The organism is Rheinheimera fenheensis (genome assembly GCF_039871805.1).
Taxonomy (GTDB): Bacteria; Pseudomonadota; Gammaproteobacteria; order Enterobacterales; family Alteromonadaceae; genus Alishewanella; species Alishewanella fenheensis.
This window is the reverse complement of sequence record NZ_JBDPJM010000004.1, coordinates 115344-323677: the sequence shown is the minus strand read 5'-3', so window position 1 is coordinate 323677 and position 208334 is coordinate 115344. Positions and strand designations below refer to the sequence as shown.

Annotated in this window: 196 protein-coding genes, 2 tRNA genes and 1 riboswitch (1 of these 199 only partly in view); of the genes, 138 read left to right on the top strand and 60 right to left on the bottom strand. The window is 47.5% G+C overall.

Annotated elements, in window-relative coordinates:
- Positions 1-178: 178 nt before the first annotated feature.
- From ABGI61_RS08830 to ABGI61_RS08795, 8 genes are all read left to right on the top strand, one after another.
- Positions 179-2209: a S9 family peptidase gene (locus ABGI61_RS08830; protein WP_347599981.1), complete on the top strand. Its 2031-nt coding sequence runs from the start codon at positions 179-181 to the stop codon at positions 2207-2209.
- Positions 2210-2362: 153 nt separating this feature from the next.
- Positions 2363-2439 (top strand) — tRNA-Trp (locus tag ABGI61_RS08825).
- A gap of 9 nt (positions 2440-2448) precedes the next feature.
- Positions 2449-2775 carry a hypothetical protein gene (locus ABGI61_RS08820; protein WP_347599978.1) on the top strand — a complete coding sequence of 109 codons (327 nt, stop codon included), beginning with the start codon at positions 2449-2451 and terminating at the stop codon, positions 2773-2775.
- Positions 2765-3205, top strand: coding sequence for a ribosomal protein S18-alanine N-acetyltransferase (gene rimI / locus ABGI61_RS08815; RefSeq protein ID WP_347599975.1), 441 nt, complete (start codon positions 2765-2767; stop codon positions 3203-3205). Before ABGI61_RS08820 ends, rimI begins: the two co-directional genes overlap by 11 nt.
- 127 nt (positions 3206-3332) lie before the next feature.
- Positions 3333-4919: a peptide chain release factor 3 gene (gene prfC, locus ABGI61_RS08810; protein WP_347599972.1), complete on the top strand. Its 1587-nt coding sequence runs from the start codon at positions 3333-3335 to the stop codon at positions 4917-4919.
- A gap of 12 nt (positions 4920-4931) precedes the next feature.
- Positions 4932-6671 (top strand): arginine--tRNA ligase, encoded by a 1740-nt coding sequence (argS, locus tag ABGI61_RS08805; protein ID WP_347599969.1) that lies wholly within the window; start codon positions 4932-4934, stop codon positions 6669-6671.
- Between the two features lie 3 nt (positions 6672-6674).
- Complete coding sequence (pdxH, locus tag ABGI61_RS08800; protein ID WP_347599966.1) at positions 6675-7313, top strand: pyridoxamine 5'-phosphate oxidase; 639 nt, start codon at positions 6675-6677, stop codon at positions 7311-7313.
- On the top strand, positions 7304-8119 hold the full coding sequence (locus ABGI61_RS08795) for a TatD family hydrolase (protein WP_347599963.1): 816 nt from the start codon (positions 7304-7306) through the stop codon (positions 8117-8119). Before pdxH ends, ABGI61_RS08795 begins: the two co-directional genes overlap by 10 nt.
- Here ABGI61_RS08795 and ABGI61_RS08790 read toward each other — a convergent pair.
- Positions 8099-8692, bottom strand: coding sequence for an AhpA/YtjB family protein (locus ABGI61_RS08790; protein WP_347599960.1), 594 nt, complete (start codon positions 8690-8692; stop codon positions 8099-8101). The genes ABGI61_RS08795 and ABGI61_RS08790 overlap by 21 nt on opposite strands.
- Positions 8693-8740: 48 nt before the next feature.
- Here ABGI61_RS08790 and serB point away from each other — a divergent pair, with 48 nt between their 5' ends.
- Both serB and ABGI61_RS08780 read left to right on the top strand, forming a co-directional pair.
- Positions 8741-9817: a phosphoserine phosphatase SerB gene (serB, locus tag ABGI61_RS08785; RefSeq protein ID WP_347599958.1), complete on the top strand. Its 1077-nt coding sequence runs from the start codon at positions 8741-8743 to the stop codon at positions 9815-9817.
- Between the two features lie 2 nt (positions 9818-9819).
- Positions 9820-10716 (top strand): alpha/beta fold hydrolase, encoded by an 897-nt coding sequence (locus ABGI61_RS08780; RefSeq protein WP_347599955.1) that lies wholly within the window; start codon positions 9820-9822, stop codon positions 10714-10716.
- Here ABGI61_RS08780 and ABGI61_RS08775 read toward each other — a convergent pair.
- Positions 10684-13203, bottom strand: a complete 2520-nt coding sequence (locus tag ABGI61_RS08775; protein WP_347599952.1) for a PilZ domain-containing protein — start codon at positions 13201-13203, stop codon at positions 10684-10686. The two genes, ABGI61_RS08780 and ABGI61_RS08775, sit on opposite strands and share 33 nt — an antisense overlap.
- A gap of 120 nt (positions 13204-13323) precedes the next feature.
- Between ABGI61_RS08775 and radA the strand changes: the two genes are divergently transcribed.
- On the top strand, positions 13324-14682 hold the full coding sequence (gene radA, locus ABGI61_RS08770) for a DNA repair protein RadA (protein ID WP_040552470.1): 1359 nt from the start codon (positions 13324-13326) through the stop codon (positions 14680-14682).
- 53 nt (positions 14683-14735) lie between these two features.
- Here the strand turns inward: radA and ABGI61_RS08765 are convergent, their stop codons facing one another.
- Complete coding sequence (locus ABGI61_RS08765; protein ID WP_347599948.1) at positions 14736-15488, bottom strand: outer membrane protein assembly factor BamD; 753 nt, start codon at positions 15486-15488, stop codon at positions 14736-14738.
- Between the two features lie 122 nt (positions 15489-15610).
- Between ABGI61_RS08765 and rluD the strand changes: the two genes are divergently transcribed.
- From rluD to ABGI61_RS08735, 6 genes are all read left to right on the top strand, one after another.
- Entirely contained in the window at positions 15611-16585 is a 975-nt protein-coding gene (gene rluD / locus ABGI61_RS08760) for a 23S rRNA pseudouridine(1911/1915/1917) synthase RluD (protein WP_347599945.1), read from the top strand.
- Positions 16586-16597: 12 nt separating this feature from the next.
- A complete protein-coding gene (pgeF, locus tag ABGI61_RS08755; protein WP_347599941.1) occupies positions 16598-17329 on the top strand; it encodes a peptidoglycan editing factor PgeF in 732 nt (243 codons plus the stop codon).
- Between the two features lie 92 nt (positions 17330-17421).
- Positions 17422-19998, top strand: a complete 2577-nt coding sequence (gene clpB / locus ABGI61_RS08750; RefSeq protein ID WP_347599938.1) for an ATP-dependent chaperone ClpB — start codon at positions 17422-17424, stop codon at positions 19996-19998.
- A 120-nt stretch (positions 19999-20118) separates the two neighbouring features.
- Complete coding sequence (gene pssA, locus ABGI61_RS08745; RefSeq protein ID WP_347599934.1) at positions 20119-20961, top strand: CDP-diacylglycerol--serine O-phosphatidyltransferase; 843 nt, start codon at positions 20119-20121, stop codon at positions 20959-20961.
- A gap of 198 nt (positions 20962-21159) precedes the next feature.
- Positions 21160-22752 (top strand): glutamate--cysteine ligase, encoded by a 1593-nt coding sequence (gshA, locus tag ABGI61_RS08740; RefSeq protein WP_347599931.1) that lies wholly within the window; start codon positions 21160-21162, stop codon positions 22750-22752.
- 88 nt (positions 22753-22840) lie between these two features.
- A complete protein-coding gene (locus ABGI61_RS08735) occupies positions 22841-23473 on the top strand; it encodes a transglycosylase SLT domain-containing protein (protein WP_347599928.1) in 633 nt (210 codons plus the stop codon).
- A 39-nt stretch (positions 23474-23512) separates the two neighbouring features.
- Here the strand turns inward: ABGI61_RS08735 and ABGI61_RS08730 are convergent, their stop codons facing one another.
- Together ABGI61_RS08730 and ABGI61_RS08725 are read right to left on the bottom strand one after the other, a co-directional pair.
- Entirely contained in the window at positions 23513-24781 is a 1269-nt protein-coding gene (locus ABGI61_RS08730) for an HlyC/CorC family transporter (protein WP_347599925.1), read from the bottom strand.
- Positions 24782-24846: 65 nt separating this feature from the next.
- The gene (locus ABGI61_RS08725; protein ID WP_347599922.1) at positions 24847-25653 is read right to left on the bottom strand and encodes a cytochrome C assembly family protein; all 807 of its coding nucleotides are present in this window, start codon (positions 25651-25653) and stop codon (positions 24847-24849) included.
- Positions 25654-25802: 149 nt separating this feature from the next.
- On the opposite strand from ABGI61_RS08725, the gene ffh reads away from it, so the two are divergent.
- From ffh to tyrA, 8 genes are all read left to right on the top strand, one after another.
- Positions 25803-27170, top strand: a complete 1368-nt coding sequence (gene ffh / locus ABGI61_RS08720; protein ID WP_347599919.1) for a signal recognition particle protein — start codon at positions 25803-25805, stop codon at positions 27168-27170.
- 172 nt (positions 27171-27342) lie between these two features.
- Positions 27343-27594, top strand: a complete 252-nt coding sequence (gene rpsP, locus ABGI61_RS08715; protein WP_008220268.1) for a 30S ribosomal protein S16 — start codon at positions 27343-27345, stop codon at positions 27592-27594.
- A gap of 28 nt (positions 27595-27622) precedes the next feature.
- A complete protein-coding gene (gene rimM, locus ABGI61_RS08710; protein ID WP_347599916.1) occupies positions 27623-28150 on the top strand; it encodes a ribosome maturation factor RimM in 528 nt (175 codons plus the stop codon).
- Positions 28150-28938, top strand: coding sequence for a tRNA (guanosine(37)-N1)-methyltransferase TrmD (trmD, locus tag ABGI61_RS08705; protein ID WP_440590654.1), 789 nt, complete (start codon positions 28150-28152; stop codon positions 28936-28938). Before rimM ends, trmD begins: the two co-directional genes overlap by 1 nt.
- Positions 28939-28960: 22 nt before the next feature.
- Positions 28961-29320, top strand: a complete 360-nt coding sequence (gene rplS / locus ABGI61_RS08700) for a 50S ribosomal protein L19 (RefSeq protein WP_008609837.1) — start codon at positions 28961-28963, stop codon at positions 29318-29320.
- A 57-nt stretch (positions 29321-29377) separates the two neighbouring features.
- Positions 29378-29989 (top strand): DNA-J related domain-containing protein, encoded by a 612-nt coding sequence (locus tag ABGI61_RS08695; protein ID WP_347599911.1) that lies wholly within the window; start codon positions 29378-29380, stop codon positions 29987-29989.
- 232 nt (positions 29990-30221) lie between these two features.
- A complete protein-coding gene (locus tag ABGI61_RS08690; protein WP_347599908.1) occupies positions 30222-31280 on the top strand; it encodes a 3-deoxy-7-phosphoheptulonate synthase in 1059 nt (352 codons plus the stop codon).
- A gap of 1 nt (position 31281) precedes the next feature.
- On the top strand, positions 31282-32412 hold the full coding sequence (gene tyrA, locus ABGI61_RS08685; protein WP_347599905.1) for a bifunctional chorismate mutase/prephenate dehydrogenase: 1131 nt from the start codon (positions 31282-31284) through the stop codon (positions 32410-32412).
- On the opposite strand, the gene ABGI61_RS08680 is transcribed toward tyrA, so the two are convergent.
- Positions 32409-33290, bottom strand: a complete 882-nt coding sequence (locus ABGI61_RS08680) for an LOG family protein (RefSeq protein ID WP_347599996.1) — start codon at positions 33288-33290, stop codon at positions 32409-32411. The two genes, tyrA and ABGI61_RS08680, sit on opposite strands and share 4 nt — an antisense overlap.
- Positions 33291-33434: 144 nt before the next feature.
- On the opposite strand from ABGI61_RS08680, the gene ABGI61_RS08675 reads away from it, so the two are divergent.
- The 3 genes from ABGI61_RS08675 to gloA2 all read left to right on the top strand — a co-directional run bounded on the left by ABGI61_RS08675 (position 33435) and on the right by gloA2 (position 36362).
- Positions 33435-34841, top strand: a complete 1407-nt coding sequence (locus ABGI61_RS08675) for an MBL fold metallo-hydrolase RNA specificity domain-containing protein (RefSeq protein ID WP_347599902.1) — start codon at positions 33435-33437, stop codon at positions 34839-34841.
- Positions 34842-34944: 103 nt separating this feature from the next.
- A complete protein-coding gene (locus ABGI61_RS08670) occupies positions 34945-35931 on the top strand; it encodes a tetratricopeptide repeat protein (protein ID WP_347599899.1) in 987 nt (328 codons plus the stop codon).
- A gap of 35 nt (positions 35932-35966) precedes the next feature.
- Positions 35967-36362 (top strand): SMU1112c/YaeR family gloxylase I-like metalloprotein, encoded by a 396-nt coding sequence (gene gloA2 / locus ABGI61_RS08665; protein WP_347599896.1) that lies wholly within the window; start codon positions 35967-35969, stop codon positions 36360-36362.
- 37 nt (positions 36363-36399) lie between these two features.
- Here the strand turns inward: gloA2 and ABGI61_RS08660 are convergent, their stop codons facing one another.
- Positions 36400-37554 (bottom strand): chorismate mutase, encoded by a 1155-nt coding sequence (locus tag ABGI61_RS08660; protein ID WP_347599893.1) that lies wholly within the window; start codon positions 37552-37554, stop codon positions 36400-36402.
- A gap of 178 nt (positions 37555-37732) precedes the next feature.
- Entirely contained in the window at positions 37733-40078 is a 2346-nt protein-coding gene (locus ABGI61_RS08655) for a penicillin acylase family protein (protein ID WP_347599890.1), read from the bottom strand.
- 55 nt (positions 40079-40133) lie between these two features.
- Here ABGI61_RS08655 and ABGI61_RS08650 point away from each other — a divergent pair, with 55 nt between their 5' ends.
- Positions 40134-40784, top strand: coding sequence for a cytochrome b/b6 domain-containing protein (locus tag ABGI61_RS08650; protein ID WP_347599887.1), 651 nt, complete (start codon positions 40134-40136; stop codon positions 40782-40784).
- 32 nt (positions 40785-40816) lie between these two features.
- On the opposite strand, the gene ABGI61_RS08645 is transcribed toward ABGI61_RS08650, so the two are convergent.
- On the bottom strand, positions 40817-41269 hold the full coding sequence (locus tag ABGI61_RS08645) for a c-type cytochrome (RefSeq protein WP_347599884.1): 453 nt from the start codon (positions 41267-41269) through the stop codon (positions 40817-40819).
- A 109-nt stretch (positions 41270-41378) separates the two neighbouring features.
- On the opposite strand from ABGI61_RS08645, the gene ABGI61_RS08640 reads away from it, so the two are divergent.
- From ABGI61_RS08640 to ABGI61_RS08625, 4 genes are all read left to right on the top strand, one after another.
- Positions 41379-44333: a bifunctional diguanylate cyclase/phosphodiesterase gene (locus ABGI61_RS08640; RefSeq protein ID WP_347599881.1), complete on the top strand. Its 2955-nt coding sequence runs from the start codon at positions 41379-41381 to the stop codon at positions 44331-44333.
- Positions 44334-44354: 21 nt separating this feature from the next.
- Positions 44355-47474: an amidohydrolase family protein gene (locus ABGI61_RS08635; RefSeq protein ID WP_347599878.1), complete on the top strand. Its 3120-nt coding sequence runs from the start codon at positions 44355-44357 to the stop codon at positions 47472-47474.
- An 11-nt stretch (positions 47475-47485) separates the two neighbouring features.
- Positions 47486-48778 (top strand): amidohydrolase family protein, encoded by a 1293-nt coding sequence (locus tag ABGI61_RS08630; protein WP_347599875.1) that lies wholly within the window; start codon positions 47486-47488, stop codon positions 48776-48778.
- Positions 48779-48842: 64 nt separating this feature from the next.
- The gene (locus ABGI61_RS08625; protein WP_347599871.1) at positions 48843-50516 is read left to right on the top strand and encodes a M28 family metallopeptidase; all 1674 of its coding nucleotides are present in this window, start codon (positions 48843-48845) and stop codon (positions 50514-50516) included.
- Between the two features lie 172 nt (positions 50517-50688).
- On the opposite strand, the gene ABGI61_RS08620 is transcribed toward ABGI61_RS08625, so the two are convergent.
- Positions 50689-51090 carry an SUI1 family translation initiation factor gene (locus tag ABGI61_RS08620; protein WP_347599868.1) on the bottom strand — a complete coding sequence of 134 codons (402 nt, stop codon included), beginning with the start codon at positions 51088-51090 and terminating at the stop codon, positions 50689-50691.
- 148 nt (positions 51091-51238) lie between these two features.
- Here ABGI61_RS08620 and ABGI61_RS08615 point away from each other — a divergent pair, with 148 nt between their 5' ends.
- Positions 51239-51946: a GAF domain-containing protein gene (locus ABGI61_RS08615; protein ID WP_347599866.1), complete on the top strand. Its 708-nt coding sequence runs from the start codon at positions 51239-51241 to the stop codon at positions 51944-51946.
- A 38-nt stretch (positions 51947-51984) separates the two neighbouring features.
- Positions 51985-53181 (top strand): amino acid aminotransferase, encoded by a 1197-nt coding sequence (locus tag ABGI61_RS08610; RefSeq protein ID WP_347599862.1) that lies wholly within the window; start codon positions 51985-51987, stop codon positions 53179-53181.
- A 42-nt stretch (positions 53182-53223) separates the two neighbouring features.
- Here the strand turns inward: ABGI61_RS08610 and ABGI61_RS08605 are convergent, their stop codons facing one another.
- Together ABGI61_RS08605 and ABGI61_RS08600 are read right to left on the bottom strand one after the other, a co-directional pair.
- Positions 53224-54066, bottom strand: a complete 843-nt coding sequence (locus ABGI61_RS08605; RefSeq protein WP_347599859.1) for an alpha/beta fold hydrolase — start codon at positions 54064-54066, stop codon at positions 53224-53226.
- A gap of 5 nt (positions 54067-54071) precedes the next feature.
- Positions 54072-54443 carry a DUF6746 family protein gene (locus ABGI61_RS08600; RefSeq protein ID WP_347599856.1) on the bottom strand — a complete coding sequence of 124 codons (372 nt, stop codon included), beginning with the start codon at positions 54441-54443 and terminating at the stop codon, positions 54072-54074.
- Between the two features lie 429 nt (positions 54444-54872).
- On the opposite strand from ABGI61_RS08600, the gene ABGI61_RS08595 reads away from it, so the two are divergent.
- Entirely contained in the window at positions 54873-55025 is a 153-nt protein-coding gene (locus ABGI61_RS08595; protein ID WP_347599853.1) for a hypothetical protein, read from the top strand.
- Positions 55026-55164: 139 nt separating this feature from the next.
- The gene (locus tag ABGI61_RS08590; RefSeq protein WP_347599850.1) at positions 55165-55518 is read left to right on the top strand and encodes a VOC family protein; all 354 of its coding nucleotides are present in this window, start codon (positions 55165-55167) and stop codon (positions 55516-55518) included.
- Positions 55519-55608: 90 nt separating this feature from the next.
- Here ABGI61_RS08590 and ABGI61_RS08585 read toward each other — a convergent pair whose 3' ends face one another.
- A complete protein-coding gene (locus tag ABGI61_RS08585; RefSeq protein ID WP_347599847.1) occupies positions 55609-55881 on the bottom strand; it encodes a hypothetical protein in 273 nt (90 codons plus the stop codon).
- A 266-nt stretch (positions 55882-56147) separates the two neighbouring features.
- Between ABGI61_RS08585 and ABGI61_RS08580 the strand changes: the two genes are divergently transcribed.
- The gene (locus ABGI61_RS08580; protein ID WP_347599844.1) at positions 56148-56915 is read left to right on the top strand and encodes a substrate-binding periplasmic protein; all 768 of its coding nucleotides are present in this window, start codon (positions 56148-56150) and stop codon (positions 56913-56915) included.
- Between the two features lie 37 nt (positions 56916-56952).
- Here the strand turns inward: ABGI61_RS08580 and ettA are convergent, their stop codons facing one another.
- The gene (gene ettA / locus ABGI61_RS08575) at positions 56953-58614 is read right to left on the bottom strand and encodes an energy-dependent translational throttle protein EttA (protein WP_347599841.1); all 1662 of its coding nucleotides are present in this window, start codon (positions 58612-58614) and stop codon (positions 56953-56955) included.
- Positions 58615-58771: 157 nt separating this feature from the next.
- Between ettA and ABGI61_RS08570 the strand changes: the two genes are divergently transcribed.
- The 4 genes from ABGI61_RS08570 (at position 58772) to ABGI61_RS08555 (ending at position 61800) form a co-directional block, all read left to right on the top strand.
- Positions 58772-59125 (top strand): DUF2750 domain-containing protein, encoded by a 354-nt coding sequence (locus ABGI61_RS08570; protein WP_347599838.1) that lies wholly within the window; start codon positions 58772-58774, stop codon positions 59123-59125.
- A 135-nt stretch (positions 59126-59260) separates the two neighbouring features.
- A complete protein-coding gene (gene folE, locus ABGI61_RS08565; RefSeq protein WP_347599835.1) occupies positions 59261-59905 on the top strand; it encodes a GTP cyclohydrolase I FolE in 645 nt (214 codons plus the stop codon).
- Positions 59906-60054: 149 nt separating this feature from the next.
- Positions 60055-60888: a sterol desaturase family protein gene (locus ABGI61_RS08560; RefSeq protein ID WP_347599831.1), complete on the top strand. Its 834-nt coding sequence runs from the start codon at positions 60055-60057 to the stop codon at positions 60886-60888.
- Between the two features lie 96 nt (positions 60889-60984).
- Positions 60985-61800: a substrate-binding periplasmic protein gene (locus ABGI61_RS08555; protein ID WP_347599828.1), complete on the top strand. Its 816-nt coding sequence runs from the start codon at positions 60985-60987 to the stop codon at positions 61798-61800.
- Here the strand turns inward: ABGI61_RS08555 and mutH are convergent.
- Positions 61797-62468, bottom strand: coding sequence for a DNA mismatch repair endonuclease MutH (gene mutH / locus ABGI61_RS08550; protein ID WP_347599825.1), 672 nt, complete (start codon positions 62466-62468; stop codon positions 61797-61799). The two genes, ABGI61_RS08555 and mutH, sit on opposite strands and share 4 nt — an antisense overlap.
- Before the next feature lie 381 nt (positions 62469-62849).
- Here mutH and rppH point away from each other — a divergent pair, with 381 nt between their 5' ends.
- The 8 genes from rppH to ABGI61_RS08510 all read left to right on the top strand — a co-directional run bounded on the left by rppH (position 62850) and on the right by ABGI61_RS08510 (position 70185).
- Positions 62850-63353 carry an RNA pyrophosphohydrolase gene (rppH, locus tag ABGI61_RS08545; RefSeq protein ID WP_347599823.1) on the top strand — a complete coding sequence of 168 codons (504 nt, stop codon included), beginning with the start codon at positions 62850-62852 and terminating at the stop codon, positions 63351-63353.
- A gap of 43 nt (positions 63354-63396) precedes the next feature.
- On the top strand, positions 63397-65655 hold the full coding sequence (ptsP, locus tag ABGI61_RS08540; protein ID WP_347599820.1) for a phosphoenolpyruvate--protein phosphotransferase: 2259 nt from the start codon (positions 63397-63399) through the stop codon (positions 65653-65655).
- A gap of 62 nt (positions 65656-65717) precedes the next feature.
- Entirely contained in the window at positions 65718-66512 is a 795-nt protein-coding gene (locus ABGI61_RS08535; protein WP_347599817.1) for a sulfite exporter TauE/SafE family protein, read from the top strand.
- Positions 66513-66520: 8 nt separating this feature from the next.
- Entirely contained in the window at positions 66521-67351 is an 831-nt protein-coding gene (gene lgt / locus ABGI61_RS08530; protein WP_347599814.1) for a prolipoprotein diacylglyceryl transferase, read from the top strand.
- 2 nt (positions 67352-67353) lie between these two features.
- Positions 67354-68187: a thymidylate synthase gene (locus ABGI61_RS08525; RefSeq protein ID WP_347599811.1), complete on the top strand. Its 834-nt coding sequence runs from the start codon at positions 67354-67356 to the stop codon at positions 68185-68187.
- Between the two features lie 80 nt (positions 68188-68267).
- Positions 68268-68870 carry a FlgO family outer membrane protein gene (locus ABGI61_RS08520; protein WP_347599808.1) on the top strand — a complete coding sequence of 201 codons (603 nt, stop codon included), beginning with the start codon at positions 68268-68270 and terminating at the stop codon, positions 68868-68870.
- Positions 68867-69499 carry a FlgO family outer membrane protein gene (locus ABGI61_RS08515; RefSeq protein ID WP_347599805.1) on the top strand — a complete coding sequence of 211 codons (633 nt, stop codon included), beginning with the start codon at positions 68867-68869 and terminating at the stop codon, positions 69497-69499. Before ABGI61_RS08520 ends, ABGI61_RS08515 begins: the two co-directional genes overlap by 4 nt.
- A gap of 71 nt (positions 69500-69570) precedes the next feature.
- Complete coding sequence (locus tag ABGI61_RS08510; protein ID WP_347599802.1) at positions 69571-70185, top strand: FlgO family outer membrane protein; 615 nt, start codon at positions 69571-69573, stop codon at positions 70183-70185.
- Positions 70186-70189: 4 nt separating this feature from the next.
- Here ABGI61_RS08510 and ABGI61_RS08505 read toward each other — a convergent pair whose 3' ends face one another.
- The 4 genes from ABGI61_RS08505 to ABGI61_RS08490 all read right to left on the bottom strand — a co-directional run bounded on the left by ABGI61_RS08505 (position 70190) and on the right by ABGI61_RS08490 (position 73296).
- Positions 70190-71104, bottom strand: a complete 915-nt coding sequence (locus ABGI61_RS08505; protein WP_347599799.1) for a pirin family protein — start codon at positions 71102-71104, stop codon at positions 70190-70192.
- 454 nt (positions 71105-71558) lie between these two features.
- On the bottom strand, positions 71559-71837 hold the full coding sequence (locus ABGI61_RS08500; protein ID WP_347599796.1) for a hypothetical protein: 279 nt from the start codon (positions 71835-71837) through the stop codon (positions 71559-71561).
- Between the two features lie 110 nt (positions 71838-71947).
- Positions 71948-72817 (bottom strand): WYL domain-containing protein, encoded by an 870-nt coding sequence (locus ABGI61_RS08495; RefSeq protein WP_347599793.1) that lies wholly within the window; start codon positions 72815-72817, stop codon positions 71948-71950.
- A 110-nt stretch (positions 72818-72927) separates the two neighbouring features.
- Entirely contained in the window at positions 72928-73296 is a 369-nt protein-coding gene (locus ABGI61_RS08490; RefSeq protein ID WP_347599790.1) for a hypothetical protein, read from the bottom strand.
- Between the two features lie 324 nt (positions 73297-73620).
- Here ABGI61_RS08490 and ABGI61_RS08485 point away from each other — a divergent pair, with 324 nt between their 5' ends.
- The 13 genes from ABGI61_RS08485 (at position 73621) to ABGI61_RS08425 (ending at position 96279) form a co-directional block, all read left to right on the top strand.
- Positions 73621-73932, top strand: coding sequence for a hypothetical protein (locus ABGI61_RS08485; RefSeq protein ID WP_347599787.1), 312 nt, complete (start codon positions 73621-73623; stop codon positions 73930-73932).
- A 219-nt stretch (positions 73933-74151) separates the two neighbouring features.
- Positions 74152-77565, top strand: a complete 3414-nt coding sequence (locus ABGI61_RS08480; RefSeq protein WP_347599784.1) for a DEAD/DEAH box helicase family protein — start codon at positions 74152-74154, stop codon at positions 77563-77565.
- 2 nt (positions 77566-77567) lie between these two features.
- Positions 77568-79436, top strand: a complete 1869-nt coding sequence (locus tag ABGI61_RS08475) for a DNA recombination protein RmuC (RefSeq protein ID WP_347599781.1) — start codon at positions 77568-77570, stop codon at positions 79434-79436.
- Positions 79437-79448: 12 nt separating this feature from the next.
- Positions 79449-81053 carry a type I restriction-modification system subunit M gene (locus ABGI61_RS08470; RefSeq protein WP_347599778.1) on the top strand — a complete coding sequence of 535 codons (1605 nt, stop codon included), beginning with the start codon at positions 79449-79451 and terminating at the stop codon, positions 81051-81053.
- Positions 81050-82231, top strand: coding sequence for a restriction endonuclease subunit S (locus ABGI61_RS08465; protein ID WP_347599775.1), 1182 nt, complete (start codon positions 81050-81052; stop codon positions 82229-82231). Before ABGI61_RS08470 ends, ABGI61_RS08465 begins: the two co-directional genes overlap by 4 nt.
- Before the next feature lie 9 nt (positions 82232-82240).
- On the top strand, positions 82241-84511 hold the full coding sequence (locus ABGI61_RS08460) for an AAA family ATPase (RefSeq protein WP_347599772.1): 2271 nt from the start codon (positions 82241-82243) through the stop codon (positions 84509-84511).
- Entirely contained in the window at positions 84508-85455 is a 948-nt protein-coding gene (locus tag ABGI61_RS08455) for a hypothetical protein (protein ID WP_347599768.1), read from the top strand. Before ABGI61_RS08460 ends, ABGI61_RS08455 begins: the two co-directional genes overlap by 4 nt.
- A gap of 62 nt (positions 85456-85517) precedes the next feature.
- Positions 85518-87530, top strand: a complete 2013-nt coding sequence (gene zorA / locus ABGI61_RS08450) for an anti-phage ZorAB system protein ZorA (RefSeq protein ID WP_347599765.1) — start codon at positions 85518-85520, stop codon at positions 87528-87530.
- Positions 87527-88318 (top strand): OmpA/MotB family protein, encoded by a 792-nt coding sequence (locus ABGI61_RS08445; RefSeq protein WP_347599762.1) that lies wholly within the window; start codon positions 87527-87529, stop codon positions 88316-88318. The genes zorA and ABGI61_RS08445 overlap by 4 nt, the downstream gene beginning before the upstream one ends.
- 2 nt (positions 88319-88320) lie before the next feature.
- Entirely contained in the window at positions 88321-89808 is a 1488-nt protein-coding gene (locus tag ABGI61_RS08440; protein ID WP_347599759.1) for an EH signature domain-containing protein, read from the top strand.
- A 1-nt stretch (position 89809) separates the two neighbouring features.
- Complete coding sequence (locus ABGI61_RS08435) at positions 89810-92821, top strand: DEAD/DEAH box helicase (RefSeq protein ID WP_347599756.1); 3012 nt, start codon at positions 89810-89812, stop codon at positions 92819-92821.
- Between the two features lie 32 nt (positions 92822-92853).
- A complete protein-coding gene (locus ABGI61_RS08430; RefSeq protein WP_347599753.1) occupies positions 92854-95766 on the top strand; it encodes a UvrD-helicase domain-containing protein in 2913 nt (970 codons plus the stop codon).
- 111 nt (positions 95767-95877) lie between these two features.
- On the top strand, positions 95878-96279 hold the full coding sequence (locus ABGI61_RS08425; RefSeq protein ID WP_347599751.1) for a hypothetical protein: 402 nt from the start codon (positions 95878-95880) through the stop codon (positions 96277-96279).
- Between the two features lie 480 nt (positions 96280-96759).
- Here ABGI61_RS08425 and ABGI61_RS08420 read toward each other — a convergent pair whose 3' ends face one another.
- The 3 genes from ABGI61_RS08420 to ABGI61_RS08410 all read right to left on the bottom strand — a co-directional run bounded on the left by ABGI61_RS08420 (position 96760) and on the right by ABGI61_RS08410 (position 101695).
- Entirely contained in the window at positions 96760-97791 is a 1032-nt protein-coding gene (locus tag ABGI61_RS08420; protein ID WP_347599748.1) for an efflux RND transporter periplasmic adaptor subunit, read from the bottom strand.
- Positions 97784-100876, bottom strand: a complete 3093-nt coding sequence (locus tag ABGI61_RS08415) for an efflux RND transporter permease subunit (RefSeq protein ID WP_347599745.1) — start codon at positions 100874-100876, stop codon at positions 97784-97786. Before ABGI61_RS08415 ends, ABGI61_RS08420 begins: the two co-directional genes overlap by 8 nt.
- Positions 100877-101017: 141 nt before the next feature.
- Positions 101018-101695 carry a hypothetical protein gene (locus ABGI61_RS08410; protein ID WP_347599742.1) on the bottom strand — a complete coding sequence of 226 codons (678 nt, stop codon included), beginning with the start codon at positions 101693-101695 and terminating at the stop codon, positions 101018-101020.
- A gap of 359 nt (positions 101696-102054) precedes the next feature.
- Here ABGI61_RS08410 and ABGI61_RS08405 point away from each other — a divergent pair, with 359 nt between their 5' ends.
- Entirely contained in the window at positions 102055-102777 is a 723-nt protein-coding gene (locus tag ABGI61_RS08405) for a hypothetical protein (RefSeq protein WP_347599739.1), read from the top strand.
- Positions 102778-102917: 140 nt separating this feature from the next.
- The gene (locus tag ABGI61_RS08400; RefSeq protein ID WP_347599736.1) at positions 102918-103781 is read left to right on the top strand and encodes a sensor domain-containing diguanylate cyclase; all 864 of its coding nucleotides are present in this window, start codon (positions 102918-102920) and stop codon (positions 103779-103781) included.
- 89 nt (positions 103782-103870) lie between these two features.
- Here ABGI61_RS08400 and ABGI61_RS08395 read toward each other — a convergent pair whose 3' ends face one another.
- The 4 genes from ABGI61_RS08395 to ABGI61_RS08380 are packed head-to-tail and all read right to left on the bottom strand — an operon-like array spanning position 103871 to position 107513.
- Complete coding sequence (locus ABGI61_RS08395; RefSeq protein WP_347599733.1) at positions 103871-105151, bottom strand: flavin-containing monooxygenase; 1281 nt, start codon at positions 105149-105151, stop codon at positions 103871-103873.
- Positions 105152-105201: 50 nt separating this feature from the next.
- On the bottom strand, positions 105202-105642 hold the full coding sequence (locus ABGI61_RS08390) for a RidA family protein (protein WP_347599730.1): 441 nt from the start codon (positions 105640-105642) through the stop codon (positions 105202-105204).
- Positions 105626-107185 carry a calcineurin-like phosphoesterase C-terminal domain-containing protein gene (locus ABGI61_RS08385; protein WP_347599727.1) on the bottom strand — a complete coding sequence of 520 codons (1560 nt, stop codon included), beginning with the start codon at positions 107183-107185 and terminating at the stop codon, positions 105626-105628. The genes ABGI61_RS08390 and ABGI61_RS08385 overlap by 17 nt, the downstream gene beginning before the upstream one ends.
- 7 nt (positions 107186-107192) lie before the next feature.
- Complete coding sequence (locus ABGI61_RS08380) at positions 107193-107513, bottom strand: NIPSNAP family protein (RefSeq protein WP_347599993.1); 321 nt, start codon at positions 107511-107513, stop codon at positions 107193-107195.
- Between the two features lie 199 nt (positions 107514-107712).
- Between ABGI61_RS08380 and ABGI61_RS08375 the strand changes: the two genes are divergently transcribed.
- From ABGI61_RS08375 to ABGI61_RS08365, 3 genes are all read left to right on the top strand, one after another.
- Positions 107713-108387, top strand: a complete 675-nt coding sequence (locus ABGI61_RS08375) for a hemerythrin domain-containing protein (RefSeq protein ID WP_347599724.1) — start codon at positions 107713-107715, stop codon at positions 108385-108387.
- Positions 108388-108463: 76 nt separating this feature from the next.
- On the top strand, positions 108464-108946 hold the full coding sequence (locus tag ABGI61_RS08370; RefSeq protein ID WP_347599721.1) for a hypothetical protein: 483 nt from the start codon (positions 108464-108466) through the stop codon (positions 108944-108946).
- An 8-nt stretch (positions 108947-108954) separates the two neighbouring features.
- Complete coding sequence (locus tag ABGI61_RS08365; RefSeq protein ID WP_347599718.1) at positions 108955-110301, top strand: GAF domain-containing protein; 1347 nt, start codon at positions 108955-108957, stop codon at positions 110299-110301.
- A gap of 65 nt (positions 110302-110366) precedes the next feature.
- Here the strand turns inward: ABGI61_RS08365 and ABGI61_RS08360 are convergent, their stop codons facing one another.
- Both ABGI61_RS08360 and ABGI61_RS08355 read right to left on the bottom strand, forming a co-directional pair.
- Positions 110367-111758: a pyridoxal phosphate-dependent decarboxylase family protein gene (locus ABGI61_RS08360; protein ID WP_347599715.1), complete on the bottom strand. Its 1392-nt coding sequence runs from the start codon at positions 111756-111758 to the stop codon at positions 110367-110369.
- Between the two features lie 30 nt (positions 111759-111788).
- On the bottom strand, positions 111789-113177 hold the full coding sequence (locus ABGI61_RS08355; protein ID WP_347599712.1) for an amidohydrolase family protein: 1389 nt from the start codon (positions 113175-113177) through the stop codon (positions 111789-111791).
- A gap of 182 nt (positions 113178-113359) precedes the next feature.
- On the opposite strand from ABGI61_RS08355, the gene ABGI61_RS08350 reads away from it, so the two are divergent.
- From ABGI61_RS08350 to ABGI61_RS08315, 8 genes are all read left to right on the top strand, one after another.
- A complete protein-coding gene (locus ABGI61_RS08350) occupies positions 113360-113812 on the top strand; it encodes a hypothetical protein (protein WP_347599709.1) in 453 nt (150 codons plus the stop codon).
- Positions 113812-114765, top strand: a complete 954-nt coding sequence (locus ABGI61_RS08345; RefSeq protein ID WP_347599706.1) for a LamG-like jellyroll fold domain-containing protein — start codon at positions 113812-113814, stop codon at positions 114763-114765. The genes ABGI61_RS08350 and ABGI61_RS08345 overlap by 1 nt, the downstream gene beginning before the upstream one ends.
- 40 nt (positions 114766-114805) lie before the next feature.
- Positions 114806-115369: a DUF1349 domain-containing protein gene (locus tag ABGI61_RS08340; RefSeq protein WP_347599703.1), complete on the top strand. Its 564-nt coding sequence runs from the start codon at positions 114806-114808 to the stop codon at positions 115367-115369.
- Positions 115370-115517: 148 nt separating this feature from the next.
- On the top strand, positions 115518-116042 hold the full coding sequence (locus ABGI61_RS08335) for an outer membrane beta-barrel protein (protein WP_347599700.1): 525 nt from the start codon (positions 115518-115520) through the stop codon (positions 116040-116042).
- A 326-nt stretch (positions 116043-116368) separates the two neighbouring features.
- Positions 116369-117148: a MipA/OmpV family protein gene (locus ABGI61_RS08330; protein ID WP_347599697.1), complete on the top strand. Its 780-nt coding sequence runs from the start codon at positions 116369-116371 to the stop codon at positions 117146-117148.
- Positions 117149-117471: 323 nt separating this feature from the next.
- Positions 117472-118869, top strand: a complete 1398-nt coding sequence (locus ABGI61_RS08325; RefSeq protein WP_347599694.1) for an ArnT family glycosyltransferase — start codon at positions 117472-117474, stop codon at positions 118867-118869.
- Positions 118866-119555 (top strand): response regulator transcription factor, encoded by a 690-nt coding sequence (locus ABGI61_RS08320; protein ID WP_347599691.1) that lies wholly within the window; start codon positions 118866-118868, stop codon positions 119553-119555. The genes ABGI61_RS08325 and ABGI61_RS08320 overlap by 4 nt, the downstream gene beginning before the upstream one ends.
- Positions 119555-120808 carry a sensor histidine kinase gene (locus ABGI61_RS08315; protein WP_347599688.1) on the top strand — a complete coding sequence of 418 codons (1254 nt, stop codon included), beginning with the start codon at positions 119555-119557 and terminating at the stop codon, positions 120806-120808. Before ABGI61_RS08320 ends, ABGI61_RS08315 begins: the two co-directional genes overlap by 1 nt.
- 46 nt (positions 120809-120854) lie before the next feature.
- Here ABGI61_RS08315 and ABGI61_RS08310 read toward each other — a convergent pair whose 3' ends face one another.
- From ABGI61_RS08310 to ABGI61_RS08275, 8 genes are all read right to left on the bottom strand, one after another.
- Entirely contained in the window at positions 120855-121283 is a 429-nt protein-coding gene (locus ABGI61_RS08310) for a hypothetical protein (protein WP_347599685.1), read from the bottom strand.
- Positions 121284-121359: 76 nt separating this feature from the next.
- A complete protein-coding gene (locus ABGI61_RS08305; RefSeq protein ID WP_347599682.1) occupies positions 121360-122052 on the bottom strand; it encodes an SOS response-associated peptidase family protein in 693 nt (230 codons plus the stop codon).
- Between the two features lie 251 nt (positions 122053-122303).
- Positions 122304-124214, bottom strand: a complete 1911-nt coding sequence (locus ABGI61_RS08300) for a serine hydrolase domain-containing protein (RefSeq protein WP_347599679.1) — start codon at positions 124212-124214, stop codon at positions 122304-122306.
- Positions 124215-124312: 98 nt separating this feature from the next.
- Positions 124313-124690 carry a 5-carboxymethyl-2-hydroxymuconate Delta-isomerase gene (locus ABGI61_RS08295; protein WP_347599676.1) on the bottom strand — a complete coding sequence of 126 codons (378 nt, stop codon included), beginning with the start codon at positions 124688-124690 and terminating at the stop codon, positions 124313-124315.
- A gap of 14 nt (positions 124691-124704) precedes the next feature.
- Entirely contained in the window at positions 124705-125418 is a 714-nt protein-coding gene (locus ABGI61_RS08290) for a hypothetical protein (protein ID WP_347599673.1), read from the bottom strand.
- A 116-nt stretch (positions 125419-125534) separates the two neighbouring features.
- A complete protein-coding gene (locus ABGI61_RS08285) occupies positions 125535-125969 on the bottom strand; it encodes a GNAT family N-acetyltransferase (protein ID WP_347599670.1) in 435 nt (144 codons plus the stop codon).
- Between the two features lie 61 nt (positions 125970-126030).
- A complete protein-coding gene (locus tag ABGI61_RS08280) occupies positions 126031-127314 on the bottom strand; it encodes an ATP-binding protein (RefSeq protein ID WP_347599667.1) in 1284 nt (427 codons plus the stop codon).
- On the bottom strand, positions 127314-128000 hold the full coding sequence (locus ABGI61_RS08275; protein WP_347599664.1) for a response regulator transcription factor: 687 nt from the start codon (positions 127998-128000) through the stop codon (positions 127314-127316). Before ABGI61_RS08275 ends, ABGI61_RS08280 begins: the two co-directional genes overlap by 1 nt.
- 187 nt (positions 128001-128187) lie before the next feature.
- Between ABGI61_RS08275 and ABGI61_RS08270 the strand changes: the two genes are divergently transcribed.
- From ABGI61_RS08270 to ABGI61_RS08260, 3 genes are all read left to right on the top strand, one after another.
- Positions 128188-128943: a MipA/OmpV family protein gene (locus ABGI61_RS08270; RefSeq protein WP_347599661.1), complete on the top strand. Its 756-nt coding sequence runs from the start codon at positions 128188-128190 to the stop codon at positions 128941-128943.
- Between the two features lie 8 nt (positions 128944-128951).
- Positions 128952-129524 (top strand): DUF1349 domain-containing protein, encoded by a 573-nt coding sequence (locus ABGI61_RS08265; RefSeq protein WP_347599658.1) that lies wholly within the window; start codon positions 128952-128954, stop codon positions 129522-129524.
- A 91-nt stretch (positions 129525-129615) separates the two neighbouring features.
- Positions 129616-130986, top strand: a complete 1371-nt coding sequence (locus ABGI61_RS08260) for an alpha/beta hydrolase family protein (protein WP_347599655.1) — start codon at positions 129616-129618, stop codon at positions 130984-130986.
- 68 nt (positions 130987-131054) lie between these two features.
- Here the strand turns inward: ABGI61_RS08260 and ABGI61_RS08255 are convergent, their stop codons facing one another.
- Positions 131055-132260: an acyltransferase family protein gene (locus tag ABGI61_RS08255; protein WP_347599652.1), complete on the bottom strand. Its 1206-nt coding sequence runs from the start codon at positions 132258-132260 to the stop codon at positions 131055-131057.
- Between the two features lie 207 nt (positions 132261-132467).
- Between ABGI61_RS08255 and ABGI61_RS08250 the strand changes: the two genes are divergently transcribed.
- On the top strand, positions 132468-133289 hold the full coding sequence (locus ABGI61_RS08250) for a LytTR family DNA-binding domain-containing protein (protein ID WP_347599648.1): 822 nt from the start codon (positions 132468-132470) through the stop codon (positions 133287-133289).
- On the opposite strand, the gene ABGI61_RS08245 is transcribed toward ABGI61_RS08250, so the two are convergent.
- Together ABGI61_RS08245 and ABGI61_RS08240 are read right to left on the bottom strand one after the other, a co-directional pair.
- A complete protein-coding gene (locus ABGI61_RS08245) occupies positions 133286-133666 on the bottom strand; it encodes a DUF4260 domain-containing protein (protein WP_347599645.1) in 381 nt (126 codons plus the stop codon). The genes ABGI61_RS08250 and ABGI61_RS08245 overlap by 4 nt on opposite strands.
- 80 nt (positions 133667-133746) lie before the next feature.
- Entirely contained in the window at positions 133747-134703 is a 957-nt protein-coding gene (locus tag ABGI61_RS08240) for an alpha/beta fold hydrolase (protein WP_347599642.1), read from the bottom strand.
- A gap of 142 nt (positions 134704-134845) precedes the next feature.
- On the opposite strand from ABGI61_RS08240, the gene ABGI61_RS08235 reads away from it, so the two are divergent.
- The 3 genes from ABGI61_RS08235 to ABGI61_RS08225 all read left to right on the top strand — a co-directional run bounded on the left by ABGI61_RS08235 (position 134846) and on the right by ABGI61_RS08225 (position 136470).
- Positions 134846-135460, top strand: a complete 615-nt coding sequence (locus ABGI61_RS08235; RefSeq protein ID WP_347599640.1) for a TetR/AcrR family transcriptional regulator — start codon at positions 134846-134848, stop codon at positions 135458-135460.
- A 94-nt stretch (positions 135461-135554) separates the two neighbouring features.
- Positions 135555-135992: a hypothetical protein gene (locus ABGI61_RS08230; protein WP_347599638.1), complete on the top strand. Its 438-nt coding sequence runs from the start codon at positions 135555-135557 to the stop codon at positions 135990-135992.
- Between the two features lie 28 nt (positions 135993-136020).
- The gene (locus tag ABGI61_RS08225; protein WP_347599635.1) at positions 136021-136470 is read left to right on the top strand and encodes a GNAT family N-acetyltransferase; all 450 of its coding nucleotides are present in this window, start codon (positions 136021-136023) and stop codon (positions 136468-136470) included.
- A 1-nt stretch (position 136471) separates the two neighbouring features.
- Here ABGI61_RS08225 and umuC read toward each other — a convergent pair whose 3' ends face one another.
- Positions 136472-137749 carry a translesion error-prone DNA polymerase V subunit UmuC gene (gene umuC / locus ABGI61_RS08220; protein ID WP_347599632.1) on the bottom strand — a complete coding sequence of 426 codons (1278 nt, stop codon included), beginning with the start codon at positions 137747-137749 and terminating at the stop codon, positions 136472-136474.
- The gene (umuD, locus tag ABGI61_RS08215) at positions 137746-138177 is read right to left on the bottom strand and encodes a translesion error-prone DNA polymerase V autoproteolytic subunit (RefSeq protein ID WP_347599630.1); all 432 of its coding nucleotides are present in this window, start codon (positions 138175-138177) and stop codon (positions 137746-137748) included. Before umuD ends, umuC begins: the two co-directional genes overlap by 4 nt.
- A 491-nt stretch (positions 138178-138668) precedes the next feature.
- Here umuD and ABGI61_RS08210 point away from each other — a divergent pair, with 491 nt between their 5' ends.
- Positions 138669-140102 (top strand): hypothetical protein, encoded by a 1434-nt coding sequence (locus tag ABGI61_RS08210; protein WP_347599627.1) that lies wholly within the window; start codon positions 138669-138671, stop codon positions 140100-140102.
- A gap of 138 nt (positions 140103-140240) precedes the next feature.
- The gene (locus ABGI61_RS08205; protein WP_347599624.1) at positions 140241-140525 is read left to right on the top strand and encodes a helix-turn-helix domain-containing protein; all 285 of its coding nucleotides are present in this window, start codon (positions 140241-140243) and stop codon (positions 140523-140525) included.
- Here ABGI61_RS08205 and ABGI61_RS08200 read toward each other — a convergent pair.
- Positions 140522-141040 carry a 3'-5' exonuclease gene (locus ABGI61_RS08200; RefSeq protein WP_347599621.1) on the bottom strand — a complete coding sequence of 173 codons (519 nt, stop codon included), beginning with the start codon at positions 141038-141040 and terminating at the stop codon, positions 140522-140524. The genes ABGI61_RS08205 and ABGI61_RS08200 overlap by 4 nt on opposite strands.
- A gap of 91 nt (positions 141041-141131) precedes the next feature.
- Positions 141132-141218, top strand: a riboswitch (cyclic di-GMP riboswitch).
- 48 nt (positions 141219-141266) lie between these two features.
- On the opposite strand from ABGI61_RS08200, the gene ABGI61_RS08195 reads away from it, so the two are divergent.
- Complete coding sequence (locus ABGI61_RS08195) at positions 141267-143102, top strand: Calx-beta domain-containing protein (RefSeq protein WP_347599618.1); 1836 nt, start codon at positions 141267-141269, stop codon at positions 143100-143102.
- A 163-nt stretch (positions 143103-143265) separates the two neighbouring features.
- Here the strand turns inward: ABGI61_RS08195 and ABGI61_RS08190 are convergent, their stop codons facing one another.
- Together ABGI61_RS08190 and ABGI61_RS08185 are read right to left on the bottom strand one after the other, a co-directional pair.
- Positions 143266-143451, bottom strand: a complete 186-nt coding sequence (locus ABGI61_RS08190) for a helix-turn-helix transcriptional regulator (protein WP_347599615.1) — start codon at positions 143449-143451, stop codon at positions 143266-143268.
- A 203-nt stretch (positions 143452-143654) separates the two neighbouring features.
- Positions 143655-144926, bottom strand: a complete 1272-nt coding sequence (locus ABGI61_RS08185) for a tyrosine-type recombinase/integrase (RefSeq protein WP_347599612.1) — start codon at positions 144924-144926, stop codon at positions 143655-143657.
- Positions 144927-145279: 353 nt separating this feature from the next.
- Here ABGI61_RS08185 and ABGI61_RS08180 point away from each other — a divergent pair, with 353 nt between their 5' ends.
- On the top strand, positions 145280-145651 hold the full coding sequence (locus ABGI61_RS08180; protein WP_347599609.1) for a hypothetical protein: 372 nt from the start codon (positions 145280-145282) through the stop codon (positions 145649-145651).
- Here ABGI61_RS08180 and ABGI61_RS08175 read toward each other — a convergent pair.
- The 3 genes from ABGI61_RS08175 to ABGI61_RS08165 all read right to left on the bottom strand — a co-directional run bounded on the left by ABGI61_RS08175 (position 145648) and on the right by ABGI61_RS08165 (position 148336).
- A complete protein-coding gene (locus ABGI61_RS08175; RefSeq protein WP_347599606.1) occupies positions 145648-146886 on the bottom strand; it encodes an integrase domain-containing protein in 1239 nt (412 codons plus the stop codon). The genes ABGI61_RS08180 and ABGI61_RS08175 overlap by 4 nt on opposite strands.
- A 194-nt stretch (positions 146887-147080) precedes the next feature.
- Positions 147081-147155, bottom strand: a tRNA-Arg gene (locus ABGI61_RS08170).
- A 47-nt stretch (positions 147156-147202) separates the two neighbouring features.
- Complete coding sequence (locus tag ABGI61_RS08165) at positions 147203-148336, bottom strand: flagellar assembly protein T N-terminal domain-containing protein (protein WP_347599603.1); 1134 nt, start codon at positions 148334-148336, stop codon at positions 147203-147205.
- Between the two features lie 112 nt (positions 148337-148448).
- Between ABGI61_RS08165 and ABGI61_RS08160 the strand changes: the two genes are divergently transcribed.
- Positions 148449-148910, top strand: coding sequence for an LPP20 family lipoprotein (locus ABGI61_RS08160; RefSeq protein ID WP_347599600.1), 462 nt, complete (start codon positions 148449-148451; stop codon positions 148908-148910).
- A gap of 27 nt (positions 148911-148937) precedes the next feature.
- Here the strand turns inward: ABGI61_RS08160 and ABGI61_RS08155 are convergent, their stop codons facing one another.
- From ABGI61_RS08155 to flgA, 3 genes are all read right to left on the bottom strand, one after another.
- Positions 148938-149369: a flagellar protein FlgN gene (locus ABGI61_RS08155; protein WP_347599597.1), complete on the bottom strand. Its 432-nt coding sequence runs from the start codon at positions 149367-149369 to the stop codon at positions 148938-148940.
- On the bottom strand, positions 149366-149686 hold the full coding sequence (gene flgM, locus ABGI61_RS08150) for a flagellar biosynthesis anti-sigma factor FlgM (RefSeq protein ID WP_347599594.1): 321 nt from the start codon (positions 149684-149686) through the stop codon (positions 149366-149368). The genes ABGI61_RS08155 and flgM overlap by 4 nt, the downstream gene beginning before the upstream one ends.
- 75 nt (positions 149687-149761) lie before the next feature.
- Positions 149762-150460 carry a flagellar basal body P-ring formation chaperone FlgA gene (gene flgA, locus ABGI61_RS08145; protein ID WP_347599591.1) on the bottom strand — a complete coding sequence of 233 codons (699 nt, stop codon included), beginning with the start codon at positions 150458-150460 and terminating at the stop codon, positions 149762-149764.
- Positions 150461-150589: 129 nt separating this feature from the next.
- On the opposite strand from flgA, the gene ABGI61_RS08140 reads away from it, so the two are divergent.
- The 34 genes from ABGI61_RS08140 (at position 150590) to ABGI61_RS07975 (ending at position 183790) form a co-directional block, all read left to right on the top strand.
- Positions 150590-151519, top strand: coding sequence for a chemotaxis protein CheV (locus tag ABGI61_RS08140; RefSeq protein ID WP_347599589.1), 930 nt, complete (start codon positions 150590-150592; stop codon positions 151517-151519).
- A 16-nt stretch (positions 151520-151535) separates the two neighbouring features.
- Complete coding sequence (locus ABGI61_RS08135; protein ID WP_008220171.1) at positions 151536-152369, top strand: CheR family methyltransferase; 834 nt, start codon at positions 151536-151538, stop codon at positions 152367-152369.
- A gap of 75 nt (positions 152370-152444) precedes the next feature.
- A complete protein-coding gene (gene flgB / locus ABGI61_RS08130) occupies positions 152445-152846 on the top strand; it encodes a flagellar basal body rod protein FlgB (protein WP_008220170.1) in 402 nt (133 codons plus the stop codon).
- A gap of 2 nt (positions 152847-152848) precedes the next feature.
- The gene (gene flgC, locus ABGI61_RS08125) at positions 152849-153274 is read left to right on the top strand and encodes a flagellar basal body rod protein FlgC (protein WP_008220168.1); all 426 of its coding nucleotides are present in this window, start codon (positions 152849-152851) and stop codon (positions 153272-153274) included.
- Between the two features lie 11 nt (positions 153275-153285).
- A complete protein-coding gene (locus ABGI61_RS08120; RefSeq protein WP_008220167.1) occupies positions 153286-153975 on the top strand; it encodes a flagellar hook assembly protein FlgD in 690 nt (229 codons plus the stop codon).
- Between the two features lie 17 nt (positions 153976-153992).
- Positions 153993-155297 carry a flagellar hook protein FlgE gene (gene flgE, locus ABGI61_RS08115; RefSeq protein ID WP_347599582.1) on the top strand — a complete coding sequence of 435 codons (1305 nt, stop codon included), beginning with the start codon at positions 153993-153995 and terminating at the stop codon, positions 155295-155297.
- 134 nt (positions 155298-155431) lie between these two features.
- On the top strand, positions 155432-156178 hold the full coding sequence (gene flgF, locus ABGI61_RS08110; RefSeq protein WP_347599579.1) for a flagellar basal-body rod protein FlgF: 747 nt from the start codon (positions 155432-155434) through the stop codon (positions 156176-156178).
- A 40-nt stretch (positions 156179-156218) separates the two neighbouring features.
- Positions 156219-157007 (top strand): flagellar basal-body rod protein FlgG, encoded by a 789-nt coding sequence (flgG, locus tag ABGI61_RS08105; RefSeq protein ID WP_008220164.1) that lies wholly within the window; start codon positions 156219-156221, stop codon positions 157005-157007.
- An 11-nt stretch (positions 157008-157018) separates the two neighbouring features.
- On the top strand, positions 157019-157696 hold the full coding sequence (flgH, locus tag ABGI61_RS08100) for a flagellar basal body L-ring protein FlgH (RefSeq protein WP_347599576.1): 678 nt from the start codon (positions 157019-157021) through the stop codon (positions 157694-157696).
- A gap of 40 nt (positions 157697-157736) precedes the next feature.
- Positions 157737-158822, top strand: coding sequence for a flagellar basal body P-ring protein FlgI (locus ABGI61_RS08095; protein WP_347599573.1), 1086 nt, complete (start codon positions 157737-157739; stop codon positions 158820-158822).
- 1 nt (position 158823) lies between these two features.
- Positions 158824-159864 (top strand): flagellar assembly peptidoglycan hydrolase FlgJ, encoded by a 1041-nt coding sequence (gene flgJ, locus ABGI61_RS08090; RefSeq protein WP_347599570.1) that lies wholly within the window; start codon positions 158824-158826, stop codon positions 159862-159864.
- Positions 159865-159906: 42 nt separating this feature from the next.
- Complete coding sequence (gene flgK, locus ABGI61_RS08085; RefSeq protein WP_347599567.1) at positions 159907-161925, top strand: flagellar hook-associated protein FlgK; 2019 nt, start codon at positions 159907-159909, stop codon at positions 161923-161925.
- 2 nt (positions 161926-161927) lie between these two features.
- Positions 161928-163163, top strand: coding sequence for a flagellar hook-associated protein FlgL (gene flgL / locus ABGI61_RS08080; RefSeq protein ID WP_347599565.1), 1236 nt, complete (start codon positions 161928-161930; stop codon positions 163161-163163).
- A 158-nt stretch (positions 163164-163321) separates the two neighbouring features.
- Positions 163322-164149 carry a flagellin N-terminal helical domain-containing protein gene (locus tag ABGI61_RS08075; protein WP_347599562.1) on the top strand — a complete coding sequence of 276 codons (828 nt, stop codon included), beginning with the start codon at positions 163322-163324 and terminating at the stop codon, positions 164147-164149.
- Positions 164150-164346: 197 nt separating this feature from the next.
- Positions 164347-165171 carry a flagellin N-terminal helical domain-containing protein gene (locus ABGI61_RS08070; protein ID WP_347599559.1) on the top strand — a complete coding sequence of 275 codons (825 nt, stop codon included), beginning with the start codon at positions 164347-164349 and terminating at the stop codon, positions 165169-165171.
- 65 nt (positions 165172-165236) lie between these two features.
- Positions 165237-166064 carry a flagellin N-terminal helical domain-containing protein gene (locus ABGI61_RS08065; protein ID WP_347599556.1) on the top strand — a complete coding sequence of 276 codons (828 nt, stop codon included), beginning with the start codon at positions 165237-165239 and terminating at the stop codon, positions 166062-166064.
- Between the two features lie 217 nt (positions 166065-166281).
- Positions 166282-167106 carry a flagellin N-terminal helical domain-containing protein gene (locus ABGI61_RS08060; protein WP_347599553.1) on the top strand — a complete coding sequence of 275 codons (825 nt, stop codon included), beginning with the start codon at positions 166282-166284 and terminating at the stop codon, positions 167104-167106.
- Between the two features lie 68 nt (positions 167107-167174).
- Positions 167175-167561, top strand: coding sequence for a flagellar protein FlaG (locus ABGI61_RS08055; protein WP_347599550.1), 387 nt, complete (start codon positions 167175-167177; stop codon positions 167559-167561).
- A 9-nt stretch (positions 167562-167570) separates the two neighbouring features.
- Entirely contained in the window at positions 167571-169034 is a 1464-nt protein-coding gene (fliD, locus tag ABGI61_RS08050) for a flagellar filament capping protein FliD (protein ID WP_347599547.1), read from the top strand.
- 11 nt (positions 169035-169045) lie between these two features.
- Positions 169046-169480, top strand: a complete 435-nt coding sequence (gene fliS / locus ABGI61_RS08045; protein WP_347599544.1) for a flagellar export chaperone FliS — start codon at positions 169046-169048, stop codon at positions 169478-169480.
- Complete coding sequence (locus ABGI61_RS08040; RefSeq protein WP_347599541.1) at positions 169480-169785, top strand: hypothetical protein; 306 nt, start codon at positions 169480-169482, stop codon at positions 169783-169785. The genes fliS and ABGI61_RS08040 overlap by 1 nt, the downstream gene beginning before the upstream one ends.
- Before the next feature lie 20 nt (positions 169786-169805).
- Entirely contained in the window at positions 169806-172619 is a 2814-nt protein-coding gene (locus ABGI61_RS08035) for a 6-hydroxymethylpterin diphosphokinase MptE-like protein (RefSeq protein WP_347599538.1), read from the top strand.
- A 76-nt stretch (positions 172620-172695) separates the two neighbouring features.
- Positions 172696-173574: a glucose-1-phosphate thymidylyltransferase RfbA gene (gene rfbA, locus ABGI61_RS08030; protein ID WP_347599535.1), complete on the top strand. Its 879-nt coding sequence runs from the start codon at positions 172696-172698 to the stop codon at positions 173572-173574.
- On the top strand, positions 173565-173966 hold the full coding sequence (locus ABGI61_RS08025) for a sugar 3,4-ketoisomerase (protein WP_347599532.1): 402 nt from the start codon (positions 173565-173567) through the stop codon (positions 173964-173966). The genes rfbA and ABGI61_RS08025 overlap by 10 nt, the downstream gene beginning before the upstream one ends.
- Before the next feature lie 36 nt (positions 173967-174002).
- A complete protein-coding gene (locus tag ABGI61_RS08020; RefSeq protein WP_347599529.1) occupies positions 174003-174470 on the top strand; it encodes an acyltransferase in 468 nt (155 codons plus the stop codon).
- Positions 174463-175572: a DegT/DnrJ/EryC1/StrS family aminotransferase gene (locus tag ABGI61_RS08015; RefSeq protein ID WP_347599526.1), complete on the top strand. Its 1110-nt coding sequence runs from the start codon at positions 174463-174465 to the stop codon at positions 175570-175572. The genes ABGI61_RS08020 and ABGI61_RS08015 overlap by 8 nt, the downstream gene beginning before the upstream one ends.
- Positions 175573-175610: 38 nt before the next feature.
- Positions 175611-176681, top strand: a complete 1071-nt coding sequence (locus ABGI61_RS08010; protein ID WP_347599524.1) for a CDP-glycerol glycerophosphotransferase family protein — start codon at positions 175611-175613, stop codon at positions 176679-176681.
- Entirely contained in the window at positions 176682-177212 is a 531-nt protein-coding gene (locus tag ABGI61_RS08005) for an adenylyl-sulfate kinase (RefSeq protein ID WP_347599522.1), read from the top strand.
- Entirely contained in the window at positions 177202-177747 is a 546-nt protein-coding gene (locus tag ABGI61_RS08000; RefSeq protein WP_347599519.1) for a hypothetical protein, read from the top strand. Before ABGI61_RS08005 ends, ABGI61_RS08000 begins: the two co-directional genes overlap by 11 nt.
- Positions 177744-178466 (top strand): formyltransferase family protein, encoded by a 723-nt coding sequence (locus ABGI61_RS07995; protein ID WP_347599516.1) that lies wholly within the window; start codon positions 177744-177746, stop codon positions 178464-178466. The genes ABGI61_RS08000 and ABGI61_RS07995 overlap by 4 nt, the downstream gene beginning before the upstream one ends.
- The gene (locus tag ABGI61_RS07990; protein WP_347599513.1) at positions 178466-180838 is read left to right on the top strand and encodes a PEP/pyruvate-binding domain-containing protein; all 2373 of its coding nucleotides are present in this window, start codon (positions 178466-178468) and stop codon (positions 180836-180838) included. Before ABGI61_RS07995 ends, ABGI61_RS07990 begins: the two co-directional genes overlap by 1 nt.
- Positions 180839-180841: 3 nt before the next feature.
- The gene (locus ABGI61_RS07985; protein ID WP_347599510.1) at positions 180842-181462 is read left to right on the top strand and encodes a gamma-glutamyl-gamma-aminobutyrate hydrolase family protein; all 621 of its coding nucleotides are present in this window, start codon (positions 180842-180844) and stop codon (positions 181460-181462) included.
- Positions 181463-181469: 7 nt separating this feature from the next.
- Positions 181470-182228 (top strand): phosphocholine cytidylyltransferase family protein, encoded by a 759-nt coding sequence (locus ABGI61_RS07980; RefSeq protein ID WP_347599507.1) that lies wholly within the window; start codon positions 181470-181472, stop codon positions 182226-182228.
- An 11-nt stretch (positions 182229-182239) separates the two neighbouring features.
- Positions 182240-183790 carry a glycosyltransferase family 61 protein gene (locus ABGI61_RS07975; RefSeq protein WP_347599504.1) on the top strand — a complete coding sequence of 517 codons (1551 nt, stop codon included), beginning with the start codon at positions 182240-182242 and terminating at the stop codon, positions 183788-183790.
- Here the strand turns inward: ABGI61_RS07975 and ABGI61_RS07970 are convergent.
- From ABGI61_RS07970 to pseB, 10 genes are all read right to left on the bottom strand, one after another.
- Positions 183787-184578, bottom strand: a complete 792-nt coding sequence (locus ABGI61_RS07970; protein WP_347599501.1) for a class I SAM-dependent methyltransferase — start codon at positions 184576-184578, stop codon at positions 183787-183789. The genes ABGI61_RS07975 and ABGI61_RS07970 overlap by 4 nt on opposite strands.
- 78 nt (positions 184579-184656) lie before the next feature.
- On the bottom strand, positions 184657-185382 hold the full coding sequence (locus tag ABGI61_RS07965) for an SDR family NAD(P)-dependent oxidoreductase (RefSeq protein ID WP_347599498.1): 726 nt from the start codon (positions 185380-185382) through the stop codon (positions 184657-184659).
- The gene (locus ABGI61_RS07960; RefSeq protein WP_347599495.1) at positions 185375-186676 is read right to left on the bottom strand and encodes an AMP-binding protein; all 1302 of its coding nucleotides are present in this window, start codon (positions 186674-186676) and stop codon (positions 185375-185377) included. The genes ABGI61_RS07965 and ABGI61_RS07960 overlap by 8 nt, the downstream gene beginning before the upstream one ends.
- Positions 186677-186684: 8 nt before the next feature.
- A complete protein-coding gene (locus ABGI61_RS07955; RefSeq protein ID WP_347599492.1) occupies positions 186685-186936 on the bottom strand; it encodes an acyl carrier protein in 252 nt (83 codons plus the stop codon).
- 14 nt (positions 186937-186950) lie between these two features.
- Complete coding sequence (gene pseH, locus ABGI61_RS07950; RefSeq protein WP_347599489.1) at positions 186951-187535, bottom strand: UDP-4-amino-4,6-dideoxy-N-acetyl-beta-L-altrosamine N-acetyltransferase; 585 nt, start codon at positions 187533-187535, stop codon at positions 186951-186953.
- Positions 187536-187539: 4 nt separating this feature from the next.
- A complete protein-coding gene (gene pseI / locus ABGI61_RS07945) occupies positions 187540-188589 on the bottom strand; it encodes a pseudaminic acid synthase (RefSeq protein ID WP_347599486.1) in 1050 nt (349 codons plus the stop codon).
- Positions 188590-189618, bottom strand: a complete 1029-nt coding sequence (pseG, locus tag ABGI61_RS07940; protein ID WP_347599483.1) for a UDP-2,4-diacetamido-2,4,6-trideoxy-beta-L-altropyranose hydrolase — start codon at positions 189616-189618, stop codon at positions 188590-188592. It abuts the gene before it with no gap.
- Between the two features lies 1 nt (position 189619).
- Positions 189620-190318: a pseudaminic acid cytidylyltransferase gene (pseF, locus tag ABGI61_RS07935; protein WP_347599480.1), complete on the bottom strand. Its 699-nt coding sequence runs from the start codon at positions 190316-190318 to the stop codon at positions 189620-189622.
- The gene (pseC, locus tag ABGI61_RS07930) at positions 190315-191463 is read right to left on the bottom strand and encodes a UDP-4-amino-4,6-dideoxy-N-acetyl-beta-L-altrosamine transaminase (RefSeq protein ID WP_347599477.1); all 1149 of its coding nucleotides are present in this window, start codon (positions 191461-191463) and stop codon (positions 190315-190317) included. The genes pseF and pseC overlap by 4 nt, the downstream gene beginning before the upstream one ends.
- On the bottom strand, positions 191460-192461 hold the full coding sequence (gene pseB, locus ABGI61_RS07925) for a UDP-N-acetylglucosamine 4,6-dehydratase (inverting) (protein ID WP_347599474.1): 1002 nt from the start codon (positions 192459-192461) through the stop codon (positions 191460-191462). Before pseB ends, pseC begins: the two co-directional genes overlap by 4 nt.
- 201 nt (positions 192462-192662) lie before the next feature.
- On the opposite strand from pseB, the gene ABGI61_RS07920 reads away from it, so the two are divergent.
- The 16 genes from ABGI61_RS07920 to fliP form a co-directional block, all read left to right on the top strand.
- Positions 192663-193457, top strand: a complete 795-nt coding sequence (locus tag ABGI61_RS07920) for a flagellin (RefSeq protein ID WP_347599471.1) — start codon at positions 192663-192665, stop codon at positions 193455-193457.
- A 99-nt stretch (positions 193458-193556) separates the two neighbouring features.
- Positions 193557-195080: a sigma-54 dependent transcriptional regulator gene (locus tag ABGI61_RS07915; RefSeq protein ID WP_347599468.1), complete on the top strand. Its 1524-nt coding sequence runs from the start codon at positions 193557-193559 to the stop codon at positions 195078-195080.
- A 130-nt stretch (positions 195081-195210) separates the two neighbouring features.
- Positions 195211-196326 carry a sensor histidine kinase gene (locus ABGI61_RS07910; RefSeq protein WP_347599465.1) on the top strand — a complete coding sequence of 372 codons (1116 nt, stop codon included), beginning with the start codon at positions 195211-195213 and terminating at the stop codon, positions 196324-196326.
- Positions 196327-196329: 3 nt separating this feature from the next.
- The gene (locus ABGI61_RS07905; protein WP_347599462.1) at positions 196330-197700 is read left to right on the top strand and encodes a sigma-54-dependent transcriptional regulator; all 1371 of its coding nucleotides are present in this window, start codon (positions 196330-196332) and stop codon (positions 197698-197700) included.
- Positions 197701-197843: 143 nt separating this feature from the next.
- Complete coding sequence (fliE, locus tag ABGI61_RS07900; protein ID WP_347599459.1) at positions 197844-198179, top strand: flagellar hook-basal body complex protein FliE; 336 nt, start codon at positions 197844-197846, stop codon at positions 198177-198179.
- A gap of 14 nt (positions 198180-198193) precedes the next feature.
- Positions 198194-199882 (top strand): flagellar basal-body MS-ring/collar protein FliF, encoded by a 1689-nt coding sequence (fliF, locus tag ABGI61_RS07895; protein ID WP_347599456.1) that lies wholly within the window; start codon positions 198194-198196, stop codon positions 199880-199882.
- Complete coding sequence (fliG, locus tag ABGI61_RS07890) at positions 199875-200909, top strand: flagellar motor switch protein FliG (RefSeq protein ID WP_347599453.1); 1035 nt, start codon at positions 199875-199877, stop codon at positions 200907-200909. Before fliF ends, fliG begins: the two co-directional genes overlap by 8 nt.
- A gap of 33 nt (positions 200910-200942) precedes the next feature.
- A complete protein-coding gene (fliH, locus tag ABGI61_RS07885) occupies positions 200943-201857 on the top strand; it encodes a flagellar assembly protein FliH (RefSeq protein ID WP_347599450.1) in 915 nt (304 codons plus the stop codon).
- Positions 201844-203190 (top strand): flagellar protein export ATPase FliI, encoded by a 1347-nt coding sequence (gene fliI, locus ABGI61_RS07880; protein ID WP_347599447.1) that lies wholly within the window; start codon positions 201844-201846, stop codon positions 203188-203190. Before fliH ends, fliI begins: the two co-directional genes overlap by 14 nt.
- A complete protein-coding gene (gene fliJ, locus ABGI61_RS07875) occupies positions 203187-203639 on the top strand; it encodes a flagellar export protein FliJ (protein WP_347599443.1) in 453 nt (150 codons plus the stop codon). Before fliI ends, fliJ begins: the two co-directional genes overlap by 4 nt.
- 113 nt (positions 203640-203752) lie before the next feature.
- A complete protein-coding gene (locus ABGI61_RS07870; RefSeq protein ID WP_347599440.1) occupies positions 203753-205444 on the top strand; it encodes a flagellar hook-length control protein FliK in 1692 nt (563 codons plus the stop codon).
- A 129-nt stretch (positions 205445-205573) separates the two neighbouring features.
- Positions 205574-206095, top strand: a complete 522-nt coding sequence (gene fliL / locus ABGI61_RS07865; protein WP_347599437.1) for a flagellar basal body-associated protein FliL — start codon at positions 205574-205576, stop codon at positions 206093-206095.
- Between the two features lie 12 nt (positions 206096-206107).
- The gene (fliM, locus tag ABGI61_RS07860) at positions 206108-207196 is read left to right on the top strand and encodes a flagellar motor switch protein FliM (protein WP_347599434.1); all 1089 of its coding nucleotides are present in this window, start codon (positions 206108-206110) and stop codon (positions 207194-207196) included.
- A 5-nt stretch (positions 207197-207201) separates the two neighbouring features.
- Positions 207202-207594, top strand: a complete 393-nt coding sequence (gene fliN / locus ABGI61_RS07855; protein WP_008220049.1) for a flagellar motor switch protein FliN — start codon at positions 207202-207204, stop codon at positions 207592-207594.
- Between the two features lie 254 nt (positions 207595-207848).
- On the top strand, positions 207849-208133 hold the full coding sequence (fliO, locus tag ABGI61_RS07850; RefSeq protein WP_347599990.1) for a flagellar biosynthetic protein FliO: 285 nt from the start codon (positions 207849-207851) through the stop codon (positions 208131-208133).
- An 8-nt stretch (positions 208134-208141) separates the two neighbouring features.
- Positions 208142-208334, top strand: partial view of a flagellar type III secretion system pore protein FliP gene (gene fliP / locus ABGI61_RS07845; protein WP_347599430.1) — the beginning only. The gene runs 554 nt beyond the window's last position; only the first 193 of its 747 coding nucleotides appear in the window; its start codon is at positions 208142-208144; its stop codon lies beyond the right edge, outside the window.

Below are 208334 nucleotides of genomic sequence, written 5' to 3'. Positions count from 1 at the left end.
AGCATTCGCTATGCGAGAGTAGTTCACCGCCAGGCTCCCAATACCAACCCCGCTCTCTAGAGCGGGGTTTTTGTTTTTTATCTCGGTTAAATTTCACTCTGGCGAAATCGGCTAGTTAGCTGCTGTAAATCAGTTAGTATCAGACAACACCTATAACAAAAAATGTCTGGATACCAAGATGAAACTAGCCCGTATAACAAGTGCTGTGTGTATTACCGCTGCGCTGCTGTTAAGTAGCCCGCTACTAGCTGCTCAACCCTTGCAATATGACGATGTGTTTGAGCTGGAGTTTGTCTCTGATCCTCAGCCTGATAGCAGTGGCAACAACATCGTATTTGTACGTAATTGGATGGATCGTAATACTGACAGACGCCGCTCAACCCTATGGTTAAGCACTGCCGATGGTAAGTCGCTGCAAGCGTTGACCGACAAAAATACTGATGCCAGTTCGCCGCGGTGGGGGCCTGATAACAATCGCATAGCCTTTATTGCTGACGGCCAAATTCATCTTAAATGGCTAGATAGCGGCCGCACTTCTCAACTAGGCCAGTTGCAGCAGCGCCCGGCTAATTTAAGCTGGTCGCCTGATGGTAACTGGATAGCTTTCACAATGTTTACCCCCAAGTCGGTTAAGCCGCCTGTAGCCTTACCCGGCAAACCTGAGAAAGCTGAGTGGGCTAAAGCGCCGGTTTACATTGATAGTAAGCAGTACCGCGCCGATGGAGCCGGTTACTTAAAAGCCGGCCATCAGCATATATACTTGATGCCTGCCGATGGTGGTTCAGCTATTCAGCTGACTGATGGTGATTTTAATCACGGTGGTGCAATCAGCTGGGCCCGGAATAGCAAAGCCATTTATTTCTCTGCTAATCGCCATGCTGACTGGCTGGCCAAACCGTTAAACAGTGAAATATTCCAATTGACGCTGGCTGATCGCACCTTAACGCAGCTGACCGACCGTAACGGCCCTGATGCTCTGCCGCAGTTATCGCCCGATGGTAAACTTATCGCTTATGTCGGTTTTGACGATCGTAAACTGGCACATCAGGCGAACCGGCTTTATGTGATGAATACCGACGGTAGCAATATCCGTAATCTTACGGAAGATTTGGACCGTGCTATTGATGAGTTCCAATGGCAGGCTAATAGCAATGCACTTTATATCGCTTACGACAACGAGGGTAAAGGTGTGTTGGCAGAACAAGCTATCAGCGGTAAACGCACAGTGCTTACCGAAGATCTAGGCGGCGGCTCTTATAGCCGGCCTTATAGCGGTGGTCAGTTTGCTGCTGCCGACAATGGCCTGATAGCCTATACCCAGATGAATACACAGCGGCCGGCTGAGTTAGCGGTGATCAACAAACGTAAAAAGCAAACCTTGACCAGTTTGAACGACGATTTGCTGTTTGCCCGTGATATCGGTGAAGTGGAGGAGTTCTGGTACGCTTCATCGGTTGATCAACGTAAGTTACAGGGCTGGCTCATTTACCCGCCCAAGTTCGAGGCCAATAAGAAATATCCGCTGATCCTAGAAATTCACGGTGGCCCGCATACTGCCTACGGTCCGCATTTTGCCATGGAACTGCAGCTGATGGCCGCTCAAGGCTATGTGGTGCTTTATACCAACCCGCGTGGCAGCACCAGCTACGGTGAAGATTTTGCTAATCTTATTCATCATAATTACCCCAGCCAGGATTTTAACGATCTGATGGATGGCGTAGATGCTGTGTTGTCCCGTGGCTTTATAAACGACCAAGAACTGTTTATTACCGGCGGCAGTGGCGGTGGTGTGCTCACCACCTGGAGCATTGCCCATACTGATCGTTTTGCCGCAGCGGTGGCAGTAAACCCGGTTATCAACTGGTTTAGTTTTGTGTTAAATGCCGATATGTACAGTTACTTTAGCCAGTATTGGTTTCCGGGGCTGCCGTGGGAGATGCCGGAGCATTATTTAAAACATTCACCTATCGCCCATGTTGGCAAAGTGAAGACGCCAACCATGCTATTTACTGGTGAGAGTGATCACCGTACGCCTATTTCTGAAACTGAGCAGTATTATCAGGCATTACAATTACGCGGCGTGGAAACGGCGATGGTACGGGTGCCCGGCGCATCGCATGCCTTACATTCCCGACCTAGTAATTTGATGGCCAAACCGGCTTATATAGTGTACTGGTTTAATAAATACCGGCAGAAAACGACGCCTTAACGTCATGCTTGCCCGGTAGGCAGACTACCGGGCTTATGTTAGGCTGCACTTATTATCAGGTCGCAATGTTCGTTTTCTATGCAGTTGATTCTAATTTCACAGCTTTTTGCTTTACCTTTAAGTTCGCTTTTGTATAATGGCGCGACCAGCTACAGGGGCATAGTTCCAATTGGTAGAACAGCGGTCTCCAAAACCGATGGTTGGGGGTTCGAATCCCTCTGCCCCTGCCACTTCTCGTTATGACTAATCTTACTTACTCACAGCAGCAGTTGCTAAATACACTGCAAATAACCCCGTTGGCATTAAACGACGTTTTTCAGCAGCCTGTTTCGCTGGCAGAAACCGGTGATGTTATCGCCAATACACGACAAAAACCCGACCTAAACCAACCTCTGGCGCAGGATATTGCCTGTGCGTTACCCGAGGGGGTTAACTGGTATATCGAAGCTGGTGCCGAGTTATCGCTGGAACAGCAGCAACTGATTACCGCTGATTTGACAACATTACGCCAGGCAGAGCAGAAAAAAGTACTGTGGGCATTGCTGAGTAGTCTGAATGAAGATTGAATTTGCCAGTGCAGCGGATGTTGGCCAGATGCTGCAGATTGAACGTGAAGCTAATAAGTACCCGTGGACAGAGCAGGCCTTTAACAGTAGTTTTACCGATAGCTATTTTAGCTACAAACTGCTGGATAAAGCCGGTGAAATGCAGGGGTTTTATATCGCCCAGTTAATACTGGAGCAGCTGGAGCTGTTTAATATTTGCGTGGCGACTGACGCACAGGGCAAAGGCTATGGTAAAGCGCTGCTGCAGCACTTTTTAACAGAAGGACAAAGCCGCGGCGCCACTGAGGCTCTGTTAGAGGTGCGTAGCAATAATCACGCAGCCATTGCGTTGTACCAAAAGGCGGGTTTTAGTATTAATGGCCAGCGTAAAGGCTATTACGTCAGCGCAGAGGGTAAAGACGACGCTATTTTAATGCATAAGTGGTTATAACCACTTATGCATTTCTGCTTTGTGCCTGCAGCTGTCAAGCTGCTATAATCGCGCCCATTATTATTGACCCCCGGCGTTTAGCCCCACACCGTAGCCGGACGCCTGCGGTAACAAACTATTGGATATTATGAGCACAGATAACTTTTTAGCCGAAGTGAACAGCCGGCGCACCTTTGCGATTATCTCGCACCCCGATGCGGGTAAAACCACCATTACTGAAAAAGTATTGCTGTTCGGACAACTGATCCAAAAAGCCGGTACCGTGAAAGGCAAAAAGTCTGGCCAATATGCCACGTCAGACTGGATGGAAATGGAAAAGGAACGGGGTATCTCGGTAACCACTTCTGTCATGCAGTTTCCGTACAATGATTGTCTGGTAAACCTGCTGGATACCCCTGGCCACGAAGACTTCTCAGAAGATACCTACCGCACCCTGACGGCAGTAGATTCGTGCCTGATGGTGATCGACGGCGCCAAAGGTGTTGAAGAACGTACCATTAAACTGATGGAAGTTACCCGGCTGCGCGATACGCCTATTATCACCTTTATGAACAAAATGGATCGCGATATCCGTGATCCGATTGATTTGCTGGATGAAGTTGAAAGCGTACTGAAAATTGCCTGTGCACCTATTACCTGGCCGATTGCTTCAGGTAAGGAATTTAAAGGTGTGTATCATATCCTGCGTGACGAAGTCATTTTCTATAAATCCGGTATGGGCCACACCATTCAGGATGTGGATATTATCAAGGGCATTGACAACCCTGAGCTGGATAAACGTATTGGCTACTACGCCCAGCAGCTGCGTGATGAAATGGAACTGGTACGTGGCGCAAGCCATGAATTTGACCAGGAACTGTTTTTAAAAGGTGAGTTAACGCCGGTATTCTTCGGTACAGCTTTAGGTAACTTTGGTGTAGACCATATGCTGGATGGTTTAACCGAGTGGGCACCGGCGCCGCAATCACGAGCAACTGACAGCCGTACAGTGGCACCAACGGAAAGCAGCTTCACCGGCTTTGTATTTAAAATTCAGGCCAATATGGACCCGAAACACCGCGACCGCGTGGCGTTTTTACGTATTGTGTCGGGTAAATACGAAAAAGGCATGAAAGTGCGCCATGTGCGCATTGGCAAAGATGTACTTATTCCGCAGGCGCTGACGTTTGTCGCTGGTGATCGTGAGCACTTGGAAGAAGCTTACCCTGGCGATATTATCGGTTTACATAACCACGGCACCATTAAGATTGGTGATACCTTTACCAGTGGCGAGAATATGCAGTTCACCGGTATTCCAAACTTTGCGCCGGAACTGTTCCGCCGTATTCGCCTGCGTGATCCACTAAAGCAAAAGCAGCTACTTAAAGGTCTGGTGCAGTTATCCGAAGAGGGTGCTGTACAGGTGTTCAGGCCATTAGATAACAACGATCTGATCGTTGGCGCAGTAGGTGTATTGCAGTTTGATGTAGTCGTGCATCGGTTAAAGTCAGAATACAACGTAGATGCGCTGTACGAAGCGGTAAACGTGTCTACGGCACGTTGGGTTTACAGCGATGATGCTAAAGCACTGGATGAGTTTAAAAACAAAGCCAGTCAGAATTTAGCACTGGATGGCGGTGATGCACTCACCTATATCGCGCCAACCATGGTGAACCTGAATCTGGCCATGGAACGTTATCCGAAAATTAAATTCCACAAAACACGTGAACACTAACAGGTAAGCCGGATGAATATTAAGCAATTACTCACTGAGAAAACACAAAGCGCCTTTGTTGCGCTGGGCTTACCTGCCGATACGAATGCTGCCGTTACGGTAAGTACCCGGCCTGAATTTGGTGATTACCAGATTAACGGGGCTATGGCTGCAGCAAAGCTGATGAGGACCAATCCGCGTCAGCTGGCTGAGCAACTGCTACAAAAACTGGCACTGAATGGCATCGCAGAAAAAACCGAAATCGCCGGCCCGGGTTTTATCAACGTTACGCTGGATAAAAACTGGCTGGCCGGGCAGCTGCAACAGGCAGCTCACGATAGCCGTTTGGGCGTAAGCGCTAATACAGCACCACAGACGGTGGTCGTAGACTATTCTGCACCGAATCTGGCAAAAGAGATGCACGTTGGCCATTTGCGTTCAACCATTATTGGTGATGCCGTAGTGCGTACTATGGAGTTTTGGGGCGATAAAGTTATCCGTCAGAACCATATGGGCGACTGGGGTACTCAGTTCGGTATGCTGATCGCGCACTTAGAAGATAAGCTGGCGGCCGGTATTGATCTGGCGTCTGTCGCACTTGCTGATTTAGAAGATTTTTACCGTGAAGCGAAAAAGCGCTTTGACGACGAAGCTGGCTTTGCCGATAAGTCTCGTGATTATGTGGTCAAACTGCAAAGCGGCGATGCGCATTGCCAGAAACTGTGGCAGCTGTTTATTGATACTTCGGTAAAGCACAGCGAAGAAGTGTACGAAAAACTCAACGTTACGCTAAGCCACGCCGATATCAAGCCGGAAAGTGCTTATAACAGTATGCTGCAGGGCATAGTGGATGATTTGAAAGCCAAGGAATTGGCGGTAGAGGATCAGGGCGCGCTGGTGGTATTTCTGCAGGAGCTGGCCGATAAAGAAGGCAATCCTTCCCCCTTTATAGTACAGAAGACCGGTGGTGGCTTCCTGTATTCGACCACCGATTTAGCCGCTTGTCAGTATCGTAGCCACGATTTACATGCCGATCGCGTCGTGATCTTTACCGATGCGCGTCAGGCGCTGCACTTTAAACAGGTTGAGCTGGTAGCCCGCAAAGCCGGTTACCTGCGCGATGCCACAACTTATGATCACTGCCCGTTTGGCACCATGATGGGTGAAGACGGTAAGCCGTTTAAAACCCGTACCGGAGGCACCGTAAAACTGGCCGAGTTACTGGAGGAGGCGGTAGTACGTGCTAAAGCTGTAGTGCAGGAAAAAGCCAGCGACTTGTCTGCAGATGAAATCGCAGAAGTCGCACGTAAAGTCGGTATTGGTGCAGTGAAGTTTGCTGACTTATCGAAAAACCGTACCAGCGACTACATTTTCAGCTGGGATGCCATGCTAAGCTTTGAAGGCGCCACCGCACCTTACCTGCAATATGCTTATACCCGGGTGCGCAGCATTTTACGCCGTGCTGAAATTGCCGATGGTTTCAGTGCAGCGCTGCTGATTGAACAAGAGCAGGAAAAGCAATTAGCCGTTAAATTGTTGCGCTTTGAAGAGGCACTGCAGCAGGTAATGAAAGATGCACAGCCAAACCTGCTGTGTAATTACCTCTATGAGCTGGCCAGTTTATATATGGCGTTTTACGAAGCTTGCCCGATACTTAAAGACGGCGTTGAACCAACGCAGCGTGATAGCCGTTTAATGCTGAGTATTTTTACCTCTAAGCTGTTAAAGCAGGGTCTAGACTTGCTAGGTATTGAGGTTATGGAGCGTATGTAAACTATGAAGATCGACGATATTCGCCGCAGTTACACTAAAGATAAGCTGGATTTTGACAAGTTAAATGCCAATCCGATAGCGCAGTTTGAACTGTGGCTAAAGGATGCGATAGCAGCAGAACTGCCGGATCCAACCGCTATGTGTGTGGCGACTGTCGACGAACATGGCCAGCCATCACAACGGCTGGTACTGTTAAAAGACGTTAACCCGCAAGGGTTTACTTTTTACACCAACCTGGGCAGCCGTAAGGCAACTGAACTGTCGGCAAACCCAAAGGTGTGTCTGCATTTCCCTTGGCACCCGCTGGAGCGGCAGGTAATAGTTTATGGTACTGCCGAGCGGGTAAGCTCAGCTCAGGTAGCCAAATACTTTTTGTCACGCCCGAAAGAAAGTCAGTTGGCGGCATGGGCCTCAGAGCAAAGCCGGCCGGTATCAACCCGCTTAGCGCTAATGCAGAAGTTCGCCGAGATAAAACATAAGTTTGAACATGGCGAAGTGCCGCTGCCGTCATTCTGGGGCGGTTTTTTAGTGCGGCCACATAAAATCGAGTTCTGGCAAGGCGGCGAGCACCGTTTACATGACCGGTTTATGTACACCAGGCAAAGCGATAACAGCTGGAGTATCGAACGGTTATGCCCCTAACCGGGCAGCACACATATAGCAGCCGCCTGCGGTTGTTTGATAGCCATTGCCATCTTGATTTACCTGAACTAAACGCAGAGCAGCTTAAACATTGGCGCAACGCCCTGCAGGCTGGTGTGGAAAAGCTGCTTATTCCCGCTGTAGAGCAAGCGGCATGGCGTAACCTGCTGCACCTGCATCAGCAACATCCTGACTGGCATATCGCCTTGGGCATTCACCCGTGGTGGGCAACAAAGGCCAAGCCTGATGCACTTAGTGATCTCGAAGCGTTATTGGCAAAACATAGCCCGCAAATAACAGCAGTGGGTGAGATTGGTCTGGATTTCGCGTTAGACGCAGACAGCTTTGAGGTTCAGGAAAAGCTATTTAGTCAGCAGCTTGAGCTTGCTGGTACATACCAAAAGCCCGTTATTCTGCATCACCGTAAAAGTCAGCCTCAGCTGTTGGTAGAGCTGAAAAAGCAACAGTTTGCTGAGGGCGGCATTTTGCATGCCTTTTCTGGCAGTCAGCAGCAGGCCAAAGCTTTTATCGACCTTGGCTTTAAGCTGGGGATTGGCGGCACCATTACTTATGAGCGCGCAGAAAAAACGCGTCACACGGTAAAAAATTTGCCGTTAAGTTGCTTTGTGCTGGAAACGGATGCGCCGGCTATGCCACTTAGTGGCTATCAGGGGCAGGTAAATACGCCGGCGCAGCTGGCATTGGTGTTTGCAGCCTTTTGTCAGCTAAGAACTGAGCCGCCCGAGCAAATTGCTACAGCCTTGTGGCAAAACAGTATCGCAGCGTTAAGGCTTGCTCTTACGTAAACGCAGCGATTGGCGTGACAAGCGTGCAAAGCCCCTGCGCAGTAAAAAACCTATTACGCCCGCCAACACTAACATCGCCAGCAACTGCTGCATTAATTGCTGCCAGCGAATAGCGACTGGTGTCACTGAGGCATCAAGACGCAAACTCAGTTTAATATAGCCCAGTAGCTGCTGATCTTTAGTAATCGGCTGCACCATCGCCTGTAATTGTTCGCTGTGGCTTGGCCCGTATAATAACCGCGCTGGTGAGCTACCTTCTGACCAACTCATGCGTACGCCGTTAGCGTCATACACCACCACATCGTGTAAGTACGGGCTGGCTGCAATATGCTGTGTCAGCTGTTCCAGGCCGTCCAGTTGGTCGTTTTCAATCAAATAGGCTGCTGTATGCGATAACGCCGACAGCGTTTCACGCATTAATTGGCTGCTTTGCTGCTGCAGTAAGGCTTTACCCTGCTGCTGGGTATAAACCCAGGCTTGCAGCAATAGCCAAATACCCAGCACGGCTAAGGCTATTTGCACAAGTTTAATAGTGCTTGATGTCGTATCTGGTATTGCGATATGGTTCTGCATATTTTCCATCAGCGCCAGTCAGGCCTGCCCGAAAACCGGTAGCATGCCATGGTCAACCCAGCAAGTATAGGTATCTCATTGTCGTTTTTTTATCAGCTTTCTTTATCACAAGTCGGGCAAACCACTGCACTGCTGCCGTTGATGCCGCTGCAAACTTACGTGCTGCAATGCGAGGAGCAGCAAATGCTGCTGCACAGTGCTATGCCCATGCCGATAACGCCCGCCGCAGCCTTTGCATTACCGGATAACACTATCGTCGCGAGTGTACGGTTGTTTGGCTCTGGCCTAAGCTTATCCGTTTTGGCGCAGCTGCTGCAGGCACTATGGCCGAATACAGCCATTAATTGCCAGTTGTATCAGCCACATCCGGCGCTGGCTGTGGCGGTGAAGTTGCATCTGACACAGTCTTTAAGCGCAGCACAGCAGTTGCAGTTGGCGCAGTTAGCGACAGAGCTGCAGGTGGAGCAGGTGTATTTAACTGCTGCGCCTAGCCTGCGACACCCCGGCGTGTTGGTCATGGATATGGACTCAACTGCCATCCAGATCGAATGTATTGACGAGATTGCCAAGTTAGCCGGCACTGGCGAGCAGGTGGCGGCAGTAACGGCCCGTGCGATGAATGGCGAGCTGGATTTTGCCCAAAGCCTGGTGGCGCGCGTGGCAACCTTAGCCGGTGCACCCGAAACAATACTGCGTCAGGTGCTGGATGCAGTTCCGCTGATGCCGGGGTTAACCGAGCTGGTGGCACACTTACAACAACACCACTGGCAGGTAGCGATAGCATCAGGTGGATTTACTTATTTTACTGACGCATTAAAACAGCGACTTGGGCTAACGGCGACTTTTGCCAATGTGCTCGAAATCAACGAGGGTAAATTAACCGGTAAGGTACTGGGCGATATCGTTGATGCGACGACCAAAGCCCAGGTAGTGGCTAAACTGGCAGCGCAATATGGCATTGCAAACAGCCAGACAGTGGCTATTGGCGATGGCGCTAATGATATCGCTATGCTAAATGCTGCCAGTCTGGGCGTAGCTTTTCATGCAAAACCCAAGGTACAGGCACAGGCTAAAGCCGCTATTCGTCAGGGCTCGCTGTTACAGCTGCTGTACTTACTGGATTAAGCATGAAGCATCAGCAAAGCTCGTTTTATCTCGATTTAGAGCAGTATCAGCTGCATTTGCGTCGTTTGCTGCCGCTGCAACAAGGCATAGCACCTGTGTTGATGCTACATGGCGCTATTGAAAACAGCCGTATATTTTACAGCCAATCTGGAAAAGGCTTAGGCTGTTACCTGGCCGACCATGGTTTTATGGTGTACTGCGCTGACTTCGCCGGCCGGGGTTTATCAAGGCCTCATGTGTCTGAGGGCTTTAACCAAAGCCAGCAGCAGATGATTAACCATGATATCCCGGCACTGATTGAGCATGTTTACCAGCTACATCAGCAACCGGTAATTGTGATTTCACACTCCTGGGGCGGCGTGGTAGCCAGTGCCAGTCTGGCACGCCAGCCGCAGTTAGCCGAGAAGGTGGCCGCTAAGGTCTGTTTTGGCAGCAAGCGGGTGATAAGTGTTAACAGCCTGGAACGCAAGGTTAAAATTGATCTGGTGTGGAATACGCTGGCGCCCTGGCTTAGTCGCAAGCATGGGTATTTTCCGGCGCGCAAATGGCGCTTTGGTGCTGATGATGAGCCAGCGCAGTTTTTACACGATACGGTAAGGTGGATAAAGGGCGCCCCTTTTACCGATTTAACGGATAATTTTGACTACGCCGCTGCCAGCAGTAAACTTCGTTGGCCGCCAGTGTGGCACTTTGCCGCGCAGAATGATCGTTTGCTGGGGCATCCGGCTGATGTACAGGCGTTTATCGCTGAAACCGCACCGCAAGCGCGGTTTAGTTTACTGGGGAAAGCGCAAGGTTATCAGCAGGATTATGACCATATCTCTATGCTGACACACCCGGCGGCAGTGCAGGATCATTTCCCACAATTACGTGACTGGCTGTTGCAGCTTGGCAAGTAGCGCAAGCCGGCGCTGTTCATGTTGTTCGCTGTGCTCTGCAGATGCGCCGTAGCGCCACAGCACTTCAGCGGAGATGTCTATCGCATCTAAAACACCTGCGACACTCCACAGTTCTTCTTCCAGTTTTTTAGCTTTATGAATGGCATAAGCACTGATGTAATTGAGCTCAGTTGCAATGAAATCGATATCAGGTCGGCCGGTGCGTGACAATAACAAGCGGTAGCAAAACAGGCTGCCGCTGCTACTGGCATTTAACACAAATTGCTGTTTGTGTTGCTCATTACCAAATTCGTAATCATAGCGGCAGGTGAGCTGTAAACCCTGGGTGCTATCTTCTTTAACCTGAACAAACAGCTCAAAAACGCGCGCATTATCAAGCCGCTTCATATGTTTAAGCTGTTGGGCAAAATATAAACTGGCGGCGTTGTTCTGCAACAGCGGCGATAGGGCAATCTTATCGTCATGCTTGGGTTGTGTGAGTAACAACTGCAAGCTTATCGCAGCGTTGCCCCGTGCCAGCGTATTAATTTCGTAACGAATACCTTTTCGGTGCACAAACAACACAAAATGGTTTTGTGCGCTCAGGTACATGTTACGCAGCGCTACTGACAGGCCCGGATATTTCGGGCTTTCTTCTGCTGGCGTTAACTTGGCGCGGTTATTTTGAATTAATTGCTGAAAGAACAACCGGCCAGGATGCGGCACTGTACCTTCTGCAGCACGCAGGTTCATGATGGTACGGCTTTTACTTACCGCCATTATCTCGTAAGGTAGACCGCTTAAGCTGTATTTATTGCTTATTTTCTGCATGTCCGGCAGGTTTAACAGCACCACATCGCCCTTGTTATACCGCACCGGCAGTGTGGTTTCGAGCTGCATACCTTTAGATGAAAAATCCCGGCTGTGGCCGTTTAATTCGCTCTGCTGTTCAGGATCGGTAATAGTTACACTGGTTTTGTAGAGGTAACGCGACTCTGAGCGTAAGTTAACATACTGCACCGCCACAGCTTCGCACTGGGGCTGTTGAGCCAGCTTTTTATGACCAAATACGGCTAGTAGCTTTAGCTGCTGTTGATCCACCGGGTAATTCTGATACCAAAACGCGCTTTCGGTCGCGGTAATATCGGTCAGGCTGACAATGTAGCGCAGATCCTGAATAAAGTGCTTCACCAGCGGTGTCAACCCTGCTGCAGGTTTGCTGTTGTCAGTTTGTGGCACGGTTGATGGCATTTCTGCTGTTACAGGTGACGTGCGCTGTAGATTTAGGTGAAACACCCGCCAACTGGCCTTAGATGCGCCAAAGCCAAGAAACAGTTGTCGTGTTTGTTCATTCAGCGCTAGCTCTTCACGGGTAGCTGAGTAAAAAAACAGCTTGCCTTTTACCGCATGAGTAAAGCAGTACAGTATGGTGGACTTGTCATGGCTATTCTGTTGCAGTAGCGCCTTTAATCGCTTGGTGTGACAGATGTTGATAAACATGGCCTGATGCTGCTCATCAAGAAAATACTGCCAGACACTTTTGTTGTAATCTGTGGTCAGCGCACAGACCGGTATGGGCCTGTTGTCTTTTACCGCGATAAAGACCGGTAAGCTTGCGCTGCGGGGCAGGTAAAACTGCTCATAGCCTTTACTAAGCAGACTTTGGCTTACGCTGTCGAGGTTAACTTTATAGCGTCTTTTATTGCCGTTAATAAAGCGCTGTAAAAAGTCTGCAAACTGGGTTTCATTTTCATCCGGTAAACGCTTAAGACGCAGGTAAAAAGCATTAGCTTGCTGCTCAGTGTCGACAACGGTGTATGATACCCCTTGCGCCAGACCCAGCATAAACTCTTGTTCTAGCCCGGTGAAATGCAGCTTAATAACACTGTCAGTGGTTAAGGGTAAAGCGCTGTTAAGTTTGAGTTTACAGCCCGACACCGATAAGTCTGAGGTGCTGGCCTTTATTCGCTGCTGGTTAAACTCCAGCTCAACATCGATACTAAAGTGCATCCGCTCGTCACGCCGACTGGTATAGTTACCAAACCGGATTAATTTAGCCCATTGAGTTGGCGCGGCGGTAGGCTCAGTCGTGCTATCTGCAGAGCCGGGTGTTTGTTGCAGCGCATTACGCACCCGCTCTTCCGTTTGTTTACGGTGCATTACCCGAAAATTGTTCTCGGTATTTAGCACTTCTTCATATAAACCCAGCGTATAACCACCGTATTGTTTTAAACCGGCTTCAAATACGCGGATAGCGTTGTCGTCCATGTAATGCGTTTTGCCCATGTATTCATAGGGTTTTACTTCACCATCAACATGGCCTCGTAAATCAATGAAGAAATTGCATGGCTGTGCCATGCGTTTTAATTCCATTTTTAGCAAAAACTGTTTTGACTTCGGCAGATCTGACGTTAACAGGCTAAATACCTGATCAAAGTCTGCGCTGTTAAGCAGGCTTTTCATCCGGTCAATTACACCAATATGTTCCTGTAGATCGGTCGCTGTCATAATTCAGTCAGGTTAAATGCCAAAATACCGGCATCCTATAGTTATAATCTGTAGTACGCTACGTTGTTACATTTTGAAAAGCAATATCCATGCCTTTCATTTAGCTTGAGAAAATAAACTATGGCAAAAGTTAAAACTGCATATGTTTGCAGCGATTGTGGGGCCGATTTTGTTCGTTGGCAAGGTCAATGTACCGAGTGTGGTGCCTGGAATACGGTGAGTGAAGTCAGGCTTGGTAGCAACAGTAAAAGCAGTCGGCTGGAAGGCTATGCCGGGGCGGCGGTGGCAAAAGTAATGCGCCTGGACGAAGTGGATTTACAGGACGTGCCGCGCTTTAGCAGTGGTTTTGCCGAGTTTGACCGCGTGCTGGGCGGTGGCATAGTGCCGGGTTCCGCTATTCTGATTGGTGGCCACCCTGGAGCCGGTAAAAGTACCTTACTGCTGCAAATTATGTGTGGTTTAGCGCAGCAGGGCGGTGCACTTTATGTTACTGGTGAGGAATCATTACAGCAGGTGGCGATGCGCGCGCAGCGCTTGGGCTTACCTACCAACGCACTTAAAATGTTGGCCGAAACCAATGTCGAGACCATCTGCCATTTGGCGCAGCAGGAAAAGCCACGCATTATGGTGATCGACTCTATTCAGGTGATGCATCTGGCAGATATTCAGTCGGCGCCGGGTAGCGTATCGCAAGTGCGCGAAAGCGCGGCCTTTTTAACCCGTTTTGCCAAGCAGCATCATATTGCCATCATCATGGTGGGGCACGTTACTAAAGATGGCTCACTGGCTGGGCCCAAAGTACTGGAGCACTGTATCGACTGCTCTGTTATGCTCGATGGTGACAGCGATAACCGTTACCGCACGCTGCGCGGCCATAAAAACCGTTTTGGTCCGGTAAATGAGCTGGGCGTATTTGCTATGACCGGTCAGGGCATGAAAGAGGTGAAAAACCCGTCGGCAATCTTTTTAACCCGCGGCAAAGAAGATCAGTCTGGTAGCATCGTCATGGTGCTGTGGGAAGGTACCCGACCGCTATTGGTAGAAATTCAGGGGTTGGTCGACTATTCGCCACTGAATAACCCGCGCCGGGTGACCCTTGGTATGGAGCAAAACCGCATTTCAATGTTGCTGGCGGTAATGCACCGTCATGCCGGTATTCAAATGGCTGATCAGGATGTATTTGTTAACGTTGTCGGTGGTGTAAAGGTGAATGAGACCAGTGCTGATCTGGCTACTTTGCTGGCGTTGGTGTCCAGCTTTCGTGATAAACCTTTACCCAATGATCTGGTGGTGTTTGGTGAGGTGGGGCTGGCAGGCGAGATACGGCCGGTACCCAGCGGGCAGGAGCGGTTAAAAGAGGCGGCGAAACACGGTTTTAAGCGCGCCATAGTGCCAATCGCCAATAGCCCAAAAGAGCCGATTGCCGGTATGGAAGTAATCAGCGTGGCGAAGCTGGCAGAAGCGCTGGAAGCGATTTAGCAGTCAGAAGCCTTGGGGCAATAAAAAGCCCCGCTGCGGCGGGGCTGTTCAACTTAAAACTTGTTGTTCTGCGGAAAATTCAGTTTCAATACCTGGTAGGTGTCTTCTTTTAACTTGGTCAGCCCCAGTTTGTCATAGCTCTCGACCATCACTTCCAGTGCCTGTTCTACCAGCGGAGAGTCACGGTAAAACTCGACAATGTATTTACCCCGGTTGGCGGCGGCTAAAAAGGCACCGCGGCGCATGTAATAATCGGCAATAATCAGTTCATGGCGCGCCAGTGTATCTTTAATGCTCAGCATGCGCTTTTTCGCTTCAGGCGCATATTTACTCTGCGGGAAGCTACTCACTAAGGTTTTAAAATCATCAAATGCTTGGCGGGTGCTGGCTAAGTCGCGGTCTGCCCGATCTATACCCAGCATATTGTGCAGTGCGTTTTCATCGGCTTTCAGGTTGCTTAAGCCACGCATGTAGTACACATAATCCAGCTCAGGGTGGTTTGGGTTTAAGCGAATAAAACGATCAATACCGGCCAGTGCCTTGGTAATATCGCCCGCCTGATAATAGGCATAAATTAAGTCCAGCTGTACCTGACGAGCCAGTGGGCCAAACGGATAACGGCCTTCAACGGCGGTTAACAGCTCAATGGCACGGTTGTACAGACCTTTATCCAATACATCCTTGGCTTGTTGATACATGGTTTGCGCCGTTGGAGTATTGCTGGTGTCCAGCTCTTCTTTGGGTTTACCGGCGCAGGCAGTTAAGGTCAGAGCCAGTAGAGAAATCAGTATAAAATTCGCTTTCATGTAAAAATCCGTTACTACTTGAGCTAAATGGCTGTCTAGTCGGGGGTAAAATCGCTAAAATACCGTTATTGCGATTCTACCCCAGACCCGCCGGGGTTGCACACAGGATAACTGCTTCCGTTATGACAAAACAGCTAAAACTTTCAGAAATTGTACCAGACCATCTTTTTGGTAAGCGCTTAGATCAGGTGCTGGCTGAAATGTTCCCGGATTATTCGCGTTCACGCATAAAAGAGTGGATCCTGGCGGATGCCGTTAGCGTAAATGGCGCAGTGCAAAACAAACCGCGCGAAAAAGTACTGGGTGGTGAGCAAATTGATATTCTGGCCGAGCTGCCTGAAGACGAGCGCTTTGAAGCCCAGCAAATTGACCTGAATATCGTCTACGAAGACGAACATATTCTGGTAATTAATAAGCCGGCAGGTTTAGTGGTGCACCCAGGCGCGGGTAACAGTGACGGCACGCTGCTAAATGCGCTGTTGCACCATTGCCCCGGCATTGCCGAGGTGCCCCGCGCCGGTATTATTCACCGGTTGGACAAAGACACCACCGGCCTGATGGTGGTGGCGAAAACCATACCGGCTCAGACGCATTTGGTTGAAGCCATGCAGGCGCGTGAAATTACCCGTGAATATGAAGCCGTGTGTCATGGTGCTATGACCGGTGGCGGTACTATTGACGAGCCGATTGGCCGTCATCCGACCAAACGCACCCACATGGCGGTGAGTCAATCAGGTAAACCAGCCACCACCCATTTTCGGGTGATGGAAAAATACCGTGCTCATACCCGGTTACGGCTGCGGTTAGAAACCGGCCGCACCCACCAAATTCGTGTGCACATGACCTATGTTAACCACCCGTTGGTCGGCGACCCGGTGTATGCCGGCCGGCCTCGGCCACCGCGTAAAGCCGGTGAGCACTTACTCACGGTGCTGCGCAACTTTAAACGCCAGGCACTGCACGCGGCTATGTTGCGTTTAGCCCATCCTATTACGCTGGAAATTCTGGAATGGCATGCGCCTATTCCACAGGACATGGTCGAGCTTAATGCGGCACTGCGTGCCGACACCGCCGAGCATGGGCTGGACTACGTATAAAGCCAGCCACAGATGACTCGCTTACTGCGCCCTGACTGGCCTGCCCCGGCGAATGTACATGCAGTGTGCAGCACCCGCTTAGGCGGCTGTTCGGTTGGGCCTTTAGCCAGTTTAAATCTGGGCGGCCATGTCGGCGATGATCCGGCAAAGGTGGCGCAAAACCGCCAGCAATACCAACAAGCGGCAGCAATGCCCAATGCACCTGTTTGGCTAAATCAGGTACATGGTGTGACAGTCGCGACACTCACCCGCAACAGCGAAAGCGGTATAACCGCTGATGCTGCCATTAGCCGTGAGCCTGGTATAGTGGCCACAGTAATGACGGCCGATTGCCTACCGCTGTTGTTGTGTGACACTGCTGGCACTCAGGTGGCTGCAGTGCACGCTGGTTGGCGGGGGCTGTGTGATGGCATCATCGAAGCGACACTAGCCAGCTTTACATCCGACGCGGCGGTGCTGGCGTATTTAGGCCCGGCAATCAGCCAGGCGGCGTTTGAAGTTGGCACTGAAGTGCGCACGGCCTTTATTGCGCACGACCCCTCAGCTGCCAAGGCGTTTATAGCGGGTAAAGCCGGTAAATATCATGCCGACTTATACCAGCTGGCGCGCCAGCGTTTAGCTGCCTGTGGCGTTAGCCAAGTCTATGGCGGCGACTACTGTACCTACCAAAACAGCGCACTATTTTTCTCCTACCGGCGTGATGGCCAAACCGGTCGCATGGCCAGTTCTATCTGGTTAAGCTGATCTAAGTCAAATTTTTGACGTTCGCTGCTTGAATTTCCAGCAATAGCGCCCAATCTTAAAGCACATCGAGGTTGTGCTTGTAGGAGAGATGCATGCGACTAGACAAATTTACCAGTAAGTTCCAGGAAGCTATTGCCGATGCGCAGTCACTGGCGCTGGGACGTGATCAGCAATATATCGAACCAGTGCACCTGATGTTTGCTTTGTTAAATCAGGAAGGCGGCACAGTGCGCGAGCTGTTAAACAAGCTGGCCATTAACTTTAACGAACTGCGCTCCAAAGTTAGCCAGGCCATAGATCGCTTACCGCGGGTTGAAGGCGAGGGCGCTAACCTGCAGTTATCTAATGCTACCGCTCAGCTGCTGCAGCAGTGTGACAAGCTGGCGCAAAAGCGTAAAGATCAGTTTATTTCCAGCGAGTTGTTTGTGCTGGCCGCAACCGAAGATAAATCTGACCTTGGCAAAATTTTACGTCTGCTGGGTGTGAGTAAAGAGGGGGTTGAAGCCGCCATTGAACAGATGCGCGGTGGCCAGAAAGTAGACGATCCTAATGCCGAAGATACCCGCCAGGCATTGACCAAATATACTGTCGATTTAACCGCCCGCGCTGAGGCCGGTAAGCTTGACCCGGTGATAGGCCGCGACGAAGAAATTCGCCGTTGTATTCAGGTGCTGCAGCGGCGTACTAAAAACAACCCGGTATTAATTGGTGAGCCTGGTGTCGGTAAAACCGCCATCGTCGAGGGGCTGGCGCTGCGTATCGTTAATAAAGAAGTGCCAGAAGGCTTAAAAGACAAACGCGTATTGTCGCTGGACATGGGCTCTTTATTAGCCGGTGCCAAATACCGTGGTGAATTTGAAGAGCGGTTAAAAGCGGTTTTAAACGAACTGGCCAAAGAAGAAGGCCAGGTGATTCTGTTTATCGATGAAATTCATACCATGGTCGGAGCCGGCAAAGCCGATGGCGCCATGGATGCCGGCAATATGCTAAAGCCAGCGCTGGCGCGCGGCGAGCTGCACTGTTTAGGCGCTACCACGCTGGATGAATACCGCAAGTACATTGAAAAAGACGCAGCGTTGGAGCGGCGCTTTCAAAAAGTGTTGGTTGAAGAGCCAACAGTGGAAGACACCATTGCTATTTTACGCGGCTTAAAAGAACGTTACGAGCTGCACCACGCGGTAGAAATTACTGATCCGGCCATCGTTGCTGCAGCAACCTTATCGCATCGTTACGTATCGGACCGCCAACTGCCGGATAAAGCCATCGACCTCATTGACGAGGCCGCATCCAGCATTCGTATGCAGATGGACTCAAAGCCGGAAGAATTGGACCGGCTGGAGCGGCGCATTATTCAGTTAAAACTGGAAGACAACGCGCTGGCAAAAGAGACCGATGAGGCAACGAAAAAGCGCCGCGACATGATCCAAGAGCAAATTCGTGAGCTGGATGCCAAATACAACGAGCTGGATGAAGTGTGGGAGTCGGAAAAAGCCGCACTGCAAGGCACGCAAAATATTAAGACCGAGCTTGAACAAGCGCGGTTAGATTTAGAAGTCGCCCGCCGCGCCAGCGATTTACAGCGCATGTCAGAGCTGCAGTACGGCCGTATTCCCGAGCTGGAGAAAAAGCTGGATCTGGCCTCGCAGGCAGAAATGCATGAAAACACTTTGCTGCGCAATAAAGTGACCGAGCAGGAGATTGCTGATGTGTTATCTAAAGCCACCGGCATACCGGTTAGCAAAATGCTGGAAGGTGAACGCGATAAACTGCTGCGGATGGAGCAAGCGCTGCATGACAAGGTGATTGGCCAGGATGAAGCGGTGACTGCGGTATCACACGCTATCCGCCGCTCGCGTGCAGGCCTTGCCGATCCGAATAAACCGATAGGCTCTTTCTTGTTTTTAGGGCCAACCGGGGTGGGTAAAACCGAGCTGACTAAATCACTGGCGAATTTTTTATTCGACAGCCCCGATGCCATGGTTCGCATCGACATGTCAGAGTTTATGGAAAAACATGCGGTATCGCGTTTAGTCGGCGCACCACCGGGTTATGTTGGTTATGAAGAGGGCGGTTATTTAACCGAGGCGGTGCGGCGTAAGCCCTACTCGGTGGTACTGCTGGATGAGGTAGAAAAAGCCCATCCTGACGTGTTTAACATATTGCTGCAGGTGCTGGACGATGGCCGTTTAACTGACGGCCAGGGCCGCACGGTAGATTTTAAAAACACCGTTATCATTATGACGTCGAATCTGGGATCTGATCTTATTCAGGAACATTACCGTGAATACAGCTACAGTCAGATGAAAGAGATGCTGATGGGCGTGTTAAGCAAGCAGTTCCGGCCGGAATTTTTAAACCGGCTTGATGAGACCGTGGTGTTCCACCCGCTGGACAGCCGGCAAATTCGCAGCATTGCGCGTATTCAGCTGGCCAGGCTGGAGCAGCGGTTGGCCGAGCGGCAGTATCAGTTTAGCATTAGCGATGCGGCGCTGGATAAACTGGCTGAAGTAGGCTTTGACCCGCTGTATGGCGCACGGCCACTAAAACGCGCCATTCAGCAGCATCTGGAAAACCCGCTGGCGCAAGCGCTGTTACAAGGCGATGTGCCGCCGGGCAGCACAGTGGCACTGGATCACGATGGAACTAAGTTTGTGGTCAGCAGTCACTAAGTGTTGTAGCTGATGTCGATGATAAAGTGACCGCTTCGGCGGTCACTTTTTTAGCAAAGGCTATCCATGCCAGGGTATGTCCCTTATAATCTGGCGTAATTTACTTAACAGAAGTGTGTTATGACTGATTCAAAAACGACTGACAGCAGCCCGCGTAAAGGCATTTATTTACTGCCAAACTTATTAACCACCGGCGGCTTATTTTCTGGTTTTTTCGCCATAGTGGCCTCGATGAATGGCCGCTTTGAAGCTGCCGCTGTGGCCATTTTTATTGCGATGATTTTCGATGGTCTTGATGGCCGCGTAGCCCGATTAACCAATACCCAAAGTGAGTTTGGTGCTCAGTACGACAGTATGTCTGATCTGATTGCCTTCGGTATGGCGCCGGCGCTAGTGGCCTATAACTGGGGCCTTGCTGATTATGGCAAATTCGGCTGGTTGGCCGCCTTCATTTATGTGTCTTGTGCTGCACTAAGGTTAGCGCGTTTTAACGCCAATTTAGGCGTGACCGACAGCCGGTTCTTTCAGGGGCTGGCAAGCCCGGCCGCGGCCGGTATTATCGCCGGTATGGTGTGGGTTGGCAGCATTTACGAGGTAAACGGCGACAAGTTGGGCTATCTGGTTGGCTTATTAACCATAGCGGCAGGCTTACTGATGGTGAGCAACTTCAGATATAACTCGTTTAAAGATTTAAACTGGCGCGATCGGGTGTCGTTTTTAACCATACTTATCGTGCTGCTGGTGTTTGTCGTGATTGCCTCACGCCCGGCCGAGATGCTGTTTGGTATCTTCTTTATTTATGCATGCTCAGGGCCGGTCACCACTATCCGCAGTGTGCGTAAATTAAAGTTGGAGCATGTCGTAGGCGATTCAGACGATGCTGACTTTGCCGAAGCGGGCGTTGAACCGGTAGCTGGCGCAAAAGAAAAGGCTGCAGACAAAGCCGTGCCTGACAAAGAATAAAACGTTTAACACCATAACCCCGCTTCGCGGGGTTATTTTTTTGCTCATGGTCACTGAGCTTGAACTCTCAGCAAAGGCTTTTGGCCTAAAACAGCATTGTTGCCAGTGAAAATACAGGCTAAATTGAGCTCTGGTCTTGAAGTTTGCTGTGGCGCCCCAATTTCCTGCCACAAGCGTCTTGCTAATTAAGGAACTCTCTTGGGCTCAACGATAAATCAACGGCTGCAACAGTTAGACAACCTTAACCCTAAAGCCGTAACGGGTATTTTGCATGGTATAGAGCGCGAGACACTGAGAGTAAATCAGGACGGCAGCCTGGCATTAACACCACACCCGCAGGCGCTGGGTTCGGCATTAACCCACCCGTGGATCACTACCGATTTTTCTGAATCGCTGCTTGAATTTATCACGCCCGTTAGCGACAGCATTGTTACCACCTTAGCGCAGTTGAACGACATTCATCGTTTTACTGCAGCAAATATTGCAGATGAGCAGTTTTGGGCCGCCAGCATGCCGTGTTTTATCAGCAAAGAGCAAAGCATCCCTTTTGCCCAGTATGGCAGCTCTAACGTTGGCCGCATGAAAACCCTGTATCGTAAAGGCTTGCATAACCGTTATGGTAGTATGATGCAGGCAATCAGTGGGGTGCATTTTAACTTCTCTTTGCCTGACACTTTCTGGCAGACATATCAGCAAGTATTGGGGCAGCACGATGAGCTGCAGAGCTTTATTTCTGAGCAGTACCTTGCGCTGATTCGTAATTACAAGCGTTACGTCTGGTTAATTGTCTACCTGTTTGGCGCTTCACCGGCGATGTGTAAGTCTTTTATAGAAGGGCGCAGCAGCCGTTATCCGTTTCAGACGCTGGGCAAAGGCTCGCTATATTTGCCTTATGCCACCTCACTGCGTATGAGCGACCTAGGCTACACCAACAGTGCCCAGTCGAGCTTAAATGTGACTTATAACAGCCTGGCTGAATATATCACTGGCTTGCATGCGGCTATTAGCATGCCGTCAGAAGAGTACCGTAATATTGGTGTTAAGGTTAACGGCGAGTATCAGCAGCTTAATGCCAACGTGTTGCAGATAGAAAACGAGTTTTACTCAACCATCCGGCCTAAGCGCACTACCCAGTCTGGTGAGCGGCCAACCTGTGCTTTAGCGAAGCGTGGCGTTGAGTATATTGAAGTGCGCGCACTGGATGTAAATCCGTTCAGTGCGGTGGGCATTACTGCCGAGCAGATGCATTTTCTTGATGTGTTTCTACTGTATTGTTTGTTAAGCGACAGCCCACCGCTCTCTGCAGCCGAGCAAAGCATTACCGAGCAAAATTTACGTAAAGTCGTCACTGATGGCCGGCGAACTAACCTTGAACTGCTGGACAATAACCAGCCCCGGTTAATGCAGGACTGGGCTGAAGAGCTGTTCGCTGACATGATGCCGATTGCTAAGCATTTGGATACGGCCTACGGCAACGAGCGCTACACTGGGGCGTTAAAGCAGTTTTATTTAAGTCTGCTCGACCCGGCGCAAACCTACTCGGGTAAACTACTGAACCAGCTACTGGCTAAACAACAGGACAACGGCAGTTTTATTTTGCAGCTATCCAAGCAGTACAGTGAGCAGTTATTAGCGCAGCCCTATCAGTTTTATGACGAGTCGCAATTTGTGCAGGCGGCGGCCCAGTCAATTGAGCAGCAGCAACTGATAGAACAGCAAGATAACCTCAGCTTTGAGCAATATATTGCCCAGTATTATGCTGAAGTGCCCAAATGTGATGGCGCGGCCTAAAAAAAAGCGGCTACCCGAGGGTAGCCGTAATAGTAATCCAGGGAGATAAAACTTGGTTGCGTCCATGCACCTTGTTAGAATCAAGCGGATGAAAAAAGTTCAGATCACCAAAAAACCGCTGTTATTCGCTGTTTCTGCTGTGTTTTTAATCAGCAGCTGCGCTACACCACCGCCACAGAACGTGTCTAATCTGTGCGAAATTTTTTATGAGCACCGCGACTGGTATGACGCAGCGGCCAGAGTGCGCGACAAGTGGGGCGTGCCTATTCATGTGCCAATGAGCATCATGTATCAGGAAAGCAGCTTTAAACACAACGCCCGCCCGCCAATGCGCTGGTTTTTGGGTTTCATTCCTTATGGTCGTGCCAGCAGTGCTTATGGCTATTCTCAAGCGAAAACCGTAACCTGGGACGAATACGTAAAAGAAGCCGATCGCTTCTGGGCCAGCCGGGATAACTTTGACGATGCGATCGACTTTATGGGCTGGTATATCAGCAAAAGCCAGCGTTTAAACGGTGTTTCCAAGTGGGATGCTTACAGTCAATATTTGAATTATCACGAAGGCTGGGGCGGCTTTAAGCGTGGCAGTTATAAGAAAAAAGCCTGGCTGGTGCAAACTGCAAAAAAGGTCGATAGCCGGGCAAAAACTTACGCAGCGCAGCTGAAAACCTGTGAAGAGGATTTACAGCGTGGCTGGTTGTGGCGGCTGTTTTTTGACTAAGTTGTTATTGGTAAGAAAAAACCGGCAGCGCCGGTTTTTTTAATTTTGTTTCAGGTGCGGTAGAAGCCGCACTGTCTTTATCATATTGTCCTGCACATCAACGACCTCCATCGGGTAACCGGCCAAACGAATACTCAGGTTGCCTTGCGGAATTTCTTCCAGGTGTTCCAAGATCAGCCCGTTTAGGGTTTTCGGTCCGTCAGTGGGCAGCTCCAGCTGCATTTCGCGGTTTAAATCGCGCAGGTTAATACCGCCATCAATCAGGTAAGAGCCGTCGGGTTGTGGCTTAATATCCTCGTTGCCATCATCGCTGATGTCGGTGGTAAATTCGCCGACGACTTCTTCCAAAATGTCGGCCAGCGTCACCAGCCCCTGAATATCGCCATACTCGTCAACTACCAGGCCGATACGCTCTTTGGTGCGTTGGAATTTCAGTAGCTGGGTGTTTAGCGGGGTGCCTTCCGGAATAAAGTAAATTTCGCTCACCGCACGCATCAGGCTGGCTTTGGTCAGTTGCTCTTTAATCAGTAAACGCATCAGTTCGCGCGGATGTACAAAACCCACCGCATCGTCGATATTGTCACGGTATAACAAAATACGGCTGTACTGCATGTTCGCCAGTTGGCGCTCAATGTCTTTCCACTCATCGTTAATATCAATGCCGACAATTTCGTTGCGCGGTACCATAATATCTTCTACGGTGGCGTTTTCTAAATCTAATACCCCAACCAGCATGCTTTGGTGTTGCTCAGGGATCAGCGCGCCGGCCTCATGCACGACAGTGCGCAGCTCTTCAGCACTTAAACTGTTGCCCTGATGTTTTTCCGGGCTGATACCCAACAGCGCCAAAATGCCATTAGTAACGAAATTGACCAGCCACACCAGCGGGTAAAATACTTTTAACAGCAGCTTAAGCAAGGCCGAGCTTGGAAACGCAATACGCTCCGGATGCAATGCCGCTATCGTTTTTGGTGTAACTTCAGCAAAAACCAGTACCACCATAGTCAGCGCAACCGTGGCGATAGCGATACCGACATCACCGTATAACCGCATGCCGATAATAGTGGCGATTGCAGAAGCCGCGATATTAACCAGGTTGTTACCGATAAGGATAAGGCCGATTAGACGATCTGGCCGCTTTAGCAGTTCACTTACCCGAATGGCGCCCTTATGATTCTCGTTTGTTAAATGCTTTAAACGATAAGGGTTCACAGACATCATGCCTGTTTCTGATCCCGAGAAATAGGCAGATATGAATAGGAGCACGCCTAATATAATAAACAGCGTACCCGTCGATATGTCGTCCAAGAGTTAACTACCTGCATTACCAAACACCTGTACTTGATATTACGAAGCGTTTGTTGAGTCAAGAATTAAAGTGTATTAAGCAACACTTCGCGCACAAAGCGGCTGCCAAAATAGCCAAGGGTTAACAACACTGCACCAATAATCGTCAGTGTGTTGGCCACTCTGCCACGCCATCCCTGTTTAGCGTGTCCCCAGCACAACACGGCAAATACAATAAAGCCGGCAAAACTGAATACATTTTTATGCAGGTTTTCTTTGGCCAGCCAGTTGTCCATAAACAGGGCTGCGACCAGCAACGCCAGCGCCAACAACACTGTGCCGGCCAGCAGTATCCTAAACTGCAGCACTTCTGCCTGCACCAGTGGTGGCATATAACGCGTCATAGCGGCAAAATCTTTTTGCTTAAGTTTGTTGCTGATATAGCTGACCTGAAAAGAATACAACATAGCCATGATCAACACGGCATAAGCTAAAAATGCCAGCATAATGTGCGCTAATAAGCCCGGGCTATGCTCAAAATGTTGCAGCTGCATATGGTGTGGCAACATGAGAACAGCCAGCTGCATCAGGGCGGCAAAGCCATACACCACAGGAAGTAACAGCACAGCGGGTGAGCGCAGAGAGGTAAGCGTTACTGCCACAGTGATAAGCCAGCATACTAAAGAGCTAACGTTCAGCAAGCTAAAGTTTTGTCCGTTTGTCGTGAATAACATGCTGGTTAATACCAACATGTGCAGGACTAAGCCTACAACGGCAGTGGCAAAGGTAGTTTTAAAATGCGGCCCTTGCGGGTGGAAAATGCGTAATAACACCGAGCCGGTAGCTACCAGGTATGCAAGTAACGCCAGTATGGTTAATAACGCATCAGTCATCTGCAGCAGTTCCTTTCAATTCGATGGCTTGGTATTGTATTGCAACTTTAAGGCTAAGCCCAGCACCGCAAGCAACAGTTTCTTAACGGCTGCTTCTGGCGCTGTGGTTTGTTATAATCGGCGCCATCATCGCTGTAGAGTGAATAATCATGTTTGAGAATTTAGCTGACCGGTTAAGCGCCACCCTGAAAAACATTACCGGGCGTGGCCGGCTGACCGAAGACAATATTAAAGACACCCTGCGCGAAGTGCGCATGGCGCTGCTGGAAGCGGATGTAGCGCTGCCGGTGGTGCGTGACTTTGTCGCTAACGTCAAAGAGCGCTCAGTTGGGCTTGAGGTAAGTAAAAGCCTAACGCCAGGGCAGGAGTTTTTAAAAATTGTCCGCAAAGCCTTAGAAGAGGCGATGGGCGAGGCTAATGAAGAGCTGGCATTAAATACCCAGCCACCAGCAGTAGTGTTGATGGCAGGTTTGCAAGGTGCCGGTAAAACGACTTCTGTGGCCAAGCTGGCGAAATTTTTAACCCAGCGCAAAAAGAAAAAAGTATTGGTTGTTTCTGCTGACGTGTACCGTCCGGCGGCAATTAAACAGCTCGAAACACTGGCAAAAGATGTTGGTGTGGAGTTTTTCCCCAGCGACATCTCGCAAAAGCCGGTTGATATTGTTAATGCCGCTATAGCGCATGCCCGCACGCGCATATTTGATGTGCTGCTGGTCGATACCGCCGGCCGTTTGCATGTCGATGCTGACATGATGGATGAGATTAAAGCCCTGCACAGCGCGGTAAAACCAATTGAAACCCTGTTTGTGGTTGATGCCATGACAGGCCAGGATGCCGCCAATACCGCCAAAGCCTTTAACGAAGCATTACCGCTGACGGGGGTTGTTTTAACCAAGGCAGACGGTGATGCCCGCGGCGGTGCAGCGCTGTCTATTCGTCATATCACCGGTAAGCCAATTAAGTTTATTGGTACCGGCGAGAAAACCGATGCGTTAGAGCCGTTCCATCCAGACCGTGTCGCCTCGCGCATTTTAGGCATGGGCGATGTGCTTAGCTTAATTGAAGAGCTGGAGCAAAAGGTCGACAAAGATAAAGCGGCGAAAATGGCGCAAAAAGTGATGAAGGGTAAAGGCTTCTCGCTGGAAGATTTTCGCGAGCAACTGGTACAAATGCGCAGCATGGGCGGCATGATGTCGATGTTGGACAAATTGCCGGGGATGAAAAACTTACCCGCCGGTGCCATGAACCAAATGGGCGATAAGCAGTTTGTTAAAATGGAAGCCATTATTAACTCCATGACACCGAAAGAGCGTGAATTCCCGGATCTGATTAAAGGCTCACGCAAAAAACGTATCGCTGCAGGTTCGGGCACACAGGTGCAGGACATTAACCAGCTGCTGAAGCAATTTACCCAAATGCAGAAAATGATGAAGCAGATGTCGGGTAAAGGCGGTTTAATGAAGATGATGCGTGGCATGGGCGGTAAAATGCCGCCAGGTATGCTGCCTCCACGTTAACCACGTTGACAAACCCGCCCGCAGGCGGGTTTCTTTATTCTGCGCATAGTGCGGCTAAGCCGCGAAATACCTTGCATTTGGCCGGTAAATCAGTAAAATGCTGCAGCCCTTCAGTCTGACTGGGGGCTTTGTTATTTTTGATAAAACCTGAACGATAAAATTAGAGGGCCTTATGGTAACTATTCGTTTACAACGTGGTGGCGCGAAAAAGCGTCCATTTTACCAAGTTGTGGTAGCGGACAGCCGTTTTGCTCGTGATGGCCGTTTTATTGAGCGCGTGGGTTTCTTTAACCCAATCGCCAGCGGTACTGAAGAGAAACTGCGTCTAGACCTGGACCGCGTTAATCACTGGGTAGCACAAGGTGCTTCATTAAGTGAGCGCGTTGCAACTCTGGTAAAAAACGCTAAAAAAGCAGCTGCTTAATTAGCAACAGGTTGGTGGAGTAGTCAGCTTGAGTGAGAAAGATTTAGTCGTTCTTGGCAAATTTGGTGCGGTTTACGGCATCAATGGCTGGCTGAAAGTAAATGCTTACACCGACTTCCCGGAAGGGATTTTTGATTACACACCCTGGCAGGTAAAATTTCAGGGTAACTGGCAGCCAGTGCAGGTTTCCAGCTGGAAGCGCCATAGCAATGGCCTGATAGCGAAACTAGACGGCATTAATGACCGGGATTTGGCACAGCAGTATGTTAATGCTGAAATTGCCGTAGCAAGCGACGTGCTACCTTCGTTAGAAGAGGGCGAATATTACTGGAAAGACCTGATGGGTATGGCAGTAATAAATGAAGCGGGCTACCACTTAGGTGAAGTCACTGACATGATGGAAACCGGCTCTAACGACGTTTTAGTGGTTAAAGCCAACCGTACCGATGCATTTGGTCAGAAAGAGAGGTTGTTGCCGTTTTTAATGGATACAGTGATTAAAAACATCGACTTAACCGAGCGTCGCATTATCGTAGACTGGGACCCGGCGTTTTAATGCCTGAAAACAGTAAATTGTGGGTAGGAGTGGTAACACTGTTCCCGCAAATGTTTGAAGCAATAACGCAATATGGGGTAACCGGCCGTGCTGTTAAGCAGGGCATTATGCAGTTGCAATGTTGGAACCCGCGTGATTTCACAACGGATAAACACCGCACTGTCGATGACCGGCCTTATGGTGGTGGCCCAGGTATGCTGATGATGGTGCAGCCGCTAAGTGACGCTATACGCGCCGCCAAGCATGCTGCAGGAGAAGGTGTACACACGGTGTACTTGTCGCCGCAAGGCCGCAAGCTGGACCAACAAGGTGTCACCGAACTGGCGCGATATTCTAAGCTGCTGTTAGTAGCTGGCCGGTATGAAGGCATTGATGAGCGCGTAATAGAAAGCGAAATTGATTCTGAGTGGTCAATTGGCGATTACGTGTTAAGTGGCGGTGAATTGCCCGCAATGACGCTGATAGATGCAGTGTCGCGCTTAGTACCAGGAGTACTGGGGCATGAACAGTCGGCAGAGCAGGATTCTTTTGCGTCCGGTTTGCTTGATTGCCCACACTATACAAGGCCGGAAGTGTTATCAGACAAACAGGTTCCCGCAGTATTACTGAGTGGAAACCATGAAAATATACGACGCTGGCGTTTAAAGCAGTCTCTTGGGAGAACCTGGCTTAGACGACCAGATATGTTAAATCTCCTGGCTCTGACTGAGGAGCAACGACGGTTACTGGCTGAGTTTCAACAGGAACACCAGCAAGAGTGCCGGACGGGGCAGCAAGAAGACAGTTAATTCCAGGTAAAGTGAGATTGTTATGAGCAAAGTTAGCCAAAACATTATCAAGCAGCTTGAACAAGAGCAGTTAAAACAAGACGTTCCAGCGTTCGCGCCGGGCGATACTGTTGTAGTTCAGGTAAAAGTTAAAGAAGGTGACAAAACCCGTTTACAGGCTTACGAAGGCGTTGTTATCGCCAAGCGTAACCGTGGTCTGCACTCTTCTTTCACTGTACGTAAAATCTCTAATGGCGAAGGTGTTGAGCGTGTATTCCAGACGCACAGCCCGCTGGTAGACAGCATCACTGTTAAACGTCGTGGTGCCGTTCGCCGTGCTAAGCTTTACTACTTACGCGATCGTTCAGGTAAATCAGCGCGTATCCGCGAAAAGCTTAACTAAGCAACCCTTGAAAGGCCGACACTTGTCGGCCTTTTTTCTTTCTGGCATGGTAGTGCTATGACATACCTTAATGCCCCGCTTACGGAACCGGTTCTTGCGCTGTTGCAGGGCCAGTTACTCAATATCATCTGCACGGCGCCGGTAGCGGCTGCAGAGCCTATTGAAGAGCAGTACCTGCTCAATCGGCTTGGCTTAAAACTCCAGTCAGAGGCAGAGATCAGCGCAGATCTGGCGCGTTTTCAACAGCACTTTGTGCTTTACCATTTATTGTTCCGCCTACAAAGCGAGCTACTTGAACTTAATCAGGGCTATCTGTGTATTGGCCTGGCTAAAGTGCAGTTACTTGCCCCGACTGCCCTGCCTGAAGCGGAAGGGCAGGATAGTCGGCGAAATTACTATATGAACTGGCAAAACTTCTATCAGATGACTGAACAATTGCTTGATCAGCATATTGATGCCTTTTGGCAACACGTCTTAGCTAGCGGTAAAGCTGCTAACGTCCTTGCTTACTCAGAGGCACGGGCGGTATTGCAGTTGACTGATGATTTTAGCCAGGCCGAGTTAAAACGCGCTTATCGAAGCCTCGCGTTGCAGCACCACCCGGATCGTGGTGGTAGTGCAGAGCAATTTATTTTGTTGCGTCAGGCCTACCAGCAACTACGGCAGTAACCATCTTTTTGTAAACAAAATAATACGATAGTAAGATTGTCTTGCTTTGTCTGTATATCTTGATTTTATTGGTGTTGCCTGGGTTGACGCTGGCAGGTTGGATCTTTATTATGCGTAAATTGTATTTTAATGATTACGCAGTGTATAAATAAGTTTACGTAAGGGCGCGTTTAGCAAGTTTAGTGTTTTTACCTATGCTTAATGCCTGCAAATTCTTTGGCGGAGTTTTAGCATGAGCAAGATAGTTGACGATTTACGCATAGTGGCGGAGAAACCGCTTAGTCCACCGGCAGTAATGAAAAAGGTGCTGCCGTTGTCAGAGCAGGGCGCGCACTTTGTGCAACAAGCCCGCAATACTATCGCTGACATAGTGCATGGCCGTGATAAACGTTTGCTGGTGGTCACCGGCCCTTGCTCAATTCATGATCCGGTTGCCGCTATTGAGTACGCGCAAAAACTAAAGCAGTTGCAGCTGCAGTACGCCGACAGTTTATACATTGTCATGCGGGTGTATTTTGAAAAACCGCGCACCACAGTGGGCTGGAAAGGCTTTATTAACGATCCGCATCTGGACGACTCATTCGATTTAGAAACCGGCTTAACTTGGGGCCGCGAATTGTTGCTAAAAATGGTGGAGATGGAACTGCCCACCGCCACCGAAGCGTTAGATCCGATAAGCCCGCAGTATCTGTCAGATTTAATCAGCTGGTCTGCAATAGGCGCCCGCACCGTTGAATCGCAAACCCACCGCGAGATGGCCAGCGGTTTGTCTATGCCGGTTGGTTTTAAAAATGGTACTGATGGGAATTTAAATATCGCCTTAAATGCGCTGCAATCTGCAGCCAGTGGTCACAGCTTTATCGGGATTAACCAACGCGGTGAGGTGAGCTTAGTGCAGACTGCCGGTAACCCGGATGGCCATATTATTTTGCGCGGTGGTGCCAAGCCAAATTATGACGAGCAAAGCATTAAGGACGCACTGGCTAAACTGGATAAGTTAAAACTGCCGCGCGGCATCGTAGTAGATTGCAGCCATGGTAATTCGAATAAAGATCATAACCGCCAAGGCGAAGTAGCACTGAATGTGATTAGTCAACGGCTGGCCGGCAACGATGCCATTATTGGCATTATGCTGGAAAGCCACTTACATGCTGGTCGGCAAGACTTAATTAACGGTAAAGCGGAGAAATACGGTGTATCGGTAACCGATGCCTGTATTGATTGGGATACCACCGCCAAGCTACTGGCAGAGATCCACCAGCAAATGCAACCTGTGGTGGCGGCTGCTTAAGATGAGCGATTCAGCTAAGCAGGCCTTGGCACCGCTGCGTGAGCAGATAGACAGTCTTGACAGCCAGTTGGTAGCTTTACTTGCCAAGCGGGCTCAAGTCACGGCTCAGGTAGGGAAAATAAAGCAGCAGTATGCCCTGCCGGTGTATGTACCGGAGCGCGAGCAGGCACTGTTAACCGCGCGGCGCCAACAAGCTGAGCAACTGGGCGTGTCGGCAGATTTAGCCGAAGATGTGCTCAGGCGCATTATGCGTGAGTCGTATCAGACACAGGAAAGCGGTTTTGTCTGCTGCCGGGAAGGCGGCGGTAAAGTGGTGGTGGTCGGCGGCGACGGTGCCTTAGGTGCGCGTTTTGTTAGCCTGTTTCGCCGCTCTGGTTTTAACGTTCAGGTGCTGGAGAAACAAGACTGGCTGCAGGCAGAACAGCTTTGTGCTGAGGCTGTGTTGGTGCTACTGGCAGTGCCTATTACACTTACGTCGCAGGTAATTGCACAATTACCCCCGTTGCCGGCTAATTGTATTCTGGCTGATATCACCAGTGTTAAAGCGCAGCCGCTGGCCGCTATGCTGGCTAAACACGGTGGCCCGGTGGTAGGTTTGCATCCGATGTTTGGCCCGGATATTACTAACCTGGTGAAGCAGGTAGTGGTGGTGTGTCATGGTCGCTCAGAGCAGCAATATCAGTGGCTGTTAAAGCAGTTAACAGTCTGGGGTGCTGAGCTGGCGGTTAAACAAGCGGCAGAGCATGACAGTGCCATGCAACTGATCCAGGCCATGCGGCACTTTTCCTCTTTGGTCTATGGTGTGCATTTAGCGGATGAGAACGCCGACTTAAATGAACTGTTGCAGCTAAGCTCGCCGATTTATCGGTTGGAGCTGGCGATGGTGGGGCGCCTATTTGCGCAAAACGCTGAGCTTTATGCCGACATTATGCTGTCATCCTGTGAAGTTACGGCTTTGCTGGAGCGTTATCAGCAGCGTTTCACGGCGCTGCTGCAGTTGCTGAAAGACAAAGATAAAGCCGGGTTAATGGCGCAGTTTGGTAAAGGCCAGCAGTTTTTTGGTGAGTTGGCCGGGCAATTTTTGCAGGAAAGTAAGCAACTGCTACAAAAAGCGGCTGACAGCCGCAGCTAATCGGGCAACTGGTAAAAATCCAGTATCAGCTGCCAGGCCTGTTCTGGGCTGTCAGCATACTGGAGCAAGTCGACATCATCTGCACTTATCAAACCTTCTTCCACCAACATGTCGAAGTTGATCAGGCGCTGCCAAAAGGCTTTGTCATACAAAATCACCGGCACCCGCTCAGCTTTTTTGGTTTGAATAAGCGTCAGCGTTTCAAACAGCTCATCTAAAGTGCCAAAGCCACCGGGGAAGGCGACCAGAGCGCGGGCGCGCTGTAAAAAGTGCATTTTACGAATGGCGAAATAGTGAAACTGAAAACAGAATTGCGGGGTGATGTAAGGGTTGGGCTGCTGCTCGCGCGGTAACACGATATTAAGGCCAATACTCTGACCACCCGCGTCCATGGCGCCGCGGTTAGCGGCTTCCATAATGCCCGGCCCCCCACCGCTAATTATCGTCATGGCGCAATCTTGGTGGCAGCAACTGTGGCGGGTGGCCAGTGCCGCAAATTGCTGAGATGCCGCATAATATTGGCTATTGCGCACTTGCTTTTGCGCTTGCTTCAGGGCTTGCTGGTTAGCCAGACTGTTTTCCGTAGCGGCTTGCTGCTCTGCTTTTATCAGTTCAGTTTGTGCATGTTCGGGCGATAAAAAGCGCGCACTGCCAAACACCACTATGGTGGCATCTATATTGTGCTGCTCTAACACCAGTTGCGGTTTTAAATATTCCAGTTGCAGGCGTACATGGCGTAGCTCGTCCTGCATTAAAAATGCATTGTCAGTAAATGCCAGTCGATAGGAACTATGGTCTTGTAACTTGCTGATTGCCTCTGCAGATTGCTGAGCAGAGCTGAGATGGCGCTCGTGTAATTGATGCGGATCGGGTGTCATCACGGTATCTCCATGGCAGAGCGTTAAGCTGGCTTTAGCTTAAAGCAAAAGCAGCGTAACTAACATATTGTTTGATATAGACTAACCTTTAAACTGAGTTAACGCTGTATAACAGTACGACATTGACCAGAAGGGATTACATTTATGCCACTGTCTGCAACGCTTGAATTTATCGGAGCTGCTCAGCAAGTGACCGGTTCTTGCTACCTTATTAGGCTAAACGGCAAACAAATTTTACTCGATTGCGGTATGGTGCAAGGCGCCGATCAGGTACGGGAATGGCACAAGTTTCGTTTTGCCTTTAAACCCAAAGACATTGATCTGGTTATTTTATCGCATGCTCATATTGACCACAGTGGCCTGTTGCCGCTGCTGGTAGCGCGCGGTTTTGACGGCAAAATTATGTGCACGCCGGGCACGGCCGAGTTACTGCCGGTGCTGTTAAAAGATTCGGTATTGCTGTACTTAAAAGACTTAGAGTGGCAAAACAAAAAAGCGGCCCGCGCCGGCAAAAAACTGCAAGAGCCAGTGCTTTCACTGCATGATGCTGAGCGGGTGGTGCAACTGTGCGAAACTCTGGCGTACAAAAAACGCCTGACACCGCTGCTGGGGCTGGAACTTGAATTTTGTGACGCTGGCCATATCCTCGGCTCCGCCATTGTGCAGCTCTGGTTAAAAGGCCATAAAGCAATGCGAAAGCTGGTGTTTTCCGGTGATTTAGGTAATCCGGCTACGGTGCTGATGCATGATCCTACTGATATTGGCCAGGCGGATATCGTGCTGATGGAATCCACTTACGGTAACCGCAACCATCAAAATATTGATAACTCGCTTGATGAAATGGCGCTGGCGCTGGAGCAAGCAAACAAAGACGGCGGCAATGTATTTATCCCTGCTTTTGCCCTGGGGCGTTCACAAGAAATCTTATACTACCTGGCACTACTGCATCATCAGGGGCGTTTAAAGCAGCGCATGGTGTTCCTTGATAGCCCAATGGCAATTAGCATTACCAATATTTACAATGATTACCTGCACTGCCTGGACCAAAAAGATCTGGCCGCTATTGGCTTTAAAAAAGGCATGCAGTTACAAGACTTATTACCGATGCTGCGTGTTACTGAAAAGGTAGAAGATTCAATGGCAATAAACCGCGTTAGCGGTGGCGCGATTATTATCGCCGGCAGCGGTATGTGTAATGGTGGCCGTATTGTGCATCATCTCAAGCACAATTTATGGAAAAGCTCTAACCATCTTATTTTTGTTGGCTTTCAGGCGTACGGCACTTTGGGTCGCCGTTTGGTCGATGGTGAGCGGCGGGTAAAGCTATTTGGTCAGGAAATCGTGGTAAAGGCCAAAGTGCATACCATAGGCGGCTTTTCCGCCCATGCCGGCCAAAGTGAATTGTTAGATTGGGCGCAGGCCATCGGCGGGCAGCCGCAGTTTTATCTGGTGCATGGTGAGATAGAGGCGCAAGAGGCTTTACAACAAGAACTGGCAGAGCTTGGGATTAACGCGCTAATCCCGCAAAAAGGTGATGTTATTGAGCTGTAAGACATAACACACATTTTGTTACTTCTGGCCTATGGTTGAATGCTAGGTGCTGTTTTATAGTCTGAACATTGTCAATTTTGGCAGTGCAACATGGAGCAGCACTATGCGGGGCTACACACTATGCCGTACTCTTTTTTCTGGTTTGTTACTGTTAAGCAGTGCAGTACAGGCGAACAATATGGAGCTTGCCAGCCAGGTGCAGGCGTTGTGGCAGGCTAATGATTATGCTGCAGCCAAAGCTTTACTGGCGCCTTTGGTAAGCAAACAAAGCAAAGATGCGCAATTACTGGCGTTACTGGGGCGCACTGAAGCGGGCCTGCAGCAGATGGAACGGGCTGAGGCGTTGCTGGAAAAGGCGGTTAAGTATGACGCTAATAACGCCGACTATCAGCATTGGTATGCTACTGCCAGCTGTAACCTCGCCAGCAGCGCCAGTATGTTTAGTGCGCTGGGCTATGCTAAACGCTGTAAAAAAGCCTATGAAACCGCGCTGAAGCTGGCGCCGGAGAACCCGCGCAGTTATATCGCCCTGGGCAGCTTTTTAGCTCAGGCGCCCGGTATTGCCGGCGGCGATAAAGATAAAGCACAAGCGCTGGCGCAGCAGCTTAAGCAACTGGACGAAGTACAAGGCTGGTTGCTGCATTTAAGGTTGACTGAGTTTAGTGATGATGAGGCCTTTAAACAGTTTTTAGCTGAAGCTAAGCCGCTGCAGCAGCGCCCAGAGGCTTATTTTCAGCGCGCTATGCAGCTAACTGCACAGGAGAGTTATCCTGCTGCTATTGCTTTGCTGCAGCAGGCAATACAACAACCCGCTGTAGATGATGACGCTAAAGCTTCAATTGCCGAAAGCCATTATCAGTTAGCACGCTGCGCGGTACTGGGTAAAACCGCTATTAGTGAAGGCATTGCCGCTATGCAGCACTATTTGCAGCATGCGCCAAAGGCAGATCGCCTTGATTGGGCTAAATTTCGCTTAGCGCAGCTGTATTTACTGTCAGATCAAACCGATAAAGCTAAGGCTCTTACTCAGCCGCTATTGGCCTCGACAAATGATGACAAACTAAAGGCTGAGCTGAAAAAGATACTTTGATAAACTACAGGTCTGACGCTTATCAGGCCTTTTTTATGACACGCCCAACCCTTAAGTCTATTCATCATGTGGCAATAATTTGCAGTGATTACGCCCGCTCTAAACGTTTTTACACGGAGTTGTTGGGGCTTAAAGTGCTGGCCGAAAACTACCGCACCGGGCGCGATTCCTGGAAGTTAGATTTAGCCCTGCCAAACGGTAATCAAATTGAGCTATTCAGCTTTCCCAGTCCCCCCCCCAGGCCCAGCAAGCCAGAAGCACAGGGCCTTCGGCATCTGGCATTTGTGGTAGATAATGTTGCAGAGTTTGCCGATTATTTAACCGTAAACGGCGTAGCAGTAGAACCGATCCGCGTCGATGAGTACACCGGTAAAGCCTTTACTTTTTTTCAAGACCCGGACGGCCTGCCACTGGAACTATATCAAGCGTGAATTGGGGGGCGCAGAACCTGCCGCTGCGCCTCCTGGCTTAGGTATTTACTACCTGCGTCGGCTCAATATCTTCACTGGGGTAACAGCCTAATACCTTAATAAACTTGGTAATTTTATTCAGCTCTTCCAGCGCGCGGGTCATGGCATAATCATTCAGGTTGGCAAATACATCGACATAGAACATCTCTTCCCAGGGGTTGCCATTAATGGGGCGGGACTCTAGTTTACCCATGCTAATGCCGTGTTGTTTTAGCACTAACAGTGCATCTACTAAGGCGCCTGGTTGCTGGCCGGTGTACATAATAAAGGTGGTTTTTGCCGGTATGGCTTTTGCCACCGTCACGGGTTTACGCGCCACCACAATAAAGCGGCTGACATTGTCTTTTTGGTTGGCTAAGTCACGCGTCAGCACTTCAAGGCCATACAGCTGGCCGCCTTCTTCCCCGCCAATCGCAACAATCGTTGGGTCTTGCTGCTGTTTAATGCGGTTAAAGGCATCGGATGAGCTGTCACAGTATTCTATTTTCACTTGCGATAACCCTTGCAGATATTGACTGCACTGGGCAATGACCTGCGGGTGGGCACAGACTTGACGAATCTTGCTTAAATCAGTGCCCGGCAAACCCAGCAGGCAGTGGGCAATAGGGTGGGTCAGCTCGCCGACGATAGACAAACGGGTGTGCTGCAGTAAATCATACACCTCGTTAATACTGCCCGATGAGGTGTTTTCAATCGGCAGCAGTGCATAGTCGGCATGGCCGGTTTCTACTGCCTGCACAATCTCGTTAAAGCTGTCGCAGCCCTGCTCAATAATGCGCTCGGCGCGGCGGGTAAAGTATTTTTGCGTTGCCCAGTAACTGTATGAACCCTGCCCACCCAAAAACGCCACCCGTACCGCAGGTGCATCGGTGCCGTTTAACTGACCCTGGATTTTAGCCTGCTGCTGCAATACTGAGTCTTCAATAATGACATGGTACAGCCGGGTAACATACTGTGCGTCCAATCCGAGCGGCTTACCCTGGTTAATCAAAGAGACCAGTAACTCCTGCTCGCGCTTTTGATCGCGGATCGGTTTATTCTGCGCCAGTTTGGCATCAGCTACCGCCAGTGCCAGTTGGCGACGTTTGGCCAGCAGGCCCAACAGCTGCTGATCGGTATCGCTTATCGCGTGGCGTATTTCATCCAGTTCCATGTGCATTCTCTTTTTGTAAGTAAAATAAGCAAAAAAAAACCTCCCGGTGTGGGAGGTTTTCAGGTTTTACTGCGCGCGCAGCTTACCGCCTCCCGTTTAAGGTGGTAAAGCGAAAAAAGCTGAGCGCGATAGATACGGTGTTCATGTTCGCTAACATAGTCCGTCTGGATGGCTAAAGTCAACCCTGCGGAGTAAGCAGCAGTTGATATTTTTTCTCACCGGGTAAAAACGGCAACGCCACCTCGTTTAACCAGTAGTGGTGATCGGCGCGATAAAACGGCGATAACGGGTGGCCCGACTGCCCGGCTGGTATGGTTAGTATGCCAAGCTGTTCTTGACCAGGCGCCACTACCATCCGTTGTGACTGGCCAAACCCTGGCCGCTGTACCCTTGGCATATGGCTGTCACCATTAAGCGGCGTGGCCGGCATATTTAGCCAGTCGCCCAAAAGCGGTACGGCGCTGGCCAGCGGGTGTGAAATGCTGGCGGTGTTGATGTTACCCCAGTTGGCTTCGTGAAGGCTGCCGAATTGTTGTTCCAGTTGGGTTTTGCTTTGCAGCACGGCGTCAAGCAGTAAAGCATCCCAGCTGGCATAGGCATCGGGCAGGGTATCAGCACGGCGCTGCTGTAGCAGGGCCCAAAGTGGCGTTTCCAGAGAATATTTTAAATTCTGGCTTTGGGCACCGTGTTGCTCAAGATAGGCTGACAGCGGTGCAAATTGCAGTTCAAGCAACTTAACACGGAAGGCACGCACCAGGCTGTAGCCAACGTCGTCCACCGCTGCACGCTGGCTACCTGTGATGATGTGCTGGCGGTAAGCTTGTAACTGATGTGCTGATACCACGTCATTCGTGAGCACGGTGAGTAACAGATCGCGCCAACGCTCAAGCATCAGCGCCCGGTTATCCAGTTGTATCGCGTGCAAAGCCTGCTCATCAGCCTGCTTTAAGGTGTTAAGGCGTTGCTGAATCTGCCAACCCCGGGCGCCCAAGTCATAACCGCCGTTGCCGATAAGGCGATAAAACTCGCCACCTATCATACGGGCGTTGGCGGTCCATAAGCGTTCAGCCTCACTGATGCTTAAGTGCTGTGCTTCGTCAATAACACCAAACCAGCCTTGCCGACCGTCACTCCAGTCTTGTGCGGTATCAAAATCATCTAACTGACGTTTGGGGATACGGTTAGTCAGACGCCAGCCAATGTCACCTTTGCTGTCGGCCGCCAGCAGGTTTTGTGACGGTATACCAAAACTGGGTGCCAGCGCCAATGCTTGCTCTGCGGTGGTTGCATGTTCTAACGCCAGCAGGTTCAGGTTTACCGCCTGGCTATCATAACCTACCCAGCTTAGGGCGTAGGCCGGGCTGTCAGCAAAGCGCACAACGGGTCCCCAGATGGTTTCTGCCAGCTCAACGGTTTGGTCGGCACCGCCGGCTACCTTAATGGTTTCATAGTAATACTGCAGGTTTTGCCAGCCATCGGCTGTCAAGTAGCGCTTACCATCGTCAGATAACTTAAGCGCAACCAAATCGTGCCAGTCGGCTGTGCTGTTGGTAAAGCCCCAGGCCAGTTGTCCGTTAGAGCCAACCACAACCGCCGGTGTGCCGGGCAGCGTAAGCCCGGTGACAGTACGTATTTTATCGTCATCGCGCCAGTTTAACTGGGCCTTAAACCAGATGCCGGGTACCCGGCTGCTTAAGTGCATGTCATCGGCCAGAATAGCGCTGCCATGTGCTGTCAGGCTGCCGGCCACAGCAAAGTTATTACTGCCAATGTCGGTGGCATCTTTTACTTGGCATTGGTTGCAGCTGGTCAGCTGCTGTTGCAGCAGCTCAGGGTAGGGGCTGTCAGGCAGGCTAACCGGTGCTGTGACGCTATTGTCCAGTGCGGCCTGCCAAATATCAGATTCTTGCTGTAAAAAACGGTACCAGTCAGCCGGAATGCTTTGTTTTAGCACTGTCATTGCATAATCATCACTGCCCAATTTGCCCTGTAAATCCAGATACATGGTATAGATGACTAAAATGGAGTCGGCATTCTGCCAGCGCTCAGGGTGCTGTCTCAGTAGCAGGTATTCAAATGGCCTGACCTTAAGTGCGGCCAGACCATGGTTAACACCGCGGCTGTACTCGCTCAGTAGCTGGTTTTCTGCAGAGCCTAACTGTGCCAGGGCGCTTTGCGCACGCTGGCGAAAGCGATGCTGGCGCAGCGCTTTATCGGCTGTTATAGCGCGCTCACCAAACAGTGCCGACAGTTCACCGGCAGCGCTGCGGCGCAATAAGTCCATCTGAAAAAAACGCTCCTGGCCATGGGCAAAGCCCAGCGCAAAAGCAGCATCATTGCGATCGGCCGCATGAATGCTCAGGTACCCCAGTGCGTCGCGCTCCAAGCGGGCGGCGTTAGCAATGCCTGTGCTATGCTCGCCCTCGTACTTGGGTAAACTTAAATACAGTAGGGCAAATATTACTGCCGTTGCTGCAGTCAATATCAGCGTTACCACGCTCAGCAGCCATTTCCACCAATTCATCTTTCGTACTCTGTAGTATAAAATCAAAAACTTAGCATAACGGAGACTTTGCCGAATGTCACAACCAGTTAAAGTATGGGATTTTGCCGTGCGGTTTTTCCACTGGAGCCAGCTGCTGCTGATAGCCGGTTTGTGGTACACCGGCGAAGAGGGCTTAATGGCGCAGCATCAGTTGTTAGCGTACACCCTGTTGGCACTGATAGTGGCACGTATTGTCTGGGGGGTTATTGGCAGTGACTCGGCGCGTTTTAGCCGCTTTGCCGCAACACCACTTGAAGCTCTGCGATACCTGCACCGGCCTTACCCGGTAACAGGGCATAACCCGGCATCGTTTTATATGATTATGCTGCTTATCGCCTTAGTATTACTGCAGTTAATTACCGGCCTGGCAACCTTTGACAATAGCTACTTAAGTGATGGCCCCCTGGTCAGTGTGCTGCCATCGGCTTGGGTAGATATTGCATCGGCTATCCACAAAATTAATATCAATGTGCTGCTGGCAGCAATAGCAGTGCACGTTGTGGCGGCGTTGTGGCACAGCATACGGCTGCATAATGTGTTGTGGGTTATGTTAAGTGGCAAAGACAGGCAGACCGGTGAAGTGCCCCCCAAGTTAAAGCACTCAGGTTGGTTTTTTTTGCTGCTTGCGCTGCTGTTAACTGCGCTGTACTACTGGCAGGGGGCTAAGCTAATGGCGCTGCTGTAAGGCAGCGCCGCATGAATAGCACAACAGGTTTATTAGTTTTTGTAATCGTCGTGGCAGGCTTTGCAGTTACGGGCAAAGCTGCCAAAGGCTTTACGAATTTCAGCCTGATCGCCACTGTCAGCAGCGGCTTTTAACAGTTGAGCATCAGTAGCGAGTTTTTCACCGCGGCTGTTAAAGTCTTGCAGGTTTTGCCAAATTGCCGCTTTAGCATCACCACCGCCTTGCTCTGCACCCGGCACAGTAAAGGCTTCCCAGGGCAGTGTGGTCAGGGTAGCCAGCGCAGCTGCCCGTTTTGCCACTCTGGCTGCATCATAATTAACATCACCTTTTAACATGTCGCCAATGTCAGCCATATTGTGGCGGATTAGCTGGAAGGCCGATTGGCGGTACTTAATACTGTCGCCAGCGTCAGTAAAGGCACTTTTGGCCATCACGGTAGATGAACAAAGGGTGAATAACAGTGTTGCGACTAAGGGTTTTTTCATGGTTTCATTCTCTTTTGCTGAATTTACATGCAATAATGATTTGGCAATAGCTTAGCAGAACGCAATTTTTTGCCAATAATCAAGTGTTTTACAGGATCAGGCCGTATAAGTGAAGGACGTCAATTTTACTAAACCAAGCGGAACGGATTCACTGGGCTTCAAATTTGCCCTGGTGGTGTTTAGCGCTATAGTACTGGCCGGTTTTGCCATTGGTTATGTGGTTATGCTATTGCAACAGGATATTGCCTTGCAGCAACAGCAACAACAGATAGAACAACGCGCCAAACGTTTGGCTACCCAACTTAATTACGATTTGCTGCAAAAAGAACAAAAAGCGCTGGCGGCTAATCAGGTGGTGATGCGTAAGCTGGCTCAGACCAGGCTGGCAGCGCCGCTTCGCTTAACAGAGGCCGCTGATGGCAGTGTGCGATCCTGGGATGATTATTCCGGCGCCTTTATTGCCGCCAATGGCTATAACGGCCGCACAGCCGCCTTGTTTGACGTAACGGCTGGCTTATGGCAGCAATTGTCTCCTTTGATGTTGCACGACTTTTTTAATTTTTACTTTATCAGCAAAGAGCAGTTTATCCGCATATCACCGGCCGATTGGGCGCTGCAGGTAGAGGCGGGGCATGATTTTCAGCAGGATCTGTTTTATCAAATCGCCACGCCCGAACAAAACCCCACCCGCCAACCGCGCTGGACGCCGGTTTACTACGACGATATCTGGAAAAAATGGATGACCAGCTTGATTATTCCGCTGTATATCCAGGATGAATTTATAGGTGTTACAGGTGTTGATTATGTGCTGGGCGATATTTTAACCAGTTTGCCAGCGGGTGAACCGCTGCAAAAAGTCATGCTGTTTGACAGTCAGGGCCAGGTCATTGGCCTGCCGCCCCGCCGCAGTGAAAACGAACCGGCGATGAATAGCCCCTATGCCGGCGTCAATATTCAGAATGCGGCCTTGCAGCAGTATGCCTCTGCAGTGGCAAAGCCCACAGTAAGCCCTGCTGAAGCGGCTACTTTACTGCCTGAACATCTTATCTATAGCGCGCCGGTTGAGCGTTTAGACTGGCACCTAGCCGTTTACAGTGAAAAAGCAGCGGTACTGGCTTCACTAACGCAGTTTCGGTTTAAATTATTAATGACCTTTTTTATCGTGGCACTTTTGGTGTCGCTGCTGCTGCAATTTATTGTCTACCAATTTATGTTAAAGCGGATAAACCGCTTATCAGCGGCGATAAACCGGCTGTCACGCGGTGATTTACAGCAGATAACACTAGACCATACACCTGATGAAATAGGCTTGTTAAATCAGGCGTTTGGCAGTATGTCGGCCGAAATTGCCGAGTTGGTTAACGGCCTTAATGCCCGCATAGAAGAAAAGGAGCTGGCCGAGCGCTCGGCCCGAAAGCTCAGTAAAGCAGTGTCTTTCTCAAGCTCGGGCATAGTGCTGACTGATCAGCGGCTGAATGTCGAGTATATCAACCCGTTTTTAACCGAAATGCTCGGCTGTGACACAGAACAGCTGCAGGCACAACCTTTACACCGTTTATTTGCCGAAGAGATGCACCATGTCGGTGAAGAAATTATGCAAACTCTGGGCGAGCGTCAGCACTGGCGCGGCGATATGTTGCTGCAATATCAACACAAGCAGCTTTGGGTATCGCTGGCGATAGCGCCAATCCGGGACGAGAAGGGTGATATTAGCAACTATGTCTGCGCCATGCAGGATATTTCCTTTATTAAAGCCAGCCAGAAAAAAATGGAACAGCTGGCTTACTACGATGTGCTGACTGGCCTGGCTAACCGCAGTTACTTCCGCGATCAGTTACGTAAAGCCATTGCGATGTCTCACCGTGGCTATTACAACTTTGCGCTGCTGTATTTTGACCTAGATGAGTTTAAACGTATTAACGACACGCTAGGCCATGATGCCGGCGACGAGCTGTTAAAAGAGGTCGCCAAGCGGCTTATCAGCCGGCTGCGTGAAGAAGACACCATAGCCCGCCTGGGTGGGGACGAGTTTGCCGTTATTTTAAGTGGTATTAAAGACCGCGGCCAGGCTTCAGCCATCGCTTCTAACTTGCAACAGGCGTTTGCTGCACCTGTGAAATTGGGGCAACATGAGGTGTCAATAAGCGCCAGTATCGGTATTACCGTGGCGCCCGAGGATGCCGCAGAAGAGGAGTTATTGCTAAAACATGCCGATTTGGCGATGTACGAGGCCAAAGCGCGTGGTAAAAACACCTTTCATTTCTTCAGCCCCGATTTAAACGAAGCCGCCAAAGAGCGCTTACTTATCGAAAACCAGCTACGTGAAGCAATCCGCGAGCATCAGTTTTTACTCTACTATCAGCCGAAAATTGATATCCGTGACAACAGTATTGTCGGCTATGAAACCCTATTGCGCTGGCTAAGACCGGATAACACCCTAGTGCCGCCGCTGCGGTTTATTGGTGTGGCTGAAAGCACCGGCCTTATTGTGCAAATTGGCGAATGGATTATCTGGGAAGCCTGTCGTTTTCTCACCCGTCAGCATAGCCGGGGTTTTGATGTCAGTTTGTCAATTAACCTGTCCGTGCGGCAGTTTAATGACGATAACCTGCCAGAAATCGTTGAGCGCATTTTGCAACGTACCGGCGCTAAACCGTCTAGTTTAATTTTTGAGATCACCGAAAGTATGTTAATGGGTGACACCGATGCGGCTATTAACCAGTTAAATCAGTTAAAACGTCTGGGTGTGTCTTTATCTATTGACGACTTTGGTACAGGCTATTCATCGCTTAGTTATTTAAAGCGTTTTCCGGTAGACGAGCTAAAAATAGACCGCTCGTTCGTCAAAGATATCCCGGATGATCGTAACGACATGGACATAGTCGCGGCGATCATCGCCATGGCGCAGAAAATGAACCTGCGCGTGGTAGCAGAAGGGGTGGAAACGGCAGAACAAGTTGAGTTTTTAAGAAAAAATGCTTGCTACCAGGTTCAGGGTTACTACTTCAGCATGCCATTGGCAGAGCAGGAGCTAAGCCGGCTGAACTATGTTGTTAACAGTTAACCGCTAATTCAGGAACATGTTATGACCAAAGCCCGTCTGTCGCTGCTAAGCTCAGCGCTGCTCACGGTTTTTACCGCTGGTAGCCAAGCCGATCAGACTTCACCGCTGCAAGGCATTATCGATAAAACACCTAACCTTATCGCCCTAACCGGAGCCACCGTTTACACTGAGCCCGGTAAAAAGCTGCAAAATGCTACCGTGCTGATTGCCGATGGCCGCATCAGTGCTGTTGGCAGCAAAGTGTCGGTGCCGGCCGGTTATCAACAAATTGACGCCAGCCGTTACACGCTTTACCCCGGCTTTATTGACCCCTATACCCTATACGGCATAGAAGCTGCCAAGCCGGCTAAGCCGGGCAGCTACCGCGATGCGCCGGTGTATAAAAACGAGCGCAAAGGCGGCAATGCCAGTAATGCGGCTATTCATGCTGAATTACGCTGGGTGAACGAGTTTAAGCCCGACGCAAAAGCGGCAGAGGAGCTGAGAAAGCTTGGGTTTACCGCTGCGCAATCAGCGCGAATGGACGGCATTTTTCGGGGCCAAGCCTTTGTCAGCTCTTTGGGGGAAGGTTTACCTAACGAGCTTATATTAAAAGCGCAAGGGCCGCAGTTTATGGCCTTTAGCAAAGGCACCTCAGTGCAAAGCTACCCGTCATCGTTGATGGGCAGTATAGCGCTTATCCGCCAAACCTTAAGCGATGCCAATTGGTATAACCAGGCCTATGGTAAAACCGATGTGCGCTATTTTAATGCGCCAATCGAGTATAACGCTGCGCTAGATAGCCTAGGTCAGTTGGCGCAGCAGGGGGCAATTTTTGAAACCTCAGATGACCGCTCTTTGCTGCGGGCGCATTTGCTGCTCAACGAATTTAAGCTGCAAAACGCTGCACTGGTCGGTTCTGGCTATGAATATGTGCAGTTGGATGCGATTAAAGCGATGCAACGCAAGCTGATTTTACCGCTCAATTTTCCGGCGGCACCGGCAGTAGAGCAGCTGGCCGATCAGCTGGATGTCAACCTGGCCGATTTGCGCCATTGGGAGCGTGCACCGGCTAATGCGGGCGCGTTAGCCAGTGCCGGTGTGCCTTTTGCACTTACTACTTACAAGTTAAAAGAAAAAAAAGACTTTTGGCCCAACTTGCGCAAAGCGGTTAAGCACGGTTTATCGCCGGATAGTGCGCTGGCCGCATTGACTACCGTACCGGCTGCTATTGCAGGCGTGTCAGATAAGCTGGGTAAAATTGCGCCGGGTTATCAGGCCGATCTGGTGCTGGCTAGCGGTGACTTATTTGCCGATGGCGAAATTGTTGCGACCTGGGTGCGTGGTCAGCAGCATGAAATTAAGCCGATTGCACCGGTTGAATTTGCCGGCGACTATCAGCTCACGCTAGAGGGTAAAGCAGTAAAAATCAGCTTAACCGGCTCGGCCGATAAGTTGAGTGGTACCGCAGTACTACTGGGCGCTGAATCTGAAAAAACTGTCAAACTGGAGCATGTGCTTAGCCAGCAGCAACAGCTGCAGTTTAGTCTGAAACTGGCTGAATTAACCGGCAGTAATCAGGTAGCGCAATTTAGCGGCCAGCTGCTTAACAACCAGTTAAGTGGGAAATGGCAGCTGGGTACCGCAACTTATACCGCTCAGGCGCAGCGCCAGCCGCTGAGCTCAGACGACACTGCGACTAAAACGGCAGCTACCAGCGACAAACCGGCGGCCTTTATCTCTAAGCTCAGCTTTCCAAACCGCGCCTATGGTTTGCCAGAGCGGGCGAAAATGCAGAATGTGCATATTAAAAATGCCACGGTCTGGACCGCTGAAGCCGATGGCGTGCTGGAAAATACCGATGTTATTGTGCGCAACGGCAAGTTTGACAAAATTGGCAAAAACCTCAGCACTCCTCGAGGCTTTGAGGTAATAGACGCTACCGGCATGCATTTAACACCGGGCCTGATTGATGAGCACTCGCATGTTGCCATTGAGGCCGGTGTCAATGAAGGCACTGACGCAGTGACTTCAGAAGTGCGCATTGGTGATGTGATAAACCCTGAGGACATCAATATTTACCGTGGCCTCACCGGTGGCACCACTACCGCGCAGCTGTTACATGGTAGTGCTAACCCTATAGGTGGTCAGGCGCAGGTAATTCAGTTCCGCTGGGGCGAGACAGCCGAGGGTTTAAAAATGCAGGCGGCACCGCCAAGCATTAAGTTTGCCCTGGGTGAGAACGTCAAGCAGGCAAACTGGGGTGATGCCTTTACCGAGCGCTATCCGCAAACCCGTATTGGTGTGGAAACCACCATTCGTGATGCCTTCCAGGCAGCTAAAGAGTACAAAGCCCGGCTGGCCGATTACAACAAGTTGTCTAAACGCCAGCGCGAGCAGGTGGCCCCACCGCGCATGGATTACCGCTTACAGGCACTGGTTGAAATTCTGGACAAACAGCGCTTTATTCATACCCACTCATACGTGGCGTCTGAAATTCTGATGTTGATTGAACTGGCTGATGAAATGGGTTTTAGCATCACCACCTTTACCCATATTCTGGAAGGTTATAAAACCGCAAAAGAAATGGCCGCCCATGGCGCCAGTGCCTCTACCTTCGCCGATTGGTGGGGGTTTAAAATTGAAGTGCAGGACGCTATTCCGACCAACGCCTGTTTAATGGCAGAGCAGGGTGTGAATGTCAGCATTAACTCTGACGATGCCGGTTTACAGCGCCGGTTAAATCAGGAAGCCGCGAAATCCGTAATGTACTGCGGTATGAGCGAGCATGACGCGCTGAAGATGGTCACCATTAACCCTGCAATGCAGCTGAAAATTGATGGCGTGACCGGCTCGATCAAAGCCGGCAAGCAGGCTGACTTTGTGCTGTGGAGTGCACACCCGTTGTCGGTATACAGTCAGGCACAGCAAACCTGGATTGGCGGCACCAAGTACTTTGATATCAACACCGACAAGGCGCTACAGCAACAACTGGACGCTGAGAAAGCGGCTCTGGTGCAAAAAGTGCTGGGTGCAGGAGATGACGCCAAAGCCGGTGATAAAGACGCTTATAAGCAAGATGAACCTGAGTGGCACTGTGAAGATCAGGGCGACTGGTGGCACATCGGCCGTCACTTACATAGCCATGGCCACAGCCACTAGGGAGACAGATAATGAAATTAACGAAACTGAGTTTATCTTTAGCGCTGGTGGCGCTCAGCTTAACGGTTCAGGCGCATGATATGGTACCGGGTAAAGCGCAAAGTACACCGCTGCTGCTCACCAACTTGACGGTGCACACGGTAACCGATGGCGTAAAAAACGACACTGATGTGTTAATTGTCGATGGCAAAATTGCCGCCGTGGGGCCGGATCTAGCGCCGCCGCAAGGCGCTCAGGTGTTGGACCTGGACGGTAAACACCTGTACCCAGGCTTAATTGCGCTGGCCAATCAACTGGGTTTGGTTGAAATTGAGGCGGTGCGTGCGACAGACGACACTACCGAGGTTACCCACACTAACCCGGATATAAAAGCGCGGGTGGCTTATAATGCCGACTCGGAAGTGATCCCAACCATTCGCAGTAACGGCTTTGCCTATAGCATGGTGTATCCGTCTGGCAGCATGTTAATGGGGCAATCGAGCTTAATGCAGTTAGACGCCTGGAATCATCAGGATGCGCTGGTTGCTGATGGCACGGGTTTGCATATTCGCTGGCCTAATGCCAGCACGTTAAGCTCGCGCTGGAACCCAAGACCGGCTGATGAAGTGCGTAAAGCCAACGAGAAACAGCTGGCGCAATTGACCCAATACTTTGCTGATGCCAAAGCTTATTACGATGCGGAAAAAGCGGGCTTAAACCATGGCCTGGACTCGCGCTGGCATGAAATGCTGGCGGTGTTTGACGGCGATAGACCACTGTTTGTCCATGCGGACGATGAGCGGCAAATTCGACAGGCAATGTTACTGGCAAACCAGTATGGTTTAAAGCTGACCATCGTCGGCGGCCGTGACAGCTGGCGCCTGGCCGATGAGCTGGCTGCCGCCAAAGTTGCGGTTATTTACACCGCGCCTTATGGCTTGCCCAGCCGGGTCGATGAAAACTACAAGCAAGCCTTTGTGGTGCCCAAAACCCTGCAGGATGCCGGCGTGCAGTTTGCGCTGTCATTAGATGGTTTCTGGGATACCCGTAACCTGGTGTTCGCAGCCGGTCAGGCTATAAGCTACGGCTTAACGCCAGAGCAGGCGCTGCGCTCAGTGACGATTAACGCGGCACAAATTGCCGGTGTGGCCGATAAGATTGGCAGCATCGAAGTGGGCAAAGCAGCCAGTTTAGTGGTATCAGAGGGCGATATTTTCGATTATCTCGGCCATAAGGTTACTCACTTGTGGATTGACGGCCGGGAAGTGGATTTAAATAACCGTCATAAACAGCTGCATAACAAATATCAGCAGCGTATCAACTAAAGTACGCTGTAGGTCGTAAAAACAGTGCCAGCCTTTGCTGGCACTGCTGTTTAAAGGAAAACCGATGAAGAAAACCGTTGTATTTATTGCTGCTGCGTTAAGCCTGGCAGGTTGCTCGGCGACAGCACCCGTTAGCCCAACTAACACCGCGGCCAGTGCCACCGCGATAGAAGCCCATATGCAGTTTCTGGCCTCAGATGCATTAGCCGGGCGTGACACCGGCAGTAACGAGCATGAAATTGCCTCACTGTATATTGCTAGCCAGTTACAGGCGCTGGGGTTAAAGCCGGCCGGTGACAATGGCAGCTATTTGCAGCGCGTGCCACTGCGAAAAGCCCGTTTGGCGCAAGACAGTGCCAAATTTACCCTGCATGTTGACGGTGTAAGCACTGAGCTGGCGTACCCCAAGGCCTTTTTTACCGGCCCCAGTTTGCAATTTGCCAACACAGAAGTGACAGCGCCTTTGGTATTCGCCGGTTATGGTTTGGTATCAAAAGAATTTGGCCTGGACGATTACGCCAATTTAGATGTGGCTGGCAAAATTGTGGTATTGCTCTCGGGTCGCCCCGACAGCTTACCCAGTGAAGAAGCCGCGCATTTAAACAGCCTGAAAACCCGCCTGGCCGCCGAGCGTGGCGCAGTGGGTATTATTACCCTGCATACGCCAAAGCAGGAAAAAGTGCGGCCTTATGCCAGCAGTTTGCTGTATTTAAACACGCCATCAATGGAATGGCTGCAGACCGATGGCACACCCGCTGACAGCTACCCAAATTTAAAAGCTGGCGCTTACGTGCATCCTGATGCGGCAGCCGCGTTCTTTAGCAAAGCACCGCTGTCGCTTGAAGCGATTTTTGCCACTTTAGATGCGCCCAAAGGCCCGGCAGGCTTTGAGCTTGGCGTGTCGGCCACCTTAAGCCGCAGCAGCCTGCATGAGGATATCAGCAGCCCCAATGTCGTAGCCGTGCTGGAAGGCTCAGATCCTAAGCTGAAAGACGAGTACGTGGTTATTACCGCGCACTCAGATCATATCGGTTTTAGCAACGATTTACGCAGCGAAGATAAAATTAATAACGGCGCGATGGACAACGCTGCCGGCGTGGCCATTTTGTTGGAAACTGCCCGTCAGTTTGCCAGTCTGGCGCAAAAACCGAAGCGGTCGATTTTGTTTTTAGTGGTAACCGGTGAAGAAAAGGGCCTGCTGGGCGCCGACTATTTTGCCAATAACCCAACCCGACCTATCGATAAACTGGTCGCCAACGTTAACCTGGACATGCCAGTACTACTGTACCCCTTTGCCGATATGATTGCCTTTGGTGCTAATCACTCGTCGCTAGGTAAAGTGGTTGAGCAGGCAGCCGCCAAAGAGGGCATTGCTTTAAGCGCCGATCCTATGCCGGAGCAGGCCATTTTTACCCGCTCAGATCACTACACGCTAGTGAAAAAGGGCGTACCAGCGGTGTTTTTAATGACTGGCTTTAAATCGCAGGATCCCAAGCAGGATGGCGGTAAGGTGTGGGCCAGCTTTTTTGCCAAGCATTACCATAAGCCATCGGACGATATTCCAAGCTTAATTAAAGACTACGGCGCAATACGCTATGATTTTGGCGCCATCTTTGCCGATATTAACTTTAATATCGCACTAGACGTGGCCAATACCGAGCAGCGGCCTTACTGGTTAAAAAGCAGCTTTTTCCATGATGTGTTTGGTCAGCCGTATAACCGTGAAGAGGTAAAGTAAGACAGCATAGAGCTCTGCACTCCGGAGTCGAACCGGATTGCTCACGCTAACACGCCGTAAACCCATCCCTGGGGGCTCGTCTCAGCCCGTCCAGGGCTTCAACGGTTAGCTTAGAGCAATCCGATTCTCTTCTTTTGTGGTGTGTGAGAGAGTTGAGTTTTACTCAAGATAATTAACCGCCGGCCCATTTGGTTTTAAAGCCCTCTGCCTGTAATAACTGCTCTACCAACTCGCGCTTATCACCCTGTATTTCAATAACGCCGTCTTTTACTGCACCACCGCAGGCGCATTTTTTCTTAAGCTTCGCAGCAAGTTGCACCAACTCGTCATGGGGTTTGGCAATGCCGCTAATGGTTAGTACCGCTTTGCCTCCGCGGCCCTTGGTCTCCCTGCGGATACGCACAGCGCCATCAGAAAAAGCTTCACCGGTAGGCTTTTTTGCTGTTTTATCTGCGCTAATGCGGCCACTGTCGGTGCTGTATACCAGATTAGCATCCGTTTTCACTGGCGTTGATTGCCCCTCTGGGTTCATTTTTGCCTGCCAGTCGGCCAGAGAAAGTTTATTTTCTGCCATAAAAAGCTCGCTTTACTTTACAAGGCTGTCAGCTTAAACATCCAATGCAGTCCCGGCAACATTTTCCCGTTATCGTGGGCTTACAGCTTGGATTTTTGTTGGCTTCTGGTAAAATGCGTCACAATTTTTAGAAATCTGGATGGCTATAATGTCTGATGTTTCTGTTGCTGTAACCGACTATTTGCAGCGCTCTGGTTTGTCTATTCAGTTTGCTGATGTTGCTGCTGATATTGCTGCGAAGGTACAGCGGCATTTGGACGCCTTACAGGCCTATATTGAGACGGCAGCAGTACCTGCCTTGCAATGGCAGTATAAAGTGCCTGAGTTGGGCGAGGGCGGTGCCTGTTCTCTATTTGGCCAGCTCTCTGAAGAGCCTTATGATTTAACGGCCATTTTGGGCGGCCAAACAGCCACTAACCAGCAGGCGCTTGCAGCGCTAAGTAAAATAGCGGCGTTTTATCAGCAACAGTCTGGTTTAGACTGGTTTGGTATTTATCAGGCGCGCCCTAATATAGCCGGCGAGCCGGTGCTGGTAAAGCTGGCTTATTATGGCGCGGCTTCAAGGGCCGAGTTTCCGCTTAACAGCGAATTTGCCAAAATCAGCAATAACAGCACTGTGGGTTTAACCGGTAAAGCAAAAGTGATTAACGATGTGGCGGCCTATTTAGGTACCGGTGGCGAGTACTACACCTGCGATCCTAAGGTGCAGGCGGAAGCCTGTTTGCCTCTGTTTGACCAATCAGGCAAAATAGTCGGCATTGTCGATGCAGAAGATTTTCATAAAAACGTCTTTACCACAGATGCCTTAGCACTGCTGGTAGCGGTTTGTTTAACGGTGCCGGCCTATTTGCCTTAACCGCCTTTTTAATGCAACTTAACCTCAGGTAGAACAATATGTTTGCTCAGTTACAACCGGTGGCCACCGATCCGATTTTAGGCTTGATGGCAGCTTATAAAGAAGATCCAAACCCAAACAAAGTAGACCTTGGCGTTGGAGTGTATAAAGACGAGCAGGGCCACACGGCGGTACTGAAGTGCGTTAAAGAAGCAGAAGCGCTGCGCTTAAAACAGGAAGACAGCAAAACCTATATCGGCATGGCCGGTGATTTAGGTTTTAACGCTCATATCGAAAAGCTGGCCTTCGGTAACAGCCATAAAGTACTGCTGGCCAACCGGGTAACCACTGCCCATACGCCAGGCGGCACCGGCGCGCTGCGTGTCGCTGCCGAGTTTATTAAAAAAGCCAATCCTAATGCCACCATTTGGGTGACTAATCCAACCTGGGCTAACCATATTTCATTGTTTCAGGCCGCTGGCCTTAAAGTTAAAGAGTATAGCTACTACGATTACAGCACCAAGGGCTTAAACGAAGAGGCGATGTTTGCTGAGCTGGCCACGGTACCTGCCGGTGATGTGGTGCTGGTTCATGCCTGCTGTCATAACCCCAGTGGTATGGACTTAACCTTTGCCCAGTGGCAGCGCTTTACTGATCTTGCCAAAGTGCGCGGTTTTACACCGCTGGTGGATATGGCCTATCAGGGTTTTGGCGAAGGCCTGGACGAAGACGCGCGCGGTCTGCGTTATTTAGCTGAGCAGGTTGAAGAGATGATCCTGTGCAGCTCTTGCTCGAAAAACTTTGGCCTGTACCGTGAGCGTATCGGTGCCGTGTCCATAGTTGCCGCTGACAGCAAAGTGGCCGATGTTGCCAAAGTAAACCTGCTAAGCGTAGTACGCAGCATTTATTCAATGCCACCGGCACACGGTGCTATTATCGTGGCAAATATTTTAAACAGCCAGGAGCTGACAGCGCTGTGGCATGAAGAGCTGGCCGAAATGCGTAACCGTATTAACAGCTACCGGCAGTTAATTATTGATAAGTTAAAAGCGGAAGGCGTGCAGCAGGACTTCAGCTTTATTACCCGTCAGCACGGTATGTTTAGCTTTTTGGGTATTAATAAAGCGCAAATTGACCGGCTGCGCAGCGAGTTCAGCATTTACATGGTCGGCTCCAGCCGGGTCAGTATTGCTGGTTTAAACCACAGCAACATTGATTATTTTGCTAAAGCTGTTGCCACAGTGCTGAAAGATTAATGCTGGTGTTATAGATAAAAACCGCAGTTCGCTGCGGTTTTTTTATGCTAACAGAAAACCTTCGATATGCTGCGCCACCACAGCAGCCTGCGTCATATGGCAATGATGGCCGCCGCTTACGGTCTCCAGTGTCAGCCTCGGATAATAGCGGGCCCAGTGTTGTACATTAGGATAAAAAGCACTGTCCTTGGCCGCTATGGCCAATACCGGACAGCTTACTGCCGCCGCTAGCGCCTGGCCTTGCTCTGGGGTTAACCGATACACCGAGCTATGCCTGAGGCGCATATCGGCGCGCCAGCTAAGGCCATCTGCTGTGGCAACTGTGCCGCGCTCGGCCAGCAGTAAGGCTTCTGTCAGGCTAAAGTCACTTTGCTTTTGTCTTGCCGTTGCTGCCTCTGTCAGATTGGCATAGCAGGGCATACGTGCCGTGGCCTTAAGGCGCGATTTAATACCATCGCGCAGCTGCTTAGCGGCGTTTGCTGCGCTATCAGTGACAAAGCCCAGGCTGTCAATCAGCACCAGCCTTTGCACCAGCTCAGGAAAACTGGCGGCCAGCGCCGTCGCCACCATAGCGCCCATCGAATGGCCAATGATAGTCAGTTGTTGCCAGCCCTGCTGTTGGCATAGTTGTACAATATCTTCGACATGATCAAAGAAATAATAACGCGCATCAGCACTGCGGTGACTGCTATAGCCATGGCCGGCAAACTCAAGAGCAACCAAGGGTATATCTGTTAAATGCTGTGCCAGTGGTATAAAACTGGCAGCATTATCCAGCCAGCCATGTAAACATAAAACCGGCGCTACAGCTACCTGCTGATTGCTCAGTGCCGTCAGTGACCGTTCACCAACGGCATACTGCAACGCATAGGGTAGGTCAGACACGCTTGTTATTTCACCAACGTTTGCGCGGTTTTAATGTAGTTGTCACCACTTTGCTTGGCAGTGGCGGTATCCATGCGCTCTGACGCAATATGCAGCTGTTCCAGCGTGTCTTTAAGCTTGCCGGTTTCGCTGTGGATCTTCTCCAGCGCCACTTCCAGCGTGTACGTCAACTGATGGATCTCTGCCATGGCCTGCGGTGTCAGCTCGGCGCTTAACAGCGTCTTTAATTTGGCATTGTACTCAGTGAAATTGGTTACGGCTTGCTCCAGTGTGTCTGCCTGTTTACCTGTAAAGTGATCTGGACGGTCGTCGGCTGCTGCAGCAGTAAAAGCCAGCATGCCAGCAGTGATAAATAATGCACTTAACAACGATTTCATGGTAATGCCTCTGATATGTAAATGAGAATATTTCGCATGTAATTTAGCATGGTTGCTCCTGCCTGACCAGTGCCGGCACAAAAATTGTTTCTGCTGTCTGATAGCAGCAAATTTATCACTAAATTGATTAGTGAAATTAAGTCAAAATTCATGCTGGTAATATTGGCGTTTTATTCAGTTAAACGCTTGCGCTGCCGATTTTATTGGGTTGCTTGCGCATAAATTGCTATTTTTTCCGCATTTAAATTAATTTTTATCTCGTGTTTTTTGCATCTCAACTTAGCACTGGCTGAATTCAAAATGAATTTTCTCCCGATAATACATTAATTAAAGTAATGCTTTGGTGGTAATTTATCTCGTTCGTGTAAGGTAAAAATAACCGGCATAATGCTCACAGTTTAAACAATGTTGATAACCAAGAGGTGAATAATGAGCGCAGTTCAGACTACCGCAACCAAGCATAGCTTAGCCGCAACGCGTGCACACGGCGTCGCGCGCTCGTTGATGCTACGTAAACTCAACCGGCTGTTGGCCGCGTTTGGCCGGGCCATGCATAGCAGTCACCTGGTGCATACCAAGTAAGGTTGTTACCGAATAGGTACTTAGCCGTTTCTCCGAAAAGCCACGCGATCCCAACCCGCGTGGCTTTTCTTTTTTGCTATCTTGTTGTGCGCTATGGCCTGCAGTAGAGTAAAGTCGGTGGCAATATAGGAGACGGATAATGCGTCAGCACGAGCAGATTAATTATATTGAGTTGCCCGCCGCCGATTTGGCCGCGATAAAGCAGTTTTATACTGGCGTATTTGGCTGGGTGTTTGCCGATTATGGCCATGATTATATTGCGTTTGCCAATTCAGGCTTAGATGGCGGTTTTTATCGCTCAACCCTGACATCAAAAGTGGCAGCAGGAGCGGCGTTAGTAGTGCTTTACAGCAAAGATTTAGCCGGCTGTGAAAAGCGTATCGTTGCCGCCGGCGGCAACATTATAAAGCCGGTGTTTAGTTTTCCAGGTGGGCGCCGCTTTCACTTTACTGATCCGCATGGAAACGAGCTGGCAGTGTGGTCTGAGCAATAACTGCTGCAATGGCTTAGTGTGGCACCAAGGCAAGCTCAGGCACGGCAGTAGCCTGAGCACCTTATTGCTGTTTAACATCATCTCAGCCTCTTACTGTTTAGCTGTCGGCTCTTTAACTGCATTTGTCTGAGGTGTGGCTTGCAGCAGTTGTTGCTGTGCCTGCTCAGTACCTGAGCTGAAGAATAGCTCGGCAGCCGTTTTTTCCAGCGCGGCTTTAGCTTGTTGCTTAATGTTAGCGCTAAGCTCGGTCAGCTGTGTGCTAACCGCCTGGGTCAGATTCTCTGTCAGGCTATTGGCATGCGCGGGTAAGGTGAAAGCCAGAGTTAAGGTAGCGGCCAGCGTTAATTTAGTCAGAGTGTTCATTTATCCTATCCTTTTCAGTGGTTGTGGTTTACTACAACCTGTGTGTTTCAAGTGGCGTGCCAGTATGATGGTTTTGTTTATCTAGCTGATTTTTATCTATATTATTTATTGTTCTTTGAAGTGAGGTATGTCAGGTAGCTAAAGTGACTAATGCTGACTGGCAAAAATGGCTAAGAATTAGTCATTTTGACATCGCGTTTTTACCGGTGTACTGACAGTAAAATGCGCTATGCTTTGCTCAACGGTGTAGTGAGATAGCGAGTGTTATGCGTAATGTTTGTTGTTTGCTTTGGTTATTGTGTTGCTTACCCATTTGTGCACAGCCAAAACTTAGAGTGGTAACCGAGTTATCGCCGCCGCATCAAATCTGGCAGGACGGAAAGGTGGCAGGCTTAAGCACTGAGCTGGTGCAGGCAATACTGACCGAGGCGGGGTTAACGGCTGAAATTGAGATGTTTCCCTGGGCCAGATCGCTGCATCTGGCGCGCAGCCAACCTAATGTACTGATTTACAACCTGGCGCGCACGCCTGAGCGCGAAAATGACTTCCACTGGATCGGTACAGTTGCTGCTTATCAGCTGGGGTTTGTCGCGTTAAGCTACCGGCAGGATATTCATATCAGACATCTGGATGAGGCAAGACCCTACAGTATAGCGGTACAACGTGATGATATATCGGCTGATTTTCTCCGGCAGCAAGGCTTTACGCCCGGCCAGCAACTGGTGTTGGCGGCAGATGTGGGGGAGTCCTGGCATTTGTTGTTAAACGCTAAGGTCGATTTGGTGATTGATGACCCTGTCGCCTTGGTCGATATGGCGGCGGTAGTAGGCCTGCCAGACAGCGCAGTACGTTTTGTTTATGCCATCCCGCAGTTAGCACAACAAACCTGGTTGGCAGCCAGTATTGAGACTCCACAAACCTTGGTCCTGCGCTTACAGCAGGCACATGCCAAAGTGGCCACCACAGCGCAATACCAGAGCATTATGACTTCGCAGTACCGGCAGCAGACTAAAGTGGCGACTGACTTAAATTAAAAACGCCCGGCAGTGCGGGCGTTTATGTTAAGGGTGTTTAAATACGTTTGTATTTAATCCGGTGCGGCTGCAGGGCATCGGCACCGTAGGTGGCTTTTAACCAGGCTTCATAGTCGGAGTAGTTACCTTCAAAGAAGTTAACCTTACCTTCATCGCGGTAATCCAGAATATGGGTGGCGATACGGTCGAGAAACCAACGGTCATGCGAGATCACCATAGCGCAGCCCGGGAAGTCTAGCAGCGCGTTTTCCAATGCCCGTAAGGTTTCTACGTCCAGATCGTTGGTTGGCTCGTCCAGCAGCAACATATTGCCGCCGGCTTTTAACAGCGCGGCTAAGTGCACGCGGTTACGCTCACCGCCAGACAGCTCGCCGATAAACTTCTGCTGGTCGTTACCCTTAAAGTTAAAGCGGCCAACATAAGCCCGGCTTGGGATCTGGAAGTTACCGATTTGCAGCATATCCTGACCATTGGATATCTCCTGCCACACAGTGTTTTTCGGGTTCATCTTGTCGCGGAACTGATCAACACTGGCAATGTGAACGGTTTCACCGACACTGATCTCACCTGCGTCGGCCTTTTCTGTACCGCTAATCATCTTAAACAGGGTAGATTTACCGGCACCGTTCGGGCCGATAATGCCAACAATGGCGCCTTTAGGAATGCTAAAGCTTAAATCGTCAATCAGTATCCGATCGCCAAAGGTTTTACGCAGGTGGTTAACTTCCAGCACTTTGTCACCCAGGCGCGGCCCTGGCGGAATAAATAGCTCGTTGGTCTCATTACGCTTTTGAAATTCCTGGCTTTGCAGTTCTTCAAAGCGGGCCATACGCGCCTTGCTCTTGGCATGGCGGCCTTTAGGGTTAGTGCGTACCCACTCCAATTCTTGCTTGATAGAGCGCTGGCGGGCATTTTCGGTCTTTTCTTCCTGTGCCAGACGGGCTTCTTTTTGCTCCAGCCAGCTAGAGTAATTACCCTCCCAAGGAATACCCTCACCGCGGTCGAGCTCTAAAATCCAGCCCGCCACGTTATCAAGGAAGTAACGGTCGTGGGTAATGGCCACAACTGTACCCGGATAATCATGCAGAAAGCGCTCTAACCAGGCGACGGACTCGGCATCCAGGTGGTTAGTCGGCTCGTCCAGCAGTAGCATGTCCGGCCGCTCAAGCACCAGACGGCAAATGGCGACCCGGCGGCGTTCTCCACCGGATAAATGTTCAATTTTGGCATCCCATGGCGGCAGACGCAGTGAATCAGCGGCGCGCTCCAGTGTATTGTCCAGGTTGTGGCCATCTTTGGCCTGAATTAACGCCTCAAGCTCACCCTGTTCACGGGCTAAAGCATCAAAGTCGGCATTTTCATCAGCGTAAGCGGCGTATACTTCATCTAAGCGGGCAAAAGCCTTTTTAACGTCAGCAACGGCTTCTTCCACCACCTCTTTTACGGTTTTGTTCGGGTCGAGCTCAGGCTCTTGTGGCAGGTAACCAATTTTGGTACCGGCTAAAGCGCGCGCTTCGCCTTCAAACTCTTTGTCTACCCCGGCCATAATGCGCAGCAGGGTAGATTTACCCGAGCCGTTTAAACCCAGCACACCAATTTTGGCACCGGGAAAGAAAGAGAGTGAAATGTCTTTTAAAATAGTACGCTTAGGTGGAACCACCTTAGATACGCGATACATCGAATAGATATACTGAGCCATAAAATCACGCTTATCGTTGCCATTGTAAGTGGGCGTAATTGTACGTTATTTTCCGCCGACAGGGAAAGCAGACAGCGGTGGCGCAAGATAAAACTCGCTTTTGGCCGGCGCTTTCTGGTCTAATAGCAGCTGGTAGATTAGCCTGGTAGGTATAAGTATGAGTCAGTTTGCGCAGGATCCGAGTTTTCAACGTTTCGTTGAAGAAGCCAAAACGCACGGTGTAGTGTACGTATTGGCTGACGGCGAAGACTTATTGGTAGTCGAATCGGTTGAGTTTGAAGACACTGACGTGATGCCATTCTGGTCAGATGAAGCGTCGGCTAAAGCCCATTGCTCTGAAGAGTGGGCAGTTTACAAACCGGAGGCGATACCGCTGGACGTGTTTTGCGAAGGCTGGTTAAAAGAGATGTACGACGATGGCGTATTAATCGGCACCAACTGGGATGACAGTTTAAACGGCCCGGAAGTGGAGCCGCGTGAGCTGCTTGAAGCGCTGTCTTTGGTACAGTAACCCCCCTGCCTTATACACAGCTGCCGTTTAGCGCAGCTGTGGTCGTGATATAAATGGCAAAAAAATGACTTTACCCGTAAACTATCGGCTTTAGCGGCACGTATTGTTGGTTACACAGCCGGTTTGGATATAGTTATGTTATCACAAGAAGCAATATTGGTACGCAGTGCACTGGAAGCCCAGGGGCTTGAAACGCCTATGCTGGAAAATGGCCTGTCGCGCGATCAAAAATACAGCAAAATCAGTGCGCTGATGACAGAAGTGGTCAGCACACTAGGGCTGGATTTACAGGATGACAGCCTGAGCGAAACACCGCACCGCATCGCCAAAATGTATGTCGACGAGATTTTTGGCGGGCTCGACTACAAAAATTTCCCCAAGATCGCCCTCATCGACAACAAGATGCAGGTAAAAGAAATGGTGAAGGTCAAAGACATTAGCTTTACCAGCACCTGTGAGCATCATTTTGTCACCATTGATGGTAGTGCTACCGTGGCGTATATTCCGGAAAAGCGCATTATTGGCTTGTCGAAAATAAACCGTATTGTGCGATTTTTTGCCCAGCGGCCCCAGGTGCAGGAGCGGTTAACCCAGCAAATTTTAGTGGCGCTGCAAACCCTGCTGCAAACCAAAAATGTGGCGGTGACCATGGACGCTGTGCACTACTGTGTAAAATCACGTGGTGTAATGGATGTAAACTCTAAAACTCAAACCACGGCACTGGGCGGCATTTTTAAAGATGACGGCCGTACCCGTGCAGAGTTTTTAGCCCGCTACTAAATACAAGGTTTAGTTATGATACGAAGGCGCCAAACGGCGCCTTTTTGCTTGCTTACTGCCACAAGTTAGCTGCGCTGCGGCCAACATAGAGTTTTTGCCGCTATTGCAGTAGTATCAACGGGTATACCGCAAATACTACAAGGGTAAAGATGATTCCGGTTGAGTTTATTTTGCTGGCGCTGGCGCCGGTGTTTTTGGGTTTTATTGCCTGGGAGTGGTGGCGTACCGAGCGTGCAGGCAAAGCCTGGTATCGCTGGCAGGATACGCTGACCAACGCGGTACTGGCCTTGCTACACCAGGGCAGTGATATGCTGGCGCTATTGCTGTTAATGCCGTTTTTTCTCTGGCTGCATCAGTTTCGTTTACTTGAGATTGAGCTTAGCGTTATCACCGTAGCGCTGGCGTTTTTAATCCAGGATTTTCTTTACTACTGGTTTCACCGCGCCTCACATCATATCCGCTGGCTGTGGGCCTCGCATGTGGTGCACCACAGTTCGCGGCAAATGAACTTCAGTACAGCACTCAGACAAAGCCTGATGTATCCGCTGTCGGGCATGTGGTTGTTCTGGACGCCAATGATCCTGCTGGGCTTTGCCCCGGCTGTGGTGTTTGCGGTTGTTGCCATTAACCTGGCGTTTCAGTTTTTTGTCCACACCCAATCGGTACGCCGGCTCGGGGGGCTGGAATGGCTGTTCAACACGCCGTCACATCATCGGGTGCATCATGCCTGTAATCCGGCTTACATCGATAAAAATTTTGCTGGTGTGCTGATTATATGGGATCGCTTGTTTGGCACTTACGTGCCCGAGCGCGATGATGAACCTTGCCGTTACGGCATTACCGAAGATTTTACCTCTGATAATCCCGTCACCATTACTTTTTATGAGTGGCGTCGTATGCTACAGGACGCGCTGACTGCGCGCTCACTGCGGCAGCTGCTGAGCAGCTTGTTCGGCGCGCCAAAGCGGGCCGGTAATGACTGAAACTAGGTTAATTTTGCCCACTGCTAAAGATTGGGCTGCAACCACAGCTTTTATACACTACGCTTGAGGTAAGCTAATAACGCCTTGAGGTGTAATATGAAAACTTACATGCTGTTGGTCGTTGTAGTATCTATCTCTATGCTCGGCTGCAAACCGGCTGAGCAAGCTACCATTAATCCTGTTAAAACTGCAGCGCTGGCAGAGGTCACTGCGCCAGCTTGTCATCTCACCATGGGCATTGACGCCTGGGAGCCATATCAGTACATGAGTGTCGGCAATAATGTTACCGGGCTCGATGTTGAACTGGTGCAGGCAGTTGCCAAAGACATGAAATGCGAGTTGGACGTAGTGCAAGGCAGCTGGTTGGAACTGCTCACCTTACTCAAAGAAGGCAATATCGATTTTGTGCTGGGCGCCTCGAAAACGGCGGACCGTGAAGATTTTGCTTATTTTTCAGAGCCGTACCGACAAGAGCGTTTTCAGCTTTATGTACGCCGTGATGATAGCGCTTTAAACTACGATAGCCTGCAAGCCTTTGTAGCTGCAGGGCATAAAGTTGGGGTGGTGAACGAGTACTTTTATGGCGATGAAGTGGCGGCGTTGTATGAGGATGACAGTCATCGAGACAAATTTGTTGGTGCCATTATTAGCGAGTTGAATATGGCCCGCTTGCTGGATGAGGAAATCGACGGTCTCTTGGAAGACAGCTATGTCGGTGCATCCATTTTGCGCCGTAAGGGCCTGGATAAATACATAGTGCCGCATACGATCAGCCTTGGCAGTTCCGATGTCTATGTGATGTTCAGTAAAGCCTCAGTTACCGAGCAGCAGGTACAGCAGTTTAATGCCGGGCTGGGGCGGTTAAAAGCTGATGGCAATTACGAGCAGATAGTAGAAAAATACCGCCATTAACCCGACTGAAACTGCCGGGCTAACAGTGCAGCAGTAAAGCTGGCTTTGAGGTAAAAGCCGCGGGGCAGGGTTTTAATCGGCTCGCCATTGGCGCCAATAGCATCAGTTAAAGCTTTGCTGTTGGCGGCTTTGGGGCGAAGCTGCAAGATTTTGCCCTGGCTACCTTTAATGTTATCAATACCACCTAAGGTGATTTGCTCCATAAGCTCTTCCCAATCCCGCTGCAATGCATGTTGTTGCGCGGCATCGGGCTGCCACAAGAAAGGCGTTGCGATCATCCGCTCTGCTAATGGAATACTACGCTCGGCCAGAATAGGTACCCATAAAACATGCTGCAATTTTTGACACACCCAGGATTGTTGCCACAGTTGGCCAGCCACTCCGGTTAACGCGGCTATACACACATAGGTGCTTTCCAGTGGTTTGCCGTGGCGATCAATTGGCAGTGTTTTAAGTTCGACGCCTAATTGCGGGAAGTCCGGCAGTGCTTTCGCTCCGGCACTGGCGCCCAAAGCCTGCTCTAATAACTGGCCTACCCAGCCCTTATCTTTTTGCAAATTTGCCGGCACAGTGAGCTGCAGTTGCGCAGCAAGCTGGCCCAGTGTTAAGCCGGCTAAACTCTGAGCACGCTGTTGTAATTCACTAATAGAAGTGGGTGCTAACACCATAATCCGTATCTTCCTGCAGGGTTGGGCTACGCTAGCATTTTTTTACGCTATTGGCTGCTTAAAAACGAAGCAAACTAACTTACACACAACAAAGTTAGCGGCCTGGAGTCAGTTTGATTGGTTTAAGGTATTGATATTAAATGGTTTTGCTATTTTGGTTTGCCATGCTGTGATGATGCATTAATAGTTATACAGTGTCTAACTTTGGGTTATAAACAGTTTTATGCACAGACTCTGTGAAAAAGTGCACATTGGTTGGCGGTGTTTAATGTTAATTGTGGATAAGTGTGTAAAAGGTGTGCTGAAAATACCGTTTGCCGAAGCTTGTACTTTGTGAAAGAATCTTTGCTACTAGTGTTTTAAGATCCGCCAGAGGTTTGTGTGATCGATGCCGAAGGGTTTCGCGCCAATGTCGGCATAGTGATTTGTAACCACCAGGGACAGGTGTTTTGGGCAAAACGATATGGTCAGCATTCCTGGCAATATCCACAGGGTGGCATTGACGATGGCGAAACGCCAGAGCAAGCCATGTTTCGCGAGTTACACGAAGAGGTTGGCTTAACTGCTGCAGACGTGGAAATTATTGCCACGACCAAGCACTGGTTAAGGTACAAGTTACCGAAGCGTCTGATCCGCAAAGACAGTAACCCGGTGTGTATTGGCCAGAAACAAAAGTGGTTTTTGTTGCGGCTGACCTGTGCTGATGAAGATGTAAACTTATTAAAAACTACGCACCCGGAATTTGATAGCTGGCGTTGGGTCAGTTACTGGTATCCGGTACGGCAGGTGGTGGCGTTTAAGCGCGAAGTTTACCGGAAAGTCATGAAAGAGTTTGCCCCAGTCGCTTTGCCGTTCATCCGCCGTGAAGGGAAAAAGAAAGTTTAGAACAAAAGCTTAGGCAATTAGCTAAACTGATAATGAGGCTCTTATGTTAGGCCAGTTAAGGCGAATTGTTCAGGACGTAGCACAAGAGCCAGTGCTGCATAACGCGTTAGCTGGCTTAGTAACAAGTGTAAAACAGGCACTGGCAACTGAGTGTTGCTCAGTGTATCTGGCTGACTATTCACAGCAACATTTTATGTTGATGGCCACTGATGGCTTAAATCCTGAGGCCATTGGTAAGGTAGCTATTGGCTTTTCTGAAGGCCTGATTGGCTGGGTAGGTCAGCGTGAAGAGCCGATTAATCTGGCCAAAGCCCATTTGCACCCCCGTTTTAAAGTCACCCCCGAAGTCAGTGAAGATCGCTTCTCAGCCTTTTTAGGCTGCCCAATTATTCACCATCGTAAAGTGCTGGGCGTATTAACCATTCAGCAAGCGGCCGATCGGGTATTTAATGAAGACGAAGAATCCTTCTTAGTGACCCTGGGAGCGCAGTTAGCCTCCGTGCTGGCGAATGCCGAAATGCGTCAGGCCGCCAGTGAAAGTAGCCCAAGCCAGAACCAGACCGGTCAGCTGCAGGGCTTACCCGGTGCACCGGGTATTGCCATTGGTGAGGCCTTGGTGCTTGAGCCGGCTAATGATTTTAACGCCATTTCGTTAAAACGTGCTGACGATGCCGAAAAAGAGCTGGCGCATTTTTATCGTGCGGTAAAAATAACTAAAGCCGAGTTTAACCGGTTATCGGAGCGGATGAGCGGGCATTTGCCGGCAGACGCGCTGGCCATTTTCGATGTGTATCACCAACTGCTGGATGCGGCCAGTTTGGGCCGTGAAATTGAACAGCAGATCGCGGAAGGCTGGTGTGCCAAAAGTGCGTTAAAACGGGTGGTAGAGAAGTTTGCCCGCCAGTTTGACGATATGGACGATGCCTATTTACGTGAGCGCGGCACCGATATCCGCGATTTAGGCCAGCGGGTCTTGAACAACTTACTGGATACCGAGCAGCGCAAAATTAAGCTGCCGGAAAAAGTGGTGCTGGTGGCTGATAACGTCACAGCCACTATGCTGGCAGAAGTACCCCGTGAGCAGCTGGTGGCGATAGTGTCACTGAAAGGCTCGGTTAATTCGCATGCGGCTATCATGGCGCGGGCGCTGGGTATTCCGGCCGTAATGGGTGTCAGTGAGTTGCCGCTACTGCACTGGCAGGGCCAGCGCTTAATTGTTGATGGTTATCAGGGCCATATTCTGTTGTCGCCGGTTGAAGCCATCTGTCAGGAATATCAGCGGCTTATCAGTGAAGATGCGGCGCTAAGTGCGCGTTATCAGGCTGAAATTGCCCTGCCATCGCAGTCAGCCTGCGGTGCGAGCTTTAGCTTGATGGTCAACTCAGGCCTGGCAATAGAGCTGGAAACCACCAATCCGCAATACACCGGCGGTGTCGGCCTGTACCGCACCGAGTTTCCGTTTATCATGCGAAGCCGCTTTCCTACCGAGCAGGAGCAAATAAGCCTGTACCGGCGTGTGTTGGAAAATTATCCGGATAAGCCGGTGATTATGCGCACGTTGGATGTGGGTGGTGACAAAGCGCTGCCATATTTTAGCATTGTCGAAGAAAACCCGTTTTTGGGCTGGCGCGGTATCCGTTTAACCCTGGATCATCCGGAAATATTTCTGGTGCAAATTCGCGCCATGTTAAAAGCCAATCTGGCGCTGGATAACTTGCACATCTTACTGCCAATGATTGCCGATTTGGCAGAAGTCGATGAGTCGGTGCGGCTGATCAAACAAGCCTGTTTTGAAGTCAGTGACGAGCTGGCGATAGAGATGCCAAAGCCTAAAGTGGGTGTGATGATTGAAGTGCCATCCATCATGTATCAGTTACCTGAGCTGGCACTGAAGGTCGATTTCTGCTCAATCGGCACTAACGATCTAACCCAGTATCTGTTGGCGGTTGATCGTAACAACCCCAGGGTAGCCGGCTTGTATGATGCGATGCATCCGGCGGTACTCCGGGCGCTGAATCAGTTGGCGCAGCAGGCGCAGGCTTTGCAGTTTCCCATTAGCGTGTGTGGCGAGCTGGCGGGGGAGCCTTCCGGCGTGCTTCTGCTGGCAGCGATGGGCTACAACAGTTTTAGTATGAATAGCAGTAACCTGGCAAAAATAAAATGGTTGCTGCGTCGGGTAGAAATGTCCGAGCTGGCGCTGCTGTTGCCTGAGGTGTTATCGTGTCAATCCGCGCGCCAGGTGCGGCTCACCACGCAGCGCTTTTTGGAGCAAAAACAACTTCTGAGCCAATTACGTGCATAACGTGCTGTCTGGTTTACCAGCAGCTGTTATACTGCGCGGCCTGAAACCATAATGAGAATTTTGTGCTTAGCATTATCGCTATAACCCTGATTTTAGGTGCCCTGGTTGGCTTCCTGGCCGGTTTGCTGGGTATTGGTGGTGGTCTAGTGGTTGTACCGGCGCTGGTGATATTACTACCGCTGTTTAACATAGTACCGCCGGAGCAGGCTATCTTAATTGCCATTGCTACCTCGCTGGCCTCTATTATCATTACCGCTACCTCGTCGGTTTACGCGCATCATCGCTGGGGTAACGTGCCCTGGTCTGTTGCCGGGGCGGTAATGATAGGTGCCGCTATCGGTGCATGGTGTGTTGGTTATCTGGCGCATCATATCAGTGGCGCTTTGCTTAAAGATATTTTTGGTGCAGCTGTGTTGCTATTGGCGCTGCGTATGTTGGGCTCACGTAGTGCAGTAGGGAAAAGAAGCCTGCCGACGGGCCCTGTAATGGCGGTTTTCTCGGCTGTACTGGGCGGCCTGGCCAGCTTGCTGGGTATAGGTGGCGGTGCGCTGTTTGTGCCCATGCTGAACTATTTTTCTGTTGATATGCGCCGGGCTATTGGCTGTGCGGCTGCCAGTGGCATCGCCATAGCGGTGTTTGGCACCCTGGGTTACGTAATTGCCGGCTGGCAGCACTATCAACTTTCAGATGGCTTTATCGGCTACATTTATCTGCCGGCGCTACTGGGTATAGTCTCGACTTCAGTATTTACTGCGCCAATTGGGGCTAAATTAACCCAGCGTTTGCCGGTGCTGATGATTAAACGGGTATTTGGTGTCTTCCTGCTCTTGGTCGGTGCCAGGATGATTTTAAGTTAAGGGAAATTATGTCTGCTGCTTATATAACCTTTCCACAAATTGACCCGGTGATTTTCTCACTGGGGCCGGTGAGTTTACGCTGGTATGGTCTGATGTATCTGATTGCTTTTGCTCTGGCCTGGTTTCTGGCAAACCGGGCAGCAAAAAAGCCTGGCTCTGGCTGGACCGAGCAGCAAGTTAGCGATCTGCTGTTTATCGGTTTTTTAGGCGTTATTTTAGGCGGGCGTATCGGTTATGTGTTGTTTTATCAGTTCGAACTGTTTTTAGCCGAGCCATTGTACTTGTTCAAAATCTGGACCGGTGGCATGTCATTTCATGGTGGCTTGCTGGGTGTGCTACTGGCGATGGCCTGGTTTGCCAAACGCAATAAAAAGGCCTATCTGGTGCTGGGCGATTTTGTCGCGCCCCTTATTCCGCTGGGGCTGGCAGCCGGACGCCTGGGTAACTTTATTAATGCTGAGCTGTGGGGCCGGCCGACCGATGTGCCCTGGGCGGTGCTGTTTCCCGGCGCCGGGCCTTTACCGCGTCATCCGTCACAACTGTATGAGTTCGCCCTTGAAGGTATTGTATTGTTTGGCTTAATTATGCTGTATCGCCGCTTTAACCCGCCGGCAGGCAGCCTGGGCGGATTATTTTTAGCTGGTTATGGCAGCGCCCGTTTCTTCGTGGAATTTTATCGTGAACCTGATGCCCATCTGGGGCTGTTATCGGCCGGCATGTCGATGGGGCAGTGGTTATCATTACCTATGATTATTGCGGGTATCGGCCTGATTATCTATGCCAACCTGACCCATCAGCCGGTTGCAAAGCAGAACAAGCAAAATAAACAGAGAGCCTGAGCATGCAGCAATATTTAGATTTAATGCGTCATGTGCTGGAGCATGGCCACAAAAAAACGGACCGCACCGGCACCGGCACCATTAGCGTCTTTGGTTACCAAATGCGCTTTAGCCTGCAGCAGGGCTTTCCACTGGTCACAACGAAAAAGTGCCATATGCGTTCTATTATCCACGAGCTGCTGTGGTTTTTGAAAGGCGACACCAATATTGGTTATTTAAAAGACAATGGCGTGTCGATTTGGGACGAATGGGCCACCGCAGACGGTGACTTAGGCCCGGTATATGGTGCCCAGTGGCGTAGCTGGCAGGCGGCAGATGGCCGGGTGATCGATCAGATAAGCCAGCTTATCAGCGACATTAAACGCACACCGGACTCACGCCGCTTAATCGTAAGCGCGTGGAACCCTGCGGTACTACCTGACACCTCTATATCGCCGCGCGACAATGCGGCCTTAGGCAAACAAGCACTGCCACCGTGCCATACGCTGTTTCAGTTTTATGTCAACGATGGCAAGTTATCCTGTCAGCTGTATCAGCGTAGCGCCGACATTTTCTTGGGGGTGCCGTTTAACATTGCCAGCTATGCGCTGCTCACCCTGATGGTAGCCCAGGTGTGTGACTTAGTGCCTGGTGACTTCGTGCATACCTTTGGCGATGCGCATTTGTATTTAAACCATTTAGAGCAGGTGAATACTCAACTGGCACGCACGCCTTATCCGTTGCCACAAATGCAGTTGAACCCGGCGGTAAAAGATATTTTCAGCTTTAAATATGAAGACTTTACCCTGCTGAATTATCAGGCCCACCCACATATTAAAGCCCCTGTGGCAATATAGTGTCAAAAGGCCAGCATCTGTGTTGGCCTGTTTTTTGCAGCTAACTAGCGTTAACAATAGCTTGCACGCAGAGGTTGCATATGAAAGCCATGCTTTGGTTGCTGACGTTGTGGTTGCTCAGCGCCTGTACTCATCAGGTAAGGCCGGTGGTACAACAGGCGCCAACAGCGCTTAGCACCTACTCTTTACACCATTACACCCAACAATTATCTGAACAGTTATTTAAGCAGCTTGAGGCGCAACGTTATAGTGCCGACGGTGTGGCCGTAGCATCGTTTTTACCGGTTAACAGCCTAAGCCTTACGCACACTGACAGCACTGAGCGGCAACTGGCTAATCAGCTTGCCGAGAATATGTTGGTGCACGCCAGACAGCACGGCCTTACTGTGTATGATTACCGGCTGCGTAATAGCCTATTATTAGCGGCTGAGCATGAACAGGCATTGTCCAGACAACTTGACGCTATAGATCCTGCTTCTGATGCCGATACCTTGCTTACCGGCACTTACACCCAGATGGATGACGGCGTGCTGGTGAATGTGCGGCTTATCCGGCTGCAGAACAAACAGGTGCTTGCAGCCGCCAGCGGCTATGTACCGGCCAATGTGCTGTGGCCTGAGCAGCAGGTTGATAAGCGTGGCAATACCTTGTACCGGCGCAGTGCGTCAGGAGAAATCGAATGAAAAAGATCCCTTTGCTAATGGCGTCACTATTGCTGACAGCCTGTGTTCAGCATTATGCGCCTACTGGTGCAGTCGTCGCCGCTGACGACAACAGCCGCGCGGGCGTGACAGACGCTTTTGCCATGCAATCACAGCATGCTGCCAATGAACCCTTGCCGCTACTGACGATTAATGAATACTCCCGTGTGCTGGTGCATGAGCTGATGTCGAACCATCATTCCGCGCAGGAAGGCGGTATGGTAGGGGTGACTGACTTTGCTTATGTCGACACGGCGCTGGATCAGGGCACGGTATTAAGTAACCATTTAAGCGAAGCCATTATGTATGATTTACATAAGTTTGGTGTCGCCGTGCTGGATTACAAAGTAACAGACTATATCCGCGTCACGCCCAGTGGCGACTTTGCGCTAAGCCGCGATTTCACTGAACTAAGCAGCAGCCAGCCGATCCGCTTTGTGGTAACAGGTACCCTCACTGCACATAAACAAGGTGTACTGGTTAATGCCCGCTTAATACGTATTGACAGCAAACAGGTCGTCGCCGCGGCGCGCACTTTTGTGCCTCACCAGGTAGTAGCCGCTGTGCTGGGTAATGCCGGACATGACAAATTACAATTAAAGCAAGGTTAAACCCACTTTGGCTCAAGAACGTTCAGCCGCTGGCGATATACAGATATAACAGCATAATGGTAGAGGTAGCAATGAAAATAGCAGGCGTTTTGGGCCTTGGTATACTGGTTACGGGCTGTCAGCTAATTAACCCTGCTGTTCAGCAACAGGCTACAGGCCCTGGGGCACAGCAACATGAGCCCGCTGTTGAAGTGGCAGTCGGTAATTACTTACCGCCTAATGTGGCCATAATGCAGCCGACTAAACCTCTGAGTGATTATGCCGCCGAGTTAGCCCTGCAGCTGCTGCAGTCTATGCAATATCAAACGCCGTCACAGCCTATTGCGATTAGCTCCTTTGTAAAGCTTGACGCGGCCTTGTCACATAGTAATGCACTGGGCAATCAACTGGCGGAGCATTTATTTGTTCAGTTGCATCGTCTTGGTGTTGCGGTGGCAGATATTAAAGTAACCCGCCATATTCGCGTTACGCCGCAGGGTGACATTGCCCTTAGCCGGGGTGCCTACCTGGATAAACAACAACGTGCAGCTTATGTTCTCACTGGCACTATGCTGCAGGATAATGCCGGCGTGGTGGTTAATGCCCGGGTAGTTAACCTGCAGAGTAAAGCACTGCTGGCCAGTGGTCAGATCCATATCCCGCAGTTTGTACTGGCATCTGCCCAAACTCAGCAGCAAGCGCCCTGAACACTCAGGGCGGTAACGGAATAAACTCTTCCTCATCATCAACCACTTTAGCAAAGCGACCGGCGGCCCAATCCTGCCGGGCCTGTTCAATACGCTCTTTGCGGCTGGAGATAAAATTCCAGTTAATAAAACGTGGCCCGACATTGTCACCGCCAATAATGGCCAGGCGGCTGTCGGTATTGGCCCGCACGCTAACCTTGGGCGTATCGTTAAATACGGCCATGCAGTGCGGTGTAAGCTCGGTGTCTTTCGCGCTGACACTGCCCGAAACCAGATATAAAGCACGCTCTGGCGCATCAGGCAGCACTAGGCTTTGGCCCGCTTTTAACTGCGCTTCAACATACAAGGTGTTGGCAAAGGTTTTTACCGGTGAGCGTACGCCGTAAGCCTCGCCAATCAGCACCCGCACAGCTACGCCTGATACATTTAGTGCCGGGATTTCACCAGCGGGGTAGTGATAAAACGCCGGCGCAATTTCTTCATCGGCAACGGGCAGGGCTAACCACAGCTGCAAACCATCTAAGTGGTGAACCGAATCAGTTACCTCAGGCCGCTCGCGTTCAGAGTGGGTAATGCCAGAGCCTGCCACCATCAGGTTAATATCGCCAGGGCGAATACACTGCTTACTGCCTAACGAGTCACGGTGCAAAATTTCACCGTCAAACAGGTAAGTCACCGTGGCCAGATTAATATGCGGATGCGGCCGCACATTCACACCCTGGCCCGGGCCAAACTGCGCCGGGCCCATATGGTCAAAGAAAATCCAGGGGCCAACCATCTTGCGGGCCCGCGTTGGCAGCAAACGCTTAACCTTAAAGTCGCCTAAATCGGTTTCACGCGGCTGAATAATAAGCTCAATCGCATCACAACCTTGCTCTACTGTGCAATCAAGTTCAGTGTCGTTGTTTTCAATACTCATCAGCGTCACCTGTTTTGCTATTAACAGCTGCCAGCATGGACAGCTATGACGCAAAATGCAAGTTAGGTACTAAACAGCAAAGGAGAAAATGGTGTGGGAATGGCTGCCCCAACAGGAATCGAACATCCAGATATATCAAGGCTTAGCGCCTTATTTTTAAAAGCTGTGGTGCAACCTGTGGTGCAAAAACTTTGGGTTATGTTTTATGCTCATCGCGACCTCAGTCACGCATACCTAATATACTGATAAAGCAGCCAAATCGTCAATTAATGACATGAAACAGTCGGGCAGTTTTTGCGTTTATTCTGCTGCAGAAATGAGGGGGCTATTTTGGCGAAAATAGACGCTAAATTTCGCCGGGTTATTTTCTGGCTAGGTACAGCGCACCTAAAACAAGCGTTTTCATGTGCGCAGATCTTAGTGACAATAATTTGGCGTCAAAGACAGCTAAATCTTAGCTGACCTTAAGCTCAATTCCGTATTGCTGAAACAGCCCGATGTCCCGTTGAAACCAGTGCTTAAAGGCACTGGTGTCATAGCCATGCAGCTCGGCAAGTTCGGCGTAACGCACGGCGGTTTTCAGTAAATCGCCGTAGCGCCATATTTTGCCGTAAGCCACCACGTTCATGCTGGGCTGCTCACCTAAAATCTGAATAGCCTGCATTACCTTGTGCAAGTAACGCAGTTCATTGGTCTGCTGCTCAGTCACGTTTAGTGTTGTGTTTTGGCTCATGGCGATGGCTCCTATTTGCATTGCCTGAGCTTAGGTTGTCGGCCAATTTTTGAAAAGCCTTAACGCGCCGGGTAAAATTTAACCTGTATCTTTTGCTTACATATGTTTAGTTAAAACGCATGGCTGCGTATTTCTTCTAAATTCGCCACCATAATTTGCTGCGCCTCCGGGCGGGCTTCTATTTTCGCCAAATCCAGGTTTAGCGCTTGCACGGCATAAGGCACCAGGGCAGAGCGCACTGGTATTACCCGTTTGCCATCTATCATGTTGTAGTCCTCGGCAATAATGGCTTTTTGGTAATCAGTTAAGCGTGAGTCTGGCATCAGGATAATGTTCACTATCGTATTCCATCGCTCGTCATCTTCCCGGCGCATATCCGCATCACCTTCAATGTCATTAATGCCACGAAAGCGGCTTAACACAAAGTCCCGAAAGTCGCGGTTTTTCTCGCAATAGGCACGCACATGCCAGCGCAGGTGAGTGCACACCAAAGTATGCGGGGCAATAATGCGGCTTTCTTCATCCGGGCTAGTGAGCGACACATAACCCATATCAATCTTTTTACCGTCACGGGCCGCCTGTACCAGGGCGCGTAAAATATCCGGGTTTACCTGCCGAATCGGTGGGCTTAGCATTTCGGTGTGGGCAAAGCCTAAATCCAGCTGGCTAAAGGTGTGGGCAAAGTCTTTGGTGCTGGCAAGGGCATGCAAGTACTCATCCGCCAGGCCGCTGGTGACTTTCGGTGTAAAGGTGTCACTAGGCTTATAGCCTTTAAGTTTGCTGTCATATACTAAATTACCCGGCGCAACGTCGCGCAGATAGGCATTAATGTCCTTGGACGCCTGCTGGCGGGCTATACCAAAGCTATTGCACAAGTGGTTAGTGGTTAGGCGGCCTTCCCAGAGCGCCACGATCTCAATCAGCCGGTAGCGCATTAACAGCTCCCAACGTATCGGCCAGCCGGTGTTTGTTACTTCCATATCTTTCTAACCTGTCTTGTAGCTGTGTATCATTAAATACTAAGGGTTAATTTGCAGCTTTAGTTGGTCCCAAATTTGGAAATGAAGATTTTGCTGCACCTTAATCTAAGTTAGTAGCAAATATCTGATGGTGGACCTTTCTCGAAAATGCCTATATTACAAACAGGACATAGTTTCCCTTCAAGCTCAAATGAACCTTGCAATCTAACACTGCCGCACTGCAGACAGTTTTTGTTTTCACCAGAAATCAATCTTGACACTTTTTTACAGTCCAAACACAGGTAGTCATTAAGTGACCATAGCATTTTAGGATCGTCGAAAAAGCCATGTGGCAGTCTTTTTCTGATCTCTTGGTCAATTGGGCGAGAACCTAGAGGAAGCGTCATAATTGCTGGCTCACCGTTTTCATCAATACAGCCCATTGATGGAATGCCTGAAAAATGAAACCTGCAATGATTACAAGATATACCCTCAAACATATACATCCCTCATGTTGTTGGTTTTTCCTCAGTAATTCCATCGTAACCAGATAAGTTAGTAAGAAGCTTTGCACGCAATTAGCAATTATAAAAGCGGAGCTGATTCGAATATCTCATCATATGCCTGAAAACCATACACTGAACACCTGAACAGTATGGCGTCAATTTAGAAACGCCTTACTATGACAGCACACGGATGACATGTCACTGTTGGTTACATAAAGCTAAGCGCAGATGATAAGGAAAAGATGCAGGACGCATCGACAGGATGTAACAGGGATTAACTGGCAGGGATGCCACCTTAAGCAAAATAAGGAGAGCACAATGAACTACGCCCAGCGCGAGCTGTTTTTCATCAACCTGAAGCAGCAATTTAGCGATATCTTCCAGGCCAGCAAGGCGGATAAAGACAATGCAGATCTGCGCCTGCGTACCCAGGGCTTTATCCACGCCGGCGAGTTATTAGCGCTTTGTAGCCGTGCGGAAGTACAGCAAGTGATGGAGCAGGTACATCAGGACGTGTTCGGCGTCAGCATTGCCGAGCGTAAACCTAAAGAGCAAACCCGTCGCCAGCAGGCGTTAAAGCTGGGCGATTATGATTACTTTGATGAGCCAGCGTTTAACCGGCTTAGGTGAATGGATGTTAAAGCGCTATTGCATGCGTTTTGAGAAGCAATGTAATCACAAAAGCTTAGGCCTCTCCCGATCAAGAGCGGCTAGAGTATTTATGCTGTACAGTGGTGATTTTTAGAGGTAAATTTATCGGTTATTGCTAATTCAGGGACGAAAAGTGAATTAGCCAATTTGCTGATAACACGTTTTGATAATGCTATAGCCAATTGTACAAGGGATAAAATGCAAAAGATCATTTCAACCAATTTTGAATTTTTGCGGCCGGAAAATGAAAATCTGGCTAACCTCTGTGCATTAGCAGAAGCTGTGTTACACATCGATCCAGGTAGCACTTTAGTGCGCTTGCGTGGCTTTGCTGAAGAACTTACCAAAACCATCTACAAAGCAGAATTGCTGCCACGCATGCCGCAAGCAACATTCTATGAGCTTATTAAGAGCCCAGTATTTGAAGACTGCGTAAGCAAATCACTCATTTACCAAATCAACTTTATCCGTATCAAAGGTAACGATACTGCCCATGGTGCTGAAGGCGAATTACAAAGTGCGCAAATGGCGCTGCGCACGGCGCATCAATTGGCTATTTACCTGGCAGTAAAATATTACGGTAAAGATAAAAACAGTATTCCCGCTTTCGTAGACATACAAGATCCATCAAAAGCATTTAACCAGCTGCAGAAAACTGTATCTGAATACGAGCAAGAGCTAAAAAAGCAGCAGGAAGATCTGCAGAAAATCTTTGAAAAGCTTGATGCCGAACGCGCTAAAAATGCCGATAAAATTGGCCCGCCGCCTAAACCTGTACTACAACGGCAAAAGCAACAAAGCCAGCAAGTTGCTCACAGCTTGCAATGGAGTGAGGCTAAGACCAGGGCATTAATGATTGATGCCATGTTACTTCAAGCCGGTTGGGATGTTACAGATCCAGACAAGGTTGGGCAGGAAGTTGAGGTTGCGTTTCCCAATAACCCCAGTGGCAAAGGGTATGTCGATTATGTGCTATGGGCTGACAATGGCCAGCCTTTGGCGGTAGTTGAAGCTAAAAAGTCGGGTAATACCAGCTTGCAGGCTGGCCGTGAGCAGGCGCGCATGTACGCTGACGCGCTTGAACGGATGGGCTATCAGCGGCCAGTAATTTTCTATACCAACGGATATGAAACCTTTATCTGGGATGATGCCCAATACAATACTTACCGACCGGTTTATGGCTTTTACAGCAAAGACAGTCTCGACTACTTGATTTACCAGCGTCAATACCGTGAAGCTGAGCTGCAGCGTTTTAACCCGGATCTAGATATTGCCGACCGGCCCTACCAAATTGAAGCGATAAAAACCGTTGCGGCACATTTTCAAAATCAGCGGCGAAAAGCGTTAATTATTCAGGCGACCGGCACTGGCAAAACCCGTGTTGCTATTGCATTGGCAGAATTGTTACTCAGAACCGGCTGGGCCAAACGCGTACTGTTTTTATGTGATCGTAAAGAGCTGCGAGTGCAGGCGGATGATGCCTTTAAACAAAACCTACCTTCTGAGCCGCGTTGTGTTATCGGCGAAACCAATAAAATAGACCAAAGTGCTCGCGTCTATATTGCCACTTACCCAGGCATGATAAACCGTTTCGCTCAGCTTGATGTTGGCTTCTTTGACCTCATCATTGCCGATGAGTCACATCGCAGTATCTACAATAAATACCGTGACCTGTTTGACTACTTCGATGCTTTGCAGGTTGGCTTAACTGCAACACCAGTGAAGTTTATTAGCCGCAATACCTTCGATATCTTCGATTGTGAAACCACAGATCCCACTTTTGAATTTGGTTTAGATGCAGCGATCAATAATGAACCGCCTTACCTGGTGCCGTTCAGGGTCAAAGATCTCACTACCGATTTTCTGCGAGAAGGTATTCACTACAGCCAGTTAACGGCTGAGCAGCAACGGCAGTTAGAGGAAGATCTGGGCGAAGAGGAAGCGCGCAACACTACCATTGCGGGTAAGGATATTGGTCGAAAAATTTTCAGCGAAGACACCGACCGTATCATTCTTGAAAACCTGATGAATAATGGCATTAAAGATGACACGGGTTCATTGGTAGGTAAAACCATTATTTTCGCCCAGCGTCAGGATCACGCCGAGCATTTAGCTAAGTTATTTTGCGAGAAGCTGTACCCGCAATATGGCGCTAAGGTGTGCAAAGTTATTCACAACGATATCCCGCATGTAGAAAGCTTGATTAAAGAATTTAAAAAAGCCGATAACGATTTTCGTATTGCTATCTCCGTCGACATGCTTGATACCGGCATCGACGTACCTGAGGTTGTGAACCTGGTATTTGCTAAACCGGTAAAAAGCTGGGTTAAGTTCTGGCAAATGATCGGCCGAGGCACGCGCTTGCGGCCAAACTTGTTTGGGCCGGGCAAGCACAAAACTGAGTTTTTGATTTTTGATCACTACGGCAACTTTGCCTACTTTGATGAAGAATACCAGGAGCCGGAAGATACAGGCGGCAAATCGTTACTGCAAACCACCTTTGAAGCACGTTTACTACTTGCGCAGGCAGCGTTAAAGCATAACCATGCCGAAGCCTTTGATAACGCCGTAGCGCTACTACGCGCCGACATCAATGATTTACCAGACAACAGCGTTGCCGTAAAACGAAAACTGCGCGTGGTGCACCAACTGCAGCAAACTGATTTACTTCAAAAGCTGGATGCAAAAACTCAGCACTTGTTAGTCAATGATATTGCCCCACTGATGGCTGTGCGTGTACTGCGTGATAAACATGCAACCCAGTTAGATAAGCTGATGGCGAATATAGAACGTTGTATGGTTGAGCAAGCAAGCTGCTTTGAAGATGGCCGCAACGAGTTGTTGGCCGAGCTGGATAAGCTGGCGGTTAACATTCAGGCCGTGCGACAAAAAGATACTGTTATTGCCATGGTGCGTAGCGGCGCATTCTGGCACAACCCCAGCATTAAAGCCTTAGAAAAGGTGCGCGAAGAACTGCGCGGCATTATGAAGTATCGCCAGCAGGCTACAGGCCCCGGTTACGAAACTGCTAGCACCCGTACCAGTGATAGCGGGGTGCATGAGGCCGATCGCGAGGTTAAAATTGCCGGTGCAGATGAGGCTATGCTTTATCGGCGCAGGCTAAAAGCCATTTTAGAGCAAATGGTGGCTGCTAACCCGACACTACAAAAAATCCGTAAAGGCGAGCCTATTGCTGAGCATGAACTGCAAAGCCTTACTTCTACCATTCTTACCAGCCACCCTGGTGTAAGCCTTGAGGTGTTAAACGAGTTTTATGGCAGAACGGCAGAGCAGCTGCATATCACCGTACGCGAGATGATTGGCGTAGACGTGCAAGCAATAGAAGAGCACTTTAAGCGCTTTTTACACAGCCATCCCACCCTTACTGCCAAGCAAGTAAGCTTTATGAACCTGCTGAAAACCTATATTGCGCAGCACGGCAGTATTGTAATTGATAAGCTGTATGACGCTCCGTTTACGGCGGTGTCACACGAAGGCATAGATGGCGTGTTTGCCGCCGAGGACATTACCGATTTAATTTCGGCACTTAAACCTTTTATGCAAACTTTACCGGCAACAGCCCCAAACCAACCTAATGCTTCACAGGAGTGACAATGCAAAGTATTGAATGGACTACCAGTTTAATTGTAATGGCTGTTATTGCTGCTGCAGTGTTATTGGCGCTGGGGTATTTTATCGCAAAAGCAGTAGCCAGCAGTAAGGTTGCTGCGTTAAACACACAGTTACAACAAGCCCAGCAAGCGCTGGAGCAAACGAATGGCCAATACCAACAGCTGCAGCAAAAACTTATACTGGCTGAAGACGCCTTACGTCAAAAAGAGCTGTCCGAAAGCAAACTGCAAACTCAGCTCACAGCAGCAGAAACCACCGAGCAGCGGCTAACGGCTGAAATTGCCATTCATAAAGAGGAATATCAGCAGTTAAACCAAAAACAAGATGCCACAACGGAGCAAAAACATATTGCTGAAAAACGGCTGGAAAATGCGCTTACCGATAACGCCGGACAAGCTAAACGGATAGCAGAGCTGCAAGAGCGTCTTGAAAAAACTGAACAAACACTACATCAAGAGCGCGTTCAGGTTAGTCAGTTAAAAGATGCACTGGCAGAAGAAGGTAAAAAAGCCAAACAGCTTGAGGCTTCAAATAACGATGCGCGTGAGCAGTTAAAAGAAATAAAACAGCAATCGGTAGAGCAGCAAGTAAAATACAGCCAGCTCCAAGAGCGCTATCAGACGTTAAGTAACGAGCACACTGAACTGCGAACCACTCTTCAGCGCAAAGACGAGCATTTTAAAGAACAAATGCAGCAACTAAGTGAAACAAAACAGTCACTTACCAAAGAATTTGAAAACCTAGCCAACAAAATATTCGATGAGAAGGGTAAAACCTTTACCCATACTAGCCAGGCCAGTATCGACAATATGCTTAAACCGTTCCGTGAGCAAATTGAAGGCTTCCAAAAGCGGGTTAATGAAGTGCATGACATGTCGCTACAAGGTAACAGCACTCTGAATGCAGAAATTAAAAAGGTGCTGGATATCGGACTGCAAATGAGCAAAGAGGCCAATAATTTAACTTCAGCCTTAAAAGGTGACTCACAGCAGCGGGGGGCCTGGGGGGAGGCGCAGCTTCGCCGAACATTGGAAATGAGCGGCTTGGTTGAAGATGCCCACTACGAAGTGCAAACTGCCTTTAAAGATGCAGAGGGCAGGCAAAAACAAACCGACTATCTGGTTAAGTTGCCAGATGGCAAGCATATTATTATTGACAGTAAAGTGGCTTTGGTGGCTTATGATCGTACTGTCAGCGCACAAACCCCAGAAGAGTACCAGCTGGCGATGGTTGAACATGTTAAAGCCGTACGCAAGCACATTGATGATTTAGCCTCAAAAGACTACACCAACTTAATTGGTATGCGCAGCCCTAACTTTGTGCTGATGTTTATGCCTATTGAGCCTGCCTACATAGAAGCGCTTAAGAATAACAAAGACCTGTTCGAATACGGTTATAAGAAAGGCATTGTGCTGGTATCGCATACCACATTAATACCGATCCTGCGCACCGTTTCCAATCTTTGGATGATCGAGCGCAGTAACGCCGAGGCGCGGGAAATTAGTGAAAAAGCCGGTGAAATCTTTAACCAGGTGTGTTTGGTCGCCGATCGGCTCAGTAAGCTCGGTGGCACCTTAAGCACCGTCAGTAACCACTACAACAACACGGTAAAAGCATTGGCAGGGCAGCAGGGGCTGTATGGCAAGGTGGAGCGCTTTAGTCAATTGTCGGCCAAGGTGAGCAAAAACTTACCACAACTTGAAGCCGCACATATCGATTTTGAAACTGAACGGTTGTCATTAATCGTCGAGCCGGTTGACGACAACGATCTTCAAGCACAAAACAACCGCACGGAAGCCGAGGTTCTGTTAGCATCGCCAGCCGAACCAGAAACAGCACTTAGTGAATAAGCGAGAGAAGTAATGCTAACAGGCCAAATTCGTAACGATATCGACAAACTTTGGGAAAAGTTCTGGACCGGCGGTATCACCAACCCGCTAACGGTTATCGAGCAAATCAGTTATCTGATGTTTGCCCGCATGCTGGATATGCAGGAAGACATGGCCGAACGCAAAGCTAACCGTACCGGTAAAGCCTTTTCGCGTATTTTCCCCAATACACCAGAAGGCCAACTGCTGCGCTGGAAAAATTTTAAGCAAAAAAGCGGTAAAGAGCTGCAAAACCATTTAAAGCAGCAGGTGTTTCCATTTTTTGCCACGCTGGGTAAAAAGTCTGATCAGCAAAACGGTTTGGGCGAAGAGGGTAGCGCTATAGAGGCGCTTGGTCACATTGGCGAGTATATGCAAGATGCCGATCTTGAGATAAAAAACGAGTCGGTATTGGTAAGCGCCATAGAAATGGTAGATGCCTTGCCGCTAACGCAAAGCGATGTAAAAGGCGATATATACGAATACCTGTTAAGTAAGCTCACGACGGCCGGTATAAATGGCCAGTTCCGCACGCCGCGGCATATTATTGATGCCATGATCGAGCTGATGGACCCGCAGCCAACAGATGTTATCTGCGACCCTTCATGCGGCACCGCAGGTTTTTTAGCCCGCACTATGGAATATCTTAACCGGGTGCATTCCAGTGAGGCTGGCACCTTTACCGATGAAGACGGCAATAAGCACTACACCGGGGACAAATTGGAGCCGTTCCGAGACCATATTAACAAGCAGATGTTCTGGGGCTTTGACTTTGACACCACTATGCTGCGCGTATCCAGCATGAACATGGCGCTGCACGGTGTTAATGGTGCCAATATCTTGTATCAGGACAGCTTAAGTAAGTCGATTAAAGAGAATTACCCTCGGCAGGAAGAAAACTTCTTCGACGTTATTCTGGCCAACCCGCCGTTTAAAGGCAGCCTCGACGAAACCAACACCAACCCCGATGTACTGGGTTTGGTTAAAACCAAGAAAACTGAGCTGTTGTTTGTCGCTCACATTCTGCGCTCGCTCAAGCTTGGCGGCCGCGCCGCGGTAATCGTACCCGACGGCGTGCTGTTTGGTTCATCCAAAGCACACCAGCAATTACGCCAGGAACTGCTGGAAAACAATCAGCTTGAAGGTATCGTCAGCTTACCTAGTGGTGTGTTTAAACCCTATGCCGGGGTAAGCACGGCGATATTGCTTTTTACCAAAGGTGGCACGACCGAGCGGGTATGGTTTTACGACCTGCAAGCCGATGGGTACTCGCTTGACGACAGACGCACCGAGCTAAAAGGCGAGGGCTGTAACGACCTGCCAGATGCTATTGCCAAATGGAAACAATACCGCAAACTGGTTGAAGCTAATGCGACAGAGGCCGAAATTCAAAAACTCTTTGGCGATAAAACACAAAAAGCCTTTGTGGTTGATGCCAAAGATATAATCGAGCACAAATTTGACCTATCGATAAACCGCTACAAGCAAGTGGTGTATGCCGAGCAGCAGTATGAAGACCCTAAGCTCATTCTGAAAAAGCTTAAAGCGCTGGAAAGCGAGATTATGACTGATCTGGATGAGCTGGAGGACATGCTGTGATTCAAGTTCAACTATCAGAAGTTGCGGACATCATTCGTGGAGTTAGCTTTTCAAAGGACGAGGTAGAATCAACTAAATCAGAAGGGCTACTACCAGTGATAAGGGCTGGAAGTATCCAAGAGACATTATTGTTAAATGAAGGCCAGGTTTGGGTTCCAAAAGAAAAAATTAGGAAGCAACAAAAGATTCGTCGCGATGATATTGTGATGTGTACATCGTCAGGGAGTCCTGATTTAGTTGGTAAGTGTGCTAAATCAGATATTGATTTCGAAGGCTCCTTTGGTGCATTTTGCGCTGGAATTAGACCCAATAAAGAAAAAGTATCTGCGTCATATCTCTTTCATTTCCTATCGTCACCAGAATTCCGGAATTGGACTAAATCATCTTCTGGTGCAAATATAAAAAATATCCGGATTTCAGAATTATCTGCTTTCGAAATTACACTCCCACCATTAGCCGAGCAAAAACGTATTGCCGCTATTCTGGACAAAGCCGACGCCATCCGCCGCAAACGCCAGCAAGCCATCCAACTCGCTGATGACTTCCTCCGCGCCGTGTTTCTGGAGATGTTTGGTGATCCGGTAACTAATCCAAAGGGCTGGGAGGTAATGAGTTGCTCAGATGCTAGTGAGCAAATTACTGTTGGTGTGGTTGTTAAACCTGCATCTTATTACGTTGACCAGGGTATACCTGCAATTAGGTCATTAAATATCAAAGACAACGGTATAGATGATTCTAATTTTGTATTTTTTTCAAAAGAAGATAATGAAACTCTACTTGCTAAATCAAGAGTCTACGAAAATGACTTAGTACTTGTTCGGTCTGGACAGCCTGGAAAAGCAGCTGTAATTCCAAAGAACTTAGATGGTATAAACGCTATAGATGTACTCATTTTTCGGCCTAAAAAGGTTTTATTTGAATCAAACTACCTTGCTTACTTCTTCAATTCTGGTGCGGGGAAAAGAATAGTATTGTCAGAAGAGCGTGGCCAAGTACAAAAGCACTTAAATGTCGGTTCACTCAATAACTCGATGATTCCTGTGCCACCAAAGAACCTTCAGTTAGAGTTTGTGAGCATTTTGAAATCAGTGCGGGAAAGATTTTCTTCTGAGAATTCAGTTAATCACTTTGAATTGTTCATTACGCTAAGTCAGAGAGCTTTTTCTGGCAAACTCTAAGGACAGAGAATGATCGGCGAAATTAGGATAAATCCAATTGTAGCGACATATCAATCACCGGCAATGTTAAGTGACCTTCGCCGTATAAACTTTATTTTTGGTGCTAATGGCACTGGTAAAACGACCATAAGCCGTGTGCTTGCGCAGCCTGATAGCTATCAAAATTGTCAGATCATTTGGCAAGACGCAAACCCGCTGCAAGTTATGGTTTACAACAAAGATTTCGTTGAACGTAATTTTAACCAGGATGGCCCGCTGCAAGGTGTTTTTACTCTGGGAGAAAATCAGGTTGAAGCAGAAGAAAATATCAAAGCGTTGAGACCACAACTTGATAAAGTAGCTAGTGATATTTCACGACTCGTCGTCCAATTAAATGGTTCAGCCGAGCACAAGGGTGCCCGACAAGAATTAGAGGATCTCGAACCAGCTTTGCGCGATAAATGTTGGAAGCAAAAACAACTACATGATGACTATTTTCAGGTTGCGTTCGCGGGCGTTAGAAATAATGCTGAACGTTTCAAAGATAAGGTATTGGCTGAGCATGCATCAAATTCCGCTCAACTGTTACCCATTCAAGAGCTCAAGAAGAAAGCAGAAACTGTATTCTCAAGTGATTTAGCAAAAGTGGCAGTGTTAGCGAATCTCTCAGCTAGTGAGCTTATAAATACTGAAAAAAACACTCTTCTGCAAAAAGTCATTGTAGGGAATCAAGATGTCGATATAGCTTCTCTAATAAACCGTCTGGGCAATAGTGACTGGGTAAAACAAGGTCGAAAATTTCATGAGCAAGACCCAGAAGTATGTCCTTTCTGCCAGCAATCAACAGGTCATAAATTTGCCCATGATTTGGAAGCTTTTTTTAGTGAAACCTATGACACTGATATTCAAATGCTAAAAGAATTAAGCGAAACCTACAAACGGCAGAGCGAGCAATTGTTATCGACCTTACAGCGTAATAGTGAACTCAACAATCCATTCCTTAAAACTGAACTGTTTTTCGCAGAGGCTGAAACACTGAAAGAGAGGTTAAGCGGTAACCAGGCAAAAATAGTAAATAAGCTAAATGAACCAAGTCGAAAAATAGAACTAGAACCCATACAGCCTTTGACTACTCAATTGCAGGAGTTGTTGAATCAAGCCAATGTCGCGACAGCTCAGCATAACCAAACAGTTACAAATATAGTAGCTGAGAAACAAACTTTGATTTCTCTGGTATGGCGTTACGTGCTCAACGAATTAGCTGATGATCTAGGTCAGTACCAAAGTGAGAAGAACCGTCTGACTCGAGCAATTCAGGGTATGGAGCAAACACTGTTAGATAAAAAGGCTTTGCATCGCACTCTGAATGAACAGCTAACTGAACTGGAAAAACAAACTACATCTATTCAGCCTACCATCACTGCCATCAACGATCTTTTAAAAACGTTTGGTTTCAATTCATTTTCTATTGGCGGTGCTGATCAAGGTCGTCACTACCGGATAATTCGTGCCAACGGAGACGATGCAAGCCGTTCATTGAGTGAAGGCGAAAAGACGTTCATCACATTCCTGTATTTTTACTATCTTATTAAAGGTGCTCAATCACCGTCTGGTATTACAGCTAATCGAGTAGTCGTCTTTGACGATCCAATATCGTCATTAGACAGCGACATTCTTTACATCGTGAGTAGCCTTATTAAGGGCGTTATGGAAGAAACAAGAAACCGTAACTCTCAGATAAAACAAGTATTCGTTCTTACTCATAATGTTTACTTTCACAAGGAAATTAGCTTCAACACTAATAGAAAACATGATCGCCTTCTCAGTGAAGAAAGTTTTTGGATAGTGAAAAAACAGCAGCAAGGGTCTGTTGTTCGGCGCTGTGAAACAAACCCCATTCGCTCTGCTTATGAGTTGCTGTGGGAAGACGTCAAGTCAGTAAATATTTCTAGTGTCAGCCTTCAAAACACATTACGTAGAATACTTGAGAATTATTTCACTATGTGGGGTGGAATGGGAAAAGATGAAATTTGTGCGCGTTTCGAAGGGAGAGACAAGTTGATATGTCAGTCTCTATTTTCTTGGGTCAATGATGGCTCGCACTCTATTCACGACGATCTCTACATTAATCATGGCGAGCAAACAAACGAAGCATACTTGCGAGTATTTCGTAGTGTATTCGATAAAGCAGGTCAGATAAGCCACTATAAGATGATGACAGGGTTTTCTGAAGATAATTCAGGTAATGAGAACCCACTGTTAGCTGCACAAGCAATTGATATTCCGGGTGCCGCTGAATGAAAATCACAATAAGTCCAAACGGTAACCGGATTTTCGAAAGCCACAAGCTGCAGATTGATGGTCGCAAAGCAGCTGGCGTATATGCGTTTACTTTCACGATAATTGGTTTGCGTAAACCGTGTAAGACGCCGACCAGCATTTTTGATATCAACCTCAGTGTTGCGCTCGCTGGCTCTTCTATGCCTTTGGTCGGGCCTATCTCATCAATCACTCAGTTGGTTCAATGTTATGAATACGCCAACAACAGTGAGCAATTGCACTTCGAAATTACATTGACCAAAGAGCAAATCAACTTCGTGGAAGAATATCGCCAGGAGGGCGATATAAAGCTTAGTTTAGCTCTGCGGGCACTGGTTTCATCGCCTGATGGGTTGCTTCCAAGCTACGACATCGCTGATTTTGTTGTTCCAAGACAGGAATGGTTAAAGGCATTGAAAGATGCAGGTTTTCGCCAAACAGTGCTGTTTGAAATTCCACTGCCAGCTTGTGCTGACGAAGCTGAAGAGCTGATTACCAAAGCGCAGGAGTTTATAGAAGTCGGCCATTACAAAGATGCTGTGATGCAGTGTCGACATATAATCGAGCACATCCAGGATCTGCGTGGTGATAAGAAAGTCTCAGCTGAAGCCAACAAAATGGCGCATGGCAATAATTCAGAACGGCAAAGTATGTCAGCCGAGCAAAGGCTGCTCAGCATTAGAGAGCAGCTAAAAAACGTGTGCCAGCTTGGTGCTCATGGCGCTGAGCAGTTTACCAGGTCACAAGCCAGAGCTGTGCTTGGAATGACGATGGTATTGCTTGCTGAGCCTACGGTGGGTTACAGCAAATTTCTTTCGGAAGCAAAATCAAGAACAGATGTTGATCCCGAAGTAAAAGAACAGCATCAGGAACAAGCCGCGTCTCAGCCTGAAGACCCTGCTTTAGCAGAAAGTACACCTAACTAAGCATGAACAAATAAAACCTATAACAACTATTGGAAAATGTAACGATGAGCTTGGATAGCAATATGGACACTAGCAATTACAGCTTAACAAAACTATGGCCAGAGTTTGGCAGGCTCTGGGCAGGAGATTTTACCTCGCCGGAAGGTTTAAGTGCGTTATTTGTCGCTGCATTATTTGCCCTGGCAATATTATTTTCAGTGTTGTCAGTCATTAACTATTTTCGGGCAAGCCGACATTTACGTTTTTATAAACGATTAATAAAAGGGCTGGATTTAGATCAGTTATTGGATAAACGCCGTGAGTTGGTGAATACCGCCCTACAAAATCAAACGTATGGGCGTTTATGGCGAGAGTTTGATGAATCCCTTGTGCATATTCCGCAGAAGCAGAGATTGTGCAATACACTTGATGCTGCTCATTTTTTTAACACTCATACGATTTCACGAGGGTTAACAGAAAACCGTTTGTTAGCTGCTGTACCAGGCTTTTTAACAGCCATTGGTGTTATTGGTACTTTCGCTGGTTTGCAGTTGGGCTTGGGGCCACTAGGTGCGTTAGACCCGGCCAATGCCAAAGTGGATGATTTAACCCACGGTATTTTCGGCATGATTGGCGGGGCATCAATCGCTTTTATGACCTCGGTCTGGGGCGTGCTTATCAGCGTATTATTTAACTTTTTTGAGAAATGTTTAGAACGCAATATTCGTTCCTCCATCAGCTCATTTCAAAATGAAGTCGACTATTTATATCCGCGTATTACCGCCGAGCAAAGCCTGTCTAACATTGAAGACTTTACTCGCCAGAGTAATGACCGTTTAGCTGAGCTGGATGAAAAAATTGGCCACAAAATGCAGGAGGCGATGAAGGAGGCCTCTAATGTGATTAGTGACAGCGTAGCTCATAGCCTCAACACCATACTCGGCCCTGCTATTGAGCGATTGGTAGATAATGCGCACTCGGGCTCTGAAAAGGCGCTGGAGTCTTTGCTGGATCGCTTCTTACAGGGGGTAGGTTCTGCAGGGGACTCACAAAAAGCGATGATGGAGCAGGCGGCAAAAGACATTACTGCGGCATCTAACGGTATGACAAACGGCTTAAACCAATTTGCCAGCAAACTGGATGGTCAGGTTAGTAGCATGATGCAAAAAAATGCTGAAGTACTGGACCAGGTAAATGGTGCCGTGCAGCAGCAGCTTGAAGCCCAAAGCCAGCAAGAACAGCAGCGGCAGCAGCAATTAACTGAAAGTATTGATCAGTTTATGTCAGGCATGAAAGTACAGTTGGCGTTAGTCGCAGAGCAAAATGCCAATACACTTAAAGCAGTGCAGGGCGAGTTAAGTGGCCAGATAGATCAACAGCAAAGCCGGGATGCATCCCGTCAGCAGCTGTTGAATGAGCAGTTGCAGGGGCTGCAAGCAAATCAGGATAGGGTAACACAAAGTATAGATGCGGTATTGGCAACGCAGAAGGAGCAAAATGCGGAGCTACTGGCAGGCTTGCAGTTGGTTATTGACCGTTTTGCGCAGTTATCTAATAGTCATCAGGATGCTACCGGCGCGATGCAAGCCGTGTCAGTTGAATTAAAAGCCAGTGCAAATCAATTAGGCTTGCTGTCATCCAACCTTAAAGCGGCAACCAACACTCTGGGTGAGCAATTATTGGATGCCGTAAGTGCGGCTGACGATGTAACCAAGAGCAATGCTGAAACCTCTGACGTGTTTACTAAGGTGCTGGGAGCCCTACAGCAGGCTGGTGAACAGATAACCACGGTATCAGGCACCTTGAATGATGCTGCAGGTAAAGCAGAGCATGGTTTAACGGCTGTTGAAACACACTTTGACAGCTTAGCCAAAACCTTGCAGTCACACTTAACGGAAGTACAGCAACAGGTAGCAGATTTACTGTCAGAGTATGGCGACCGGGTAAAAGATCAAACCGTTGCTCGGTTAAATACCTGGAACGAGCATACCAACCAATACATTTCTGCCATGACGGATGCGGTTAAGACGTTAAGTAGTGTAGTGGATGAAATTGACGGAAAAGTGAGCCGTCGTCATGAAGGTGCTGCGGTATGAGAGCGTTAAATGGTCGCTCTAACGGCCATCAGGTAGATGAAGAGAACCCTTATTGGATTTCTTTTTCTGACATCATGGCCGGTTTATTGGTGATTTTCGTATTGGCCGCCGTAGCACTTATCCTTGAGCTGACACAAAAAAGTGAACAATGGGATGAAGCCATTCGTGAAATTGCTAAAGCCGAACAGGTAAGAAAGGATTTACTTCGGGAAATAGAACAAGAGCTTAATGCCATGAATATTCCGGTGAAGATAAGTGACAACGATACCGTGTTACGTATTCCAGAGGATGTGCTGACTTTCGCACAGGGCCGCTTTGACATTCCCGAGGATGAACGCTCTCAGCAAAATGCATTAGATATCGGTCGGGTCCTTTATAACAGTATTACCAAGGAAGAACGCTGGAAATATCTGGACACTATTTTTGTTGAAGGGCATACCGATCCGGTGCCTTATCGTAACCAGGCGATCAAAGGCAATTGGGGGCTTTCTACGTTCCGGGCTATTTCTGTGTGGAATTACTGGAACCAGGCAATGGCTGAGGATTCTCGTCTTGATGCTTTAACCAACCATGTCGGTAAAAAATTGTTTTCAGTGAGCGGTTACGCCGAAACGCGGCCAGTGCCTTGCTCTGTTGGCAGTAATGAAATTAATGATGGCAGTTTATGCCCTAACGGCGTAATGGGTGATGATGAGTCCTTGAGAAAAAATCGCAGGATTGATATTCGCTTTACGGTACGTCGGCCAGCGCTAGAAGATTATCAGGCCGTTAAACAGGTGATGAATTAACCATGCGTCTGCCTGACTTATCTTTTAATCTGCCAGAGTGGAAAGACTCGGATTTTAATCTGATAAGAGCCGCCGAGAAAAAGGTAAAAACCATCGCTTCTGATGCTGTTAAAGGTTCAGATGCGTTTCAGCAGGCTTTTCGTCGAATTCTTGAAATTGTGTTGTCCGGAAATACTGACAGGCTGCCCGAGAGTATTAACACCAGTGTTGATGTGCGTGCGATTACCTACCTGCTGGGCTCATGGAATGATTTTGCCAAACACCTGACGTTAAATAAGCCGATGCTGGAAGCCATGGCGATACCGCGAAACCCAATGAGCAAGCTATCTTTGCTACAGCTGATACGAGCCTATTTTGTGCGCTACGACACTGTAGCAAGCCCAGAGGTACTAGCAGATTGGCGAGAGTTAATCTGTTTGCAGTTTAGTAAGCTTGAGCTAAAAGGTGCTTCCAGCGATTTAGCATCATACGCCCACTTTGCTGAAATATTGTTTTCTGCAGCAGGTCCAGCCGCGGTGGTGGCATTTGCTAAGAACAAACAAAGCGATTTAGATGGTGTGCTGCGTGAGCTTGGGCTAAGTGGCTTCAGTAATGGTCGTTTTCTTACGTTATGCCGTTATCAGTACTACCTCGAAACATTAAAAACGATGCCTGTTGGTGCTGAGCATGAAATCCTGCACGAGGTGGTAAAAACCGACGTTGTTAATGCACCGTTTGATGACAGTCGTTTGCTTGGACATGCCGTTCTGGAAATATTAATCGATCGGTCCGCAGGTTCGGCTATTTCATCTGCATGGCAGAGTGTCATTTTAACGATTGCCGGTGACCCTCGGGTGCCAACCTCCAATCCAAATTATCAAAAATGGTGGGTATTGCTCGGAGAGCAGCGTATCGGTTTAATGCGCGGCTGGTTGAGCCGCTTTGATCTGGCGCTGTTTTTGAAGGTCCTTGAGCAAAGTGCCAGAGACACTAGTCATTCTGATATGGAAAGAATGTTTGAATCAAGAAAGCGGTTCATGGAGGGCCTGCTTGAACAAGGTGTCGTGTCACAATCTAGACTCTTCCTAAGTACGAGCGCTGAGCGTTATTTAAAGAGATACTACAAGCAAGACCAGCTCCCTGAGTATGCGCGTGTAGACTCAAAAGATACGTCAATGATCTATCTGAACCTAGCCGGAAAAGTTCACATGGTCGAGGGAAGCCATAGCTTTAAACTTAAGCTGTTCGACCAATTGCCGAGCAAAAGCAAACTTATAGATTATAGTGCTACCAAGTTCTCTGATTTCTCTCTTAGAACCGGGGTTGTAGGGCAGTATTATCAAGAATTTGAGAGTGTTGGGGGCTTAAGAGACTTAACACACGATGTCCACCTAAATTGGCAACATAGCGCTATTACCTTTTTAGCTGAACAAGGTATTTCGGTTTCTATCCATGAGTTAATTGGCGCAGCACGATATAGAGAATATAAGTCGAAGTTTGGGGTGTATTAGTATGGGGATCCGCGATCTAATTCAAAGCTTCAGATCAGCAGGGCAAGAAAACTTATTACGCTGGCGTGTTGACCCGATTGAGGGGGTTGATTTTATTATTGAGCGTAGAGCTCTTGTTAATGAAGAAAGCTACGCCATAAAAAACCCATATTTTGGCATGCAGCTCGCTTACTTAAAGGGCATGGTTGAACAAAATAAAGCGGTAAGAAATAGTAATGGCTTTACCATTTTATCCGAAGATGTTGTTGAGCTAGGCGAAGACTTTATTTCACTTTTCGATTTTCCTGAATTTTATCCGGGAAGCTATATCACAAGATTTGAAGGAAATACTGGAAAGTCGGCATTTAAAGCATCGGTCGAACTTGCTTTGCCTGGCAGCAGTAATATTCCGTACTTTAGCGTTTTCGGCCCGTTACTCAAATTAACTGAAGATGAGATGTATATGCTTCAGCCTGCCGATTGGCGTGCTCTGCAGGCACTTAACCATCACGCCGGTTTATCCGCAGAAATGCGCGGTGAGTATGAAAACAACTGGTTAGTTTTTCAGCTGCAATTAGCAAAGCGTGCGGGAATGAAAATCAGTTTGGCGCATTTTGACAATATTGACATCGTTCACCCTGAGAAGGTTGGTGTGGCGGTTGATGTATTGCCAGACGGTGATTTAATGCTTACACCGGCTTTTGGCGATGGATTTAATGTTGACGATATTAAATCCCGCTTAGGACAGATAAGCGCTGATGATAAACATTGCATCTTAAGGGTCAGAAATAAGTTTGTATTGTTAGATGAAAAACGACTGGAAGCCGCACAAGAAATCCTGACTAACCGGCGAATCCCAAAGAAGCAAGTCGCTTCTTTTTTACAAGCGCCAACCGCTTACTTAAATGCTGCGTTAATTGATTTAGATACCGGTTTTTCATTACGGGTGCATGGGGCAGAGAAGTTTTGTCAGCGCTACTTTGGCGATGTTGAAAAGTCAGGCGTGAATTGGTTTGAAAGCGCAAACGACGTGATAGAACCGGCTGCGCAGCTCAGCAGCATTATTGGTGATCAGCAGAAACTTGATGAGGTGAGAGCGTTATTTGAAGATGCGCAAAAAACGGGCGCTGAAATAATTACTGTTGACGACAGGTTATTTGATATCACTGACAAGCCCAAAGTTCAGGCAACGCTTGATGAGATTCAACAAGCAATTAATGAAGGCAGGATTAACCCTGAACCGCAAGTGCCGGATGCTATCGACGAAGACACTGTCATTGCGCCTGAAAAGGCTGTCGTTGCGATAGATAGCAACGACGATAGTATTGAATACAGCAAAGACTCTCGTGTTACTGGTTTGGATTTATCGGATATAAACTTTGCTCGAGAAAATCTAAAGCGCTCACCTTACCCACATCAGGATGAGGGTATCCGTTGGCTACTCGCACATTTAGAACAGATCAATAAAAGTGCAGAGCCAAGCGGGGCCTTGCTGGCGGATGATATGGGGCTTGGTAAAACCTATATGACGCTAGTGGCTATCTCTGAATGGTACAAACGCTGCAGTCAGCAGAACCGTGCACAAAAACCAGTACTGATTGTTGCCCCGTTAAGCCTGATAGAGAACTGGCAGTCGGAGGTAGATGTTACTTTTAACAAGTCACCGTTTAGCGACATTGTTGTTTTGCAGGCGGGAGGCGACTTAAGCCGCTTTAGGGAGGCGGGCGCTGGGCGTGAGACCTTGCAGGAATTTGCAGATGCCAATCTTATTCAGGACGCCAACTCTATTCGGTATGCTCTTAAAGTGGGTAAAGTATATGGCTCTGATCGTCTGGATGTGCCGCGCCGCCTAGTATTAACTACCTATCAAACGCTGCGGGATTATCAGTTTTCATTAAGCCGGGTCGACTGGAGTATTGTCGCTTTTGATGAAGCACAAAACCTAAAAAACCCTAATGCATTATCTACCCGCGCCGCCAAAGGGCTCAAAGCAGACTTCAAATTACTAGCAACCGGTACACCGGTGGAAAATACATTGAAAGACTTTTGGTGTTTATTTGATACTGCGGTGCCGGGGTTGCTGGGAGCCTGGCAAGCATTCAGAAAAGATTTTATTGCCCCGATCCTGGGGGCTTCCCCAGAGCAAGTGAATCAGGTTAGGCTTGACGTTGGGCGGGAGCTTCGTAAGAGGGTCGGCGACTACATGCTGCGACGAACTAAAGCAGAAAAGCTAAAAGGTTTGCCGGAAAAACGCATTTTTAATGGCGATACAGAAGCTGGTGAAGGGAAGTATTTGCCTTTGTTATCGGCTGTTATGTCTGGGCCTCAGCTGGACTATTACGATACCATTATCAGCAATGTTAAGACCTGTAGTCCTGAAGACAAGCGTGCGGTAATTCTGCCAAGCTTGCGGCAGCTAAAGGTTGCCAGTATTCATCACGAAATAGATGCGAAACTGTCCATCCCCAAGACCAGCAATGAGCTATTAAAGCAGGCTCAGTTATCAGTAAAGCTGCAGTCTCTAGTTGCGGTGTTAAAAGAGATAGAAAAACGTGCTGAAAAGGTGCTGGTGTTTGCCGAGACTAAAGCCGTTCAGGCTTATGTTTGTGCACTTGTAACAAGCCTATTCAAAGTACAGGTGGACATCATTAATGGCGATACCCAAGCCGTAGCAACTAAGCAAGATACTCAAACCCGCAAAGCGATCATAGACCGTTTTCAAACTGCGCCTGGATTTGGCGTTATTGTCATGTCTCCTGTCGCTGCGGGGGTTGGCCTGACTGTTGTTGGAGCAAACAACGTTATCCATCTTGAGCGGCACTGGAACCCGGCAAAAGAAGCGCAGGCTACAGATAGGGTATATCGGATAGGCCAGACGAAAGATGTCAATGTGTATATCCCCATGGCTTTGCATCCGAGCTTGCGTTCATTTGACCTGCATTTGAATGGCTTATTAGCAAATAAGGTGGACTTAAGTGACGCTGTCGTTGCCAACCCGACGCTAGAGCCCAGCGACTTGGCTGGTTGTTTTTAAGACTGTCTAAATAAATAGTAAATGGAATTTCTTTGAGTTTTATTGATAACAATCACGCCGAAACGCAGTGTAAGATTCAGCCGCACTGGCTAATGCGGTTGCTTGGTAAAAAGCCTGTACTGTTACAGCTAGCTAAAAACCAACTTGAGTTAGAGGTTTGCAACGGAAATCGCTTTATCGTCTCACCTGAAAATCTGGCGAAAGCCAACGTCAGACGTGATGGCTTTTTCTTCTCAGACTTGTGTTTGAAAACCGATCAAGGCGATATCCTGATAGCGGGGATAACCAAGAAAGATAGCTTACAGCATATACACTGGTTGAAAGGTATATGGTTTCAGCAGCTTGAACCCGAAATGAGTAGTGTATCAGCTGAGATTAAATCCCTTCTTGATAGTGGCTATCCCAGAACATCTAAACTTCGGCACGCAGTGTCATTGGCGAAACAAGCGGTAAAGCGATTTGGGGCTGTCGGAGATAAGACTGCGTATCCTAATGTTAACTTCACCGCGTTCGAATGGTTACAGTTTCTATCTGGCTGGTCCGAATCAGACTTCGCTTTGCTACGAAAAAACTATGTCAATGAGCAGCTTCTCCTTTATAAAAAGTTCTTTGATGAGGTAGAGAGCAAACCGCTAACCGAGAGGCAGCGGGAGGCCTGTGTAACTGACGATGATAACAACCTGGTTTTGGCGGGGGCCGGAACTGGGAAAACCAGCACTATGGTTGGACGCGCTGGTTATTTGTTGCAAAGTGGACAGGCGAATGCAGAAGAAATTCTGATGTTGGCTTTCGCTAATAAAGCGGCAGCTGAAATGCAGGAGCGGATTGAAAAGCGTTTAGGGGATTGCGGGATTACCGCCAGTACTTTTCATAAGCTGGGCAAAGATATTATTGCCAGTGTTGAGGGGAAACAGCCGTCGCTGTCGCCACTTGCTGAAGACGATAAGCTGCTGGCAAAGCAGGTGAATGAATGGTTTGAAGAGCATTTAAAGCAGCCTGCGTATCAAAAGTTGGTGTTGGATTATTTCCAGAATTACCTTTATCCGGTTAAAAATGCTTTTGATTTTGACAGCGAAGGAGCGTATTTCGATTACATACTGGCCAACGACATCCGCACGCTTAAAGGCGAGAAAGTCAAAAGTCTGGGCGAATGTCTGATAGCGAATTACTTGCTAAGGCAAGGTATTGAATATCAATATGAGGCTCGCTACGAGCATCCTACGGCAGATGTGTTTCATCGCCAGTACCACCCCGACTTTTACCTGCTGGATTACGGTATTTATATTGAGTTTTACGGTATTGACCGACAAGGCAATACCGCACCTTATGTAAACCGGCAAGCCTATCATGAGGGCATGGCCTGGAAGCAGCAATTACACCAAAAGCATGGGACGAAGCTTGTCGCCTTGTATCACTATCAACATCTGGACGGGACGTTATATACCGAATTGGATAAACAATTCGCGAACTTTGGCGTCAAGCCAGAACCCTTGCCACCAGAAGCGGTGCTTGAGACGTTGAGAGAGTTTGGTGCGATATCGGCTTTTGCACTGCTGCTAACTGATCTGCTAAAGCGCTACCGGGCTAATTGTTATGAACAAGGTCAACTAGAGAACGCTATAGAGGCCGCTGATAACCCTCAACAAGTGCGAGCGGCGTTGTCTTTGCTTTTGCCGGTAGTCGATGACTATCAGCGCTTACTGGCCAGGAACAATCATATCGACTTTGACGATATGATAGGTAAAGCCCTTAGTTATGTGAAAAGCGGACGTTTTAAAAGCCGATGGAAGTACTTACTAGTTGATGAATTCCAGGATATTTCCGATGCCAGAGCACGGTTGGTTACGTATTTGCGCGATAGCGTGCCTGGGGCGTCACTGTTCTGCGTAGGTGATGATTGGCAGGCCATTTATCGTTTTACCGGTAGTGATTTGCAGTTTACCACTGACTTTGTTTCGCGGTTTGGCCCCACTCAAACTACACCTTTGGATCTGACCTTTCGCTTTAACAACAGCATCAGCGATGTCGCCTCGCGTTTTGTGCTGCAAAACCCTCAGCAGGTCAGAAAGCAGCTGAAAACCTTAACCCGTGTGACTAAACCGACCGTCTCATTAATGCGAGCGGATAACCGCATTAGCCCGGGAGAGCCGGACCGATTAGAAAGGGTACTGCAAAAGATAACTACGATTGCAGAGCCTGGTAGTACTGTTTACCTGCTGGGCCGGTTCGGCTTTAACTTACCGGACTATGCCGAATTAAAGCGTTTATCCCGCCAATTTCACCAGTTAAAACTGGAATGCTTTAGCATTCACGCGTCAAAAGGCAAAGAGGCCGACTATGTCGTTATCCTTGGATTAGAAAACGGCAAGCATGGGTTCCCCTCACAGAAAGTAACGCACCCACTGCTGGAGGCGTTATTACCCGCTAAAGAGCAGTTTGAATATGCTGAAGAGCGACGGCTGTTTTATGTGGCGTTAACCCGCGCCAGACAGCGGGCATATCTTATTACCGATATGGCCGTTGCATCAGAATTTGTAGTCGAGTTACTAAACGACAAGTATCCGCTGGAACTTAATGAATTTGAAACGTCATTAAGCCAGCAGCTATTCCATCTAATCAAATGCATTAAATGCAAAACCGGCAGCATGGTGCCAAGAGCCGGGCAGTTTGGTGCTTTTTTCGGTTGCAACAAATACCCGCTCTGTAGCCATACCGAACCAGGCTGCAGCAAATGCAGCTCTGCTATGACGCGTAGGGGGCGGTTTAAAGTCTGTCTTAATGACGAGTGCGGAAATTGGGTGCCGGTTTGCCCCAAATGTGGTGCTGATATGTTGCAACGATCAGGGCGCTACGGTGCCTACTGGTGCTGCCGCAATTCCCGTAAAGAAGGCGTTAGTTGTGGCCATAAGGAGCAGATTATTGAATTCGAATGTCTCCAGGCGTAAGTGTCATGAGGCCGAGTTATGCGGACGATGTCTTGACCAAAGTTTGTATTATTGATCTTTTAATCGAACAATAGTCGGTCAAATCTTACGACATTTTATGGGAGAAAACAGATGGAAAATAAGCCGGCAAATTTTCAGCCAGATGTCCTTAAATTGGTGCAATTTGTATTGAAAAAATCTGAAAAACGCGAGAGTTTCAGTGTTACTGAAGCAGCCAGAGAAAATGAACTCAATGGGATCAATGAATACAGAATTGCAGAAATATTGCGAGAGGTATGCCTTGAACCAAATGGCCCTGATTCAAAGTTTAAATTAACAGACCCTACAGGAAACAGCTGGTCTACCCAAGGGCGTTGGTCCCTGAAACCCGAAGCATACTTTGGGTATCTGTCGTACTTATCGAACGTCAATGCTGAGCATGCTAACAAAAATGCAAAAACGGCTATTTGGTTAGCAATAGCCACTTTAATTGTAACAACAGGTATTGGAATTTTGGGTATCGTCTTGAGTTAGGTTTAGTCAATGAATTAAAGCGTGGTCAACTTGGCTGCCACGATAGGAATCGAATCCTCAGCTATATAGGGTCTTCCAAAGCATTTGTGAGGAATATGGTGCCTCTGGTGGTGCCAAATTTATCTGTAACGCGTAAATTGCCTCTGAATTACAAGATAAGCCATAATTCCGGATAAACAAGCAACACAAAGAGCGCCATGCTTGTAGATGGTATTGCTTCTCGTTTGTTTGAGGGGAAATGACTTTTAGATCGCAGTGTAGATAAAGATGGTTCTTTAATGCCTTTTTCCAATACTGGAAGATTGTCAAATATTAGTTTTAGTATCAAATTCTTCTTTGATTAAAACAGTGTATTCCGTTTTTCTCATGGTTATTCAGTGCTTAGTTAAGATAAAGTCGGTGTTGCTTGAGATAGTTTGTATAAATTTAAAAACTGACCATAAAGTATCATCAGGAAAAACTTTTTTCACAAGGAGCTAGTTAACTCTTTGAAATAATTTGACCTTGTGTAAGACGCTCTGCTCCGCGTGTTACAACTTTCTCTCCAACATTCAAACCTTCGTCTATTGTTACCCATTCTCCTTCACCCTCACTAACCTTAACTAGTTTGCGCTGTGCTATGTTGTTTTCATCTACTGTGACAACATATATCCCAGATGCCCTGAGTAGCAGAGCATCTCTGGGAACAATAACTGCTGTTCTTGGATCACGAACTGGAATTTTTACATTTACTAACTCACCTGCTAGCCAGTATTTTGAGTCTTCAATTAATTTCAGCCTTATCTCAGCACGTTGACTTTGCCCGTTTGATGCTGGGATCACAGCAGAAATTGCAACTTTTGAGCTCTGTTTTGTATTAGAAACGCTTAAGTAGTCTCCTAGTCGGATAAAGCGTAAATATTTAAGTGGTACATAAGCATGGACTGTTAATTGATGAGTGTCCTGAAGACGTGCTATTGGCGAGTTCTTGGAAATGTCCCTGCCAGCTTGTTGTATGCGCTCCGCCAGAATGCCGGAGAACGGTGCTTTTATTTGGGTTCGTTCAAGTTGGTCGTCAAGCTGTGCTAGTTGAGCGGTCATTATGTTTGCATCGGCAAGAGCAAGTTCATGATCAGACTTTGCTTTGTCTAATTGAAGCAATGATATACTTTGGTTCTGGTGTAAGGTCTGTAGTCTTAAATGCTCTTTTTTAAAATAGTCGGCTTTTAACTGCGCTCGTTGTATATGAGCATTAATCTCTGCTTTTTTGAGTTGCAACGGCAAAGGATCAACTTGAGCAATAAGCTCACCGGCTTTTACATCAGTGCCTGGTTCAAGTATCCAAGTAAGCCGTCCATCTACACCTGCCGTTAATACAACATTGTTGGTGCTCAATATTTCGCCTGGTACATCAGTTGTTGGTACTTCATGACTGGCTTTTGCTTCTGTAATTTCCACAGATGTAAGAGATAAACTCTCTGATATCGCTATGTTTGAGAAAAAAGCTGCGATAATGAGCGCAAATTTACTCATATTTGGTCTCTTTGTTGGCATTTTGTGAACTACTTGGCTTTGCAGCTGACGTAAGCTGTATTACTGCTGGTAATAACACCAGGGTAAGAATGGCGCTCACGGCCATACCTCCAACGATAACCGTTGCCAAACCACGATAGATTTCTGCACCAACTCCTGGAAGAAGCATTAGTGGGAGCATGCCCAGTAAGCTCGTCAAAGTGCTCATATATACAGGGCGAGCGCGAAGTTTAATGGCTTGCTGCACGGCATCTGATGTGATTAGTCCACTTCGTTGCCCAAATCGGGTTTGCTCAACCAGAAGAATGGCATTGTTAACAACTAAGCCCATTAGAATGATAAAGCCAATCATGGTTAGCAAATCGAGTGATTGGTCAGTAAACAAGTTTAGCAGTGACAGGGCTAATACGCCTCCCGCAATTGCTATTGGCATGATGAGTAACACCAGTAATCCATCGAGTAACGAGCGAAACAAAGCGGTGAGAAGTAACAGCAATATTAAAAGCGCCAATATAAAATTGATGGCCATTTCATGAATAGCTATTTCCATTTGGTTAGCGTTACCACTTAGGACTAGTCCGCCATCGTCTGGTAGCGTGGATTGTATTGCGGGTAATATGTGCTGCTCAATAATCTGCATGCCTTCATCTAGCGACATACCCTCTGGTGGGCGAACTATTAAGCTTATTGTGCGTTTGCCACCAACACGCCTTAACTGCGATGGACCTACAGTTTGTTGCATTTCTGCAAGATTCCCCAACAGCTGAATGCCGGCATTTGGGGTGCTAATTGGCATCGCCTCCAGTTGTTCGGGTGTTTGCCATGGGGTTGATTGAAGAATGACATCCATTCGGGTGTTGCCATCAAAATGCTCGGAAACAAAAAGCCCGCTTGTAAATGCACGCAGGTAGTTAGCTATCTCTGCACGGGTTAAGCCAGATTGGCTAATAGCCCTGTCATTTGGTAAGAATCTTAATTCTGGTTCAGCCATTTCAAGGGACGGTATCGGCTGTACGCTAGCCTCGGGAAAGTGTTTTCTGAAAGCGTTAACCGCCGATTGTGCTGAATTAATAAGCTCAGTTAACGTTGAACCCTGTATGTTTAGTTCTATATTACGGCCGTCTCCTCCGCCGGAAACGTTTATCATTGAACCACGGGTTAAATAAACGCTAGCATCGGGAATATCCGCAAACAGTTTGTGCTGAACCAGTTGCATTAGTTCCTTAACACGAGATGGATCAGCAGAGTAGATAAAGCCCCCTGTAGCGTTTGGACCAAATGTGTAAAAGTTATAACTCTTAATCGAAGGTTTTTTAGCGCCGCTGTAGTAAGGTGCTAGTCGCTCAGTCACACGAGTCGCCAATTCCTGCTCGATATACTCAATATTGCTACCAGCTGGAAGACTTAAAAAGTAATAAAAGCCGTCAGTGGGAGCTCGTGGCATAAAGTCGGTCTTTGGTAACAATGAGATAGTGACAAAAAATGAGCAAAGCAGAGTGCTCGCGGCCCAACCAATACATTTTTTTTTGGTACTGGTTAATTGCATTACGAATTTTGAGAGACTGTCCCAATATTGAGCAAAAATGTCAGGGCGACTATGCACCGGCAACCAATATCGGCTAGCTAAAGGCACCACAGTAATTGCTGCAACAAAGCTGCTGCAAACAGCTATTGAGAGAGTCAAAGCAAGATCAGAGAACAGCTGACCTTCAATACCCGCCATGAACATAATAGGTAAGAAAATTGCTACGGTTGTAGCAGTAGATGCCAGTAGAGCTCCACTTACTTGTGTTGCACCAAGCAGCGCCGCCTTTTTATCACTTAATCCCGTCTGTTTTAAACGCAGGATATTTTCTTGGACAATAATTGAGGCGTCTAAGACAAGTCCTACAGCAAATGCCAAGCCTGCCAGTGAGATAACGTTCAGACTGCGGCCAGATAACTGAAGTAAAATTAGCGCAATAGCGAGTGAAAAGGGGATGCTTAAGGCAATTATGGCCGTCGCTCTCCAGCCCCGAATAAAAAGCCATAGCAAAGTGAGAGCCAGTAATACACCCAAACCTAGATTGCTTTGAACTAACGCTAACGCATTACGTATATGAACTGACGCATCAAAGCTAAGTTCAATTGTTAACCCAGCTTGTAATAGCTCGCCTCTGTTCAATTCTTGAATTGCACTATTTATTTCATCAAGAACTGCAACGGTATTTGCGTCACTATTCCTCGCAATAGTGATGTAATACGCTTCATCACCATTGCGCAATGTAAAGCTATCACGCTTGGAAAATGTTGTGTCAACCTTTGCAATGTCATGCAGGTAAATAGGCTGAGTGCCGTGATACCCTATAATCATGTCGAGCAAAGATTGTGGGGTAAATTGACCTTCAAAGCGCACCGTATATTGGCGGCGACCTACATCAGCAAAGCCCCCTGAAGTATCTTTTGCAGAACTAACTTGGTTTGCAATAGTAGTTAAGCTAAGCCCCATGGCTGCTGTACGTCGAGGATCGAATACAATATGTAGTTCCTCAGGTCTCTGACTGTTCAAATTTACCTGAGCTACACCTTTTATACGGCTAAGTCTGGGATATACAACGTCTTCAATAATCTTCTGGAAGTGTGCAATATCCCCAATAGGATGATCTGGTATCGCTCTGATCAATAGTGAGGCGGTATTTGGCGCTCCTCTGGGGCCTCCGGCAATGATTTTTGGTTCAGTAGCGTCGATTGGCAGTGGAGGGGCCTGGTTAAGGTTATTGATGACATCGAGCATAGCTTGCTGCATGTCAGTACCAAGCTCATAGGTAAGCGTAATTGTACCGGAGCCCGGTTGAATATTTGTCTCAACTTTAGTCACGCCACGGGCACTTTTGACCAAGTTCTCAATCGGCTCAATAATAAGTGCTTCGACTTCCTGCGGCGCAGCCGACCGCCAGCCTGTTAAGATTGAAATTTGCGGCTGCTCGATATCAGGAGTAATTTGTATTGGTAATTTAAATAAGCTGATTACACCAAATAGGATGCAGAGAATCGTTATAACGATAACACCAGCGGGGTTGTTTAAGGCATTTGACGTGAGATTCATAAAAGAGTGTTGGTAACGTGTTTTAGATAGTTATATTTGGCGGATAAGAACTTATTCCTATCACTAGCAGCGTTATTAGCCTGCGTATGCTTGGTGTCATAACGCAGTAAAATTCCCTACATCTGAGGTGATACACTGTTCCTACTCCCATAGCAGGCTCTCGAAATCAGTAACCAACAAAACCATGCTTAACGCAGCAAAAAGATTTTTTTCTTTTGCCGGCAAGTTGGTCCATTCGATAACAGTGCCTAAATTTACCTTGTCTATAGTCCAAAGCGCATTGTTTTGGTCATGAATAGTAAAACCGAGTGGAATAGCACTAGGAATACTTGCATCTTGATAGAGATGTTCAGATTCGATTCTGTAGCTCGTTAAACCGTTTACTAATTCTCCAGTTATGCTGTTAAGTTTGTTCTGTTTTAACTCGAAGACTGCTTCGCTGGTGCCAGAAAAAATACATCTTAATAACGGAAGATTTCCCAGCGACGGATCAAGTTCCACATCCTTGTAGCTAAGGCCGACTATCAGCCCTGAGCAAGAGGCTGAAATATAGTCATTTGTGGTTAAGGTTCTTGAATGGTACGAACCTTTTAATCGACCGCTACCAATATTAATTGAGCTGTCGAGACGTCCTGAATCTGAAGTTTCTACAGTACGCCATTGGCCAAATGAAATTGGCTTATTCCACGAGAGCGGATTTATGCCTGTAACATCATGTAACTGATATATCGCCTTATTAGCAGGAACATACATTTTTGCAGTGCTAACACAGCCACTTAAAGCATAAGACGATAGGAGTGCAACAACGAGCGGTTTCACAGATTAACTCCGTATTTCGTATGTCTACATTAATTTTTTAACCATTCAACTAAGTTATCGACTGCAGCAACGCTATGTTCGTAAATTATCCCTAATTAAATCTTAAAATTTCTACTGACACTGATTTGGGCGGCATATCTAAGCTATCAGACTATCCGAGGGGCAAGACCTTTTAGTATTTACTTAAGAGCGAGAAATTATCATCTAGTGGAAACTACACCCTAGGCGCACGACAAGACGTGCAGCTCTGTTGCTTGGGCATGCCATGATCTGTCTATTTATGGACGGTTCTATGCTCGCTCACTGGACAATAAGTTTTTAACGGCTGCCTTTGGGCAGATCAACGACAGGAGGTTTTAGTGTTCAGATTTATTTATGCATTATGTTTCGGTTTTTGTTATTTGCTCAGCTCGTATAGCCAGGCGGGGATCATAGAATTTAATGGTTATTCGAGAGACGAGTCTAGTAAATTTATTAAGGGGCAGGGTCTTGAGTGGTTGCGTTGGGATCAGGCCAACGGCATGTCTATAAACGAAGGTTTAGCTAAATTTTCCAGCCAGGGATGGCGACTAGCAAGCAACAAAGAAATGGCCATATTGTTCGATGCCTTCAACTTTGGTGAGCTCTCTTGGGTGTTACAGGAACATCAGTCACAACGGCTAAGATTATCGTGGTCAAACACAACGTTCGACCCCCTTGATAATTTTTTGCAATTGTTTGGATTTACCGCGCTGTCCTCATGCAGTATCAGTGGGGTATCAACCGGGTGCTATGTTGATTATGACCCATATGCAGTGTCAAAAGTGCTTTTCGGAAACGATCAGAACCAAAATAGTATGTTTAATATGGCTGAAGTCTTGTCAGATGCATCTTTAAGTAATAATGGCAGTACAACGACCCAGGATGGGTTTGTTGCATTTTATGCTGATATTTTTAGTAAAAACTATTCAAAGGCTAGTCTAGCATTGGTGAGAGATGCTGCTCCAGTAAGCCTGCCAACAACGGTAACTTTGTTCTTACTGTCCCTGACTATTCTATTCTTTACTTGTCGTCATCGCCTTATAGCCAAAGCTAATCGTTAGGTACTTTTCCTTTCTTCAGCCTTGACTATGCAATAGTTGCTCATAAAGACCTGAACATTTGAAGTGTTCAGGTTCTTATCCTAAATTTAGTTTTGTGTGCCCTGATGTAAAACACTGTAGCAAGAATTCAGTGAGGTATTATGAACGAGGCTGTGCTTAAACAAATTTTGCATCAGGCGCATGATGCAATAATTATCACTGATGAGACTAGCCTTGTGATTTTCTGGAATAAAGCTGCAGAGCAGCTTTTCGAGTATCGCGCAGATGAAATATCGGGTAAGGACTTTCATGACTTAATATGTCCCGCCGATATCCGAGAGCGAGCAAAAAGCGCAATTCAAAGACACATTACCAATGCTCGGTCTGGTCAACCGGGGTTGTCTGGCGTCATCAGAGCTTTGCGAAAAAATACTCAGGGGGACTTTTATGTTGATTTGAGTATCTCTTCTATTTTTGACGAAAACGGAAAGTTGTGGATTTATGCCATTATCAGGGATGTTACTGCAAAAGTTTTAAATGAGGCAGCGTTAAGTGCTAAAGCATATACTGATGAACTGACCGGCTTACCCAACCGTCGGAGATTTCAGTCTGTTTTTGAGTCAACAACAAACACAGCTGTAACTCTGTGTATATTTGATATTGACCGATTTAAAAGTGTTAATGACAAATATGGGCATGATGTCGGAGATGAACTAATCAAATATTTTGCTAGTGCTTTCCTTAATAAGTTGCAGTCTGCCGTGATTGTCTCACGTATGGGTGGAGAAGAATTCTGTGCACTTTATGCTACAGACGAGTGCAGCAAAGTAATTGCTGACATCAATCAAGCATCGCAGTATTACAAAAACAATTTTAGCAACACACTCGGCATTCCGTTATACACTTTTTCTACTGGGATATCATGTTGCAGCAACCTGGTTTCACATCGAAGCTTAATGAAAAATGCTGATATTGCTTTATACCTTGCCAAAGAAAATGGACGTAACAGAATAGAAATACATTAGACGGGAGCACAGGTGCCAATAATACCCCGTGGTGCCTTCATAAGCTTAACACCGTTAAAAGTAGTGGATTCCTATACGTTAGAGCTGTTCTAGTTTAATAGCTTTGCGAAGTCCTTAGCGCATAGACGCCACTTCCTGCTATTATAAAATCTGGAACCAATTTGATCGCTCTTCACACCCGAAAACTCGTTGCTGTAGTGTTCCAGCACGCTGTGAACAAAAGACTCCTTATGTGGGTTTTCTCCAGTTCTATTTTGCCTCAGAATTAGCATCGCTGTTGTCGTTGCCATGGTCTCAAATAATTCAAAGTGACCGGTGTCTGACTCAAAGAAGTTGGTACAAAATAAATTTTGGTAACGCTTTGATATGAAACCTAAATAAAGCTCGTTTTTACTGTTTTTGTAGTTAACAAAGTCCTCAAGTAACTTTTGGTGTCCAGTGAAACCTGTTGCCCAAACTATGGTTTCAACGTGAGCTCTATCTCCAGTAAAAAACAGGACCTCTTTCCCTGATATTTTGTTAATTTCACCCTGAATTTTGATTCTTCCATGCGTAATATGATGGAATATTTCTGTGTTGGGGATGGCTGGCTGGTGCAATAACTTATGAGTAGGTTCGGGGAGGCCGTATTTACTCAGGTTGCCAATGCAAATCTTTAACAGTGCATTTGTGGTAATGCGTTTGAGCCAATCCGGCATAAGACTATGTTCAGACGAAAGCGTATCAATAGGGACACCAAACATATGTTTAGGTACAAAGTGGCGCGCATCTTTGATAGATAGAAAGACATTCGAGTGATGTCTTGCTAACTCGCATGCGATATCAATTGCGGAGTTTCCTGAGCCAACCACCATAATATTATCAGATTGAATTTTTCTAGCTGAGACATAATCAATCGAATGCATATTACCACCTTGAAAGGAATTAGCTATTTCAGGAATGTAAGGTTGCCAAAATGCACCTGTCGCACAGATAACGGCATCGTAGAGCTTAGCGGTGTTATCACTGAAATGAACTAACCACCTCAAACCTTGTTTAATCTCTAACTTTAAAACGCGAACACCAAAGGTGATATTGGTGTATAAATCAAAATGAGTTGCATAATCTTTCAAATAGCAAAATACTTGAGAGTGATGTGGATAATCAGGGTAATCACTCGGCATGGGAAAATCTGAGAATGAGGATTTGGTTTTACTTGATATTAGATGAGCTGCTTCATAAAGTGGTGTATTGCGACGGTTAATGTCCCAGAGCCCTCCAACCTCGGTGTGAGAGTCAAATTGTTCATAGGGAATATAGGCATCTCGAAACGCTTTAGCCATTGCCAATCCCGATGGGCCGGCTCCAATAATACAAGCTTTAAATGTCATATATTTACTTGAGTTTCCAATGTTGCAAGTCGACGTAACGTGACTACTCATCAGTGTGCCACTAAAGTGGTGGCAATCACCTCTACCTCAATAAGTGCAGAAGGCGTGTAAAGTCTGTTTACTTGATACCAGCTTGACGCAGGATACAAACCTTCTGGGTAGAATTGCCGGCGCACTTTTTGAATTTTGATTAAATCATCAATGTTAAGAACACTAATACGTTCGTTCAAAACGCCTGACATTGATGACCCATGACTCTTGAGTGTTTTCTCTAATGCTTTGTAAACCGAAACCAGCTGTTCCTCTAGGGTCGCTCCCTTAGCAATTATTCCCGAAACGTATAAAAGATTATTGTGCTTTACTACCTGTGCATATCCAATTTCTTGTTGAAACGGCATAGAGAAATAACGCTCTATCTCTTCAGCTTTCGATATGTAAGGTAGGCTAAGTAGGCACACAAAAGTAATAATTTGGTTAATTGATGCTCGCACTTTGCGTCTCTCCAGATTTAATTGCTATCACGCTAACTTCACGTTGCTGTGTCGATACGACGCCAAACATGTCAGTCACTCTAACTTCAATTATATGAAGTCCTAAGGGGAGATCTTTGGGAAGTGTTGCTTTCCACAAATGTGTTGATATTTCAGGGTTACTGGGTCTATTGCCTGGGAAGGGCTCTTTAAGCACATCCCACTTAAAAAGGTTTACAAGGTACGAAGGGTCGTACTCTTTGACTTGCTCCATTTTTAACCAGCCGGAGGGGCCAACTCTAAATTCAACCTTGGTTAGTTCGTTACCAATATAGTGATTAACATATATCCATGGAGAGCGTCTCTGTCCATGAATGATACTTTTGGGCGCATAGATATTGAAATCATCTGTAAAGTGCTCGCTCGTTACAACGTATTTAAAAGTGTATTGAGTGTTACTAAAATGAACCTCAGCATAACCTTGGGGAGTACCATCACGCATTTGTGCGAGTGGGAGCATTTTGCTGTCGAGCTCCCCTTTAAACCAGTCACCAGAAGTAGTGCCAACATTAAACTCGTTTATCGGTATTTCATTGAGTCGACCTATTTCATTTCTGTGGAGCAAATTTTGTTGTAGATGAGTGTGACCAGACAAAATCAATACCTTATTAAAGTCGTTAAGATGAGAGATAAGTGTTTCCCTAGATGTGAGATTCCATCCATCAAATTGGTCATCCAACGGCATGTGAAAAGCTATAACTAATGCATAATCCTTTGGCAAAAGTTGGAGAAAGTTAACGGCAAAATGGAGATCTTGCGCACTTAGATCCGCTTGATACCTTATACCATCCCGGGGGTCTGGATAGCGGACATTATCTAGAATGAGAAAACCGACTTTACCTTGTATAAATGCGTAAGTTTTGGGGCCAAGCAATTGTTCAAAATATTTAGAACTCTCTTCATCAGACTTGGATGAGTAATCTATATCATGGTTACCAATCACGGTATACCAGGGTTTCTGCAGTGATGCTGTAGACTTCAGTACTGGCTCGATCATGTTTAGATCGTTAGCAACCAAGTCACCCAAAGTAATGCCGAAATCGATTTCATCACCTTCAAATCTATTGATAATAGTTTGTTTGAAATAGTTTAATTGTTTATCTGAATCAGGTTGGGGATCTGCAAATACTGCAAATGAGAAATCTTCGCTGATATCAGTTTTGACCAGAGGGAAATGCAGGTTTGAATCACAAGAATGTTCTATATCAATGGTTTGATAAAAATTCCGATGCATAAGTGCATTAAGTGGCGACCTATATCCCGCTGGATCAATTACAAATATAAAGTTTCCGCTGGCGCGTTTTAAGGTAAAGCCTCCATCGTGTTGTGTACTAACAATGTCTAGACCGTTGGACAGCATTACGTCGGGTAACAAGTTTTCGTGGTTATCAAGGACACCGTTTTCATTCTCATCGAAAAACACTTTCCCATGTATCTCGCATGTAAGGGCGTCAAAATGAAGCACTAGACTTATTAATGCGGTAAGTAAAGAGGGTACTTTCATATCGAATTCACACTTGAGACGGGAGTTTCAGTAACGGCCTTAGGAAGCTTCTCTCGTATCGCCTGATGCACTGTGTGTCACGTGCATAGTGGTATGCAGCGATAGACTCTGCATCAGCTAATGAATCTTTCCTGTATTTCTCATAATCAGTAAATGAGTTAAAAGAGAATATGGCATACGCAATGTCATTTGCACCCTCTGACGGTAAAAAGTAGCCGTGATGGATACCGCCAAATTTCTCTACAAGCCCAAGCCACAGCTTAGCGTAATGTTCGAATTCGAATACTTTTTCTGGGTAAATTTCGTATTTGATATGGCAAGTTATCATTTTAGACTCCAGTTTTTGAGCACAAATATTAGTCACAAACCGCTGCTTCCAAGCCTATTTTTTTACTAAAATAAACCTAGTTTTACTTGTGGTTATTACATTCTTGCATTTGCATATTTATCTGATTTTTAGCGATCAGCTCTCTGACAACCGAGTATCGTTAACACATTAATAGTGTGATATCAGTTAGAGGTGTTCAGTGGAACGTTACAGTATTTATAAGTTTATTCACAAAGGATTACGTGCAGCGCTAAGTAGTGCTTTAGTTGAGCTTGGCAAAGTAAACGACAGGAACCGGAAGGAAAGCGATGCTGTGTTGGACGGGGTGCATAATGTATTAAGGTTGTGTAGCTTACATCTCAAACACGAGAATAATTTCATTCATGCCGCCTTGGCACGCATTGGTCACCCCGGGCCATTGCAGAGTGAGCAAGATCACGAGCACCATGTATCGCATATAAGAACACTCGAAAACAAAGTAAAGCAAGTGCGTAATAGTTATGCTGAAAATGACTTTTTTGTGCTGTATATCGAGTTTAGCTTATTTGTTGCAGAAAACTTCTATCACATGCACCACGAGGAGACTGACGTAAATCGACTGCTATGGCATTACTACAGCGACGAAGAAATCGTAGCAATAGAGCTTGCAATTCTTCAATCTTTAACCGAAGAGGAATCCTTTGAATTTACGATGTTGATTTTGGAGTTTATCTGCCAGTCTGAACGTTTATCTATGCTCAGATCTATGAAAGTAGCAATGCCGGCAGAGCGCTTTAGAAGTTTAGTTGTTGCCCTTAAGGACTTTGTAAGCGAGCAAGCCTGGATTCAGCTCGTCGATGAAGTAGGGCTTAAGCCTGAGTTAAAAGCTATATAGAGTTCTGTCCTTTTCGTTATGTACCTTTTGCACCTTACTCGCTAAAATGAACTGCGAAATCTAGTAAGGTGCATTTATGTCGAAGCTAATTGATGAAGAGCTGTCAGCTTTCTTATCTAGCCATGTTTCACTGCACTTGTCCTGCGTTACATCAAGCCTCAGGACCAGTATCGTCAGGTGTGTTGGTGCAAGAGTCGATAACGTAAAACAAAAAATTAGTTTGTTAATTCCTGGTTCCCAGGCAAGAGAGATAATTGAACATATTGGACGGAAAACTGCTGTTGCAGTTGTGTTCACGGATCCTGAAACCTATCGCTCCATTCAAATTAAGTCTAATAATGCAACTATTGAGACATCCGTTGCATCAGACGTACAGCTTCATCAAGATTATGTAAAAAAATTTACTGAACGGCTTAGAGTTTATAATATACCCCCGTCATATGTGCATACGCTCTGTTATTGTCAATCAGCAGATTTACAGGTTATTACTTTAAGCCCTCAGCAATTATACGATCAGAGTCCAGGACGGCTTGCTGGTACTCTTCTTGGTACTATTTAGCAGAGTTTATGATGAATAAAGTAACAATTGATGATATCAGAAACTGTCTGGAGGGCTTGGTGCCCTCAGCACTCTCAACATGTTCTCCGGAGGGTGTTCCAAATGTTAGTATGATTTCGCAAGCGTTGTATGTAGATTCATCGCATGTTGCACTGTCTTTTCAGTTTTTCAATAAAACTCGTGAAAACATTATCCTCAATCCGTTTGCTAACCTTCTGGTTATGGATCCGCAGACTTCAGCCAGGTACCGTTTAGATCTTAGATATATCGCTACACACACCTCGGGCCCTATTTTTGAAAGAATGAAGGCAAAGCTTGCCGGTATAGCATCTCACGAGGGAATGCAAAATGTTTTCAGGTTGAAAGGTTCTGACATATATAGAGTTGAAAAGATTGAGCATGTACAGGGACATGAGTTACCGGTGGAGAATCAAAATTCATCATTGCTACCTGCTATGCAGAGAACCATAACTGCGATAGATAAGTATCTGAATCAAGAAAATCTTATAGATGTGTTGCTATCAAATTTACAGTCTCAATTTGGTATTCAACACTGCATGTTTTTAATTGCCGATAATCATGCCCGTAAACTATATATGCTTGGCAGTATGGGATATAAAAGCTCAGGAGTTGGCTCAGAAATACCTTTTGGATGTGGTGTAATTGGTGTTGCCGCTGAGACCAAAGTACCGATTAGAATAATGTTTGCTTCTTCAGAATATTCATATGGCAGGCAATTGGAGGACCGAGAAAGTAAAACAAACATAGTCGATCTGGAAAGCAGAATTGCTTATCCCGGTCTTGAGATGCCAGAGAGTCAGCTAGCCGTGCCTTTAATCAGTAACGGAACATTGCTGGGTGTGCTTTACATGGAGAGCTTACAACAGGCTGTGTTTGGATATGACATTGAGGACGTTTTACAAGCTATATGTTCTAAGGTCGCAGATAGTATGAAGTTGCTTCAGTTCGCCGATGGTACACAAACTTCTGAAGATTTGGACCGAATTGATGAGATTAAGAGTGAGCAACCGCACATCACGGTGAGTTATCACAAAAGAGACCATAGCATTTTTATCAACGATGTTTACCTTATTAAGGGGGTGGCGGGCGCTATATTGTGGCATTTGCTTAATGCATACACTCACAGAAAGCAGACTGAGTTCAGTAATAAACTGCTGAGGACCAGTGCTAATCTACCTTTACCTGATATTACTGATAACCTCGATGCCAGGCTAATACTTCTTTCTCGCCGTTTAGCTGAAAGGTGCCCGGAAATATCAATTAAGAAAACTGGAAGAGGATGTTTTTGTTTAAATTTATCGACAGTTGTAGTGCTAAGACTTGAAAATGAATAACCGAATAATGCTTATTCAGTTATTCAAGAATATTAATTAGATAAGGTCTGTTGACGTTGTAAAATTCACTCTGTCGGTGAAGCAGACAAAACTTGATTGGTAAAATATTTGATAGCGGCCAGTGTTCTTTCGATATCTTTGCTCGTGGTGGCCCAACTTGAAACACTTAATCTAAACGCATCTCTTCCGTTCCATACGGTTAAACCGAACCAACACTCTCCACTTTTCTGTACAAAGGCGTGAATTTTTCTGAGTTGCTCTACTGAGCCTATTGTGGCCACAACTTGATTTAGTGAGACTTCGTTAAGTATTTCATACCCAATCTCACGCAAACCGTTTGCTAAACTTTGAGCATGTTCGCAACACCGGTTAACTAGATCTTCTATTCCAATTTGCCCCATTTCCTTGATTGCTGCCCACACTTCGATGCCCCTTGCACGCCGCGAAAATTCAGGCACCACATCTTTTGGCGAAATGCTAGCATCCCGAGTAAGATAGGGAGCCCCAGTGGTCATTACACTGTGCACGGCTTTGGGGTGTCGACAAATCGCAAGGCCGCAATCGTATGGTGTATTTAACCATTTATGACCGTCAACAGCCCATGAATCGGCTAAATCAACACCATAGTTTATGTGTCTTTGTCGCTCAGATGCAGAGGCCCATAATCCAAATGCTCCATCAATATGCACCCAAGCACCTGAGTCTTTAAGTTTGGGTATAATCTCGTTAAATCTGTCGCTAGCACCAGAGTTCACATTGCCGGCTTGTAAACACACTATAGTGTTTGGGCCAACATTGGGTATATACGCGGAAATGACACGACCCTGACTGTCGCATGGTACTCTCTGTATTTGTTTGTCACCAAACCCTAGTATTCTCAATGCTTTGTGTATAGTCACGTGGGCTTGCTCAGAAACTATAATGTTTAATTTAGGCGCACCGGACAAACCCACTTTAGCAATATCAACACCTATTTTTTGGTATTGATATTCTCTCGCTGCCGCCAAGCATGTAATATTTGCTGCTGAAGTGCCGGTTGTAAAGCCCACACTACAACCAACAGGTAGCATAAGCAGTTGAAGAATCCACTTTGCTGCGATGCGCTCATAATGAATAGCAGCAGGTGAAGAGGACTCTAGCATTGCTATTTGATCCCAAGCGGCATTTAAAATTGCAGCCCCCATTGCAGCTGGGCTTGAACCTCCAACAACTAGTCCAAAATATCTGCCTCCAGTCGTAGCCACCGTTGATGCCGAAGACGAATGAAGTTGATCCAGTACTGCTGTTGCGGGAGTACCTTGTTTTGGTAGTGTTATATCAATCTCTGTCAGGGCGTTCAGCGCACTTTGAGTAGGAAAAACATTGCGGGTATGAATGATGCTGACATATTCTTTGGCATAGTCAGATGCTCTTCGTACTGCATCGAAAGCACTTTGTGTAATATCTTTTGGTTGCATAATACTGCTCTTGACTAGTGTGTTAGGGAATTAACGTTTTTCGCAAAATGTAAGAGGGGAGATTTTCTGGAGCACTTCAGCTGGCCAGGCCGCTTCCCGGTCTTTTGCTGCGCTGCATAACAAAGCATTAAGTTCTCTTTTGCCCAACCATCTTCCTTTTGTCATAACCCCGCTAGGATTTCGGGCATGACTGATTCGTTCAAGTGGATTTTTTTCAAGTAACACCATCTCAGCTCTTTTACCTTCCTCAATTGTGCCTTGTATCGGTTGTAATCCTAGATGCCGAGCCGAAGTGACGGTCGCCGCTTTTAATGCTTCAAACGGTGTTAGTCCTGCTAAAACCATTTCCTCAAGTTCATCATGTAGTGAAAAGCCGGCAATATGAAACCCTAGGTTGTCACTACCTGCTACTACTGGAACCCCTGCTTCAACAAGCTTCTTAGTAAATTGTCGTGAGAGTATGTGCGAGTCAGAAATGTACTTCTGCATAAATGCTGTTCTGAAATGCGCACTTTGATAAGAGGGGTTGTTTTTGTTGGTAAACCATTCATATTCTTCGAATGCCATAAATCGAGTAAGGCTTCTTTTCTTAAGACTTTGGAATTTGATGTCAGTGGTGTAGTGGGGGATCATTGCAATGATACTGAGTGAAGAGACAATAGCTATTCCACTTGTCTTAATTTTTGCAACGATTTCGTCAACTTTATTGTTATGCTTCGGATCAGGCGTAATACCATTTTGCATTGCAATTGCGACAAGTTCTTCCACATGGGAAAGTTCATGCATACGCAAGCTGTAGTTCAAGGGCAAGTGCCTTTGTGCATGACCAATTACTGGGATATTAGCTTTATAAGCCTCGTCCAGTAATCTGAGATAGACACTTTTCTCAAGATTACCGCGTAGTTTAATGTAGTCATATCCTTTATCTATGTGCAGTTTTACTAATTTAACTGCATCGTCTGGCGTTTTTAAGTTATCTTCGCTTAAATGCATGCCCGAAGTAAGATATCTAGGTGCGATGACTTCTATTAGCTCACTTCTTCTCTTACTTTCAATTGCGTCTTGCCCTGGAAAGTCAGCGAGATTTCTAATGGCCAAAACACCATTTGCAACATGGAGTTTAAATAAGGTTAGAGAGTCTTCAATCTCAGGTCTATGTTGGTGTACATGCGCATCGATTAAACCAGGGATCAGATAACCATTTTGGCCGTCAATAATAATGCACTCTTTGGGCAAAGGGGGCGCTAACGTAGGACTATCAGTAATAGTCGTAATTAGCCCATTTTTGACCTCTACTCTGCGATTAAAATCGACAGAATCAGTCACCATGCTGATGACATTTACATTATCAATTACATAGCACTTTGCTGCTAGTGAGGATGAAAGGAGTAGAAAAGGGAAAACTGCTAGAAATCGCATAATACAGAGCTCTTAGACAATTAATTAGAACAGAGTTTAGACAGTCATTTAATTGATGAAAGCTAAATTTTACCTAAAAATATACTTGTTTGTGTTTAAAGCAGATTAAGTCTTTTTTAGCTTACCAAAATGAGCTTTAGGGTTATGGTTTAAGCAAGACGAAAATCATAGGACTGACGCGAATGAAAACTCCGAATCATCATACTGCATGGCATCCTGAGACAAATATTTTGGACACTCGCTTGTCAGGTACTGTCGACACTGAATTTGTAAGACATTGGGCGAATGGGTTTGTACGATGTTTTAACTCTGCAGCGGTTGTTGGTAACTTCAAGTTGTTACTTGATTTAACTGGTTACGAGCCGATTGATATCGATGCCCATAAGCAGATGCGAGAGGTTATCCCCGCTTTTTTGTTAAAACATGGAATGGTGCCTGCTTTTATCAAGCTTTTCGAAAACACAGACTATCATGTCGTTAGTGATCCACAGGCCAAGTGTTGGGCCTTTGCAAATGTACACCACGATGTTTCGAAAATGCAAAATTATCAGGAAAAGATATCCTGTAATTATCAGCAGTTTTTTCACAGCAGAATCGATGCTGTTAGTTGGTTACAATCTGTCGGAGAGAACTAATGTTAAAGTTTTTTGTTTTGCTATCTGTTGTCTTACCATTATCTTGCCAAGCTAATTCAGTTTACTTTGGGAAATCCTCGCCTACAAACTTCGATTTTTTAGACCAACGTCAACTTCCATCTGACTTTGGCAAAGAAGAGTTTAGCTTAGAGGTTTGGATAAAGCCTGATAATTCCTTTCCTGTTGGCTCGGTACCTAGAGGCACATTCGACCAACTAACAAACTGGTCTTCAGCTGATCCCGCACCTTATTCAACGCCAGGTTGGTGGTTACAGGGAAACTGGCTACTAGATGGTCATAGCCGACCTGAAGGGTTTGCTTTGAACCACACCAGAGAAGGCTCATTTAGTTTGCAATTGTACGGTGGTGGTAGAGTGCGTTGGTTATTCTCTGATGGCAGTCCAGAGGTGCCAGAAAATGGTCGCACTTGGGCGATTCAAGCGTATCCGGCTGATACTGTCCCAAGCTTGTTAGATGGGAATTGGCATCAGGTAATCTGTATCCGCAGGTGGACTGAAGATGGAAAGGCAGCTCTTGAGTTATGGGTCGATGGTAATTTGATAGCAAAGCAACTCATATCATCTCGTGTCAACATGAGGCAATTCTGGGATTCAGTTCCGCATCCTAAAGATCCTGAAAACCTCGGCGGTTGGAGTTGGGGTGCTGAAGTTATGACCGCATGGGGTTTTTATTTTACCCAATATGAAGACTACAAGGGACACATAGACGACATCCGGTTCTGGAATAAAGCGTTAAATAAGGAAGAGATTTTCAACCTGATAAATAGGCAGCCATTAAACTCAACCCCTGGATTATTAGCTTGGTACGATTTTTCTGAAGGTGTAGGCCCAGTCGCTGCGGATCGATTTGATAAAACGGGCCAAAGACAATTAATTCTCTATCGTATGGACTCGTCGTGGTCGGTGAATGGTAGCAAGGACAAAGTAAACTAATGTCATTGCTTTGAGTTAATTCTTTCAGGATGGGTATGCTTTGAATTTTTCAGTTTTTAAGTGGCTTAATAAGCCTAGCCTAGTCGAAAATCACAATGATTCAGTACTGTCTATTAAGACTGATCCAAATACTGATTTTTGGCAAGAGACATATTACGACATGCGCGTTGATAATGGACATTTTCTGTTCAGCACGTTTAAAACTCATGCTATCGAGATTCAAGTGAGTCTCAGATCGGATCCTCACTCAAGATATGATCAAGCAGGTCTAATGATTCGCAAAGACGCATTCAACTGGCTTAAATTGTCTACTGAGTTTGAAAATCACGCAAGCTCATGGCTTGGTTCAGTCAATACTAAAGCGGGACTTTCGGATTGGGCAACCCAGGAGGTGGTAACATCAAAACATAATGCCTACAAAATCATAATTTGTCGAAATGATGCTCTTTTATTCGGCCTGGTTGATGGAAATTGGCAGCGGATTAGGATCTTAGACATATCTCATTTGTATGTTGATGGTGCTTTAAATATTGGCGTTTACGCATGCAGCCCAAAAGGTTCTGGTTATGAGGTAATTTTTGACAGCCCTCAGATTTGTTATTGACGCAATAAATTATATATAAATCAGTCGCTTATCAAGTCTGGCTTGTTGCATATCATTCTTTTAGGTTTGATTTAGTAATTTGGTCAACCATAAGAATCTATCATATTCGTCGTTAGTCAGGTCAATATTTAAAAATCATGAGGTTGATATGAAGTTTACACTCTCGGCACTAGGTATTTCCGTGTTAGCTGCTTTGCCTGTTTGCGCTCAAGCAGACATGACTGTTGGTGTTATATACAATAATTTTTCGCAATCTTTTGCTGGCAATGAAATTGATAGCGGAGCTGCTGCTGTGCAGTTGGGATATCGCTATAAGTTTGCCGATACAACCCTTGCAGTTACGCTTTTTGGTAACGTTGGTGTTGGCACCAATACTGAAAATGTTGAGCTATTTGGTGAGGTTGTAGAGTATGAGGTCGACAACTATTATTCAGTTTCATTGCGTCCAGAACACAAGGTGTTCGATAAGGTAACCGTATACGCTCTAGCCTCTTACGGTAAATTTAAATCCTCTATACGCCAAGACGGCGAGTCATTTTCAGATACTGCAAACGAGTTTGGCTATGGTGTTGGTACTTTAGTTAATGTTTTTGACGATGTATCACTGAATTTGAGTTTCGAAAAATACGACCAAGTTGACAGCTTAGCTATTGGTTTAGAATACAAGTTTTAAATCTTAAGTTTATTTAGCGTTGTCGCGTAGTTCGAAATGATATTGTATGTATAACGTGCCCTACATATTCGGTTCGTTGTACTCTGTAACACATTCCTGATGTACCTTTTACCGCCTTCGGGCGGTTTTTTTATTGGACTGTAAATTGATTTTGGGAAAATGAGACATTTACTAGGTTGCCCTCCCACTTTCAACCTAAGTCCCACACGGGAATGTGTATAACCTGAAAGATAAGCGTTTGCCACATCCAAACCATGCTTTCTGGACATTTTCAGGACATTCCGTTTTGTAGACTTATGCCAACTTTATGTCGTTACGAGGTAAAAATGCGTAAGTTAATCCAAACAAGTTTCATGACCATGGCTATGGCAAGCGTTACCGGTGCCGCCTTTGCTGAAACACAAATTGTAAATGAATTTACTAAAGACAGCTCTGACTGGGTGTATGGCCTGGGTCTAGGCCTGTTATCCGAAGATGAAGGCTATGTGGGCATGGACCGAGAGACAGATCCAACGCCAATTTTATATATCGAGTCTGAGCGCTTCCGTTTGATGGGCCTACAGGCAGAGTATAAAGCTTTATTGGGAAAAAATTACTCCGTAGGTATCCATGTCGAAACTCGGATGGATGGCTTTGAAGTCGGTGATAGTGACTTCTTAGACGGTATGGCCGAGCGTGAGGGAACTTTCTATGCCGGCTTTAATATACGCACTTTCGGAGATTGGGGTCAATTCAGTGTGAAAGCATTGCGTGATGTTGGAAACACTCACGACGGAAACCGGGCTGCTGCTGAATACCGTTATTCGATGCCTTTTGCTGCCGGTATCTTAACACCATGGGTTGAAGTTGAATATTACGGCGCCGATATGATGGAATACTACTATGGTGTAAGCGGTTCTGAAGCAACAGAAACACGCCCTCAGTATACGCCGGATGCAACGATGAACTTCGATATCGGTGTCGATTATCAGTACTCATTCGGCGAAAACCACACGTTCTTAGCCAGCGCAAAATATCGCCGTTTCGGTGGTGATTTGAAAGACAGTCCGATTGTTGAAGATTCTGGCTCAGCACGCGTGTTACTGGCTTATGTATACCGGTTTTAGTTAATCATAACAAGCACATTACCTAATGAAAGACAGAAGGTGGAAACCCCTTATGTTTTTCATTGGGCAGTGACCTCAAATGCAGTTTAATTAGTGGAGAAACGAATATTAAAGAGTTTTGAGCCAAAACTAAAAGTACCACAATTTCTACTTTCCTTGGTGTTCCTTATCGTGGAAGGTTGGTATTAATCCTGACTCTAGATTACGTGAATATTACATTTTAAAAATGTTAACGGTGGGCTGGCATTTTTGCTTACTGAGCATGTGGCAGAAACATATTTTGTAGACCCAAACCAATCAAGAGGTCTTATGAGGCTAAAACAATGCAATTAGTCAGGCGATTTTTTATTCCATTAATGTGTTTAGCTATTGTCGCAATACTAGGTTCACGTCTTTACTTAATGCAGGCTCTGCCACTTTTCGACACGACTGAAGCAAGGTATGGCGAAATTGCGAGATTGATGGTTGACACTCAAGATTGGCTGATCCCGCAATTCAACTACAATGAGCCGTTTCTCGGTGAGCCGCCGCTACATACTTGGGCAAGTGCCTTATCAATGCGATTTTTCGGTCTCTCTGAATGGGCCGTCAGATTGCCTCATTTTCTTGCTTCCCTCTGTGTCCTTTGGGTTACGGCTGTGTTTGTAAAACATCAGGCTGGGGTGCGAGCGGCACTGTTCAGTGTTGGCGTGTTAAGCGCAACGCCAGTGCTCTGGGTATCTTCGGCAATGGTAATGACGGACATGCTATTAGTACTTGGGCTTACTATCTGCATGACAAACAGCTGGTCACTGTTGTCCAGACAGGAGAACAAAATTGGTTATGCGAGCATAAATATCGGCATAGGTCTGCTTATCGGTATGTTGGCTAAAGGCCCGCTCATTATTGTACTTTGGGTAATGACGATTGGAATGTTCTTGCTCATCCAGCGCAGAGCGCTTGCACATTTCAACATTGCCCCTTGGGCTGTTGCCCTTGGAATTGGCGTTGTGCTCAGCGCTCCGTGGTTTATCGCTGTCGAAATCGTTCATCCAGGATTTCTTAACTATTTCTTTATTGGCGAACATGTGCTGCGCTTTATTGATACTGGCTGGGAAGGTGATCGCTATGGTACGGCGCATAACGAGCCTTTAGGTACGATCTGGTTATTCTTTGTGCAAGGTCTCTTTGTTTGGCTACTCGTCGCACTGTGTGCTTTATACCAATCAATCAAAAAAACAAATGCATTTGGGGATCTTAACGCCTTTTTACTCAGTTGGCTGCTTGCCTCGCCTCTGTTATTCACACTCGCCGGGAATATTTTGCCCGCTTATGTTCTCCCAAGCGCTGTTCCTGTGGCCGCATTACTTACGATAAATCTCAAAACGTATGCACAAAGAAAATTCATTATTGTTATGGTCGCCGCCTTTGCTGTACTTCTAATAGCGTTGGCAATCAATAATCAGCGATTGTTGACTAAGAAAACCGATAAATTTTTGCTACAAGACATAAAGGATGATCAGATCATCGTCTATGACACAAAACTTACCTTCTCCGGTCGCTTTTACAGCAATGGCCGAGCTGTCGTAATTAATGACCTTTCAGAGCTTGAAAAATGGTTACGCCAGGATGAGCAATACTATTGGGTTTCGACAAACGGACCCGAGCATGATACTTGCCAGAAGGTGCGCTCGAATTCATCAAAATCACTCTTTGAATGCACTAAAGGGGATCTGCCATGAGGTTACTTGTCGTGGAAGATACGAAAGATGTGGCCGAGCTCCTTTTTGACTATTTTGAGATGAAAGGGTGTGAAATGGACTACGCCTCAAATGGTAAGCAAGGTCTTAACTTAGCGCTATCGAATACCTATGATGCGATTATTTTAGACATCATGATGCCTGGGCTTAATGGGTATGAAGTCTGCAACATGCTTCGAGAACAAGGGGTAAGCACCCCGATAATCATGTTGACGGCGCGGGACACCCACTCAGATATTATTAAAGGCCTGGATAGAGGGGCAGATGACTACGTGATCAAACCTTTTGATACTGACGTCCTTTACGCCCGGGTCAGAGCGGCTGTCAGACGGGCAACGACGGCCGGATCGGAGAATAAGCTTACGTATTCTGGTCTCACATTTAACAGTAAAAATCGTGAGCTCTCAGGGCCGACATCCTCGATATGCGTATCGCCTATTCAGGCGCAATTATTAAAACTGTTAATGCAAAAAGCGCCTGATCCTGTCAGTCGCTCAGATTTACAATACGCCGCGTGGCCTGAAGAGCAGCCCGATGCAGACCTTCTTCGCCGATACATCTATCAACTTCGAGCACAGTTTGAGAAAGTTAGCTCGGATGTGATATTGCAGACCATTCCTAAATTTGGTTATCAGCTCTGCCTTTCATCGGTGACAAGAGAGGGATAATGGGCAATACCAGAATACAAACGCAAATTGCCGGCGCCTATTTAATTGGCATCCTTATGATCCTAAGTTTTTACTATATCGTGATCGAAGTGATTTTATTCAACGCGGAGGATCAATTTGCTGAGAGACGACTGACTCAGATTAGCCACTCACTTGTGGCAAAAGCGGAGTCGACCAATACTAGCACCCCAGTCAAAATTGATGGACTAATAACGCTCTACAACGATTTTCGTACATTGCCACAGTGGGTTAGAGCTCAGATCGGTCCGATTTGGACAGGCCTGCGAGAGGTGGATACGGAATTTGATGGACGTGAGGTTAGTCTGTTGGTCCTAGCAACAACTTCGTTGTCTGGCCAAAAAATGTATATTGTGGAAGACCTCACACAATCAGAGACGCACAGTGATGAGTTGAGCCACATCTCTTCGACACTGTTGGTCGTGGGATTGTTCGTGGCTTTTTTATCGTCATATTTCATGCTAAAGCTTGCTACAACGTTATCCTTGCCGCTTGTTAAATTATCTGAGCAATTGCAAAGATCTCAACCGGAGGACTTGTCGCAAATACGGCTATCGTCTAAGACCAATAAAGAAGTCACTATCCTTCAAGAGAGCATTAATGATTACCGCAATAGATTAAGTGAAGCTTTGCGGCGTGAACGGGCATTTACAAGTTATGCTAGCCATGAGCTTCGCACACCTTTAACGATAATAAAGATGGCAACGAAACTGTTATCTGAGGTAAATGATCCCAAGGTTGTCAGATATTGCTCCAAGCTCACAAACGCTAGCCTCTCAATGGAGCGACTCATCAATACTTTTCTCATTCTAGCGCGCGAAAAAATCGATTTCCGGCAAGAAATGATTATTGACCATGATTGGATATCACAGCTGGTAGCAGACCACCAACAGCGCATCCAAAGCGGTGATGTTATTTTACGAATTGATGTTCAAAACGAGACTCAGGTACAAGCTCCTGATGTGTTAGTGTATGTTTTAGTTGGGAATTTGCTAAGCAATGCCTGTATTCATGCTGCCGGCGGGGTAGTTTGTATAAGAACTGAGAGTAACAGGATTACCGTCTCTAACTCAGCTGGCACTGACCTTACTCATTCTGACAAATCGTTAGGGCATGGTATCGGTTTGGTGCTAGTTAAAGACATTTGCAAAAAACTAAATTGGATATTTAGTCTTACCCCAAATGATTTAGATGGCGTGACGGCGACGATTCTGTTCAATCATGAAGAACCTTGATTTACACCATGACACCCGTCATAAGTTGATTGAAGCAGCAACACGATTATTTATAACTCAACCCCATAAAAAGCTCTTTGCAAAGGCTATATAGCTTGCCCTGATTGACGTCTTGTATTTCAAGATTAGCCAGGTCATAGCTGTAGTTCACTTCTTCACTGCTCTGCTGAAATAATGCTGCAATTTCAGCGGGTAAGTTTGTCAGCGGGGTGCGCTGCAATAAATAGTCTGGGTACTGCTGAATATTAAAATCCGGCGGGAGCTTCTCAGAGTCAACTGATTGCAACTTACCCGAGAACAGCTGCTTGCTGGCGGTCTTTACTGACAACTCATCACTCGAGAATACCGATGCTCCGGTCATTAGTGTTTGTGGCAGGGTGAGCTTGAAATCAGCACCGAATGATAACGTGGTATCGGCATTTACTGAGCAAGCACTAAGTAATACTGCTAGCAATCCGGTAGAAAGTTTCTTCATAATGCATCCTTTTCTGAATACGTAATGATGCATTATGGTCAACCAAATGTAAAATTTAATGTGGTGATAGCTTGGGCTAGTCACTAAAGATGGTGAATTGCTCTGCTATAGGCTGATAAGTGCTGGGTTTATCAATCTGCTGGGCAAGTAAGTCATACGGAATATGGGGTTGCAGCAGCGGTGTAAATTCATCCGTGTCCGTAATGCTCTCGTCCAGCCAGCGGTTTACCAAATCAGAATCCAGAGGTAGTAATAGAGGTGATGCCTTACTATGAATATGCATCAGCTTAGGATTAGGCGGCAGGGTAATAACAGAGCAAGATAATGCGGTTTCGCCGGTATTTTTGTTAAGCCATTCCCGGCATAAGCCGCCCAGGAGCATTGCGCCATCTTTTGCTATCAGGTCGTAATAGTGCAGTGGCTTGTTGTTCACATACTCTGTTTCGCCAAAGCCTTTGGCCGGTATAATGCAGCGACTATAACGGTATGCCTGGTAGCCAGCAGAGCCTTTAACGTTAAGTTTATCGTAGCGGGTGTTAAACGACGTATATTTTGACGGCTTGAAGCCGGTATCGGCAGGCTCTAAAAGCAGCCACCAAATAGCATTGTCCATTCGGCGAATTCCGTCTTTTTCTCTAACAATACTGACTTGGTTAGTAGCTCGGATAAACCGACCGAAAATTGGGCGCTCAGGGAATAGCTGGATCTGCAGCCCCTCACAAAGCTCTCTTACACCAGGATCGTCAATAACGTTAAGTCTGCCGCACATAACTTGTTGATCACTTTTTAAGGTCAGATAAGGGTAGTATGCGCCACTTAATGGAGTGAAAGAATTCGATTAACCGCTTTATTCGCTAATAAGCATTTTTATGAATTTAATAATCAGTGGAAGACGTAAAAATATTCACGTGAAAAAAAGCCGCCCGAAGGCGGCAAAGGTCTGTAACACCAGGATGTGCGCTAGAGGCGCTATATTCTCAGCTCTTGCATCTGTTTACTGTAAGTAATTGTCAGTTTTGCTTAGTAATTAAGCGATAGACCTAACATACCGTTGCTAATGGTGAGTAGCGCGAAATAAATACTGCCTAGTAGCAGCAGCAATGCACGTAATTTTTTCCATTTTCCGGTTCCGTGTCGCAGCTGAGCAAATGTATAGCGACCAGTAAAGAATGTTCCTACTATGCTTGCCAGAGTCAGAAGTTGCGCGATTCTTATGACCAAATCTGAAGCATTAAGTTGAGACATCATTGTTAGGACTAACCCCCATGATGCTAATGCAAGTAGCAGCATTAGAGCGGCGATGCGTGAATGCGCGTAAAACTTGGCTTTCTCAAGCGTTAAGCTGTAACGCACGCAAATATACTTCTCGGCAATCAAATTAATTAAGGCGCCCAAGGCTGTTAAGGCTGAGAGGCTCAGTAACAACAGGTGTACGCTTGAGTTTTGCTGGGCCGTTGCAGGCATCCAACTCGCTATCGGGGCTAATGAGCTGGTAGATAACTTTATGACATTATCATTGGCATCGAGTGATACCGATATTTTTTCCTGGCCACCGATTTGTTGCCAAAGATACGGAGATATCTCACGCCAAATCCAGGGCTGGCCGCTTGGCTGAGCAAAGGCGGGTATCAGAAGGTCCCCATTAGGTAATGCCGTAACGCTGAGTTGCTGAAACAAGTTACCAACTTGCAACAAGGTATCAAAGCTGGTGCGGCTGGAGATGTAATTACCGGCGACCTTAGCAGCGCGTATTTCGCTGTCTGCAAGTACTTCTGTTTGGTCATTCACTTCCGTACAGCTAAAACAGGGAAAGTAGCGGTCAATAAAGCGGTTAATGATAGCCGGGCGTAGTTTATATGCAGCGCCATCCTTGCCAATACCGCTGATACTGACGAAGATGCCGGTATTAAAGTCGGGTAATAGTTTTAAATCACTATGATGATAAAGAGTGTCGCCGCCATGGCCAATAATAGTGTGGCCGTTGCGGTCAGCCCGATAGAAACCAAGTGCCATCGCATTTAAACCCTGAATATTAATTGCGGCATAGTTATGCATCAGGTTAATGGTGTTTGCTGACAGCAGCTGAGTATCTTGCCATTTTCCGTCGTTAAGATGTGCAATCATAAACTTGGCCATGTCATTGGCTGATATCGAAAGCGAACCGGCGGGAGTTCCTGCGATAGCCTCAAAAGGTTTAGCCGGTTGACTAGCCAGCGCATAACTGGATACCAGCATCTTTTTTGCTTTGTCATCAAACTGATTTTTGAAGCTGGCACCCTGCATGCTAAGTGGTTTGAAAATGGCGGTATCGACGTAATCTTCAAAGGGTAGGCCCGAAATACGCTCTACAATATAGCCAGCTAAGGAAACGCCATAGTTGGAATAAGATGGCACAGTGCCAGGTTTGAAGCTTTGTGTTGGGGTATACGCTTTAAGCCAAAGCTCGTTACTGTTTGGGCTGGTTTGCGAGGCGAATAACCCTTTAGCAACCTCCGAGAAGCCTGCAGTGTGTGTCATTAAATGACGCATGGTCACAGGTTCATTAAACTGCAGTTGCAGCTCAAAATCTAAGTACTGACGAATGTCCGCATCTAACGCTAGCTGGCCACGTTCAACTAATTGCATAACAGCAGTCCAGGTAAACAGTTTGGCTATAGAGCCTGGACGCACCAGATGGTCAGCGGTCAGTGCCGTTTTTGATCCAACATCGGCATAACCGTAGCCTTTACTAAAAACAACTTGCCCATTTTGCACAACACTTACTGCAATGCCGGCCAAATCCTGATGTTTAACCTCATGATTTAGCCAGCCATCAAACCAAATCTCTAGCTCATTGGCTGTAATTGACTTGACAGGCGTCTGGGCCAGGGTGTGACTACTGGCTAGTAACACAGAGCAGATAATCAATAACGTATAAACATATTTAAGCATAAGCGCTCCTTATAAAAGAGCGCCGATTTTATGCTTTAACGTTTATCGCTGTGGTAAGGCTTGGTAAATGCACCAAGCAGCAAATTGATTACACAAGCTTACGATCTAAGGGTAGGCATTTCCTGCTTATTAAAAATCGCCTTGGTGTAGCATGCCGGGTTAAGCTCAGTGACATGAACACTGCTTTGGATTGCATTTGCTGATTTAGGCATATGATCCGTCAGAGTGTCCAGCAGTGCTTTAGCAAGCGAGATTTTTATTGCGTCACTGCGTCCGGTCATAAGCTCAAGCTGGCAGTGGACAAAGCCTGCAGAGGCATCATTACCTGCCAAATAATAGTGGAGCATAACAACACGGCTTTTAATATCGGCCTCATTAAATTCGCCACTGCATGTCAGGGTGCGGTTGATGGCGGCTAACAACTTGTTATGGTCAATGCTTAAGTTGTCTGTTATTTCGACTCTGATATGCGGCATGAGCGTCCTTAGTGTTAAACCAGTATGTTGATCGATTTTATGCGGGTAAAGCCGTCATACAGGCTAAGTGGCATGCCAGCACTGGCATTATAGTGGCTGTTAAATGACGGCTCTTTATAGGGATTAAAGCCAAGCACTTGCGTCAGATTTTTCTCAAGCGGTTTTATAAATTCCTCACGACGCTTTTTTAACAGTTCGACAAAGGCAGTATCGTCATTTTTTTCGGCTATTTGCGCATAAACCTGGTCATAGCGTGCCTGTATACTGCCTACTTCACCGGCAATACCCGCTTGAGTGTTAAAAGGCTTTGTAGCGTCAAAGTTTTGCATCATGCTCATAAACTGTGCTTCGCTAAACAGTACCTCTGATAACGAATACAAGTTCGCTTGCAGTGTATCGTAAATAGTATTTGGATCGTCTGCATTAATCGCTTGTTCGATTTGGTTGCTAAGGTAGGCCTTTTCTTCATCTAGGGCTGTGCCTGCAGCATTGGCGTTGCCACGCATGGCTAACTTAGTGAACACTTCATCTATGAAACTAGGCAGTCTTTGTTTAGCGTATTGCTCCAGTTTATCTTGTTGCTCAGTCGTGGTTCCGCTTGTTTGTTGTGGCAGCCCAAGTTTGTTTTGGTTGAATTGCGGCGGCTGGAAGTTTTCCGCATTTCGCAAAAAATCGAGTTGAGCAAAGAAGTCATCCTGATTTCTTAACTGAAATTCAAATGCAGCCAAGACACCATCACTGTTGGCAACTTGTTGCTTAAACTCACTGACCCGCTGTTTTAGTTCTGTCTGATCGGGTAAGCGGATAGCCTTGTTGGAAGAAATTTGCATGTCGGCTCCTTCAGTTATCGTTGCATGGTGATTAAAAGTTGGTTGGTTTCTGGTTGAAGTTGGCGCGATACCTCACGAAAGCCGTGGCGGTGATAGAAAGCAATAGCGCTCCCGTTAAGTGCATACACTTTTACCAAGTTAAGTTTGGTCTGTTGCGCCATGTGTTGCAGAAGTGCAGAGCCTATGCCGGTTCTTTGTATGCCACTGTCAACAAACAGGGCAGCGAGCTCTTTATCTATTGCTGTAATAAAGCCAACCAGGCGATTGTTAGCAACAGCAATAAGACTGTTTTGGTAATGTTGCAGCAATAAATCGGTAATATGAGGCGTAATTTCGCACCAGTATTGTTGGCTGATGAAAGCCTGATGTTGGCACGTGCAGTGATACCAGAATGTAACGACATCTGGTACGTCAGATGGCTGACACGGCAGGATCTGAACCTGTGGCATAATGGCTTAACTGATTATTTTTAGCTACTTTGCCACAGCTATTTGAGAATGCGGTGACGCCTTACAAAGGCTTACTAAAAGTGGGAATAAATAGCTGAACTTTTAGTCCTTGCGGTGAAGCATGGTTAAATTTAAGCTCGCCATCAAGCTTTTGAGCAATGTTCTGCACAATAGATAATCCGAGACCGAGACCGCCTTTGGAGGCATGCCGAACAAAAGGCGTGCCCAGTTTACTGAGCATGTCATCGCTTACACCTTCGCCGTCATCTTCAATAACCAACTGCAGACCACTCTCGCTATTTATTGATGTTACGGTCACTGAATTGTGGGCAAATCTTGCTGCATTGGCTAACAGATTACGAATGCAGTAATGGTTAAGCTTGGGGTTAGCAAATATTGTTTCTGATCCTTGCCAAGACAAGCTGATAGCCAAATCAGGGTGAGCTTGTCGCAGCTGCATTATTTGTTGCTCCAGAGCCGCATTAGCATTGTATAACTCTCCTTGATGCCGACGCTCTAACTCATCGTTAATTTTCACATACCGACCAAGTTCAGTTAGCATGTCATTAAGTTCGTCCAAATCGGCATTAATGTCGGCAATTTGTTGCAAGTTGGCGTTAGTTTTTAGCTCATCTAAGGCAAAGTGTACCCGCGTTAAGGGAGTGCGAAACTCATGGGCTACGATGCGTAAAAACAACTTTTGGTTATCCAGCAGCAATTTTATGCGAGTTACTAATTGCTCGAAGGCTTGCGCTAATTCAGCTGTTTCTTTTTGTACAAAGGGTGTAAACGACACATCAAACTGGCCATTAGCAACCTGATTGGCAATATCTGACAGTTTCCTTAAGCGCCGGTAAAGTGGATAAGTGACAAGAAATACAAAAAGGGCAAGACTCAGCAGCCAAACAAATATAGGGAGTAGTTGTAGCGGTAAGGCATTCTCCAGTGTGCCGCTGATATGCTGTACCAGCACAGTATCGTCATTTAGTAGTGTAATAACTTTTACCGGTGTTTGGCCAGCGACCGGCACATCAGCCAGGACGGCGCGGCCATAGGATGTCAGCTGCGAATTGGCCACATCAGATAGTGTTAACGTGTTAACAGGCTCTAACGTCAGTGGATAGCCAAATTGTGATTGCAGTGTGGTTAAAATATCAGGCCATGACGCTATGGGTTGCCCAACAAATTTTTGTTTTAACAGATTGCTGACACCTTGAGAGGTGGTTAGCACATCATTGGCGATTTCTCGCTCCAGTACGCTATTTAGCAGCACGCTAAGTACCAGCTGTGCGCCAATAAAGCCAAAAATAATCAGTAGGTAGAACTTTAAAAAAAGCTTAGTCATTAGCCATTGCTGCCCGGCATAACAAACAGGTAGCCAAATCCTCTTATCGTTTTTATTAACCGATATGGCGCATGTTCATCGTTGAGTTTTTTTCGCAGCGCCGATACCCGCATATCAATGGAGCGGTCGAGGCCGTCATAATCAAAACCACGTAAACCTTTAATCAACTGCTCCCGACTGATTTTTTGGTTTGGATTTTTTAGAAAAAAATCTAACAAGTCGAACTCTGCGTCGGTGAGCAGTACTTTTTGACCAAGATAAGAAACCTCACGGCTAATCTCATTCACTGTCAGAGAAGTTTCTTGAACAGGATGTTCAACCTTTACGCGCCGAAGTAGTGCTTTTACCCGGGCCAGTAGTCTTTGTGGCTGAACAGGTTTGGGTAAATAATCATCAATACCTGCGTCAAGTGCCTGGACTTCCTGCAATTCATCATCGATAGCGGTCAGCATAAGAATAGGGCAGTCTTTTAGGGCCTTTAATTGAGCTGCCAGTGTTGTCCCTTCTGTATCGGGAAGCATCAGATCAAGCAAAATCAGGTCAAAATTGCCTGCTGAGAACGCGCTTAGCGCCTGTTTGCCATCCAACGCAATTTCAGTGTCGAAACCTTCCTTTTGGAGAAAGTTAGCAATAAGCGTGGCTATGCGCTGATCATCTTCGACTATTAACAAACAAGGTTGGTGCACAGCAATTTATCCCATCAATACATTTTGCATGTTTTCTCTGACATTAGCTTACAGAGCATAAGTGTTTAAAACCGTAATATCTGAAAGCTTAATTGTATCAAGTCATTAATGGCGCTCTGACAGGCCCTTACAGTAAATAGTTTACCCCGCTTTATACTTGCCGCAATTTTTGTTCAGGTAATTACGTATGAAATTTTTAGCGTTGGCAGTAAGCAGTATATTTGTAAGTGGTGTTTGTCTTGCTAATCAGGCAGAGGTTGAATCTTCGGCTGCCTGGTCTGTAGGGGTGGGAGCAGTACACTATCAATCCGCGTATCGTGGTACTGCACCTACTGAGCTTTTAGCGCCACTTTTTAGCTATCAAGGCGAACGGCTTTCATTTTCCGGGTTTTCAGTCAGCTACAGATTGATGGATGTGTTGGGTGTTTCAGTAGAGGCTTTACTCGAACCGGGGGATGAGGTGTTTGATGCGAGTAAATCAAACGATGCAAACCTGAGCAGCTTAGCAGACAGAGACATTAGTGTGATGGCCGGTATTAGGCTATCACATCATTCAGCGTGGGGGGCTGTGACGACAAGCCTTACTCATGATATTTCAGATACATCTGATGGGTATACAGCGGTAGCAGCATACAGCTATCCGCTGCAATTCTCAGAGCGAATGTCCGTTGTGCCCTCTGTTGGCGTTCGATTAACGGATGCCAGTGTGGCGAACTTCTATTACGGTGTGGGCGAGGGGGAGTCAGGCCAACTTGCGGCATATCAGCCAGGACGAACGACATCGGCTTTTGGCTCTATCTCCATGCACTACGGGTTGAGTAACAATCTCAGATTAAACGCCATTTTCCGCACCGTTGCACTTGATCAAAAAATCAAAGATTCGCCCATGATTGACGCCGGCTATACGCGCGTAGCGGTTGTTTCACTGGACTATCTGTTTTAGGAGTAACCATGAGTTTTTACAGCTATGAGTGGTTAAAACGCCCAGAAAACATCACGGTTCTGATGGAGAATAAGCTCTCTTTTAAGACCGATGCTGAAACAGATTTTTGGCAAAAAACGCATTATGAGATGCGTAAAGATAATGGCCACTTTTTCTACCAAACATTAGATGCAAAGGCATTTGAGTATGAAATTTGCCTGAGTGCATTACAGGGCACACGCTATGACCAGGCGGGCATTATGCTTCGGGGTAATGCTGAAAATTGGCTAAAGATATCTGCTGAATTTGAAACACACGAGCGTAGTTGGTTGGGCGCGGTGAATACAAAATTTGGCTTGTCTGATTGGTCTACCTGCCGTGTACCAACGATGCAACATCAGCACTACAAGTTGGTAGTAGAAGGCGATAATGCCTTGGTGTATGCGTTGGTTGGCACGGATTGGCAGCAACTTCGGATGTTGGATATTTCACATTTAAGACGTTCTGACGGTTTGGATTTGGGTGTCTATGCTTGCAGCCCTAAAGGGCCAGGGTTTGATGTGAGTTTTTATGACATAAAGCTGGCGGTAACCCGCTCTTAATTTTCACTAATCGTGCGTTGTTACAGTCATTTTTTAAAGCTGCCGGATGAAGCGCTTGGGTGCTCTGGCAAATAATTTTAGGGAAAAGGCAATGAAGAAAACCATACTCGCGGCGCTATTAGGCTCAATATCCTTGATCGCACATGCGGCTGAGGAGCATTTAAAATGGGCTGGGCATATCGCATTACCAAATGGCCAGCAGATGCCACTGGAGTTTGAAACATTTAAAGCTGACAGTTTAACCACTGCTAATGTTAGAAGTCCGGCTCAGGGCTCTCAGAATATTCCGGTCACCGGGCTAACCAAATCCGGGGACGGTTGGTCGTTCAAATTACCTACCCTGGGCGCTTCTATGCAGTTGAAGCATGATGAGGGCTGTTTAACTGGCGAGCTTAATCAAGGTATATCGCTGCCAGTGTCGTTATGTCCGGCGGAGAGTTTGAGCCACGATAACCATCTGGCAATGTTGCCACCTCAGGTATCAGAGATACGCAATCTGTACTTCTACTCGGCTGATGGCACTAGATTGAGTGGTACGCTGTATCACCCTGCTAATGATAAGAGGGCTCCGGTGGTTATTCTGGCGGGTGGTAGTGGCCCAACAGATCGTGATGCATCTTTCGCAGGCAAAAAACCTTATCGGAATTTAGGTGTTGAGCTAGCCAAACAAGGGATAGCACTATTTACCTTCGATAAGCGCGGCGTACGTCGCTCGGGGGGCGATTATACCCAGGCCATGGTTGAGGATTACGTCAAGGATACTCAAGCGGCCTTTGAACTCATAAAAACGATGAAGTCGATTAAGCCGAAAAATATTGGTTTAGCGGGCCATAGTGAAGGTGCAACTGTGGTGGCTATGGCGGCTCCTGAAATCAGGCCTGATTTTGTTATTTCTCTTGGTGGAGTGGGTTTAAATGGCATCGATGCGATCGTGCTGCAGGATAAAACTGAGTCTATCGGTCGTGGCGCGACTGAGCAGCAGGCACAGCTGTTGCAGCAGATTGCAGCTGACTATTATCGTATTGTGCTTAATGCTGAAGATGATGAGCAGCGTTTACAGCAAGCAAAAGCACTTTTGGCTAATTTAAACGAGCAGCAGCGTGAGGTTTATCAACAGTTTGGTGCAGATGCTTACACGCTGGATATCAAAAATGTAAATGACAAAGCGTTATTCTCGATTTTGTCGACAGATCCTACCCAATATTGGCAAAAGGTGTGTGCGCCGGTGCTGGTACTTAATGGCGATAAAGATGTGCAAGTACCTGCAGCAGAGAATGTACAGGGCTTAAAACAAGCGATAGTAGCGTGTCCGCATCCGGCAAATAAGTTTGTCGTACTGCCTGATTACAACCATATGTTTCAACCAACGACTGATGGCAATGTGAAGTTGTACGCGAGCTTGCCAGAGGGGTTTGACACCAAAGTCAGTAATCTTATTGTTCAATGGCTAGGTGGTTTGTAAGGTAGGGTACAGCGGTAAAATCTTCAATAAAGCAAGCGCGGTCATTCTAACCGCGCTTGCCAAAGTCTTTACCTCTTGGAGAATATGCCAAACGCACTGTGTAAAAATGGCAGCGGCATAATGATAAACCGGTATAACAGATAGCAGCCGATAAAAGTACCACTAACAACCAGCATAGCTTCTGCTAATACACCGAGTTTTAACGGCACTAACCAATAAGCTAACAGCACTATCAGTGTCTGGTGCAAAATGTACCATGGGAAGATGGCCTGGCTGTAACGTGCAACGGCTGAATCTGACTTGTTAAGATGCTTAAAACTGAAAGCCAAAATTGCGGCAATCATACTGATGCTATAAAGTGAATGTACTATCGTTCTCATGGTTGTGCCACACAGCATGTAACTTGCCCCGGCTAATTGAAGTTCTCCTGCTGCAGGTGCGAACAGCCACAGGTTAACTTGCAGGTCGTTGCATTGCTTTAGCCCTGACCAGATAGCAAAACTTGATAGTGCAACCGCTAATAAAATCCAACGGCTGTCTGCCATTTTCTGCCATATGTTGCCGCAAGCAGGTCTGCCCAACATGTAGCCGAAGATAAAGAAGCCAAAGTAGTAAGGGTGGGCATACCAGTCGTTGTAAAGCGCATGAGTCTCTGGAAAATGCGGTTTAACCCAAAGCTTCAACGCAACGATAAAAACCAGAAAAATGGCACTGATAAACGAGACTGTGCTAACTGATACAGACTTTAGCGTTAAACCCATTAGGGTTTTAAGCTTCAGCAGACCAACTAACAACAGGGTATAAGCAAACAAGTAAGGCAGATACCACAGGTGATTCCAGGTAAAACCTACATCTGAGCCATCAAAGGCACCTTGCGGCCAGGGTTGAAAGGTAAAGTAATTCACTACAAAGCGCAGTAAACCGGCTTCAACACTGCCATTTGCAACGGCCTGCACATAAGCCTGAAGGGGGACAGTAAATATCATCGCCATCAAAAGCGGAAACAGCAACCTAAAGGTACGGGAAGATATGAAGTCTGCAAGTCGCCTCTGCGGGTTTGCCAGCGCGATGGCTGCACCGCTCACCAAAAACAACAGCGGCATACGCCAGGCATTAAAAAACTGCATTATTGAGGGTAGCGCCTCAACCTGATAGCTGCTTTTAATGTGCCAGCCCCAGCCAGGGACAAACAACATTCCGCAGTGGTACAAAATCAAGATACCAAATGCGAGTACCCGAAGTGCGTCGATGTCATACCTTCTGTTAACGTTCATATGCAAAACTCCAAACTGTGTTGTGTACCAGCGCAGTTTGAGCGAGAGCGGTTTTACTGACCAATGAACAGTGACAAAGCGGTAATAGTGGTGCTTAATATGGTATTTCTGGGATAAACTTAGGTTTTCTGGGATGATTATTGGCAGCATTCTATGGCGCAGTCGGCGTTTTTAACCTGGTATTTGAAACACAAGTGGCAGTGTGAAGTGCTATTGCTGGCCTTGTTTTTTTGCCTGAATATGCTGGCTAATGGCTACGTTGCCTATGTCGAAAAATCAGCTACCGGCATCGCATTTTGGAAACCCTGGCTGTGGGAAATTAGCAGTGCTTTATCAGTGCTGATAATACTGCCAGGGTTAATCTGGCTAAGTGAGCAATATCCTTTACGCATACAGGGCTTGAGGTTGCAGATGCTGCGCCACTTTCTGGCCAGTTTACTATTTTGTGCCTTACACCTGGTGCTCATGGTAGCTATGCGCTCCTTTGTGTATCAGCTTGCCGGTGAGAGCTATCTTTTTGATTGGCACGCGTCAAATTTGCTATATGAGTATGCTAAAGACGTGCGGCTTTATTTGTTCTTTATCATACTTTTTGAGACATACCGCTTTGTAATACGACGTTGGCGTGGTGAAGCGTCTAAATTGGCACAAGCACCGGATTTGCCAGAAACATCAGACTCTGCAGAGCCTTACCTCACGCAAGTGCTGGTGAAAATGTTGAACCAAGAGTTTCTGATCAAGTTATCTCAGGTCGACTACATCAAAACCGCAGGTAATTATCAGGACTTGTATGTTAAAGGACGTGCCTACCCATTTCGGATCACGCAGGCTGCATTGTTAAACCAGTTGAACCCGGCTGATTTCGTGAAAGTAAACCGTGGACAGATAGTAAATCTCAACACTGTTATTCGTTTTATCAAGCTCAACAGCAATGACGCCCGGCTCATCCTGCACGATGGAACCGAGATCAGCGTGCATAAGAACTATCTTGAGAATATTCCTGCGACTTTGAGGGTAGTAGAAGTTTAAAGGTTGACTGAATTGGCTTTTCCTATAACGCCAAGATGGGTAAAGCGAAACCCCTTTTGCAGTTTCAAGCCATAGCCCAGCATACGGTCGAAGCCAATATGTGCCGTCCAGATTAATACTAAAGGTAAATGTTGGGGGCTTTGCCGTAGTAACAATGCCCCCAGAAGTAAGGGGATGCTGTAGCTGTGGCTCAAGTTATACAGATTAGCCCCTACAACTGAACTCAAGAGGTAGCCAAGCAACAGTGCATCGGGTAGAAAAAATAGCCCGGCAAACAGCCACCAACTATATGAGCTGTCTTTAAATAACAATATTGACATGAATAACACCAGCGCACCTTCAAGTTGCAGTATTCGCTTAGTCGTTGAGTCTTGCATTATTTCATCGCCCAGTTTATTTTCTTCTGTGTATATTGTAACCAGCTTTGTTGGGCGTCTCGTAGAACGTTTACAAAGCATTATGGTTTGAGTACTGCATTGATAAATTTTGAAATGTGCTGTGCTAATCTTGCTGCATGATGTGGATTCATTAAAAGCGAGTAATGATCTGAACCATCAATTATAAGGTGCTTGGGCCTGTTACTGAGTGACAACATTGATTTATGTAAGGAAAGCCAGGCTTGATATTCGTGCTCTGTAGCATCCGGCATTTTGGCTGCGCTGATAATAAGCAGTGGGGTATGGCTTAGAGATGCCGACTTCGCCAGCTCAGCACTCTGTTGCCACAGCTGCATTTCGGTATAGGCGCTTAGCAGATGTTTGGGGCTGGATCCAAAGTAGCGCACAGCAAAGTGCGTGTTATCGGGTAATTCGCTGGCGAGTTGCCCGAGCGGATTTACCAATCGTACTATCCCAGTATAAGACAGGTAAGCTAAAGGCTTTAGTAAGTCATTAAACTGCTTTGCCTTTTGCACAAAGCTTTCGGGTAGAATTGCAAACTGATCCGGATGCGAGCCATCGACAAAAACAAGAGCATTTACGAGGTGTGGGTACTTTGCAGCAAAAGCTCTGACTACAATGGCTCCATAGGAATGACCTACCAAGGTAATATTGGATAAGCTCTCTCCTGCCTCTTTCAGAGCCTGATGCAAAGCCATCACAGCTGTTTCGGCATCAAGCGTTTCATGACTGTCAGACCAACCCAGGCCAGGTCTGTCGTAGCTGCACACCCGAAATTTCTTTGCCAAAGCAGGTTGCACCCAACTCCAGGTTTGACTCCAGCCTATAGCCCCTGCTTCCAGTACAATAAGAGGTGATGATGTGCTACCGGTGCAATTGACATGCAATCTGCCCGACGATGTTTGCACATAGCTGCCCGGAGTTTGGTAAACACGAGACATGTACAAGTTGCTGGCTAACTGAGCTAGTAAACCGAATAATGCAACAAGAGCAATAATCAAAATAATCTTTTTCATATTTTCACCATAAAACGAACTACCGTTCTATTTTATGGTTTGGATAATATTTGCGCAAGAGATTTTGTCGAATCTGTGAGCAGGCTGGACATAATCAATTTGAAAGAGTAAGTTCGCAGGCTATTTATCGGGAGGTTAGGATATGCCCAAAGTTACCCAGCAAGCATTAGACGCTCGAAAAGAGCAGATCCTATTTGCTGCTGCATCGTGTTTTAGTCGGTCTGGTTTTCATCGTACTACCATGCGTGACATTTTGCGCGAAGTTCAGTTAAGTGCGGGAGCCGTGTACAACTATTTTCCTAGTAAGGAGGCGATACTGCAGCAAATGGCTGAACGAGACTTGCAATCAGCCATTGAGTTATTAAAGCAGCTGTCTCCCGCTGATACTTTTGCTGTTATGCGGCTGTTAGAGTTAATGTTTGGTGACTTAGATCGTATTGTGACTTCGGGGGGGGCAACGTTAACAGTTACAGTGCTGGCTGAGGTCGCTACAAATACTGAGTTGCATCAGAAAATTATGCCATTCCGTCGTAAGCTAAAGCTTGAGGTAACTCAGTTTGTTCAAGCATATTGCTCTGCTCAAAACCTTAGCATTACAGAAAGCGATATAACCTTCATGGTAGATGCGTTATTTCAGCTGTTTAATGGTGCGATTTGTAGTGCTGCACTTAATGAGCATGTAAATACCAAGAAAATAGTGCATCTAGGTCAACAGCTGGTCAAATTGACGCTGGGTTCTAAAGCCGCTGGATTTTAGTTCTTACATTCTCTTACTGTATCTGTAATACCTGTTCCGGTTAACTTGACCATACCATTTCGCATATTTTTTATAAAAGCGACCGGAGCATAATATGGTTTCGCTACAACATATTCGGCAATCTCACTCCGTACCTGCAGTTAACACACATATACCGCACCAAGCTGCTACAGAGTCGGCTCTGGCAGAAGGAACTAAGGTATCGTTGACGTCCTGGTTATCCGATGAGGCTTCCTCAAACTATCCGGAAACTGTGCAGCAGTATCTTCACCAAGTTCAAAATGATCCCTCGATATCAGAGAAGGAAAAAAACGCACTGTTTTTTAATTTGGTATTGCGTCCGAAATCGGAAGCCAGAGCAGGCAATAACTTAGCCCAGCAAGTTATTAACCAGCAAGATAATGCTTCGTGGAAAAGTTACTTATCGAGTTTACAGTATCTATCTACCCTTAATTCGCATAATGACAGAGCGAATTATGAGCTGCATAGCAATCTGACTAAACATTACCAGACATTATCAAGCAAGCTTTGAGTACCATTTAATAGGGTTTGGAATATTTATGAAAGTTTACGTAAAAAGAGCTCTCGAGGGTGATGTTGCCAAGATTGCACCTTTGTTTAACGAATACCGAGTTTTTTATCGCCAAAAGAGCGACATAGCTATGGCAATCGACTTTCTCTCACAACGGCTACTTAATAACGAATCTGTAATCTTTGTTGCTGAAAACTATGAAGGATTAGCTGTTGGTTTTACCCAGTTGTATCCAAGCTTTTCCTCAATTTCCGCAAAAAGATCGTGGATATTAAACGATCTTTATGTCACACCTAACTCAAGGCGAATGGGGCTTGCCAGAAGACTGATGGAAGCTGCACGAAATTTGGCAGCAGTCACCAACGCAAAAGGGCTTTGCTTGCAGACTGAAATTGATAACACCACAGCGCAAGCGTTGTACGAGTCTTTGGGGTACAAGAGATTGAGTGATTCATACTTTTATTATTTAGCGCTATAAGTTATCTAGCCACTGGTAACTCTCGCCAGTTTGTTGTGTAAGCTGGCGAGAGTAGCTCGCGCTTCATTCCCCATTCTTGCCTAGTGCCTTGGCTGGCAAACCATAGGGTTTTGCTGTTTTTGCTATTAAGAATATCCATCAGCTGCATCAGTTTCTGGTCTGACTCCTTTACAACTAACGGCTCATCAAACAAGCTGGGCTGATAAACGCCAGGATCGTAGAAGTCGGCTAGCATTACTCCTGCTTTGGCATAGCGGTAACCGTTTAGCCATAGGCCATCCAATAGTTTCATTGCATGGGCAAGAAAGATTCGTGTGTCGCTACTTGGTGTGTCGAGTTCAATACTTTTGCTGGCGCTGTAGGGCGCATCTTTATCGCTAAACGGGCTGGTACGTAAGAATACCTTTAAGTGTTTTGCGGTTTGCTGCTCTTGGCGCAGCTTCTTGCAAGCCCGGCTAACGTATTCACTAATTGCCTCACGCATTTGCTGCTTATCGGTTATGCGTTCACCAAAGGCGCGGCTACTGACAATCTGCTTTTTAGTCGGTGCCATCTCTTCCAGCGCAATACAGCTTTCACCGTTCAGTTCTCGCACTGTGCGTTCAACTACAACAGAAAATTGCTGACGAATATACTCAGGGTCAGCATCAGCAAGTTGCAGTGCTGTATTAATACCCATCTGCTGTAATCGTTTAGTCAGCTTTCCGCCAATACCCCACACTTCATCTACCGGCAATAGGGCCAATAACTTACGCTGGCGCACTTTGTCAGTTATATCGACAACGCCACCTGTTTTCGGCCATGTTTTGGCTGCATGGTTAGCCATTTTTGCCAGTGTTTTGGTTGGTGCTATACCCACGCAGACGGTAATGCCCGTCCACTTCTGCACTACCTTTCGTATCTGCATGCCAAAGTCTGTAAGGCTCTGGTTAAAATCAACGCCGGTTAAATCCAGGAAAGATTCGTCGATGGAATACACCTCCACCCTTGGGGCAAGGCTTTCCAGAGTGTTCATTACCCGCTGCGACATATCAGCATAAAGGGCATAGTTAGAAGAGAATGCTACTACACCATGTTTCTGGATTAACTCACGCACCTGAAATACCGGCACACCCATCTTAATTCCGAGTTTCTTCGCTTCTTTCGACCGGGCGACCACGCAGCCATCATTATTAGATAACACAACGACCGGTTTGTCTGTTAGGTCAGGCCGAAACAGTTTTTCACAGCTGGCGTAGAAGTTATTACAGTCGACAAGGGCAAAAACAGGGTTAGTCATTTGCGCTTCATTTGCCGGATCACGTTTGTCACCACACCGAAGATATCCAACTCTTCGCCGTTGCGAGGCCTTATCGGTTTATAGGCTGGGTTGCGCGGTAGCAGCATTAATGACGGCCGGGTGCATAGCTCTTTAACGGTAAACTCTCCACCCACCGCTGCCACGACGATATCGCCATGCTCAGCATCAATAGAGCGGTCGACTACCAAAACGTCACCGTCATAAATACCGGCTTCTATCATCGAATCGCCTTCTACCCGAACGAAGAAGGTAGCATTAGGGTGACGGATGCACAGCTCGTTTAAATCTAATGTGCGCTCGACGTAATCCTGTGCAGGCGATGGGAAACCCGCTTTTACTTTGCTGACAAATAGTGGGATGGACATACGACCATTCACATAGGCGTTACCAATAAATACTATCGACATATCTGCCTACAAAAACTGTGCATATATACAGTATATCTGATTTATTTGGAGTGCCAATAAGACATTTTGAGCGTCCAATAATGAGGGAGCATGATGCTATGAATCGGAGGGGGCTTATCTAAATGCTCAAATGCGATCAATGCATAAATGGCTAATTAGTATTATTGATCCAGTACTGGATCAATGACGTGCTCTTAGGGGGGCAACATGGTCGGCATTTAGTGCCGGCCATTACGTGTTACTGCTGAATTCATAAATATAAACATGTTTTACATTTATTCGAATATGCCGTCTCAACTCTGTGAGTGGCATATGGAATTGACAGAAAAATTTTTGCAAATCTCTAGACGCGATTTGGCTTTGCCGGCAAAACAGCTCATTTTCAAAATGCAGCTTATTTCAACAATTACACCTTTACTGGATTGATTTACAGTGGTCTCTCAATTCAATTGAGAGTTTGAAACGCCACAGTAAACATAACGAGGTGTTAGGTGAAAAAAATTAAGATGCTGTTCAAAACTAAAAATTATGTTGGTTCTGAAATAGGTAATACGTTAAAGTCCTCACTCGCACACTCTTTTAGAGTTGTCGGACAAAGCGTTTCGGCAAAAGAGGAAGCTCTAAAGTGGGATGAGAGGTTGGTTACGGCCAATAGGGTTTATTTTGGTGAAAGCTTTTTAAGTAAATTGGATTTGCCTACTGGGAGCATTGAAGACTTTTCAGCTATCACGCTTAATGGCAAGAACGCTGAGATAGTTAATGCTATTGTCAGACATTATGCCAAGCCTGGTGACGCAAATGAGCGAAACAGAAAATTGGCGTCCGCAAAAAACTCACTGAAGAAAGCTTGTTTGGTTGTTTCTCCCGAAACTCGGTATGATGTTTCGGTATCGCTTGGAAAATACTTTAACGGAGATATAACACCACAACGCTTTAAGGAAATATTGCTCGCACTGCCATCAACGTGCAATGCAGCCCGTCTGATTACACAATTAGAGAGGTTTGAAGCTGCCAGGCGACAAATTAACTTCCCAAGCCAAAAAAGTACCATAGTACAAGAAGGGATCCTGACATTCCCACTCAAAGACCCAATATCAGAAGGATTCTCGAAATTATCTGGAGAATTGTCAGTCGATGACCTTATCAATTCAATTAAGAAGTTGTTGCATAACTATTTTGATGATTTTCCGATAATCGCGATTATCGGGCATGTCGATGAAGTGCGAATGCACGTTCACTATTTTATTGATGGTTGGTGTAATGGACGCCAGAAAGAGACCATTCCTCAAAAAGTCAGCAAAATGTTTCTTGATAAAGATATGCAACAATCCAATTCAACAAAGCAGCTAAGCCAGTCAAAGCTAGTCAATATTGGTGAAAACTTCCAAAGAAGTATTTATGGCTTTATAAACTTTGATTTATTACAAGAAAGAGGTCTTGTAGCCAAAATATCTCCAGAGCATGAGCGAAAAAGTGAAGCTGCCAAACATCGAAATGCAGACGCCAGGAAACCTATCAATATGCGGCATTATCAGCGCATTAACGAATTGATACGCGAAAAGGAGCGTGAGCTTGAAACGTTAGAGCAAGAAATTGAGCTTAAAAATAAGCAGAAAGCTTATCAGGACTATCAAATGGCAGGAATGGTAGAGAAACAAAAGGAGCTCGCTTTGCTGATTCGAGAACAGGACGAAATAGTAGCGTACTATACTGGTGAAAAACTTCAGGATTTTATTTGCCAACTCAGGGATGCGTTTAAGTTAGCGCCACAATTGACATTCACAACCGACGTTAATCAGCTCATAGAAATACTTACTGAAAAATACCCGTTACTGAAGCGCGATTTTTGGCGGGCGATGCTTACTATTGGCCTCACAGGTCACTCAGCCAACAGATGGCTTCAAGCAAAAAATATAACCCCATAGCCAAATGTGTAGCTAAAATATCTCCAATAGATATTTGAAGAAGTGGATATAGAATGCCGCTAAATCTAAGTAATACTTAACAAAAACCGTAGCATATTCTAAGAAAATCTTAGGCACCTTTGTAGCTCTGGTGCCTAAATGTCTGATAAAAAAAGTATTCCACTACCCAGGAGACTGAAAGCTGCCAGGCAAGCCGCGAAAATGACGCAAGAAGCTCTTGGAATCGCTGCTGGCTTGGATGAACATGTTGCGAGTGCCAGGATGAGCCAATATGAAAATGCCATTCATACACCCGACTATCATTTCGTGAGAAAACTAGCCTCAATTCTGCAGATCCCCACAGCATATTTTTATTGCGAGGAAGAAAAGTTAGCAGAATTAATACTCTCTTTTGGTGTTGAAGAGAGCGAGAAAAATTCTTAGTTTTCTTTGAAAAATAGCAGTGCTAAATTTTTTGCATCATCTAAAGCTGAGTGGGGCCTGCCGAGCGGGGCTACGCCACTAATTTTAAGTGCAGTCTGTAGGCCCACTCGTTTAATCCGTCTCTGTTTGCAGTAAGTTTTTTTAAAATCCTGATATAAGTTTTCAGTTAAAGGAAACGGCGCTTGTGCTGAAATGCACTCTCTTTTTAACATGTCAAAGTCGCTCTTACCCCAGGAAATAATATGCTCAGGATTATTCTGATTGATAAAGTCAGATAGGCTTTGGGCAACAGTATCAATGCCCGGGGCAGATAAAAGTTGCTCAGCAGTAATGCCAGTTAACGCTGTGCAAAATGAGGTCAACTCGAACGGAGTCATAGGTCGTACATACGAATGGAAGGCTGATTCGATTACACCAGCAACACAATATACTGCAGCAATCTCAATGATTTGATAAGGGTAATCCCGCACACCCTCGTCGCATGTGAGTTCTAAATCTAACGCAATAAAATTCATAACCACCCGACTGCTACTTTAGTTTCTAGTTTAACCAAATTCATGAATATTTTGATCTTTAAAACTTGATTAAAATCTAAGTATAACTTAGATTTGGCAGTGGCACGACAGTTGAAAAACTGTACACGCAAAGCTATGGGCCTAATGGTAATACACCTAAGGTTGCCAGGCTGCACCTTTCAAGTTGTGCACCACTTTGCGTTTAATCTGAAATTGGGAAATCCATATGCAAAGAACGCACAAATTCAAGACCTCATTACTGTTATTAAGCATGGCTATGGCTGGTAACACCTTTGCTGAGACACATAACCACACACTGCAGTGTGGGCATTACGAAATTGGTAATCCGGTATTAGAGCGTTTGGCTCAAAAGCGCTTGCATATCGCCACACAGAACAAGGCTGCTCCATTTACTGATGGTGCAGTTCGCGCAATGGCGGTTGAATCCACTAACATTGTCGATCTGATGGTCTATGTACACCCTACATACATTGAAGATTTGTCTACTGCAATTCGATTCGATGAAAATGGCAAGCCAATCGAAAATGGCGCTCAGTTCATGCACAGCATGATTCAAGAGCAGATTGATAAGGTGAACGAAGCGTTCGTTACAAACAACGTAGATGCGCTGTACCGGGTTGGCTATATCCATGTGCTGAACTCTGAGTTGCCAGCATTAGGTGATACAGATGCGTTCTATGATGAATTTGGTGATATTTCAGAATGTGCTTCAGGGCAAGCTAATGTGGCTTTGCTGGAAAAGTGTCAAACAGCCGTATATCAAACAGCTAATAGTCTATATACGCAAATGGGTGCTGATACATTCCACTTTATTCGTAGCGCTCGCGATAACGGCACAAATGTCGTAGGCTTGGCCGGATTCTTTGGTGGTTCTGCTTTCTACGATAACTACGTAACAGTTATGAGTGATTTTATCGCTAACGGCGACGATCAGGCCAACATCGACAACTATTTAGCACTTTATGCTAAAACAACTGTTCATGAAGTTGGCCATGTATTAGCTGCTAATCACCCTAATGAAGATACCGAGGGTAAAGGCCATCAGGCTCATAGCTGTGGGACGATTGGCGCAGGTTCGGCCATTAAGAAACAAACCGTAATGGCGTTTGGTGATACGCATATGTTTTTCTCCGATCCACAAGTAACTGTTGATGGTGAAACCTGTGGTATTGCAGGTGTTGCTGATAACTCAGATGCGGTTCGTACCTATGCTCCACTTTTGGCTGCGGCAAGTGATAAAGTTGCTGTTAGTTCGGCCTACGAGTTTACTCAGGCTTCTATGACCGTTGATTCAGGCTCAGGCGTTCAAACAATTCGTTTACAGCGCACTGGTGATTTAACTCAGCCTGCTTCTGTAGCATTGATGGCTGTTGATAATACGGCGTGGGAACAACGTGATTTTACTTTCGGCTGGAAAGAAGCCGTATTTGCTGCAGGCGCTGCGTATGCTGATGTAGATTTCACCGTACTTGAACGCAGTGGTACTCATGCTGATTCAGATTTTGCCGTTAAAATGATGTATAGCACTGCTGGCGAAGTAAGTCTTTCGCAGATGGTGGTAAATATCGAGTCAACCGATTTGCCAATGGTGGGCTCTGTAACATTGCAGCCAGCGACTTATTCGGTAGCTGAAAACGCTGGTAGTGTAACTATTACCCTGAATCGTGTTGATGGTACTGATGGTGAGGCAATTGTAAATATTGTAACTCGTAACCAAACCGCAATCGCCGGTACAGATTTTACAGCACTAAACACAACTGTGACCTTTACTGATGGTCAGGAATCGGCAACGGTAACCGTTAACGTAACTAACAACAGTACATACCAAGGCTCACGCACTTTTGCAGTAGATATTACGTCGGTAACTACAGGTTTAGAAATCAGTAATCCCACTGCGACTGTTACTATCACTGATGATGAAACCCCGCCAGCTTCAGGTGGTGGTGACTCGGATAGCGGTTCAAGTGGTGGCTCTATGGGATTGTTCCTGGGGTTAGCACTGTATTGTGTTGCTTTACGCAAACGAGTATTAACATGCTAAAATGGCATAATTGAATTCGTTTCACAAAGCCAGCCATGAATAGAGCTGGCTTTATTATTTTTTAGGGGATTGATACAAATCGCTACGTCGATTTCGCATCGAGCGACCTCCTTGAAGAGAACTTTACATTGAATGAAATGCTATGCGCAAAAAAACGGCCTGTTTAGTGGCTTATTGGTGCCATGTCCAGCGATTCTCTCAGCCAACGCTCCACATCTGACTTTTCCCATAATGCAATACCGCCAAGTTTGTGTGTTTTGGGAGCGTTCGGCTTTTTAAGAATGTTGTACCAAGTGGCTTTGCTCACCGGCACTATTTTCAACACCTCTTTCAGTCGTAGTAATTGCATATCAGTACTCTCATATCGTGTAAGTACGGTTATTTTCTGCTGTTGAACTGACTATCTCAAGGTTGAAATTAGGCAGCAATCTTACAATTGAATTGGCTGTGACAGTTAAAGTTTATATAAAACAGTTACTTAATTAAAGGTAGTGAGGGTGGCAGTATGTAGCTGCCGCCCAGCACGGCGTTATTCATTCAATCGAAACGTGATTAAGGTGCTGAGTTCGCTGCTTTCTCGATATAATTGCTCCACCAATTGTGCATTTTTCTGCGTCCCTCTAAATACCTGGCTTTGTTATAAATGAAACGAATGCTGTTTCTATCTATGTGAGCAAGTGATGTCTCGATCCAGTCAGGATTAAAGTCGTGCTCATTTAGCACGGTACTCGCCAGTGAACGCAATCCATGTGCGACTAATTTATCGTTATAACCGATCTTCTTTAAAACATTGTTAGCAGTATCTCTGTTGATGTGTGTATTTGAGCCTTTTCGATAAAATGATTGAAAAACATATTCGTTCTTACCAAAGGCCTTCATCGAATTTAGTATCTCTATGCAATAAGAGGAAAGTGGCACCTGGTGAGGTCGGCGCATTTTCATAAAGTCAGCGGGAATTTCCCAAATACGATTCTCTAAATCAATGTCTTGCCAGCGCGTTTTGACAGCTTCTCCGGGGCGCACCATGGTATGCATTTGCCATTCAAGTAAGGCGCGGCTGATTATATCTATATTGTTGATTTTTAAGCGCTGCATTAGCATCGGAAGTTCGTTTGGCGTAATTGTTTTCATCTGAGTAGCTTTTGGGCTTAAAAAAACAGATCGAATTTTATCTAGTTTGTGTGACTCGATAATTCCGTAATTCACGCAAAAATCCATTAATTCTTTGATGCGGGAACATAGCCTAGAGAGTGTTTCTAATTTTCTGGCTCGCTCAAGTGGACGGAGCACTTCAATCACACTGATAGGGGTGAGCTTCTTTATCTCAAAGTCGCCAATCGTTGGATAAACATATAACTCGAATGAACGACGGATGCTAAAGGCATAACGTTTACTGACTCGGCTTGATTTAAGCTCCAACCACTTTTCGGCTGCTTGTTTGACAGTGCTTAATAAATTCTCTTGCTGTATAAAATATTGTTGTTGAAGCCAATGCATTGGGTCCTGCCCAGCGTTAAGTAACGATTGAAAGTGTTCGCGTTTTAAGCGTGCCTCTTCCAGGGCGAGGGTAGGATAGTCGCCAAGCTTTATATTCGTGCGTTTCCTAGATATTGGCTTCACATAGTTGTAGTACCAGATTTTATTACCGCTTGGCGTAACTCGCATAATCAAACCTCCGCCATCAAACAGTGTAATGGTTTTGACAGATGGCGCACAGTTTGCGATTTGCTCGTTATCTAAAGGGCATGTGCGTTTTGGCATTTTTTCGCTCAACTCAAATGAAAATATGTCCAGTATTTTGAGAGCAAGATTAGATGCTCTCAATGATGAAATTCATTGAATGAAAAGAGGCGGGTTTTCTGAATTGCTTTAATAGTATGCAAAAGAATAGCGATATTATTTTCTTGTTAAAAATCAATGCCATTTTGCGGCCGCCGCTGTGGCGCTTTGCACCCCAGCGGCGGCAGATGCCGAAACGCATAGCATTTCGGCGAAAAGCAAAAGCTCCTGCAAGTGATTTCAAACAGTAACACGACTTATATTGGCAAATTTCTTTGCAATAAATCATTGCCATTTTTTATTTATCAATAAAATCAATATCTTATGTTGATTTGTCGCGCTTTTAAGTTATGCTTAGATCGCAGTGATAAAGCAAAAATTAATGGTCGGGAGAGGAAATGATGATTGATAGTCTTTTAGGAAGCGAAATGGTCTCACCAGAGGGCTGGTTGGTATTTCTGGTTAAGCCTGCGGAAGGCGTGGGGCCGTCGGTATATAAAATATTCTCGGTTTGGAGTTTCCGTGATGAGTGGCGGTTGTCTTCTGGCGTGGATGATTTGTCTGATTTAAGAGAGTTCGATGATTACTTCTTGTGGCGCCAATCTTCAGGCACGCTATACCAATTAAGTAAACATAATGAGCCACAACTTACAGAGTACGCGCGGGCCATGTTATTAAAACATGTACTATTACCGGCAAAAGCTCAAAAGCTGACATTACAGTTCTTTAATACAGATGACTTGAAAAAGGCGCTGAACACAGCCTGCTAAGCAGGCTGTTCTTGGTAAGAAGATGACAAACTGAGATTGCCTGATGCTGCAGTTTCAATATGATCGCTCCACCACTGCATCATGTCTGTACGGCCTTTTAAGTAGTCAGCTTTGTTATATGCCCGGCGTACCTGGTTTTTATCTTCGTGCGCCAGGGCGCTTTCAACCAGATCACCGTAAAAACCTTCCTCATTTAGTATAGTGCTAGCCAAAGCTCGCATACCATGTGCGACCAGTCGGTTTTCAAATCCCATTCGCTTTAACGCCATATTAGCTGTCTCTCTGTTGATGTGCCCGTGTTTATGTCTTACAGACGGAAATACGTATTCTTTGTTACCGCTAATAGGCTTCATTATGTGTAGTAATGCCAATGCCTGCTTTGTTAAAGGCACAACATGTTGGCGACGTTTTTTCATAAACTCTGCCGGAATTGTCCAGGTCGCTTTGTCAAAGTTTATGTCTTGCCATCGGGCTTTTACTGCTTCGCCCGGCCTAACCATGGTGTGCAATTGCCATTCTATTAAGCAGCGTGTGGAAAGCTGAATACTCGCGCTACTAAGCCGTTGCATTAACTGCGGTAGTTCATGCGGCGCTAAAGTCTTCATGTTGTTAGTTTGTGGTGTGATAAAGGCGGCTTTAATTCCGGTTAAGCGATTAAACTCCACTAAGCCCGTATTGACGGCCCAGGTCATTAACTCGTTTATGCGTTGACACAAGCGGGAAAGCGTTTCGAGTTTGCCGGCTTTCTCTAACGGTTTAAGTACTTCAATAATTTGCTGGGCGTTTAGGTCTTTTAAGGGTAAATGCCCGGCCCGGTCAAACACATGTTGTTCGAACGATCTCCTGATATTAAAAGCATGGCGAGCACTAATAGCGGAAAACTTCACTTCAAACCATTTTTCGCAAGTCATCTGCAGTGTATTCAGGGCTTCTTCTGAGGCTTGTGAGTTTTGCTGCTCTATCCAGCGCTGAGGATCGATATTTTCCAGCAATAACTGGCGATATGTCGCGGTGGTTTTTCGAGCAGCGGATAGAGAAAGGCCAGGGTAGTTGCCTAACTTCAAGTTGTTCTTTTTATTCAAGAAAGGTCGAATATAACTTAAGTACCAAGACTTAGTTCCGCTTGGTGATACGCGTAGTTGTAAGCCGTCGCCATCGTACAGTGTTTCGGTATTAGTTTTGGCCTTATAGCAACGAATCAGCTTGTCACTTAATGGTATGATTTTCTTAGGCATTTTCTCTCCTAAGCACCATTTTGGCACCACAGCTTTTTGTGATTATGGTCTGTGGTGCCATCTGTGGTGCCAAAACGCATTACATGCGTTAGACCGGGCTAGACACGCTAAGACCAATAAAGACATCTAGGTATTGATATATATGGAGTTTTTTCTGAGAGCTAGACCGGTTTAGACTGGGTTAAACCGGCTAATGGCTGCCCCAACAGGAATCGAACCTGTAACTGCCCCTTAGGAGGGGGCCGTTATATCCATTTAACTATGGGGCAACGGCGCAAAAGTCTACCAGATGCTCAGCGGCATGCAAGCGGCCTGCTTAATAACTGCTGATTTTACGCACGCTTACTATATCACCCTGGCGGATCTGTTGAATTAAGCGCTCTTTTGGCTCAGTGGCCCAGGCATGCTGACTGCTGATATTGGTGATGCTTACCGTGATGGGATCGCGCAGCAGTTGTTTAACACCCGGTGTGGTCGGGTGGCGCTGTAGCTGATATACCTGCAACTGGTCACCCAACTGCAGGCCGTGGTCGGTGCCCAGTTCCAGCATGATTTGGTTGTTGTCAGTTTGCTTTATGCTGCTAAGCAGGGGCTGACATTGCAGTTGTTGTTGCACATCTTCGGCGATGGCCTGCAACAGGCGGTCTATTTTGCTGCCATAAGGCAACAACCAGAATGCCTGGCTGTGGCTGGCCGGAGTGTCATTACTTTTGTACGGCCAGCCAGCGCTGGTGCGGTATTCCTGCCGGTATAGCAGCCGCTGCTCAAAAATATCGAATAGCTGAACATCGATGGCAAAAAAACGCTGTTTCTCGGCGCTTTGCCAAAAGCGGTTGGTTTGCTCGCCCAGGCTTAGATCGTTAATGCTGGCGCTTAGCAGGTATTGCTGCCCGCTTTGAAACAAACGCTCACCGTGCGGGTAGGCCAGTGCGCTGTTGTCTATCGTCTGGCCGGCTGGGGTTACCAGCGCTGCCGGGCTGTAATCACGCAGGTGGCGCTCCAGTTGCGTGGTGGCATCGCTACCCAGCTGAAATAATTGGCCATAGATGGCATCTTGCCTGGCTTGCAGGCGAATTTCGCTCAGTAGCAGCGGTTTACGGTATAAGTTACCTTCGCAAGCGCTTTGCTGAGGCTCTATATTTACTCTTACCGTTACTGTAAGCAGATTACCGCTTAGCTGCTCAGACATTAACTGCAACTGTTTTATTTCGCCTTGCGTGGCTACAGCTAACTGCTCGTTTTGCAGCACGCCGTTTATCAGTTGCTGGTTGCTGCTAATGCGCGCGCCGGCTGCCAGTGCTGCACGTTTAACCGCATCATCGATAGCGCTTTGCCGGGCGCTAGTGGTATCACCGCGTTCTATTAGTGCCTGGCCGGTGGCTTCAAACCAGTCGGCGGCGGCAGTAAAACACAGGCTACACATTAACGTGACGATTACTGAGCGTTTCATAACAACCTTATAAAGCAATAAGCCAGATAGGTATGAACTTAGCAAAATACATGCCTGAATGCTGGCGCAGTTTTTGCTGTGTAATCGTAGATAACGGATAACGGAGACTAAGATGATCCAACGTATAACCGCCTGGTTGCTGGCTGGTAGCTTAGCATTGACCGGCTGTAGCACACTGTTTGACCGTGAAGTAGAGTATGAGCCGGTAAAGCCTGAGCGTTTTGTTAAGCTAAATGCGGTAGGTTATGCCCCTATCAGCGCTCAACAGGGCCGCGATCAACAGCAAAAGATGCTACAGGCGATGAAGGCGTCAAAACTCGACGCTTACCGCGAACTGACCGAAATGGTCTACGGCCAAAAAATTGACGCCTCTGAGCAACTGCGGGACAGGGTATTGTCTGATGATAAGTTGTCGGCATCAGTAAAAGGGCTGATTACCGGCGCGCGGGTGGTGAAAACCTATGCGCTGGATGATGTGTATGTAACCGAGTTAGAGCTAGATTTTGAGCAGGTGTATTATTTGTATCAAAACAGCCAACCACGGCAAACCGTGAAGAGTGTTCGTTACTATTAATAACTGCGCGTTTTTTCGGGATTTGGCTTAAGCCTTAATGCCTTTGCCTTTATTATCGATGGCCGGTTTGCCTTTACTAGTGTACGTTAAACCGGCTTTGCCCCGACTGGATAATAATTCGGTTTTAAAACGGGCCAGCGTTAACTGGCTTTGTTCCAGCGTTTGCTGATTAATATCGTTATGGCGTTTGCATTGCTCAAGCAGTTCGTCAAGCTTAGCAACCTGCAGTTTAAACCAGTCTTGCTGTTTGCACTGTGCCAGCGTGGGCTGCGCCGCCAGTTGGTTGTCAGTGTCATGCAGTTGCTGCAGTACAGTGGTTTTTTCGTTGGTAATACGGTTTAAGCTTTCAATATCGCGGCTGGCAAGGGCGGCAAGTTCTTGCCGCAATAGCGACAACAGCACATCCAGGTGCTGTTGCTGCTGGTTTAACAGGGTGAGGATGGCATGGTCAGCGGTCATTTTTTACCGAACAGTTCGCTCTCAAACTGCACTATGCGCCGGGCCAGTTGCTCAACATTAATTTTGTACTTGCCTTCGGCAATAGCCTGCTTAATTTTATCGACTTTTTCCTGGTCAATGCCGCTGCTATTGCCGGCTTTTTCCGTTAACTTAGCAAACTGCTGAGCCTGCGGGGTAATAGACACCGAATCTTGCTTTTGATTAGCTGCCTGAGTTGCATTTTGTTGCACAGTCGCTTGCTGACGCTGTGCATTCTGCTCAACCTTATCAGATTTTACTTGCGCAGAATTTTGCAAGTTGTTGATATTAATAGCCATGCTAGAACCTCATCACCTTAATACATTCCTTATGTTCAGGTTAACGGCATTGAACAGTAAAACTTTAGCGAAATTTTAAAAAATTACGCTGACCCGATCGACACCAGTTACCTGCACTTGAATTGTGCGTCGGGATTGCTGATTCTGCACGCTGATGCTATCGCCCAAGCTGCCATCAGACAGGGCTACGCCTGTCGCAGCGACATTTAAACCCTTGTCAGCAACCGATATTGTAACAACATCTCCTTTACAGACAAGACAAAGATCCTGCAAGGTTAAAATTTGTCCCATGGCCAACGCTTTTTTGGCTTTTGCCCCCAGCACCAGCGTTGGGTCTGTTACCGGCGTGCCGCGGACAAAACGGCGCTGACGCTCAGCCAGTTGTACCATATCGGCAGTCAGCCGGCTGCCTGTAGCAATATTTTGACTTAGCACCACAGCAGTGAGTATTTCATCAATACGCACCGGCACGTAAAGCTGCCAGCTATTGTCGTCGCTGCAGCGAATTTGAATGGTATTTTGCCGCTGTGTCAGTGGCTGCGACAAACTAAACGCAAGGGGGACACTACAACTTTTACTGCCAATTCGGCTGTCCAGTGGCGTAATGGCGATATCTAACGCTGTATCCGTTGGCAGTTGTTGCGCAAGCCAGCGGTTTGCCGCTTCAGTCAGATCCGTGGTGCTGTAATCTTGGCTCTGTGCGGCCACTATGCTGACCCATAGCAGGCTTAGGATGGTAAGTGCCTGTTTCGCTAAATTTTCGTACTTTTTCATAAGGTTTCGGCTATGCTTTACGGGTTAAGGGCTATAACATACGACATAAGTTTGACGCTATCCTAGTTAAGCCTGTCTGATAGCAGACCAAAGCAAGAATTGATCCGATAAGTCACAGAGGAGCTGCAGATGGCCGGTATTTTAGACTCAGTAAACCAGCGTACGCAGTTAGTAGGCCAAAACCGGCTGGAATTACTGCTGTTTAAACTGGTGGGGCGTCAGCGTTATGGCATCAATGTGTTTAAAGTGCGCGAAGTGCTGCAGTGTCCACCCTTAACAGCGATACCTAAGCGCAATAAATATGTGCGCGGCATTGCCCATATTCGTGGCCAGACCATATCCGTAATCGATTTAAGTTTGGCTACCGGCGGTAAAGCCATAGAAAATACCAAAGACAGCTTTATTATTATTGCTGAGTACAACCGCTCTGTGCAGGGGTTTTTGGTCAATTCGGTTGAACGTATTATCAATATGAATTGGGGCGACATTATGCCGCCGCCGCAAGGTACCAGTGGCAAGCAAAGTTACCTTACTGCTGTAACAGAGATTGATAAAGAATTGGTGGAAATTTTAGATGTCGAGAAAATCCTCGAAGAGATTTCACCTTCTCCTACCGTTATTACAAAAGAAGTAGACAAGCAGAGCATTAATACGGATTTAGGCGACCGCTTAATTCTGATAGCGGATGACTCTGCCGTAGCGCGCAATCAGGTGAAACGGGCGCTGGAAAGTTTGGGTGTGAAAATGCATCTGGTAAATAATGGCCGTGAGGCGTTAACCTATCTGCAGGACATAGCCAAAAGCTGCAGCGAGTCGGTAACCGAGAAAGTTGGCCTGCTTATTTCAGACATTGAAATGCCGGAGATGGACGGTTACACCTTAACGGCTGAAATTAAACTGGATCCAAGGCTGAAAAAACTGCATGTCATCTTGCACACTTCGCTAAGCGGGGTGTTTAACCAGCAAATGGTGCAAAAAGTGGGTGCTGATGATTTTATCGCCAAGTTTAACCCGGACGAGTTGGCACAGTCGGTACAAAAGTGGCTGCATGCTGATTAAGCGTTAAGGATAACCTGTGCCGAACAAAGATTTACAAGATAAAGAATACGTGTTGTTCCGTGATTTTCTGGAGCAGCAGTGCGGCATTGTATTGGGTGAAAACAAACAATATCTGGTAAAAAGCCGCTTGGCGCCATTAATGCAGCGCTTTGGCGTGGCGTCGTTATCAGAGCTGGTAAATAAGACGCTAAGCCCGTTTGAGCGTCAGCTGCGCTCCGCGGTGATAGATGCGATGACTACTAACGAAACCCTGTGGTTTCGAGACACTTACCCTTACGAACTGCTGAAAAAGCAAATATTTCCTGAGCTGGAAAAAGATTGCCGCACGGTGAAAATATGGTCTGCCGCTAGTTCTAGCGGGCAGGAGCCGTATTCAATAGCGATGACGGCGCTGGAGTATCAGCAAAGCCGTCCCGGGGCTTTTAGCTTGGGGGTGCATGTTTTGGGCACTGACATTTCCAATACTATGCTGGAGCATTGTCAGCGCGCAGAATATGACGGTCTGGCGTTGTCACGTGGGCTATCGCCAGAGCGTCGCAGTAAGTTTTTTGAAGACAGTGGCAAAGGCATGATGCGGGTAAAAGACAACGTACGCAAAAACGTCAATTTCCGCCACCTTAACCTGCTGGACAGCTATACCTTACTTGGCAAGTTTGACATTATTTTTTGTCGCAATGTGCTTATCTACTTTTCTGCCGACGTAAAGGCAAAAATTATCCGCCAGTTTGCCCAATCACTGAACCCCAAGGGCTATTTGTTCCTCGGTGCGTCTGAGTCGCTATCCAGTTTAAACAATGATTTTGACATGCTGCGTTGTAACCCCGGCATTATTTACCGCAAAAAAACTTAATTAGCCAAACCTGCTTAATTGTTGGCCTGCGTTTTGCAGGTGTATTGCCATCAGGTAACAACAGGTGGCAAAAAAATGGCAATCAGCTTCGACAAAGCCTTTGGACTTCATCCGGACGCCATGCTGATCCGTGATCGGCGTGCGCAGGTGTTAGCAGAAAACATTGCTAACGCCGATACACCCGGTTACAAAGCCAAAGATATCGATTTTCATCAGGCGTTACAGCAGGCCAGGGCAAGGCAAGGCGGCAATATTGCCCGCACCGATGAGAAACATTTCAATATCTCTATCGCATCACGCCAGGAAACCCAGTTCCGCAATCCGGACCAGCCCGATACGGGTGATGGTAATAGTGTCGATATCCACCGCGAACGTAATGCTTTTATGCAAAACAGCCTGGAATATCAGGCCAGTATGACCTTTCTCAATTCCCGCATTAGTGGCTTGAAAAAAGCCATTACCGGTGGAGGACAATAATCATGAGTGCTTATAACATTTTTGACATTACCGGTAGCGGCATGACGGCACAGTCGGTGCGGATGAATACCACCGCCAGTAATATTGCCAATGCCAACAGCGTCAGTAGCAGCGTTGAGCAAACCTACCGTGGACGTCATCCGGTGTTTGCCGCTGAATTATCTGAAGCCCGCCGCCAGCAGGGCGACGCCAGTGTTGGCGTGAAGGTGCTGGGGATTGTTGAGTCTGATGCGCCATTAAATGTTGAGTACGCACCCAATCATCCGTTGGCTGACGAGAACGGCTACATCTATAAGCCCAATATCAACATTATGGAAGAGATGGCGAACATGATTTCTGCGTCACGCTCTTATGAAACCAATGTGCAAACGGCGGACGCGGCCAAACAAATGATCATGCGTACGCTGCGTTTGGGCCAGCAATCATAAAGGACTGAGAGATGACCTCTAATGTAAATAACAATTCTGCCCTTGATGGCATGTATTGGAACCCGGAAACAAAGACGCCGGATAAAAACAATGGTGCCTTAACGCAGTCTGATTTCTTTGCGCTGTTAACCCAACAGTTGGCTTATCAGGACCCGACCAAGCCGGTTGAAAATGATCAAATGATTGCGCAAATGACCAATTTCACCATGGCCGATGGTATAGGCTCGTTAAACGAGAGTTTCAAAGGCTTTGCCGAGAGCATGACATCAAACCAGGCATTACAGGCGTCGTCCTTGGTAGGACGCAGTGTATTAACCCAGTCAGAAGATATCGTCTTTACCGGTGATACCCTATCGCGCGGCAATATTGAGCTGGATAAGCCTGCCACCATGATGAAAGTGCGTATCGAAAACGAAAAAGGTGAGCTGGTACGCAGTTTTAGTGTAGAGAACCCCAAAACCGGCAAAAACGATTTTGTCTGGGATGGCACTGACGCCAACGATGAAGCCGTGGTGGCCGGAGTATATAAAATTAAAGTGGACGTTAGCTACACCGACGGCAAAACGGCCACCTTGCCGGTGAATGTTTATACCCCGGTTGGCAGTGTCAGTATGAATGGCACTGGCGGCGGCATCATGCTTAACCTGCTGGGCTTGGGCGCGGTGAAGTTAAGTGATGTGTTAGAAGTTTCATATAGTTAAGCGAGCTGAGGTGAATTATGAGTTTTAATATCGCATTAAGCGGCCTGGCCGCAGCACAAAAAGATTTGGATACTACGGCGAATAACATCGCCAACGTCAACACTACGGGTTTTAAAGAGTCACGCGCTGAGTTTGCCGATGTGTACGCAACCTCGATTTTCGCCTCTGGCCGCACTAAAGTCGGTGATGGTGTTACCACAGCTGTGGTAGCACAGCAATTTAGCCAGGGCGCTTTGCAATTTACCAATAACTCACTGGATTTAGCCATTACCGGTGAAGGTTTCTTTGCCTTAACACCGGATCGGCAATCGCAGGATCTAACCTATACCCGTGCCGGTGCCTTTAAACTGAACAAAGATAACTTTATTGTCGATAACAAAGGCAATTTTTTGCAGGGCTTTGCCGTTGACCCGGTAACCGGCGAAAACCAGTCGGTGAGTTTAAGCACGACGCAGCCAATTGCTATACCCACCTCGGCCGGTGCGCCACGTGCCACCACTAACATATTTTTAAGTGCCAACCTGGACTCGCGTGAATTGGCAACCGATGCTATTGCTTTTGATGCTACAGACCGGGCTACCTATAACCACTCTACGTCTGTCACGGTTTACGACAGCTTAGGTGAATCACACACTGTGACTACCTATTTCCGCAAAACGACAACGGTACCGCCAGCTAATGCCGAGTGGGAAACCTGGGTAGTGTGGGATGACGTAACCGGCTTACCTATTCAGGGTGATAATTTAGTGTTTGATTCCAGCGGTAATTTTGTACCTGCAGCACCACCACAAACAGTAACATTACCGGCAGCAGACCTGAATGATCCACTAAATGGCTATCTCACCAACGGTGCACAGTTTGCGACTGATGTGGTGGTGAATTTCCGTGATGCCTCAGGCGTGCGCGAACCGACTCAATATGCCTCTACCTTTGATGTCACTAACTTAAGCCAGGACGGTACTACCGTTGGTTTCTTAACCGGGGTGGATATTGATGCTTTTGGCCGGGTACTGGCGAGCTACAGTAACGGTGATTCGGCTTACCTGTCACAGGTGGCGATGGTGCGCTTTGCCAATGTGCAGGGCCTGAAGCAAGTGGGGAACACCTCCTGGAAGCAAAGTATTACTTCAGGCGAGCCTATTGGTGGCCAGGCCAATACCGGTACCTTTGGCGCGGTTAATGCGTCATCGCTGGAGCAGTCAAACGTTAACCTGACCACAGAGCTGGTTGACCTGATTAGCGCGCAGCGTAACTTCCAGGCTAACTCGCGGGCGTTAGAGGTTAACAGTACCTTACAACAGACAGTACTGCAGATCCGTTAATAGCCAACTGTTGCCATCAAAAACTGCAGCTAAAGCTAACACCACCTTCGGGTGGTGTTTTTTTATTCATATTATGGCGCTTATCTGGCACTAAACTTGCTGCGTATTAACAGAGACCAATAACGGAGCATGTTATGGACCATCTGTTGTATATCGCCATGAGTGGCGCTAAAGAAAACATGAATGGTATTGCTGTCAGAGCCAACAACCTGGCGAACACGGGTACGGTTGGCTTTAAAGCCGATTTTGAGCAAGCCCGTGCCATGCAGGCGTTTGGTGCCGGTTTACCCACCCGGGTGTTTTCGTTAACCGAGCAGCCCGGTCAGAATTTTGACGCCGGCGCTATTATCATGACTGAGCGCGAGCTGGATGTAGCTATTCAGGGCGATGGCTGGCTTGCCGTGCAAGCGCCGGATGGCAATGAAGCTTATACCCGCAGCGGCAATTTGCAAATTTCGGCACAGGGCATGCTGGAAACCGCCGGCGGACTGCCGGTAATGGGCGATGATGGCCCTATTCAGCTGCCGGTGCCGCTGGCCAAAGTGGAGATAGCGCAAGACGGCACCATCAGTGTGTTGCCGCAGGGCGCGCCGGCTGATGCGATAGTGCCAGCGGGTCGCATTAAGCTGGTACGGCCGGATAACCGCGACATGGAAAAAGGCAATGACGGTTTATTCCGCCGCAAAGATGGCCAGATAGCGGAAGCCGATATCAACGTTAACCTGCTAAAAGGCGCGATAGAAGGCAGTAATGTTAATGCTGTAGGTGAGATGACCTACATGATTAGCCTGCAGCGCCAGTTTGAACTGCAAGTAAAAATGATGAAAAGTGCTGAAGAGATGGATCGTCAGCAAAATCAATTACTTCGGATAATGGGCTAAACGCCTGAATAAATAATGGGCCAAGGCCCGGGAGGCATCTATGCATCCAGCATTATGGATCAGTAAAACCGGTTTAGACGCCAAACAGCGTGACATTTCGGTTATCTCGAACAATCTGGCAAATGCCAGCACTGTTGGCTTTAAAAAAAGCCGCGCCATTTTTGAAGATTTGCTGTATCAGAATGTTAATCAACCGGGTGGCGCCTCGTCGCAAAACTCGGAGTTGCCTAATGGTCTGATGATAGGCGCTGGTACCAAGGTGGTGGCAACGCAAAAAAATTTCACCCAGGGCAATATGATTACCACAGACAACAGTCTGGATATGATGATTCAGGGCCACGGTTTTTTTGAAATTTTGATGCCAGACGGCACTATCTCCTACAGCCGTAATGGCCAATTCACGGTAGATGATGAAGGTAACCTGGTGACTTCGGGGGCCGGTTATCAGGTGCAGCCGAATATTGTGGTGCCGCCAGATGCGCAAAGTATTACGGTATCGCAAGATGGTCAGGTGTCGGTGCAGTTACCGGGGCAGGGTGAGCCTGCTGTGCTGGGGCAACTTACCGTGACTAATTTTATTAATCCGGCCGGATTAGAGCCGATTGGCCAGAATCTGTTCCGTGAAACCGGTGCCAGCGGCGACCCGGTGCAAGGTATTCCGGGGCTGGAAGGCCTTGGCATTATTGTGCAGGGGGCGCTTGAAACGTCAAATGTTAACGTGACTGAAGAACTGGTTAGCTTAATTGAAAGCCAGCGCGTGTATGAAATGAATTCCAAAGTGATCTCGTCGGTCGATCAGATGCTGGGCTTTGCCATTCAGCAGCTGTAACAGGAGGCTATATGTTACGCATGTTTACTGTTATTGCCTGTGGACTGCTGTTGGGTGGCTGCGCGGCCGTGCAGGAACCAATGGCGGACGATCCTTATTTTGCGCCGCTACAGCCCGAGCCGCCGGCGCGGCCGTTGTCGCAGTCGGGTTCGTTGTTTGCCGCCAACCACTCTAATAGCTTGTATTCGGACAATAAAGCCCGGCACGAGGGGGACATTATTACCGTGGTGCTAAAAGAGCGCACGCAGGCCAGTAAGAATGCGAAAACCGAAATGCAAAAAGACAGCTCTACGTCGTTTGAGCCGATGATAGGTCTGGGCGGGCGCAACGTCTCTGTGGCCGGTAATGTGTTGCAGTTTGGTGCGGATTCAACCTCAGACTACAAAGGCGATTCAAAAGCCGATCAGAGCAACAGTCTGGTAGGCAATATTTCAGTGAATGTGCTGCAGGTGCTGAATAACGGCAACCTGGTGATCCGCGGTGAAAAATGGCTGACGCTAAACACCGGTAAAGAGTATATCCGACTGACCGGTGTTATCCGCTCGCAGGATGTTGACGTCAACAACACGGTGGAATCAACCAAAATTGCCAATGCCCGCATTGAATACAGTGGCACGGGTGCGCATCACCATGGCCAGTCACCCGGTTGGCTAAGCCGGTTCTTTAATGGCCCTCTGTGGCCGTTCTAATCGTGGCCATTGTTATTATGATTAAGCCCGGAGAATACACATGAAACGAGTATGGCTGATATTAACCTTGTTGCTGGTGCTGCCGGCTGAGGCGGCGCGCATTAAAGATGTGGCCGATGTGGAAGGCGTGCGGGCTAACCAACTGGTCGGTTATGGTTTAGTGGTCGGTTTGCCTGGCACTGGCGAACAAAGCCCCTTTACCGAGCAAAGTTTTCGTACCATGTTAAGCAATTTTGGTATTACCTTGCCTGCCGGTATGAAAGCACAAATTAAAAATGTCGCGGCGGTGGCGGTACATGCGGAATTACCGGCGTTTGCCAAACCTGGCCAGACACTGGATATTACAGTATCGTCAGTGGGTAGTGCGAAAAGCCTGCGTGGCGGTACCCTGATGCAAACCTTTTTAACCGGCTTAGACGGCAACGTATACGCCGTTGCACAGGGCAGTTTGATTGTTAGCGGCCTGGGTGCAGAGGGCTTAGATGGGTCGCGTATTTTAGTGAATACGCCAACAGTCGGCCGTATACCCAATGGTGCCATCGTCGAGCGCGAAGTCATTACGCCATTTTCACAAAATGAATTTATTACCTTTAACCTGAAGCGTTCTGACTTCACAACCTCTAAACGCTTGGCTGAGACGATAAACAACTTTATGGGGCCTGATACGGCTTACTCACTGGACGCCACCTCAGTAAAGGTTAGGGCGCCGCGCGATATCAGCCAGCGGGTGTCTTATTTATCAACGCTGGAAAACTTAAGTTTTGAGCCAGGCGACCACTCGGCCAAGATTATTATCAATTCGCGTACAGGTACCATTGTAATTGGTAAAGACGTGCGGTTGTTCCCTGCGGCGGTAACGCACGGCGGTTTAACCGTTACCATCGCGGAGAATCCCCGTGTTGTGCAGCCTAATGTGTTAGCTGAGGGCCAAACCGCAATTGAAGAAAACACCATTATTGATGTGCGTCCAGAGCAGTCACGGATGTTTAAATTTGACCCTGGCGTAACCCTGGATGATTTAGTCCGCACGGTGAATGCGGTTGGCGCGGCACCGGGCGATTTAATGGCAATACTGGAAGCGTTAAAAGAAGCCGGTGCCATTCATGGCGAGCTGGTGGTGATCTGATATGAGCCTGACGCCGAAAAACGTGTCTTATCATGACTTGACCAGCCTGCAGCAAATTCGCAGCAGTGCCGGCAAAGATGAAAAAGCCGCATTGCGTCAGGCCGCAGAGCAGTTTGAATCGATTTTTTTCAGCATGCTGCTTAGCAGTATGCGTAAAGCCAATGCCGGCTTTGAAGTGGATGGCATGATGAACAGCCAGACCACTAAGTTCTACCGCGATATGCATGACAGTCAAATGGCCACGGATTTAGCGCAAAAGGGCGCGCTGGGACTGGCTGATTTGCTAGTACAGCAGTTAAGCCCGGCGCTGGGTGGCAGTAGTGCTGCCAAGGGCCACAGCCTGCCTGGTCACAAGCTGGCAGGGCAGAGTGATAACGTATTGGCTATGCCCAAAGTGATCTTGCCGGCGCAAAAAGCCGTGCGTCCAGCTATGGCAGATAACACCGTGCCAGCTGTTTCTTCGCAGATAAGTGCGACACCTGTCACTGCAGCAGAACAGTCAACAGAGACAGCACCGGCGCAGTGGCAGGTACAAAGCCCAGCCGATTTTGTTAAAAGCATACTGCCCGCAGCGCGGCAAACGGCTAAAGCGCTGGGGTTGGACCCGTTAGCCCTGGTGGCGCAAGCTGCATTGGAGACAGGCTGGGGCCAGCGCATGATCAAAACTGCCAAAGGCGCCAACAGCTTTAACCTGTTTGGTATTAAAGCCAATCATGGCTGGCAGGGGGATAGCGCAGTGGTCGATACACTGGAGTACCGCGGCGGTGTTGCGAAAAAAGAGCAAGCCAGGTTTCGCGCCTATCAAAGTCCGGAGCAAAGTTTGCAGGACTATGTGGCCTTTATTCAGCAAAACCCGCGTTATCAGGATGCGATAAAAGCCAGTAGCGATACCAAGGCCTATTTTGAGCAGTTGCAGGCAGCAGGCTATGCGACTGATCCGGCTTATGCGCAAAAAATTATGGCTGTGTATCAAAGCCCTGTGCTGCAAAATGCACGGCTAAGTAGCGGCGATACTCAAGATTTAGGCCAAACGGCCGATTAACAACCTAACTAACGCAGCGAAGCGGCGTAGGCGGAGAGAGCAATGTCAGACAATTTACTGCGAATAGGCACATCAGCCGTTTTGGCCAACACTACGTTGCTCAATACCACCAGTAATAACATTGCCAATATTAATACTGAAGGTTATACCCGGCAGCGCACTGAATTTGAGTCGCAAATTCTGGGGTTGGGCGTGGGCAAAGGCACCACCGAGCGTTTAGTCAGCGAGTTTACCCAGCGTCAGCTAAGACGCGACTTATCGAATTTTAGCTTTGCCGAGCAATACGTCACCGAAGCGAACCGGGTTGATGCACTATTTTCTAACCCGGCTAACAGCATTGCCACCGGCATCAATGATTTATTTAAGCAATTTCAGATAGCCAACAACGAGCCGGCCACCCTGGCTAACCGCCAGCTGATTATCGGCAGCTCACAGGCACTGTTGGACAAGTTTAATACCCTGTCCAGCCTGGTGCTGGATCAGGAAAATTTTGTTAATCAGCAGCTGGATATTTATACCAGTGAAACCAACGGTTATATCAAGCAAATTGCCAATCTGAACCTTGAGATCGCGTCATTTGGCACCGGTGCCAGCCGGCCTGTGCCGCTAGATTTATATGATAAGCGCGATCTGGCTATCCAAAAACTGTCCGAAATGGTTGAAATACGTACCCTGGATGCCGACAACGGGGAAAAACTGGTGTTTCTGGCAACCGGGCAGTCGCTGGTAGTAGAGCGCGGAGACTTTAATTTGGTATCGCTTCGAGGCGACCCTGATCCGTCAGAGCGTGACCTGAAGCTGCAGTTATCCAACCGGATCAGCGTTGAGCGTGATATCGATATTGACAAAGTGGGCGGCAAAATTGGTGGTTTGCTGGCATTTCGGGAAGAAATTCTGGTGCCGACGCAAAACCGCTTAGGCCAGTTGGCGCTGTCGATGACCGATGCAATGAATACGCAAAACCGGTTGGGGATGAATTTAAACGGTGAAATTGGCGGCGATTTATTTAAACTGCCGATAATCAGTGGCTTTGATTTTGCCTCTAACACCGGCACTGGTGGGGTTAACCTGACCATTGAACCCGGTAAAGGCAATAGTTTACCACCCAATGATTTTTTACTGACTATCGAAGCGGGTGCAGTGCGTATTCAGGCACTGGATAGCAAGGGCGAGGTGATCACCGGCTCAGATAAAGTGGTGCCCGTTGCGGCCTATCCGGTAACTATTAACTCTGCTGATGCCGCGGGCGATTTATATGGTTTAGAAATTACCATAACGGGTGCCCCTGCTGTAGGGGACCAGTTTGAATTAAAGCCGCTTAGTACTGCCTCGCGCACGCTGGAACTTGCCACCACCCGGCCAGAAGATATCGCGCTGGCCGCCCCGGTCAGAACAGAGTTTACCGTAGCAAACCTGGGCAATGCCCAGATTGAAGGGCTGAAAGTCACCGATACCACGCCGGCCACTTTGCCAGATTATGGTTTTGATACGCCGTCTGGTTTAATCAATGGCCCCTGGACTATGACCTATGTCGGTGGTGATACTTTCGAGATAGTCGATAACCTGGGTAACCCGGTAGCAACGGCAGCTTTTGGTTCTAATCAGTACCAGAATCTGTTTGCTCAGGCCGGTGTAGATGTCGGCTTTGACTTCTCCGTCACTGGCGTGCCCAGTATCGGTGATACCTTTAGTATCAGCTTCAATGATGGCGGCTTTAACGATAACCGTAATGGTTTGGCACTGTCAGCCTTACAAACCGCGCAAACCACCCGGTTAAACCCGTTATCAGCCCCCAATAGCACCAATGCGGTAAACTTTAACCAGACTTACGCCGATATGGTTAGCTTAATTGGTGAGCGCACCAATCAGGCGCGCAATAATGAAGCGGCCAGTAAAGCCTTGTTAGATCAAACCACGGCCTGGTATGAGTCATTGTCAGGTGTCAGCCTGGATGAAGAGGCGAGTAATTTAGTGCGTTTTCAGCAGACATATGCCGCGGCAGCACGGATTATTTCTACATCGCAAACGGTGTTCGACACCTTGTTAGCGGCAGCGAGGTAAGCATGCGTTTATCATTTAATATGAAGTTTAATGCTGGCCTGGACGGCATTTTAACCACTCAGCAAAAAATGAACCGGGCGCAGGACCAGTTAACCAAGCAGACGCGTATTTTAACGCCAGCTGATGATCCTGCATCGTCAGCCAAGGTGCTGGGGCTGGATCAAAACCTGGAGCAGGTAGCGCAGTTTCAAAATAACAGTGTGCTACTGAAAAACAACCTGGCACTGGAAGAAACGGTGCTGACCAATATGCGTACCTCGATCGATCGGGCGCGGGTGCTGGCGATTGCGTCGGGCAATGGTGCTTATACTGACGCAGATAAAAAGGCGGTGGCACAGGAGCTGAAGAATATTCAGGTAGAACTGCTGGATTTAATGAATAGCCGAAATGCTGAAGGCGGGTATATTTTCTCGGGTTTTCAGGATAAAAAGCAAACTTACAGTTTAAATAATGCCACCGGTATTTATGAGTTTCAGGGTGATGACGGGCAAAAAGCGCTGCAGATATCGCCAACCATTGCCCTAGCGGGTAACGACAGCGGCAAATTTGTCTTTGAAAATGTTGATGCCCGCTTTAAAACAACACCGGCCGTAATAAGCGCTGGTGGCGCGACAGCGGCAGAAGTATCGGTCACTGATCAAAGTCAGTTTGATGCCTATTACAAGCAAAATTATGATGCGCTAACACCGGCAAACAATGATTTTAGTGTCGTGCTAACAGCGCCGTCGACCTACGAAATTCAGCGTAATGGTGCTGCGCTGGTGCCGCCGGTAACCGGCACCTTTACACCAGATGCACCTATAGCCTTTAATGGTTTAACTATTAACATCAGCGGGGCAGCGGCTGTACCTGGTCAAGTGGACTTCTCGCTGCAGGCACCAGAGAAGAAAAATATTCTTACTACTATTGGTGAGTTTATTACCGCACTGGAAAACCCGGCACTGTCGGCGTTTGAGTTTAACGAGGCGATAAGCGATACGCTGACACAAACGACGGCTGCAGCCACTAACATTGATAGTTTTCTATCGTCAATTGGTGGCAGGGTTAATGTGCTCGACAGCGTGTTTGGCACCAATGAAGATTTAACCATTAATAACAAAGCTTATCGTGCTGACTTATCCGAAGTGGACTATGCAGCAGCACTGACCGAAATTACCAAACAGGAAATTGCACTTGAAGCAATATCCAACACCTTTGTTAAGGTGTCTGGTGTTAGCTTATTCGACTATATCCGTTAAAGCAGGTGCTGGCGGTAAGCCGGCGCTGCTATTTTTTAGTTTTTTAAAAAAGTCTCTCAAGTTTTAGCAGAAAGCTCCGATAAATAAGTATCAGATGACAAACACGGCAAATAACTAAGCCGCTGTTTCAGATACGATTAAATAGCAGGAGCACGACCATGGCTTTATATGTAAACACCAACACTTCATCGCTGAATGCCCAGCGTCAGTTGTTTAACTCTGGCAATGCTCTGGACACTGCATTTAAGCGTTTATCGTCAGGTTTTCGTATTAACAGCGCTGCCGATGATGCGGCAGGCCTACAAATTTCTAACCGCTTAACCAGCCAGATCAACGGTCTGGATCAGGCCGCACGTAATGCCAATGATGGTATTTCACTGGCCCAGGTCGCTGAAGGCGCAATGGACGAGATTACCAATTCACTGCAGCGCATTCGTACCCTGGCTATTCAATCGCAAAACGGTATTAATAGCTCAGCTGATCGCGCAGCATTGCAAAAAGAAGTGGCACAGCTGAAGCTGGAAATTAGCCGGGTTGCGTCAACCACACAGTTTGGTACTCAAAGTTTACTTGCTGGCGGTTTCTCTGCCACTTTCCTGGTAGGTGCTAATGCGGGTCAAAACATAGATATTCGTTTATCACGCGCTGGTGGTTATGGTACTTCATCACTTGGCCTGGCCGATTTATCTGTATCAAGCGTTGGCGGTGCTTCAGCAGCGCTGGCATTAATCGATAGCGCCATCGGGATCATTGATGGCACCCGCGCTGATTTGGGTGCAATCCAAAACCGCTTTCAGGCTACTATCCGTAACCTGACGAATATCTCGGAGAACGTCGCAGGTGCTCGTAGCCGTATTCGCGATACCGATTTTGCTAAAGAGACGGCCGAACTAACCCGGACGCAGATCCTGCAGCAGACCAGCACCACAGTGTTGGCGCAGGCTAATCAGCGGCCACAGGCAGCATTAAGCTTACTACAAGGCTAGTAAAATTATCCAGATAAAAGGCCGCTTTATTGCGGCTTTTTTTATTTTAGAGGTGAAATGAGTAATTAAGCACTATTTTTATAAATTAACTAAAGTATTCTCTTTTTTTTCCGATACATAATTAACACAAAAGTATAGCAACATCGTCAATTATGGCGGCTGCTGCTAGTGTTTAATTAGGTAGCAGGAGAGTTAAGATGGCTTTATATGTCAATACCAATACTTCATCACTGAATGCTCAGCGTCAGCTGTTCAATTCAGGTAATGCGCTGGACACAGCGTTTAAACGTTTATCATCTGGTTTCCGGATTAACAGCGCGGCAGATGATGCCGCAGGCTTACAAATCTCTAACCGCTTAACCAGCCAGATCAATGGTCTGGATCAGGCGGCCCGTAATGCCAACGATGGTATTTCATTGGCCCAGGTTGCTGAAGGCGCGATGGAAGAAATTACCAACTCGCTGCAGCGTATCCGCACCCTGGCTATTCAGTCACAGAACGGCATTAACAGTTCAGCCGATCGTGCCGCACTGCAAAAAGAAGTTGCCCAATTAAAGCTGGAGATGAGCCGGGTAGCGTCAACCACGCAGTTTGGTGTACAGAACCTGCTGGCGGGTGGCTTTTCTGCCAGTTTCCTAGTTGGTGCAAACGCCGGGCAGAACATTGCTATACGTTTGTCACGTGCAGGCGGTTATGGTACTTCAGCATTAGGTTTGGCTGATCTGAGTGTGTCATCCGTTGCGGGTGCTTCAGCAGCTTTGGCATTGATCGACAGTGCTATCGGTATCATTGATGGTACCCGGGCTGATTTGGGTGCAATTCAAAACCGCTTTCAGGCAACCATACGCAACCTGACCAATATCTCTGAAAACGTATCAGGCGCCCGCAGCCGGATCAGAGATACCGATTTTGCTAAAGAAACCGCAGAGTTAACCCGCACGCAGATCCTGCAGCAAACCAGTACTACAGTGCTGGCGCAGGCTAACCAGCGGCCGCAAGCCGCACTGAGTTTACTGCAGTAACTGGGGTAGAGTGATGAGCTGCTATTTAGCGGCTTGTCACTCTCTGACCGAGAAGGAATTGCAGCATGTCGTTAGTGGTAAATACTAATCAATCATCGCTCGCTTCACAGCGTTTACTTAGCAATGCGACCTCGGGGTTAACCACCAGCTTTGAACGCTTAACGTCAGGTTTTCGTATTAACCGTGCAGCTGATGATGCTGCTGGGTTGGTGATCAGTAATGTGTTGACCAGTCAGGTCAATGGCTTAGATCAAGCGGTGCGTAACGCCAACGATGCTATTTCACTGGTTCAGGTAACCGAAGGGGCCTTGGATGAGATTGGCGTCAGTTTGCAGCGCATGCGGGTATTAACCATACAGTCAGAGAATGGCATTAATACGCCAGCTGATATTGCGGCTATCCAGCAGGAATATGATGAGCTGGCGGCTTCTATCCAGAATATTGCCGACAATACTGAGTTCGGTGGTCTGAAATTGTTAGATGGCAGTGGTCAAACTGCAGTATTTCAAATCGGTGCCAACGCAGGGCAGAAAATTGCAATTGATCTGTCCAACAGCTACGGAAGTGGTGCGACGGGTCTTAACGTTGCGGCGGTGCAGCTAGGCGCAGATGATGCAGCCAGCTCGCTTGATACGCTTGATGCTGCGATATTAAGTATCGACAGTGCCCGCACTGAGCTTGGTGCCTGGCAAAATGTGTTAGGCACTACCATACGTAATCTGACCAATATCAGTGAAAATGTGTCGGCATCGCGCAGCAGGATCCGCGATACCGATTACGCTCGTGAAACCACAGAGTTAACGCGGACGCAAATTATTCAGCAAAGTAGTACCTCAGTGTTAGCGCAGGCCAATCAAAGGCCCCAAGCTGCCTTAAGTGTGTTGAATAACTAAATTAAAGCCACCTTAGGGTGGTTTTATCATTTTGAAATATATGGCTTTTTATTTTTTAGCGAAAAAAAGTAAAAAAAATGAGTTTTTTTCTAAAGTTTTAAATACGGCAGCCGACAACCTAGTTAAGCCAAGTTGCAGCTTGGCTCAGTTAACGGGATACCCGTATTTTAAACATCAGTTGAAGGTGGTAGCGCTACCGACAACTAAGGAGTGACTCATGGCTTTATATGTAAACACTAACACCTCGTCGCTGAATGCGCAGCGTCAGTTGTTTAACTCAGGTAATAACCTGGATACGGCGTTTAAGCGTTTGTCTTCAGGTTTACGTATCAACAGCGCGGCCGATGATGCGGCAGGCTTACAGATTTCAAACCGCTTAACCAGCCAGGTAAATGGTCTGGATCAGGCTGCACGTAATGCTAACGACGGCATTTCAGTCGCTCAGGTTGCTGAAGGCGCGATGGAAGAGATTACTAACTCTTTACAGCGTATTCGTACCCTGGCTATTCAGTCACAGAACGGTATCAACAGTTCAGCTGATCGTGCCGCACTGCAAAAAGAAGTTACCGCGCTAAAAGCTGAAATGAGCCGCGTTGCCTCTGTAACGCAGTTCGGTACGCAGAACCTGTTAAACGGTACTTATTCTGCATCATTCCTGGTAGGTGCTAATGCCGGCCAGAATATTGCCATTCGCTTATCACGTTCAGGTGGCTACGGTACTTCAGCGTTAGGTTTATCTGACCTGAGTGTATCAAGCGTCGGTGGTGCTTCCGCCGCGTTAGCAGCAATTGACAGTGCTATTGGTATTATTGATGGTGCCCGTGCGGATCTGGGTGCGCTACAGAATCGCTTCCAATCAACTATCCGTAACTTAACCAATATCTCTGAAAACGTGTCAGGCGCCCGTAGCCGGATCCGTGATACAGACTTTGCCCGTGAAACCGCAGAGTTGACCCGTCAGCAGATCCTGCAGCAGACCAGTACAACAGTTCTGGCGCAGGCGAATCAGCGGCCACAGGCAGCTTTATCGTTATTGGGTTAAACTAATACGCGTAGTGGTGAGAAGTTTTGATAAAGTTCTCACCCTACGCGCCGATAAGGAGTCTGAATATGAGTAGCATTAATGCCAACAGTGCCGCGGGTTTTAGTTATGCGCCTGCTGAAAACTTGGCTAAAGCTGTCGTTGCCGAGCCTAAAACTACGGATCCAGTGCAAGCGGGAAAGTTGTCAGCAACCAAGACGCAGCAAATAAGCAAAGCGGAATTACAACAAGCCGTGGATGTTGTAAATCAGGCCGTCGCGTTAGAGCAGCGCTCTTTAAGCTTTTCGATTGATGATGTATCAGGCCGTTCTGTGATTAAAGTGGTAGACTTTGAAACTGACGAGCTGATTAAACAGATCCCTTCAGAGGAGCTGTTAAAAGTAGCGCAGGATATTAAGCGGTTACAGGAAGAGATGGGGCAGTCAATTGGCCTGTTAATCGACAATAAAGTGTAGAGGTGACTTATGTCAGGTATTAATTTTTTGGGTTCAGCATCAGGTTTACCATTGGAAGAGTTAGTCTCTACCCTGGTAAAAGTGGAGCGTGACAGCAAACTGAGCCGAATTAATACCACTAAAAAAACCTTAGACACGTCTTTGTCGGGTGTGGGGCAGTTGAAATCCGCCCTATCGGCGTTTCAGGATGCAATAAAAAAACTGGGCGGTAACACTCTTAATGCCCGAATTGCCACCGTTACTCAGCCGACTGAGAACAAAACCTACCTGGAGGCCTCCGCATCCAGTACAGCCGCAGCAGCTAGCTTTGATATTAAAGTGAACCAGTTGGCATCCGGCAGCCGCCTGGAAAGTGCTGATGCAGCCTTCTCGTCTGCTGACGATGTGATTTCGACCACAAACGGCACTTTAACTTTTGCTGCCAACGGTAAAAGCTTTGACGTCGACGTCACGGCAGGCATGACGCTGAATGAATTACGGCAAAAAATTAATGCAAAGAGTGATAATTTTGGTGTAAATGCCAACATTATTAATGCTGGCGGTGCTACCGGCACCAAGCTGGTATTAACCTCTGATGAGACAGGCGCGGGTAATGATTTAGTTATCACTAATAATAACGCCGAGCTTGATAATGTCTCAACCGTGGCAACAGGCGCTACAGCAGGCCTGAGCGTCAGTCAGGCAGCACAGGATGCCATTATTGAAATTGATGGCATAGTCACCACCAATGCCAGTAACACCTTTAGTAATGTTATTCAGGATGTCACCCTTACTGTAAAAGCTGTGACGCCTGACGGTAATAATGCCAGTGTAAATATTGCCACTGATAACGCCAGTGCTGAAGAAAATATTCAAAACTTTATCAACAATTACAATGTATTAGTTGATCAAATAGCCGATTTAACCAAAAAGCGTACCCTGGGTGCAGACGGCAAAACCGTCACAGCAGAGGGCGGTGCCTTAGCCACCGACCAACTACCGAAGAACATCATGTCTCAGCTGCGAGGCTTGTTAGGTAATGTGGTTGAAGGCGCTGATGAATCATTGTCAACGCTATATTCACTGGGTATTACGTTTCGTGAGGATGGAAAGTTAGAGATATCCAGCAGCTCTGAATTTGGTGCAGATTCTGGCCGAACCCGTTTTAACAAAGCGTTAAATGAAAACTATGATGGGGTGGCAGCGTTCTTTGGTGGTGATCAAGGTTTAAGTGCAACTCTGGATAGTTTCCTGAAAGAATTTACCCAAGCTGGCGGTATTATTGCCAGCAAAGAAAACTCGCTTAAGACACAAATTGATAAAAATACTAAAGATTTAGAGGCAGCTAACCGATATATAGCTAGTTTCGAGCAAACCTTGCGTAGCCGCTACACCGCATTAGATGCACTGTTGGGCTCTATGCAAAATATGGCGTCTACGGTAACAGCACAGCTGTCAAGTTTGCCCGGGTTTGGCACCAATAAATCGAATTAGTGGAGAGCACCATGAGTTATGGAATTAAAGCCTATAAAGCCGTTGGTATTAAAGATGACCTGGCCGTTGCCGACCCACACCGTGTTATTCAGTTATTAATGCAAGGTGCTTTGGAAAACATGGCCAAAGCCAAAGGCTGTATTGAGCGTAAAGATTATGCTGGTAAATCGGGCGCTATCAGCAAAGCTATTTCTATCATCTCGTCGCTGCAGGGCTCGCTGGATATGACTGCGGGCGAGATTTCAGATAACCTGTTCTCACTTTATGACTTTATGCTTAATCACCTGATTCAGGCCAGCCGCGAAAAAAGTATCGCCAAGCTGGATGAAGTAATGGAAATTCTGCTCACCATAAAAGGGGCCTGGGACCAAATACCGGTTTCTGAACGTGAGAAAGGGTATCAGCTGCAGGCACAAAAGACTCAGCAGCAAGCTGTGGGGGCTTGATGCGCCTGGGCGAAAAAGCGCAGCAATGCCAGTTACTACAAGAACAGATTGAGCAGCTTTTTCAAACCGAGTTATACTCGGTAGAGGAAGCTGCGGCGTTAGTGGCTAAACTGAATACCTTGCTGGCTACCCCTACAGATCCCTTAGATACACCGGCCGAGTCGGCCGAATTTTTACAACAAAACCTTGACTGGTTACAGAAAACAATGGCAAAACTGTCGGCACAACGAGATGCAGTGGCTGAGAGTATGCTGACGATTCAAAAAGGCAGGCGTGCCCGCCACAGCTACGGCCAACATAACTAAACCTTACTATCAGGCCCTGTATGCTGAAATACATTAACTACCAGCTGGACACTGACGATACCAGGCAAGCCAAGCTGGAGCGTGATATCTCTGCTCAAATCAATCAGCGTTTTAAAGCCAATATGTCTGCTTTTGCACAGCACATCCCCAGTGTAGTGCCGATGATAGAGCAGCATGCTATTCAGCAATACTCAGTGTTTTGTACCCGCCAGGGCGAGTTAAATATTGTTGATTTTGCTACCGGCAGGGTGTGGTACAGCGAAACCCCCTTTGCCGAAGTGGCGGAAGAAGTGCAAAGCTTCTGTGCGCAGGCGCCCTACATTGATTTAAGTGTAGATAAAGCTGCCGGTAATAACAGTTGGCCAACCGAGCCGTTGCCAGCCCGTATCGATCTTGTGATGATGTTTGGCTTGGGGCTGGGCTATCAGCTCAATGAACTACTACAGAATGTTCGCGTTAAGTACCTGATAGTCTATGAACCGAGCCTGGATACTTTGCTGTGCTCAGTACAAGCCAATGACTGGACAGAACTTTTTAATACCGCCTCGGCACTGGGTACTCAGGTATTCTTGCAATTAGGCAATGATGCCAGCTCAGTGCCGGAAGATTTGGCCGAATTGTTACAGATAGCGCAGGTAAACCGGATTCATTTATACCGGCATTGCTTTCATCCTGTTATGGATAAGGTGCTCAGTACCTTATTCGAGCTTTCCGGCAATACGGCGATGCTGACAAATACAGGTCAGCATTTCAGCCCGTATAACTCCTTCTATGATTATGTTCCTGATCGCGCAGCTAATACCTTGGGTAACCAACAGGTGAAAGACTTTTCTGCAGACATGTCGCTGCATGAGCAGAATATGGCTGCATTGGAACAGTATTATCCTGCGGTTTATAAGGCCGTACAGGCGCATAAATGCCAGCATTGGTCGTTAGTTGCGGATGAAACAGGGCAGGCCAATTTATTGCATAATGAGCGCAGGGGACTGTTTTACCTGGATTTGCAACACGAATCAGCCACCCTGACAGAATACTTCACTACTAACCCGTTTAAAGATGATGTGATATTAGGTCAGCGTACCGGGTCGAAACTTGCACATTACCTGCACTTTACCTATGTCAGCCAGTTGCAGGTTCACATCAATAAAATTATTAACGATAAGAGCCATTTGCCGGAGCTTGTTGAATCACTGATTATTTTTGGCATCGGTCTGGGTAAACACATTGAGTTATTAACGCAAAAACATCAGATCAAAAATCTGTATATCTGCGAGCCAAACCTCGATTTCTTTGTGTACAGCTTATATGTGTGTGATTGGAAAGCGATATTCGACCGTGCTGAACAGCAGAACTTGCGTGTTTACCTCAATTTAGGGGGGGATGGTTCAAATTACTTTACCGATCTGATGCTGCAATTTTATAAGGTCGGCGCATACTCTATTGCTGACACCTATATGCTCAGCTCTTATTTTAATGAGAATATGCAAAAAGCCATATTTGATTTACGAGCGCAGCTACGCGTGGTGTTGGCACTGGGCGAGTATTTTGATCACGTACGTTATGGTATCTCTCATACATACTACAGCGTACAACATCATCGTTTTCTGAGAAAAAACTGGCATAACGCCAGCTCGAAACAGGTTACGTCACTTCCGGTGTTTGTTGTCGGTAACGGCCCCAGTTTAGATCAATGCTTCGACTACCTGCGTCAGTACCGCGATCAGGTTATTTTGGTCAGTTGCGGCACAGCGTTACGCTCGTTGCATCGAAATGGCATTCAACCTGATTTTCATGCAGAAGTTGAGCAAAACCGGGCGACCTATGATTGGATCACCCAGGTGAATGACGCAGACTATCTAAAAAGCATCCAACTTATCAGTGTTAACGGTATCCATCCAGACACTGCAGCGCTGTTTGCACAGACGTTATTAGCATTTAAGCAAGGCGAGTCGTCGACATATTTGTTTCAGGGCGGGCTGAGTAAGCTTGATAACCAGATAGATATCGCTGCTTTAAAGTATGCCTATCCAACGGTAACGAACCTTGTGGTTAACTACATGTTGGCAGCGGGCTTTAAGTTGTTTTATCTGTTTGGCGTGGATTTGGGCTACGTTGATATTCGTCAGCATCATTCCAAACACTCGGCATATTACAAAACCGATGGCAAAGAAGTGTATGACTATCAGAGGGCACACGGTGGTGGTATTCCTTCGCCGGGTAATTTCAGACCTTTTGTCTACACCAAACCTGAATTTGATGTTTCCAGAAAGTTGTTGGAACAGGTACTTGCACAAACCGATAAAACAGTAGAGATATACAATTGTAGTGATGGTGTCAAAATAGCAGGCACTACCAGCCTGCAGCCGGAAAATATTTTATTGCCAAACACTCAGTATGACAAAGCAACACTACTACGGCATTTTATTGATACTGCCTATTATCCAGCCTTTGCAGATAAAGCCGAGCAGATTTTCCAAACGCTTGATTTCGCCAGGTTAGAGCACAGTGTCGCCAGCTGGCAGGACATGATTGCTGATGATGTAACTGACAGAGAGTGTGCCAAGGCTCTGATCGACAAGCAATGGCAATACTTGCGTCAACGCAGTGCAGATAATGCAGACCTGACTTTCTATTTGTTTTATGGCAGTTCTAACTACGTGTTGGGGGTTCTGACCAAGCTTATGTCTGGTATTAGCGCAGATGCCCCAGACTTTTTAGATTCATATAATGCAGTACTGGCATTATGGCGCAGTTATCTGGCCGATGCTGTCACCAGTTATGTTGCTGAGCCTATGCAATTGGATGGTGTTTCAGTGAGCAAAATGTTTAGTTAAGCCGTTATAGGACGAATTAAAGCTGGCAGTATAAGCGCCGATAACTAATTAATATCACCACTAAGTGAGTGTCAGCATGCGCAAAGGAATTATTCTGGCAGGAGGCACAGGAAGCAGATTGTTTCCTGTCACAGAGGTCATTTCCAAGCAGTTGTTACCCGTTTACGATAAGCCGTTGATTTACTACCCTTTGTCAACACTTATGCTGGCTAATATTCGCGATATTCTAATTATTACCACGGTGCAGCAGCAGCCGTTATTTCAGGCGCTGTTGGGGGATGGTTCACAGTGGGGGCTTAAATTAAGTTATCAGGCACAGGAAAAACCAGAAGGGCTGCCACAGGCATTTATACTGGCAGAGGATTTTCTGCAGGGCGATCCTGTCTGTCTGATCCTTGGGGATAACATTTTCTATGGCAGTGGTCTTTCACCCAAGTTGCAAAAGGCTGCGATAAGTGAACATGCGACAATATTTGGATATGAGGTCAAGGATCCTGAACGATTTGGAGTAATTGAGTTTGATGAGCATTTCAGAGTTAAAGCACTTACGGAAAAGCCAAAAAAGCCAAAATCAAACTTCGTTGCGACAGGTTTATATTTTTTTGAAAATGACGTAATTGCAATGGCTAAGAAAGTTGTTCCTTCCGCACGGGGGGAGTTGGAAATAACAGATCTTATAAATATGTATCTGAGTATCAAACCTCTCGTAGTCGAGCGGCTAGGAAGGGGCATTGCATGGCTCGATAGTGGCACCCACGCAAGTTTGTTAGAAGCGGCACAATATGTTGAAACTGTGGAAAGAAGGCAGGGCTTTAAGATTGCTTGTCTGGAAGAAATAGCTTTTAACAGAGGTTGGATTTCTATAACTAAGGTTATCGATCAGGCTAAACGCTATGCAAAAAATGATTATGGTCAATATTTGTCCTCTTTAGTAAAGGAGTCATCATGTCCCTGATAAAGAAAGTTTCATTGCAATCTATAGGTGATGGTCGCGGTGACCTGATTGCCATTGAAGGAAAAAAGACCGTTCCTTTTGCTATTGCCCGAGTATATTACCTTACACAACTAAATGGCCATGCGCGAGGTTTTCATGCTCATAAGAAGTTAAAGCAGTTAGTGGTATGTCTGCACGGCAGTTGCAAGTTCGTCTTAGACGACGGGAAATGTCGGGAAGAGATCGTGCTGGACAGGCCTGATACTGCATTATTTGTAGGTAATATGATTTGGCGGGAAATGTCTGACTTTAAAGATGACTGCGTCCTGATGGTGTTGGCTGATGCTCGATATGACGAAGCAGATTATATTCGAGATTATGAGCATTTTATCGCGCTGAGTCAGCAGAGCTGAGGATAAGAAAGAATAATCATGGGCAATCGGAATACGATGGTACAGGTCCACCCTTTAGCGGACGTGCAGTCTGCAACGATCGGTACCGGCACTCGGATATGGCAGTTTGCTGTGATTTTACCTCACGCTAGAGTGGGAGAAAGATGTAATGTCTGTGCGCATACTTTTATTGAGAATGATGTAATTATCGGTGATCGGGTAACCGTGAAAAGTGGTGTTTTTCTATGGGATGGTACCAGAATAGAGGATGACGTTTTTATCGGCCCTAATGCGACATTTACCAATGACAAGCACCCGAAGTCTGGTTTATATCCAAAACAGTGGCTTGGCATAATAGTTAAAAAAGGTGCCAGTATAGGGGCCAATGCAACTCTTTTACCTGGCGTTATCATTGGTGAAAATGCGATGGTTGGGGCTGGTGCTGTGGTAGTTAAGAACGTACCTGACAGGGCTGTGGTAGTGGGCAACCCTGCGCGGATCATAAGGTATATGGTGGATGACTAAATTTCTGGATTTAGCAGCTATTAATGGCCAGTTGAAGCCACAGCTACTTGCTGCTTGCAACAGAGTAATTGAATCCGGCTACTATATTAATGGGCCTGAATTAGAGCTGTTTGAGCGAGAGTTTGCGGCTTATTGCGGCAGTCGCTACTGCGTAGGTGTAGCAAATGGATTGGATGCACTTCGGCTGACGTTGAGAGCATGGAAGGAACTTGGATTACTAACCAATGGCGATGAAGTCATCGTACCGGCAAATACATTCATTGCCAGTATTCTGGCCATTACCGAGAATCAACTGGTTCCGGTATTAGTTGAACCTGAACCACACAGTTTTAACCTTGGTCTGGATGGGGTGAATACAGCCCTTACTGAGCGTACACGGGTATTGATGCCTGTGCATTTATATGGGCGGCTTGCAGAGATGGATGCGTTACTTTGCGTTGCAAAGCAACATGGTCTGTTGGTACTTGAAGATTCAGCTCAAGCTCATGGGGCGTCAGTGCTAGGGCGTAGGGCCGGAAGCTGGGGCAATGCAGCCGGCTTCAGTTTTTATCCGGGCAAAAATCTTGGTGCATTGGGAGATGCAGGAGCTATAACTACAGACGATGAAGCTCTGTATCAGATTCTGAACGCAGTGCGAAATTATGGCTCAGACAAAAAATATATTCATAAATATAAAGGTATCAATAGCCGTCTTGATGAAATTCAAGCTGCAATGTTAAACGTGAAACTGAAGTATTTACAGGATAATATTCAACAGCGCAGATACATAGCTCAGCTATATCTTGAAGGTATAACGAATCCCGCGATACAGTTGCCTGAACCGGGGATGCCTGAGCAGCATGTATGGCATCTGTTTGTCGTACGTTGTCATCAGCGGAGTAAATTACAGCAACATTTGGCTGCGGCAGGGATTGAGACCTTAGTTCACTATCCACTAGCGGCTCATCAACAGGCAGCATTTCCTGAGTACAATCTGCTGAGTTATCCCTTGACAGAGAGGATTCAGGAGCAAATCCTGAGCTTACCGATGGACCCTACTTTAACGCAAGAGGCCATCAGCCAGATAATAGCACAATGCAACAGTTTTAATTATGTTGAGTAAGATGCTGAAACATATGCAATAAAATAACAGGATAAACCATGACAGAATATCCTTACGCGCCTGTCGGTTTTTTTATTCACACTGCAGAAATGTGCCATCACTACCAACCGCTGTGGTTGTTGCTCGGTGTAGATGGTTTTGACGTGATTTTGCATGGCTCAGATGAAGATAAAGAAGAGATACGCAAAGCTTTGGCAACACATGGTTATCGCAGTTATGACAGCTTAGATATTATTCACTCAGGATATCGATATCCTGTAGTAGTTTCCCATATCAGTATGCATGGTTATAACAAAAAGCCAATTATTCATGCATTAGGTATTCGGCGCGTCCGTTTTATGTATGCGCTGGGCAAAGCAAAACATAATTTTGCTTCCTGGAACAATGATTACGATTTAATTTTGTGCTTTGGTCCCTGGCAAGCGAGAAAGTTGTCGCAATGTTGTAATGCAAGTATCTTTCAGATGGGATACCCTCGTTATGATGCATACTTTAAGATGCCGCAAGAAGCAGCTCAGTTACCCTCAGGCCGCACATTAGACCCCGGTAAAAAAACGATACTATGGTTACCCACCTGGAAGGAGTTATCTTCACTACCATATTTTGTTGATGTGATGGGCTCGTTAAGTCAGCACTACAATATTATTGTTAAAACCCACCCGCTAAGCGCAGCTGCAGAGCCTGAAAAACTTGCTCATCTAAGCAGCTACAATTTTCGCTCAGTTATAACGCAACCCTTTGACAATCTGCAGTTATTTCGGTTAGCTGATATAGTGATCTGTGACTATGGCGGTACAGCATTTGGCGCAATTTACCTGGATAAACCCTTGCTATTGTTTAATTTGCCAAACCCAGAGCAAGACCCATTGGTTGGAAGCGATTCGCCTGACGTTTTACTGCGACAACATATTGTCAATATTGACGCCAGTGAGCGCTGGCAGCTACAGGATATTATTGAAGACCAGGCTATATGGCGGAAACAGCGGGCGGTTCGGCAAGAGTTGCGAAATTATTACTTTCTTCCCAGCTATGGTTTTTCCGCAGTACTGGCATTTCATGCGCTTCAAAATGTTGAAAATATTATACGGCTGACAAGACAGGATAATTAAATGGTAATTTGGTTAGTTGGGTTATCTGGGGCTGGGAAAAGTACGATCGCAAAAGCACTGTATACCGAACTTAAACAGCTGCGCCAGCACACTGTGTTGATTGATGGAGATGAAATAAGAGAGTTATTCAAACATGATCAAACATCGGAGGCCTACACCTTAGAAGGTCGGCGTTTAAACGCAGAACGCATACAAGCCTTATGCCGCTGGTTGGATCGTCAGAAAATTGATGTCGTTTGCTCTATGCTTTGTGTTTTTCCTCACTTGAGCGAACAGAACAGAAAAGACTTTAGTAAATATAAAGAGATTTTTGTCGATGTGCCGATACAACAGTTGATAGAAAGAGATAATAAGGGCTTGTACAAAGCCTGTTTAAGCGGTGAGACCAAAAATGTAGTCGGCATTGATATTCCGTATACCGCACCTGAAAAACCAGATCTGGTGATTCGAAATAGGTACGATGAAGAAAGTATACCTATGTTTTTGAAAGAAATTATGCAGCTGATTAGTGAGGATGTAGATGAAGTATGAGTATGCAGAAGGAGACTTGCTAGCGCATCCGCAAAAATATCAATATACCGCGTATTTCGGAATACCATTCATTAACGCTTGGAACGCACAACGCCAACACATACTGATGAAGTTACCATTTCCAGCTTTGCTGGATCTGAATGCCGGTGCAGTAGGTACCGAGGGCGATTTGACGGCGGTTTGTCTTGCAGGCCGTCGCGGGAGAACTAAATCGTCAGATATTGGCAAGTTATTATTTTATTTAAAAAAATTCGAAGTTTCGAAGCGGCTGTATATGCATTACAGTACTGAGGGTAAAGCAATAAAAACTCGTGAAAGTTATACGACGTTGCTAAATTATTTGCTACTGGCGGAATGCTGCATCCAGCAATGGCCAGTAAATCATGCGGCTTATTGGCTAAGTGCTTTGCTAAAGATAAATGATACCGTATCAACTCAGGTTGCCAGATTGGCACATGAAGAAAAAGCGTACTTTGCCTGGATATTGCGGAAAGAGGATGAACTGCTGAAATTATTACAGAGGGAACTTACATGAAGCAATCTGGGTTGGTGATCCTCTGCGCGCACAACACTCGTTCTTCAGCCTATATACAAGCGCTGGCGGCCGCAGGGATTGAACCTGAAGCGGTTGTTCTTTATGGTACAAACAGTACTGCAGTTAATAGCCAACGCAACCTTACCCCTGCACATTTATCTTTGGGATTGTTTTGCCCGGATGTTACTTTGCCTGCAGCTGATATCATCAGGCGCCTCGGTTGGTGCAGTTATGTTTGTGAGTCGACAGCGTTAGATTCTGTTGAATTGCAGGAGCTGTTGCAGATGCTTCAACCCTCATTGTTAGTCTTTTCGGGGTACGGCGGTCAAATTGTCCCTGCATTTGTTCTCAAATGCGCACCGGTGCTTCACATTCACAGCGGTGCTTTGCCTCGTTACCGGGGGAGCACAACAATATACTATGAAATTCTTGAGCATAGGCAGTGTGCTGCCAGCGCAATATTGCTGGATGAGTCAATCGACACCGGCCCTGTCTTATTGGTCTGTCGCTATGCACTGCCCCCAGCTGGTACAGATATTGATTATTTATATGACAACGTGATTAGAGCGGATGTTCTGGTTAAAGTACTGGCTTATAAACAAGAGCATGGCGCTCTTCCTGTACCGGTAGCGCAGCAAGAAGAGCATCCACCTTATTTTATTATTCATCCGGTTCTGAAGCATCTGGCTTTGCTCACTGTTGATTCGGGAGCGTCATAATGATTGAAACAAGTATCGTCTGGGGAACTAAAGCCGAGACATTAGAGAATTTACGTTTGTGGTTGAAAAACAGCGTTATTCTACCATCGGTTTATTTTTCAGCTGAGTTATGGCAGCAGACACCGGAAAGGTTTCTTGCTCTTATTCAGCAGATGGCTACGGACAAGTTAATTGTGCGCTCAAGCGCGCAAAATGAAGATGCTGCTACAAGTTCTCTGGCTGGGGCGTATAAAAGTTACTTGAATGTGTCAGCCAGCTCAATGGTCGATATTACTAACGCTGTGCATAATGTGATCGATTCTTTTGGTGTTAATAATGACCCTAATAATCAAGTTCTGATACAGCCAATGTTGACTGCGGTGCAGATGAGCGGAGTCGTGATGACTCACGATCTGCAAAAGGGAGCGCCGTATTACACAATAAACTACGATGACGAAAGCGGTGTAACTGATACGATCACTGGTGGAACAGGTATTCAGAAAACAGTTTTGATATGTCGCAACACCTGTTTGTCCCAAGTAAAGTCGGAGCGCTTGAGGCAGGTGTTAAAAGCAACTCAGGAGCTAGAGACGTTATGCGGAAATGTGCCGCTGGATATTGAGTTTGCTGTCGATGCAAACCGCACTGTTTATATCTTTCAGGTGCGGCGAATCAGTGTATGTAATCGTTGGCATCCAGTAACAGAACGCAGAGTTAATCGTCAGCTTGAACATGTCAGTTTATTTTTACGTTCTCAGCTTGGAGAAAAAAGAGGCGTTTATGGTAAACGTAGTATTTTTGGCAGCATGCCGGACTGGAATCCTGCTGAGATAATTGGTTCTTTCGCGAGACCTTTATCAAGTTCATTGTATCGCTATCTGGTAACCGATTCCGTCTGGAGTCAGGCCAGAGCATTAATTGGTTATCATCATGTAAGGCATCAGCCATTAATGTATGTTATTGGTCATCATCCTTATATTGATGTCAGAGCTAGCTTTAATTCATTTCTGCCACAGAATGTTGCTGCTGAAACGGCAGAAAAGCTTATTGATGGTTGGATTGATTATTTGAGCCGGCACCCTGAACTGCATGACAAAGTTGAATTTGAGGTAGCTCAAACATGTATGGATTTTCAGTTTAACCAACATTTCGAGCAGCGTTATGCCGGCCTATTGACAGATATACAATTCAGCGAGTATCGGCAGCAATTATCTGCACTGACTTCAGATGCTATATCAGGGAGCTGTAAAGGAAACTTAAAAGATTCATTGAAATTTATAGCCGACCGTGCCGATAGACAGCAGCCAAAATCCGGTAGTAATTGTTTGTTAGATATCAGCGTACTATTGCACGAGTGCCGTGATATTGGTGTATTACATTTTGCTATTATTGCTCGCCATGCTTTTATCGCAGAAGCTTTGATGCGTTCAGCGTCAGCACAAGGAGCTTTCACGGCAGAGCGTTTGCAGCTGTGGAAACAAAGTATCCAAACCGTGTCTTATCAGTTTACTAATGACTATGATGCGGTATTGGATGGAAGGCTCAGCAGCCACAGTTTTTTTGCCACCTATGGCCATCTTCGCCCCGGCACTTATGATATTACGTCTCTGCGTTACGATGAGCGGGTGGATTTATTCAAACTAAAAGGAGAAGCTCCTTTTGCTACTGCGAATTCAGAAAGAGCCTTTAACTGGAGTCATGAAGAAATATTAGCCTTACAGGGCTTGATTGATAAGCAAGGTTGGCAGTTGAAGGCCGAAGAGCTATTGTCTTATGCCTGTCAGGCTATTGCGGGCAGGGAATATGCTAAGTTGGTGTTTACCCGTGATTTGTCGGATGCTCTTGACATCTTAGTGCAGTGGGGGGCTGATGCTGGATTATCAAGAGAAGATTTATCATTCCTTAATATCGAAACTATTTTGCAGCTTATGGTTAATCCTTTACTGGATGAAGCTGATCGTATTTTGCTGCAGGAAGTTGAAAAATTACGGCATCAATATGAACAAGGGGCTTTGCTTAGGCTATCACACTTAATTCTAAGTCCGGAAGATGTTTACATTGTACCTCTGTATCGTGCTATGCCAAATTTTATTACAGAATCTTATATTGAGGCTGCAGTCTTTATCTTAAATTCCGCCACAGATGCTTCAATGGAATTGGCAGGTAAGATTGTTTGTATTGAAAATGCTGACCCGGGTTATGACTGGATATTTACTCAAGAGATTGCTGGGCTGGTTACCAAATTTGGTGGAACAAATTCTCATATGGCAATCCGTTGTGCGGAACATCGGGTGCCAGCTGCTATTGGGTGCGGTGAACAGTTATTTAACAGTTTGGTAAATGGGAGAAGTATGATTTTGAATTGTAGGGATAAAAAGCTCAATATGGTATAAACCATGAGAAGAATAGGAATTACACTGCGCAACAGTGTGGCACATGGCTATCAGGAATCCAGAGATGCTTTGGCCAGAGATTGGTACAGGTTGTTTCGGGAAATAGGCTGGCACAACAACTGGTTGCTCATACCTAATATTGGCACTGATGCTGTTAATTATCTTAAAACGTGGCAGATTGATGGGCTAATCTTTTCCGGCGGTGACGATATTGGCATCGATTTGCAACGGGATATCACGGAGCGGGCATTACTGGAATATGCAAGGATGGAGCATATACCTGTGCTTGGTGTTTGTCGCGGTATGCAGTTAATGCTATTAAGTGAATATGGTCGCTTAAGCCAGGATACCTCTCATGTGGCGACGCCTCATCAAATTATGTTAAACCCGGCATTTCCATGGAAAGTTTCGCCCCAGCAACTCTTTCCAGAGGTTAACTCTTTTCATAGCAATATTATTACCTTTCCTCTGCCAACTACTTTAGAAAGTATTGCCAGTACTGAAAATAGTTGTGAGGCCTTCCGTCATCATCAACTTCCGTGGCTTGGTATTATGTGGCACCCTGAGCGTGAAGAGGTGCTACAAGATTTTAACCGGGCACTGTTTAAATGGTTATTTGGATAAGTATTGTATGAAATCAATTGTATTAGCGGCGGGGCGTGGATCCCGTTTGGGGGATTTGACAGCGTCTTCACCCAAAACCCTGACAGAGCTTTCGGGTAAACCTTTGTTACAGTGGCAATTGGATACACTAAGAGCTGCCAATGTGAAAAATTGCTGCATAGTTACCGGATATTGCGCAGAGGCTTTAGCAGCTTATGGCGATATGCATATTTATAACCCAGAATGGGATTCCACTAATATCTTTGGCAGTCTTTTATGCGCGTCAGAGCGACTCTCCGCTGAGGCGCATATCGTCAGTTATGGTGATATTGTTTATCGAACAGATATAGTGCGGCGTTTAATAGCCTGTCCGGCAGATATCGCTATCACGTATGATGAATTATGGCTGGATTTGTGGCGCAAACGTTTTGTAGAGCCTTTGACTGATGCCGAATGCTTTATGCAAGAGGGAGGATGGTTGCAGAAAGTTGGCGGGCACGCTACAACGTTAGCAGAAATACAGGGCCAGTATATGGGGTTGTTGAAAATTACCCCACACGGATGGCGACAAATTTGTGACATCGTTGATGCTTTTGCTGGCGACCAGAGAAAAAATATTGATATGACAACTTTGCTGAGTTTGCTGTTGAGCAAAGGGATGAAAATAGCCGCAGTGCCGGTAAGAGGCGGTTGGGTGGAAGTTGATACTCCAACGGATATCATGCTTTACCAAAAATTGGCGACGACGGAAAATTGGTTGCATGACTGGCGAAGCTTTTCGAGCTGAGACAAACTCTGATGCTTAAGCTAATAAAAGGAAAAAAAAGAATACTGATTTTTGGCACTGGGGCTGGCGGCGCGTCTTTTTATCAACAGCAACGGCGACATTTCAAGGTAGTTGGGTTTGTCGATAATAATCCTGAAAAGCAAGGGAATCGCTTTTGTGGCAAGCAAGTTTACAGTGCTGGTGAGATCAATAAACTTGCAGCCGATCTTATTATTATTGCTAGTGACTATCATCAGGAAATCTATCATCAGCTCGTGAAGCTATTGCATGTACCACCTGATAAAATCGCATTGTTTCACCAGTTCCAAAGTCGTAGCACATTTTGGCAACGATGTGATATGTGGTGGCAACAATGGATATATAAACGTATTTGCAGCCAGTCAGAATTGATATCTTCAGCATTTTTTCGCTTCCGGTTTTCATCAGTCAGCAGGCGGAAAGGACTCAAACTATGCAAAGTTACTTGGTTAGATCAGTGTCATAATTCAGTGGCGGAACTATTCAAGTCTGAAGCAACTATCAACGTCTACGGACCATCCTCGCATGCGAGGCAGCCCAATTATCGTCCTGTCACCCGGCCTGAGATAGCGTTGTATTACTTTAATTCAGCCGTTTGTAATTCTACTTCCCGCTCCGTGGTGTTAGCCGATGGTACCGTGATATTGGAGCGGGTATTGGCATCTGATGTCAGCAAAGCAGATTACGCTGGTGGACAAATAGTTTGCCATAGTGAGCATCGGGCTCTGGTTCGGGTTGCGGATAAGCCAACGCAACTTCCGAAAGGTATTCTAATAAATGGGGTAAGTGAAACAAATTATTACCACTGGTTACTGGAAACATTAACGCAGTTACATTATGTACAGCAATTATCCCCGGTATTTGCTGAGTTGCCCATTTTAATTTCAGCACATGCAAAGAAGATTGCCGCAATACGCGAGATTCTGGATGCGATACAACTAAAACGGCCAGTTATTTATCTGCAAAGTGCAGTAAGTTATTTGGTGGGCGATCTGTACCTGCTTACCTCTCCTTGCTTTTTCGTGACGCATTTCAGGAAAGATGCCTGGTGTCAATTAGAAGACTATTATGCGGATACTGACGCCTTGAATTTTGTGCGTAATGCCGGGTTAAAAGTTTCTGGAGCAACTAGCATAGAAGGCAATTCTAAAAAGGTATTTCTTGCTCGTAAGCAGTCGTTACGTGCATACAATCAACAACAAATTTGGCAGGTATTGGAAACGCACGGCTTCAGTGAGGTGTATATGGAAGACCTCAGTTTTGCACAGCAAGTAGCGTTGATTAATCAAGCTGAATTCATAGTGGGGCCAACTGGCGCAGCCTGGAGTAATTTATTATTTGCCAAATCTGGCTGCCGGGCCTTGTGCTGGATGCCGGAAGAGTTTGGAGATTTTGCTTGTTTTTCACATTTGGCTCAAGTATATGGTGTGCAATTAGATTATATTCTTTACCGCACAGGGATACATGACAGCCGGGAGTTGTATTACCGACAGTATACTGTTAGTCCTGACCAAGTTAAACAGTGGCTGGCAAGACTGACTTAATATGAAAATTTTTGTTTGGCTTCAGCCAGATTAAAATCAACTTGTTTTGGAGCGCTATTCAGGCGGGCAACAATAAATAACTTATTGATATCACCTTTACCATGTTTCAAAAAACAATTAACCATACGATAGCGCGTTATATCGAAGTACTTATTCATTATGGCTACTTTTAATTCCATATCACCATCATCGCCAACACCGCCCAGACCTGGACCAAATACATTGTGACTCTCAAACAACAGATAGCCGTCGGGCGATAACATCGATACGATTTTTTTGATGTACTCTTCGAAGCTCATATAAAGATTGCCATCAATAGTGTGATGGTTTGATAGTGATAAAATTACGTCGAATTTTTGCGCGGTGGTATAAGTAACAAAATCATCTTCAACAACATTTATATTATCTAACTTAAAATATTGTGCCGTATCGATAGCAATCTTGTTCAAATACGGGTTTAACTCAACAGCGGTAACGGTTTTGGCGCGTTTGGCACAGTAAACCGCTACAAAACCGCAATTGCTGCCAATATCAAGAACCCTAGCGTCTTGAAGTATGTCATCGACATCATATTGCTTAAACCTGAAACCGGTTGGTTTTGCCCCGGTAATGCCGAGTTCTTCCAAACCTTGATAGAAATAGCCGTGCGTATAGCGCTTTTCAGCTGGCCAATTTTTATTTTGCTCGTTTAAATGGCCGCGCAGTTTGCGCTGGATTAACAATGTACCTTTAACTAAGCCTTTCCAGAAATCAAAAAATTTAAACTTTACAGAATATGGAATGTTCATTGGGCTCGCTTCACAGGTTATAGATTTTATTTTAATGTTCCACAGAGTTGTTGCGTATGCTTAAACTAGTGTTACTCATTAAGCTGTACTGCCGGCATCCACGGTTATGGTCGTGCCGGTTACGGCATTTGCCTGCTCACTAAGTAAATACAGCACAGCGCCGGCGGCATCATCCGGCGTTGCCAGCCGGCCTAGCGGGCTGCGCCTTTTAATACTTTCCAGTTTGTCGCCTTGTAAACTATTGGTCATGTCAGTCTGCATATAACCCGGCGCCACACAGTTTACCGTGATGCCGGCTTTACCCACTTCGCGCGCCAGGGATTTACTAAACCCCTCCAGCGCGGCTTTGCTGGCGGCATACACACTTAAGCCGTTAAAGCCAGTGCGGGCGATAATCGACGAAATATTGACGATACGGCCACTTTGGTTCAGCAACATGGGCCTGAGAAAATATTTACACAGCAAAATGGGTGCCTGAATGTTCAGGTTAAGCAGGGTATTAATTTCACTGTTGTGCATGGTGGCCAGCACACCGTCATAACCAACGGCAGCATTGTTAATCAGGGCGTAAGGTCGGCCGTACTGTTTAACAAGCTCAGTGCAAAGCGACGCAATAGCATCAAGATCGGACAAATCCGCAGCGAAAAAGCTAAGCGAGTTAGCATGCCTGGCCGTTAGCGCGGTAAGTTCTGGGCTCTGTGTTCTGGCCAGTGCCACTACCTGATATCCTGCGCTAAGCAGCTGCCGGCAAATGGCTAAGCCCAAACCGCGGCTGGCGCCGGTGACGACGACTAATTTAGTCATGCTGTATTTTATCCTTAAGCTGTCGGCTAAGTTTGCCGCTGGCATTGGTCGCCATGTTGTCGACAAAGTTTAGCTGTGTTGGCACCTGATAGCGTGCTAAAGATGCCATACAGTGCTGAATAAGCTGCAGTTTTAACGTTTTGCTATCGCTGCCATGCGTTAATTGCACATCGGCTACCACCAACTGACCTAACACGCTGCTGCTTTTGCCGTAGACCTGCGCCTGCACAACACTGGGGTGTTGTAGTAATACCTGCTCTACCTGCTCCGGCACCACCTTATTGCCACCGACATTAATTAGCCCGCTGGCTCGGCCAAGAAAATATACACGCTCAGCAGTAACGCCGACTAAGTCTTCGGTGTCGAGAAAGCCATTATTATCAAGCCTTGCGGCCAGTGTGCTGTCGGGCTGTTGCGGTGGTTTTAGCCACAAATGCTGTTGGCTATCTATTTTAAATGCCAGCCCACTATGACCTTGTGTTAACCAGCTGGCGGGAAAGCCGGCCTTTTTATCCGCGACCGCAAAGCCAACGCCTGCCTCAGTAGAGGCGTAAATATGTAGTAGCCTGGCATGTGGAAACAGCTTTGATAAGGTATCGAGTATTGACTGGTCAGCAATTTCGCCGCCCAGGGTAATTTGCTTAAGCGCAAGGCTTTGAATGTTTCCTGTCATTAACAGTTGACGCCACAATGACGGGGTGGCTGACACCGCATTAACCTTGGCCTGCTGCATCTTAGCAAGGCGCTCAGCCGCATCGCCATTGCTGCAGTCTGCCAGCGCGACACCGGACAGCAGGCTTTGTAGCACAACCTGCAGCCCGGCAAAGCGAGTGGGCTGGTAGCATAGCGCCCAGCGCAGGGCTTTGCTGTCAGCGCTGATTTTCACTGCCCGGGTTAAGCTATTAACACTATGGCTTATCCATTTTGGTGTGCCGGTGGTGCCAGACGTGGCCATAAACCACTGGGTATCGCTGTCTGCCGGGGGGGACGGGTGGTTTTCTGGCTGCGATGGTGGGGTAACTGCAGGGCCAGAAAACACCCAGGTATTGTCGGGGAGTAGTGCCGGGTCTGGTAATAAATACAGCTTCGCACACCAGCCATCAAATGCCAGAAGCTGAGCGCAAAAGCTTGATAAATCTGTATAAACCAGGGCGATCGCCTGCTGTTGCAGTGCCGGATTCTTAAGACGAAGTTGACGGGCATTGGCAATTAACTGGCTGAAGCTGCAATCTGTTCCAGCTATTATCGCTGTGGTTTGATAATTAGCCTGCTCCAGGCGTTGCAGCAATGTCATACCGTCAGTTACCCCTCTAGGGCTTGCTGATAAATGCTGACAAACTCACCAAAAGTGCGGGGATACACGGCTATTTGCATCTGACTGAACGGATCTATGCCCAGATCTTCTTCCAGTTGGGCAACCAACATGGCAAAACCCAACGAGTCCAGCCCGCTTTGTAATAGTACGGTATCGTTATTGATATCGGCAATCAGCTCACAGTTAGCAAGCTGCGCGACTTGGTTTAAGCTGTCTTTAATCTGTTGTTCTATGTTCACGATGAAACCTGTTGTTAGTAGAAAAAAATGTGCTGTGCCGCAGCAGTAATTTGCTTCGGCAGTTTGGCCAAAATGGCTGCGCGATTCTGTCGCCAATCCGCAAGCGGATAGGAAAATACATTCACATTATAATGTTGCCCATCACGCAGGGTGCCTGTCTTATCGGGTAGGGGCTGATAACCAAACAGCTGATGCATTTTAATTACGCTGTGGTTAAAGGATAACACTTCGGCGTATAGGGCAGGGCAGTCAGTGTGGTTGGCAGCGTAATCCAGGGCAGCAATTTCCAGTAATAAGCCAGAGCCAGGCCAAACGTTGGTTTCACCCAAATAACAGCCCCATTCCAGCTTGCCGTCGCGATGCCAGGTGAAGTTCAGCACGCCGATAGGGCGCTGATCCTGCACAAACACAAAAACTTTGCGCTGTTTATCTTCCTGTAGTGCGTTAAACCAAGCCTGGTGTTGCAGCCAGCTAATCGGGCTATCATTGTGCATATTACGCCGAATGTCTGGCAGGTTGCGCCACTGCCATACCAGTGCCAGCCAGTCGGCTGTGAGCGGCTTAAATTCAGACAGTGGATAACGTTTCGCTGCTGACATAGGGTTACATCAAGTCCCAGCTCATTGGCGTGCCTTTGTTAGCCGCCTTTTTAATCGGTTTACCGAGCAACATTGGCAGATATTTCGGCTCCAGGCCAAAACCAGGGCGCACTGAGCGCAGGTTGTCCAGAGTAAATACCTCTCCAGCTTGCATATCTTGCGCGATATACAGTGAGCGGCGGTACTTACGTGATGCCTGTTCTTTTTCGGTGCCACCATAGGTCACTTTGCCAAGCGCAACCGCTGCGCGTTTACACTCGGTAACCAGGGCTGAAAACTCTGCCGGCTCCAGGGAGAACTCGGCGTCAACACCGCCTTCGCTTCTGTCCAGCACGAAATGCTTTTCAATGATTGTCGCGCCAAGCACGACACTGGCAACCGCTACACCTATGCCTGCAGTATGATCAGATAACCCGACCTGACAGCCAAATAGCGCAGCCAGGTGGGGGATGGTCGCCAGGTTGGCGTCCACCGGATCGGCAGGATAATGCGAAGTGCATTTGAGTAAAATAAGCTCAGTGCAGCCATGTTTTCGCAGTACTTCAACCGATTCGGCCAGTTCGCTCTGCGTTGCCATGCCGGTTGACATGATGACCGGCTTGCCGGTTTTAGCCACTGCAGCCAGTAAGCCATGGTCGCTATTTTCAAAGGAAGCAATTTTATAGCAGGGTACCTGCAAGCTTTCGAGATAATCTACCGCGGCCTGATCAAAGGGCGTGCTAAACGCCAGCATGCCGTGCGCTGCAGCGCGGTCGAATATGGCCTGATGCCAATCCCAGGGCGTCATGGCTTTTTGATATAACTGATACAGCGACTGGCCTTGCCAGAGATTGCCGGCATCCTTGATCACAAATTCGCCGCTGTTGATATCCAGCGTCATGCTATCTGCAGTGTAGGTTTGTATTTTAATGGCATCAGCGCCGCAGGCTGCTGCAGCATCGACCATCACCAAGGCCTTGTCCAACGATTGGTCATGGTTGCCGGATAACTCCGCAATAATAAAAGGTGTTTGTCCGGGGCCGATAGTCCGCTTGCCCAGTGTAATGCTTGCCATTTAACCCTCTGTTATTGCCATTATGTGATCTACCACTACAGGAGTGCCGGCATGAGCCGGTACCAGGTTTTTCGCCCGCTGGCCAATCTGGTCCAGCAGTGCTGGCTGGGACAGGTAATAGCATAGTTGCTCTGCAAAGAACTCTGCTGACATTTCAGCAGCCTGACCCAACCAGACACAGGCGCCAAGCTCGTCCAGATACGCCGTTGTCGCCTGCTGATTTTCGGCAACGGTCACTACTAAGCCCGGCAGACCACAAATACACCTCTCCCAATGGGTGGCACCGCCCGCACCAAGCATGAGTCTGGCTTGGTACATAAGGCTGGCCATGTAATTACATTGCACATGTAATTGCACATTAGGCAGGCGCGCCACTTGCTGCTGTAGCATAGCGCGCCACGGGTTATTTGCGCCTATCACTATATCGGCCGTAACCTGCTCTGGCTTTAGCTGTGCAATGGCGTTAACTGCCATGGTGGTTAAATTTTGCTCATCACTGCCACCAAAGCTAACCAAAATATGCTTTGGCTGGCTAGGGCCATGGCTTTGATAAAACTCATCGCGCAGCAGCGCATAACGCGGGCCTAATAGTTGTATGCAGTGCACCGGCACTAACTGCTGATAGCGCTCGTTGCCGTTTGGCAGCAGGTTCTGATCCAGTAAGATGTCACAGTCATGCTGTCGGTTGGCTAAATCGTCTATTACCAATACTTTATCGCAGCGCACACGCATCAGCTGGCTATAGGCTTGTCCCAACTGATAATGATCCAGCACTAACAACTGATAAGACGAGGTGAGACGTGTCAGGCACTGGCGGGCGTCATCAATTTCGTTGTTGATCGTATCAGGCAGCATTATCACAGTAACGTTTTGTTCTCTGAGCCAGTCGATCAAATGGCCTTCATGAGGCCGGCAGATAAAATCACACACTGCACCCCGTTGCTTCAGGGCTTTGGCCAGAGTAAGACAACGCATAATATGACCGCTACCCATAGACACCGAGGCATCGGCACGCAGCAGCACTCTCATGTCAGGCATTTTCCTGTTGCAGCATGTTGTACAGCAGTTCAGCCCGCAGCCAGTCCTCCGGGGTGTCGATATCCTGTACCAGATGATCTGGCAGCACCAGCATGCGCGAGTTGGCGCCAAAAATGGCTTTACTGTTATCCAGCCAGCTGCTGGCTTTAGCCCAATACAGTTGACCGGCATCATGATAGGCTGGCGTTAAATCCTGTGAGCGTTTACCTATGCTGGCCGTATCAAACGGCGCTACACCGCCGCTGTCTGTCATTACCAGGGCGCGCTGAATGGGAAAGGAAAAGCGCGCCGCGGTAAATACATAATCAGCACCACTTTGCTGAAGTTGCTGCAGGCTGTCGCGGATCACGTTGGCGGTTAATAAAGGCGTGGTGGCGTACAGACAGGCGCAGTAATTAAGCGGCCAGCCAAGCGCTTGCAGCTGTGTAATGGCATCGCGAACAACGGCACTGGTGCCGGTGTAATCATCTGCCAGTGTGCTGCTGCGGATAAAAGGGACTTCCGCACCGTATTGACGGGCTATGGCGGCAATTTCATCATCGTCCGTAGACACGACTACTTTGTCTATTACGCCACTGTTAAGCGCTGCTTCTACCGGGTAGGCCAGCATGGGTTTGCCGCAGAAGTCTTTAATGTTTTTACGTGGAATACGTTTACTGCCGCCGCGGGCCGGGATAATAGCAATGTTCATTGCAGCAGCTCTGCCAGGGTATCGGCTACATATTGCTGCTGCTCGCCGGTGAGCTCAGGGTACATCGGCAGGCTGATAATGCGCTCATAAAAATCTTCTGCCACCGGCAAGTCGCCCCAGTCAAAACCCAGCTGCTGGTAATACGGCTGGGTATGAATCGGAATATAATGCACATTCACGCCGATACCCGCGTCGCGCAGGCCGTTAAATACGGCCTGGCGTTTGCTTTTGTCATCCAGCCGGACAATAAACAAATGCCAGGCGCTGATATTAATGTCATCCAGTTGTGGCAGGCTTAGCGGTAAGTCGGCCAGCAGACGGTGGTAATTAGCCGCCAGCAGCTGGCGTTTTTGGATAATCGGCAGTAAACGCCGGCTCTGGCTTAGGCCAAGCGCCGCCTGAAGGTCGGTCATGCGGTAATTAAAGCCCAACAGTAACTGCTGATAATACCAGACACCGTGGCTGGGCTCGGTCATCTGGCTCTCATCCCGGCTGATGCCGTGGCTGCGCAATAAGCGCATTTTATCGGCCAGGTCGCTGTTATTGGTCAGTGCCATACCGCCTTCGGCGGTGGTAATAATTTTTACCGGGTGAAAGCTAAAAACGGTGATATCGCTGTAACGGCAGCTGCCAACCGGCTCGTCCTGATAACTGGCGCCCACCGCATGTGAGGCATCTTCAATGACGGCAAAACCAAATTCTTTCGCCAGATAATGAATTTGCTGCATATCGCAGCTACTACCGGCTAAATGCACTGGTATTACCAGCTGTGGCAGGCTGTCGCTGCTGCGGGCTGCCTCCAGTTTTTGCCTGAGTTTATCTACGGCCATATTGCCGCTGTCGGGCTCCACATCGACAAAGTCGATATCGGCACCACAATAACGGGCACAGTTAGCCGAAGCGACAAAGCTGATAGGTGAGGTCCAGACCCGGCTGCTAGGGCCAATGCCCAGCGCTAAACAGGCAATATGCAGCGCTGAAGTGGCGCTATTTACCGCCACAGCATGTTTGGCTGAGGTAAGCTCGGCCAGGCGCTCTTCAAAAGCCGGTACTGCCGGACCCTGGGTCAAAAAGTCGCTTTGCAGTATCTCAGTTACTGCATCAATATCGGCTTGAGTAATATGTTGGCGGCCGTAGGGGATCACAGCATAGCTTCCTGGTTAAACTGTTGCATTTGTGTCACGGTTAAAAAATCCGGGTTAGTGTCAGATACATATTCAAATCCCGGTGCTACCAGCTGACCGCGCTCGTTTAATGCATTGCTGGAAAAATCATTGCTGCGGTTAAAAAACTTAATAGCCGGCGCGATAACAAAATGGTCATCAAACTCGTAAGTATGATATGACATATCCCCGGGACACATCATTTCATGCAGTTTTTCGCCGGGGCGAATACCTATAATTTTTTGTGGTAAATGTGGTGCCATGGCGGTGGCTAAATCAACTATGCGGATAGACGGAATTTTCGGCACAAAGATTTCCCCTCCCAACATCCTCTCAAAGTTTTTCAGTACAAAATCGACCCCTTGCTGCAGGCTAATCCAAAACCGGGTCATATCAGCGTGAGTAATAGGTATGTGGTCACTGCCGCCGTCGATTAACTGCTGAAAGAATGGCACCACTGATCCCCGTGAGCCCACCACATTGCCGTAGCGCACCACCGAAAAACGCGGCCGGCTGCCGCCTACCATATTATTCGCAGCAATAAACAATTTGTCAGATGCCAGCTTGGTGGCGCCGTAAAGGTTTACCGGGTTGGCGGCTTTGTCAGTTGATAAGGCAATCACCTTTTCGACATTGGTTTCAATGGCCGCGGTGATTACATTTTCTGCACCATTAATATTGGTGCGGATACATTCAGTCGGGTTATATTCTGCCGCCGGTACCTGCTTCAGTGCTGCTGCGTGAATAACATAATCGACACCATGCATGGCGCGAATTAAGCGATGCTCGTCACGTACATCGCCAATAAAATAGCGCATGCAGCTTTGATGATACTTCTGCTGCATTTCGTACTGTTTTAGCTCATCGCGCGAATAAATAATAATTTTCTTCGGCTTATAACGCGCCAGTAAGGTTTGGGTGTATTTATGGCCAAAAGAGCCGGTGCCGCCGGTAATTAAAATCGTTTTGCCATCAAACATAAGTTGCCCTCAACAAGCACTTAATCTGCGAAATAAGGTTTGCTTGACCTTAGCATAAAGCATGCCGTAACAGCTAACACATTCAGATTAAACACTTTAATACTAAACTAGTTTAGGTTGGTTGGTGTTATTTTATTTACTGGCCGCCGGCGGCGTTATTGGCTAAACTATAACCAGTTTTTGCAGCGATGTGGTGGTGTTATGAAACTAAATGCTCCGGGTAGTCTGAATACGTTAAATCAGGCGCAGTTACAGCAAGAGAATTTAATGAAAAAGCTGGCAACCGCCCGCCGTATCAATAGCGCTGCTGACGATGCCGCCGGCTTGCAAATTGCTAATCAACTGTCCAGCAGTATCAACGGCAAAGCACAGGGTGAGCGTAATGTTTACGACGGTATATCTCTGGCACGGGTATACGAGCAAAGCTTGCAGGGCATTAACGATAATTTAGGTGAGTTAAGTCGTTTAGCTGTGGCGGCCGGTAATGGCATTTACGGTACACAAGAACGTGCTGCACTGCAGGCAGAAGCCGATTCGTACCTGGCGAATACTCAGCAAATTATTGATAACTCAGAGTTTGCCGGTAAAAAACTGTTTGGTGCCGATGCGTCAGTGGCGTTTGGCACCGGCTCAGGCAGTGTGAACCTGACCACAACCGACGTGGCAACTGGCTTACAAAACACCAATGCACTGAATATTGATTTAACCAGCAGCGCCGGTGCGACAGCCGCGCTGGATAGCCTGGCGCAGGCGCGGGATTATATCGGTGAATTACAAACGCAGGCTGGCGCTGAAGCCAACCGTTTTGCCAGTGCAGCCAGTAATTTAAATAACCAGCAAATTGCCGAGTCGGCGGCGCGCAGCCGGATTGAAGATCTGGATTTTGCCCGCGCAACCAGCGACAAAGCCGCTGCGGATATTTTAGCGAACAGTTCGGTAAGCGTTGCCTTACAAGCACGATTGTCGCAACAACAGGCATTGAATCTCTTAGGGTAGTGCCTTGTCTGGCTAATCCACTCATTCACCTATTAGATCTGAGCGCTATTTTTTTGACACTGCGTCAAAAAAATAGCGTTTCAGCTTGCAAGCTGACCGATGCGCAGTACAATGCAATTAAAGCCTGATAAAAGCAAAAGCAGCGGCATGTCGAATATCCCTTCAGTTTATATTGTCGATGAACAAAGCGGACGTAGTAGCCGGCTAAGTACGGTGCTCAGTTTTATTAACGAGCCACATCAACAGCTTAGCCAGGCAGAGCTTGAGCAGCGTTTAATGGTCGAGCCACCCGCTGTGGTGCTGTTGGGGGCCTTATCTGAACCAGTGCAGGCCGATTTATTAAAGCGCTATCCCGCCACTGCCTTTTTATTACTGGGCGAAACGCAGCAGCCGCTACTACAACAGGCTAATGCGGTCGGTTTATTGACCGAACCCTTTGCCTACGCCAGCCTGACTCAGCTGCTGCGTGATGCGCAGCAGTACCACAGGTTATTACCAGTGCAGCGTGAGCAAAACAGCGCGTTAAAATTTGATGGCATGGTGGGTAATTCGCCGCCAATGCAGCAGGTACGCTTTTTAATCTCCCAGGTAGCCAAAACCGACGCCAATGTGTTAGTGCTGGGCCCCTCTGGTACCGGCAAAGAAGTGGTAGCGCGCAATATTCATTTATTGTCTAACCGCGCAGCCGGCCCCTTTGTGCCGATTAACTGCGGCGCTATACCTGCCGAGCTGTTGGAAAGCGAATTGTTTGGCCATGAAAAAGGCGCCTTTACCGGTGCTATTTCAACCCGCAAAGGTCGGTTTGAGCTGGCGCAGGGTGGCACGCTGTTTTTAGATGAAATTGGCGATATGCCGCTAAATATGCAGGTTAAGTTGCTGCGTGTGTTGCAGGAGCGCACTTATGAGCGGGTTGGCGGCACCACGGCCATTAAAGCGGATGTGCGCATTGTCGCGGCAACACACCGTGATTTAGAGCAGATGATTAGCGATAACAGTTTTCGCGAAGACTTGTATTACCGTTTAAATGTATTCCCAATTGAAACGCCGGCACTGAGCGAGCGCACCGAAGATCTGCCGTTATTGATAAGCGAGCTGTTAAAACGCCAGGCTAAACAAAGCCAGGCTATGGTCAAATTTACTGAGCATGCCATGCAAAGTTTACAGCTACACAGCTGGCCGGGTAACGTGCGCGAACTGGCTAATCTGTTGGAGCGAATGGTGATCATGTACCCGGATCAGGTGGTCGATGTGGCCGAGTTGCCGCAAAAGTACCGTCATCTGGACATCGACAGCTATGTGCCGCACTATCCGGAGAGCCTGCAAGAGCGTGATTTACTGAACGAGCTGTTTCAGGATAGTGATGAAGACAGTAATGCTGACAACATCAGCCTGGACGACAACGCTGACAATCTGTTTAGTGCCGATGGCGCGGATGCGTTACTCGATTTGCCTGAGCAGGGGCTTGATTTAAAAGAATATCTGGCTGAGCTTGAAATTCGTTTTATTTCACAAGCACTGGAACGGCATGAATTTGTTGTCGCCCGTGCAGCTGAAGTACTGGGGCTGCGCCGCACCACGTTGGTAGAAAAAATGCGAAAATATAACCTGGGTAAAGACGAGTAAATACCGCTTAATTGGCATGGTGTCAGTGCTTTGACGCTATGCAATCTAACTTAATGTACTGATTTTAATTACAAAACTTGCTGGCATAATGCCTGCATAGTCATCTGCTGATAACTGATGTGCAGGGGGCATGATGTCAGCAGAGCGCGCAACAAGCCTGGTAAACCCGCCAGCGCCAGCAGAAACGACACCACTAAGTGATAACCTGACGGCGATGCGCCCGTCTTTGCAGCTATTGCACGCAACCACGCCAGACCCATTGCTGCAAGCTCTGCCGGCCGCGGTGATCTTGCTTGACCAACGCGGCCTGGTGTATCAGGCCAATCCGGCAGCGATAGCCTTGCTGGGCGAGCCGTTGCTCGGCCAGGCCTGGTTTAACGTGATTAGCCGCTGTTTTCGCCCGCGCAGTGATGATGGTCTGGAAGTGTCATTAAAAGACGGTCGGCGGGTGAAGTTACAAATCACCACCTTACCCGGCACTGGCAGCAATCGTGCTGGTCAGCTGATTATGTTAACCGATTTAACGGAGACCCGGCAGCTGCAAAGCCGGCTGGCGCATCTGCAGCGACTGTCGTCACTGGGTAAAATGATGGCCAGTCTGGCGCATCAAATCCGCACGCCGTTGTCGGCGGCGCTGTTATATGCACAGAACCTGGCCAATCCACGCTCGACGTTACAGATGCAGCAGCAGTTTCAGCAAAAACTGTTGTCGCGGTTAAATGATTTAGCGCAGCAAGTAGAAGACATGCTGCTGTTCGCCCGCAGCGGCAGTGCCGGGCAAGTTGCACCTTTTAGCCTGAACGCGCTGCTAACTCAGTTGCACAGCAGTGTCGAGCTATTGCTACAGCAACAGCAAGCGACGCTGCAGGTAAGTTGCACAGATGAGACGGTAAATTTGTTAGGTAACCCGCATGCACTGTGCGGTGCGCTGCAAAACCTGATTCAGAACAGTGTGCAGGCCAAAGGCAGTGGCGCCTGCATAACGTTGCAGCTGGGGCCAGATCCGGTCAACAGCAATATGCTGCTTATCCAACTGACGGACAATGGCCCCGGGGTGCCCCCTGAGCTACAGCACAGCTTGTTTGAACCCTTTGTAACAGGTCGTGCTAATGGCACCGGCCTTGGCCTGGCGGTAGTCAAAGCTGTGGTTAGCTCCCATCAGGGTTCAGTATGTTATGTGCCGGGACACAGTGGTGCCTGTTTTCAGCTCAGGTTGCCTGTTCACCCGTTAACGTCAGAGGAGTAATCGATGAGCCAACGCATTTTACTGGTAGAGGACGACAGTGGCCTGCGCGAAGCGCTGCAAGATACGCTGCAACTGGCCGATTATCAGGTGATAGCGGCAGACAGTGCCGAACAGGCGCTGTTGCTACTCAAACAGCACAGTGTTGAGCTGGTTATAAGCGACGTACAAATGCAGGGCGTATCCGGCTTAACGCTGCTTAAAACGTTGCGCGAACAATATCCGCAAACTCCGGTGCTGATGATGACTGCGTACGCCACAGTGCAGGCAGCCGTAGAGGCCATACAGTTGGGTGCAGTGGATTATCTGGCCAAACCCTTTGCACCGCAGGTGCTGGTAAACACGGTAAGCCGCTATGTCAGCCCGGCACCGGTGAGCTTGTGCGAGCCGGTAGTGGCGGCTCCAAGCTCGAAACACCTGCTGACACTTTGCGCCAAAGTGGCGCGTACTGACGCCAGTGTGATGATTACCGGCCCTAGTGGCTCCGGTAAGGAAGTGTTAGCGCGCTATATTCATCAGTTATCTGAGCGCAGTCAGGGGCCTTTTGTCGCGATAAATTGTGCGGCTATTCCAGAGAATATGCTCGAATCGACCTTATTCGGCTATGAGAAAGGCGCCTTTACTGGCGCGATTAACGCTTGCCCAGGTAAGTTCGAGCAGGCGCAGCAAGGCACCATTTTACTGGATGAGATCACCGAAATGGACTTAAACCTGCAGGCAAAGTTACTGCGGGTATTGCAAGAGCGCGAAGTGGAGCGTTTAGGCGGCCGTAAAACCATCAAGCTGGATGTGCGGGTACTGGCCACCAGCAACCGCGACTTAAAACAGGCCGTGGCAGAGGGGCGGTTTCGTGAAGACTTGTATTACCGCTTAAATGTGTTTCCGCTGTGCTGGCCGGCGCTGCGTCAGCGTCCGGATGACATAGTCCCTTTGGCAGAGCACTTATTGCAGCGTCACTGCCGCCTGGCTGGTCGCACGTTGGCTACATTAAGCCCGCAGGCAGCAGAGTATCTGACAAGCTACCACTGGCCTGGCAATGTGCGTGAGCTGGATAACGTGATCCAGCGGGCACTGATCATCAGCAGTGCTGCGGTTATTACGGTAGACGATATTCTACTGGAGCAGGTTAACAGCCAGTCTGTTACAGTGTTAAATCAGATGCCGCCGGTAACTGAAAGCCGTGGTGATAACGCCAATAACGCTGCCGGCGATTTTAAAAGCAGTGTGCACGAGCAGGAACACCGCATTATTCTGGCGACCATGAAAGCCTGTGCAAACCGGCGTAAAGAAGTTGCCGAGCGCTTGGGTATCAGTGATCGCACCTTGCGTTATAAATTAGCCAGAATGAAGCAACAGGGTATTGCTGTTCCCGCCTGAAACCGCTGCCAAATGCACGTCAGCACACCGAAAAAGCCCTCTGAAAGAGGGTTTTTCTATATAAATTAATAATTTAAAACTGGCACAACTCCTGCTTTAGTTAGCCTAACTACCGAGGCAGCAATTATTTGACAGGTGATGCCATGAATATCAAAGGTCAGGCCCTTTACGCCGAAATGCAATCACTGGCCAGTCAGGCCAGAGGCGTTGGTACTGAGTTACGACTGCCCAAAGTCGAACAAGTTAACGCCAGCCAAAGCGATTTTAGCAGCATGCTGACCAGTGCCTTAAATCATGTGAATAACCTGGCACAGGAAACAGGCAAACTGCGCACTGCGGTGGAGCTGGGCGATCCTAATGTGTCACTGGCACAGGTGATGATTGCCAGCCAGAAGTCGTCGCTGGCATTTGAAGCGACAGTACAGGTGCGTAATAAACTGGTTGAAGCCTACAAAGACATTATGTCGATGCCGGTGTAACGGAGGAATAAGTTGTGGCTGAAAATCAATCCACCGAGCTGGCACTGACCGGTAACGATTACAACAGCGGTGAGCAGCAAGAACAAAAAGCCGGCTTTATCGGCTCGCTGGGCGGCATGGATCTGGTACGCCAGATAACCTTAATTGTTGCCCTAACCATCTGTCTGGCGATTGCTATTCTGATTATCCTCTGGGCTCGTCAGCCGGAAATGCGGCCGCTGGGTAACTTTCCTACTCAAGAGCTGATTCAAACGTTAGATCATTTAGATGCGCAGAAAATTGATTACAAGCTTGAAGGCAATGTGATCTATGTGCCGGAAGATAAGTTCCAGAGCATTAAGCTGTCGCTATCCCGTGCCGGCTTGGCTAAAGAGCCCGACACTGGCACTGAGTTTTTATTGCAGGACAGTGGCTTTGGCGTCAGCCAGCGTTTAGAAATGGAGCGATTAAAACACAGCCGTGAACAACAGTTAGCGCGCACGATAGAGGAGCTGCAAAGTGTCGCCCGCGCCCGTGTGCTGTTAGCCATTCCAAAAGAAAACGTGTTTGCCCGGGTAGAAAAATTACCTTCTGCCACGGTACTGGTCACCGCCCGTGGCGGCACTGTGATCCGCGACAGCGAAGTGGATGCCATTGTTGATATCGTCGCTTCCGCGGTGCAGGGGTTATCACCTTCGCGTGTAACCGTAACCGATCAGAATGGCCGCCTGTTAAACAGTGGCTCGCAGGATGCCAGCTCCAGCCGCACGCGCAAAGAGTACGAGCTGCAGCGTACCCGTGAAGAAGAGTACCGTCAGAAAGTTGACTCTATCTTAATGCCGGTGCTGGGTTTTGGTAACTACACCGCGCAAGTTGATTTGTTGATGGACTTTACCGCCACCGAGCAAACGCAAAAGCGCTTTAACCCCGACCTGCCGGCCATTCGCAGCGAAATGACTATTGAAGAAAACAGTGTGGGTGGTGTCAGCGGCGGTATTCCAGGTGCCTTGTCAAACCAGCCGCCACTGAACTCGACTATTCCAGAGCAAGCCAGCGGGGGGGATAGCAAACCCATAGTGCCGGGCCGTAACAGCAAAGAAGCTACGCGCAACTATGAGCTGGACACCACCATCAGCCATATTTCGCAGCAAAGTGGCGTTATTCGTCGTCTTAGTGTATCGGTGGCCATTGACTATAAGGCTGGCGAGAACGGTGAGCCACAACCGCGCACTCAGGCAGAGCTGGCGAATATCCGTCGTCTGTTGCAAGGGGGGATCGGCTTTGATGCGCAGCGCGGCGACATGATTGAAGTGATCTCAGTTCCCTTTATGAAAGATGAAGTTATTGAAGCGCCGGCGCCGCAATTCTACGAAGAAGAATGGTTCTTACGGGTCGTGCGTTTGCTGATGGGCGGCCTGATTATTATCGTGCTGATCCTGGCGATAGTGCGGCCAATGCTGAAGAAATTGATTTACCCTGAAGATACTAAAGATGCTTATGATGAGAATGCACTGTCATCTGGCCTGGACTTAGGGGACGACACTATCGACATGCTAAACTCAACCTTTGATGAAAATGCAGTCGGCTTTGCACCAGATGGCACCTTAATGCTGCCAGATCTGCATGGTGATGATGACTTATTACGCGCGGTTCGGGCCTTGGTGGCGAATGAGCCGGAACTATCCTCGTTAGTTGTGAAAAACTGGTTGGCTGAAGATGAGTAGCATAGAAGCAAAAAAACCTGCGTTTGATGTAGGCAAACTGGACGGTGTTGAAAAAGCTGCCATCTTACTGCTGAGCTTGTCAGAGGAAGATGCCGCGCAAATTCTAAAACACTTAGAGCCCAAGCAGGTACAGAAAGTCGGTCTGGCCATGGCGCAGATGACTGATTTAAATCAGGCGAAAATTTCCGCCGTGCACCGCTTGTTTATCGAGCAAATTCAGAATTTCAGTACCATTGGTTTTCAAAGCGAAGAGTTTATCAAGCGCGCCTTAACCGCCGCGCTGGGTGAAGAGAAAGCCGCCAACCTGATTGACCAGATTGTGCTGGGTGGCGGTGCTAAGGGCCTGGATTCACTGAAGTGGATGGACTCGAAGCAGGTCGCGAATATTATTCGCAACGAACACCCGCAAATTCAGACTATTGTATTGTCGTACCTGGAGCCGGAGCAGTCAGCGGAGATTTTATCGCAGTTCCCGGAAAAAGTGCGGCTGGATTTAACCATGCGGATCGCCAACTTAGAAGAAGTGCAGCCGGCAGCACTGCAAGAGCTGAACGAAATTATGGAGAAACAGTTCGCTGGTCAGGCAGGCACGCAAACCGCGAAAATGGGCGGCTTAAAAGCAGCCGCCGATATCCTCAACTATATGGATACCAACATTGAAGGTCAGCTGATGGATTCAATACGCGAGCATGACGAAGAGATGGCGCAGCAAATTCAGGACTTAATGTTCGTGTTTGAAAACCTAATTGACGTCGATGACCGCGGTATCCAGACGCTGCTGCGTGAAGTGCAGCAAGACGTGCTGATGAAGGCATTAAAAGGCACCGACGAGAACTTAAAAGAGAAAATCTTTAAAAATATGTCTAAACGCGCAGCCGAGCTGCTGCAAGATGACTTGGAGGCCATGGGGCCGGTGCGGGTTAGCGATGTGGAAGCGGCACAAAAAGAAATACTGTCTACCGCAAGGCGTCTGTCAGATGCCGGTGAAATTATGCTGGGTAGTGGTGGTGGTGATGACTTCCTGTAAGCCAGATCTGTTACGCCTAAGCGGAAAGCTGCTATGAGTACCGATGCGTTTAAATACAAGAGACCGTTCTCGCCGGATGCCGAAACCGATGAGCTGTTACAGCAGTGGCAGGTACCGGATTTAACCGCGGAGCAGCGGGTAAATAGCCGCACCAATGCGCTGAATAAAACTCAGCCGGTAGCCAAAGCGGCACCAACAATGGCAGATGACGAGCTGGTAGTAAAGCCGCTGACGGCAGAGGATATTGAGCAAATTCGTCAGGCTGCTTATGACGAGGGCTTCGCTGAAGGTAAAGACGACGGTTTTAGTAAAGGCTATGCTGAAGGGCGCGAGCAAGGCCAGAATGACGGCTTGGCGCAAGGGTTGGCTGAGGGCAAAAAGCAGGGCTTAGCCGCTGGAGAAGAAGAACTACAGCTGCGGTTAAGTCAGCTAAGCGACATGCTTGACCAACTGCAGCAACCGCTGGCCGCGGTGGATGAGCAGGTGAAACAGCAACTCTTACAACTTAGCCTGGCGATGGCGCAAGCTGTTATTGCCGTTGAAGTGCAAACTAACGAGCAGGTTATTTTAAAGGCGCTTAATGAAGCGGTAGCAGCACTGCCGCTAAACGCCGGGGCGCTGGCGATTAAACTGCACCCGGCCGATATGGCCATTATCGAGCAACATTATAGCGCTGAGCAGTTGGCGCAGCGCCAATGGCAATTACAGGCCGAGCCAACTGTGGCACAAGGTGGCTGCCTGGTCGAAACCGCCAAATCCAGTGTCGATCGCTCACTGGCGCAGCGCTTACAGGGCAGTCTGGAGCATTTTTTACAGCTGCAGCAGTTAGCTGATAGCAGCAGCGCCGCAGATGGAAACGACATAGCGGCCTCTCTGGCAGACAATACAGTGCAAACGATTAGCGACGATGATAGTACCGCTGCGGAGCCCGGGCATGACGGCCAATAAACCGCTAATACAGTTTTTACGCCAGCAGCAGGGCTTTATTCACAGCTCCCGCCCGGCGGTGGCTGGCCATTTAGTGCGTGTGGTGGGGTTAACACTGGAAGCGACCGGCTGCAGCGCTGCTATTGGCCAACCTTGTAGCGTGGAAACCGCGCGCGGCAATATTATGGCCGAAGTGGTGGGCTTTGCTAATGAACGTATTTTTTTAATGCCCAAGGACGATGTGTCCGGTGTGGTGCCCGGCGCCAAAGTCACGCCACTGCTGAACTACAAAGGCGTGCCGCTTAGCATGAATTTACTCGGCAGGGTTATTGATGGCGTGGGTACACCACTGGATGGTAAAGGCCCTATTGCCGCTAACCAGTTTGGTGGTTCTAAAGCGCGGCCTATTAACCCCTTACACCGCCGGCCGATTAAACAGCCGCTTGATGTTGGCGTACGCGCGATTAATAGCATTCTCACTGTCGGTAAAGGGCAGCGTATGGGGCTGTTTGCAGGATCGGGCGTGGGTAAAAGCGTTTTGCTGGGTATGATGACCCGTGGCACGGCTGCTGATGTTGTAGTGGTGGGGCTGGTAGGCGAGCGTGGCCGCGAGGTCAAAGAGTTTATTGATGAGATATTAGGTGAAGAGGGTAAGGCGCGCTCGGTCGTTATCGCAGCACCTGCCGATGTGTCGCCGCTGATGCGGTTAAAAGGCTGCGAAACCGCCGTACAGGTCGCCGAGTATTTTCGCGACCAGGGCCTGGATGTGCTACTGCTGATTGATTCTATTACCCGTTATGCCCAGGCACAGCGGGAGATTGCCTTGGCAGTGGGGGAGCCGCCAGCAACCAAGGGCTATCCGCCCTCGGTATTCGCCAAATTGCCGGCGCTGGTGGAACGTGCCGGTAATGGCAGTGGTAATCAGGGCTCGATTACCGCTTTTTACACTGTGTTGTCTGAAGGCGACGATTTACAAGACCCTATAGCTGATGCGTCACGCGCCATTCTCGATGGCCACATTGTCTTGTCGCGGGCGCTGGCCGACGCCGGCCATTTTCCGGCGGTTGATGTGGAAAAATCCATCAGTCGCGTTATGCCGGCAGTCACCAGCAGTGAGCACCAGTTAATGGCCCGCAGTGTTAAACAGTTGTATGCCAGCTACCAGCAAAGTAAAGATTTAATCGCCATCGGCGCTTACGTGCGCGGCAGCGACCCGCAGCTGGATAAAGCCATTGGCATGATGCCCAATATCAACCGCTTTTTGCAGCAGGGTATGCATGATGTCATCACTTACGATGACAGCCTGCAAGCGCTGAGTAATTTGGTTCCGCAAGCTCGGAGTAACGGCGCATGATGTCACAGCGTTTTAATATGCTGATTAAAATTCAGCAGGATCGTGAAGAAAAACTGCAGGCATTGTTTGTCAAAGCCCAGCAATTTTATGCCCAGGCCGAGCAAAAATATCAGGGCCTTGCCAATTACCGTACTGAGTATATTCAGCAAAGCCAGCAGCAAGGCAGCGCCGGTTTGCAAAGCCGTCAGTACAACCAGTTTGTTAACTTTATTGCCAAGCTGGATCAGGCTATTTCGCTGCAGGCAAAGGCTGTACAGCAAGCCAAGGCCGCCGCCGAGCAGCGCAAGCAAAGCTGGCTGGCGATGCAGAAAAAACGCAAAGCACTGGAGCTTTTAGTGCAGCGTAACGACTTAGCAGAGCTGCAAAAACAACTGAAACAAGAGCAAAAAAATGCCGACGAGTACGCCAGCCAGGAGTTTATGCGCCAGCAAGCGCTGGCGGAGGTGTAACGGTTAAGCAGCAATTGATGGGCTTTAACAAACTGGCCTGAAACTTGAATGACAAAACGCATTGCCACAGCTAAGTATCGCGTTTAAATAGCAGCGCGTTGCAGGAGAAAAGTATGACACAAGGCTTACAGCTTTCGATCCTGATGACAGGGGCAGATACCGCGCTGTTATCCGACGCTATTGCATCGGAGGCCGATAGCCTATCTGTTGAGGGTGGTCTGGCATTTGGCGATATGTTAGGGCAGCTGGTTTCACCGGCAAAAAACGGCCAGGATAGCAAAGGGCGGCAATTGCCTGCCGATATCAGTTTGTTATCTGCAGTTAGTCAGGCCGTGACAGCCGCTACCGAGGCGGGTGCCTCAGAGATGCTGGTAACTGATGAAGAATCGGCTGCGGGCAGTGAACTTACCGCCAGTATCCTGGCACAACTTAGCTTTGCTGCGGTTAGCGCAGACGCTAAAACCGATGGCGAAAAAGCTGTTGCGAATAGTGCTGCTGAATTGGCAACCAATGCAGATGCAGCAACCACTGAAGATGCCACTGAGACAGATGCCGTTAAAGCAAAACCTGCTGTGCCTGAACTGACGCTATCAAATGGTAAGCCAGAAGCTGAAGTTCTGTTGTCGGCAGCGCAAGGCAAGTCAGAAGCGGATGCAGATACCGAATTATCCGCTGCGGCGAAGACAAAAAAGCTGAACACAGAGGCTGATGTAAAGCTGTCCGCTCAACAGGGTAAGCTGGCAGAGGAAAAACGAGTTACCCAGACTGTTGCACCAAATGATGATATGACTGCTGCAGTACAAACACAGCAGGCACAAACAGACGCTGCAACGCAGGCCGCCAATAAACAGATGGGTGTAGAACAGACGCTACTGAGTGGCGCTGGACAGGATAGCAAGGCACAAAAAGTAACTGCCACAGCAAGTAGCAAAACAGCACTGCAGGCAGCGAAGGCGGTGAGTGCCGAACAGCCAGGTCAGGGGGGAAAGCAAGGCCCTTTGACGGCGAATGTCACTGATCAGCAACTGCGGACAGGTGAGCCATCTGAGGCGGTACTTAATAGTGACAACCAAAGCGCCAAAACGGTGACATTGGCCAATCAGCCTGCAGGGCAGGCCGCAGATAAAGCTGCGAGCAGTGCGGCAAAGTCTGGCACTGAAGACAACCCGCAATCATCCCAGCAGCGGCAACAGGGTTCAGCGGCACTGCAGGAGATATTACAGCAGCAAGCTGCCGCCGGCATTAAAGTGGTTGAACAGCCCTCAGCTATGCGCAGTGAACAGCCTTTTAGCGCTACCATTGCACAAGCTGAACAGCGACAGGCTGGCGCACTTCGGTCTGCTGAGAAGCCTGCAGCATCTGTCGCTGAGCAGTTAAAACAAAGCCTGAATCTGCTGCAGCAAGACGCCGCGGGGCAGCTGCGTGAGCGGGTGAACCTGATGGTGCGGCAGAATATTCAGGTGGCCGAAATTCGGCTGGACCCGGCCGGCCTGGGCCAGATGCAAATTAAAATAGATATGCAGCAAGATCAGGCCTCAGTGCAGTTTGTCGTACAACAGCCGCAGGCTAAAGAGCTGTTAGAGCAGCAGTTACCGCGTTTGCGCGAGATGCTGCAGCAACAGGGTATTTTATTAAGTGAAGGCCAGGTGCAGCAACAATCGCAGCAGCACCGGCAAAGCGCACAGCATAGTGGCCAGGGTAACAGTAACGGCCGTGGCCATGGTGAGAGTGGCGATGACATACCCGCGACACAGGTGCAGGTGAGTGCAGCAGTAAGTGAGCGTCTGGTCGATTATTACGCCTAGTTACAAAAGCTGTGGGCTTTAACAGTGGCATACAGCACCGCAGCGCCGGTGAATTTGCCGGGCAATGATTTACATTAGCCTTGGCAGGTGAGCATAATACTGTCAGGTTAACTATGAGACTCAATACAAATGGCAGCTGAAAAAGATTTGGTAATTGCAGAGGGCGGTGGCAAAAAGAAACTCTTTATTATCGCTGGCGCGGCTGTAGCGCTGGTGGTGTTGGCCATAGTAGGGTTTTTAATGTTCAGTGGCGGAGACAGTGCCCCTGCAACTAGTACTGCCGATCCCGCTAGCACCCAGGGTGCTGCAGTCAGTGGGGCTGAGCAGAAAGGTACGGCGTTATATGTCGCGCTGCCGCGGCCTTTTGTATTTAATGTGCCGGGCGCCTCACGTGATCGCATGGTGCAGATTAAGGTACAACTGCTGGTGCGCGGCAGTAACAACGAAACCCTGGCCATGCGGCATATTCCTTTGATTGAGGGCAGTTTGTTAGAAACCTTCAGCTCGGCTAATGCTGACGAGCTGGTAACGGTAGCAGGGCGTGATGCGCTGAAAAACAAAGCGCTAAGCGATTTACAACAGGCAATGATTGAAGTGGTGGGCTCGGTGGTGGTAGACGAAGTCCTGTTCACCGGTTTTGTCATGCAATAAGAGTGAGCAGCCGTGACCGACTTATTGTCACAAGACGAAATTGATGCGCTGTTACATGGTGTCGATGACGTTGAAGAAGAAGAAATAGACGAATCCGGCGGTGGCCGGGGCCGCTCTGCTATGGAGTACGATTTCTCGTCACAGGATCGTATTGTCCGTGGCCGCATGCCTACGCTGGAGATGGTTAACGAGCGCTTTGCCCGCCATATGCGTATCAGTTTATTTAACATGATGCGCCGCACTGCTGAAGTATCGATTAACGGCGTGCAGATGATTAAGTTTGGCGAGTATGTGCACACCTTGTTTGTGCCCACCAGTTTAAATATGGTGCGCTTCAGGCCATTAAAAGGTACTGGCCTGATTACCATGGAAGCGCGTCTGGTGTTTATCCTGGTGGATAACTTCTTTGGTGGTGATGGCCGTTACCACGCCAAAATTGAAGGCCGCGAATTTACCCCTACGGAGCGGCGTATTATTCAGATGCTGCTGAAGCTGATTTTTGAAGATTACAAAGAAGCCTGGGCACCGGTAATGGATGTGTCGTTTGAATACCTCGACTCTGAAGTGAACCCGGCGATGGCCAATATCGTCAGCCCAACTGAAGTGGTGGTAATAAGCTCATTTCATATCGAGCTGGACGGTGGTGGCGGCGATTTTCACGTAGCACTGCCGTATTCCATGCTGGAACCAATACGCGAGCTTCTGGATGCCGGTGTACAAAGTGATAAAGAAGACACCGATTTACGCTGGAGTAAGGCACTGCGCGATGAAATTATGGATGTAAAGGTGGATCTAACCACGAAGATGCTCGATGTTGATTTAACACTGCGCGAGATTATGGAACTGAAAGCCGGCGATATCATACCGGTCGAAATACCAGAGCATATTACGGTGCTGATTGAAGATTTACCGACTTATCGCGCTAAGCTTGGCCGGTCACGCGAGAATGTGGCACTGAAAATTACCGAGAAAATTAAACGGCCAGAGTCGGTTAAATCTGAAATGCACGTCTTTACCAAGGGTGGGCGTCGGCTTGACAGCGATGCCGATATTTCTGAGTTAGAAGCCGATCTGAACCTGTCAGATCGCGAGAGAAGGTAAGCATAATGGCTGATGATAAAGACACCATGGACGAATGGGCTGCCGCCATGGCAGAGGCAGAAGGCGCAGGTGATGGCGCTGAGCCGGTTGAACTGGAAGAGCTGCGTGATGAAAAAGCCGATATCACCGTAGATGAAAAGCGCAAACTCGACACTATTTTAGATATACCGGTCACTATTTCGATGGAAGTGGGCCGGGCCAAGATCAGTATCCGCAACCTGTTGCAGTTAAACCAGGGTTCGGTCGTTGAGTTAGAGCGGGTGGCCGGTGAGCCGCTTGACGTACTGGTAAACGGCACCCTGATTGCGCATGGTGAAGTGGTCGTCGTAAACGACAAATTTGGTATCCGGCTAACTGACGTGATAAGCCAGATTGAACGGATTAAGAAGCTGCGTTAATGCGTTTATTAGGTTTAACTTTACTATTTTTGCTCTGTGCCACACCCTATTGCTGGGCACAGTCACAAGGTTCAGCTAAGACTGAGGCCAGCTCAACGGCTGCAGAGCGGCCCCTAACTGAGGGCGCTGCGCAAGTTGCAGATGTTAAGGCACAAGTCGAGCCAGTGACTAAAGCAGAGCTGCCCACCGAGCTAACTAAGCCCGCAGTGCTGCACAGCAGCGAGCGGCCCACGGCAGGTATTGGCTTGGGTAAAATGGCTTTGTCGCTGCTGCTGGTGGTAGCGATCGTGATAGCCCTGGGTTGGGCATTCAAAAAATTGACGCTGCGGCTGCCGGGCAGCAAGCATATAAAAATAATTTCCAGCATGCCGCTTGGGCCAAAAGAGCGCTTGTTAGTTATTGAAATGCAAGGAAAACAGCGGGTGCTGGGCGTCACTGCCCATAGCATTAATTTGCTGTTTGAATTGGAAAACTCCCTGCCTGAAGAAAAGTTGGCATCAGACTTTCATACACAGTTGCAATCGTTCCTGAAAAAATAGCGTGAACTATGCTGCGACTGTTGTGCCTGGTGCTGGCCTTACTGCTAAGCCCCGATGTATTTGCCGATAACGGCGCCTTATCTGCTGTTACCGTAACCACGGCTGCCGATGGCAGCCAGCAATACAGTGTGACGCTGCAAGTGCTGGCGCTAATGACGGCACTAAGCTTCATTCCGGCTATGGTTATTATGATGACCAGCT

What these genes read in the sequence shown, in the direction of transcription:
- ABGI61_RS08580 (WP_347599844.1), top strand. Translation starts at nt 56,148, where the DNA reads ATGCGTAATGTTTGTTGTTTGCTTTGGTTATTGTGTTGCTTACCCATT.
- ABGI61_RS08445 (WP_347599762.1), top strand. Translation starts at nt 87,527, where the DNA reads ATGAGAGCGTTAAATGGTCGCTCTAACGGCCATCAGGTAGATGAAGAG.
- ABGI61_RS07970 (WP_347599501.1), bottom strand. Translation starts at nt 184,578, where the DNA reads ATGAACATTCCATATTCTGTAAAGTTTAAATTTTTTGATTTCTGGAAA.
- ABGI61_RS08035 (WP_347599538.1), top strand. Translation starts at nt 169,806, where the DNA reads ATGCTGAAATACATTAACTACCAGCTGGACACTGACGATACCAGGCAA.
- ABGI61_RS08190 (WP_347599615.1), bottom strand. Translation starts at nt 143,451, where the DNA reads ATGCAATTACTACGACTGAAAGAGGTGTTGAAAATAGTGCCGGTGAGC.
- ABGI61_RS08485 (WP_347599787.1), top strand. Translation starts at nt 73,621, where the DNA reads ATGAACTACGCCCAGCGCGAGCTGTTTTTCATCAACCTGAAGCAGCAA.
- ABGI61_RS08495 (WP_347599793.1), bottom strand. Translation starts at nt 72,817, where the DNA reads ATGGAAGTAACAAACACCGGCTGGCCGATACGTTGGGAGCTGTTAATG.
- ABGI61_RS08055 (WP_347599550.1), top strand. Translation starts at nt 167,175, where the DNA reads ATGAGTAGCATTAATGCCAACAGTGCCGCGGGTTTTAGTTATGCGCCT.
- ABGI61_RS08500 (WP_347599796.1), bottom strand. Translation starts at nt 71,837, where the DNA reads ATGAGCCAAAACACAACACTAAACGTGACTGAGCAGCAGACCAATGAA.
- flgG (WP_008220164.1), top strand. Translation starts at nt 156,219, where the DNA reads ATGCATCCAGCATTATGGATCAGTAAAACCGGTTTAGACGCCAAACAG.
- ABGI61_RS08775 (WP_347599952.1), bottom strand. Translation starts at nt 13,203, where the DNA reads ATGACAGCGACCGATCTACAGGAACATATTGGTGTAATTGACCGGATG.
- ABGI61_RS07905 (WP_347599462.1), top strand. Translation starts at nt 196,330, where the DNA reads ATGAGCCAACGCATTTTACTGGTAGAGGACGACAGTGGCCTGCGCGAA.
- ABGI61_RS08385 (WP_347599727.1), bottom strand. Translation starts at nt 107,185, where the DNA reads ATGAAAGTACCCTCTTTACTTACCGCATTAATAAGTCTAGTGCTTCAT.
- ABGI61_RS07870 (WP_347599440.1), top strand. Translation starts at nt 203,753, where the DNA reads ATGACACAAGGCTTACAGCTTTCGATCCTGATGACAGGGGCAGATACC.
- ABGI61_RS08270 (WP_347599661.1), top strand. Translation starts at nt 128,188, where the DNA reads ATGAAATTTTTAGCGTTGGCAGTAAGCAGTATATTTGTAAGTGGTGTT.
- ABGI61_RS07965 (WP_347599498.1), bottom strand. Translation starts at nt 185,382, where the DNA reads ATGACTAAATTAGTCGTCGTCACCGGCGCCAGCCGCGGTTTGGGCTTA.
- ABGI61_RS08475 (WP_347599781.1), top strand. Translation starts at nt 77,568, where the DNA reads ATGCAAAGTATTGAATGGACTACCAGTTTAATTGTAATGGCTGTTATT.
- ABGI61_RS08555 (WP_347599828.1), top strand. Translation starts at nt 60,985, where the DNA reads ATGAAAACTTACATGCTGTTGGTCGTTGTAGTATCTATCTCTATGCTC.
- prfC (WP_347599972.1), top strand. Translation starts at nt 3,333, where the DNA reads ATGAGCACAGATAACTTTTTAGCCGAAGTGAACAGCCGGCGCACCTTT.
- ABGI61_RS08365 (WP_347599718.1), top strand. Translation starts at nt 108,955, where the DNA reads ATGATGAATAAAGTAACAATTGATGATATCAGAAACTGTCTGGAGGGC.
- pseG (WP_347599483.1), bottom strand. Translation starts at nt 189,618, where the DNA reads ATGAGAGTGCTGCTGCGTGCCGATGCCTCGGTGTCTATGGGTAGCGGT.
- ABGI61_RS08300 (WP_347599679.1), bottom strand. Translation starts at nt 124,214, where the DNA reads ATGCTTAAATATGTTTATACGTTATTGATTATCTGCTCTGTGTTACTA.
- ABGI61_RS08140 (WP_347599589.1), top strand. Translation starts at nt 150,590, where the DNA reads ATGGCCGGTATTTTAGACTCAGTAAACCAGCGTACGCAGTTAGTAGGC.
- ABGI61_RS08040 (WP_347599541.1), top strand. Translation starts at nt 169,480, where the DNA reads ATGCGCCTGGGCGAAAAAGCGCAGCAATGCCAGTTACTACAAGAACAG.
- ettA (WP_347599841.1), bottom strand. Translation starts at nt 58,614, where the DNA reads ATGGCTCAGTATATCTATTCGATGTATCGCGTATCTAAGGTGGTTCCA.
- ABGI61_RS08435 (WP_347599756.1), top strand. Translation starts at nt 89,810, where the DNA reads ATGGGGATCCGCGATCTAATTCAAAGCTTCAGATCAGCAGGGCAAGAA.
- pseF (WP_347599480.1), bottom strand. Translation starts at nt 190,318, where the DNA reads ATGAACATTGCTATTATCCCGGCCCGCGGCGGCAGTAAACGTATTCCA.
- fliE (WP_347599459.1), top strand. Translation starts at nt 197,844, where the DNA reads ATGAATATCAAAGGTCAGGCCCTTTACGCCGAAATGCAATCACTGGCC.
- ABGI61_RS08015 (WP_347599526.1), top strand. Translation starts at nt 174,463, where the DNA reads ATGACTAAATTTCTGGATTTAGCAGCTATTAATGGCCAGTTGAAGCCA.
- ABGI61_RS08005 (WP_347599522.1), top strand. Translation starts at nt 176,682, where the DNA reads ATGGTAATTTGGTTAGTTGGGTTATCTGGGGCTGGGAAAAGTACGATC.
- ABGI61_RS08820 (WP_347599978.1), top strand. Translation starts at nt 2,449, where the DNA reads ATGACTAATCTTACTTACTCACAGCAGCAGTTGCTAAATACACTGCAA.
- flgA (WP_347599591.1), bottom strand. Translation starts at nt 150,460, where the DNA reads ATGAAAAAGTACGAAAATTTAGCGAAACAGGCACTTACCATCCTAAGC.
- ABGI61_RS08590 (WP_347599850.1), top strand. Translation starts at nt 55,165, where the DNA reads ATGCGTCAGCACGAGCAGATTAATTATATTGAGTTGCCCGCCGCCGAT.
- ABGI61_RS08460 (WP_347599772.1), top strand. Translation starts at nt 82,241, where the DNA reads ATGATCGGCGAAATTAGGATAAATCCAATTGTAGCGACATATCAATCA.
- ABGI61_RS08175 (WP_347599606.1), bottom strand. Translation starts at nt 146,886, where the DNA reads ATGCCTAAGAAAATCATACCATTAAGTGACAAGCTGATTCGTTGCTAT.
- ABGI61_RS08010 (WP_347599524.1), top strand. Translation starts at nt 175,611, where the DNA reads ATGACAGAATATCCTTACGCGCCTGTCGGTTTTTTTATTCACACTGCA.
- ABGI61_RS07995 (WP_347599516.1), top strand. Translation starts at nt 177,744, where the DNA reads ATGAAGCAATCTGGGTTGGTGATCCTCTGCGCGCACAACACTCGTTCT.
- ABGI61_RS08635 (WP_347599878.1), top strand. Translation starts at nt 44,355, where the DNA reads ATGACCAAAGCCCGTCTGTCGCTGCTAAGCTCAGCGCTGCTCACGGTT.
- ABGI61_RS08310 (WP_347599685.1), bottom strand. Translation starts at nt 121,283, where the DNA reads ATGAAGAAACTTTCTACCGGATTGCTAGCAGTATTACTTAGTGCTTGC.
- ABGI61_RS08645 (WP_347599884.1), bottom strand. Translation starts at nt 41,269, where the DNA reads ATGAAAAAACCCTTAGTCGCAACACTGTTATTCACCCTTTGTTCATCT.
- ABGI61_RS08200 (WP_347599621.1), bottom strand. Translation starts at nt 141,040, where the DNA reads ATGAATTTTATTGCGTTAGATTTAGAACTCACATGCGACGAGGGTGTG.
- radA (WP_040552470.1), top strand. Translation starts at nt 13,324, where the DNA reads ATGGCAAAAGTTAAAACTGCATATGTTTGCAGCGATTGTGGGGCCGAT.
- ABGI61_RS08780 (WP_347599955.1), top strand. Translation starts at nt 9,820, where the DNA reads ATGAAGCATCAGCAAAGCTCGTTTTATCTCGATTTAGAGCAGTATCAG.
- ABGI61_RS08295 (WP_347599676.1), bottom strand. Translation starts at nt 124,690, where the DNA reads ATGCCGCATATCAGAGTCGAAATAACAGACAACTTAAGCATTGACCAT.
- ABGI61_RS07985 (WP_347599510.1), top strand. Translation starts at nt 180,842, where the DNA reads ATGAGAAGAATAGGAATTACACTGCGCAACAGTGTGGCACATGGCTAT.
- fliG (WP_347599453.1), top strand. Translation starts at nt 199,875, where the DNA reads ATGAGTAGCATAGAAGCAAAAAAACCTGCGTTTGATGTAGGCAAACTG.
- ABGI61_RS08525 (WP_347599811.1), top strand. Translation starts at nt 67,354, where the DNA reads ATGCAGCAATATTTAGATTTAATGCGTCATGTGCTGGAGCATGGCCAC.
- ABGI61_RS08570 (WP_347599838.1), top strand. Translation starts at nt 58,772, where the DNA reads ATGAGTCAGTTTGCGCAGGATCCGAGTTTTCAACGTTTCGTTGAAGAA.
- umuC (WP_347599632.1), bottom strand. Translation starts at nt 137,749, where the DNA reads ATGACTAACCCTGTTTTTGCCCTTGTCGACTGTAATAACTTCTACGCC.
- ABGI61_RS07990 (WP_347599513.1), top strand. Translation starts at nt 178,466, where the DNA reads ATGATTGAAACAAGTATCGTCTGGGGAACTAAAGCCGAGACATTAGAG.
- ABGI61_RS08400 (WP_347599736.1), top strand. Translation starts at nt 102,918, where the DNA reads ATGAACGAGGCTGTGCTTAAACAAATTTTGCATCAGGCGCATGATGCA.
- ABGI61_RS08360 (WP_347599715.1), bottom strand. Translation starts at nt 111,758, where the DNA reads ATGCAACCAAAAGATATTACACAAAGTGCTTTCGATGCAGTACGAAGA.
- ABGI61_RS08670 (WP_347599899.1), top strand. Translation starts at nt 34,945, where the DNA reads ATGCGGGGCTACACACTATGCCGTACTCTTTTTTCTGGTTTGTTACTG.
- ABGI61_RS08660 (WP_347599893.1), bottom strand. Translation starts at nt 37,554, where the DNA reads ATGGAACTGGATGAAATACGCCACGCGATAAGCGATACCGATCAGCAG.
- flgJ (WP_347599570.1), top strand. Translation starts at nt 158,824, where the DNA reads ATGAGCCTGACGCCGAAAAACGTGTCTTATCATGACTTGACCAGCCTG.
- ABGI61_RS08025 (WP_347599532.1), top strand. Translation starts at nt 173,565, where the DNA reads ATGTCCCTGATAAAGAAAGTTTCATTGCAATCTATAGGTGATGGTCGC.
- fliO (WP_347599990.1), top strand. Translation starts at nt 207,849, where the DNA reads ATGGCTTTGTCGCTGCTGCTGGTGGTAGCGATCGTGATAGCCCTGGGT.
- rfbA (WP_347599535.1), top strand. Translation starts at nt 172,696, where the DNA reads ATGCGCAAAGGAATTATTCTGGCAGGAGGCACAGGAAGCAGATTGTTT.
- ABGI61_RS08440 (WP_347599759.1), top strand. Translation starts at nt 88,321, where the DNA reads ATGCGTCTGCCTGACTTATCTTTTAATCTGCCAGAGTGGAAAGACTCG.
- fliI (WP_347599447.1), top strand. Translation starts at nt 201,844, where the DNA reads ATGACGGCCAATAAACCGCTAATACAGTTTTTACGCCAGCAGCAGGGC.
- ABGI61_RS08345 (WP_347599706.1), top strand. Translation starts at nt 113,812, where the DNA reads ATGTTAAAGTTTTTTGTTTTGCTATCTGTTGTCTTACCATTATCTTGC.
- ABGI61_RS08735 (WP_347599928.1), top strand. Translation starts at nt 22,841, where the DNA reads ATGAAAAAAGTTCAGATCACCAAAAAACCGCTGTTATTCGCTGTTTCT.
- ABGI61_RS08230 (WP_347599638.1), top strand. Translation starts at nt 135,555, where the DNA reads ATGGTTTCGCTACAACATATTCGGCAATCTCACTCCGTACCTGCAGTT.
- flgE (WP_347599582.1), top strand. Translation starts at nt 153,993, where the DNA reads ATGAGTTTTAATATCGCATTAAGCGGCCTGGCCGCAGCACAAAAAGAT.
- ABGI61_RS08615 (WP_347599866.1), top strand. Translation starts at nt 51,239, where the DNA reads ATGTCTGATGTTTCTGTTGCTGTAACCGACTATTTGCAGCGCTCTGGT.
- ABGI61_RS08095 (WP_347599573.1), top strand. Translation starts at nt 157,737, where the DNA reads ATGAAACGAGTATGGCTGATATTAACCTTGTTGCTGGTGCTGCCGGCT.
- ABGI61_RS08505 (WP_347599799.1), bottom strand. Translation starts at nt 71,104, where the DNA reads ATGAGTATTGAAAACAACGACACTGAACTTGATTGCACAGTAGAGCAA.
- zorA (WP_347599765.1), top strand. Translation starts at nt 85,518, where the DNA reads ATGGACACTAGCAATTACAGCTTAACAAAACTATGGCCAGAGTTTGGC.
- ABGI61_RS08350 (WP_347599709.1), top strand. Translation starts at nt 113,360, where the DNA reads ATGAAAACTCCGAATCATCATACTGCATGGCATCCTGAGACAAATATT.
- ABGI61_RS08625 (WP_347599871.1), top strand. Translation starts at nt 48,843, where the DNA reads ATGAAGAAAACCGTTGTATTTATTGCTGCTGCGTTAAGCCTGGCAGGT.
- ABGI61_RS08480 (WP_347599784.1), top strand. Translation starts at nt 74,152, where the DNA reads ATGCAAAAGATCATTTCAACCAATTTTGAATTTTTGCGGCCGGAAAAT.
- ABGI61_RS08240 (WP_347599642.1), bottom strand. Translation starts at nt 134,703, where the DNA reads ATGAAAAAGATTATTTTGATTATTGCTCTTGTTGCATTATTCGGTTTA.
- ABGI61_RS08520 (WP_347599808.1), top strand. Translation starts at nt 68,268, where the DNA reads ATGAAAGCCATGCTTTGGTTGCTGACGTTGTGGTTGCTCAGCGCCTGT.
- ABGI61_RS08265 (WP_347599658.1), top strand. Translation starts at nt 128,952, where the DNA reads ATGAGTTTTTACAGCTATGAGTGGTTAAAACGCCCAGAAAACATCACG.
- ABGI61_RS08165 (WP_347599603.1), bottom strand. Translation starts at nt 148,336, where the DNA reads ATGAAACGCTCAGTAATCGTCACGTTAATGTGTAGCCTGTGTTTTACT.
- ABGI61_RS08160 (WP_347599600.1), top strand. Translation starts at nt 148,449, where the DNA reads ATGATCCAACGTATAACCGCCTGGTTGCTGGCTGGTAGCTTAGCATTG.
- fliJ (WP_347599443.1), top strand. Translation starts at nt 203,187, where the DNA reads ATGATGTCACAGCGTTTTAATATGCTGATTAAAATTCAGCAGGATCGT.
- flgH (WP_347599576.1), top strand. Translation starts at nt 157,019, where the DNA reads ATGTTACGCATGTTTACTGTTATTGCCTGTGGACTGCTGTTGGGTGGC.
- fliS (WP_347599544.1), top strand. Translation starts at nt 169,046, where the DNA reads ATGAGTTATGGAATTAAAGCCTATAAAGCCGTTGGTATTAAAGATGAC.
- flgF (WP_347599579.1), top strand. Translation starts at nt 155,432, where the DNA reads ATGGACCATCTGTTGTATATCGCCATGAGTGGCGCTAAAGAAAACATG.
- ABGI61_RS08695 (WP_347599911.1), top strand. Translation starts at nt 29,378, where the DNA reads ATGACATACCTTAATGCCCCGCTTACGGAACCGGTTCTTGCGCTGTTG.
- mutH (WP_347599825.1), bottom strand. Translation starts at nt 62,468, where the DNA reads ATGGTGTTAGCACCCACTTCTATTAGTGAATTACAACAGCGTGCTCAG.
- flgC (WP_008220168.1), top strand. Translation starts at nt 152,849, where the DNA reads ATGAGTGCTTATAACATTTTTGACATTACCGGTAGCGGCATGACGGCA.
- fliH (WP_347599450.1), top strand. Translation starts at nt 200,943, where the DNA reads ATGAGTACCGATGCGTTTAAATACAAGAGACCGTTCTCGCCGGATGCC.
- fliL (WP_347599437.1), top strand. Translation starts at nt 205,574, where the DNA reads ATGGCAGCTGAAAAAGATTTGGTAATTGCAGAGGGCGGTGGCAAAAAG.
- pgeF (WP_347599941.1), top strand. Translation starts at nt 16,598, where the DNA reads ATGACTCGCTTACTGCGCCCTGACTGGCCTGCCCCGGCGAATGTACAT.
- ABGI61_RS08680 (WP_347599996.1), bottom strand. Translation starts at nt 33,290, where the DNA reads ATGACACCCGATCCGCATCAATTACACGAGCGCCATCTCAGCTCTGCT.
- ABGI61_RS07980 (WP_347599507.1), top strand. Translation starts at nt 181,470, where the DNA reads ATGAAATCAATTGTATTAGCGGCGGGGCGTGGATCCCGTTTGGGGGAT.
- ABGI61_RS08235 (WP_347599640.1), top strand. Translation starts at nt 134,846, where the DNA reads ATGCCCAAAGTTACCCAGCAAGCATTAGACGCTCGAAAAGAGCAGATC.
- pseI (WP_347599486.1), bottom strand. Translation starts at nt 188,589, where the DNA reads ATGGCAAGCATTACACTGGGCAAGCGGACTATCGGCCCCGGACAAACA.
- ABGI61_RS08320 (WP_347599691.1), top strand. Translation starts at nt 118,866, where the DNA reads ATGAGGTTACTTGTCGTGGAAGATACGAAAGATGTGGCCGAGCTCCTT.
- argS (WP_347599969.1), top strand. Translation starts at nt 4,932, where the DNA reads ATGAATATTAAGCAATTACTCACTGAGAAAACACAAAGCGCCTTTGTT.
- ABGI61_RS07960 (WP_347599495.1), bottom strand. Translation starts at nt 186,676, where the DNA reads ATGACATTGCTGCAACGCCTGGAGCAGGCTAATTATCAAACCACAGCG.
- umuD (WP_347599630.1), bottom strand. Translation starts at nt 138,177, where the DNA reads ATGTCGATAGTATTTATTGGTAACGCCTATGTGAATGGTCGTATGTCC.
- rluD (WP_347599945.1), top strand. Translation starts at nt 15,611, where the DNA reads ATGACAAAACAGCTAAAACTTTCAGAAATTGTACCAGACCATCTTTTT.
- ABGI61_RS08155 (WP_347599597.1), bottom strand. Translation starts at nt 149,369, where the DNA reads ATGACCGCTGACCATGCCATCCTCACCCTGTTAAACCAGCAGCAACAG.
- ABGI61_RS08315 (WP_347599688.1), top strand. Translation starts at nt 119,555, where the DNA reads ATGGGCAATACCAGAATACAAACGCAAATTGCCGGCGCCTATTTAATT.
- trmD (WP_440590654.1), top strand. Translation starts at nt 28,150, where the DNA reads ATGCCTGAAAACAGTAAATTGTGGGTAGGAGTGGTAACACTGTTCCCG.
- ABGI61_RS08630 (WP_347599875.1), top strand. Translation starts at nt 47,486, where the DNA reads ATGAAATTAACGAAACTGAGTTTATCTTTAGCGCTGGTGGCGCTCAGC.
- ptsP (WP_347599820.1), top strand. Translation starts at nt 63,397, where the DNA reads ATGTTAGGCCAGTTAAGGCGAATTGTTCAGGACGTAGCACAAGAGCCA.
- ABGI61_RS08280 (WP_347599667.1), bottom strand. Translation starts at nt 127,314, where the DNA reads ATGACTAAGCTTTTTTTAAAGTTCTACCTACTGATTATTTTTGGCTTT.
- ABGI61_RS08395 (WP_347599733.1), bottom strand. Translation starts at nt 105,151, where the DNA reads ATGACATTTAAAGCTTGTATTATTGGAGCCGGCCCATCGGGATTGGCA.
- rpsP (WP_008220268.1), top strand. Translation starts at nt 27,343, where the DNA reads ATGGTAACTATTCGTTTACAACGTGGTGGCGCGAAAAAGCGTCCATTT.
- ABGI61_RS08790 (WP_347599960.1), bottom strand. Translation starts at nt 8,692, where the DNA reads ATGCAGAACCATATCGCAATACCAGATACGACATCAAGCACTATTAAA.
- ABGI61_RS08600 (WP_347599856.1), bottom strand. Translation starts at nt 54,443, where the DNA reads ATGAAATCGTTGTTAAGTGCATTATTTATCACTGCTGGCATGCTGGCT.
- ABGI61_RS08225 (WP_347599635.1), top strand. Translation starts at nt 136,021, where the DNA reads ATGAAAGTTTACGTAAAAAGAGCTCTCGAGGGTGATGTTGCCAAGATT.
- ABGI61_RS08490 (WP_347599790.1), bottom strand. Translation starts at nt 73,296, where the DNA reads ATGTTTGAGGGTATATCTTGTAATCATTGCAGGTTTCATTTTTCAGGC.
- flgM (WP_347599594.1), bottom strand. Translation starts at nt 149,686, where the DNA reads ATGGCTATTAATATCAACAACTTGCAAAATTCTGCGCAAGTAAAATCT.
- flgK (WP_347599567.1), top strand. Translation starts at nt 159,907, where the DNA reads ATGTCAGACAATTTACTGCGAATAGGCACATCAGCCGTTTTGGCCAAC.
- ABGI61_RS08595 (WP_347599853.1), top strand. Translation starts at nt 54,873, where the DNA reads ATGAGCGCAGTTCAGACTACCGCAACCAAGCATAGCTTAGCCGCAACG.
- fliD (WP_347599547.1), top strand. Translation starts at nt 167,571, where the DNA reads ATGTCAGGTATTAATTTTTTGGGTTCAGCATCAGGTTTACCATTGGAA.
- ABGI61_RS08510 (WP_347599802.1), top strand. Translation starts at nt 69,571, where the DNA reads ATGAAAATAGCAGGCGTTTTGGGCCTTGGTATACTGGTTACGGGCTGT.
- ABGI61_RS08325 (WP_347599694.1), top strand. Translation starts at nt 117,472, where the DNA reads ATGCAATTAGTCAGGCGATTTTTTATTCCATTAATGTGTTTAGCTATT.
- lgt (WP_347599814.1), top strand. Translation starts at nt 66,521, where the DNA reads ATGTCTGCTGCTTATATAACCTTTCCACAAATTGACCCGGTGATTTTC.
- ABGI61_RS08620 (WP_347599868.1), bottom strand. Translation starts at nt 51,090, where the DNA reads ATGGCAGAAAATAAACTTTCTCTGGCCGACTGGCAGGCAAAAATGAAC.
- tyrA (WP_347599905.1), top strand. Translation starts at nt 31,282, where the DNA reads ATGAGCGATTCAGCTAAGCAGGCCTTGGCACCGCTGCGTGAGCAGATA.
- ABGI61_RS08070 (WP_347599559.1), top strand. Translation starts at nt 164,347, where the DNA reads ATGGCTTTATATGTCAATACCAATACTTCATCACTGAATGCTCAGCGT.
- ABGI61_RS08305 (WP_347599682.1), bottom strand. Translation starts at nt 122,052, where the DNA reads ATGTGCGGCAGACTTAACGTTATTGACGATCCTGGTGTAAGAGAGCTT.
- ABGI61_RS08205 (WP_347599624.1), top strand. Translation starts at nt 140,241, where the DNA reads ATGTCTGATAAAAAAAGTATTCCACTACCCAGGAGACTGAAAGCTGCC.
- pseB (WP_347599474.1), bottom strand. Translation starts at nt 192,461, where the DNA reads ATGTTTGATGGCAAAACGATTTTAATTACCGGCGGCACCGGCTCTTTT.
- ABGI61_RS08285 (WP_347599670.1), bottom strand. Translation starts at nt 125,969, where the DNA reads ATGCCACAGGTTCAGATCCTGCCGTGTCAGCCATCTGACGTACCAGAT.
- ABGI61_RS08000 (WP_347599519.1), top strand. Translation starts at nt 177,202, where the DNA reads ATGAAGTATGAGTATGCAGAAGGAGACTTGCTAGCGCATCCGCAAAAA.
- ABGI61_RS08425 (WP_347599751.1), top strand. Translation starts at nt 95,878, where the DNA reads ATGGAAAATAAGCCGGCAAATTTTCAGCCAGATGTCCTTAAATTGGTG.
- ABGI61_RS08610 (WP_347599862.1), top strand. Translation starts at nt 51,985, where the DNA reads ATGTTTGCTCAGTTACAACCGGTGGCCACCGATCCGATTTTAGGCTTG.
- flgL (WP_347599565.1), top strand. Translation starts at nt 161,928, where the DNA reads ATGCGTTTATCATTTAATATGAAGTTTAATGCTGGCCTGGACGGCATT.
- ABGI61_RS08195 (WP_347599618.1), top strand. Translation starts at nt 141,267, where the DNA reads ATGCAAAGAACGCACAAATTCAAGACCTCATTACTGTTATTAAGCATG.
- ABGI61_RS07920 (WP_347599471.1), top strand. Translation starts at nt 192,663, where the DNA reads ATGAAACTAAATGCTCCGGGTAGTCTGAATACGTTAAATCAGGCGCAG.
- ABGI61_RS08380 (WP_347599993.1), bottom strand. Translation starts at nt 107,513, where the DNA reads ATGATAACTTGCCATATCAAATACGAAATTTACCCAGAAAAAGTATTC.
- ABGI61_RS08675 (WP_347599902.1), top strand. Translation starts at nt 33,435, where the DNA reads ATGCCACTGTCTGCAACGCTTGAATTTATCGGAGCTGCTCAGCAAGTG.
- ABGI61_RS08255 (WP_347599652.1), bottom strand. Translation starts at nt 132,260, where the DNA reads ATGAACGTTAACAGAAGGTATGACATCGACGCACTTCGGGTACTCGCA.
- rimI (WP_347599975.1), top strand. Translation starts at nt 2,765, where the DNA reads ATGAAGATTGAATTTGCCAGTGCAGCGGATGTTGGCCAGATGCTGCAG.
- ABGI61_RS08075 (WP_347599562.1), top strand. Translation starts at nt 163,322, where the DNA reads ATGGCTTTATATGTAAACACCAACACTTCATCGCTGAATGCCCAGCGT.
- ABGI61_RS08260 (WP_347599655.1), top strand. Translation starts at nt 129,616, where the DNA reads ATGAAGAAAACCATACTCGCGGCGCTATTAGGCTCAATATCCTTGATC.
- serB (WP_347599958.1), top strand. Translation starts at nt 8,741, where the DNA reads ATGGTCAACCCAGCAAGTATAGGTATCTCATTGTCGTTTTTTTATCAG.
- ABGI61_RS08120 (WP_008220167.1), top strand. Translation starts at nt 153,286, where the DNA reads ATGACCTCTAATGTAAATAACAATTCTGCCCTTGATGGCATGTATTGG.
- ABGI61_RS08420 (WP_347599748.1), bottom strand. Translation starts at nt 97,791, where the DNA reads ATGAGTAAATTTGCGCTCATTATCGCAGCTTTTTTCTCAAACATAGCG.
- ABGI61_RS08650 (WP_347599887.1), top strand. Translation starts at nt 40,134, where the DNA reads ATGTCACAACCAGTTAAAGTATGGGATTTTGCCGTGCGGTTTTTCCAC.
- ABGI61_RS08180 (WP_347599609.1), top strand. Translation starts at nt 145,280, where the DNA reads ATGATGATTGATAGTCTTTTAGGAAGCGAAATGGTCTCACCAGAGGGC.
- ABGI61_RS08060 (WP_347599553.1), top strand. Translation starts at nt 166,282, where the DNA reads ATGGCTTTATATGTAAACACTAACACCTCGTCGCTGAATGCGCAGCGT.
- ffh (WP_347599919.1), top strand. Translation starts at nt 25,803, where the DNA reads ATGTTTGAGAATTTAGCTGACCGGTTAAGCGCCACCCTGAAAAACATT.
- ABGI61_RS08725 (WP_347599922.1), bottom strand. Translation starts at nt 25,653, where the DNA reads ATGACTGATGCGTTATTAACCATACTGGCGTTACTTGCATACCTGGTA.
- ABGI61_RS08765 (WP_347599948.1), bottom strand. Translation starts at nt 15,488, where the DNA reads ATGAAAGCGAATTTTATACTGATTTCTCTACTGGCTCTGACCTTAACT.
- flgB (WP_008220170.1), top strand. Translation starts at nt 152,445, where the DNA reads ATGGCAATCAGCTTCGACAAAGCCTTTGGACTTCATCCGGACGCCATG.
- rplS (WP_008609837.1), top strand. Translation starts at nt 28,961, where the DNA reads ATGAGCAAAGTTAGCCAAAACATTATCAAGCAGCTTGAACAAGAGCAG.
- pdxH (WP_347599966.1), top strand. Translation starts at nt 6,675, where the DNA reads ATGAAGATCGACGATATTCGCCGCAGTTACACTAAAGATAAGCTGGAT.
- ABGI61_RS08690 (WP_347599908.1), top strand. Translation starts at nt 30,222, where the DNA reads ATGAGCAAGATAGTTGACGATTTACGCATAGTGGCGGAGAAACCGCTT.
- ABGI61_RS07915 (WP_347599468.1), top strand. Translation starts at nt 193,557, where the DNA reads ATGCGCAGTACAATGCAATTAAAGCCTGATAAAAGCAAAAGCAGCGGC.
- ABGI61_RS08470 (WP_347599778.1), top strand. Translation starts at nt 79,449, where the DNA reads ATGCTAACAGGCCAAATTCGTAACGATATCGACAAACTTTGGGAAAAG.
- ABGI61_RS08795 (WP_347599963.1), top strand. Translation starts at nt 7,304, where the DNA reads ATGCCCCTAACCGGGCAGCACACATATAGCAGCCGCCTGCGGTTGTTT.
- pssA (WP_347599934.1), top strand. Translation starts at nt 20,119, where the DNA reads ATGACTGATTCAAAAACGACTGACAGCAGCCCGCGTAAAGGCATTTAT.
- ABGI61_RS08515 (WP_347599805.1), top strand. Translation starts at nt 68,867, where the DNA reads ATGAAAAAGATCCCTTTGCTAATGGCGTCACTATTGCTGACAGCCTGT.
- ABGI61_RS08560 (WP_347599831.1), top strand. Translation starts at nt 60,055, where the DNA reads ATGATTCCGGTTGAGTTTATTTTGCTGGCGCTGGCGCCGGTGTTTTTG.
- ABGI61_RS07910 (WP_347599465.1), top strand. Translation starts at nt 195,211, where the DNA reads ATGATGTCAGCAGAGCGCGCAACAAGCCTGGTAAACCCGCCAGCGCCA.
- ABGI61_RS08455 (WP_347599768.1), top strand. Translation starts at nt 84,508, where the DNA reads ATGAAAATCACAATAAGTCCAAACGGTAACCGGATTTTCGAAAGCCAC.
- ABGI61_RS08830 (WP_347599981.1), top strand. Translation starts at nt 179, where the DNA reads ATGAAACTAGCCCGTATAACAAGTGCTGTGTGTATTACCGCTGCGCTG.
- ABGI61_RS08335 (WP_347599700.1), top strand. Translation starts at nt 115,518, where the DNA reads ATGAAGTTTACACTCTCGGCACTAGGTATTTCCGTGTTAGCTGCTTTG.
- ABGI61_RS08415 (WP_347599745.1), bottom strand. Translation starts at nt 100,876, where the DNA reads ATGAATCTCACGTCAAATGCCTTAAACAACCCCGCTGGTGTTATCGTT.
- ABGI61_RS07975 (WP_347599504.1), top strand. Translation starts at nt 182,240, where the DNA reads ATGCTTAAGCTAATAAAAGGAAAAAAAAGAATACTGATTTTTGGCACT.
- ABGI61_RS08330 (WP_347599697.1), top strand. Translation starts at nt 116,369, where the DNA reads ATGCGTAAGTTAATCCAAACAAGTTTCATGACCATGGCTATGGCAAGC.
- ABGI61_RS08020 (WP_347599529.1), top strand. Translation starts at nt 174,003, where the DNA reads ATGGTACAGGTCCACCCTTTAGCGGACGTGCAGTCTGCAACGATCGGT.
- clpB (WP_347599938.1), top strand. Translation starts at nt 17,422, where the DNA reads ATGCGACTAGACAAATTTACCAGTAAGTTCCAGGAAGCTATTGCCGAT.
- gloA2 (WP_347599896.1), top strand. Translation starts at nt 35,967, where the DNA reads ATGACACGCCCAACCCTTAAGTCTATTCATCATGTGGCAATAATTTGC.
- pseH (WP_347599489.1), bottom strand. Translation starts at nt 187,535, where the DNA reads ATGTCAGCAGCGAAACGTTATCCACTGTCTGAATTTAAGCCGCTCACA.
- ABGI61_RS08370 (WP_347599721.1), top strand. Translation starts at nt 108,464, where the DNA reads ATGTCGAAGCTAATTGATGAAGAGCTGTCAGCTTTCTTATCTAGCCAT.
- ABGI61_RS08065 (WP_347599556.1), top strand. Translation starts at nt 165,237, where the DNA reads ATGTCGTTAGTGGTAAATACTAATCAATCATCGCTCGCTTCACAGCGT.
- fliN (WP_008220049.1), top strand. Translation starts at nt 207,202, where the DNA reads ATGGCTGATGATAAAGACACCATGGACGAATGGGCTGCCGCCATGGCA.
- ABGI61_RS08355 (WP_347599712.1), bottom strand. Translation starts at nt 113,177, where the DNA reads ATGCGATTTCTAGCAGTTTTCCCTTTTCTACTCCTTTCATCCTCACTA.
- ABGI61_RS08585 (WP_347599847.1), bottom strand. Translation starts at nt 55,881, where the DNA reads ATGAACACTCTGACTAAATTAACGCTGGCCGCTACCTTAACTCTGGCT.
- ABGI61_RS08245 (WP_347599645.1), bottom strand. Translation starts at nt 133,666, where the DNA reads ATGCAAGACTCAACGACTAAGCGAATACTGCAACTTGAAGGTGCGCTG.
- folE (WP_347599835.1), top strand. Translation starts at nt 59,261, where the DNA reads ATGTTATCACAAGAAGCAATATTGGTACGCAGTGCACTGGAAGCCCAG.
- ABGI61_RS08655 (WP_347599890.1), bottom strand. Translation starts at nt 40,078, where the DNA reads ATGAATTGGTGGAAATGGCTGCTGAGCGTGGTAACGCTGATATTGACT.